A 166408-nucleotide genomic window follows, 5' to 3' on the forward strand; every position below is an offset into this window, starting at 1 on the left:
GGGAGTCCCAGACCTCCAGCTTGTACTCCAGGTTCAGCGGAACGTCACCGAAGGCGCGGCCCTCAAGGCGCACGTACGCCCACTTGCGGTCGTCCAGCCAGGCCACGTAGTCCGACGGGCCGATGTGGACGTTGTCCGCACCGAGCTCGCGGTCGCGGATCTGGGAGGTGACGGCCTGCGTCTTGGAGATCTTCTTCGACTCCAGGCGCTCACGCTCGAGCATGTTCTTGAAGTCCATGTTGCCGCCGACGTTCAGCTGCATCGTGCGGTCCAGGATGACGCCCCGGTCCTCGAACAGCTTCGCCATCACGCGGTGCGTGATGGTGGCGCCGACCTGCGACTTGATGTCGTCGCCGACGATCGGGACACCGGCCTCGGTGAACTTGTCCGCCCACTCCTTGGTACCGGCGATGAAGACCGGGAGAGCGTTGACGAACGCGACCTTGGCGTCGATGGCGCACTGGGCGTAGAACTTCGCGGCGACCTCGGACCCGACCGGCAGGTAGCAGACGAGAACGTCGACCTTGCGGTCCTTGAGGACCTGGACGACGTCGACCGGGGCCTCGGCCGACTCCTCGATGGTCTGGCGGTAGTACTTGCCCAGGCCGTCGTGGGTGTGGCCACGCTGGACGGTGACGCCGGCGTTCGGCACGTCGCAGAGCTTGATGGTGTTGTTCTCGCTGGCGCCGATGGCGTCCGCGAGGTCGAGTCCGACCTTCTTCGCGTCGACGTCGAAGGCGGCGACGAACTCGACGTCCCGCACGTGGTAGTCGCCGAACTGGACGTGCATCAGACCGGGCACCTTGCCGGCCGGATCGGCGTCCTTGTAGTACTCGACGCCCTGGACCAGCGAGGCGGCGCAGTTGCCCACGCCGACGATGGCTACGCGAACCGAACCCATTCCGGTTGCTCCCTGTGTGTAATGGATGTTCCCGATGAAGCCCCGCGGTTCTGCGGGGACCTCACTTTGAGGTGTCGTCGGACGGATCCGGCGGGGTGTCACCCCGGTGCCGGGGCAGGCCGTCCGTCTCTCCTGCTGTGTTCTGCTGAGCTTCGCTCCCGGGCGAGGATCGTCGCTGATCCCGTCCCGACCGCTCGCTCTCGATGAGCTCGTTCAGCCAGCGCACTTCGCGCTCCACGGATTCCATGCCGTGTCGCTGCAGCTCAAGCGTGTAGTCGTCGAGGCGCTCGCGTGTGCGGGCCAGAGAGGCGCGCATCTTCTCCAGGCGCTCCTCCAGGCGGCTGCGCCGGCCTTCCAGCACCCGCATCCGCACCTCGTGCTCCGTCTGACCGAAGAAGGCGAAACGAGCTGCGAAGTGCTCGTCCTCCCAGGAGTCGGGGCCGGTGTGCGAGAGCAGCTCCTCGAAGTGCTCCTTACCTTCTGCCGTCAGCCGGTAGACGATCTTGGCGCGGCGCCCGGCCAGTGAGGAGGCGGGGGCGACCGAGCGGCCGGCGGCGGGCGGAAGATCGGCCGGGGCGCTGCCCGGCTCCTCGATCAACCAGCCGTTGGCGACCAGCGTCTTGAGGCAGGGGTAGAGGGTGCCGTAACTGAAGGCGCGAAAGATCCCCAACGAAGTGTTGAGGCGTTTGCGCAGCTCGTACCCGTGCATCGGAGATTCGCGGAGCAGACCGAGAACGGCGAATTCGAGGATGCCTGAGCGTCTGCTCAAGTTCGCCTCCTCCTTCTCCGCGCTTCACCGAGTGCTCCTGCGGAGCCCTGTGCCGAGTCGATGTACCGAGCTGATGTATCGACTCGATACATCACGACGATAGATCGGTCGCCGCTCTGCGACAAGAGGGGTCATCGTGAACGGCGTCACATCGTGAATTCGTAGGCACCGACTTGCGCTGTTTGAGGTGAAGTTCGGCCCTAGGGGGGTTTTGGCCGTGCGTAGTCTGTCCGGCATGCAGAACACCGGGAACCGCGAGACGCGCATACGCGTCGGTTTTCGCGGACTGGCCGGATGCACTGCGGACGAGCCCGTCGCAGGGCTGGTCCGCAATTCGGGGGACCGGATCTCAACTGCCGCTTCCAGGCGCTCTCGCCTGCCCGAGGAGTAGTCGTTCCATGAGCGAGCACCGTCGCAAAACGCCGCAACCGCAAGGTGGGGGGCGTGCAGCGGCCAGACGAGCCGCCCAGCAGTCCTCAGGACGCCGCGCTCCGTCACGCGGAGTAACATCAGAATCACCTTCCGGTGCGGATGGCGGTGACAGTCCGTACGGCGGGCGCGCGGCGGCCAGACGGGCCGCCCAGCGCGGCGGCGGGAGCCGTGGCGGTGGCGGTGGTCGTCGTCGTGGTGGCGGCGACGGTGGACACGAGGGGCCGGGCAGGGGGCGTGGCCGCGGTGGCCAGGGTCCTGTCAAGAAGCGCTTCATCGACTACCCGCGCGCCGGGAAGTACGGCTTTCGGCGCTGGTTGCCGTCGTGGAAGCTCGCCTCCGGTCTCTGTGTCGGTTTCCTCGGCCTGCTCATGGGGTTCGCCGGTCTCGCCTACGCGATGGTCGGCATGCCCGACGTGAAGGCCACCGCGAAAGCGCAGAACAACGTCTACTTCTGGGACGACGGCACGCAGATGGTCGCCACCGGCGGTGAGGTCAACCGCCAGGAGATCGGCTACGAGCAGATCCCCGCAGCCATGCGGAACGCGGTCATCTCGGCCGAGAACAAGTCCTTCGACCATGACCACGGCATCGACCCCATGGGCATCGCCCGTGCCCTGTACAACATGGCCAGTGGCGGCCAGACCCAGGGTGGCTCCACGATCACCCAGCAGTACGTGAAGAACTCGCGTCTGTCCCAGGAGCAGACCCTGAGCCGGAAGTTCGAAGAACTCTTCATCACGCTCAAGGTCGCCAACGAGATGGACAAGAAGGACGTCATCAGGGACTACCTCAACATCTCGTACTACGGGCGAGGTGCGTGGGGGATCCAAGCGGCGGCCCGCACGTACTACGACAAGGACGCCAAGGACCTGAACCCGAGCGAGTGCGCCTTCCTGGCCACGCTGCTCAAAGGCGCGACCTACTTCGACCCGGCGGGTGTTCCCGAGATCGATGAAGTGCAGGCCACCAAGGCGAAGAACACCGTACGAGCCAAGAAGCGCTGGGAGTGGATCCTCGACGAAGAGGTGAAGGACAACCGCCTCTCGGCGACGGAGCGCGCCAAGTACACCAAGTTCCCGATGCCCAAGCCGCCGAGGAAGAACGCCCAGCTGGGCGGTCAGACCGGCTACCTGGTCGACCTCGCCAAGAAGTACTTCCTCAACAACAACGACCAGGGCGTCACAGCGGAAAAGCTCGCCCAGGGTGGCTACGAGATCCACACCACCTTCAACAAGAAGAAGGTCAAGGAGCTCGACGCCGCAGTCCAGAAGGTCTACGACAACAAGATCAATCCGAAGCAGCGCCCCGAAACGGACACCCATGTCCAGTTCGGTGGCGGGTCGGTGAACCCCAAGACCGGTGCCATCGTGGCGATCTACGGCGGTGAGGACGCGACCAAGCACTACACCAACAACGCCGATCCCACCGGTGCGCAGGTCGGCTCGACCTTCAAGCCGTTCGTGCTGGCGGCGGCGATGGAGTACGGCAGGCGCGATCCCTCGCTCCCTGCGGACCAGGCCGACGCGCAGCGTGAGAAGGTCTCGCCGCTGAGCATCTACAACGCCGACGACAAGCTGAAGATCAAGAAGTACAACGGCGAGATCTGGACGGACGAGAACGGCAAGGAGTGGCTGCAGGCCAACGACGGCCATGAGTCGAAGGGCAACATCACCCTTCGTGAGGCGATGCAGTGGTCCGCCAACTCCCCCTACGTACAGCTGGGTATGGACGTCGGCACCGACAAGGTGAAGGACGTCGCCATCGCCGCGGGGCTCAAGGACGACAACAACATGGCCAATTCGAATGTGCCGTCGTTCTCCATCGGTACGTCCTCGCCCAGTGCGATCCGTATGGCCGGCGCGTACGCGACCTTCGCCGACAGCGGAATGCAGCGCGAACCCTACTCGGTCAACGAGGTGAAGCACCGGGGCGAAGTCATCTACCGGCACAAGGACGCCAGCAAGCGCGCCTTCGAGGCGGCCATCGCCGACAACGTCACCGACGTCCTGAAGAACGTCGTCGAGAAGGGAACCGGTACCCCCGCACAGCTCCCAGGCCGCGACGTGGCGGGCAAGACGGGTACGACGGACGACAACAAGTCGGCCTGGTTCGTCGGCTACACCCCCCAGCTGTCGACGGCCATCAGCATGTACCGGCTGGACGACAACGAGAAGAACGCGAACCGCAAGTTCGAGAAGATGTACGGGACGGGCGGTGAGAAGACGATCCACGGTGCTTCGTTCCCGGCCCAGATCTGGCACGACTACATGGCGGGCGCGCTGCAGGGTCAGCCGGCCCTGACCTTCCCGGAGCCCACGCCGATCGGTGAGACGGTCTACGGTGGCGGCGCGCAGAGCCCCAAGCCGACGCCCACGATGGAGGTGTCACCGACGCCGACCATGGAGGCGTCCGAGTCGCCCTCGCCCCCCCCGTCCCCGCCCACGCCCGACCCCAGTGAGACCTGCAGCGCATGGGACCCGAACTGCCGGAACAGCAACGGCGGAACCAGTACTGGTGCTGCGAACGGCGGAGATGGCGGCGGCCCCGGTACCGACCCGTCGACATCCGCCTCGCCACCGGTCGGCGGCAACGGGAACGGTAATGGGAACGGCAACGGGAACGGGAATGGGAACGGGAACGGTGGAATCTTCGGAGGTCCGGCCGGTTAGCGGCTCCCCTGCCGGGTAGACAGACGATCCAGCCGGCTGGATTCCCGTCGAGGGCCGTCGCACCACATGGTGCGACGGCCCTCGACGTTTCCACAGCCCCGTACGGCAGGATGAGCGGCATGCCAAGCCGAGAAGACACGAGTGTGGACCAGACACGGCCTGTTGTGCGGCCCACGCACCAGGACGAGATCGCCGAGGCCGGCAGCGAGCTGATCGGCGGGCCGTCGGGGCGCTGGACACGGCTCGGCACCACGGCACTCACGCCCGTGGGCGTCATCGCGCTGGTGGCTGTCGGGATGTTCGCGCTCGGCATGGTGCAGAAGCTGCCTTGTTACAACTGGGCGTGGTTCAGAGGCGCCGGTTCGCAGTACACGCACGCCTGCTACTCGGACATTCCGCATCTCTATGTCGCACGTGGCTTCTCCGACGGCCTCGTCCCGTACTTCGACCGGCTGGCCGGCGACATGCAGTACCTGGAGTACCCCGTTCTGACGGGCGTGTTCATGCAGATCGCGTCCTGGCTGACACCGGGCGGAGACGTTCAGCACCGTGAGCAGATGTACTGGATGGTCAACGCCGGCATGCTGATGATCTGTGCCGTGATCATCGCCGTCTGTGTCGCCCGTACCCACCGGCGCCGCCCCTGGGACGGGCTGCTGGTGGCCCTCGCGCCCGCCTTCGCGCTCACCGCGACGATCAACTGGGACCTGCTGGCCGTCGCGCTGACGGCCGCGGCGATGCTCATGTGGTCCCGGAAGCGGGCGCTGGCGTTCGGCATCCTCATCGGGCTGGCCACGGCCGCGAAGCTGTATCCCGTGTTCCTGCTGGGGCCCCTCCTCGTCCTGTGCTGGCGGGCGGGCAAGTGGCGGGAGTTCGGCCTGGCGACGCTCGGGGCGGCAGGCTCCTGGCTGGTGGCGAACCTGCCGGTGATGATCTTCGCGCCCGAGGGTTGGAGCAAGTTCTACACGTTCAGCGAGGAACGGGGCATCGATTTCGGCTCCTTCTGGCTGATCATCACCCAGCGCACCGGCATGTCCATCGAGACGTCGACGGTCAATCACGTCTCCGAACTGCTGATGGTCCTGCTGTGCGCGGGCATCGCCGCACTGACGCTGACGGCTCCGCGCAGGCCGCGCTTCGCGCAGCTCGCCTTTCTCGTCGTCGCCGCGTTCATCCTCGTCAACAAGGTCTATTCACCGCAGTACGTGCTGTGGCTGATTCCCCTGGCCGTCCTGGCCAGGCCGCGGTGGCGCGACTTCCTCATCTGGCAGGCCTGCGAGGTCATGTACTTCCTGGGCATCTGGATGTACCTCGCGTACACGACGAGCGGGGACAAGCACCAGGGTCTGCCCACGGAGGGGTATCAGTTGGCGATCGCCCTGCATCTGCTGGGCACGCTGTACCTCTGCGCCGTGGTCGTGCGGGACATCCTGGTGCCGGAGCGGGACGTCGTACGGCGCGACGGGTCGGACGATCCGTCCGGCGGGGTGCTCGACGGCTCCCCGGACGTGTTCGTGCTGGGCCGGGCGGCGCATCCGCCGCGGTATGCCCAGTCCGCCGTCGAAGGGCCGCGGGTGGACTGGGGCGCGGCGCACGGCCCCGCCGCCGACTGATCCGGCTCTCTCCGGGGCCGGAGCCCACGGAGAGAGCCATCGGAACCTTCCTAGCGGTCGACGAGGCGGTCGAACTGGGTGGTCGTGTGCCGCAGATGGGCCACCAGCTCGTCACCGACCTTCGGCTCCTGCGCGTCCGAGGGAACGAACAGGATCGACACCTGCATGTGCGGCGGTTCGGCGAACCAGCGCTGCTTGCCCGCCCAGACGAACGGGGACAGGTTGCGGTTGACCGTGGCCAGACCCGCCCGTGCGACACCCTTGGCGCGCGGCATCACCCCGTGCAGGGCCTTCGGGGCCTCCAGCCCCACACCGTGCGACGTACCGCCCGCGACGACCACCAGCCAGCCGTCCGAGGCGGCCTTCTGCTGGCGGTAGCCGAAGCGGTCACCCTTGACGACAGGTGTGACGTCCAGAACGGCGCCCCGGTACTCCGTCGCCTCGTGGTCGCCGAGCCACAGACGGGTACCGATGCGGGCGCGGAAGCGGGTCTGCGGGAACTGCTGCTGCAGCCGGCCCAGCTCCTCGGCGCGCAGATGGCTGACGAACATGGTGTGCAGCGGCAGCCTGGCGGCGCGGAGCCGGTCCATCCAGGCGATCACTTCCTCGACCGCGTCCGAGCCGTCCGTGCGGTCCAGCGGCAGGTGCAGGGCGAAGCCTTCGAGGCGTACGTCCTCGATGGCGGCGTGCAGCAGCCCGAGCTCCTCCTCCTTGACACCGTGGCGCTTCATCGAGCTCATGCACTCGATGACGACCCGCGCGCCCACCAGGGCGTGCACTCCGTCCACGGAGGAGACGGACCGGATGACACGGTCGGGCAGCGGCACCGGCTCCTCGCCCCGGCGGAACGGGGTGAGGACCAGCAGATCGCCGCTGAACCAGTCCTTGATGCGGGCCGCCTCGTAGGTGGTGCCGACGGCGAGCGTGTCGGAGCCGAAGCGGATGGCCTCGTCGGCGAGCCGCTCGTGACCGAAACCGTATCCGTTGCCCTTGCAGACCGGGACGAGGCCGGGGAACTGGTCGAGGACGGATTTCTGGTGCGCCCGCCAGCGCGCGGTGTCGACGTAGAGGGAGAGCGCCATGGCCGGTCCGGAACCTTTCTGGTGGCTGCGGTGGATCAGAGGTGTGCGGGGCTTTGTGGGGTGCCTGTCGGGCCGAAGTCCCCATTGAAACGAATGAAGCCGGTTTCGTCAGCGGGACGACGCGTATCAGCGACGCGACATGTAGATGTCGAGCGCCTTGTGCAGCAGCTTGTTGAGCGGGAAGTCCCACTCGCCGAGGTACTCGGCAGCCTGCCCACCGGTGCCCACCTTGAACTGGATCAGACCGAAGAGGTGGTCGGTCTCGTCCAGCGAGTCGGAGATGCCGCGCAGGTCGTAGACGGTGGCCCCCATGGCGTACGCGTCGCGCAGCATCCGCCACTGCATCGCGTTCGAGGGGCGGACCTCGCGCTTGTGATTGGCGGACGCGCCGTACGAGTACCAGACGTGGCCGCCGACGATCAGCATGGTCGCGGCCGCGACGTTCTCGCCCTCGTGCCGGGCGAAGTACAGCCGCATCCGGTTGGGGTCCTCGTTGTTGAGGGCGGTCCACATGCGCTGGAAGTAGCCCAGGGGCCGCGGCCGGAAGTGGTCGCGCTCCGCCGTGATCTCGTACAGCCGCTGCCACTCGGCGAGCTCCGCGTAGCCACCCTGCACGACCTCGACGCCGGCCTTCTCGGCCTTCTTGATGTTGCGCCGCCACAGCTGGTTGAAGCCCTTGTGGACGTCTTCGAGCGACCGGTTCGCCAGCGGCACCTGGAAGACGTAGCGCGGCTGCACGTCACCGAATCCGGCGCCGCCGTCCTCGCCCTGCTGCCAGCCCATCTTCCTCAGCCGGTCCGCGACCTCGAAGGCACGCGGTTCGATGTGGGTGGCCTCGACATCGCGCAGCCGCTTCACGTCCGGGTCCTGGATCCCCGACTTGATGGCGGTCGCGTCCCAGCGGCGGATGATGACCGGCGGGCCCATCTTCACGGAGAAGGCGCCCTGCTGCTTGAGATGCGTCAGCATCGGCTGCAGCCAGTCGTCCAGGTTCGGGGCGTACCAGTTGATGACCGGGCCCTCGGGCAGATAGGCGAGATACCGCTTGATCTTGGGCAGCTGCCGGTAGAGCACCAGGCCGACGCCGACGAGCTGTTCGTTCTTGTCGAACCAGCCCAGGCTTTCCGAGCGCCACTCGGCTTTCACATCTGCCCATGCCGGGACCTGCATGTGACTCGCCGCGGGCAGATTCTGGATGTAAGCCAGATGCTGCTCTCGGCTGATGGTCCTCAGGGTCAGGCTCATGCGGGGCGCTCCTCGGCAGGTGTGTCCCCATCGGTCAGGGGCTCCGGCTCTCGCGCCGAAGCCTACTGCGACCGGGGAGCGCCCCGTCTGGCCCTGTGCCACCTTGCCGATTCGTCCCGCCGGGGCCCGGGCGGCCCGGCCCCTGCACGGGGAGCGGCGCCAGGTCCCTGCGAGGGCCCTCACGCCGACTCATCTGTCCGGATCTGTCTGGTTGTGTGTGGTTGTTTCTTTCTTGAATCAGCCCACTATGCCGCCGAAGAGGCCGCCGTGAGCCATGCCCAGGAAGAACCCGATGGCGGACGCGCCCATGCCGATGATCAGCGGGAACCTCTCGCGCGTGGTCGCCGACACGTACTGCCCGTACGCGGCGGTGAGGATTCCGATCAGCCCGGCCCACGAACTGATCAGGTGCAGGTTGTGGAACATCGCCGTCACGAAGGCGAGCGCACCGAGCACCAGGGTCACCGCGACCAGGGTCTCCTGGAGCGGATGCTTCTTGCCGTCCGTGGCGAGAAGCGAGACGCGGGGACGGGGTCGAACTGCCTGTGCCATGGAGTACCTCCTGGCCGAAAGGCGGCGCCTCGTGGCGCCGCTCACACCCGATGTGTCCAGATTGCGTCTCCCGAGCACCGGATTTCAACCGGAAGCGGGTGTGCGGGTAGTCTGTAACGTCTGCACCGGTGTCTGCCCAGGCCAACACTGCGGCTCCCTTCAGGAGGAGGGCGTTGTCAGTGGTGGCTGTTCTACTCGGAGACACTGTTGCTCACGCATCACGACCCTCCTGCCACGGAACGACCGTGGCCGCTGAGTCCAAAGGAGGTGGGTTCCACATGCGTCACTACGAGGTGATGGTCATCCTCGACCCCGATCTCGAGGAGCGCGCTGTCTCCCCGCTGATCGAGAACTTCCTCTCCGTCGTCCGTGAGGGCAACGGAAAGGTCGAGAAGGTCGACACCTGGGGCCGTCGTCGTCTCGCTTACGAGATCAAGAAGAAGCCCGAGGGCATCTACTCGGTCATCGACCTGCAGGCCGAGCCTGCGGTCGTCAAGGAGCTCGACCGCCAGATGAACCTGAACGAGTCGGTCCTCCGGACCAAGGTCCTCCGTCCCGAGATCCACTGAGCATCTAGCTCAGTGGTCATCGGGTTCGAGTAGCAGCAAGCAGCCAGAAGCAATCCCCGCCGAGAGGTTCACCCATGGCAGGCGAGACCGTCATCACGGTCGTCGGCAATCTCGTCGACGACCCCGAGCTGCGCTTCACCCCGTCCGGTGCGGCAGTCGCGAAGTTCCGTGTCGCGTCCACTCCCCGCATCTTCGACCGGCAGACCAACGAGTGGAAGGACGGCGAAGGCCTGTTCCTCACCTGCTCGGTCTGGCGGCAGGCGGCGGAGAACGTCGCCGAGTCGCTCCAGCGAGGCATGCGCGTTGTCGTGCAGGGCCGGCTGAAGCAGCGGTCGTACGAAGACCGCGAGGGCGTCAAGCGCACGGTCTATGAGCTGGACGTCGAGGAAGTCGGCCCCAGCCTCAAGAACGCCACGGCCAAGGTCACCAAGACCACCGGTCGCGGTGGTCAGGGCGGCCAGGGTGGATACGGCGGTGGCCAGCAGGGCGGAGGCGGTTGGGGCGGCGGTCCCAGCGGCGGTGGCCAGCAGGGTGGTGGCGGCGCTCCCGCCGACGACCCGTGGGCCACGAGCGCGCCGTCCGGCGGCCAGCAGGGCGGGGGCCAGCAAGGAGGCGGTTGGGGCGGAAGCTCCGGCGGTTCCGGCGGCGGCTACTCGGACGAGCCTCCCTTCTAGGGCAGCTCGTACCCCCACTTCTTGATCACACAGGAGAAACACCATGGCGAAGCCGCCTGTGCGCAAGCCTAAGAAGAAGGTCTGCGCGTTCTGCAAGGACAAGACCCAGTACGTGGACTACAAGGACACGAACATGCTGCGGAAGTTCATTTCCGACCGTGGCAAGATCCGTGCCCGCCGCGTGACCGGCAACTGCACGCAGCACCAGCGTGACGTCGCCACGGCAGTCAAGAACAGCCGTGAGATGGCGCTGCTGCCCTACACGTCCACCGCGCGATAAGGGAAGGGTGACCGAAACATGAAGATCATCCTCACCCACGAGGTCTCCGGCCTCGGCGCTGCGGGCGACGTCGTCGACGTCAAGGACGGGTACGCCCGTAACTACCTGGTTCCGCGTGGCTTTGCCATCCGCTGGACCAAGGGTGGCGAGAAGGACGTGGCGCAGATCCGCCGCGCCCGCAAGATCCACGAGATCGCCACGATCGAGCAGGCCAACGAGGTCAAGACGAAGCTTGAGGCCGTCAAGGTCCGCCTGGCCGTTCGCTCCGGCGAAGCCGGTCGCCTCTTCGGCTCCGTGACCCCGGCCGACATCGCCTCGGCGATCAAGGCTGCCGGTGGCCCGGACGTCGACAAGCGTCGCGTCGAGCTCGGCTCGCCGATCAAGACGCTCGGCGGACACCAGGTGTCCGTGCGTCTGCACCCCGAGGTCGCTGCAAACCTCGGTATCGAGGTTGTTGCTGCCTAAGGGCACAGCTCACCAGAGCAGGTGAAGGGCCGTACCCCGAGGGGTACGGCCCTTCACTGTTCGGCTTCGTTGATCCGCGTCTCCGTTTTTCCACGGTTCTGCAGTCCGGCGGTTCGGCGGTTTCACGTGAAACGGGGGTGCCGCTCGGTGGTGCTCAACGGGTGGCGCCGGTGACGATCCACTTGCCCGATCGAGTGCGCAGCCAGAGCGTCATCATGCGGACGGCCATCATCAGCGCCATCGCCCACCACAAGGCAGTCAGGCCGCCGAAGCTCGGCACCAGCAGGGCGACCGGGGCGAAGACGGCCAGGGTCACGAGCATGGCCCATGCCAGATACCGACCGTCTCCGGCGCCCATCAGCACCCCGTCCAGGACGAAGACCACGCCGGCGATCGGCTGAGACAGCGCCACCACCAGCAGCGCCGGAAGCAGGGTGCCCTGAACCGACTGGTCATCCGTGAACAGGGGCACGAACAGCGGTCGGGCAAGGACGATGAGCGCCCCGAACACCACTCCGGAGACGATGCCCCACTGCACCATGCGGTGGCATGCCTCTCGTGCGCCCCGGGCGTCGTCTGCTCCCAGATAGCGACCGATGATGGCTTGCCCTGCGATGGCGATGGCGTCGAGCGCGAAGGCCATCAGGCTCCAGAGCGAGAGAATGATCTGGTGCGCGGCGATCTCGGTGTCGCCGAGGCGGGCGGCCACTGTTGTGGCGATCATCAGGACGGCACGGAGCGACAGCGTGCGGACGAGCAGGGGAACGCCGGCCTGGGCGCTGGCCCTGATGCCGGCGGCATCGGGACGCAGCGACGCCCCATGTCGACGTGCCCCCCGGACCACCACGACCAGATAGGCGGCGGCCATGGAGATCTGGGCGATCACTGTTCCCCAGGCCGATCCCGCGATGCCGAGCCCGGCACCGTAGACGAGTCCCGCGTTGAGGGCCCCGTTGGCCGCGAAGCCCCCGATGGCGACATAGAGCGGGGTTCTGGTGTCCTGTAGGCCACGGAGTACACCGGTTGCGGCCATCACCACGAGCATGGCCGGGATACCGAGACTGGAGATCCTCAGATAGGTGATCGCGTAAGGGGCGGCAGTGTCGGACGCGCCGAAGACGTGCACGAGCCACGGGGCCGTGGGGAGCGCGACGGCGATGACACCTGTGCCGAGCAGAAGGGCCAGCCAGATTCCGTCCATGCCCTGTCGGATCGCGGAGGCCGGATCGCCCGCTCCGACCCGACGCGCCACTGCCGCGGTGGTGGCATACGCGAGAAAGACAAAGACGCTGACGGCGGTCGTCAGCAGCGCCGCGGCGACGGCCAGACCGGCCAGCTGCGGTGTGCCCAGATGACCGACGATGGCGCTGTCGACCATCACGAAGAGAGGCTCGGCGACGAGTGCACCGAAGGCAGGGACGGCGAGCGAGATGATCTCGCGGTCGTGCCGTCGACGACTGGGCGGCGAGGTTGCCGGGGCCTGGGTCATAGGGGCCAATCTAATCTTCCACAGGTAATAGATGCAATGCGCTAGCACTCCTTACATTTGCTGGCGGGCGGGGTTCTCCTGCGCGCTGTTTGTCGTGATCTTGAGCTGAGTTGAAAAGTTTTTCTCCCCCACAGCCCGTGGATGGAGAAAGTCCAGGTCAGGGGGATGGTGGGGAGGGTGCTATGAGTTTGTCCACAGTGCTGTCCCCCGCTCCGTGCACAGGTTCTGCGGAGTTCTCCACAGCATCTGGTCTGCCGTCCACATGCCCTGTGGATAACCAGATTGGCTGACGGTGCATGGCGGCCTACCGTGGTCCGGCGCCCGCAGCCCGTTCCGGCCCTGGAACCCCGTAGAACTCGATGCGCCGGAACCGGAGTCGGGCGTCTTGTTTGTCGGTGCTGTGCCGTAAGAAAGAGTGGCACGGCGAGGTCCGCGGAGCGGACGGGAGGAGGTGGCCCGGTGAGCATTCCCGAGCCTTTGGACGACCCCTGGGCCGACACCGGTCCCGGTGACCGTCTGCCCGTCACCCGCCAGCGCCGAGGTGAAGGCCGGGACCGCGGCGAGCAGCACGAACGCGGCAGGGAACGCGGCGGGTGGGAGGACGGTCCCCCCGGTTTTGAGCGGGTCCCGCCCCAGGACCTCGATGCCGAGCAGTCGGTCCTCGGCGGCATGCTCCTGTCCAAGGACGCCATCGCCGACGTCGTGGAGATCATCAAGGGGCACGACTTCTACCGTCCCGCGCACGAGACCGTCTACCAGGCGATCCTCGATCTCTATGCCAAGGGCGAGCCGGCCGACCCGATCACGGTGGCGGCCGAGCTGGTCAAGCGCGGTGAGATCACCAAGGTGGGCGGGGCCCCGTATCTGCACACCCTCGTCCAGTCGGTGCCGACCGCGGCCAACGCTTCGTACTACGCGGAGATCGTTCACGAACGGGCGGTCCTGAGGCGGCTCGTCGAGGCCGGGACGAAGATCACGCAGATGGGATACGCGGCCGACGGCGATGTCGACGACATCGTGAACTCCGCGCAGGCCGAGATCTACGCCGTCACCGAGCAGCGCACCAGCGAGGACTACCTGCCGCTCGGCGACATCATGGAAGGCGCTCTCGACGAGATCGAGGCGATCGGTTCGCGCAGCGGCGAGATGACCGGGGTTCCGACCGGCTTCACCGACCTCGATGCCCTGACGAACGGACTGCACCCGGGCCAGATGGTCGTCATCGCGGCTCGTCCGGCCATGGGTAAGTCCACGCTGGCGCTCGACTTCGCTCGGGCCTGTTCGATCAAGAGCAACCTGCCCAGCGTGATCTTCTCCCTTGAAATGGGGCGCAACGAGATCGCTATGCGACTGCTCTCGGCCGAGGCACGGGTGGCGCTCCACCACATGCGCTCCGGCACCATGACAGACGAGGACTGGACACGGCTGGCCCGCCGAATGCCGGACGTCTCGGCCGCTCCCCTGTACATCGACGACTCCCCGAACCTCTCCATGATGGAGATCCGGGCGAAGTGCCGTCGTCTCAAACAGCGCAACGACCTCAAGCTCGTGGTGATCGACTATCTCCAGCTGATGCAGTCCGGTGGGTCGAAGCGCGCCGAGAGCCGCCAGCAGGAGGTCTCGGACATGTCCCGAAACCTCAAGCTGCTCGCGAAGGAGCTGCAGCTCCCGGTGATCGCGCTCTCCCAGCTGAACCGTGGTCCCGAGCAGCGCACGGACAAGAAGCCCATGGTCTCCGACCTGCGTGAATCCGGATCCATCGAACAGGACGCCGACATGGTGATCCTGCTGCACCGAGAGGACGCATACGAGAAGGAGTCCCCCCGAGCCGGCGAGGCGGACCTGATCGTGGCCAAGCACCGTAACGGCCCGACGGCGACGATCACCGTGGCCTTCCAGGGCCACTACTCGCGCTTCGTGGACATGGCACAGACCTGAGCGGTCGTGTTGTGGGGTCTCAAATTTCGCGGCACAAACTCAGCCGCGATGGCACAACGATGGCACCCATGTCGTCGTTGTGAGACTCGTCTGCGGTGATTCTGGTCCGGCGCTTCGAGGGATGCAGCGCCGACACCTTGGCTGTACGGGTCGTGCCCGGATCACCGGCCCACCGCGGTTTCCCGGTCGATGCGTGACAGCTTCTCGGGGTTGCGGACGGCGTAGAGCCCGCTGATGAGGCCGCCTTCGAGGCGTACCGCCAGGACGGTGTCGATCTGGTCACCCGTGCGCAGGAGCAGGGCCGGCCGGCCGTTGACCTGTGCCGGCTGCAAGGTTGCGGACGTGGGCCTGCTGAGCACGTCGGCCACCGCTTCGGCGCCCACGACGGGCTCCAGTGCGGCCCGTACGACTCCGCCGCCGTCGGTCAGCAGCACGACGTCCGGGGCGATCATGTCGAGCAGGCGCTGCAAATCGCCTGTTTCGACGGCCTGTTGGAAGGCGGCGAGAGCGCTGCGTGTCTGGGCCGGGGATACGACCTCGCGTGGCCGGCGCGCCCGAGTTCCAGCACGATCGCGCCCCCGGTGCCGTAGCCGATACCGGCGATCCGGTCGGGGTGGGCGAGCAGGGGGGCAAGCGCGCCAACATCTCCTGTGGGTCGGTGAACCAGCGCCCGCCGTGGAGGTCGAAGGCCAGCGCCACGTAACCCAGTTCGGCGAGGGCGTCGGCCCGGCGGCGCTGGAAGTCGTTCAGCCCCGGCCCCTCGGGCCCGACCAGGACTGCGGGCCGACGGTCGAAACCGGCGGGCAGCGCCAGGTGCCCGATCATCGTCAGGCCGTCGGCCGGGTACTCGACCGTGCGCGTTGTGACCGTCGTCATGAGACCGGACTGTAGTGATCGTCGCGCCCGATCGGGCCGGTCTTCACCGTCGGCAGAACATCGCAGGTGTGGGCCCGTGGGCGGGCACTGTGAATGGCTCTGGTTCCGACAGAGCACATCGATACCGATGCGAACCAGGCCGTCGGCCATCGCCGCAGGTCACAGCGCCGCCACAAGACAGAGGACCTGAGAAACCATACGGGCTCGGCCGCTGCTGGGCCTTGTGTTCGCGTCCTGATCGCAGGCGCCGAGCGGCCCGGGGATGTGAAATGTGTTCGCCACGGCTCGGGCTCTCCGGGTAGTTGTTGAGGATGACCTCCCCATCTGAACAATTGCTCCCCGGTACGCGGCGCGCCCTTCTGCACCGCATTGCCACCGCACAGTCGGAAGGCCGGGCGCCTTCACTCGTCGCCGCGGTACAGAGGCAGGGGCAGACCGTCTGGAGCGGCTCCCGCAGCTGCGTGGACGGCCACACACCCGACGCCGACACGCAGTTCAGGATCGGCTCGATCACCAAGACGTTCACGGCAGTGCTGGTCCTGCGACTGCGGGACGAGGGGCTTCTGGACCTGGACGACCCGCTGGAGAAGCATCTGCCCGGTACGGGCGTCGGCGGAGTCACTGTCCACCAACTCCTCGGTCACAGCGCGGGACTGGCTGCCGAGTCACCTGCGCCCTGGTGGGAGAGGACTCCGGGCACCTTGCGGCCCGAGCTTGCCGACGTACTCGGTGAGCAGCCGAGGATGCACGTTCCGGGCCGCCTCCATCACTACTCGAACCCTGGCTACACACTGCTGGGCGCGCTGATCGAGAAGGTGCGCGGGGAGAGTTGGGCGGAGGTATTGCGGCGCGAGATCCTCGAACCGCTGGGCATGCACCGTACGAGCCCCCAGCCGCAAGCGCCGCACGCAGGCGGCTGGGCCGTGCACCCCTGGGCCGATGCCATGCTGCCCGAACCGGCCGAGGATCTCGGGCTGATGGCTCCGGCCGGCCAGCTCTGGTCCACCACGGGCGACCTCCTCCGCTTCGCGGCCTTTCTGGCGGAGGGGGATGACCGAGTGCTCTGCGAGGCCTCCGTGGAGCAGATGCGTGAACCGTCCGCGCCGACCGAGCCCGGTGCCTGGGATTCCGCGTACGGCCTAGGCCTGCAGTGTGCACGGAACGATGGCCGCAGCCTCTTCGGGCACACGGGTTCGCTGCCCGGCTTCCTGGCCGCCCTGTGGATCAGCGTCGAGGACGATGTGACGGCTGTTGTCCTCACCAACACCACGTCGGGGCTGATGATCGGTGACGTGGCCGCCGACCTCGTGAAGATCGTCGCCGAGGCCGAGCCCTGTATTCCGGAGCCCTGGCGACCGCTGCCCGAGGTGGACACCGAGCTGCTCGCGTTGACCGGTCCTTGGTACTGGGGCACGCGCGCAAGCATCCTGAGGCTGACTGCGGACGGCGGGCTGGAGCTTCAGCCCCTGCGGGGCAGTGGCCGCGGCGCCCGGTTCACGGCACAGCCCGACGGTACCTGGACCGGTCTCGATGGGTATTACGCGGGGGAGACATTGCGCATCGTCAGAAACGGCGACGGCAGCGTGAACCATCTCGATCTGGGTTCGTTCGTCTTCACGCGGGAGCCGTACGACCCGGCTGCGGCCGTTCCCGGTGGTGTGGACGAGGGCGGTTGGCGGGGCCTTCGGGCCTGAGCGCCGCGTTTCACGTGAAACGGCAGAGGGCGGCCCGGCTCAGGCCGTCAGCTCCCGTTCCAGTGGGGTGCGGAAGCGCGGGGTGATCCGCGCTCGACCCACCCACTGCGACAGCCGGGACGCTTCCGCCTCGATCGCGGTGGTGGCATCCCGGCCGACGTCGGACAGCAGCCGCCAGACCGGCTCGCCATCGGCGCGCTGTGCCCAGCCGCCCACGATCTCGCCGTTCCACCACACGGTCGGGCCGATATTGCCGGACCGGTCGAAAAGTGCTTTCCGGTGTTCGGCCGGGAGATGGAAGTCACGATCGGCCCAGCCCATCGCGCTGGGGTCCAGAGCCGGAAGCAGCGCGGCCCAGGGCTCAGGGGCCGGTTCAGGTTCCAGGTCCTCCGGCAGGACCCGTCCCACGGAACCGTTGTCGAGCCGGACCTCCTCTGCTTCGATGGCTGCCAGGGCCTTGCGGGCCGGGCCCAGCCCCCAGCCCATCCACCACTTGAGATCAGCCTCGGTCGCCGGCCCGTACGACCGGAGCCAGCGCCGGGCCAACTCGGTCTGCGCCTGTGCCGGGTCCTCGAAGCGCCAGGGCTCGGACGTGGTCCAGCGGAACTGGCTGGACGTCCAGGAACCGCGTGGCCGGTCCCGCCGGATGCGGCCCTCGGCTGCCAGGATCCGGAGGACACGGGAGGCGACGCCCTGTACCGTCTCCTGCTTCTTGCCCGGAAAGACCGTGATCTTGGTTTGCAGAGCGGCCACGGAGGCGGAGAGTTCGCTTCCGGTGGTGGGGCCGTTGGCCATCAGGGCGGTAAGCACCTTGAGTTCGGTGTCGGCGAGCCAGCGCTCGTCCAGTCCATTGCAGTCATCTGCCAGGTGCTTGAGAAAGGTACGGCGTTCCTTGGCGGCCACGGCCCGGGCGTTCGACGCGTCGACGCAGGGCGCGAGTCCCTGCGGTACGACGAAGAGGGTGTTGCGCATGGAGAGTTGCCGGACCAGGGAGACGTCCTCGTAGAGAGCCCGTTCGACCGAGGCGACGCTTGCCTCGGCCATCCGGGCACACGCGGAGAGGAAGACCGTGGCGGCATCCGTTGCGTGCAGAGCGACGATCGCGTCGGCCACGGACACCGGGGACACGGCCCGTACCGACGGGGCCAGGAGGTGTCGCCGCCCGAGCCTGATCCTGCGCTGTTCGTCACTGATGTGGTGCACAGACATCCTCTCCGGTTCCGGGCCTCGGTCAGAGCGCGAGCTTGAAGCCCACATGGCTGGCGGTGAACCCCAGCCGCTCGTAGAAACGATGGGCATCGACCCGGGTCGCATCGGACGTCAACTGGACCAACTGGCAGTCCTGGCGCCGGGATTCGTCCACGGCCCATTCGATCAGCAGGGTACCGAGCCCGCTGCCGCGCTCGTCGGCGTGGACGCGGACACCCTCGATGAGCGAGCGGGTCGCGCCGCGCCGCGAGAGCCCGGGAATCACTGTCAGCTGCAGGGTTCCGACGACGCGGCCCTCGCGTACGGCCACGACCAGGTGCTGGTTCGGGTCATCCGCCAGGCGCTGGAACGCGACGCGGTACGGGGTGAGGTCGTCCGGCGACTCACGCTGTGCACCCAGCGGATCGTCGGCGAGCATGGCCACGATCGCGACGATGTCGGTGAGTGTCGCAGGGCGTATTTCCAGATCGCTCATGATCGGCAGGCTACGCAGTTCATGACGGTGGCGCGGGAGATCGTCGAGACCGTGCGGTGACCGGTCGCGGCTGCGCGGCGATTCACGCGGCCTTGACAGGGGCTTTCAGCTCTTCGACCGCTCTGATGAGCGGGGCCAGTTCGGGGTTCTTGGCGGCTTCGTCGAGAGCGGCGCGCAGCGCTGTGTCGTTGGTCGGCCTGGCCTCGGAGAGCAGCGTGAGTCCGGCCTCGGTGACATCGGTGTAGATGCCGCGGCGATCGGTGTCACAGAGATACCGGGTCAGCAGTCCGCGGTCCTCGAGGCGGGTGACCAGGCGAGTGGTGGCGCTCTGGCTGAGCACGACGGCGTCCGCGACCTGCTTCATCTGGAGATGGCCACCCGGACCGCTGTGCTGCCTGCTGAGGACATCGAGCAGGGAGTACTCCCGCACGCTGAGTCCGTGCCCGCTCTGCAAGGCCCGCTCGATACGGGCCTCGATCTTCCCGTGGAGCAGGGAGAGGGCGCACCAGCCCTGGGAGAGGGCGGTCAGTGCGGGGTCCGTCGCTGTCATGGTCTCTCCTCCGTTGTGGAGCCGCTTGCGTCCAGGATAGGCGACTACCGCAATAGCCAGCGTATTTAATTAACCCGCGTATGCAATTACCATCCCGGCCGCGGCTTCGCGACGGCTGCCGTGAAGGCTCTCGACTGACGCCTTCACCGCCTGCGGGGCGAGGTTTGAGTGAGTCAGCCCGTCGCCACGGTCAGCGGAGCGTAGCGACGGGTCCAGTCGCCCGGCAGGTCCGGGGTTCCGTACGTCATCACCGTGGTTTCGGAACCGGTCCGTAGACCGCATCGCCGGAACCAATCGAGCAGCTGCGCATGGCGCGCGTCGATATCCGCGCGCAAGGGCAGATCGGTCGCTTCCGCGAGCGAGGTGATGAGTGCCTGAGCCGTGGCGGTGTCGGGAGCGATCAGCGGGCCGACCACATGCGTACGGTCGCTCGGCCAGGCCGCCGCGTAACCGGTGAGTCTTCCTTCGTCCTCCGCGACCCGGATGTGGTCGGCGTACGCGGGCAGCCGGGCAAGGACGTGTGTCCGGTCGGAGCCGAAGACGTCCGAGTCCAGCCGGACGATGGATCGCAGGTCCTCTGCCGCGGCCGGACGAACGGTCACGGCGGACGCTCTCTCACCGGTCGGCCGGAAGAACCCGGTGACCCGCTCGACGCGGCCCACGACCGCGAAACCGAGCTGCTCATAAAGTGGTCGTCCCGCGGAGGTCGCGTACAGACTGAGGGGCGTCCCGTCGGCCTCGGCCATGACATGACGCATCAGACGCCGGGCGACTCCCTGTCGCGCATGCCGTTCGGCGACGAGCAGCATGCCGATGGCAGCCAGGCGCGGACCGTAGGAGGTCACCACACAGGCCGCCATCAGACCCTTGCCTCCGGGGTCGTCCACGCCGTAGCCCGTTCCCGCGGCAAGGAGCAGCCCCCATCTGTGCTCATCGCGTGGCCAGCCGCGGTCCTCGCAGAGGTCGGCGCAGGAGACCAGGTCGCCCAGGGTGAGGCGCCGGACAGGCAGATCGTTGAGCGGACGGGGCAGTGGGGAGGACATGAGGGTCAGGCTGTCCGACGTGGCGATCGCTCGTCCACCCCTTTACCGACCGAGACCCGCAACCGTCGGCCGCGCCGGGTCGATCCCCAGGGCTTCAGTACCGATATCGCGGTGATGAACAGATACGTTGCCGTCGCCACCGACGGAGCGACCACCAAGTCGATGTCGAGGGAGCCGCGCAGCGCCGCCTCGTTGATGCCGGGGCGCAACGAGAAGATCGACAGCGCCGTGGTGATCAGGGTGAGCCAGAACTTCGTCCAGACCCACCGGTGTCTGGCCAGCCCCCAGGGCGTGCCGAGCGCCAGCACGAGTCCGCTGGACAGGGAGAGAAGGGCGACGGGTACGAGCAGCCAGTCTCCGAAAACCTTCATGGCGCGGGTGGTGGCCTGTGCGGTGGCGGGGTCGTCGGTGAGGAAGGCTGTGATTCCGAGCGCCAGCAGGCCGACGGTCAGTCCCAGCCAGCTCACGGATATCGAAACATGCGCGACGAGGAGGCCGCGGCGGGCGGAGCGGTTGAGTGGTTTCACGTGAAACACGGTGCCGGGAACGAGGAAGTCGAGCGTCTGACAGCGGGAGTAATCGCACGTACTAGCCTCGGCGTACGACGGCGCGCCCCAGCGGCTTTGTGGGCCGGACCCGTTGGGAAGCATCTCGCGGCGGCTTTTTCGGTGGCCGGCCGGTACGCGGTCCTGCGCGGACGCGGAAGGCGGACGACCGTCGTGGATTCACGGCTCGGCCATGGGGCAATGGAGCGTCATGGGAAAGCCGGTTCGGATGCTCGGGGTTCCCGCTGTCTGTCCGGCCTGCGTTCACAGCAGGGCATGCTGGGGCAGGGGACTGCGAGCGGGAACCGGCCGGCGACCGCAACCGGGCCCGACTGCGTCCGTGGGCGGGGGCCGCAGCCGTGCGGTGCACAAGGCGACCAGAAGACGTTCTGGGCGAGGCACAGTATGGATGCTCCGGCCAGCGGGTGGACCGAAGACGGAGCGGGAAGATTTCTGATCCACCGCACTCTGACCGAGATCTCGCCGGTCGCAGACCAAGCGACCTCGTACTTCTACGCCCTGCTCTTCATCAGTCACGCGTCCCGACCAGGTCTGCCCCTTCCGCGCAGGCCAGTACGCGGCGATGGAGACCCCGTGGTGGCCCCGGAACTGGCGCCACTACTCCTTCGCCTCGGCGCCCCGTCCGGACGGTCTGCTGTCTGGGCGGCGGCACGGGCATCGCGCCCATCAAGGCGCTCGTCGAGGACGTCGCCGAGCACGGCGACCGGCGTCCGGTGGAGGTCTTCTACGGTGCACGCAGCGGTCACGACCGGTACGACATCGACACGATGATGCGGCTCCATCGGACCTGTCCCTGGCTCGCGGTGCGGCCGGTGGTCTCCACCGGCCCGGGAGCGGAGGGCGGTCTGAAGGGACTGCTGCCCGAAGTTGTGCGCGAGTGCGGTCCGCGGCACGAATACGACGCCTGTCTCTCGGGCCCGCCCGGCATGATCCGCAGCGGCGTGGACGTACTCAGGGGCATCGGCATGCCCGCCGAGAACATCCGACACGATGCCGTCGAGGAACTGGCGGCCACCGGTCCCGCCTGATCGCGGGGGTGATGTCGGCAGGCCCTGCCTCGCAGGAGCGGCGACGGCTGAGCCCTGCCCCCGGAAGCGGCGGGGTCAGCCCAGGTCGGGTGCGTGCATCGCCCGTACGCCCTCGATGTTGCCGTCCAGGTAGTGCCGCAGCGACAGCGGTACGAGATGGACCGCAGCGATCCCCATCCGGCTGAACGGCACCCGAACGACGTCGTAGTCCCCACACGGGTCGTCGATCTCGGGCCCGTGGCGCCGGGACAGGTCCATCGACTCCAGCCGGCAGACGAAGAAGTGCTGGACTTTGACGCCTTTCACCCCGCCGCCCTCGATGTGCTCCACGGTGTCGACGAAGCAGGGGACCACATCGGTGATCTTGGCACCCAGCTCCTCGTCCAGCTCGCGGTGCAGGGCGTCGACGACGGTCGCGTCCTCGGGCTCGACCCCGCCGCCCGGTGTGAGCCAGTACGGATCCACTCCGGGCTTGGTGCGCTTGATGAGGACGAGGTCGTCGCCGTCGAGCAGGATGGCGCGTGCGGTGCGCTTGACCACAGGACGTTCGGTCATGGCAAGAGCGTGGCCCACCGAACCGGTTCTGAAACACCGGAGCGGTGCCGGGCCGTCCTGCGCTCACCAGTCGGCGGCGGCGCGCAGCAGCCACTCGTGCGCCCGCGCGATGTGCGGCAGCGCGAGGGTGCCGGTCCGTACGGCCAGGAAATAGGTGCGCAGGGGAGGTACGGGAGGGTCGAGAAGTGCTACCACCTCACCCCTTTCCAGTGCGGCCTCGCACAGATAGCGCGGCAGCACGGCGAGCCCGGCACCCGCCACCGCGCACTCCAGGACCGCCCGGAGATCCGGTGCGATGACCGTTCCCGCAACGGCGGGCCGGCGGTCGAAGACGGCGGCCCAGTAGCGCGAGACGAGTGGCAGGCTCTCGTGGACCTCCACGACCGGAAGTTCGTCCAGCACCACGGGCCCTTTGTGCCGCAAGGCCCCGGGTCCCAGGCGCCCGGCCCAGCGGGGCGCGGCGATCAGGACGTGCTCTTCGTCGCAGAGCGGGGTCGCGGTGAGCAGCCCGCCGCGCGGACGGGCCGTCGCAAGGGCCAGATCGTGATGTCCGGCGGCCAGCCCCTCCAGCGTCTTCTCGGCGCCTGCGAAGAACGAACTGCGCACAGCCAGGCCCTGGGCGACGAGAGGGGTGAGCGCGGGCAGGGCCCGCATCGACGTGAATTCAGGCGGCCCGGCCAGATGCAAGGTCCGGACGCCCGACTCCTCGTCGAGCTCGGTCTCGGCGATCTCGACCAGTGCGTCCAGATGGGGTGCCGCCCGGTGCGCGAGTTCGTCGCCGATGGTCGTCGGGGTCACACCACGGGCTCTGCGCAGGAAGAGCGGACGGCCCAGCTGCCGTTCCAGGGTGCGGATCTGCGAGGTCACCGCGGGCTGGGAGAGGCCGAGCAGGGCAGCAGCCCGGGTGAAGGAGCCGGCCCGGTGCACCGTGACGAATGTACGCAGCAGGGCCAGGTCCATGTCCTGCCGCCTCCCACGCTCGCGATGCTTCGACCCGTACAACTATAAATATGTCGATAGGTCGCTGTCGCTAGCGTGATTGGACTCTGACAGAGAGTCAATTAGCCTTGTTAGGACGGTTCTTCACACCCGGAACCGGGGCGGTCCGAGCCACGAGGGGGGAGGCTCGGACCGTCCGTACCGTTGGTCGGCTCAGCTCTTGCCCAGCGCGGCGTCCAGTGCCCGTTCGACGTCGGCCACCAGGTCGTCCGGGCTCTCGGCGCCGACCGAGAAACGGATGAAGCCCTCCGGTACGGCGTCACCGCCCCAGCGTGCCCGCCGCTCGGCGGTGGAGCGCACGCCGCCGAAGCTCGTCGCGTCGTCGACCAGCCGCAGCTCGGTGAGGAAGCGCTCGGCCCGCTCGCGGTCGGGCAGCACGAACGACACCACGGAGCCGAAGCGCCGCATCTGCCGTACGGCGTTCGGATACGAAGGATCGGTGGGCAGGCCGGGGTACCGAACCCCGGTCACCTCCTCGCGCCTGCCCAGCGCCTCGGCCAGGGTCAGGGCGGTGGCGCACTGCCGGTCGAGCCGCAGCTCCAGAGTGGCCAGCGAACGGTGTGCGAGCCAGGCCTCCATCGGCCCGGGAATCGCGCCGACGACCTTGCGCCAGCGCCGCACGCCCGCTGCCAGCTCGGGATCGCGGCAGGTCACATGGCCGAGCAGGATGTCGCCGTGTCCGGTCATGCCCTTCGTGTCACTGGCCACCGAGAAGTCGGCCCCCAGTTCCAGCGGGCGCTGGCCGAGAGGCGTGGCGAGAGTGTTGTCGACGGCCACCAGGGTGCCGGCCGCGTGAGCGGCCCCGACGAGCCGACGCACGTCGCAGACATCGAGCCCCGGGTTGGACGGGGTCTCGATCCACAGCAGCCTGGCACCCTCCAGGACCGCCAGCTGGGCATCGCCGCCGGTCGGCGCGGTCCGCACCTCGACGCCGTACGCCTCCAGCTGCTCACGCACCAGCGGCAGCGCCTGGTATCCGTCGTCGGGGAGCACGATCACATCGCCCGTGCGCGCCTGGGACAGCAGAACCGCCGAGATCGCCGCCATTCCGGAGGCGAAGACGGTGGTCTCGACCTGCTCCCCCGGCGCCTCCAGCTCGCCGACGGCGCGTTCCAGATGGGTCCAGGTCGGATTGGTGTCCCGACCGTAGGTGTACGGGCCGGCCGGTTCACCGGAGAGGTGGAAATGTGCGGCGAAGACCGGGCCGGGCAGGGTGGGCTCGAACTGCTCCGGCTCGGGCAGCCCGGCCCGTACCGCCCGGGTCCCGTCACCCATGGTGCTCATACCGCTCCTCGCTTCTCCCGGTGCGCCACCGGTCCGACCTGCACTTTCTCAGGAGGTGTCGGGTCAGTCCTCGTCGGGCAGGACCACGTTCAGCGCCCACGACACGATCGAGATGATCAGGCCGCCGAGCACGGCGGTCCAGAAGCCATGGACATGGAAGCTGAGATTGAACAGACCGGCCAGCCAGGAGGTCAGCAGCAGCATGAGCGCGTTGACCACCAGGGTGATCAGACCCAGCGTGAGGATGAAGAGCGGGAAGGTGAGCAGTTTCACTATCGGCTTGACCACGAAGTTCACCAGGCCGAAGAGCAGGGCGACCAGGATCAGTGTGAGCGCCTTGCGCCCGGTGCCGCCGCCGTTCAGCGTGATGTCCTGGAGCAACCAGATGGCCACGGCCAGCGCACCTGCGTTGGCGATCGTCTTGACTACGAAATTCTTCATGTGTCTGATCGTGGCAGACACGATCGGTGGCTGACACCGGCAGATCAGAGGCAAGGGGCGGACGGGCCATGAAGGCATTCAGACTGGACGAACTGGAAGCGGAGCGGGCCGCCAACAACGGCGCGTACCTGCAGTTCGTGAAGGAACGGAACATGTCCGTCGGCCTGTACGCGCTGGACGCCGGTGAACTGGACACGCAGCAGCCGCACAAGGAGGACGAGGTCTACTTCGTCGTCAGCGGCCGCGCCTCGATCACGGTCGGCATGGAAACCACGCAGGTGGGCAGAGGAAGCGTGGTGTACGTGCCCGCCGGTGTGGCCCACAAGTTCCACCACATCACCGAGGACCTGCGGGTCATGGTGGTCTTCTCCCCGCCGGAGAGCTGAGCCCGCTCCTACGGAGGGCCGGACTCCGGTCCCAGGGATCCCTAGGGGGTCGATCAGGGGACTTCAAGGGCTGCGGAACCCCCGCCGGCCCCCTCTGCGCCTCTAGCATCGAAAGCAGGAACTCACAGAGACGAGGTAAGGACGATGGCGGTGCGGGAGATATTCGCGGGGATGCCCTGGTGGGTGAAGTGGATCGCGGTGCCGGTCATCGCGATCGTCGTGTTCGGCGGTCTGATCGCCAGCGTGGTCGGGTTCGTGATCGGTCTGCTCTTCAAGGTTCTGGTCTTCGTGATCCTGGTCGGAGGACTCGTCTTCGTCGTACGCAAGTTCATGTCATCCTCCTCCTCGCGCAGCGACTGGTAGGAAGATCGGAAACGGGGCGGAGGATTAGCCCAGCTGAGCTAAGTACAAGACGAAACGACACTCCTGGCGGATACGGCCGATATGGTGGAAATCTGCTGCCGCCACCTGGGAATTGACTGTCTGTCACCACTCTGGCCAGTGGTTTGTACGGCGTTCGGACTCCGGAGCCCAGACATGCGGCGGTTCGTGGGGGCGGCCCCCACAGGCGGGCTGACTGCCCGTCACCATGCCTGGGGGTGACCGTTGACCACGGCATCGAGCACTGCTGTCCCGACGCTGATCGGTTCGGTACAGCGAGCGCTGAGGCTGCTGGAAGCTGTGGGCGCCCATCGAGACGGGGCGCCCGCGAAGCAGCTGGCCAGGGAGGCGGGTCTTCCCCTTCCCACCGCCTACCACCTGCTGCGCACTCTGACCCATGAGGGCTATCTGCGCCGGGAGAGCGGCGTCTTTCTCTTCGGCGCCGCCGCGGAGCGCCTGGTCGGCGGAGGAACGCTGCGGAATCGTCGCAGCCGGATGACGGAGTCGCTGAGCCGCTGGCGCGACACCATCGGCGCACCGGTGTACTGCGCCGTCTACCGCGAGGGCGAGATCGAACTCGTCGCGGTCGCCGACGACCCCGTCACACCCGCGGTGGACGAGTGGGCATCCTTCCGGGAGACCGGCCACGCCCATGCGATCGGCCAGTGTCTGCTGAGCCGGCTCGACGAGAGGGCCCGCGAGGATCATCTGGACCGGCACCCCGTACGTCCGCTGACCCGCTATTCGGTGCGGGACCGCGCGGCGCTTCTGGAGAGATTGCGGTCGTTGGAACGCATGGAACCTGTCATCGAACGACAGGAGTACGCCCTGGGGACGGTCTGTGCGGCCATCCCGATCGCCGCCGGTTTCACTGCTGCAGCGATGGCTATTTCCGTACCCCTGGAGCAGGAAGACCGATTGCTCCCCGCAGTCGAACAACTACGTTGCGAAGTGGCCAGCCTCTTGCGCTCGTTCGTGTTCTCTATCAGTATCTGAAAAATCACTCCTTGTGATCTGCTATCGCGTGCACCACGATGGCGTCAATAGGGCCACGGGGGATCATTCCTGGCCAGATTCATCTACTGCGGGGTTGAACGATGCGCGAGTCGGTTCAAGCTGAGGTCATGATGAGCTTCCTCGTTTCCGAGGAGCTCTCTTTTCGGATCCCGGTGGAGCTCCGATACGAAGTCTGCGATCCATATGCGATCCGGATGACCTTCCATCTGCCCGGCGACGCCCCCGTCACCTGGGCATTCGGCCGTGAGCTGCTGCTCGACGGCCTCAACAGCCCCAGTGGGGACGGCGATGTGCACATCGGGCCCACGGAGCCCGAGGGGTTGTCCGATGTACACATCCGTCTCCAGGTGGGCACGGATCGCGCCCTCTTCAGGGCCGGTACGGCACCGCTCGTGGCCTTTCTCGACCGCACCGACAAACTCGTGCCGCTCGGGCAGGAGTGCACGTTGGGTGACTTCGAGGGCAATCTGGAAGAGGCCCTGGGCCGGATCCTCACGGAGGAACAGAACGCCGGCTGACGAGCGCGGCGCCGCAGGTCGGCCCGCCGGTCGAACACGATATCCGCCGAATGGGTGAATCGCTCTCCGTGTGGAGGCGTTCAAGCCCTCGCCCTTCGACGGCGGCCCTTCCCGGTCCGTACGGGTGCTGGAGCTACGGCTTCCGCGCCGAGCCCCGTGCGGTCCGCGGAGACGACCAGCGCGGCGAGCACGGTCGTCACCGGTACCGAGGCGACCAGTCCGATCGAGCCGACCAGCGTTCGCACGATCTCCTCCGCCACCAGTTCGCTGTTGGCCACCGTCCCTACGCTGCTCCGGGCGATCGAGAACAGCAGCAGCAGCGGCAGCGCCGCGCCCGCGTAGGCCAGCACCAGCGTATTGACGACCGAGGCGATGTGATCGCGCCCGATCCTGATCCCTGCCCGGTAGAGACCCCGCGCACCCATCGTCGGGTTCGCCTGGTGCAGCTCCCAGACCGCAGATGTCTGGGTGACCGTCACATCGTCGAGCACCCCGAGCGAGCCGATGATCACACCGGCCAGCAGTAGACCGCTCATGTCGATGTGCGGGTACAGGCCGTGGATGAGGCCGGTGCTGTCATCGGTGTTGCCGGTCAGGCCGGCCCAGCCGATGAAGAGTGATCCGAGCAGCCCGATCAGCAGCAGGGAGATCAGGGTGCCGATGACGGCGACCGAGGTGCGGGCGGTCAGGCCGTGGCACATGTAGAGCGCGATCAGCATGATCGCACTGGCCCCGATCACTGCGACGAGCAGTGGATTCGAGCCCTGTAGGACGGCCGGGAGGATGAACAGCGTCAGCACGGCGAACGACACCGCGAGCGCGACCAGCGCCATCACGCCACGCATCCTGCCCACCGCGACCACCACCAGGGCGAAGACCCCGGCCAGCAGCGTCATCGGGAACTTCCGGTTCACATCCGTCACCGAGTACTGCAGATCATGGGGGGCGTCGGGGGCGTACGCCACGACCACGCCCTGTCCCTCGCGCAACTGACGTGGTGCGTCGGGCTGGACGATCTCGAGGAAGGTCCGGCCCTCGTCATGGCCGGTCGTCACTTCGACGGTGGCTTTCTCGCACAGCCCCGCCCCGTTCCCCAGCGGCGTCGTGGTGTCGCCACTGGTGGGCATCTGGGCAGCGTTCACTTCCTTGCAGTCCACCTTGTCGATCTTCACCACCTTGGCCTGCTGGGTCTGCTGGTCGAAACCGACACCGGTCCGCTCGTGCGGGGGCGCACCTCCCGGCCAGAGCGCCACCAAGCCGACGACGACCGCGGTGGCGAACGGGATCAGTACGGCGGCGATGACCTTGCGCAGATGCTTGGAGACGGGCGCTGCGGGGCCGTGGCCGTGTGAATGGCCATGCTGAGGGCCCTGCGGGTCGGGGTCGTTCTGGGGGGACGTCACCGGCCGATCATCGCAAGAAGAAAAGGGCCCTCTGTTCATTCCGCCGGACGGGGCGCTAGCGTGGGGGGACCTTTGCACACGCGGGAGCTCGGAGCACCGGGCTGAGAGGGCGCTGATATCCGTACATCTGTACGGGACAGGCTGCTGCGCCGACCGCCGAACCTGTTACCGGGTAATGCCGGCGTAGGGAGTAGGTCTCATGACCACATCGGACGCACGCACGCCTGCCTCGAACCAGAGCGACGAGGCCGGGAAGTCCATCGGCTGGCACAAGGGGTACGTCCAGGGCTCACGCCCGGACCTCCGGGTGCCGGTCCGTCAGGTGCACCTCACCAACGGCAAGGACGTGACGCTGTACGACACGTCGGGGCCGTACACCGATCCCACCACCGAGACCGATGTCCGTCGCGGTCTCGCACCGCTGCGGGAGAACTGGATCACCGCGCGCGGCGACACCGAGGAGTACCCGGGTCGCCCGGCCCGCCCCGAGGACGACGGGCTCAAGCACACCTCGCCGCGAATGGGGTCTCCCCTGCTCGAGCGAAGCCGAGAGCTCGGGGAAGGGCTGCGCAACCTCGACGCCGTCTTCCCCGGCCGCCCGCGGCTGCCCCGCCGCAGCCGGGACGGCCGGCCGGTCACCCAGCTCGCATACGCCCGCCGGGGCGAGATCACTCCGGAGATGGAGTACGTGGCGATCCGGGAGGACGTCGAACCCGAGGTGGTGCGCGAGGAGATCGCCGCGTGCCGGGCCGTGCTGCCGGCCAATGTCAACCATCCCGAGACCGAGCCGATGATCATCGGCAAGCGGTTCCTGGTGAAGGTCAATGCAAACATCGGCAACTCCGCGGTGACGTCCTCCATCGAGGAGGAGGTGGAGAAGATGACATGGGCGACGCGCTGGGGCGCCGACACGGTCATGGACCTTTCCACCGGACGCAACATTCACACCACCCGTGAGTGGGTTCTGCGCAACTCCCCTGTGCCGATCGGCACCGTTCCCCTCTACCAGGCCCTCGAAAAGGTCGACGGCAAGGCCGAGGAGCTGACCTGGGAGATCTACAAGGACACCGTCATCGAGCAGGCCGAGCAGGGCGTCGACTACATGACGGTTCACGCCGGCGTGCGCCTGCCGTACGTTCCGCTGACCGCCCGCCGCAAGACCGGCATCGTCTCCCGCGGCGGCTCGATCATGGCGGCGTGGTGCCTCGCGCACCACAAGGAGTCGTTCCTGTACGAGCACTTCGAGGAGCTCTGCGAGATTCTCGCCACGTACGACGTGACGTACTCGCTGGGCGACGGGCTGCGCCCCGGGTCGATCGCCGATGCGAACGACGAGGCCCAGTTCGCCGAACTGCGCACGCTCGGTGAACTGAACACGATCGCCAAGCGGTTCGGCGTGCAGACCATGATCGAGGGGCCGGGTCATGTCCCGATGCACAAGATCAAGGAGAACATCGACCTGCAGCAGGAGATCTGCGAGGAGGCGCCGTTCTACACGCTCGGCCCGCTGACCACCGATGTCGCTCCGGCGTACGACCACATCACCTCGGGCATCGGTGCGGCGATGATCGCCTGGTGGGGCACGGCGATGCTCTGTTATGTCACGCCCAAGGAGCACCTGGGCCTGCCCAATCGGGACGATGTGAAGACCGGCGTCATCACGTACAAGATCGCGGCTCATGCGGCGGACCTCGCCAAGGGGCACCCGGGGGCGCAAGACTGGGACGACGCGCTCTCCGACGCACGCTTCGAATTCCGCTGGGAGGACCAGTTCAACCTGGCTCTCGACCCGGTCACGGCAAGGGAGTTCCATGACGAGACGCTGCCGGCCGAGCCTGCGAAGACGGCGCACTTCTGCTCGATGTGCGGCCCGAAGTTCTGTTCGATGAAGATCTCCCAGGACATCCGTCGTCAACACGGCGGTGGTTCCCAGGCGGAGATCGACGAGGGTATGGCGGAGAAGTCCAGGGAATTCGCGGCGGCGGGCAACCGCGTCTATCTGCCGATCGCGGACTGAGCCCGTCGCACGGCGCCGGGGTGGCGAAGGTCTTCTCACGGACTTTCGCCACCCGTCCGCCGCTCTCCGGGTGCGCGGCGGGACCGGGGCGCGGTGGCGTCGGAGAGCCGGCGAACGAGGCGGCGCGGGAGCCGACTGATCATCAGGCTCGCGCTGTGGCAGGGGACGTACCAGCGTTCGTCGATACGACCGGACCCGGTCAGTCCGGTTCGTGCTCGGGCCCGCCGAAGTCGGGGCTGGTGAAGTCCGGGCTGGTGAACGTCGGGCGTGGGCCTGCCGCCGGGCCCTCGTCCGGGCTCGTGAAGTCCGGTCTGCTGTAGCCGATCTTCGGGATGCGGTTCGCCGAGCGATGCGGTGTGCGCGATGCCCGGCCGGCCTCGGGGTCGGCGAGCGCGTCCCTGAGGAACGGCAGGATGCCGCGTTCCAGCAGCGCGTGGCGCCATGCCTCCCGGGCGCGTGCCACATCCTCCGGCAGCTCGTCCTCGGCGTCCTCGGAGGGCTGCGACGTCGAGCCGTTGCGCAGCGCGGTGATGAGCAGTCCGACGGCGGCGGCGAGGATCGCGGCGGCCATCACCGCCGCGAAGAACCAGCCTGCGGTGACCATGGTGGAGGCGAAGGACGGCGGCGGGCTGAGCAGTTTCAGCAGATAGCCGGCCAGCAGGAATATGAATGCGGCGGTGCCGGCGAGCACGGGCGCCAGGACCGTTATGACAGCCCCTACGCCGGCGCCCGACCGGTTCTGACGGCCTGTGCCGGGACCGGCGCCCGAATCCTCGCCCGCTCCTTCGACCGGTCCACGCAGCTCCTGCCGGGCCTTCACATAGTGCTCGTACTCGGTGGCGGCCGTGGCGGTGATCAGCGCCGTGGCGTCCAGCGCCATGGTGCGCAACTGGACGGCATTGAGTCGCTCGCCGACCGCGGCCAGATCCGGTCGTTCGTGTGCGTGACGCAGTGCGTCGTCGAGGATCCGCTCGTACTCGGGGCGGTCCTCGGTCAGCAGGTGCGGAGCGCTTTTCATGTGCATCCCCCGATGCTCCGTTGGGCCTGAGTGCCCGCTCGGACCGGGCAGTTGGGCGGAAACGGAGGAGAGCCTGCTACTGATACGCCGATGGTAGAGCGCCCACGGCACGGGGTGACAGGGGGTTTCCGGAAATAGGCCCAGTGATCGGCGTGGTCAGGTCGTGGAAGCGTCTTCCCGGAAGAACGTCAGTCATGCAGGGGCAGTTGGACGACCAGTAGCTTTCCGGCCATGGTCACTCCGCCGTCCATGGCGATGGCGAGGCCGTCCGCGTAGACGTGCGGCCCTTCGACCACGGGGCCGGAACCGTCCTCCCCGTCCTCCGAGCCGACCTCGCCGAGAAGGTACGGAATGGGACTGTGACCATGGACGATGCGCTGTCCGCCATAGGCCGACATCAGCTCCCGGACGGCCTGCGGACCCGCCTCGTCGCGGAAGGCGAACCGCTTGGTGAGCTTCCGGAACAGGTCCCAGCACTCGTCGGCGTCGTTACGCGTGAGAATGGCGTGCACGGTGTCGTTGACGTCCTCGATGTTGGTGCCGTAGTCGAGGTACGCCGTCGTGTCGGAGTGCATCAGCAGATGCCCGTCCTCCTCGACGACCGCGTCGAGCCGGGACATCCACTGGAGGTGGACATCCTGAAGCCGCTCCATGTCGTTCTTCTGGCCGCCGTTGAGCAGCCAGGCGGCCTGGAAGGTGGCGGTGCCCGCACCGGAGTTCACCGGGGTGTCGCCGAACCGCTTGGCGCCGATGAGCAGCAGTTCGTGATTGCCCATCAGGGCCTTGCAGTAGCCGCCGGCGGCCGCTGCCTCGGCGGAGAGACGCATCACCAGGTCGATGACGCCGATGCCGTCGGGGCCGCGGTCGGTGAAGTCACCGAGGAACCAGAGCCGGGCATTGCCCGCGGACCAGTTGCCCTCTGTGTCGATGAGGCCCTGTTCGGCGAGGGCGGCGTGGAGCTCGTCCAGATAGCCGTGGACATCGCCGACGACGTACAGCGGTCCGAGCCCCGGCTCCGGGACGGGCCGGGGGTCGGGGACGGCCCGCACCTGGACGGTGTCACCGCGGTTGATCACGGGGAGATCGCGCTCGGTGGGGGTGTACCCCTCAGGCAGTTCGTCTTCCGGGACCGCGTGGCCCGGGTGCGGCGATGAAGGCGGCACCGGGGTCTGCGCATAGGGCGGTACGCGGAAGTCACGCAACGTCGCAGTCCGCACCACGGGTTCCTGACCGGCCCCCTGTGTCATCGACCCCTCCACCACCGTCGCGCCGCCGTACACCTGACGGGCCCTGCTGGTCGGGGTGGTCCGCGGTGTCGTGCGCCCATCATAGGAATGCGAATCGTGCTCTGTGACGCACCAGGGGTGGTGAATCCGGGCGCACGTCAGGTTCACCGGCCGATTGGTCCGAAATCGCCTGATCAGTCCCCCGCGGGGGAGCGGGGCGCGCTGACCGTGGTGCGGGGTGGACGGCGTTGCGAGGACGTCCGGACGATGAGCTCCGTCGGTATCACCTGCTCCACCGGTCCGTCGTGATCGACGCCTTCGATGGCGTCGATCAGGAGCTGGACGACCGCCGTGCCGATTCTGCGCGGCTTGAGCGACAGGGTGGTGATGGGGGGTTCGGTCGTCGCGTACACCGTGGACTCGCTGCAGCAGACCAGCAGGAGGTCCTCGGGGACGCGCAGGCCGTATCTGCGGGCGGCAGCCAGGAGATCGGTGCCGTTGGGGTCGAAAAGCCCGTATACGGCGTCGGGTCGGTCGGGGCGGGCCAGCAGCCGGTCGGCGGCGACCGCGCCCGCGCACGGGTCGTGGGCGGGATAGGACTCGTACACCGGATCCTGGCCCACGCGCTCGCACCAGTGGAGGTAGGCGGTGGTGGAGAGCCGGGTGTATGTGTCGGTGGTGGTGCCGGTGAGCAGGCCGATGCGGCGGGCCCCGGCGGCGGCGAGATGGTCGAGGAGGTCGAGCACGGCGGCCCGGTGGTCGTTGTCGACCCATGCGGTGACCGGGAGCGTTCCGGCCGGCCGGCCGTCCGAGACGACGGGCAGACCCTGGCGTACGAGCTCCGTGACGACCGGGTCCTGGTCGGAGGGGTCGATCACGACGGTGCCGTCGAGAGCGACGTTCGACCAGACGTCGTGGCGTGAGGTGGCGGGCAGGATGACGAGGGCGTAGCCGCGGGCGAGCGCGGCGGAGGTGGCCGCTCTGGCCATCTCGGCGAAGTAGGCGAACTCCGTGAAGGTGAAGGGTTCGTCCCCGTACGTCGTCACGGTCAGGCCGATGAGGCCGGACTTGCCGGTACGGAGGGTTCGGGCCGCGGCGGAAGGGCGGTAGCCCAGGCGCTCAGCGACCTCACGGACATGGCGGCGGGTGGCGTCCGGGAGCCTGCCCTTGCCGTTGAGCGCGTCGGAGACGGTCGTGATGGAGACGCCGGCGGCGGCGGCCACATCCCGGATTCCCGCTCGTCCCTGCCGGCCGCCGCGCCGGGGTGTCTCCGTCCGGCTCACCTGGTGCTTCCCTGCTGCTGTCATGGCGAGCCGATAGTAGGGCTCGGACAGGCGGTTGGCCCGGCTGCATATTCACTTACTGGCAGGCACGTTTTTGCATGATCATTAGACGTCAAACGCCTTGTAAAGCAAGAGTGTTGGCTGGATCCACCGTTATGTTTCATGCATCGAACCCGCTGGGCCTGCTAAACGGCCGATGTCTCGAAGAGGTCTCATCTCACCTCTTCGGGGGACGCGCGCCACGGCGTGAGCCACCGGCGCACGTCAAAGAGAGAAGCGCTCCCCCTCGATTCCCGGTCGCACCGGACGATTGGATGCTTCGACCATTCGCAGCAGCGCCCAATCCTCATAAGGTGAGCAGTATTGATGTGTACAGACGGTCGAGGAGGACCTGCGGTGAGCGAGACGAGCCCCAAGCTGCGCGCCGAGCTGGACGGCGTCCCCGCCTATGTGCCGGGCAAGCCGGCTGCTGCCGACGGACCGGTTGCGTTCAAGCTGTCCTCCAACGAGAACCCGTATCCGCCGCTGCCCGGTGTGATGGAGTCGGCCCTCGCCGCGGCTGCGAACTTCAACCGTTACCCGGACATGGCCTGCACCGGTCTGATGAACGAGCTGGCCGACCGTTTCGGTGTGCCCGTCTCCCATCTCGCCACCGGAACCGGCTCGGTCGGTGTGGCGCAGCAGCTGCTCCAGGCCACTTCGGGGCCGGGCGACGAGGTCATCTACGCCTGGCGCTCCTTCGAGGCGTACCCGATCATCACGCAGGTCAGCGGAGCGACCTCGGTGAAGGTTCCGCTGACCGACGGTGAGGTGCACGACCTCGACGCGATGGCGGACGCGATCACGGACCGCACCCGGATGATCTTCGTCTGCAATCCGAACAACCCGACCGGCACGGTGGTGCGCCGGGCCGAGCTGGAGCGGTTCCTGGACCGGGTGCCGAGCGATGTCCTGGTGGTGCTCGACGAGGCGTACAAGGAGTTCATCCGCGACGTCGAGGTGCCGGACGGCATCGAGATCTACCGGGACCGGCCCAATGTGGCGGTGCTGAGGACGTTCTCCAAGGCCTACGGCCTGGCGGGGCTGCGGGTCGGCTTCGCCGTGGCCCATGAGCCGGTGGCGGCGGCGCTGCGCAAGACGGCGGTGCCCTTCGGGGTCAGCCAGCTCGCGCAGGACGCGGCGGTGGCCTCGCTGCGTGCCGAGGACGAACTCCTGGGGCGGGTCGGCTCCCTGGTGTGTGAGCGCGACCGGGTGCAGCGGACGCTGGCGGAGCAGGGCTGGACGGTGCCGGAGTCCCAGGCGAACTTCGTCTGGCTGCGGCTCGGGGACCGTACCGCCGACTTCGCCGCGGTGTGCGAGCGGGCCGGTGTGGTGGTCAGGCCGTTCGCGGGCGAGGGCGTGCGGGTCTCGATCGGGGAGGACGAGGCGAACGATCTGTTCCTGAAGGTGACGGAGTCGTACCGCAAGGACCTGTAGAGCGGCGCGCGGCCACCTGCGCGCATCTGAGGCCCCGGGCCCCGTACCTCGTCGCCGAGGTACGGGGCCTTCGCGTTCCAGGCCGTGGGCGGAGTCCGGACCGCCGCGCTCCGGGGGTGTCTGCTTCGGGGGGATTGATCGGAACATCCCAAGAGGGGTACCCCGCCCGAACGTCCCGAAAGTCCGTGCGCCATAATTGCTTGTGAATGTGAACGCGTTCACAAGCCTGTCCTGTTTCATCCCGTGATTAGTCGGATTTAAAGGGCAAACTGCCGGTGCGACTACGGTGACGTAAGGAGAAGACGACGTGGAGCTAGCTCTGGCGCCGGAAACCCTGGCGCGATGGCAGTTCGGTATCACCACCGTCTACCACTTCCTGTTCGTCCCCCTGACGATCTCTCTCGCCGCGCTCACCGCCGGCCTGCAGACCGCCTGGGTGCGTACGAACAAGGAGAAGTACCTCAGAGCGACGAAGTTCTGGGGCAAGCTTTTCCTGATCAACATCGCCATGGGCGTCGTCACCGGCATCGTCCAGGAGTTCCAGTTCGGCATGAACTGGTCCGACTACTCGCGGTTCGTCGGTGACATCTTCGGTGCCCCGCTCGCGTTCGAGGCACTGATCGCCTTCTTCTTCGAGTCCACCTTCATCGGGCTGTGGATCTTCGGCTGGGACAAGCTCCCGAAGAAGATCCATCTCGCCTGCATCTGGATGGTCTCCATCGGGACCATCCTGTCCGCGTACTTCATCCTGGCGGCCAACTCCTGGATGCAGCACCCGGTGGGCTACCGGATCAACAAGGAACGCGGCCGGGCCGAGCTGACCGACTTCTGGCATGTGCTCACACAGAACACCGCGCTCGCCCAGTTCTTCCACACCATCACCGCCGCCTTCCTGGTCGGAGGCGCGTTCATGGTCGGTATCGCCGCCTTCCACCTGGCACGCAAGAAGCACATCCCGGTGATGCGGACCTCGCTGCGGCTCGGTCTGGTCACCGTGGTGATCGCCGGGCTCCTCACCGCCATCAGCGGTGACCAGCTGGGCAAGGTCATGTTCAAGCAGCAGCCGATGAAGATGGCCGCCGCCGAGGCGCTCTGGGAGGGTCAGGACGCGGCGCCCTTCTCGATCTTCGCGGTCGGCGACGTGGCCAAGGGCCACAACACCGTGGAGATCTCCATCCCGGGGATACTGTCCTTCCTGGCGGACGACAGCTTCACCTCGCACGTCCCCGGCATCAACGACATCAACAAGGCCGAGCAGGACAAGTTCGGTCCCGGCGACTACCGGCCCAACATCCCGGTCGCTTTCTGGAGCTTCCGCTGGATGATCGGCTTCGGGATGGCGTCCTTCGCCCTCGGCCTCCTCGGACTGTGGCTGACGCGGAAGAAGTTCATGCTGCCGCCGGGGATGCGGACCGGCGAGGACGAAGTGCCCCACCTGGTCCTCTTCAAGAACAAGGCCCTCAGCCCCAAGCTCGCCAAGTGCTACTGGATCGTCGCGCTCTGGACGCTGCTCTTCCCGCTGATCGCCAACTCCTGGGGCTGGATCTTCACCGAGATGGGCCGCCAGCCCTGGGTCGTCTACGGAGTGTTCCAGACCCGCGACGCGGTCTCCCCCGGTGTCTCGCAGGGCGAGGTGCTCACCTCGATGATCGGCTTCACCCTGCTCTACGCCGCGCTCGCGGTGATCGAGGTCAAGCTGCTCGTGAAGTACATCAAGGCCGGACCGCCGGAACTCACGGAGGCCGACCTCAACCCGCCCACCAAGATCGGCGGCGACGACCATGGCGACGCCGACCGGCCGATGGCCTTCTCCTACTGAGAGCAGAGGAGCTGAGAGATGGAACTCCACGACGTCTGGTTCGTACTCATCGCCGTCCTCTGGACCGGCTACTTCTTCCTGGAGGGATTCGACTTCGGAATCGGTGTCCTCACCAAGCTGCTGGCCCGCGACCGCAAGGAGCGGCGGGTTCTGATCAATACGATCGGCCCCGTCTGGGACGGCAATGAAGTGTGGCTGCTCAGTGCGGGCGGTGCGACCTTCGCCGCCTTCCCCGAGTGGTACGCCACCCTGTTCTCCGGCTTCTACCTGCCGCTGCTGATCATCCTGGTCTGTCTGATCGTGCGGGGCGTCGCCTTCGAGTACCGGGCGAAGCGGCCCGAGGACAAGTGGCAGACCAATTGGGAACACGCGATCTTCTGGACCTCGCTGATCCCGGCGCTCCTCTGGGGCGTGGCCTTCGGGAACATCGTGCGCGGCGTGAAGATCAACGCCGACATGGAGTACGTGGGCAACTTCTGGGACCTGCTCAACCCGTACGCCATCCTCGGCGGACTGGTCACGCTCACCCTCTTCACCTTCCACGGTGCCGTGTTCGCGGGACTCAAGACGGTCGGGGACATCCGGGAGCGGTCGCGCAAGCTGGCGCTGAAGCTGGGACCCGTCACCGCGGTGCTCGCCCTCGGCTTCATGATCTGGACCCAGCGCGACAACGGCGACGGCTGGAGCCTGCTGGCGATGGGCATCGCCGCGGTGGCACTGGTCGCCGCGATCGGTGCGATCGCTGCGGGACGCGAGGGCTGGGCGTTCGCGTTCTCCGGCGTGACCGTCGCTGCCGCGGTCGCCATGCTCTTCCTGACGCTCTTCCCGAACGTCATGCCGTCCTCGCTGAACGACGCCTGGAACCTCACGGTCACCAACGCCTCGTCCACCCCGTACACGCTGAAGATCATGACCTGGTGCGCGGGGATCGCCACCCCGGTCGTCCTGCTCTACCAGGGCTGGACGTACTGGGTGTTCCGCAAGCGCATCGGTACGCAGCACATCGCCGAAGCGCACTGAGCACACCTGGTCCGCCGACCGAGCCCACTGGGAGCTGTTTCACGTGAAACCGATCGACCCGCGCCTGCTCCGCCACGCCCGAGCGACCCGCCTCTTTCTGGCAGCCCTGGTGGCACTCGGAGTTGTCGGTGCGGCGCTGGTCATCGCCCAGGCCATGCTCGTCGCCGAAGTGGTGGTGGGCGGGTTCGAGGACGGACTGACCGTCGCGGGGCTACGGACGCCGTTGATTCTGCTCGCCGCGGTGGCACTCGGCCGGGGGCTGGTCTCGTGGCTGACCGAACTGGCCGCGTACCGGGCCGGCGCGGCGGTCAAGTCCGAACTCCGCGGCCGACTGCTGGAGCGGGCGGCCGCGCTCGGCCCGGGCTGGCTGAGCGGGCAGCGCACGGGCTCCCTGGTGGCGCTCGCCACCAAGGGGGTCGACGCGCTCGACGACTACTTCGCCCGCTATCTGCCCCAGCTCGGTCTCGCGGTGGTCGTGCCGGTGGCGGTCCTGGCCAGGATCGTCACCGAGGACTGGGTCTCGGCGGCGATCATCGTGGTCACGCTGCCACTCATCCCGCTCTTCATGATCCTGATCGGCTGGGCCACCCAGTCACGGATGGACCGCCAGTGGCGGCTGCTGTCCCGGCTCTCCGGACACTTCCTCGACGTGGTCGCAGGACTGCCGACGCTGAAGGTATTCGGCCGTGCCAAGGCGCAGGCCGAATCCATCCGCACCATCACCTCTCAGTACCGCCGGGCCACCCTGCGGACCCTGCGGATCGCGTTCCTGTCGTCCTTCGCCCTGGAGCTGTTGGCGACCCTGTCGGTGGCTCTCGTCGCCGTCACCATCGGCATGCGGCTCGTGCACGGTGAACTCGACCTCTACACCGGCTTGGTGGTGCTGATCCTGGCGCCCGAGGCCTATCTGCCGCTCCGACAGGTCGGAGCGCAGTACCACGCGGCCGCCGAGGGTCTCTCGGCCGCGGAGGAGATCTTCTCGGTCCTGGAGACCGAACCCCGGCCCGGCGGCACCGCGGGCATCCCGACGTCGCTGCGGCTCGAACTGGAGGGGGTGACCGTACGGCACGAGGGCCGTACCGACCCTTCTCTGGACGGGGCCTCATTGGTGGTGGACGAGGGGGAGACCGTCGCCCTGGTCGGCCCGAGCGGCGTCGGGAAGTCCACCCTGCTCGATGTCGTCCTGGGATTCACGGCGCCCGACGAGGGGCGGGTGCGGGTCGGTGGCATCGACCTGGCGACGCTGGCGCCCGAGCGCTGGCGGGAGCGGATCGCCTGGGTGCCGCAGCGTCCCTATCTCTTCGCGGGCACGATCGCGGAGAACGTACGGCTGGCGCGGCCGGACGCGGACGACGACGCGGTGACCGCGGCGCTGCGCGACGCGGGCGCGTACGACTTCGTCGCGGAACTGCCGGACGGTGCCCGGACACTCCTCGGTGAGGACGGTGCGGGTCTCTCCGCCGGTCAGCGTCAGCGGCTCGCGCTCGCGCGGGCCTTCCTCGCCGACCGGCCGCTGCTGCTGCTCGACGAGCCGACCGCGAGCCTGGACGGCGAGACGGAAGCGGGAATCGTCGAGGCGGTACGGAGACTGGCGGCGGGGCGGACCGTGCTGCTGGTCGTGCACCGCCCGGCGCTGCTCTCGGTGGCCGACCGGGTGGTGACGCTGGAACCGGGTGTGACCCTTCGCCCGGAGAAGTCCGAGCCATCCGCCGCGATGCCACGGCCCACGGGCGCAGCCACCGACGCAAGCGACGCGCCGTCGGACCGCGAGGTGCTGCGGGACACCGCAGCCCGCTCCGGGCAGGTCCTCGCCCGGGTCAGGGAGGCCGCCGGGGCTCAGCGCGGACGGCTGGCACTCGCGCTGCTGCTGGGAAGCCTCGCCCTGGGTTCGGCCGTCGGGCTCATGGCCGTCTCCGGCTGGCTGATCTCCCGCGCCTCCGAACAGCCCCCGGTGCTCTATCTGATGGTCGCCGTGACCGCGACCCGTGCCTTCGGCCTCGGACGGGCCGTCTTCCGCTACGCCGAGCGTCTGGTGTCGCACGACGCGGTGCTCACGATGCTCGCCGAGCTGCGCGTCGCGGTCTACCGGGGCCTGGAGCGCGTCGCCCCGGCCGGTCTGCGCCGGACCCGGCGCGGCGATCTGCTCTCCCGGCTCGTCGCCGATGTCGACGCCCTCCAGGACTACTGGTTGCGCTGGTTGCTGCCCGCCGGGACCGCCGTCGTGGTGGGAGCGGCGACCGCCGGATTCATCGGCTGGCTGCTGCCCGCGGCAGGCGTGGTGCTGGCCGCCGGACTGCTGCTGGCCGGAGTGGGAGTGCCGTTGGTCAGCGGGGCCTGCTCCCGCCGTGCTGAACGCCGGCTGGCCCCCGCACGCGCCGACCTGGCTGTCCGGATCACCGATCTGCTCGGCGGGACCGCCGAACTGACCGTGGCGGGGGCCCTGTCCGACCGCCGGGCGCGTGCCCGGGAGGCCGACGGAGTCCTGACCCGTATCGCCGCCCGCGCTGCGACCTCCACCGCGCTCGGTGGTGGTCTCATCGTTCTGATCGGCGGCCTCACCGTCGCCGTCACCGCACTCGTCGCCCTCCCGGCCGTGCACGACGGGCGGCTCGCCGGCGTGGAGCTCGCGGTGGTGGTGCTCACGCCGCTGGCCGCCTTCGAGGCCGTGACCGGTCTGCCCCTCGCCGTCCAGTACCGGCAGCGGGTCAAGCGCAGTGCGGAGCGGGTGTACGAGGTGCTGGACACCCCGCTGCCGGTGAGCGAACCAAACAGCCCGGCAGCGGCACCGGGATCGCCCTTCCCGCTGGAGGTGCGGGGGCTGTCGGCCCGGTACGCGGGCGCGGAGCGGGATGCCCTGGACTCCGTCGACCTGAGGCTGACCGCCGGCCGCCGGATCGCCGTCGTCGGCCCGTCCGGCTCCGGGAAGACGACCCTCGCGCAGGTCCTTCTCCGGTTCCTGGACGCGCGAGTGGGCACGTACCGGATCGGCGGGATCGAGGCCGCCTCGCTGGAGGGAGATACGGTCCGGCGGTTCGTCGGGCTGTGCGCCCAGGACGCCCACATCTTCGACAGTTCCATCCGGGAGAACCTGCGGCTGGCCCGTACCGATGCGACGGACGAGGAACTGCGGGCCGCTCTCGACCGGGCACGGCTGCTCGACTGGGCCGAGGCGCTGCCGGACGGGCTCGACACCCTCGTCGGTGAACACGGAGCACGCCTCTCCGGTGGCCAGCGACAGCGCCTCGCGCTGGCACGGGCGATCCTCGCCGACTTTCCCGTACTGGTTCTGGACGAGCCCGCGGAGCATCTCGACCTGGCGACGGCGGACGCCCTGACGGCGGACCTGCTGGCCGCCACCCAGGGACGTACGACGGTGCTGATCACTCACCGCCTGCAAGGGCTCGAAGCCGTCGACGAGGTGGTGGTGCTGGATGCCGGCCGGATCGTGCAGCGCGGTCCGTACGCCGATCTTGCCGCCGGGGAGGGCCCGTTGCGCCGGATGTTGGACCGTGAGCGGGAGACCGTACGGGGGGCCGGAACAGCTGTGGGCGTACCGGCGTGAGCCGGACGGCACAATAGTCAACTTTCCTCACCAATAGGGACTAACTAGTCTCGGGGTATGCCAGAGCAGGACCCGAAGGACTCACTCGAAGCCGCGACGCGGGCGACCCGCAGCCTGCAGGGCCTGTCGACCGAACTCACCGCTCGGGTGCCGCAGCTGCTGGAGGCCATGCGCTCCGTCGGTACGGGCCTCGAACTGCACTCCACCCTCGACCGGATCTGCGAGACCGCGGCCGAACTCGCCCATTGCCGCTATGCCGCCATCGGCGTCGTCGACGAGGAGGGTGAGGGGCTCTCCGATTTCGTCACGTACGGAGTGCCGGACGCAGTGGCGCGCGAGATCGGGCACCGCCCCGACGGACACCGGGGGCTGCTCGGAGCACTGATCCACGATCCGGGTCCGGTGAGGCTCGCCGATCTCACGGCCGATCCGAGGTTCGCCGGATTCCCGCCCGGCCACCCGCCGATGCGGACGTTCCTCGGCGTTCCGATCCGCGTACAGGGAGAGATCTTCGGAAATCTCTATCTGGCCGAGAAGGACGACGGAGGCGAGTTCAACGACTACGACCTGCACATGGTGCGGGTACTCGCCACGGAGGCCGGGATCGCCATCGGCAACGCCCGGCTGTACGAGGCAGCGCGTCAGCGCGAGCGCTGGATCGACGGTTCGGTGGCCGTGACCACCGCCCTGCTCTCCGGCGGTGACGCCGATGACGCGCTCTCCGTCGTCGCCGAACAGGCCCGTCATCTCGCCGCGTCCGCCGCCGGGATCGTGCTGCTGCCGGCGGAGGGAGGCGGTCTGGAGATCGTCGCGGTCTCCGCGGACGACAACGCATCCGCCCCGCTGGGGGTGATCATCGGGCCGGAGAGCCCGGTGGTGGCGAAGCTGCTGGGTGGCGAGGCGGTCTTCGTGGACGACTCGGCCACCGATTCCCGCATGGTCACCAAGCTGGCCCACCACTTCGGCCCCAGCATGCTGCTGCCGTTGCACAGCGGTGGACGGGTGCTGGGCGCGCTCGCCACCCCTCGCGCCCGGGGCGACAGGCCGTTCACCGAGACGGAACGGACCCTCGCCACCCAGTTCGCCTCGCAGGCCGCACTCGCGCTGATGATGGCCGAGGCCCAGCGGGACCGGGAACGGCTCGCCGTCTACGAGGACCGTGACCGGATCGCCCGCGATCTGCACGACCTGGTCATCCAGCGGCTGTTCGCCACCGGAATGATGCTGGAGAGCGCCCAGCGCAGGTCGGACGTGCCCGAGGTGCAGACCGGTGTCGGCCGGGCGGTCGACGAACTGGACGTGACCATCCAGGAGATCCGTACCGCGATCTTCGCGCTGCAGCAGGAGCCCGCGGAGGCACCGTCCGGGCTGCGCACCCGTGTCCTGCGCGAGATCAACATGGCGGCGGTCCCGCTGGGCTTCAAGCCCTCGCACCGCTTCCTCGGCCCGGTCGACTCGCTGGTGGGCGAACTGACCGGGAAGAACCTGATTGCCGCGCTGCGGGAGGCGCTGTCCAATGCCTTCCGGCATGCCGAGGCCTCGTCGATCGACGTGGTCGTCGACGCGAGCCTCGCGCTGCCCGACGGGAGGGACGCGGTGCGGCTGTCGGTCGCCGATGACGGGGTGGGCATCCCGGAGAGCGGCCGGCGCAGTGGGCTGCGGAACCTGGCACGGCGGGCGGAGTCGCTGGGAGGTGCGAGCTGGTTCGGGCCCGGCATCGGGGAGGACGGGGGCGGCACGACGGTGGTGTGGGAGGCGCCGATCTGAGTCGGTGGTGGGGTGCTCGGGGCCCGGCTTCGCGGGGCGCTGCCGCACGGCACCGTCCGGCCGAGCACGTTGTGCGGCGTGAAGGCGGTGGGCGGCGCCGGACGCGGACCCCGCCTGCCGCGTCGCGGGCAGGCGCAGGCCTCAGCTGCCGTGTCGGGCATCCGGTGTCGGGCGCAGGCCTTTCAGCCTGCCGTGTCGGGCATCCGGCGTTCGGCGAGGATCCGTTCGATGACGACCGCGACGCCGTCGTCGCCGTTGGTGGAAGTCCGGCCCGAGGCGGCGGCGAGTGCGGCCGGGTGGGCGTTGCCCATCGCGTACGAGGTGCCCGCCCAGCTGAGCATCTCCACGTCGTTGGGCATGTCACCGAAGGCGACGACCTCGGCGGGCGAGATGCCGCGCTCGGCGCAGCAGAGCGCCAGGGTGCTGGCCTTGGAGACTCCGGGGCCGCTGACTTCCAGCAGAGCGGTGGGACTGGACCGGGTGAAGGAGGCGCGGTCGCCGGCCGCTGCGCGGGCCAGGGAGAGGAAGTCGTCCGGGGACAGTTCGTCGTGGTGGGCGAGGAGCTTCAGCACGGGAGCGCCGCTGCCGGGCGTCTCCTCGCGAAGCAGTTTCTCGGCGACGGCGACGGTGGCGCCGGGATCCAGGTGGAAGGGCGGGTAGGCCGGTTCGTAGTGGATGCCCGTGGTCAGTTCGACAGCGAAGGAGGTACCGGGTGCGGCGGCGCGCAGGGTGTGCACGACGTCCAGGGCGATGTCGCGCAGCAGCGGTCGGACCTTGACCAGCTTGCCGTCCGCGTGCAGATCGGCGACCGCGGCGCCGTTCGCGCAGATCGCCAGGCCGTGGCCGTGGACGTGGTCGCTGACGACATCCATCCAGCGGGCCGGGCGTCCGGTGACGAAGAAGACCTCGATGCCGGCCTCCTCGGCGGCGGCGAGCGCGGCGATCGTACGGGCCGAGACGGTCTTGTCGTCACGCAGAAGGGTGCCGTCCAGGTCGGTGGCGATCAGCCGGGGAGCGGCAGGCGAAGGCGAGTCGGTAGCTGAGGTCACACGCTCATTCTCGCGTACGAAGCCGCACGGGCGTGCGGAGGGGCGCACATATGAGGATGTGCACCCCTGACCGGGGAACATGCCTTGTGTATATGCCACTGGTTTTGGATCCGTGGTGCCGAGCCGATCGGCTGTGACGGTGGGCCGATCGGCCGCGGCGACGGTCCGGTGGGCGGTTGTGCCGGTCCGCCAGGGGGAGATCCGGGCCGGACAGGTCGGCGGTCGCGTCGGGTCCGTCAGGGGGCGAGCTGGGCCAGGCCCTCGGTGGCGATGCGCTCGAAGATCTTCTCGTCCGCCGCGAAGTCGGAGTCCTGGATCGGCCAGTGGACGACGATCTCCGTGAAGCCGAGGGCGAAGTGGGTGCCCGCGAAATCCACGAAGGCGTCGACGGACTGCAGCGGTCGGTCCGGGGTGAAGCCGGTGAGCAGGATCTTGTCCATCCCGTCGACGTCCCGGCCGACGGACTCGCAGGCCGCGCCCAGCTTGGTGATCTGCCCCCGGATGGCCTCCACGGACTGTTCCGGGGTCCCCGTCTCGTACAGCTTGGGGTCCCCCGTGGTGACCCAGGCCTGGCCGTACCGCGCGGCCAGCTTCATCCCGCGCGGCCCGGTGGCGGCCACCGCGAACGGCAGCCGGGGACGCTGGACACAGCCGGGGATGTTCCGGGCCTCGTTCGCCGCGTAGAACCGGCCCTCGTACGTCACCGAGGGCTCGCGGAGCAGCTGGTCGAGCAGCGGCACGAACTCGTCGAAGTGGTCTGCCCGCTCGCGCGGCGTCCACGGCTCCTCGTCGCTCCGGCGCAGCGTCATGGCGTCGAAGCCGTTGCCGCCTGCGCCGATACCGAGGGTGACCCGTCCGTCGGAGACGTCGTCCAGCGTGATGAGGTCCTTGGCCAGCGTGACGGGGTGCCGGAAGTTGGGGGAGGTGACGAGGGTGCCCAGGCGCATCCGCTGAGTGACGGCGGCCGCGGCGGTGAGAGTCGGCACCGCGCCGAACCAGGGTCCGTCGCGGAACGTCCGCCAGGACAGGTGGTCGTAGGTGTAGGCGGCGTGGAACCCCATGTCCTCGGCGCGCTGCCAGAACTTCTGGCCCTCGTTCCAGCGGTGGATCGGAAGAATCACAGTGCTCAGACGCATGCCTCAGACGATACGCGGGGCTTTGTGCTGCCACGGATGTGCCGCCGGAGCCAGAACCCGGAGTCAGAACCAGGAAGCCGCGCCGGCGTCGCACTGGAGGCCGCTACCGTGGCTTCATGGGCATGCTGGGCGAAGCCGAACTCGAAGCCGTGATCGACGAAGCGAGGGGCTGGACATGGCTGACCTCGTAGAGGGCGCGAATCAGGGCGTCGGCGGACCGTCGTTGACGGATCTCATCGAGCGCAGTGCCACGTTGAAGGCGCGACTGGTCGACTTCGCGCAGAGCGCCCGCTTCGACCGCTGGTTGACGCCCCTCCTGCTGGAGGCCGCAGGGCCTGAACGGCAGTTGGACGAGGACGAGGCGATCCGGATCACCGACCACTTCATCCTGCGATACCGCCTGCCGGGCGGCTCGACAGTGGTGGACCGGTTCGTCGCCGCACGGAAGGACTTGACCACCTCCGACCGGGAGATGCTGCTCGGCTGGCGTGACCCGGTCGAGGGCGTCTTCGAGATCCGGCGCAGGGAAGGGGATGCCGTCGTCCTGCTCAACCTGGTCAACGACCTGGAGTTTCGCACGTACTCGAATGTCGGGCGGACCGCGTTCCGTGGAGTGTCCAAGGGCGGGTTCCTCCACACCTGCCTGGTACCCGTGCACTCGACAGGCGGGGCGTGGCTGGTGTCCGGGGCGATGTCGTACTACCCCAGGTCCAGTGCCGTCGAGATCGCCCAAGCCGCCCTCAGCCTTGCCACCAGCCGGCCCGAGCTGGTCTTCCGTAACCCCGCGAAGATCGAGCAGGGATGGCAGCGGATGCGGGAGGATCGAGCCGCATTCATCGAGTTCTGCGGCAGCGACGAACTGGTCCTTTTGCCTGCCGAAGCCGAGGAACGACTCAACGCCTACTACCGCCGGCGCCAGGAGGCAACTGTCGACGGTCAGTCCGGCCGTCCCCGGGGCAGGCGGCTCCCCGGACCCGGCCTGCCCTACTTCGAACTGCCGTCGGAACTCGCGGACTCGGACACCATCGGTGTCATCTACGATCACGTCGACGGGCTCAACTTCTACGCGGACTACGGGATGCTGCGGGACCTCTTCGAGAACCCCGCCCTCGCGGGACGCAGAGAGCACCAGGACCTGCTGCGCACGTACCTGCGGGAGGAGTCGATCGCGCCACTGCCGATCCGCCGACTGGCCACCGCCCACCCGGAGGCAGCCGACATGGTGTTTCGGAAGCTCCTGCGGAAACCCGGATTCACCTGGAGCGAGCACGGTGATGCGCTGCTGCGCCGGCGCAAGCCCTGGTACTACGAGAGCGAGCCGCGCCCCGGGGTGTCCGTCATCGGCGACCGCCTGAGTGAGCTGCTCGGTGCGGGACGGCGCTGAGCGCCTGTGCGGAGAAGCCAACCGCTGGTCAGGCTGCGATGGGAGAACGAGGCTCGACCGAGGTGACGAGAGTGCCCGGGCGCATCCGCTGGGTGGCGGCGCGGGGGCCTCGGCGGGACCGGCCGTGGGGTCAGCCGCGCAGACGCAGGAACGCGGGCGGCACGGCAGCGGTGAGCCAGACCCCGTTGGCGCTGACGTAGAAGGTGTGGCCCGCGTGGTGCATCGCGCTCGCGTCCACGGACAGGACGACGGGGCGGCCGCGCCGGGCACCGACCCTGGTCGCCGTCTCGCGGTCGGGCGAGAGATGGACATGCGTTCGGTTCATGGGACGCAGGCCCTCACTGCGGATCGCGTCCAGTGAGTGCCCCACCGTGCCGTGGTAGAGGTATGCGGGCGGCTCGGCCGGCGGGAGGGCGAGGTCCACCAGGACGGTGTGTCCCTGGCTGGCACGGATACGGCCGTTCTCGACGGCGAAACGCCGCTTGTCGTTGACGGCGACCACGTGGTCGAGCTCGGTCCGGCTGATGGGGAAGTTGTTGCGGGCCATGGCGCGCAGCAGTTCATCGATCGGCACCCAGCCGTTGGCGTCGAGAGTGATCCCGATTCGTTCCGGCTGGTGTCGCAGATGTTTCGAGAGGTACTTGGACACCTTGACGGTGCGTCTTTCGTCCATCCCGTCAGAGTGCCCGCAAGGGTCTTTCGTGCGCATCCGGATTTCACCTACCGATTCACTTTAGCAATTCTATTCGCTGAAGCAATTTTCGTCCATAGGTTTGATCCAGATTGATCCACAGCCAACTCGACTTATCCACAGGGTAATTGGCGATTCTGTGGACAAGTCGATTTGATATCAGTGAGTTTGACCAATATGCCTAGTTTCAGGAGTATATGAGGCGAGTGCGTCCAATGTCCGGGACTGCACCTCGCGTTCCGCGGCGGCGGTGACGAAGGCCAGCACGTTGTCCGGACCAACCAGCTCCTGCACGGCATGAATTGTCTGCGTCGGCAAAGCGATCTGTCGGGTCATCGGTGTTGCGGACCGGAAGGTGAACGGGGTGTCCGCGTCGAGGTGGTGTCGCAGATGGCGGGTGGCGAACATTCGCATGGCGCGGGCCAGTTCTGCGTCCACGGTCTGCTGGGCGAGCGGACGCAGTCTGCGCACCATGGCGGCCGCTTCCGCCGCGTTCGTGTCGGTGGGCGGGCGATGACCGAGATAACGCGCGAAAACATGCTCGGTGGTGAACTCCAGGAAACGCGAGGCGATCTGCTCGACCCGACCGCGAAGTTCCCTCAGATGCCCCGAGATTGCGCTGAGCGGTACCCCGGCCGCGTACAACTCGACCGCCACCGCCAGCTCTTGCGGGCTGGGAACCAGGAACTCGTCGTCCCTCCCCGGCACGGGTTCGAGTACGCCGAGGTCCACCGCCTCGGCGATCGCGTCGTCGTCGGGGCTTCCGCCGAACCTGGCGTTCAGCTCGGCCCGGGTGATCCGGTCGGCCTGCTCGTCCGTCCAGGGGCCGTGCACCTCCGCGACGAGCCCCAGCACGCCGCCCAGACCGCGGCCCGCGTCCCAGGCGTCCAGGAGCTCCTTGATGCTGGTCAGGGTGTAACCGCGGTCCAGCAGATCGGCGATCTGCCGGAGCCGGGCAAGGTGGGTGTCCCGGTACACATTGGCCCGGCCGCGCCGTTCCGGCGTCGGCAGCAGACCGCGGTCCTGGTAGGCGCGGATCGTACGGACCGTGGTGCCGCTCGCATGCGCCAGATCCTCGATCCGGTACTCGGCGGTGGCCCGGTGCTCCTCCGCCGACGACTGCCCGGGGCCGCTCACAGCGGCGGCTTCAGCCGGGCGATGGCGCGCAGTGCGCCGGGGCTGAACCGGGACAGGAACCGGGCCCCGCGGGCCTCCGGTGTCACCGGTACGACGGCCTGGTCGCGCACCACCGCCTTGAGGATCGCGTCGGCGACCTTCTCCGGCGGATAGTTGCGGAGCCCGTACAAGCGGCTGGTCCGCTTGCGCAGACGCTTCTCCTCCGCCGCGTCGGCACCGGCGAAGTGCGCCGTCGCGGTGATGTTCGTGTTGACGATGCCGGGACAGATGGCGCTGACCCCGATCGACCGGTCGGCGAGCTCGGCCCGCAGGCACTCGCTGAGCATCAGCACGGCCGCCTTGGATGTGCTGTACGCGGACAGCGCCCGGGACGGCTGGTAGGCGGCGGCGGAAGCCGTGTTGACGATGTGGCCGCCCTGGCCGCGTTCGGCCATCTGTCGGCCGAAGATCCGACAGCCGTGGATGACACCCCACAGATTGACGTCGAGGACGTTCCTCCAGTCCTCGCTGGTGGTCTCCAGGAAGGAGCCGGACAGCCCGATCCCGGCGTTGTTGACCAGGACGTCGACGATGCCGTACTCGGCGGCGACCTTCTCGGCGAGCTTCTCCATCGCCTGTTCGTCGCTGACGTCGACCGCTTCGCCCCAGGCGGCCGGGGAGCCGATGAGCCGGGCCATCTCCGCCGTCCTGGCCGCCCCCTCCGCGTCGCGGTCCACGGCCACCACCCGGGCACCCGCCTCGGCGAACGCGAAGGCCGTGGCCCGGCCGATGCCGCCGGCCGCGCCCGTCACCAGGACCAGCTGTCCGCCGAACCGGTCCGCGTACGCCCCCGACGGCGTGGTGTCCTGTACCGGCCGACCACCCGCCCGCGCCGCCTCGTTGGCGGCGACGAACTCACTGATCCAGGCAGCGAGCCGGTCCGGCCTGGTGCGGGGAACCCAGTGCTTGCCCGGCAGTGAGCGGCGTACCAACTGCGGAGTCCACAGCTCCAGTTGGTCGTACAGCTTCTTCGAAAGGAAGATGTCGCCGGTCGGTGTGATGAGCTGGACCGGAACATGCGCATAGGCATCGGTACGCGGCCGGCGCAGCCGGGCCCGGACATTGTCCCGGTAGAGCCAGGCGCCGTGTGCCGCGTCGCTGGGCAGCGAGGACGTCGGATAGTCGCCCGCGGGCACCTTCTCCATCCGTTCGAGAATCCGCGGCCACTGCCTGCCGAGCGGGCCGCGCCAGGCGAGCTCGGGCAGGACCGGCGTATGCAGCATGTAGACGTACCAGGACTTGGCACCCTGGCCGAGCAGCTGGCCGACCCGGCGCGGGGTGGGCCGGGTCATCCGCTGCTTGATCCAGTGCCCGAAGTGATCCAGGGAGGGCCCGGACATCGAGGTGAACGAGGCGATCCGGCCCTCGGTCCGCTTGACCGTCACGAACTCCCAGGACTGGACCGACCCCCAGTCGTGCCCGACCAGATGCACCGGACGGTCCGGGCTCACCGTGTCGGCGACGGCCAGGAAGTCATCGGTGAGCTTCTCCAGGGTGAAGCCGCCGCGCAGTGGTTTAGGAGCAGTGGACCGGCCGTGGCCGCGGACGTCGTAGAGCACGACGTGCCACTGGTCGGCGAGCTGCCTCGCCACGTCCGTCCAGACCTCCTTGCTGTCCGGGTAGCCGTGCACGAGAACGACCGTGGGCTGTGACACGTCACCCAACTCGACGACGCACAGCTCGATTCCGCCCGTACGCACCCGGCGCTCACGCGCCCCCGGCAGATTCTGCGGACTCATGCCGCCACCCTCTCCTCGGCCCAGCGCCGCACATGCGGCAGATCGTCGTCCAGCCAGAAGGCGCTCTGCTCGGGGTCCTTGGAGTCCGTGACCACCAGAATCTCCTCGAACTTGGCGCCGGTACCCCGGAATCCGAGGTGCGGTTCGACCGCCCACAGTCCGGGCTGCGGGGGATGGTCGGAGAAGCGGTACGGACTCCACAGCGGCGACCAGCCGTCCCGGTGCCCGTGCAGCGCGTCGCTCAGCAGCCCCTTGAGCGACTGGGTGCCGAAGCCGAACACATGCGGGGACCACCGACGCTCGGTGACACGGTCGATCTTGTGGGCGATCACCCCGAAGGGATAGGCGCGATGCCTGTTGGCGTACCCCTGCCTGATCATCAGGCGTTCGACGTCCTCGTAGATCTCGCGCAGCGAACGCCGCTCGCGCACCTCACGCAGAATGAGCTCGCGGTGGACCTCCAGGTCGGCCAGGAGCCTGTCGTGCAGGGGATTGAGCCCGAGACAGCCGGAGTAGCCGATGTCCGCCGTGAAGCCCTTGTACACAGGTGCCATGTCGAGGATGAACGGCATCCCCGGCTCCAGCTCGCGGTTGGTCGGGAAGAACTGCAGGGGCACCTTGAACCCGGCGAAGGCGGTGCGGTCACCGAACCACGCGAAGGGGAGGTGGAACCAGTCCCGCACGCCGCGCTCGCGCAGCCAGTCGCGCTGCATCCGGGCCGCCTCGCGCTCGGTCACCCCCGGAGCGAGCCGGCCGGCGACCGCCTGGGCACAGTCGTAGGCGAGACGCTGTACTTCCCTGAACCCCCGCAGTTCCGGGGCCCGTTCGTCCTTCACTGCCGAGGTCATGCCACCGTCCGTTCCCTGCCGTGTGCGGTACGTGCCCGTAACGTGACACTGATGAATGTGACAATGTCCGGCGGTCACGTCAAGAGCGGCGGGGAGACCTGTGGACAACTCGGGGGACGTCCTCCCCCGACGGGGAAGCTCCTCCCTTGTGGTGGTCCCCCTACGGGTCCGTACATCTGGAGTCTGATGCGTATCCAGCCGCCAGGGCTGACGTCCGCTGTGGCGCGCGCCACTATCTTCGAAGACGTGACTGTGATCGCGACCGAAAGCCTGAGCAAGCGGTTCCCCCGGGTGACCGCGCTTGACCGGCTCTCCTTGGACATCGGGCCCGGTGTGACCGGCCTGGTGGGTTCCAACGGAGCCGGCAAGTCCACCTTGATCAAGATCCTGCTGGGTCTGTCCCCCGCCACCGAAGGCCGGGCCGCGGTACTCGGGCTCGATGTCGCCACCGATGGCGCCGCCATCCGGGAGCGGGTCGGCTACATGCCCGAGCACGACTGTCTGCCGCCGGACGTCTCGGCCACCGAGTTCGTCGTCCACATGGCGCGGATGTCCGGACTCCCGCCGACGGCGGCGCGCGAGCGCACCGCCGACACGCTGCGCCACGTCGGTCTGTACGAGGAGCGCTACCGCCCCATCGGCGGCTACTCGACCGGCATGAAGCAGCGCGTGAAGCTCGCCCAGGCCCTGGTCCACGACCCGCAGCTGGTCCTGCTCGACGAGCCGACCAACGGGCTGGACCCGGTCGGCCGTGACGAGATGCTCGGGCTGATCCGCCGCGTATACACGGACTTCGGCATCTCGGTCCTGGTCACCTCGCATCTCCTGGGCGAGCTGGAACGCACCTGCGACCACGTCGTCATCATCGACGGCGGCACACTTCTGCGCTCCAGTTCCACCAGCGACTTCACCCAGACCACCACGACCCTGGCGGTCGAGGTCACCGACAGCGACGCCCATCCGGACGGCACCGACGCGCTGCGGCAGGTCCTCACCCGGGCCGGCGTCGGACTCGTGGGTCACGACGGTCTCGACGGGCAGGGGCTGCCCGGTGCGGGTCACATCCTGCTGGTCGAGGCGGCCGGTGAGGAGACGTACGACATCGTGCGCGACAGCGTCGCCGGACTCGGACTCGGTCTCGTACGGATGGAGCAGCGGCGCCACCACATCGCCGAGGTCTTCCGCACCGAGGGGGAACCGGAGGCCGCCGCCGCGCAGACCGTGCCCGCGGCCGTCGGGGCCGTAGAGCAAAAGGGCCTTGCAGCAGAAAGGGAGCGGTCGTGATGAGCACCGAGACCGTGAGCGGAAGCGACACCTCCCGGATCCACAACATCGGGTACCGCTCCTACGACGGCAAGCGGCTGGGCCGCGGGTACGCCCGGCGCTCGCTCTACTCGCAGTCGCTGCGGGGATCCTTCGGACTGGGGCGTTCCGCCAAGTCCAAGGTGCTGCCGATGCTGCTCTCCGGCGTGATGTGCATGATCTCGGCGATCATCGTCGCCGTCGCCATCGCCACCCCGGGGACCACGGCTCTCCTGATCAAGTACACGGCGTTCGCGATCTATATGCAGGCCCTCATCGGTCTCTTCCTCGCCTCGCAGGCACCGCAGTCGGTCTCCCGGGACCTGCGGTTCAAGAGTGTGCCGCTGTATTTCTCCCGGCCGATCGAACGGGTCGACTACGTCGTCGCGAAGCTGGCGGCCATGGCGTCCGCGCTCTTCATTCTCACCGGGGCGCCACTCGTCATCCTCTATGTGGGCGCGCTGCTCGGGAAGTTCGACTTCGTCGAGCAGACCAAGGGGTTCGGACAGGGACTGGTGTCGGTGGCGCTGCTTTCCGTGCTCTTCGCCGGACTGGGACTGGTGATGGCCGCACTGACACCGCGCCGCGGTTTCGGCGTGGCCGCGGTGATCGCCGTACTGACCATCTCCTACGGTGCGGTCTCCACGGTCCAGGCCATCGCCTGGCAGACGGGTTCCGAGGGGGCCGTCGAGTGGCTGGGGCTCTTCTCCCCCATCACGCTGATCGGCGGTGTGCAGACCGCGTTCCTCGGAGCCGACTCGGCCTTCCCCGGCGGGGAAGGCCCGGGGGCAGGGGCCGGTGTGGTCTATCTGATCGTTGTTCTCGCGCTCGTCGCCGGCTCGTACGCCGTACTGATGCGCCGCTACCGGAAGGTCGGGCTGTGACCACCATCGAGATCGATCACACCTCGCGCTGGTTCGGCAATGTGGTCGCTGTGAACGACGTGAGCATGACGGTGGGACCGGGCGTCACCGGGCTGCTCGGCCCCAACGGCGCGGGAAAGTCCACGCTGATCAACATGATGGCCGGGTTCCTGGCCCCGTCGACGGGCACCGTCACGCTCGACGGCCGGCCGATCTGGCGCAATGAAGCGGTGTACAAGGAGATCGGGATCGTGCCGGAGCGGGAAGCGATGTACGACTTCCTGACCGGCCGCGAATTCGTCGTCGCCAACGCGGAATTGCAGGGACTCGATGACGCGGCGGCGCGGAAGGCGCTGGCGACGGTCGAGATGGAGTACGCGCAGGACCGCAAGATCTCGACCTACAGCAAGGGCATGCGCCAGCGCGTGAAGATGGCGTCCGCGCTGGTCCACGAACCGTCCGTGCTGCTGCTCGACGAGCCGTTCAACGGAATGGACCCGCGCCAGCGGATGCAACTGATGGGACTGCTGCGACGGATGGGGGCGGAGGGCCGCACCGTGCTCTTCTCCTCCCACATCCTCGAAGAGGTTGAACAACTCGCCTCGCACATCGAGGTGATCGTGGCGGGACGGCACGCGGCGTCCGGTGACTTCCGGAAGATCCGCCGACTGATGACGGACCGCCCGCACCGCTATCTCGTGCGCTCCAGCGACGACCGCGCCCTGGCCGCCGCGCTCATCGCCGACCCGTCGACGGCCGGCATCGAAGTGGACCTGGGCGAACAGGCCCTGCGCATCCAGGCGGTCGACTTCGGACGCTTCACCGAACTGCTGCCGAAGGTCGCACGCGACCACGGAATTCGTCTTCTGACCGTTTCGCCGTCCGACGAGTCCCTCGAATCGGTCTTTTCCTATCTCGTAGCGGCCTGAGTAGTGGCCTGAAAGGAGCTGTGAAGCGTCATGTACGACCCCACAGTCGCCCGGCTCACCTACCGGGCCCTGCTCGGCCGACGCCGGGCCGCCATCCTCTTCGTCCTGCCGGCACTGCTGGTGGTCATCGCCGCGGCGGTACGGATGTTCGCCGGAGCCGATGACCAGGTCGCCTCGGACGTGCTGGGCGGCTTCGCCATCGCCACGATGGTGCCGCTGATCGGCGTGATCGCCGGAACCGGAGCCATCGGCCCCGAGATCGACGACGGTTCGATCGTCTATCTGCTGGCCAAGCCGGTGAAGCGGCCGACGATCATCTTCACCAAGCTGATCGTGGCCATCGCCGTCACGATGGTCTTCTCGGCGTTGCCCACACTGATCGCGGGGCTGATCCTCAACGGCAACGGCCAGCAGATCGCGGTGGCCTACACCGTCGCGGCACTGGTCGCGTCGATCGCGTACAGCTCGCTGTTCCTGCTGCTGGGCACCGTCAGCCGGCACGCGGTCGTCTTCGGACTCGTCTACGCGCTGGTGTGGGAGGCCCTGTTCGGCAGCCTGGTGCCGGGGGCGCGCACGCTCAGCGTTCAGCAGTGGTCCCTCGCGGTCGCCGAGAAGGTCGGCGGGTCCGGAGCGATCACCTCCGATGTCGGACTGCCGGTCGCGACGGTCCTTCTGGCGGCGGTCACGGTGGTGGCGACCTGGTACGCGGGGCAGAAGCTGCGCACGCTGAAGCTGGCCGGGGAGGAGTGACCGGGAGGTTTCCGCCGGACACCTCTTCCGCGCTTCGTCCCTGACCGCTCAGAACTGCCTCAACCCTCGTCCCGTGGACGGGGGTTGACGCATTTCGGACAGTAGTACACGTAACTGTACGGTTATCGGTTCGTTGGGCGGGGTGCGTGGAGGCAACTGGGATCTGTGGCGTCGTGGCTTTCGTGAAACAGGGATTGCCGATGCCGGCGAGGCAGTGCCCGCCGGGTCGGTCATTGAGTGAGTGGCAACCGTGAGCGTCCTCCGCCCCTCAAGCCCGGGACAGGGCTGTCCCACGTCGGTTTCACGATCGGAAGGCATGTTCATGCCCACGGAAGTCGCCCTGCTCGAATCGCGCGCGCTGCGCGTCGAGCAGATGAGGCGCGTCGATGCCCTCGACAAGGTCAAGAGACTTGTCATGCTCCCGGACGGAATTCACCTTCGCACAGAGGATGTGGCTCGGTACTTCGAAGTATCCACAGACGTCATCAAGAAGGTGACCCAGCGGCATCGAGCCGAGGTCACAGAGAACGGGCTCGTGCTTCTGCGTGGCTCTGAGCTGCGGGAGTTCCATAGGGACATGGTGTCCCTATGGGATGGTGAGGGAGTCGAAAGTTATCCACAGGCCGCCACTCAGCTCACCCTCTACACCCGCAGAACCGTCCTCAACGTCGCGATGCTTCTTCGCGACAGCGACATCGCGCGATGTGTCCGTACGTATCTGCTCGACGCCGAGCAGGACCTGCGTGCGGGCTACGCGTCGCTCGAACACCGTGTCACCCGGGTCGAGACCTGCCTCGCCGGAGTGGGCAGTGCCCTTCAGGAGCTCGGTCCCGTGCTCAACCGGATGTCGCACCGCCTCGACAGCCTCGACCGGAGGCTGGACGTCACACATCAGGTCGTCGGCGCCATGAGCGTGCGGCTGGGTCATCTGTCCGAGGACATCGTCCGAATCGACGGCAGGATGGATGATCTCGCCCGCCACCTCAAGGAGCTGAACCGTCGCAACAAGCAGCGCTGATCCAGGGCTGATCGCGGCCATTCGGTGCTGCCCGGAAAATGGGTGGCACCGAAAGGCCGTCCCGGGCACAGTGGTTGACGCAGTGCGCACCGACGACAACAACCGCAGGCCGCGAACCGGGAGAGGAGCGCGACGATGACCGAGAGTCCGAGTCCGTCGAGTTCCCAGCAGGGCGGGCCCGAGCCGGCACCGGAGTAGTCACCGACGACTCCGCCGTGCCGATCGGCGCAGGACGCCCGGGGCGGCTTTCTCGCGCATCGCGCGGCCGCCCTCCCGGAGAATTGGCCGAGTGGTAAGGCAGCGGCTTGCTAAGCCGTCGTCGGGGCCGTAGACCCCGCGCGCGTTCGATCCGCGCATCCTCCGCAGCGAAAGTGCCGGTACGAGTACCGGCCGGCCGCTCCTTCCGCAGCCGGCCCGTACTCGTAGCTGCACCGCAGCCGGCCCGTACTCGTACCCGCACGGATGTTCCGTGGAGACGCGCCTGCGAGGGCGCCCTGCAGAGACGTGTCCGTCAAGCCGCGGGGGTACGGCTGAGCAACCGCTCCAGCACCACAGCGATGCCGTCGTCCTCGTTGGACGCGGTGATCTCCTGGGCCACGGCCTTCAGATCCGCGTGCGCATTGTCCATCGCCACACCCCGCTGCGCCCAGGCGAACATCGGGATGTCGTTCGGCATGTCACCGAAGGCCAGCGTGTCCGCGGCCTTCACCCCCAGCCGGCGCGCGGCCAGCGAGAGTCCGGTCGCCTTGCTCAGCCCCAGCGGCAGGATCTCCACCACGCCGGGACCGGCCATGACCACGTCCACCAGATTGCCGACCGCCGCTCGCGCGGCCTTGGCCAGTGCGTCGTCGTCGAGATCGGGATGCTGGATGTAGACCTTGTTCAGGGGGGCGGACCACAATTCGGCCGAGTCCTCGACGAAGAGGGCTGGAAGCGGCCCTTCCTGCACGCGGTAGCCGGGGCCGACCAGCACTTCGCCGTCGAGCCCGTCGCGGCTCGCCGCCAGCGCCAGGGGACCGACCTCGGCTTCGATCTTGGACAGCGCGAGACCGGCGAGCTGCCTGTCCAGCGTCAGCGAGGTCAGCAGTTTGCGCTCGCCCGCGTGGTAGACCTGTGCGCCCTGACCGCAGACCGCGAGGCCCTCGTAGCCCAGGTCGTCCAGGATGTGCCGGGTCCACGGGACCGCACGGCCGGTGACGATGATGTGTGCGGCGCCGGCCTCGGTGACCGCGGCCAGCGCCGCACGGGTGCGCTCGGAGACCGTGTCGTCGTTACGCAGCAGCGTGCCGTCGAGATCGGTCGCGACGAGCTTGTACGGAAAGGTCACTTGGCGACCGGCTCCAGCACCTCGCGCCCGCCCAGGTACGGACGGAGCACCTCGGGCACTCGTACCGAACCGTCGGCCAGCTGGTGGTTCTCCAGGATCGCCACGATCGTGCGCGGTACGGCGCAGAGCGTGCCGTTCAGCGTGGCCAGCGGCTGGACCTTCTTACCGTCACGCATCCGGACGGACAGGCGGCGCGCCTGGAAGCCGTCGCAGTTCGACGCGGACGTCAGCTCGCGGTACTTGCCCTGAGTCGGGATCCACGCCTCGCAGTCGAACTTCCGGGAGGCCGAGGCACCCAGGTCACCGGTGGCGACATCGATCACCTGGAACGGCAGCTCAAGAGCGGTGAGCCACTGCTTCTCCCAGTCCAGCAGCCTGCGGTGCTCCGTCTCGGCGTCCGCCGGGTCGACGTACGAGAACATCTCGACCTTGTCGAACTGATGGACGCGGAAGATGCCCCGGGTGTCCTTGCCGTACGTACCGGCCTCGCGGCGGAAGCACGGCGAGAAGCCCGCGTACCGCAGCGGCAGCTTGTCGGCGTCGATGATCTCGTCCATGTGGTACGCGGCGAGCGGGACCTCGGAGGTGCCGACCAGGTAATAGTCGTCCTTATCCAGGTGGTACACGTTCTCCGCGGCCTGGCCGAGGAAGCCGGTGCCCTCCATGGCGCGCGGGCGGACCAGCGCCGGCGTCAGCATCGGGACGAAGCCCGCCTCGGTGGCCTGCGTGATCGCCGCGTTGACGAGGGCGAGCTCCAGCAGTGCGCCGACCCCCGTCAGGTAGTAGAAGCGCGAACCGGAAACCTTGGCGCCGCGCTCCATGTCGATGGCACCGAGCTTCTCGCCGAGCTCCAGGTGGTCCCTGGGCTCGAAGCCCTCCGCGCCGAAGTCACGGATCGTGCCGTGCGTCTCGAGGACGACGAAGTCCTCCTCGCCGCCGACCGGCACGTCCTCGTGGACGATGTTGCCGAGCTGGAGCATCAGCCTCTTGGCCTCGGCGTCGGCCTCGTCCTGCGCCGTGTCGGCAGCCTTGACGTCGGCCTTCAGCTGCTCTGCCTTCTTGAGGAGCTCGGCGCGCTCCTCGGGCGAAGCCTTGGGGATGAGCTTGCCGAGCGATTTCTGCTCGGAGCGGAGTTCGTCGAAGCGGACGCCGGACGTCCTGCGCCGCTCGTCGGCGGAGAGAAGGGCGTCGACGAGCGCGACGTCCTCTCCACGGGCGCGCTGGGAGGCGCGAACACGGTCGGGGTCCTCACGGAGCAGGCGAAGGTCAATCACCTCTCCAGGCTACCGGTGAGCGCTTCTCCAGCTCGAACCGATATCGCCAAGCGTGTCATTTTGCCCGAATTGCCTGAATTGATAATGCTGAAGAGCATTACGGGCCTGGGTCGATCTCGACCGTCAATAAAAAGAGTTTACTCCCCTAAATGGGGCAGAAGGTGTCGACTCTCTTGACGTATCAGCCTTGCCTGGAAGGGGAGTTGGTCGTCACTTGTCCACAGGTGTTGCTGCTTCGCAAAGTTATCCACAGGCTGTGAAGAAGATCTGTGGATGCCGGAAGTGATCATTCCGAAAAGCATGCGAGAGCTCCTGGATTCTCGTCTCAAACCCGCTTCAGACGCTCGTTCGGGTGGGAATTCGCCCTACTGAAGAGTTGATCAATGGAATTGAGGCGCCGCGCCGCGACTTGGGTGACCTGCCACCCTGTGGATGCATCTGGGATGCCTGGGGTGATATGTCGACGATGTCCCATCAGAGTGTCGACTTGTCCCCAGGTCGCGAACCGCGCCTGTGGATAACTCTGTGGATGACGAAAATCGGCCGATAGCAGCAGCGGTGCGGGCACGACGGGACCCTGCCGAGCGGCCCGGCCGCAAGCCGGGGAAACCCGGGGCCATCGGCTCCGTACCGCCGTCAGCCCCGGCCGTCCAGGTTGCGGGCCAGCCAGTCGGAGGCCTCCGTGAACTCCGCGTCGGACGTCCCCGCCCGCAGCGGCCGTACGTCCTGCGGTGCCACTCCGGCCCGCGGATACGAACCGAGGAAACGCACCTTCGGGCAGATCCGCTTCAGCCCCATCAACGCCTCGCCGACCCGGCGGTCCGAGATGTGCCCCTCGGCGTCCACCGCGAAGCAGTAGTTCCCGATGCCCGCCCCCGTCGGTCGCGACTGGATCAGCATCAGGTTCACTCCGCGGACCGCGAACTCCTGGAGCAGTTCGAGCAGCGCTCCGGGGTGGTCCTCGCCCAGCCAGATGACCACCGAGGTCTTGTCCGCACCCGTCGGCGCGGCCGGCCGGGCCGGGCGGCCGACCAGGACGAAGCGCGTCTGCGCGTTCACCGCGTCATGGATCTCGGTCACCAGCGGTTCGAGACCGTAGGTCGCCGCCGCGAACTCACCCGCGAAGGCGGCGTCGTACCGTCCCTCCTGCACCAGCCGGGCACCGTCGGCGTTGGAGGCCGCTGACTCCCATACGGCGTCCGGGAGGTGGGTGGCCATCCAGTTGCGCACCTGCGGCTGCGCGGCCGGATGCGCGGTGACCGACTTGATGTCGGACAGCTTGGTGCCCGGCCGCACCAGCAGCGCGAAGGTGATGGAGAGCAGCACCTCGCGATAGATCATCAGCGGTTCGCCGGCGGTCAGCTCGTCGAGCGTCGCGGTGATGCCGCCCTCGACGGAGTTCTCGATCGGTACGAGCGCCGCCGCGGCGCTCCCGTTGCGCACCGCGTCCAGAGCCACCGGTACGGAGACCATCGGCACGAGTTCGCGGGTGGCGGCTTCCGGGAGCGTACGGAGGGCGACCTCGGTGAAGGTGCCTTCAGGGCCGAGATATGCGTAGCGCGTGGCGGACATACCGTCACCCTAATCTGCCCCGGACGCTCAGGACTCCAATAGCCGCTGACCCACGTACTCGCCGTCCGCCGCACCGCCCGGCACCGCGAACAGGCCACTGGCCTCGTGCCGGATGAACGGGGACAGGGCATCTCCCCGGTCCAGTTTTCGCTGCACCGGTACGAATCCACGCAGTGGATCGGCCTGCCAGCAGATGAACAGCAGCCCGGCGTCCAAAGACCCGTCCGCCGCGATGCCGTCGTGGTACGAGAAGGGGCGCCGCAGCATGGCCGCACCGCTGTTCTTCTCCGGGGAGGAGATCCGGGCGTGGGCATTGTCCGGGATCAGGAGCTTGCCGTCGGGGCCCGCCCGGTCGAGGTCCATCGCGGTGGTCTCGGTCCCACCGCTCAGCGGAGCGCCGTCCTTCTTGTGGCGCCCTATGACCTGCTCCTGTCGCTGCACCGGGAGCTTCTCCCAGTCGTCGAGCAACATCCTGATCCGGCGGACGACCGCATACGAGCCGCCGGCCAGCCAGTCGTACTTCGTGTCCGTCCCGGCCGGGACGAAGACACGCCGGCCGAAGTCGCTGTCGGCGGGCTTCGGGTTGTTCGTGCCGTCCACCTGCCCCATCAGATTGCGAGCGGTCATCGGCTGCGCGGTGGCGCCGGGGGAGCGATTGAAGCCGTTCATCTGCCAGCGGACCCGGGCGGCCGGGGCCGCCTCCTTCTGTACGGCACGCAGTGCGTGAAAGGCGACGAGTGCGTCGTCGGCGCCGATCTGTACCCAGAGATCGCCGTTGGAGCGCTTGGCGTCGATGCGGTCGGCGGAGAATGGCGGCAGCGGGTCGAGCCCTGGTGGCCGGTGGTCGACCAGGCCGGTGCGTTCGAAGAAGGTGCTGCCGAAGCCGAAGGTGATGGTCAGCGAAGAAGGCCCGGCATCCAGCGAGATTCCGGTGTCATGGGCCGTGCCGTCCGGCGAACCGCTGTCGGCCGGTTCGCCGGCCATCAGGCGCCGGGCCACGTCCGACCACCGGCGCATCAGGGCGGCCACCTCCTTCCGTCCAGCGCCGGGCGCCAGGTCGAAGGCGACCAGGTGACCGCGTGCCTGAAGCGGAGTGGTGATCCCCGGTTGATGTTTCCCGTGAAACGTCACCTGGGTCGCGCCGACCGTGGTCAGAGCGGTGCGCTCATCGGGCCGGGTCGTGGCATAGCCGGTCGCACCGCCCGCCGCACCCAGCACGAGCCCGGTCGCACCGGCCGCGCCCGCGGTGCCGAGCAACCGCCGTCGGGAGATGGAACCGCTGCCGGGAGTCCCGTCGCCCTTGCTGGAGGCGTTGCCCTTGCTGCCACCGGCTCCGCCCTTGCTGTTCCCGTCTCCGACGGAGGTCCTGCCGTTCCCCGCAGTGGTCCTTTCACTGCGGGGGGAGCTCTTCTTGCTGCTGTTTCCGCTCACGATCCTGCTCAGCCGATCTTCACGTTCTTGTCGATGGTGGTCTGATCGATGTCCGACGTACGCACGGTCACGGCGACCTTCCATTGGCCCGCCATCGGGATCTGGACGCCGCTCGCGGTCCAGTGGCCCTCGGTGAGCCGGACGGGGAGTACGGGAAGCGGGCCGATGTCCTTGGACTCCAGGGTGAAGGCGAGCTTCAGCTCGGGGACGTCCATGGCCTTGCCGTCGGGGCTGTCGATCCAGATGTGGAGCTCGTTGGTGCCGGTACGGGCGGGGTCGATGTCCATCCGTACCGTTCCCTTGCCGTTCTGGCCGCCCGTGTCGAAGGGCAGCGTCAGATTGACCGGGCCTTCGGCCGCGGGAGCGGTGGCCGTCGTGGAGCCACGGGCCGCTTCTTCCTCGGTACGTCCCGGCTCGGTCGAGGTCAGCACGGTCGTCACGGCCAACAGCGCCACGGCGACCGTGACTTCCGCCAGCACCGAGCGGCGCAGCCCGGACCGCTCGGGGTCGGCATCGCGGATCCGCTTCTTCTCGGCGGTGGCCACGGCGGCCCGCTGCCGCGCGAGCTGCGCCGCGCGCTCGGGGTCCTCGGCCAGGGACGCCGGTGCGCCTTCGGCCTGGGGTTTTCCGGCCCCGGCCCCGTCTTCCGTCCCGGCCCCGGGCCTCTCGATCGCGGCTCCGGCCTCGACCTCGGTCCTGGCCGCATCGGTCTCCGCGCCGACCCCGGCCCCCTCCGCGCTCTTCTCCGCGGCGGCTCCGTTCGAGACCAGTCGTTCGGCTCTGTTCGAGACCAGTCGTTCGGCTCCGTTGGAGACCAGGCGTGCGGTCCAGCGGCGCGAGAACCAGGCGATCCCGACCAGGACGGCGACGAGTCCCACCTTCACGAGCAGGAGTCGCCCGTATCCGGTGCCGGTGAGCGCGGACCAGGTGCCGACCTGGCGCCAGGACTGATAGATCCCGGTGGCGGTGAGCACGAGCACGCTGCCGAACGCGATACGGGAGAAGCGCCGTACGGCCGTGGCTCCGATGTCCGGGGTCCGGTAGAGGGCGACCAGCAGGGCCGCCAGCCCGCCCAGCCAGGTCGCGACGGCCAGCAGGTGGAGTATGTCGACCGGCATGGCGATGCCCGGCTGGATCCCTGTCGAAGCGTGCTCGGCGAGTGCCCAGGTCCCGGCGATCCCGGCGGCGATCACCGTGCCGCCGGTGGCCAGTCCGAAGGTGAGGTCCTTCTTCTCGCGCTCGTCCTCACGCTTGGCGTACGCACCGAACAGCACGGCGATGAAGAGCGCGGAAGCGCCGAGCAGCAGCAGCCTGGATACGAGCGCCGCCCCGGGCTTGGTGTCGAGGACGGCCTTCAGGCCGTCGAGGTCGAAGGCGTCCGCGAGCTTCCCGGAGCCGGTGTACGGATTGCGCAGGAGCAGCATGGCCAGGGTGGCCGCGGTGAGGGTCATCCAGCCGCGTACGACCAGGCGTTGCAAGGGGCGTGCACCGGCCCCGCGCTGCCAGCAGGCCAGCACGAAGGCGGCGCCGCCTGCCAGCAGGATGAAACCCGCGTAGGCGGCATAGCGTGCGATGTCGTAGAGGGTCCCGACGAGGCCGCCTCCGGCCTGTTCCGCCGGAAGGGCGACCGTGGTCTTGGAGGGGGCTCCGACGGAGAAGGTGAAGGCGCCCGAGACGGGGTGGCTGTCCGCGGAGACGGCCTGCCAGGCGACGGTGTACGTACCGTCGGGCAGCCCGGAGTGCAGCGAGACGCCGTACTTCACGGTGGAGCCGCTGCTCAGATCACGCGGGGCGACGGCGGTGTCGGCGCGTTTGCCGCGGGGGTCGAGGACCCTGACGGAGTCGCTGCCCATGGCGACCTGTTCGGAGAAGGTGAGCGTGACCTCCTTGGGAGCGGTGTCGACCACCGCCCCGTCCTGCGGATCGCTCCCGGTGAGTGCGGCATGTGCCGACGCGGGGCCCGCGCCGCCCAGCAGCAGGCCGAGCACCATGCCGACCAGGGCGGCGAGGAGCGCGGCCGCGGCGAGCGGCCGTCGTGGCGCCGGAGTGTACGGGGACGGTCCGAAGTGCGGGGCGGTGGCTGTCATGGCGAGTCAGTCCCTCAGTGCTGCTTCGGGTTGTGGGTGGTCTCCTTCACGGGAAGGTCGACCTTTATCGGGTCGGCCTTCTCGAAGTGCAGTTCCACGGACACCTTCTCGCCCTGCTTGGGCTGCTGCTTGAGCTTCATGAACATGATGTGGTTCCCCCCGCGTTCCAGATCCAGTTCACCGCCCGCGGGCACCTCGAAGGACGACACCATGCGCATCGTCTGGTTCTTCGTCTCGTGGATCGTGACGTTGTCGGAGAGGGGGCTGGTGACCGAGGTGAGCCGGTCGGACGTGCCGCCGCTGTTCCGTACGACGAGGAAGCCGGCCGCCATGTCACTGACGGGCTGCGGCATGAACGCGCCGGTCACCTTCAGCACGGGCTCGCTGCCCGAGGAGGAGCACCCCGCCAGCGTCAGCCCGGCGGTCAGGGCGACCACGCCGGCGAGTGCGGTGCGGCGGCTCACGGAGTCTCCCCCTTGATGATTTTGGGGAGGTCCTTGGTGTAGTCGTCGGGCGAGGTGTCCTCGCTGTACACGAGGTATCCCTTGTCGGTCTTCGGGGAGAACGCGATGACCTGGGATCCGTGCATCGAGACGACCGTGCCGTCCTTCTCCTTCTTCGGCGCGTCGATGCCGATGCCGATCTGGCGCGCGCCCGCCTGGATGGTGGGGAAGTCGCCGGTGAGGCCGATGAAAGAGGGGTCCTGGGACTTGAGCCAGGCGCCCAGCGAGGACGGGGTGTCCCGCTCGGGATCGGTGGTCACGAAGACGACCTGGAGCTTGTCCTGGTCGGCCTTGGGGAGGGACTTCCTGGCAATGGCGATGTTGCTCATGATGAGCGGGCAGACATCGGGGCAGTTGGTGTAGCCGAAGTAGATCAGCGTCGGCTTGCCCTTGGTCTGCTCACGGAGGTCGTACTTCTTGCCGTGGGTGTCGGTCAGGACGAGATCGGGCTTGGTGAACGGCTGGTCGAGCACCGTCGCGGCCTTGGTCTTGGCCTCGACGGACACATCGGCGATCGGCTTCTTCGCACCGTCGTCGCTGCTGCCGCAGGCGGACAGCGAGAGCGCGGCCGCGGCGACGAGCGCCGCGGCCAGCACAGTCTTCTTACGCATGGAGCACTGATTCCTGGTGGGTCGGTGGGCGGGTGGGGCTGTGGTTCAGGCAGTGCGACGGCGGCCGGCGAGGATGCCGAAGGCCACTCCCGCGATGCCGACGACGATGCCGACGATGCCGAGAACCCGGGCCGTGGTGTCACTGTCGGACGTGTCCGAAGCGGCCGTCGTCTGCTTGTCCGCTGCCTGTGCCGTGGCGTCGGCACCGGCCTTGTCGGTGGTACCCGCTCCGTGCTCGTCGGCGGACGCCGCGGTCAGCTTGAGGACCGGTGCCGGGTTCTCGGGCTCGGCGGCGCCGTCCTTCGGCTCCTCGATCCAGCGGACGACCTCCTTGTTGTCGTACGTCTGGATGGCCTTGAACACCAGCTGATCGGCGTCCTCGGGGAGCTGGCCGACGGAGAGCGGGAACTGCTGGAAGTTGCCCGGACGGATACCGAGGTCGTTCTTGTCACCCTTGGCGGTCCAGGTGACCTTGGAGACCGCCTCCTTGATCTTCTCGCCATGCATTTCGAGCGGCTTGGCCAGCTTGCTCTTGGTGACCTCGACGTCCCAGCCGGGCACGGCCTGCGGCATGACGGATGCCAGCGGGTGGTCGGTCGGGAAGTTGACCTCGACCTTGGTCGTCGAGGCGTCGGCGCGCTCGTTGGGGACCTTGAAGTTGACGGTGGCGTAACCGCCCTTTGCGGCCTCGCCCTGGGGCTGGACGCTGACGTGCGCGGAGGCGGTACCGGCGACGATCAGCACGGTGGACGCGGCGATGCCGCCGGCGAGGGCGATGCGGGAAACGTTCATGACAGGGATCACTCCACGGAAACACGAAGGAAAGGTGGTCCGGCGCGCGGGTGCGCGGCGGCATCGCGACACCTCTGCCTCACATGTGGCGTGCGTACGCCGACTCGCAGGGCACCGGTCGGTTCCGGGCGTCGAGTCGGGCGTGCGTCGTGTGGTGGGTGTCGCGTCAGGCTGCGAGCGCGTACGCCGGGGGCGGCCCGCGCCTGATCACAATGTGCTGCAACGAGTCCCCGGTGGCGGGGGCCGGGGTGTCGGCCCCGGTACGCGGGACGCGCGGCCCGGTCGTCGGACCCCCGGGCAGGCCGGCGCGCAAGGCGTTCACCAGTGAGAGTGCGGCGCGCAGCGCGCGCAGCCGGGCTCCGGCCGCGAGCTGCTGGACGCCGTGCGCGGAGAGCCGGGCGAGCCGGAACAGCGCGATCTCGCCGCGCCGCAGCAGCCAGCCGGTGGCCACGGCGGCCAGCAGGTGGCCGAGCAGCATGGGCAGGCCGGGCAGCAGACCGGCGAGGCCGACGGGATCCGCGCCGGTCGCGGACGCCATGTGCTGATGGCCGGCGGCCGTCACCGACGCCGGGTCGATGCCCGCCGTGGTGACGATGCGGCGAGCTTCGGCGGCGTTCAACCGGGCGGGCCCCATGCCGCACACAAGGCTCGCCGCGAACCGGATCAGCGGGTCGTCGCCCGTCGCCGTTCCGGTCGGCGTGGCATGCGCACCCACGCCGAAGAGGGTGTGCAGGGCGATCTGTCCACCGGCCAGCGCGACTGCGATGGACGGCAGCGAGCGCTCGCGTCCGGCGAGCGGTGCCGCCACCGCGAAGACCCCCAGGAATCCGGCGAGCAGGGTCCACCAGGGGACGGCCGCGCAGGACGCCAGGGAGTGGCCTGCCGCGGACAGCGCGACACAGACCGCGGTGAACACCGCGGCCCTCAGGAGCCGCAGACCGGCTCCGGCGCGTGCGACAGGCATAGACATGGCGGGGCCATCATCGCACCGCACCCCCGGCTTGGGTACGGCAGGTCCGTAAGGTCGGCTTCCGTCCGATTGGACGCGGGCCGTCACCGGTGCGACCGGGGCCGGGGAACCGCGTGTGGAGAACCGGCGGGGAGATCACCGGGCCACGGGCGGATCCGTAGGCCCGGTCCGGCATACACGGCATGTACGGCGTGCGGGTATCCGCCGAATGAGCGGTCTCACATCCGGTCCGTGCTTACGACTGGTCCAGCGCGGCAATAGGTATCGGTATGTCGAGCCGCAGCCAGGAGGCTGGAGCATGAGCATGTGGTGGTCCCTCCATTTGCGGCGCGAGGCTGCGAGCGTTCCGCTCGCCCGGCGTTTCCTGCTGGGCGCCATGGAGACCGCGGGCGTGGACCCGGACATCTCCTTCGACCTGTCGGTCGCGCTCAGCGAGGCCTGCGCGAACGCCGTTGAACACGGCGGCGACCACAGGAGCCGGGACGAACAGAGCGTCGGCCGTGATCCGTGGGACGTATGGGAAGAGTCGCCCGGGACGGCCTCCGGGGAGTACCGGGTCACCGCCTATCTGGACGGCGAGAAGTGCCGTATCGAAGTCGCCGATTCGGGGCCCGGTTTCCCCGCCCGGCGCACGCTGCGCGCGTCGGCGCCCCAGCACGAGCCCCAGCAGTACCCGCCGCTCGGCGCGGAGGACGGCAGGGGGCTCTGCATCATCGAGCAGCTCGCCGATCACGTCCATTTCGGCAACCGTCCCGGCCGCGGCGCCGTGGTGAGCTTCGACAAGATCCTGAAATGGCGGAAGGGCGCCCTGCTCATGGCTTCCTGAGCGGGGCGCCCTCCGGCGTGCGGGAGGCCCGTCACCGGACCTTCCGGATCAGCCCTTGAGCCGAGCCATCCACGCCTCGACCTCGTCGGCCCGGCGCGGCAGCTTGTCGGAGAGGTTCCGGTTGCCGTCCTCGGTGACGAGGATGTCGTCCTCGATCCGGACGCCGATGCCCCGGTACTCCTCGGGGACGGTCAGGTCGTCGGTCTGGAAGTACAGACCCGGCTCGACCGTGAGGCAGACGCCGGGTTCCAGCGTCCCGTTGACGTACGTCTCGGTGCGCGCAGCGGCGCAGTCGTGGACGTCCATGCCGAGCATGTGGCCGGTGCCGTGCAGCGTCCAGCGGCGCTGGAGCCCCAACTCCAGGACCTTGTCCACGGACAGGTCGCCGAGCAGGCCCCACTCGACGAGCTTCTCGGCGAGCACGCGCTGCGCCGCGTCGTGGAAGTCGCGGTAGTCGGCGCCGGGCTTGACGGCCGCGATGCCCGCTTCCTGGGCCTCGTACACCGCGTCGTAGATCTTCCGCTGCAGCGGCGTGAACGTGCCGTTGATCGGAAGGGTGCGTGTCACGTCGGCGGTGTAGAGGTCATCGGTCTCCACACCGGCGTCGAGGAGCAGCAGCTCACCGGAGCGCACCGGCCCGTCGTTGCGCACCCAGTGCAGGGTGGTGGCGTGCGGACCGGCCGCGCAGATCGAGCCGTAGCCGATGTCGTTGCCCTCGATGCGGGCGCGGAGGAAGAAGGTGCCCTCGATGTAGCGCTCGCTGGTCGCCTCGGCCTTGTCGAGGACCTTCACGACGTCCTCGAAGCCGCGTGCGGTGGCATCGCAGGCCTTCTCCAGCTCGGCGATCTCGAAGGCGTCCTTGACCAGCCGGGCCTCGGAGAGGTGGACGCGCAGCTCCTCGTCGCGCTCCGCGGTGACCTTGTCGGTCAGTGCGGCCTCGATGCCCGCGTCGTGGCCGCGGACGTTGCGCACCGGGCCGGTGGCCTCGGCCAGCGCGGCCGGGAGCTCGCGCACGTCCTTCGCCGGGATGCCCAGCAACTGCTCGGCCTCGGCGAGGGAGTGGCGGCGGCCGACCCAGAGCTCGCCCTGGCCGTCGAGCCAGAACTCACCGTTCTCGCGGTTGGAGCGGGGCAGCAGATGGATGGTCGCCTCGTGCCCGTCCTGCGTCGGCTCCAGGACGAGGACGCCGTCCTGGGTCTGGTCGCCGGTGAGGTACGCGTACTCGGTGGAGGCGCGGAAGGCGTACTCGGTGTCATTGGAGCGGGTCTTCAGGTTGCCCGCGGGGATGACCAGGCGCTCACCGGGGAAGCGCGCGGAGAGCGCGGCGCGGCGGGCGGCGGTGTGTGCGGCCTGGGCGATCGGTGCGAGGCCCTGCAGCTCGGTATCGGCCCAACCGGACTTCATGTTCGCGGCGAGTTCATCGGAGACGCCCGGGTACAGGCCGTTCTTCCGCTGCTTGACCGTTTCTTCTGCTTCGGTCTCCGGGTTCTCCGGGGTGAGCTCCTCAGCCACGATTTGTCTCTCCTTGATACGACACTGGACCTCATCCATCGTACGGGCGTACGGAAGGGGGCACAGGGCCGGAAGACCTGTTACACGACCGGGCCGGGGTGACCTGTACGACCGGGCCGGGGCGGGCGGCGCGGCTCAGTCGAAGCGTGCGGCCAGGATGACGACGTCCTCCGTGTCGCCGCCCTGGTCGAGCCCGTCCGGCAGCACGGTCCGCAGTACGTGATCGGCGACGGCCCCGGCGTCGTCGCGCAGCGCCTTCGGTACGCACGCCGCCGCCGAGTGGAGCCGTGCGAACGCCCGGTCCGTCGAGTCGCCGGTGCGGCGCAGCAGGCCGTCGGTGTAGAGGAGCACGGTCTCGCCGGGCGCCGGGGAGATCTCCACGCTGGGCGCCTCCCAGCAGGCGAGCATGCCCAGCGGCGCGGAGACCGAGGTCTCGACGAACTGGGTGCGCCGGTCGCCGATCACGAGCGGCGGGGTGTGGCCGGCTCCGGCCAGCAGGATCTTGTGGCGGGCGGGTTCGCAGTAGGCAAAGAGGGCGGTCGCGGAACGGGCGGGTTCGGTCAGCCGCAGCAGCAGTTCCAGATCCGAGAGCACGGCGACCGGATCCTCGCCCTCCATCACCGCGTACGCCCGCAGACCGGCACGGAGCCGGCCCATGGCGGCCAGCGCGCTCGGTCCGGAGCCGTTCACCGAGCCCACGGCAAGACCGAGCGCGCCTTCCGGCAGGGCCAGCGCGTCGTACCAGTCGCCGCCGCCCTGGGGCGCCGTGCGGTGGCGTGCGGCCAACTGGACGCCGGCGATCCTGGGAAGCCGGCTGGGCAGCAGTTCCTCGGTGACCGTGGCGACATCCGCCCTGGCCCGCTCCAGTTCCAGCAGTCTGGCCAGGTGCTCGCCGGCGAATCCGGCGTAGAGGCCGACGAGATGGCGTCGGCGTTCCAGCGGTTCGGCGGGTTCGTCGTACAGCCAGACGGCGGCACCGAGCCTGCCGGTCGCCTCGGCGCTGATCGGCAGGGTGTAGCTGGCGGCGTATCCGAGCCGGGCGGCGACCTCGCGGCGGCGGGGGTCCAGAGTGGTGTCGCCGAGTAGATCGGGGGTGGTCTGCGCTCCTTCGGCGTCCGGGAGACCTTCCAGGATCCGGCCGTAGGAGGTGGCCCGGCGCGGAATCGTTTCGATGTGCCCGAGCTCGGCGTGGGCGAGTCCGAGGCCGATGGTGCTGACGGGGCCGCGGCGGTCCGACGGTTCGAAGACGACCAGACCGCGGCGGGCACCGACCAGAGCCGCTCCGGCGCTCAGCAGTTCGTGCAGCGCGTCGTCGAGCGCGCTGGTCCTGGCGAGCCGCTCGGTGAGTTCGTGCAGGGTGGTGAGGTCGGAGACCCAGCCGGCCAGCCGGTCCTGGATGAACGCTCCGGGCGCGGCCGGTACTTCGGACAGAGATCCGGCAGTGTGAGCTGAAACAGGAACCATGGGATCGATTCCGGCCACTTTCGGCAGGTGCGGGGCGCTCATGACAGTCGGCTTCCCCACCGGTGCGATTCGTCGAATAGCATCGCAAACCCCCATGTCATTCTGCGCCGCTATCAGTGCATCCACATGTACACGTAGCATCCACATGTACACGCACAAGTAAGGCGATGTCCAGCATTGTCCCTGCGGGAATTGTGGTGTCCAAGTAACTGCAAAGTTGGCTAAAAAATGCACCTGGCGGCGGTGATTTGCGGTCGACTGGGTGTGCTCGACAGGGGGTGTTCTCGGGGTGAAGTCCCAGAGGGAGCGTCATTTCGGGCATGCTGGGTACGTAATCCGATGATGACCAGGGGCAGTTCTGATCGCCCCGGAACCCGGCAGTGGGCCCAGGCGTCCTCTCATGTGACGGCTACGCCCCCACCCCCGAGTGGCGGGGCTTGCACCTTGAGACGGCCGGCGCGATACGTGCGCGGCTCCTCGCCCTGCTTGTGTCCGGACCCGCCTCGCCCTTGCTCGACCCGGCTCAGCTCATGCTCGGTACCGATGACCCACCCGTACCGCGACCCTGAAGAGCATGTACGCACAGTGAAGAGATATGCACGCGGTGTGACGTACGCGTGGTGTGATGTGGTCCCTCGGCGTTCAACGGAAAGGAACGAGCGCTCATGCGCGAGATCCTCGGAAGGCGACGCAGGCTCCGGCTCCGACGCAGGACAAGGCCCGTCCAGCTCGACGCGGTCCTGACCTGTGCCACCGCATGGCAGTGGCCCGTGCTCCCCGGAGTGGGACTGGAGGCGGCCGGTGGTCGCGGTGACCGTGGCCGTGGCTGTGCCTGCCCCGATCCCGAGTGCGTCGTTCCCGGCGCACACCCCTTCGATCCCGGTCTCCTCGCGGCGACCACCGACGAGCGCATGGTGCGCTGGTGGTGGACCAATCGGCCCACCGCGCCGATCGTGCTGGCCACGGGCGGGTGCGCCCCGTGTGCGCTGAGCCTGCCGGCCGTGGCGGGCGCCCGGGCGCTGGCCGAGCTGGACCGGATGGGAACGCGGCTCGGCCCCGTGGTGGCGACGCCGACCCGGTGGTCGCTGCTGGTGGCCCCGTACACCCTCGAACGGCTCGGTGAGCTGCTGCACGCCCAGGACCGGGTGCCCAGTTCGCTGCGGTTTCACGGCGAGGGCGGCTATCTCGTCCTTCCGCCGTCCGAGGTGGGGGCGGGGCAGGTGCGCTGGGAACGGGCTCCCGCACCGGTCCCCGGTCGGGGCTCGAACAGAGGAGGCCCCTTCCCCGGACCGGCTGCGCCGTGGCTGCCGGATGTGGGAGCGGTGCTCGACGCGCTGGTAGAGGCGAGCAACGGCGCGCCGGACGGCGGCAGTCGGCTGGCCTACTGACAGGTGGTCGGCTCACCCGTCCGGGCGTGAGCCGACCAGGGTTCCCGGAGCGGAGACGCGCGGCACCGGAGCGTTCGTATTCCATCGATATATCCGGCGGGGCATTCGGCGGAGCGTCAGGGATTCGGGCGAGGTCGTCAGGTTCCGAAGGTGCCGACGGATGTCGCCGCGCGATTCTTCGCGTGATCGGTGTCGCGGGCGTGCACGGCGTGACGGCGTGTCGGCGCGCACCGGCTCCGGTTTCCGTTCGCGTTCTTCTCCCGCCCGCTCTCGCGGTACCTCTTCCGGTCCCGGCTCCTGCCGGTCGATGCAAAGTCTGCCGCTGCAAAGTCCTTCCGTAAAGGTACTTCTGATGGGCCTTCCAAAGTCTCGCGAAGAGTTTTTCGAAGATTTATTCGAATGACTTCGCAGGGCAATATTCGTGCGGCAGTTCCGCCGGCCGGGGGCTGTCCGGGATCTGTCCGAGACGGGTCGTTCCCGCGGAGCCCGCGGAGCGTCGGGCGGAAGGGGCGTCGTCGCCGATGAGGGCACGTCGTCGATCCGGGCCCTGTCGTGCCGTGTTGGCAGTGGCGCGGAGGTTCTGAGGGGCCGGGGGCAGCCGGAGTGTGAGGGGACCGGCGGCGGGAAGTGTGTGCCGACGAGGGGTCCGTACGCCGGCTTGTGCGCCGCGTTGCGCGCTGTGCGCCACGCCCGGAAATGAGGATGCCCGATCGCTGGCGACGGGGGATGCACCAGCGACCGGGCTTCTAGAACGGTAACAAGAGATCTGCCGTTCGCAAATTCGATCTCGCGTATTCGGACAGCGATTTACCCGTTGGTACGGCGAGTTGTGACGCGAGTCACCAAATGGCCCCGGGGATCGTCACTGTCAGCTGAGCGTCACTTGGCGGTTGGTGAGCCCGCCGCGGGCCCGCCGCTCCTCCGCGGTGAGCGGCGCGTCCGAGGCGAGCGCCGCGGCCAGCCGCTCCGCGAGCTCGGCCGCGGGCTTCTCGCACTCCGCCGCCCCCATCGCCCTCGGCAGGTCCCAGACCGGGACCATGAGCCCGTGCGCCCGGAAGGAACCGACGAGCCGTGTTCCCTCGCCCAGCGAGGAGGTGCCGGCGGCGTGCAGCCGGGCGAGCGCGTCCAGGAGCTGCTCCTCGGGGTGCGGCATGACCCACCGCAGGTGGTTCTTCTCCGGGGTCTCGCACCAGTACGCGGCGTCCACACCGGAGAGCCGCGTCGTCGGGAGCGCCGCCTCGTTCGCGCGCTCCAGGGAGGCGGACACCTCGGGCGTGGCGTTCTCCGCGTCCGGGACCCAGAACTCGAACCCGGAGTGGACGACGGGCTCGAACGCGGCGTCGGGGTCGAGCACATCCTGCAGCCGCGGACCGTCGGCCGGTACGCGCCGGGCGGCCACGGGCGAGCCGGGCTCGGAGGCCAGCGCCCGCTGAAGGATGTCCGCGAGGTCACGGCTGAGGTCGCCGGACGAGGTGTCGTTCTGCAGGGCGAGCAGCACCGAGCCGTCGTCCCGGCGCAGAGCCGGCCAGGCCATCGGCAGGACGGTCGCGAGGGTCACGGAGGGGACGCCGTCGGGCAGCCCGCCCTTGAGCGTCAGCCCGACCGTGGCGGCGGGCACCAGTTCGCGCAGAGCGACCCAGTCGCACTCGCCGGCCAGTCCCTCGAAGGGGCGGTGGACGAGCTCGGTCACCGCCTGGGCGGCGGCGCGGCCGTGACACGCCTTGTAGCGGCGGCCCGAACCGCACGGGCAGGGCTCACGAGCCCCGACCACCGGGATCTCGCCATCCTTGAGCTGCTGCTTCCCTGCCTTGGTCTGAGGGCGCTTCTTGGCCATGGTGGGCTTTCTCCCGATTGCGACAGTGCGGTCTGGCCCGCGAGCCTAGCGGCCCCCGTCGCGCCCGGGACACACACGCCCGCGCGCCTGGCGGAACGGGGGTGCGGAACCCCGGTGCGTACGTCGCGCCCATGGCGCGTACGCCTCGACCACCGCCACAGGTGCATCCGTCCGGCGGCGCGCATCCGTGCGTCGGCATGTGTGCCGGTACGGGTGCCCGTGCCGCCCGGATCTCGTACCGCCCGGGTGCTCGTACCTGCCCGTGACGGCGGAGATCCGTTCCCGCGCGGGGGCGTCAGCCCACGTCGTCGAAGGCGTCCGCGAAACCCAGACCGTCGAGCCCCGGGCTGCTCGGCATGCCCGACGCGCTCGGCACGCCCGACACGCCCGGCCCACCTGGCGAGCCCGACATCTCGGAGGCCCGGCCGTGTCCCTCGTTGACGAGGACCCAGACGGTGACCTCGCCGGACGAACTGTCGCGCACGCCCCACTCCTCGGCGAGCGCGCTGATGATGTTGAGTCCGCGGCCGCCGCGTGCCGTCACCGAGGGTGTGGCCGGAATGGGGCGGGTCGGACCGCCACCGTCCGTCACTTCCACGGTCAGTCCGCCGGTTCTGTCCACGCGCCACGCGGCGCGGATGTCGCCGTCACCCACATTCGTGTGTCGTCCCAGCGGCCTGCCGTGCCGACAGGCGTTGCTGAGCAGTTCGGAAAGGATCAATACAGCATCGTCGACGACCGAATCCGGCACCCCGTAGCTGCGCAACTGCTCGCGCATCCGGTGCCGCGCCTGACCCACGCCCGCAGGGCCATGGGGTACGGCCATGCTCGACGACGTGGGCACTTCCTGTGCCACCACCAACGCCACCCCCGAGACCTCCTTTGCCCCACGCCACGGAGTGGATGCCCTCCCGGACTGGACCGGAAACCGGCCAATCGCCCGCCAGTGACGCACTCGTAACGATCGAATACGGTTCGAATGCGCCGGTGTACTCCGTGTCACTGATGTTAAGAGCGTCCCAGTTGTGACAGAACCTGCTTCGGGCGGTTCGTGATGATTGCCTCGACACCGAGGTCGATGCAGAGCGCGACGTCCTCCGGTTCGTCGACCGTCCAGACGTGCGCGCGGTGTCCCGCACGGTGCAGGCGCTCGATGTAGCCGGGATGGCTGCGTACGATCCGCATCCCCGGACCGGCGATGCGCGCCCCGGCCGGCAGCCGCCCGTCACGCAGGCGCGGCGAGACGAACTGCATCAGGTAGACGGTGGGCAGGGTGGGGGACGCGGCCTGGACACGGTGCAGGGAGCGCGCCGAGAAGCTCATGATCCGTACCGGTGAGGGGCCGTCGGCCGGCGGGGCGTCGAGCTCGAAACGTTTCAGCAGATGGAGCAGCCGTTCCTCGACCTGGCCCGCCCAGCGGGTGGGGTGCTTGGTCTCGATCGCCAACTGGAGCGGGCGCCCGGCGGCCCGCGTCTCGGTGACCAGTTCGAGCAGCCGTTCCAGGGTGAGTACGGAGGTGAGCTCCCCGGGCACCGGATCCCAGTCCGGGGACTCCGACTCCTCGCGGTCCTTCCAGGAGCCGAAGTCGAGGGCGGCGAGTTCGGAGAGCTCCAGCGCGGAGACGGCGCCCCGCCCGTTGGAGGTGCGATTCACCCGGCGGTCGTGCACGCAGACGAGGTGGCCGTCGGCGGTGAGCCGTACGTCGCACTCCAGGGCGTCGGCGCCGTCCTCGATCGCCTTCCGGTATGCGGCCAGGGTGTGCTCGGGGGCGTCGTCGGAGGCGCCTCGGTGGGCGACGACCTGGATGGGATGGTGCAGGGATTGCTGCCGTGCATGGGTCACTGCGTCATGGTGACACCGAGAGGCGACAGCCGCGTAGGGCTTGCGCCGCTGGGAACCGCGCCCTCGCTCCGTACAGTGCGCCGAGGCCGCGTGCACCCCGCACCACGGCTTGCGCGGCAGCTCGCACCACGGCTCGCACCACGGCGCGCGCCGCGCCTTGCGCCGGCGCTGTGTGCGCCTTGCGCAAGGCGACGGCGCCGGGAGACCGTTTTGCCGGATGTAAAGCTTGGCGTGCGGATGCACAGGTCCTGCTTACAGTGGCCTGACGTGTCTTGCGAAAAGCTGTCCCATGACACGTACACAGCGGATCTCTTGCCGAAGATGATGTGGAACCGAGGAGTAAAGAGCTGTGAGCACAGAGAACGAGGGCAACGAGGGCACTGCGGCCGAGGCCGTTCCGTCCGTTCCGTCCGCACCTCCAGTGCCGGCCGATGCTCCTCGGGGGCCATCTGGGAGCACACCCGCACCCCCGCCCTCCCCGGCGTACTCGCCGGGGCCGGACACGGATGCCGCACAGCCGTTCCCTCCGACGGGGGAACCGGCCCCCACCACTTCCATGCCTTCCGCTCCGGGCACACCTCCCCCCGGGGTCCGGTCCGCCGCCGAGGCCAACTGGCCCCCGCCTCCTCCCACCGTCCCCACGTACGCGCACCACGGCGCGGACGGCGGCGGCCCGGTCTGGGGCGCACCGGACCAGCTCCACTCCCCGGTGGGCCCGCGCAAGCGCGGCATGGGTCAACTGGTGGCCGCGGTGGCGGCGGCGGCGCTGATCGCGGGCGGTATCGGCGGTTCCCTCGGGTACTGGGCGGCCGACCGGAACGGCACCACCTCCGGCGGCTCGACCACGGTCGCGGCGTCGGCCAACCCGCATGACCTCAAGCGCGATCCCGGCACGGTCGCGGGCGTGGCTGCCAAGGCGCTGCCCAGCGTGGTCACCATCGACGCGCAGGCCGGTGACGGCGAGGGCGGTACGGGCACCGGCTTCGTGTACGACAAGGAAGGCCACATCCTCACCAACAACCACGTGGTGGCTTCCGCGGCGGACAACGGCCAGCTCACGGCGACGTTCTCCAACGGCAAGAAGTACGACGCCGAGGTGGTCGGCCGGGCGCAGGGCTATGACGTCGCCGTTCTGAAGCTGAAGAACCCGCCCCCGGGGCTCACCCCGCTGGCCCTCGGCAACTCGGAACAGGTCGCGGTCGGCGATTCGACCATCGCGATCGGTGCCCCGTTCGGTCTTTCCAACACGGTGACCACGGGCATCATCAGCGCCAAGAACCGACCGGTCGCCTCCGGCGACGGTTCCGGCGGCAGCAACTCGTACATGAGCGCCCTGCAGACCGACGCCTCGATCAACCCGGGCAACTCCGGTGGCCCGCTGCTCGATTCGCGCGGCGCGGTCATCGGGATCAACTCGGCCATCCAGTCGACCGGCAGCGGCGTCGGCCAGACCCAGGCGGGCTCCATCGGCCTCGGCTTCGCCATCCCGATCAACCAGGCGACGAACGTCGCCCAGCAGTTGATCAAGACCGGTCAGCCGGTCTATCCAGTGATCGGCGCGACGGTCACGATGGACGAGAAGACCGGCGGCGCGGTCATCTCCGACCAGGGCGCGGGCGGTGCGGCAGCCGTGGCGAAGGACGGCCCCGCGGCCAGGGCCGGCCTCCGGGCGGGCGACGTCATCACGAAGTTCAACGACACCGTGATCGACAGCGGTCCGACCCTGATCGGCGAGATCTGGACCCACCAGCCCGGTGATCAGGTGACGCTGACCTACAAGCGCAACGGCCGGACAGCGACCGCCGAAGTCACCCTGGGGGAGCGCAAGGGCGACAGCTGACCGGCTAGGCTGTCCTCTCGTCGACCTCGGTCCGTGGGCCGAGGGAGCGGGGTGGGTTGCCCGAGCGGCCTAAGGGAACGGTCTTGAAAACCGTCGTGGCAGCGATGTCACCGTGGGTTCAAATCCCACACCCACCGCAAGGTCGGAGAATGTGCTGATCACAAGGGGTGTCCCATAATGGGACACCCCTTCGTCATGCGGCCTGCCTCACCCTGAGCCGCCCATGTGCCGCCATGGATCACCGGGTGTGGACCAGGCGTGGGCCACGGTCCGTTAGCGCGGTCTCCTCCGAGCCGGAGTTTGCGTGCGTGCGTTCGGCTTCAGGGCGGCCCGCTGACGCGCGCCGCGGCCCGTGACCGCCGGGGCTCCGTGTCTCGGTCACGGCTCCGGCAGCCCGTCCACTCAGGCAGCCCGTCCACTCAGTACGCGGTCCCGTCGGCCGGTCGGCCGGTCGTGAGGCGGGCCGCCGAGGCGATGGTGGCCCGGGCTTCGTGTTCGGTGAGGCCGGTGCGGACGGCGGCGCGGGCGAGGGCGTCCGCACCGGCCTCACCGAAGCCGTGTTCGTAGGCGCGGCAGGCTGCCCAGAAGAGCCGCGTGTTGCGCTGGCCCTCGCGTGCCGCGAGGACGAACCGGACCAGCCCCCGGCCCCGGTCGGGGAGGGGCGTGGGGCGGTGAGGGCGTGCGGGGGGCCTGAGCAGGCGCAGGAGTGCGCGGGGGCAGGGGGCCGGCGGGAGGCCGGCGGTGCCCGGCGCGAGCCGGTAGGTGCCGCGGGCGGTGACCGAGCCGGGGCCCACCAGGTAGCCCCCGGCGCCGCGGACGTCGATGCCGGGGGCGAGACGGCTCGCGGAGTTCGGTACCGGGACGCCGGGCGGGCCGGTCAGCCAGATGTGGCGGCCGCCGCTGGGCGTGAGGACCGTGACGGTCGGCGGAATGGTGAACAGATGGTGCAGGGCTATCTGCCGGAGGGACGCGGCGGAGTCGTGGCGGCCGGTGGTGTCGATGTCCAGATCGATGCCGATGAGGTGGTGCGGGGGCCGGCCGCAGGCGATCCCGTAGCCGGTGGCCCACGGGGCGGCGGCGAAGAGGGCGCGTACGGCGGCAGGGTCGGTGGTGGCGTCGTGGACCCCGTGTCCGGGGCGGCCGCAGGTGCCCCGGCAGGCGACCGGCCCGTCCTCGTTCCGGTGCGGGGAGGGCAGGGCGGGGAGCTTGCCGGCGGTGAGCGGGATGACGGGGAGACCGCGCTCGGCGGCAAAGAGCGCGTGGGCGAGGGCCAGGGTGGCGGTCTGCCGGTCGGTGATGGCCATGAATTCATTTTCGTACGAACGTTCGAATATGGGAAGGGGGGCGGACAGGGGGCGGGTCAGGTGCCGGAGCGTTTCTCCTCCTGGGTGGTGCGGATCGGGCGGGCCGAAGGTCGTGCGGGTGGGGCCGGAGGGCGTGCGGGAGGGGCAGGAGGGGTGCGGGAGGGCGTTGAGCGGGACTTTGGGGGCGTGAGGGGGGTTTATCGGCCGTCCCTCATGCTTGCGGGGGAATCGGTTCGCCCGCGTGGTTCGCCGGGGATTCGGTGGGCAACTCTGGTGTCGCGACGTCGTGACCAACCGGGACGGTCGGCCAACTGGCCCGGAACAAGCCGTACTTTCGGTTCCTGGAGGAATTGACATGGCAAGCATCCGTACCGCTCGTGCCCTCGCCGCAGTTGCAGCCCTGCCGCTCGCCGCCGCGCTCTTCGGCGGCGTGGCCCAGGCCGACAACGGCTCGTTCGCGAACGACGGATCGAACGCGGCCGTCGCGACGGCCGCCGGCAGCGGCGTCGGTGGCAACAACTCCGGTATTTCGTCCACATCGCAGCAGCAGGCCGTCGGTTCCGGAGCGTCGAACAAGAGCATCTCCGCGCAGGTGAACGGATCGGCGTTCACCGCGATCGATCAGCACAGCGACAACGTCGTCGTGAACTTCACCAAGCTCTGGTGATCCGGGCCGGTCGTGGGTCGGTCGGGGGGCCGGGCCACGGCTGAGCAACAGCGGCCTGCGCGAGGGTGCTTCGGCGCCTTCACGCAGGCCGCTTCGCATGGCCCCGACAGTCGTGGTCTGGGCCTGGCGGTGGCCGCCCCGGAAATCGCGTCCTGGGTGTCGTCGACCTTGACAGCGCGCACGCATCTGACGGACAGTCAGAAATCCTGATCCGTACGCCCGTGTCCGGGAGGCAGCCGCCGTGCACCTCGCCCAGACGGAGCGTCAGCGACAGCTGCGCGCCGAACTCCGCACGTACTTCGGCAAGGTGATGCCCAGGAGGGACGCCGGGCCGGGGCCCGGATCCGAGGACCTGGCCGAGCAGCGCCGGCTTTTGCGCCGGATCGGCGCCGACGGGATGCTCGGACTCGGCTGGCCCGTCGAGTACGGCGGTCAGGGCCGCGGACCCGACGAACAGTTCGTCTTCTTCGACGAGGCATACCGGGCGGGGGCACCCGTCTCGATGGTCACCCTCAATACCGTCGGGCCGACTCTGATGAAGTACGGAACCGATGAGCAGAAGGCCTACTTCCTGCCCCGGATCCTCAGCGGCGACCTCGTCTTCGCCATCGGCTACAGCGAACCGGAGGCCGGCACCGACCTCGCGGCGCTGCGTACCCGGGCGGTGCGGGACGGCGACTCCTGGCTGATCGACGGACAGAAGATCTTCACCAGCAACGCGCAGAACGCGGACTGGATCTGGCTCGCCTGCCGTACGGACCCGGACGCACCGAAGCACCGGGGCATCTCGATCATTCTGGTCCCGACGGATGCCCCGGGTTTCGCCTGGACGCCGATCGAGACCGTGGGCGGGCTGACCACGACGTCCACCTACTACGACGGGATACGGGTGCCTCTCACCCATCTGGTCGGTGCGGAGAACGGCGGCTGGGGGCTGATCACCAACCAGCTGAACCATGAACGGGTGGCCCTCGCCGCGATCGGGATGCAGGCCGAGGACTTCTACGAGGCGGCACTCGACTTCGCCCGCACCCCCGACCCGGCGACGGGCCGGTGTCCCGCCGACGAGCCGTGGGTGCGGGCCCGGCTGGCCGAGGCGTACGCCCGGCTGGCGGCGACGCGCCTGCTCAACTGGCGCCTGGTGGGGGAGGTCGGCGCGGGTTCGCTGGCACCCGGCGAGGCGAGCGGAGTGAAGTTCGCGGGGACCGAGAGCGCCGTCGAGGTCTACCGGATCTGCCAGGAAGTCGTGGGGGAGGCCGGCACGGTCCGGGGCGGTTCGCCCGGTTGCTTCGGGGACGGGGAGCTGGAACGGATGAACAGGGCGGCGCAGATCAACACCTTTGGGGGCGGAGTGAGCGAGGTGCAGCGGGAGATCGTCGCGACGATGCGGCTCGGCATGAAGAGGGGCGCACGGTGACGGGCGTGCGGGACGGGCGGGAGGAACCGGGTCCACCGGGCGAGCCGGACCGGTTGTACGAGCGGCTCAAGGAGTTCGAGGGGCGGGCCGCCGCGACCGCCGGCGTCGGCAAGGACCCGGTCAACGAGCCGATGATCAGGCACTGGTGCGAGGCGATGGGGGACACCGACCCCGCCTACACAGGGCCGGAGGCGATCGCTCCGCCGACGATGCTGCAGGCGTGGACGATGGGCGGACTGTCGGGCCACACCGACCGCTCCCAGGCGTACGAGGAGCTGTTCGGCCTGCTCGACGGCGCCGGATACACCTCGGTGGTGGCGACCGACTGCGAGCAGGAGTACCTGCGGCCGTTGCGGCCCGGCGACCGGATCACGTTCGACGCGGTGATCGAGTCGGTCTCGCAGCGCAAGACGACCAAGCTGGGGACGGGCTACTTCGTGACGACGCGCATGGACGTCCGTGCGGCCGGGGCGCCCGCCGGGACGCACCGCTTCCGGATCCTCAAGTACGCCCCCGCCGGGGCGAAGCGCGCGGTGCCACGCGGCGGCCGGAGCCTGCGCCCGAGACCGGTGATCAACCGGGACAACGCCGGGTTCTGGCAGGGCGTCGCCGAGCACAGACTGCTGATCCAGCGGTGCGGCGCGTGCGCGACGCTGCGCTTTCCCTGGCTGCCCGGCTGCAACGCGTGCGGCTGCCAGGAATGGGACACGGTCGAGGCGAGCGGCGAGGGAACCGTCTTCAGCCATGTCGTGATGCATCACCCGTCCTTCCCCGCCTTCGGTGCCCATGAGGAGGGCGGGCCGTACGCGGTGGCGCTGATAGAGCTGGCCGAGGGCGTGCGGATGATCAGCAATGTGATCGGTGTGCCGTACGACAAGGTGCGGACGGGGATGCCGGTGCGGCTGGAATTCCTCCGCACGGACCCGGAGTTGGAACTTCCGGTCTTCCGGGGAGACGAGGGCTGACATGGACTTCGCACCCACCGAGGAGCAGACGGCGGCCCAGGGGCTGGCGGCACGGATCTTCGGGGATCTGTCGACGCACGAGCGCCTGGCCGGGGCAGGCACGGGGACGGACGCCGAGCTGTGGAAGGAGCTCTGCGCGGCCGGACTGACCGCCGCGGTCGAGGAGATCGGGCTCCTGGGCCTGGTACTCCTGCTGGAGGAACAGGGCCGGACGACGGCGCAGGTGCCGTTCGCGGCGAGCTGTGTCCATGGGCTGCTCGCCGTCGCCGGGCACGGCACGGACGAGCAGCGGGAGCGGCTGCTGCCTCCGCTGCGGGACGGCACGGCCGTCGCCACCGGGGCGTTCCCGGCGCGTGGCGGGCTCCGGACGGACGGCGAGGGGCGGCTGAGCGGCAGCGTGCCGTACGTGCCGTGGCTGCGGGACGCGGACCTCGTCCTCGTCGCGGACGCGGACCGGGCGCTGTGGATCGTACGGACCGACTCACGGGGGGTGGCGACCGAACCGGTGGAGACCACGGCTCCCTGGTCGGCGGCGCGGCTCGTGCTGGACCGGGCGTCCGGGGAGCGGCTCGGCGGCGCCGGGGCGTACGAGGCGGTGCTGGCGACGGGCCGGACCGCGTTCGCCGGGCTGCAGGCCGGGGTGTGCGCCGGATCGCTGGCCCGCGCCGTCGCCCACACGAACACCCGCGAGCAGTTCGGGCGCCCGCTCTCCACCAAGCAGGCGGTTCTGCTGCGCGCCGCCGACGCCCATATGGACACCGAGGCGATCCGGGTCACCGCGTACGAGGCCGCCTGGCGCCATGACGCGGGACTGCCGTACGGGCAGCAGGCGCTGACCGCGGCCTGGTGGGCGTCGGAGGCGGGGAAGCGGGTGGTGCACGCCGGACAGCATCTGCACGGCGGAACGGGCGCGGACCTCGACCACCCCGTGCACCGCCACTTCCTCTGGGGCCGTCAGCTCGACGCCCATCTGGGATGCGGCAGCGAAGTGCTTCAGGAACTCGGCCGGTCGCTGGTGAAGGAGGGATCGGAGTGAAGGTCGGTGAGGAGCTGGCGCCGCTGGAGATCGCGGTGACCCGCACCCTGATCGTGGCGGGCGCCATCGCCTCCCGCGACTACCAGGACGTGCACCATGACGCGGAGCTCGCCCGGGAGAAGGGGTCCCCGGACATCTTCATGAACATCCTGACGACCAACGGCCTGGTCGGCAGGTACGTGACCGACCGCCTCGGCCCGTCGGCCGTGCTCCGCAAGGTCGCCATCAGGCTGGGCGCGCCCAACCATCCCGGGGACACCATGGTCCTGAGCGGAACGGTCACCGCCCTCGGGGACGACGGGACGGCCGAGGTGAAGGTCGTCGGGACCAACGGTCTCGGCAGGCATGTCACCGGCACCGTGACCGTCGGCGTTCCTCAGGGGGCGGCATGAGCCTGCGCAGGGCCGACTCGCTCGGCGGCAGGGCGGCGGTCGTGGGGATCGGGGCGACCGAGTTCTCCAAGGACTCCGGGCGCAGTGAACTCGAACTGGCCGTCGAGGCGGTACGGGCCGCTCTGGACGACGCGGGGCTGACCCCGTCCGATGTCGACGGCCTGGTCACGTTCACCATGGACACCAGCCCCGAGATCACCGTCGCCCAGGCGGCCGGCATCGGCGAGCTGACGTTCTTCTCCCGCGTCCATTACGGAGGCGGCGCGGCCTGCGCCACCGTCCAGCAGGCGGCACTGGCCGTGGCGACCGGGGTGGCCGACGTCGTGGTCTGCTACCGGGCGTTCAACGAGCGCTCCGGGCGCAGGTTCGGCTCCGGGGTGCAGCGGCGGGAGCCCACGGCGGAGGGCGCGGCGCTCGGCTGGAACCTCCCCTTCGGGTTGCTCACGCCGGCCTCCTGGGTCGCCATGGCCGCCCAGCGCTATCTGCACACCCATGGGCTGACGCCGGACGCCTTCGGCCATGTCGCGGTCACCGGCCGCCGCCATGCCGCCCGTAACCCCGCGGCGTACTTCCACGGGAAGCCGATCACCCTGGCCGACCACGCCGCGTCGCGGTGGATCGTCGAACCCCTGCGGCTGCTCGACTGCTGTCAGGAGACCGATGGCGGGCAGGCGATCGTCGTCACCGGCGTGGAGAGGGCCCGGGATCTGCCGCAGCCGCCCGCCGTGATCGTGGCCGCCGCCCAGGGGGCCGGACGGGCGCAGGAGCAGATGACCAGCTTCTACCGGGACGATCTGACCGGCCTGCCGGAGATGGGGGTGGTCGCCCGGCAGCTCTGGCGGAACTCCGGCCTCTCCCCCGCCGACATCGATGTGGGCATCCTCTACGACCACTTCACGCCGTTCGTCCTGATGCAGCTGGAGGAGTTCGGCTTCTGCGCGCCGGGTGAGGCCGCCGACTTCGTGGCGTCCGGCGCGCTGCCGCTGAACACGCACGGCGGCCAGCTGGGGGAGGCGTATCTGCACGGGATGAACGGCATCGCGGAGGGGGTCCGGCAGATCCGGGGCACGTCGGTGAACCAGCTGTCCGGGGCGGCCAGAACGCTGGTCACGGCAGGCACCGGCGTACCCACCTCGGGTCTGATACTGGGCGTGGACGACTGAGCGCGGGCGGCCGGCTGCGCGTTCGCCGCCCGAGCGCGGGCGGCGACGCCGGCCCGACGCGGCATCGGGGGGCCGACCCTGAGCCCTGACGACGAGGACTCCACCTACAGGAGGTGGAGCAGGCCCCACCCCTACACCCTGAGGCGGACGCAGTTTCGGGACCTGGGGCCGATCCACGCGGCGGCGCCCGCTTCTAGCGTGGAAGCCATGACCACGCCAGTCTGCACGGGCACCTCCGGGGGAGCTGCCGCCATCGGACACGTCCAGCACGGCTCGTACGCCGCACACAGCCCGTACGCCTCGTTGGCTCAGCACGCCCGGTATCCGTCGTTCTCCTCGTACGTACGGGCCCGAGGGCCCGTACTGCTGCGTGCCGCCCGCTCGCTCACCGCGAACCCCAGCGATGCCGAGGACCTGCTGCAGACCGCGCTCACCAAGACGTACGTCGCCTGGGAACGGATCGAGGACCACCGCGCGCTCGACGGCTATGTCCGCCGGGCGCTGCTGAACACCCGGACCTCGCAGTGGCGCAAGCGCAAGGTCGACGAGTTCGCCTGCGACGAACTGCCCGAGCAGGAGGCCGCGCCGGCACCCGACCCGGCCGAGCACCAGACGCTGCACGACGCGATGTGGCGGGCCGTGCTGAAGCTCCCGGACCGGCAGCGGGCGATGGTGGTCCTGCGGTACTACGAGGACCTCAGCGAGGCCCAGACGGCCGAGGTGCTCGGGGTGTCGGTCGGCACCGTGAAGAGCGCGGTGTCGCGGGCGCTCGGCAAGCTGAGGGAGGATCCGGAGCTGGCTCCGGTGCGGTGATCCCGGACGGACGGCGGGGTGCCCGCGCGGGACCGGCCCCGGCGAACGACACCGATTCGTACCCCGAGACCTAGTGACGTACCACCTGGTATGTGCGCAGAATCAGCGGAACCCCTACTGCCGCGTAGCGCCCACCGGGAGGACGCCGTGCTGAGCACCATGCAGGACGTACCGCTGACTGTCACCCGCATCCTCGAACACGGGATGACCATCCACGGGAAGTCGCAGGTCACGACCTGGACAGGCGAGCCCGAGCCGCAGCGGCGCAGCTTCGCCGAGATCGGCCGTCGTGCCGCGCAGCTCGCGCACGCGCTGCGCGACGAACTCGGTGTCGACGGCGACCAGCGCATAAGCACCCTCATGTGGAACAACATCCCTAATGCACTCGGCGGGGCGAAGTAGGTAAACGCGCAGGTCAGGCGGTGGCAGCAGGTGCACGGCGGCCCCGGTCCCGCTTCAAGCGGGCCGGGGCCGTTCGGTTCGGGCCAAGGATCGGAACGGGCCTGCGGTATCGGCGGCGCCGGCCGATAGGCTCGAATACAAACGGGCCCCGGGGTCTACTCCACTCCGGGGCCCGTTCTCATGTCTGGGGGTCAGTACGGCCGGCGCGCTCTCGTCGTCCCCCACCGCACCATTCCGTCGCGCACGCACTCGTCGAGGTACGCGGCCATGTCCGCTTGCGTACGGCCCGCCGGCGCCGGCCTGAACGACAGCAGCAGCCGCACGTCGGCGCCCTCCGCGACGACCTGCTGCCACGCGCATGACACACCAGGGATGCGGTACACCCACCGGTCGTCGCCGTAGTCGAGAGACGCGACGCCCCGATGCAGGGACAACCGGGGTCCGATGAACCGCGGCTGCTCGTCGACCGGCCCCAGGTGCAGGCAGACGGCGAGGGCGCGCATACCGGCCTCGACCGTTTCGACGGTCTCGTGCGCCAACCGTGGCGGGGTGTGCGTGAGCAAGAGCTGCGCCACGGTGCCGGCCTCCGTGTGGTGTAACCCGCTCGACACCGTCACGTCGGAGATGAATCCGGGCCCCGGCGTGATGTCCACGCGAGGAACGGTCACGGCTTCACCTCCGCCCATACGAATTTCCCCAACGGGCGTTCACCGGTCCCCCATTCGGCGAGGGCCTCGACGATGAACAGGCCGCGCCCCCGTCCGCGTTCGTCGCTCTCGGGTTTCATCGCCGGTGTGCGCCTTCGGGTGTCGTGAACCTCGACGCGGGTACGGCGCTCGGTTGCGTCGAGGACCAGCAACAGGGAGTCGCCCGGTTCGGTGCCGTACCGAACCGCGTTGGTCACTAACTCGGAGACTACGAGGGCGACATCGTCCGTGTGGTCCGGGTCGGTGTCCGGCAGGTGGTACTCGACGAACTCACGTGCGTAGTCGCGGGCGGCCTTCGGCGACTCGTCCGCCTTGGCGAGCATGAGCTGCGGCGGGGGGCCCGCCGATGGTTGACAACAGGGCCGTTCGAACTGCTTCGGAAGCATGGTCACCATGCAGATCCCATCGAGACGGGGCCTGTCCGGCGCAGAGTTTCGTTACGCCGGGCGGGGCGAAATCGAGTTTCGTGCCCCTAGGTTGCTCCCCCAACTATCATCCACGCAAGCGAACTCAGACCTTCATGAGAATTTGCATATGCCGCAGCAAGGTAGTGCGATAAAGGGGGGATCCCAGGTGACAGGGCCCGAACCCGCACGGCAGACTGTCAAGCAAGGCACCGACCAGGGAGGGGAGACAGTGAGCGCGCCAACCGTCCGGCGGCGCCGACTCGGCGCAAAACTGCGCGGGTTGCGTGGCGAAATGAACCTCGAAGAGGTCGCGGAGCAGTCCGGCGGAGCCTTCACCCTGTCCAAGCTGAGCCGGCTGGAGACTGCCAAGAGCGCAGCCAAGCAAGCAGATGTCGGCGCGCTGCTGGAGCTGTACGTACAGCTCGGGCGCAAAGTTGACGACGAACTGCGCGCGGCTCTGCTGACCCTGACCAAAGAGGGTGCGCAACGGGGTTGGTGGCACTCGTACCGGGGCGTCCTCACCCCCGTGTATGAGGACCTGATCTCTCTTGAAGCGGAAGCGACCGGAGTATCTACGTGGCAACTCGGCGCGGTCCCGGGGCTGCTGCATACAGCGGAGTACGCCCGGGCGATCATCCGTGCGACGGCCATGTCGGACGCGGTCGAGGCCAAAGTCGACGCCCTGGTCGAGGTACGTCTCGCTCGGCAGGCCGTGCTCACCCGCGAGGAACCCCTGACGCTGTGGGCGATCATCGCCGAGGGCGCCCTGCGGACAAAGGGCGTCGGGGAAGCTGTGATGGATGAGCAGCTTGGACGGTTGTTGTCCATGGGGAAGCGACCGAACGTGAACATTCAAGTCCTGCGGTCGGATGCGCCGTTGCACGTCGGACAACTCGGGTCGTTCAACGTCCTGTCGTTCGGTGATCACCCAGACCTCGACGTCGTCCATACGGAGAACCTGACCTCGGCCGTGTACGTCGAGGAGCGCGACCAGGTGGCCATCTACCGGGATGCCGTCCAAAGACTCACCTCTGCCGCCGAGTCGGTCGAGGCGTCCGCACAACTGATCGCAGAGATAAGGAAATCCCTATGAACCACATTGACGACGCCTCCACCCTGGCCGTGTCCTGGTGGAAGTCGTCCCGCTCCGACACGGGGGCGCAGTGCGTCGAGTGCGGCATCGTCGACGCAGGCGAGCAGGTTGTCGCGGTGCGGGACAGCAAGGAACCGACGGGGCCGGCGCTGCTGTTCTCGTACGCCGCTCTCGACGGCCTGGTCGGCGCCCTGCGGCGCGGCGAGTTGCAGTGAGCCCCTGTCTCCGGACATGACGAAAGCGGCCCGCCCCCGGGATGTGGGGGCGGGCCGCTGTGCTGCTCGGGGTCGGTCAGTCGTCGAGGGTGCGCCGGGTACGTTCGTCGACGCGGTCGACGGCGTCGCGCAGGCTCCCCCCTGAGTTCGGGTGCAGTTCGTGCTCGACGCTGGCGAGCTGCTGCTCGATCGCCTCCAGTCGGGTCATGACACCCGCGCGCCCGGGGACGCCGGGGCGGGGCGGGGTGCCCTGCCAGTCGTCGGCGAGATCGCCGAGTCGGTCGGCGAGGCGCCGCGCGCCCCTGGTCGCCCGGTAGAGCAAGCCGAGGACGCCCCCGACGGCGGCGACGACGCCACACCAGACGACGGCGAGGTCGACGCCGGGAAATCCAGTGCTCACGTTCTCGGGGTCTCCTCGTCAACCAGGCCCAGGCCGACGCGGTCGAGCAGGGCCTCGACGCCGGGCAGGGCCATCACTCGGGCGAGGCCACCCGCGACGGCGAGGGCGCCGGCAACCCACGGGAGGGATGCCGGGACGCCGGACGCGTCGACGATGGCGGGCAGGACGACGGCGAGGCCGACGGCGCCCTGAATGACGGTGCGGATGGTCCGCTTAGCAGCAGGGGACACGGGTGGTTCTCCTTCGGTTGGGGGGATCACTTGGCGTGGGCGGTGCGGTGCAGGTACGCCCACCCCTTCGCACCGATGGCCGGGTCGTAGCTCTTTCCGGCGCTGCGGTAGGACGGGTGGGCGTCGTGGAAGCGGGCGACCGCGGCCTGCGTCTGCGGGCCGTAGTTGTCGGCTTCCTTGACGCTCTGCGGCATGAATCCGCAGGTCTTGAGCACGCGCTGCAACGGCTTCGCGGACGGCTTGGCCTTGCCCGGGGCGAGGCCGGCCGGGAACGCCGGCGGGGTGTACGGCTTCGGCGTCGACGGCTTGCTCGGCGTCGACGGCTTGCTCGGCGCCTTCTCGTCGAGCAGCTCGGCGACGCGGGCCCGGATGCGCGCCATGGTGAGGGCGGGCCCGCCCTTCTTGCCGATCGGGCCGCGGGGGTCAACCTTGCCCGGCTGCCACTCCGAGTGTCCGATGACGGACGCGGCGCCCCATCCGTGCGCGCGGCAGATACCGGCGGCGGTCCGGGCGATGGCCTCGACCTGCGCCTCGGGCCAGGGGTCGGAGTTGTCGCCCATGTTGATGCACTCGAACCCGTAAAACCTGCTGTTCCCGTCGGTGTTGGCCTCGTTGTCGGTCGGCAGGGCGCGCTCGGCGATGACGGCGGCGAGCACGTCACTGTCGCCCGATCCGGCGTGATTCGCGCGGCCGTACCCGACCAGGTGCACGCGGCCGGCCTTGTCGATCACGCCGTGACACAGAGGGCCCGGAAGGGTGCTGTACCCGTCGCGGCAGATGGCGACCGAGTGGTCGGTGCCCGACGTCACGGTGTGGTGAATCATGACGCCGTGAATGGGGCCCCATGCGCCGTGGCCGGCCCGGTTGTGGGTGCGCCACGATCCGACCTCGACGACGTCGACGCCCTCGCCGCGCAGGGCGGACAGGAACGCGGCGGCGGTGAGCGGTGTTGCCATGGTGGGTGTCTCCAGACATGAAAAAACGCCCTCGGCGGCGGCCGGGGCGTACGGGGGGAAGTTGGAAGGGTCAGACCATGGCGAGAGCCATGATGGCCGGGTCTAGGCCGACCTCGCCCACGGCCTGATTCACGGTCGCGGGCAGTGACGTTTGGCTGTTCAGGCACCATGCGCGCTGGAACGTCGTCCCCATGTAGAAGTTGGCGGGGGCGCTGGGGCTCTCGTTCTGTACGTGCATGTAGTAGAAATCCGTGGCGGCGCCGGCGGACATGAGGAACGCGGCCCAGTAGCGGCCCGGGGCGAGCGTCGCCGTGGCGGTCAACGCGATTGGGACGGCGCCGATGTGGTTGTTGAGGGCTCCCGGCGCGGTCCCGGTAAGCTGCCCGGCTTCCGGGACGCTCGACACCAGGCCGGACGTCGCAACGCGGGATCCCGCTTCGTTGTAGATCCCGACGTAGAACCGTGCGGCTGGGACGACGGTGGAGCCGGCCCACCCGCGGGCGAAGATCACGACGCGGTTTACCTGTGTGCTCTCCGTGATGTTGACGCCGGACATGTAGAGCCGCTGGATTACCGCGGCTTTCGCCCCGCCGGTCGGGTTCGAGACGTGCGCGGGGTCGACCGACCATGCGGCAAATCCGAGGGCCTGCGGGGTCCAGACGTTGCGCGGCGTGGTGGTCGGGAGCTGCGCGGCCGGGATCCGGGTGGACGCGTCCAGACTCGCAACGCCGTTCGCGGCGGCCTTGGCCGTGGTGGCGATGGCTCCCACCTGCGCGGCGGTGTGCGTGTGGGTCGAGGCCGCGGCGCCTACCTCGGCGGCGGTGTGGGTGTGCCCGGTCGCCGATGCCCCGACGTCTGCGGCGGCGAGGACCACGTCGCCCGTCTTCGTGTTGACGGACGTAACGGCGCCTCCGCCGGATGATGCTGGGAGCTGTGCGGCCGGGACCTTCCCGGTTCCGTCGAGCTGCGCGACGCCCCCGGCGGCCCCGGCGGCGGTCGTGGGGATGGCTCCGACGTCTGCGGCGGCGAGGACGACGGCGGCGACGCTCTGCCCGTTGACGGACTGCACGACGCCCGGGGCCCCGGGGGCGCCGGTCGCTCCCTGGTCGCCCTTGACGCCGGCCGGGCCCTGGTCGCCCTTGGCGCCGGCGATACCCTGGTCGCCCTTCGCGCCGGCCGGGCCCTGGTCGCCCTTGACGCCGGCGACGCCCTGGTCGCCCTTCGGGCCCTTGATGTTCCCGACGACGTTTCCCCATCCGGTCGCGCCTCGCTGCCAGATGTCGCCCGTGTCGGTGCGCAGCAGCAGGTCGCCCGGCTTGGTGCTCGACGACGGGGTGCTCGTCGTGTTCACGTACCAGGCTGCGCCCCGGACGTCTCCGCCGAACTGCGCCCACGCGCCGGCGGTCTTCTGCCACGTCGACACGGTCGTGCTCGTGACGCTGAGGAATACCGACGTCTCGTATCGCACGTACAGGTCTCCGTCGACGCCGAGGGCGGCGGCGGGGGCGTCGGCGCCGCTGTAAATCCGGCTGCCCGGGGCGCCGGTCGCTCCTGTGTCGCCCTTGGGGCCCTCGACGGGGATGTAATTGGGCTTGCTCGGGTCGGTCGGCGCGATGTCGGCGAGGTCGACGGTGGGGAACTCCGCCGGTAGCAGGATGTTGTACGACCGGTTCGAGGGGACGCCGGCGAGCTGCTCGGTAACCGTGTACGACCAGCCGGTCGGGTCCATGTCGGGGGCGTCGGTGGCGGGCAGGACGACGGGGCCCCCGTCGACTTCGAGCTGTCCGGATGCGTTGAGCGTGGCGACAACGGGGCCGCCGAGGATCACGTCGGAGTCGGGGAAGGTGAGGACGGCCGGGGCGCGGAACGTCACGCTTCCCGTGAGGGGTCGGCCGTTCGGCGCAAGGTATCGCCCGGTGACGGTGACGGTGGGGATGTTCTCGGGCAGCACGCGCGGGTCTCCTTACTCGTCGACGCGGCGCAGGCCGGGCTCGACGGGGCTTTCGGTGGTGGTGGCGAGGTCGTCCTCGAACGCGGCCGGTGCGGCGGCGACGGTGGCCTTACGGGTGGGCATGGTGGGGGCCTCGCCCGTCGTAAAGGTGTTGCGGGTGTACGCGTTGAACATGCGCGTCTCAATGGCGCCGGTAGATGCGCTGTTGCGGTGCTCGATCTGAAACAGGACGTGGTCGCCCCATTCGGCTCCGTGGAGCGGCTGCGTGAATGACTTGTTCACCCATGTGTTGGCGGGCAGGGTCCACGTTGCGAGGGTCTGCGCGGTGCCGCTGGGAGGGACATAGTTGATCCGCACCTGTCCGCCGGCGCTGGCGATGCTGGAGAAGTCGAGGACGGCGACGGCGTTCTGCGCGGGCATACGGCCGATCCATGCGAACTGCCATGACGTCGTCGACTGCATGGCGAAATTGGCGGTCGGGTACATGGGGAACGGGATCCACGGGCGGCCGAGGAAACGGTCGCTGTAGGAGTCATCCATCATCAGGATTCGGTCGGGCGCGTCGCGGTCGCGGGACCATACGCGGATCATCTGTATGTCTTCGTTGACGTCGTCACCCACGGTGAGGGCGGCCGTTCCGTCCTCGCGGCCGATGCCGACGCCCCAGTCGCCTTGCGGGGTCTGACCGACGACGAACGTGCGCGTTCCGCCGGGAGTTTGGGCGATGAGCTGCCCGCCCTCGCCGATGGTGATGTCTCCGTGCAGGATCTTGTCGAGGGCCGGCCGCATCTGCGAACGGCCGGTCAGTTCGCGCACCTGCCGTTCAAGGGAACGGATCCGGTCGAGGATGTCCTGCGGAACTGCTGCCACTTACGGGACCTCCAGGTACAGGCGGGCCGACTCGGGGCGGCCTCGCTCGGGCGGGGTGATGCCGAGTCCGACGACGCGGTACCGGGCGTCGAGGGTCTCGGGGTGCCATAGGTCCCGGATCCGCAGGCGCACGGTTGCGCCGAGCAGGGCGGGGGACACGGGTGCGCGGGACATGTCGAGGGTGACCTCGGGGACGACGGTCCCGGCGCGGGCGGCGGCGAGGTCGGCGGCGGCGTGTCCGTCGAGGGTCGCCTGCTCGATGACGGTGGTGTAATCGCTGCTTCCGTCGAGGCGCGGCCACCCGTCGGCGACGTCCTGGTCGGCGAGCTGCAACGCGGACGTACGGGGCACGCTGTCGGCGGCCTGGTTCTCGTTGTCGGTCGCGCCCCTTGACTGCCACGCGTTCGCGCGGTTGGTGGCGTCGACGGGCCATGTGTAGGCGGTGACCGGTCCGGGGTGGTCGAGCACGATGTCGGTGGAGCCGGTACGGATGGTCGGCGTACCGAGTTGCAGCCGCTTGACCCTGCGGCCGTCGGCGTCCCGGAACGATGCGATGCGCCATTCGAACCCGCCCTCGACGGCGCCGAGTTGGTCGAGCAGGTCGCGGACGACGGGCAGGTCGTACCGCGAGTACGTACGCTCGCGCAGGACTCCCGACACGTCGGTCGGGTACTCGATGCCGATGTCTCCGCCCGGGGTGTTCTGCACGTAGTCGAGCAGGCCGCGGACGATGTCGTACTGATCGGTCGGCGTCGTCGTTTGCAGGGTGTCGTACAGCATCCGGTGCGACAGGTAGGTGTCCCAGGTTCCGGCCTGTACCTGTACGCCGAGAAAGCCGCGGCTGTCCGACTGTACGGCGGCCGTCCAAAGGATTCCGCCCCACCAAATGTCGCGGCCCCGTTCGAGCCATACGGCGGTACGGCCCGGGACGATGGCGGCCCGGGCCCGCGCGGCTACGGCGGCGTTGGGTATCGGCACGGTGCCGGACATGGCGCCGGCCTTGCCTATGTAGTCGTCGAGGCTGAGCCCCTGTACCGGCAGGGCGTCGAGCACCTGGTCGGAGCGCAGGTCACACAGCAGCAGCCGGTACCCGGGGGAGATCACACGCACCCCCTCACAGGACGTAGCACGTACTGATACGGATGTTCCGGGTGCTCTGGATGGAGCCACCCGGTACCCACGTCCGCAGGATCACGGTTCCGTTCGTGTTGATGCGAACGCCCCCGTGGCCGTATCCGTCGGACGCTGCGCCCTCGACGTCGTATGCGGGGCGCCACCCGGTGGGGATGGTGGCGACGGTCGTGTCGGCGATGTTCCCGCCGGCCGGAGACGGGATTGCTGTACCGGTGCGGGTCACCTCGACCGTGAAGGAGCAGACACCCCCGACGCGGCGGGCGGCGAATGAGTTGAGGCCGAACCCGCTTGCCGCGGTTGCCCCGGTGCTGATCGTTTCGACGTCGCGCGGCGGCCGGTACGTCGACCAGGTCGCCGCCGTGGCGTTCCAGCGTTCGAGGACTCCGCCCACGTCGCGGAACTGCCCGTCATAGCTACCGACGAACGACGTTCCCCACCCGCGCGGGATGATCCCGCCGTAAGAGGCGGTGTACCGGCGCCGGTCGGCGAGGGCCGATGCCCAATTGATCCCGCCCGTTCCGGCGGACGCGCCGGCCGGGACGGTGATGGACCACAGCCGCAGGGACGACGGGGGCAGGCCCGGTTCGACGGGGGATGGCTGCGGCTCCCCGACGACCAGTTCGACGGCGACAGAGGTCTGCCCGGTCGCGTCGAACAGTCCGTCGCGCACTCGCAGTACCACGCTGTCGATACGGGGGTACTGCGCGTTCCCGTCGCCCACGGTGAGCGTCTCGGGGACGGTCACGGCGACGGGGTAGGCGCCCTGCGCGGTGGTGCCCTGCACCAGGGCGCGGCCGATGCCGACCTGTACCTGCATGGCGCCGGCGCCGGTCGCCAGTAGCGGGGCGCCGCCGGCTATCACTCCGTCGCGGGTGGTCAGTTCGCCCTCGGGCACGAACGTGCCGAGTGGGGCGAGGCGGGTGTCTGTCCTGGTCTGCCCGTCCGGGGGTCCGGCGAGCAGCCACGCGGCGCGCACGGTCATGCGGCGCCCTCCTTACCAGTGAGCCGAACGCCACCGGACGGCGACGGATGCGGCGGGGTCGGATGATTCGGGCGCGGCCCGGAAAGCAAGATCGGCGGTACCGGGCCAGAGTGCGAACGACTGCTCGGGGGCGCTCTGCGCGGTGGCCGTGTAAAGGCGGCTCGCGGTGCCGTTGAGCGTCACTGTGCCCTCGCCGGTGTCCACGACCAGTACGTCGCCGGCGGCGAGGTCGAGGTCGTATTCGAGGACGTCGCCCGTGGCGAGGTTCGTAAGGCTCGGCATGGACACGGGGCCCCGGAACTCGACGACGGGGTGTGCGGGGGCGTTCCCGTCGTTGCGGGCGGTGAGCGTGCCCGTGCTGCCCGGCGGGCCGAAGTCGTACGGGTCGCGCAGTCCCTCGGCGCCGAGTCCCGGAATGAGCAGCCGCGACGGGCCGACGGTGACCGTGGCGGGCGAGGGGACGGTCGCCCACTGCATGACGGGGCGTACCTGTATGGCGCCGGCCGGGGCGGTCCCGGTGACGCGCCCGTACGTGCCGGTCGTTGCGGCGAGGTACGCGCCTGCGGCGTCAAGCCAGTGAAGGAGCAGGACCGACCCGCGCGGCGGCGTGTCGGCAAGGAACGTCACGGACTGCGCCGGCTCGACGGGGAAACCGGAAAGTTCGCCCGGGCCGACGGTCCATGCGAGGCCGGCCTGCGCGGCGGTGATCGTGGCGGTAAGCGCGCCCCCGTTGCTCCCCAGCGTCATTCCGGACATGGCCCAGAACGAATCCGTGGCGGACGCGCGGCCGGCGGCCTGGTCGTCGGGGAACATCTGCTGCGAGGGGGCGGCGTTCCAGTCGAGGCCCGGCTCGTCCGTGGGCAGGCCGGCCCGCGCGGTGCGTTCGAGCAGCTCGTACCGGCGCGGGTCGTCCGCGGTGAGCTGCACGGCCGCGCCGTTGATACTGCCGAGGGTGTACCCGCGCTCGACGGGGACGGCCCGGGCGGTCACCCGGACCCATGCGAGCAGGGGGCCGCGCTCGTCGAGCTGCACGACGAACGGCTGCTCGTCCTCGGTGATGGTGGTTGCGGCGCCGAGCTGCTGCACGACGGCGCCGATTTCCCCCCGGCGGGCCCGTATCAGGATCCCGTCGAGAGTGACGACGCGAGGCTGTGCGAGCAGCCGGCCCAGGATCGCGCCGTGTGCGTCGGCCCGGTTGACGCTCCCGGAGTCGAGGGCGGGGAGGTCCTCCCACCCGGACAGGGAGCGCCACCGGTAGGGGGTGCCGCGTCCGAGCAGCAGCTCGCCGAGCTGCGCGTGCCCGGACGCGTTCACCTGGTCGCCAATGGCCACGACTCACCCCCTCGCCTTCATGCGCCACGCGAGGGCGTGCGCGTTCTCTTCGGGGGTCTGCTCGCCGCCGTGCCAATGCTCGATATGGACGGCCGCGCCGGCGTTACCGGCGAACGCGGTTCCGCCACCCATGCCCGGGCCTGCGCCTGCGAGGGCGGGCACGGGCGGCGGCGTAACCAGGCTCGACATGGTGCGGTCGAGCGCGCCCTGACCGGAGCGGATACCGGCGACGACGCCGGCGGGAATCCATCGGCCGATGTCCCGTGCCATCACCTTGGACGGTGAATGAATTCCGAGTGCCTTAGCGATCGCGCCCGGAATCATATTCTTGGCAAAGGAAATGAGCTGGCTTTTCAGCCAGGATCCCATGGACTTGATGCCATTCCATAGGCCGCGTACGACGTCAGTTCCCTTGTCGTACAGCAGGCGTCCGAGACTGCCAATACCCGATGCGATGCGGCCGGGCAGTCCCTTTACCCAGTTGACTAGCTCGGTGGCCTTGCGTATGGACCCGTCCTTGATGCTCTGCCAATGCTTGGTGATCAGGCCCGGAAGGGTCCAGTTCAAAAAGAAATTGATGAGCTTCTGCGGGAGTCCCTTGACCCAATCCACGATGCCGTTCCATACGCGCACCGTGCCGGACTTGATCGAATCCCAATGCTTGATGATGATTCCAACAAGCGTGAAATTCATGAACAGGTCGAGCAGGAATTGACCAACGGCCTTGATCTTGTTCCAAACCCATTCCCACGCGGTTTTCGTCGCGGAAACGATGGTGTCCCAGTTGGCCACAATGAGCGCGACCAGGGCGACAACGGCGGCGATGATGAGCCCAACGGGACCCATCGAGATAACCCACGCTGCGGCCATTCGCGCGGCCTGAATCATGGACTGTGCGCCCATGAGGACCCATGCCGCGACGACGCGCACCGCGGCGGCGGCGGCCCCGGCGCCCTGCGCGATCCAGCCGGCCAGAATGAGCGCGTTGGACGCGACGAACGACGCAACGGCGGTAACGGCCGCGGCTGCCTGCGTCGCCCACCCGGTCACGGTGGCCGTGGTGGTGAGTACGGCCTGCGTGGCGAGACGGATCAACGCCGGGAGCATAAGAGTCGTGATCAGGCCGGCCGCGACAGAGAACGCGGTCGAGTGCTGCGAGACGAAACCGGCCGCGGTGGCGAACGCTGCGCCGAGGGTGCCCAGCCAGTCAGCAGCCTTGGACAGGGCCGGAACCACGTACGTGCCGATCAGCTCGACAAGCCCCTGCATGGCGGCCCGCTTGAACTGCTCGATCTTCGTTGCGGCGTTATCCCGCATAGCGTCGCCGGCCTTATCGGTGGCGCCCTTGACGTCGCCGAGTGCCTTTACCGCCGTGCTCGGGTCGAGCTTGAAAAGTGCGCCCTGCAAATCTTCGGCCTTGGTGCCGAACAGGGCGACGGCCGTTGCGTTCCGCTTGGCCGGATCCTCAATGGCCTTGATACGGGTAAGAACGTCGCCGAGTGCCTTACTGGCTTCCGGTCCACCCTTCGTGAACGTCTTCGCCATGACGTCGGCGTTAAGGCCAATGTCCTTGAAAGCCTCAACGCTTCCCGTGGACATGTCCTTACTGCGGATCGCGAACTCTTTCAAAGCATCCGCGACCGTGTCGGCGTCCCTCGCACCCCCCTGCAACCCCTGTTGCATAAGGCCCATCGCGGTTTGCGCGTCGAGCCCCAAATCCCGGAATTGGGTGGGGTATTCGCTGAATGTGTCGAGCAGGTCCTCGGCTGAGTTAGCACCCTTTTGGGTGCCCCGTACGAGGACGTCCATAGCCTCATCGGCCGACTTTGCGACGCCCGATTTCAGCATGACGCCGACGGCCCGGGAGACCTTCCCGACGTCCTCACCCATGACGCTCGCCGTATCGGCGACGCGCTTGGACATCGTCTGTATCTGCGCGCTCGTCGCCTCGGGCGGGAGTAGGCCGTTTTGGGCAATGCCCTTGATGACCTCGGCCCCGTCCTCGACGGAATCGACGATCGCGCCGGCGTACAGGTCGCCGGCGACCTTGCCGTACTTCGCGGCGACGGGCCCGGTAGCACCGAGCTGCGCCTGCAACTTGCCTTGCACCTTGCCCTGTTCGAGGGCCTGACCAACGCCGGCCATCAGGACGGCGCCGATGCCGGCACCGACGGCGGCCCACCCGAACGCCTTCAACGCGCCGGCGCCGCTGCTCGCCGCGGCGTCGCTTCCGTCGGCCATGCCGTCGCCGAGGGCTGCCCCGGCCTGCTGTCCGGCCCGGTCGGCGTCGGCGACGATCGTGTCGCCGGTCGAGCGCATTCCGGCCTCGGCGCGGTTCATGCCGGCTTGTGCGGGGCCGTCGTCGACGGTGATGGTGGCGAGCAGCTCGCCCACGGTGAGCGCCACCGGATCACCTCCTATCGGGGGTCATCCGGCGCGGTCGCCGGGCGTGCGGTTCAGCCGGCGGGGATGCCGGTGATTGCTGCGATTTCCGCCGGGTCCGATACGGCCCGGGGGGTGCGCGACCATGCGCGGGCGAACTTGGACTCGCCCGGTAGGCCGGTCACCAGGACCAGGAATCGGCGAGTGGACATGCGGGCGAGGTCACGCGGGCCGGTGCCGTACTCGCGGGCGAGGTCGCCCTCGACGGCGGCCCAGTGCGTCAGGATCGCGCGCCAGAACGCCCCGGCTTCTTCTTCGTCTTCGCCCTGCGCGCCGCCCGGTTCACCGGCGCCGCGGCTTTTCCCGCGTCCTGCTCCGCGTACAGCTCGGCGGCGCGCTGCATGGTGATGCTGCCCGGCTTCCGGATGTTCGCGGCGGAGTACATGAGCACGACGCCGAGCTGTCGGTCGGTCATGCCGGCCTCGGCCCACGTGTCGAGGACGTCGCCCCCGTACAGGGTGGCCAGCATCCGGCGGACGTCGTCGGGGTCGCTGGAGTCCTGTACGCGCTCCATCTGGAGCGTGAAAAGCAGGGGGAGCGACTCGGGCAGGGTGTACGTGGTGCCGTAGAGGGTGAGCTGCTCGCGCGGCCGGGTGGCGGACTCCTCGGCGAAGAACGCGTCAAAGTCCGCCGGTCCGGCGGCCTGGTCGAGCTGCTCGTCGTCCTGGTCGACGACGTCGAGGTCGGCGTCGGTCACGGGGTCACGTCCTCGGTGCGGGCGGGGCCGCACTTGGTGACGGTGGCACTCCATGACGTCTTGTCGTTGGTGCCTCCGCCCTGCTCGCCCGGGGTCACGGTCGCGTCCCACACAACCCACTTGGTTTGGGTGTTGTGGCGCCACCGGACCGCGTTGCGGGAGTCGATGCCGAGACGCTCGGCCCACACGTTGTCGACGTATGCCTGCCCGGGATCCTGTGCCTTGGTGGTCTTGTCGATGCGGTACTGCCCCTCGATCTCCAGCGAGGCGCCGCGCTGCATCACGTCCTGTTCGTAATGCCCGTCGGAGTCAAAGGCCGTGGTGTCGGCCGTCTCCTCGTTTTCCCCAGGGTTGTGGGTAAAGGTCGTGATGCCGCTGATGGGCAACCATGCCTCGGTCTGTGTGTCGTCGTCCTGGACCTCGAAAATCCAGCCGCGCGCGTCAATCGGCCGTCCGGCCATGGGCGGGACCTCCTGTGTCTGTGGTGGGGCCGGCGACGTCGAGGTCGAGGTTTACGACGTGCTCGTGTCGGCCGTTGCTGTCGGTGCCCATGGGGGCAGGGGTGCCGCGTGCGGCGGCGAGGATGAGCCACGTACCGTCGGGCAACTCGACGCCCGTACGGCCGTGTAGGGCGCGGTACAGGGCCTCGGCCCGGGTGCGGGACACTCGGGGGTCGGCGGTGCCGCGCGTGCGTACCTGTAGGCGCCGTTGCTCGACGTCGTCCCGGGCGTCTGGGGCGGGCCCGTCGTACAGGGCGAGGGACACGGCGAGGTCGGGCGTCGGGGGCATGGCCTCGACGAACGTGTCGCCGCTCTTGCCGGTCGGGTCGTAGGTGAGCAGGCCGGCGGCGGCGAGGTAGCGGGCGATGCCGTCGAGCAGGTCAGCCACGGAGGGACCTCCGTACCTGCGCGGCGATGATGTCCGCGACGGTGCCGGCCTCCTCGGTCACGGGCCTTTCGAGGTACTTGGCGGTCCGGCCGGCGTCGTGCTGGTAGTTGAGTTCCTCGTGCTGCCGTACGGCGTACTTCGTGTCGTACGAAACGCCGGCGGTCAGGGCCCCCTCGTCGACCGACGCGACGCCGGACCGTTCGAGGGTGGCCTCTTCGATCGGGACACGGCGCCGGGAGCGTTCGAGGACGTGCTCGGCGGCGATGCGCAGGCCGCGGACGGCGCCGGCCCGGGTGCCGCGCAGGGCGGCGGCGCCGTTCCATGTGAGGCGGGCGCGTGCGGTCACTCCGTCATCACCTCCGTACAGGCCGGCACGGGCAGGCCCGGGGCGGTGTGGTTGGCGGTCGAAATCGCGGTCGTCACGCGGCCGTCGGGCAGGGTCACCCGGGATCCGGGCGGGCAGTCGAGGCCGGGCAGGGTGATTACCTGCGCCGTGCTGACGACTTCGCGGCCGTCGCTCGCGCGGCGGACCTGCTTGACGGTGTGCGCGACCAGGGCCCGCACGTCGACGACGGGCGGGTCGTAGATCGGGCCGTACGCCGAGTCGCCCCGGTACGGCTCGATGGTCACGCGGTGGCGCAGCAGGGATACGGGGACCTTCACCAGATCACCCCCGGGAGCAGGCCGGCGCCGCTTAGGGCTCGGTGTGCGCGGGGGGCGAGGTCGACGCCGGACGCGGCGGGCGGGCCCGCGGTGCGTCCGGACAGGGACACGGGGCCGATGCTCACGGAGTCCCACGCGCCGGCCGCGCCGGTGCCGTCGTCGCCCGTGGCGAGTTGGTACTCGACCTGTGCGCAGACGGCTGCGGCGAGGGCGGCGGCGACGGCCGGGTCGGTGGGGTCTCCGTCGTCGTCGACGGTGTAGACGGCGGTGAGCAGGGCGGCGTCGACGTCCTCGGACGCGCGGGCGAGCAGCCGCTCGGCGCCCTCGGGCGCCTGGTCGCCGGTGTAGATGGCGAGCTGCTCGGGGGTCGCGTAGACGCGGCCCATGGCTCACCCCCCGTCGGCCGTCTTGGTGGCCTTCTTCGAGGCAGCAGAACGCCCCGCCGGCTTGCTTGCCTGCGGGGCGCTCTCGGTCTGCTCGTCGACGGCCTGGTGTTCGACGGCCTGGTCGTCGTCGACGTCCGGGGGTCGGTGGTACCGGCGCAGGATCACGCGCCACCCCCGGCCGGTGCGGCGGCCCCCTTGGTCTTGAGCACGACGACGCCCTCGTCGTCGAGCCGGTGCGTGGCGTAGTGCACGTTCGTCGTGACGACCGTGGTGCGCGCGAGAATGTCGCGGTCCGTCTCGACGACGGGCCGGCGCTTGTAGAGCAGGCCCAGAGAGCCGCGCCGGATCATGAGCGCGTTGTACGTCTTGTCGACGCCGGTGCCGGCCGTGGTGAGGCGGTCGGAAACGTAGATGTTCACGCCTCCGGCCTGACCGATCACGCCGCGCGGGATGACTGCGCCGGCGCCGAGCTTGTCGGCGCTGATGAAGTTCGGGTCACGGAGCAGGGCGGCGCGCTGCACGGAGTGGATGACCATGCCGGCCATGTTCTCCGGATCCCACTCGTCCCCGAACTTCTCGATACCGCTCACCATGACGTCCCACGAAAGGGGCTCGGTCGAGGCGTCCACGGTGATCACGCCGGCGGCCTCGGCGGCGAGGCGCAGGTCGGTGTCGACCTTTCGGGCGATGAGTACGCCGAGCTGCCGCTGCGTCTCCGCGTACGGGTCGCCGAACGCGACAAGGCGGGCCTTGTCGGTGATCTCGACGGCCTTGCCGGCTTCCTTGATGGTCGCCGAGTTGCCCGGGTCGGTGCCGAGCTGCTCGGGCGTCATCGGCGTTCCCTCGGTGAGGTCTTCCGCCTCGCCCAGCGCGGTCCACTTCGGGAAGTTGACGGTGTCGCCGGGCTTGCCTTCGAGGGTGTTGTCGTCGGTGGCGAGGGTGCCAAGGATCATGGCGCCCTTGAACTTTGCCTGCACCATGTCGGCCCATACGTCGGGGACGATCATCTGTGCGACGGTGGTCTTTCCAGCGGGCATGTGGCGCCCTCCTTACTCGGATGCGGCAGAAAGCTGCCGGTACAGGTCGGGGTCGGACTGGTGCAGTGCGACGCGGTCGCCGTAGGACATGGCGGCGAACTGTGCGGCGGTCGGGGCCGTGGTCGTGCCGGGGGTGAAGTCGGCGCCACCCGCGGGCGGGCCGGCCGGGGTGCCTTCGGCGCGCAGGTGGGGGTTTGCCTCGACGGCGGCCGTGATGACGGTGGCGAGCTTCTCGCCGAACTTCGCGTCGGTCGGGTCGAGTTCGGCGAGCTGCTTCTCGACGGTGCGAGAGTCGAGCAGGCGGGCCGGATCGGCGCCGGCGCCGTGCGCGGCCTGGTGCGCGGCGAGTTCCACGCGCAGGGTGCGGGCCTCGGCGAGGGCGGCGTCGCGCTCGGTGGTCGCCTGCGCGGCGAGCTGCGCCGGGTCGGTCTCGGCGGCGGCGCCGCTCGGGTCGAGGACGCGGCGCAGGCCGGCGAGCAGCTCGTCGCGCTCGGTCTTGGCCTGCTCGGCGGCGGCCTCGGCGGCGGTCGCGCGCTGCTCGACGGCCGGGTCGGCGGCCGGCGCCGCGGGGGCCGCGGGGGTCACTGGTGCGGCCGGCGTCGCGGGCGGTGCCGCGGGGGTCGTCGGCGGGGTGGTCGGGGTCGCGGCCGGGTCGGTGGACGGTGCGGCCGGGGCGGCGGGAGTCTGGCTTTCGGGCATGGGTGATCGGCCCTCCGTGACCGTGTGGGGACATGCGAAAGGGCCCGCCGGTCGGCGGGCCCTTGGGAGTCGTGCGGGGTGTCTGTGTGGCTTACTCGGCGGGCGCGGTGGCCTGTCCGTATCCGCGTAGCCATGCGGTCCGTAGCAGCGTGCGCGGCGGGTGGGGGCAGGCGGTCATGGGCTGCTCGGCGCGGGCCGCGGTGCGGCCGGCGAGCAGTGCGCGAGTAAGGTCTGCGCGGCTTCCCATGACGCCCCCTCGATCATCCGTCGTGTCTGTTCCGAGCATCCCACAACGCTTGTTGAGCCGCTCGAACATCGCTCATGTTCTGGCCGGTGACCTCGGCGACGAACTGCTGCTGCGTCTTGCGCTCTTGCTTCCGCCAGAACGCTTTGAGTTCGTCGGACGCGTAGGCGTAGGCGATGCGGGCGGGCCCGGTGAACAGGCTTCCCGGGTCGACGCCCTGCTCGTGTCCGCGGCGGTTGAGTAGGTATCCGTTCGTCGCGTCCTCGGCGGCCTGGTACTGGATCATGGCCCATTCGAAGTACATCTCTCGGGCCTCGCGCCGGGTGACCTTGTGCACGGGCGCGTCGGCCGGGTGCTCGTCGGCGAGGTGCCGGGCCGCGGTGGGCAGGGCGTCGTCGGCGACGTCCGCGTACTGCTGCCACTCGGCCGGCGGCGCCCCCGGGGCGAGGGCGTCGTCGAGTGCGGCCGACGCGGCGAGGACGTCGTCGACGTCGTCCCCCATTGGCAGGGGGTACTCGGGGATCGGCCCCGGGTACCGGCGGTCGAGTTCGTCGGCGATGCGCAGCAGCTCGTCGTCGGTGGCGTGCTGCTGCGCCCATGCGAGGACCTCGTCGCCGGCGCCGGAGAGATCGGCGAGCAGGCGCCCCTCGGGGAACACTGCGGCGCGCAGGTCTGCGGCGTCGCGGCGGTCCGCCTCGGCCTCGATGCGGGCGAGGCTGCGCTCGTCGAGGACTCCGGGGCGGATGGCGCCGCCGAGCTGCTCGTCGCTCATCTCGCGCAGGGTGACGTCGTCGCCGGCGCGCACGCGGGCGGCCTGCATGACGTCGTCGGCCGGCCGGGTGTAGGTGGTGGGGAGGTTCGAGGCGCCGGGCTGCTCGCGGTGGCGCAGGCGGCGCAGGTCCGGGTGTGCGGCGAGGTGCGAACGCATGGCGCCTTGCCACTGCCGCACCTTGGCCTCGGCCGCGCGCTTGCCCTCGGGCGTGGTCGCGGCGGCGGCCCGGTTCTTGTGCTTCCGTATGTTCCGCTCGATGGCGCGCTGCCTCTGGCCTGCCTCGTATCCGGCGGGGTCCGATTCGGCGTCCTCGGTGCGGGTGATTCCGGGGGTGTAACTGCTCACGCTGTGCCGGCAATTCGGGTGTTGCAGCCCTGCGGCCCGGGCTTCGTCGAGAGAGCCGGCGACGTCCACGCGGATCATGCGGCCGTCCTCGATGGCGTGCTCGACGTCGACCGTACGGGCGCCGGACGGGCCCCCGATGGACAACACTTGTCGTTCCCATGGGCGACACAGCGGGCATTCGCGGGGGCTGCTGCTGACGACGACCAGGTCGACGCCGGCCGCGGCGAGCGTGGTCATGTGCGCCTCGGTCGCCGCACGGCCCACGGACGTCCGTACAGCCATTTCGGCGTACGACGTGAGGGCCCAGCGGCGGCCCGCGCGGTCGCGGAACGACGACACGCCCCGGTCGGCAAACCGGGTCATGGCCTGCTGTGTGGCCTGCCTGCGGGTGTCGGTGCCGAGCAGGGGCGCGGCGGTCACCTCGGCGACGACCTGCCGGTACCCGTCCTCGACGGCGCGCAGGATGCCCCGATGGGTGGCGGTGACGGTCTCGACGGTCTCGGCGGCGAGGCGGTCGACGGCCTGCGCCTGCGGGGTCCGCTCGGCAACGGTGCGCCGGTCGTCGTCGCCGAGTACGCCGAGTTCGGCGAGGGCGGAGTGCCGGCCGCTGTCGTACGCCTCGGCGACGACGTGCCGTACCTCCTCGTCGACGCCGCGGGCGAGGGTGTCGAGCAGGGTGTCGGCCGCGCGGCGCAGGGGAGCGACGGCGGCGAGCTTGGCGACGGCCCACCCGGGCGCTTCCTGCCCGATGGCGAGCTGACGCGCGCACAGTTCGAGCAGGCGCCGCTCGACGTCGGCGTACAGGTCGGCCGTCGTCGCGGCGAGGTACTCGACCTGATCGGGAGACACGGGCATCGTGCACCCCCGATCACGCGGCGAGCGGGAAACTCCCGACAGGGTCGGGGGCGGCCTGCCCGGTCTCCTCGTGGATTCGGGCGACTTCCTCGGCGACGGTCGTGTCGTCCCAATCCGGGTGCAGCGTGCGCACCTTCGTGTCGGTGCTGATCGCCTGCGCCTGCGCGAGCAGGGACAGGGTTTGCGCGGTGCTCCCGGGGTCCTCTGCGACCCCGTCGCCAATGTCGACCGTGGGGCGTTCGTCGGCGTTCTTCGCGCCGAACTGCGCCCGGTCGACGGCGAGCAGGACACGCAGAATCTCGGCAATCGCGCGTCGCCAATACCTCGCCTTTTTGCCCCGGGTCACCATCGACCGATGGTCACGGGCGGCGATCTCCGTTGCGGTGACGGCGGCCCCGTCTCCGTCGAGTCCGACGGACGTTGGGGAGTAGCCGGCCGCTGTCGTGGCTTGCCGCACAATCGACTCGGCGGTCGTGCGGTGCTCTTCGACACGGATTGCGAACTGACTCAACGTGATGCCGTTGCCCTGCTCGGTGGGCGGGATGGCGAGGGCCTGCCACACTTCCCGGTCATCATCGAACGATGCGCCCTTACCTGGTCCGTTGTTGCGCAGGTACCCGTCGGGAACGATCAACCTTGCTCGGGCGAGCCTGATGTCGCGTAGCCACGATGACCATGTTTCGTCGAGAGCGTCGAGCAGGTCGTGCACACCCTGCAAGTCACTGCGGCCCCACGGGGCGCCGCGGTGCTTCCGGTTCGGGCCGATGTTCGGCACGTATACGGCCGTGAGCATCGGCACGCCGGTCTCGATGGCGTCGCCCTCGGCGCCGAGGGACGCGGCGAGGCCGGCCGTTTCGGGGTGCTCGGTGAGCGGGACGCGCCGGCCGAGCTGGTCGTCGGTCCCCTCGTACAGGCCGTGCAGGATCTTGCCCCGCTCGTGCCGTTCAAGGTGGCGCCATACGGCCGACCCTGTCCCGGGCAGGGCCCGCCAGAAGGTGACGGCGGTCATGATCCCGAACGTCCACTCGGGTACGGCCTGGTCGGGGTGCACGACGGTGAGCAGGGGGCGGTCGGCGGCGGCGGCGCGGTCCCACGTCACGCGCAGGAACACGCCGGATAGGGCCGCGGCTGTCTCTGCTGCGGTCAGCAGCAGCTCGGACACGCCCCCGACGTCGAGCAGCTCGTCGAGGCGGTCCTGCGTCGCAGTGTCCGCCACGGTGACCACGGGGGTATCGGCGAAAAGCAGGTCGGCGGACGTCTGCGCTATCTCGCCGGCGAGCGGGATGTGCAGCCGTTCCTCGCGCCTGCCCGGTTGACGGTGGCGGCCCCACAACCGGCGGCGGCCGTCCTTCCGCTGCTGCGGCGCGTACCGGTAGACCTTGGCGAGGCGGTCGGCGTCGCCGGAGTACCACGCGTCGTCGACTCGGATGTCGGCATACAGGGGCGCGATACTCCGCGGCGGCCACATGGTGCCGTTGTCGGGCAGGCTCACGTCGGCGCCCCCTCTCCCGGGTCCTGGTCGAGGTGGCCGGCGGCGGCGCGCAGCAGCTCGGCGACGGCGGCGGGGAGTTCGGGCGGGGCGTCCACGGTGACGGTGCCGATTTCGGCGGCGGTGCTCCCGACGCGCAGGTGTACGGGCAGAGTGATCACGCGGCGGCCTCCTTCGCGGTGATGAGGTGGCGCCACTCGTGCGCGGTGCTGTGCAGCACGTAGCGCAGGGCGTCGACGGAGTGGTCGGCGGTCTTGATCGGCTTGTCTTCGCCCTTGGCGGTCGCGGCGGGATCCCAGGAGTAACCGGGGATCTCGTCGAGCAGGCCCGAACACGATTCGTGTACGCGCAGCAGGCCGGCGGCGAGGGCCGACGACACGCTGCGGATTCCGGGCTTCACCTCGTTGTTGGCCCCGGTGACGCCCGGGTGTCCGTCGGCCCATAGCTGCGTCTGGAACGACGCGGCCGACGGGTCAATGAACGTCCACTCGGGCTCGATGTTCTGCCGGTCGAGCCATGCCCGGACGGCCTCGCTGTACTGCGCGTCGGTCATCTGCCGGTGAGCGGTCTTGCTGTCGTGGCGCCACTCGCTCACGACGTACAGCCGGTCGTCGGCGCCGAGTCCCAACACCAGGGCGGCGAACGGGTTCGTGGTGCCGTAGTCGGCGGCGGCCCAGTACCGGAGCATCGGGGGCAGGGTGTCGACGACGTGCTGCTGCTCATCCCACATGTCATAGACGGCGCCCTCGGCAACGACCCATGCCCCGTCGATCATGCGGCGGCGCCACAGTCCGACGTATTCGGCGGTGAGGTCGGCGACGTACTGCCGGGTCAAGCTCGGGTTGTCGGCGAGCTTGAAATGCCAGTGGCGCAGGTTGAGTTCGTGGGCCCGGTCGAGGTACCCGACTTTCAACCAGTGGCGCGGGCTGTCCGGGTTGGTCGTGGCGAGCAGCCGCGCGCCCGGCGTCGAGAGTCGGGCGAGTAGCTGAGTCCAGAACGATTCGGGAACGAGGGTCGCCTCGTCGACATACGCGAGCTGCGCCGTGAGTCCTCGCAGGCGCCCCTCGGCGCGAACGTCGGATGCGCCGATTAGGTGCACGGTCCTGCCGAGGATGACGGCCGTTGTGGCGCCCCGGGTGTGGTGAATGTGCTTGGACAGGGGGCCGAACAGGGACGCGTCTTGCAGGGGCTCAAACACGTTCCGTTCGATGGTCTGCAAGCTGCGGCCACAAATCAGGATGAGTCCCGACGGTCCGGCGGCGGCAACTGCGATGACGAATGCGAGCAGTGACGCGACGGTCTTTCCAGACCTGACCGACCCGTGCCACAGATTGATACGGGCGCGGGCGCGGCCGATGCTGCGCAACTGCTTGCGTGACAGGGGCAGGTCGACGCCGGCGGGCAGGCGCACGGCTCACCCCCCGTCGTCGGCCCCCTCGTCGTCGGCGAACGCATCGGCGAGGACTTCGCCGAGGGTGCCCAGCATCGAACGGACGTCCTCGGCGCCCTGGCCTCCCTCGGCGGGGGCGAGTTTCAGGGACTTGTCGACGGCGATGGACACGCCGGCGAGGATCTGCCGTTGGTCGGCGAACTGCGGCCGGTCGAGGGCCTGCTCGCTCCAAAAGTTGTCTTTGCCTCCGAACGCCCCGACGGTGCAGGGCGCAAAGAGCTGCGCGTGCAGCCGCTCGGCGGATTCGTGCAGGGCTTCGGCGAACTGCTGCCGGCGCGCGGCGAGGTCGATACGGCGGGCGTCGGTCGCGGCGACCACTTCGGGGCCGCGCGCGAAACTCAGCGGGGGCTCGAACTCGGCGGCGATCTTGGACACGGTCGAGCCGCTGCGCCCGATGGTGCGGGCGATGGCGTTGCGGCTCTTGCCCTCGGCGTGCAGCCGGCGGACCTGGTCGCGGTCCTGGTCGGTGATCGGCTCTCGCACGGCTTTCGGCTCTCGCACGGCTTCACCTCCGGCGGACATGACGACGCCCCACTGCCGGGGGGGGGTGGCAGTGGGGCGTCGAGTAAGCGGGGTGTTTCCGGGCACGCCGGGGACGGCCCAAGTAGATCACAGATCGATAACGGCGTGCAATCGGCGCCGGGAGTGCGGGCCGTGTCGGACACGGCCCGCACACCGTGGCTACGCGGAAAAGCGCTGTCCGACAGGCGGGCGCGGCAGGCGTTGCGACACGGGCCGCGGTGCCGTGCGGCTGTCGGACACGGTGGCTTGTCCGCTGGTCAGGGCCGGTGTCGTTGTCGGACGCTGCTCTAGTTGGTAGGCGAGCAGGCGCGGCGCGGTCCCGGGCGGGCAGACACCATGGGCCCACCCGGTCCGGTACATGTCTGCCAGCATGGCGACGGCGGTACGGATGGCGTCCGACGCAGTACCGCCGGCGGACATGATCACTGCGAAGTCGTCGCACACTGCGGCGTCGGCGCGCACCGACGGCCGGGTGCCCGGCTTCGGGGGCGTGTGCCTCTTGGGGGTGTTCGGCTCGGTAGGGTTCGGCGTAGCCATGGCGGGGTTAGCTCCCGTGGTGGTCAGGGCCCGGTCGGTGATGTGCAGTCACCGGTCGGGCCTGCTGCGTTGGTGGGTTACTGGTCTTCGGGGTCGGGCCACAGGACCGTTCGCACGGCCTGCTCGTCGAGCTGCTCCTCGGCGGCGGCCGTCCAGATCAGCACGCGCAGGCGCGGCTCGTCCTGGTGGTCGGCGTGCTCCGGGTGCGCGGCGAGATACTCCTCGATGGCGCGGTGCGCGATCACCTGGGGCTCGTCGATTGGCGCGACGGCGTCGGCGGCCTCGAACGACCGCCACCCGGGCCCGGGCGCTCCGTCGCGGACGTCGAGCCGGTACTCGTACGCGGCGTTTGTGCGCAACACGCGGTAGACGTATCCCTCGGACACGCCGAACTCCTCGGCGATCCGCGGCACGGGGACGTCGGCGATGTGTCGCGCGTGGTAGATGATCTCCGCTTTCCACGGGCTGTAGTGGTCCTCCCACTCCCGGCGGGCGCGGCCGGCGGCGGTCAATCGGTCGCGGGCGACTTCCGCCTCGGAGCGGCGCACGGCGCTGCGCCTGCGGGGGCCTTGTTCGGCCCGCTCCTTCTGCCAGTCGTCGAGCAGGTCGAGCACTCCACGCAACACGTTCGCGGACAGGCCGGCGGGCAGGGTGTTGATGCGGTCGGCGAGGTCTGCGCGCAACTCGGCGACGGTCGGCTCGGTCGGTTCGGTGCTCATCTGCTGCTCTCTTTGGGACGGGCCCGCCCCCGCGGGGTGTGGGGGCGGGCGGAACGGTACCGGTCAGGCGAACAACGCGCCCTGTTCGACGTCGGCCGGGAGGTCGAGCAGCTCGGCGTCGGCCGGCGCCGCTGCGATCCACTCGCCCCGCCACGTTCCGTCGGCGCGTTCGGCCTGCTCAATCATGGCGAGGACGTCGTCGAGTTCGGCAATGTGCGCCGCGGTCTTGGCCTTGGCCTGCCGCTTGGCCTCGCGTGCGGCCTCGACCATGTCGGCCGTCGGCTCGAACTGGTGCCGGCGCTTCGGGTTCCCGTCGCAGGCGGTGCCGTGCAGGATGCACCGCGGCGTCTCCTCGACGACGGTCTGCTCGACGATGTCCGCGGCGGCCTGCTCGGCGGCCTCCTCGGCGTTGCACTCCTCGCACTCGTCGACCTGCTGCTCGTTGTCGCGGTGGTCGGGGCACAGCAGATCCCATGTGTACGTCGGGTCGCCGGCGGGGGCGTCTTCCTCGACGTTCAGCTCGGCGGCCCGGTTCGCGGCCTGCACGGCGCAGTCGTACGCCTCGACGCATCCCTCGTCGTTGAATACGCCGGCTTCCTGGTTGGACTGCTTGCGGGCGCACGCCGTGATCGGGTTGCCGGTCGCATCCGGGCGGACGGTGATCCGGTGCAGGCAGGCCGGAACGACGCTGCACTCGGAAGCGATCCACTCGGCGCCGCCGGCGACGACGACGCGGGCCGGCTCGTTCGTGCGGTGCGTCATGCCCTCGACGGTGCGCACCTGCCCGTCGCCGCACACGACGCGGTCGCCGGACAGGAACGGCGGCGCGGGCGCGGCCGGGGCCGGCTCGACCGCGGCGGCCGGCTTGACCGGAGCGGGCGCGGCGGCCTCGACGGGACGGTGCGCGAACACGCACTGCGAGGAACGGCGCAGCTTCTCGACGGCCCACCCGGCGCGCTCCATCGTCCATGCGAGGCAGTCGAGGCTCGCCCCGTACCCCTGCTCGTCGCGGCGGACGATGCGGCCCTCTTCGAGCCAGTAGAGGGCGACGCGGCCCTGCCCGCGGGGGTCGAGCAGGTACCCGCGCACGGTGCGCTCGTCCTCGGCCGGCTGGGTGACGTCGTGGTGCTCGGTCATGGTCGCCGCGGCGAGGCGGTCGAGGGCGGCGCGGGCGGCGGCGACGTCGGGGTGCGAGGCGTTGCTCGGGGTGCTGCCCTCGGCGACGCCGGCGTGCTCGACGACGACGCCCTCGACGACGTCCTGCGCGGTCACGGCATCGACATCGGCGCCGAACTGCGCAATTTCGGCGGCGAGCTGGTCGGCCTCGACGGCAATGTCGGCGATGTCGGCGAGCAGCGTGTCGGCCTCGACGTGCTGCTGCGCCACATTGGCGGCGAGGGCGTCGAGTCGCTCGTCGACGGTCGGCTCGACGGCGGCGCGGTCGGTAAAGAGGGCGCCCTGCTCGGTGTCGCGCTCGATGGGGAACAGGGCGGCGTCGTCGTCCTGCGCGCCGATCCATTCGCCGCGCCACGTTCCGTCGGTCGCGGCCTGCTCGGCGTCGGCGGCCTCGACGGTGTCGACCAGGGCGACGGCCGCGGCGGCGAGGGGGGATGCGTCGGCGAGGCGGGCGGCCTCGGCGCGCTTCTCGGCGGCGCGGTGGCAGGGGGCGCAAAGCTCGTATCCCTTGTCGAACAGGGCGACGGCTTCCTCGACGGACAGGTACGCGGTGATGCCGCGACCACACAGGCCGTCGTCGTTGCTCGGCGAGTAGTGAACGCGCTTGCCCTTACCGATTACGGCGTACCTGACGCCGGCCTGCTCGGTGAACGTCTGCTGCTCCATGGGGTTAGCTCCCGTGGTTGTGGTGGGTGCCGGTGTGCAGCCGGCGGGGTTACCGATACCGACTGTACTAGGTTCTGAACTAGGTTCACAAGGGGTTCGGGAAAAGGGCCCGGGATCAATTCCGGGCCCTGGTCCACACGTTGGGGGTCATGCGGCCCGGGGGGTGCCGGCGTCCGGGGCCCCGGGGGCGAGCAGCAGGGGGAGACAGGCCGGCCACTCCCATACGCGACGGCCGCGGCTGTCCCGGTCGGTGTCCGCTCCGCACGCTGCGCCGGTCCGGCACGTCACGGTCGGCGGCTCGGCCGGGGCGGCGCGCACGACCAGGGCGCCCCCGCACGACGGGCACGGGGTCGGCAGGGTCCGGCTGTCGGGTATCGCGTCCGCGGCGACAATGCGGGCGACGCGCTGCTCGCACGCCCGGGCCACCCGCGCGGCTTCGTTCAGTGCCCACTCGGGGAGCGGGGAGAACGGGGCGGCAACCAGGGCGTCGCCGAGCAGCTCGGGCTCGGTGTCCTCGTCGAGCACGCGCCCCTCGACGTACACAGCAGCCCAGTGCAGCCCATGCGCGCGGGATCCCATAGCGGTGCGCGCGTCCGGTGCGCCCGGGTCCGGGAACGTCCACCGTCGGACGTCGTCGACGGCCGCGTGCTGCACGGCGGCGGCGAGAGTGTCGGCGAGGTCGAATACCTGCTGCTCGACGAACAGGGCGACGTCGAGGGCGTCGAGGTTCGCGGGCGCGGGGTGCTGGCGCAGGGTGAGCGGCGCCCGGTCCTCGACCAGCAGGGCCCCGTCGTCGGCGGTCCCGGTGTTCAGGAATGCGCGGGTCTCGGCCGGCGGCCACGTCGAGGGGGCGGGCGGCGTCTCGACGGCGGCGAGCAGGGCGCCCCACTGCTCCCGGATGGTGCGCAGGCGCTCGGCGGTACGGATGGCGACGGGGTGCTGCACGGCTGGTGTCTCCTCGGTGATGCGGCCGGGCGCGGCCTGCTCGGTGCGCCCCGCGGTTCTCATTCGGCGGCGGGCGTCTGCTGGTGGATGCGGTGCGAGGCGACCAGGGAGCAGCGCCGGCAACGACGGTGCCGGCGGGTGGTCCATGACGGGACAACGTCGACGGGCTCGGCCGGGTGGGGCTGCTCCTGCTCGGCGTCGCATCCGGGGCATGAGTCCTGCATGAGCACGTACTCATGTGCGCAGAGCACGCGCCGGCGGGCGGTCACTGCTGCCTCTCGGCGAGGGCCTGCTCGGCGACGGCCGCGCGCTCCTCGGCTGCGGCGCGTGCCTGCTCGGCGTCGTTGCTGCACTGGTGGGCGGCGCGCAACAGGTCCTCGGCCTGGTCGGCGCGTTGCTGCTCTCGGCGTGCCGCGGCCTGCTGTCCGCCGGCCTCGCGTCGGTGGCGGTCGCCCTCGGCGAACTCCTCGTCGAGCAGGGCGCGCAGGCGCTCGGCCTCGGCCGGGGCGGTGCGGGCGTAGCGGGCGAGCAGGTTGTCGACCTGCGCGCGGCGGTCGAGGCGGGCCTGCTCCCGTACGGTGCGGCGGCTCATCGTGTCACCACTGCGGCGCGGGGGACGTCGTAGAACGCGAGCAGCTCGCCCTCGACGACGCGCAGCTCGGCGTCGTCGACGGGGCGGTCGGCCCGGGTGAGTTCGGCGCGCACGGTGTCGAGCAGGTCGACGACGTCGAGCAGGGACGCGGGGAGCGGCAGGGCGTGCTCGGTGCGGGTGATGTGGACGGTACGGCGGGATACGGCGGTCATGGTTGGACTCCTACGGGTCATCAGCCGGTTGTCGGTGGTGACCGTGACGCGGAAGTGCACGGCAACGAATGCGGTGTTCACGGTCTTGACGGTGAAGCACTGCACGATCGGTACGGCGGGCGCCGCCCCCTGCGCACGGGGGCGGCATCGACCGGTCGCGGGCGCGATCAGTACGGGGGCTCGTCGCGGTATCCGCCCTGGTACTGCTGCTGCTGGTACTGGGGCTGCTGCGGCTGCTGCGGCTGCTGGGGGCGCTGTGCGGGGCGCTGCTGCTGGCCGTTGGTGGCCCCGTTGCTGGTGGTCTTGGTGACGGTGGCGGTGGCGCGCAGCAGGGACGGGCCGACGTCCTCGACGTCAAGCTCGACGACGGTTCGTTTCACGCCTTCGCGGTCTTCGTAGCTGCGCTGCTTGAGTCGGCCCTGCACGACGACGCGCATTCCTCGGGCGAGGCTTCCGGCGACGTTCTCGCCGAGGGTGCGCCATGCCGAGCAGGTGAGGAACAGGCTTTCTCCGTCCTTCCATTCGTTGGCCTGCTTGTCGAATGTGCGCGGGGTGGATGCGACGCGGAACGTGGCGACGGGGGCGCCTGCGGCCGTGTACCGCAGCTCGGGGTCGTCGACCAGATTTCCAACAACGGTGATGACGGTCTCGCCGGACAACGGCTCTCCTCTTTCGAGCGTGAAACGAAAAGCGGTAAAACGAATCGTACGTGAAATCTATCGGGCATGGGTCGCCCTGTCCTCCCGGTTGGGAGGGGGGTCTATCGGATTCCGCGGCGGCCGACGACGTGCCGGCATGTGCGACGGCCGCGACTGTCTCGGCTGGTCGGGGCCTGCCTCATGAGCCGCTCGTACAGGTCGAGTTCGTCGTCGGCCTGGTCGTCCTCGACGGCCTGGTGCTCGATGTGCTCGGCCCGTTCGGGCGGCCCGTCCGGGCGGCTGCTGCTGCTCATGCGGCGGACTCCTGACGGTGCAGTGCGGCGGCGGCGAGGTCGAGGCGGGAGGGGTGCGGCTGTGCGCGGCGGGCGTTGCCCCGGGCGCCCCCGTCGAGGCCCATACGGCGGTTACGGCACGGCTCGCCGGCGGGGGCCTGGCACCACTCGCACCGAACGCTCAACGGGTCGGGGCGTCCCTCGACGGCCGCGGCTTCCCGTGCGGCCCGGGTCGGCCGGAAATGGGCGAGGTCGGCGCGCACGGTCGGGGGGATGCACGATCCGATCGCGCGCAGGCGGGCCTCGACTGCCGGGTCGACCGTGGCACCGCTCGTGATGGCGCGCTGCTCGTTTGCGGGACGCTGCCCCTGTAGGACGGCGTGTCGGGTGCCGAGCAGCTCGGCCCGCCATGACTCGACGTCGTCGGGGTCGGCGGCCGGCACGGGGTCGGTGTGCCGGGCGAGGCGGTCGGCGCTGTGCTTGGTCCACTGGCGGGCGACGTCCACGGGCAGGATCGGGTACGGCGAGGCGACGACGTGCGACCGGATCGCGGTCCGGGCGTCCCACCCGTATTCGGTGGCGAGGGGCACGTCGCCGAGCAGCTCCTGCCACTGGTCGACCTGGTCGCGCAGCTCGCCCGGGTCGGTGCGCATCGTGCGGGGGTCGAGGCGGCCCATGTAGGCGAGCAGGCCGGCTATTTCGCGGCGGTCCATGGGTGTTACTCCGTTCCGGTCGGGGCGTCGTCGAGCAGGGCGAGCAGGGCGGCGGTGTGCGCGTCGGCGCGGGTCATGCCGGGCGCAGGGGCGGGGGCGGCGGGGGATCCGCCGGGCAGGGCGTAGAGGTTCGGGCGGCCCGGGGCGGGGGTGCGCTCCCGGGTGATCCACGAACGCCAGTCAGCAGCCCACCCGGCGGCGGCGCGGGGCGCGGCCGTGGCCCGGTACGCGCGCCACTTCTCGTCGGCGGCGCGTAGTCCGTCCTCGCCGAGTCGGTCGAGGTGGCCCTGCTGCTGCGCCCATGCGAGGGCGTCGTCGTCGACCTGCCACTCGGCGGCGGGGGTGAGAGCAGCAGCTCTCTTACCGTTCACCTTCGGTTCTCTTCTGTTCTGGGGGTCGGATTCCGGCCCTGCGCCGGGTCGGATTCCGGTCCCCCCGGGGGTCGGATTCCGGTCCCCCGGGTCGGATTCCGGTCCCCCCTTGGACGGGTCGGCCGGGTCGGATTCCGGTCCCCCGGGGGTCGCATTCCGGTCCCCCTCGGCGAGCTGCTCGGCGAGGAATCGAGCGGCGGCCGGCAGGTGGTAGTACGTCTCTCCGCGCGGTCCCTTGCGGCCGGGGAGCAGCAGCAGCTCGTCGCCGGCGAGCAGCTTGTCGAGGGCGTCGCGTACGGCCGTCCTCGACGCGTTGGCGCGCTTCATGAGCGCGGGGACGGACGCGTACGCCATGCAACGCCGGTCGACGCACCGGTCGGCGATAAGGGCGAGAACCATGCGGGCGGTGCCCTTGCTGCTGCTGTGGTCCCACACCCATTCGCGGGCGTCGTAACTCATCGGGCGGTGTCTCCTAAGTCGAGGTCGAGGGCGAGCTGCTCGACCTTCGGGGGGCGGCAGTCGTACGGGGGGAGCGCGCCGGCGCGGTGCGGGTGGTGTCCGCGGGGCGGCCGGCGTTCGAGGGCGCACTCGACGACTTCGCGCGGCGTCATGCGGCGGCCGTTCGGCCGGGTGATGGCGAGGGGGTGCGGGGTCGGGTCGAGCAGGTCGCCCCCCGGCGTGCGGATCACGGGGACGCCGCACGCCGGGCAGGGGATCGTCGGGGGTGTCAGGGTGGGCCGTCCTCGCCAGCCGGCCGCGGCGCCGGCGTGCCGGGCTCGGGCTTCCCGGCGAGGGCCGCGGGCGTGTGCAGGGGGCACCGGTACCCGGGGAGGTACCGGCGGGCCCCGGGGATCCGGCAGTACCGGGAACGGGCGCCGATCCAGTGCGCGCACTTCATGCGGCGCTCACCTGCTCGACCAGGGCGAGGGCGTCGACCTGCCCGGGGCCGGCCGCGGCCTGCTCGGTCCTCGGGTTCCGCCGGCGACGCTTCCGCGGGACGGCCGGCACGGTTTCGGGGTACGGCCGGTCGTCGCCTCCGATACCGAGCTGCACGGCCGGGGGCGGGAGCAGCAGGGGCCACTCGACGCGGGCGAGGGCCTGCCGGTTCTTCGCCGGCACGGGGGCGAGGGGCTCGTCGAGCCAGTCGTGCCCCATGGCAAGCAGCGCGTACGCGTCGGCCTGGTTGTCGTCGCGCAGGGCGACCCCGTACCGCGGGCCGACGGCCTCGACAACGGCCTGTTTTCCGGCGCGGCCGTTACCGGTCGCGTACTTCGCCCGGGCGGTCGGGGTGACGACGGCGACGGGGATGTCGCGGGCGGCGAGGCGGTCGACGACCAGCCACCACAAGCCGGCCCGGTCCCACGTTCCCGCACCCTTCGAGCCGTAGCTCGGGCCCTCGACGACTGCAAGGTCGCACGGGCCGACGGTGTCGAGGATCCGGCCGGCGAGGCGGTCGAGCCGTGCGCGACGCATCGCGTACGTGTCGGTCCGGTTGCCCTTGCTGCCGAGGGTCTGCGCCCAACCGGCGCCCGCGATGCCGGCACCGGTCAGGGACAGGTCGAGTCCGCGAACAATGCGGCTCACGCTGCGGCCTCGCTCTCGTCGGCCGGCGCCGCGGCGGGCGGCGGGGCGAGGGCAGGCAGAACGATCGGGGCGAGGATGCCGGCCCGCCACGCTTCGGCGACCAGGTCGCGGCCGGCACGCTTCACCTTGCTTGCCCGGGTGAAGTTCACTGAGTGCGTGCGCGCACGGCTGGGCTTGATCTCGACGCCGGGCACGTCGAAAACTTCGCCGGTCCCCTCGTCGTGCACCTGCGCGATACCTGCGGCCGTCATCTGTTCGAGCAGCAGGGATACGAACCGCGGCTGCACGCCCTTGACCAGCCGCGCCGGCACGGGCCGAACCAACTTGGTTATGGCCTCGCTCGGGAACGTCTTGTGCGCCCACTCGACGAACGCCTGCTCGTCGGTGATCTTCGCCGCCGCTTCGCCCCCACTCAGCCGGACGTCGCCCACCTTGGTCCCATCCGGCAGGGACGCGTCGAACTTCGTTCCGCCGGTCGTGCGCTGCTGCTCGTCGAGCATGGCCTGCACGTCCGTACGGGCGTCCTTGTACGCCTTGTCGACCTGGTCGAGCAGGGCTTTTAGAACGGCCTCCCTGGTCGTGGCGGCCTTGATCTGCGCCGCGGTGTACTTCGGCGCCTCGACGGCCTGCTCGGCGCTCTCCTCGGCGCTCACGCGGCGGCCCCCTCGGCGGCGGCGCGCAGGTCGGCGGTAAGGCCGGCGAGCTGCGCGACCGTGCAGTCGGCGGCCTTGCAACCGGCCTCGGCCGTGGCGATGTCGTCGAGGTGCGACGGTTCGAGGGCGAGGGCCTTACCGGCGGCGAGCAGCTCGGCGAGGGCGACGGCGTGCTGCTGCCGTGCGGCGTCCGCTTCCGGGTCCGCGCCCGTCGGGACGGTCGTGGGGCGCGCCGGGGCGGCCTTCTTCGCGGCCGGCTTGCGCGGCGCCTTCTGCTGCGCCGGGGCCTGCTGCTGCGCGGCCTGCTCCTTCTGCTGCGCGACGGCGTCGAGCTTGGCGAGGTAGTCCTGCGGGGCGCCCTCGGCAACGGCCGCGGCGCGCACCTGGTCGAACCGCTCGCGCGACTCGGCGGCCTGCGCGTCGGCGAGGTAGTCGCGCGACGGCCCACCCTGCGCGGCCGGCTGCTGGTCCGGCACGGCCCGGGGCCGCTGCTGCTGCGGGGGCGCCTGCTGCTCCTGCGGCGGCGGGGTCTCCCACGGCCCGCCCTCGGCCCGCGTGCTGCGCTGCACCTGCTGCTCGACCGCGGCCTGCTGCTCGACGGCGGGCGCCGGCTCGGGCTTCACGGGGGCGTCGTCCGGGACGGCCGGGGCCTCGACGCTCTCGGCCGTCTTCGGCGCGGTGTGCGCGGCCGACCACAGACCGACGGCCGCGCGGGATCCGTCGTTGTAGAGCGACAGGCCGAACTGATCACCCAAGTTGACGGCGCAACGCTTCAACGCCTGCGACAGGGCCGTTTTCATGGCCTGGTCGTGCGCGTCACCGAGGGACTTCTGATTGATCCCGTCGCCCATGGCGGCGTCGTCCCACGTGCTGATCACGCGGCCGTCGAGGGTCTTCACGGCGAGGCGCACCTGCGCCCGGTAGACAACGGTCCACCGGCCGGGGTTGATCTCGACCTGTGACACGCAGGCGAGTTCGAGCGTCTCGTCGGACCACCCGCAGAAACCGAAAACGCGGTTGAGCCACCGGCGGACGTCCCACGCTTCGAGGTGCGACTGCCCGCGCAGGTTCTGCACGCGGCTCGGGTTGATCGGGGCAAGCAGGGTCTTGACCTGCTCGACGGCGAGGTCGGCAGGGCCGGCGAGGTCGGCCGGGGCGTTGCGGTGAAGGGGAATGACGGTCACGCGGGAACTCCGTTCGTGCTGGGCAGGTCGAGGGCGTCGAGCAGGTCCTCGCGGGCGCGGTCGAGGCCGGCGGCGGCCGACTCGCGCCCGTAGTCGGTGGCGGCGGGGTAGTGCCGCATGTGGTCGGCGTGCGCCCGGGCGGCTGCGAGGTCGAGCAGCAGGTGCTCGACCGTGGCCGGCTCGTCGGCGTACGCCTCGGCGAGGGCGTCGAGGACGGTCTCGGCGGTCACTCGGCGGCGCCCGGGGTGGTGAGGGACAGGCGGCCGGTCCGCACGTCGTAGCGGTACTCCTCGCTCTGCCACTGCGCGCGGGGGTAGGCGCGGCGCAGGACGTCGTACGCGGCGCGGTGCGTCTCGGCGTCGACGGCGAGCGGCAGGCGCAGGACGTCGGCGAGGTGGACGCGCACGGCGATGCGGGCGCCGCGCGGTCCGGCGTCGGTGTAGACCGGCGTGGTCTGCACGGTGTCGACGGCCCCGGCGACGGCGCGCAGGTTGCGGGCGACCATGACGGCGCGGACGGCCTCGGCGGCGGAGTAGCGGCGGGCGTTCATCGGGGTACCTCCGAGGGCGATTCGTGCGGCGGAGTCGGCGAGGGCGGACAGGCGGGCGGCGACGGGCAACGTCCGCAGGCGTGACCAGAGTTCGGACCAGTCGGCGGCGCGTGGGGCCTGCTGTCGGTAGGGGCGGGTACGGTTCATGACGGGACCTCTCGTGTTCGGTACGGGGGTCTCACTCGCCGCCCCGGTCGCACCCGGGGCGGTTTTTTCGTTGGTCAGGCGGCGCGGGCGGCCGGGGCCGGCGGCGTGGTGGCCTGCTCGGCGCGGGCCTGACGGTGCAGGCGGCGCAGGGTCAGTTCGATTTCGTCGGGCGTGCGGTCGCTGCCGATGGCGGCCCGCTCGGCGGCGGCCCGGATGGACAGGGCGTCGCGGCGCGCGCGGGCCTGGTCAAGGACTCGGCGAGCGTTGGCGAGGGCCTGCGGGCGCGGAGTGATCGTGTTCATGCGGCGGCGTCCTCTCGTATCAGGGCGGCGGTGGTGAGTCCGTACGTCCGCTCGATGGCAGCGAGGCCGGCCGGGCTCGGTGCGTTGCGGCCGGTCGCCCACCGGTAGACGGCGAGGTACGGCATGTCCATGCGCCTCGCCATGTCGGCGTACGAGTGGTCGCCCTTGGCCTGCGCGGCGGCGACCAGGGCGTCGGGGGCGTAAGGCATAGCTGATTCCTTTCACGAAACGACCGTGTTCGGTTCGTGTCGTGCAAGAAACATAGCACTTTCGTTTCACGCGTGAAATCGGTAGAGCGTGCAACCTTCCGGGTCGGACGTGAGTCGTCAAACCGGGTCATGTCCGCACCTACGTGGGGACTTGTGGTGTCACACCGTGCCGATACGGTTACGGACGTGACAGGGCGGGAAGGACCGCCCTATGCTCGGCTCGAAGGTTTGTTCGATGCCGAACGGGCTCGATGTGCTGCGCGCAGGTGCGAGGGGGAGGGGTGGACTATGCCAAAACCCGACACCTATCGTGCGGATCTTTCACGCGCGATATCTTTCATGCATGACACAAGACGCGCCGCAGCAGCACACGCCCGAAACATTCGCCGCATGGCTCCGCGAAACGATGCTCCGCCGGGGCTACCCGGAGCGAGGCGGACAGAAGAAGTTCGCCCAAGATGCGGGCATCAGTGCCCCGACGGTCTCGCGACTTCTGCGCGCTGATGGGCTCCCGGACACCCGGACCCTTGAACGGCTCGCCGAAGTGTTGCGGGTACCCCTTCCCGAAATCCTCGTACGCGCCGGCGTGGTCAAAGAGGACGACCTCGCCAAGCTTCGACCTATCAACCCGAACCCGATCTCGCCGAGACAGGCCGCGGCTGAACTCGGCATCACAAGTCCCGAAGGTATCGAGGCGTTCGAACGGATGGTGAGCGGTCTACGCGCCATTGAGACGAACGACCGCCGCGCAAGCGGATAAGCGCCACAAGAAAGGCACCGCGCTCAGATGATCACCCGTGAGCAGATCGCAGTCGCAGTCTCCACCGTCGCATTCCTCGGCGGCCTCGCCCTGGTCGTCACCGGCGCCGTGACGGGGGAGCATCCCCGACTCGCGGACATCGGTGCAGGGGTGACCCTCGGCAGCCTGCCCTTTGTGATCCTCGCCAGAGTGCGGAAGCAGCAGCACATCACCCGGGAAACGGCGGAGTCGCTTCGCCGGGAGGGGTACCGGCTTGGACTCGAACACGCGGGGCGCGGCCTGCTCAACCCCCCGCCGATCACTGACGACGGAGAGGGCGCCCCCACGGACCACGTCGCCACCGTTCACCACCTGTACGCCACGCGGTCGAACCTCGCCGCGACGGACGAAAGGCGGAAGCGGGCCCGCTGAGCGCCACCTGCGGGGGGTGGCGCAACCGGCACCCCGTAGCGAACAACCAAGGGAGGGAAGCACGTTGATGCGTGCACCAGTCCTCGAACGCGAGGACCAGGCCGACGCCGACCAGGACGGGAACGACCTGTCGCTGTGGCACGTCGACATTCCCGACGACCTGTCCGGCCTCGAACCGTACATCGGGTATATCCGGGTCTCGACCTGGAAAGAGGAGAAAATCTCTCCCCAGATCCAGAAGGCAGCCATCGAAGATTGGGCCCGCCGTACCCGGCGGCGCATCACTCGATGGGTCGTAGACCTCGACAAAACCGGGCGCAACTTCAAGCGCAAGGTTATGAAGGCCATTCAGGGCGTCGAGCAGCGCGAAGCCAACGGCATAGCCGTTTGGAAGTACAGCCGATTCGGACGCAACCGCGACGGAATTGCCGTCAATCTCAAGCGGGTTGAGACCGTCGGCGGACAGCTCGAATCCGCTACCGAGCAGATCGACGCGCGCACCGCACTGGGCAAGCTACAGCGCGGAATCCTGTTCGAGTTCGCGGCGTACGAGAGCGACCGGGCCGGCGAACAGTGGAAGGAGACACACCAACTACGGCGCGAGGCCAAGCTGCCCGCCACAGGCCGGGCACGCTTCGGGTACATCTGGCACCCGCGCCGGGTCCTGCTCCCCAATGGAAGCTGGACCACGCAAAAGGAGTGGTACGAGGTCGACCCCGAAGTCGGCCCCGTCGTCGCCGAGCTGTACCGCCGGTACGTCGCCGGCGACGGATTCCCCCAACTCTGTGCATGGTTGAGCGGGCAGGGTTACCGCACCACTCGCGGGACCGTATGGCGCACGGAGACACTCAGGCGGTACATGGACAGCGGCTTTGCTGCTGGCCTGCTCCGGTTCCATGACCCCAAATGCAACTGCAACGACCGACTGACGAACGGAGGCTGCAAAAACCACTATCTGACTGACGGGGCGCATGAGGAATGCATCAGCCTCGACCTGTGGCAGCAGTACCAGGACCGGCGCCAGCAGATCAAGGCAACCGCGATCAGGTCCCGACAGGCCACGTACACCCTCACCGGTACGACCCGCTGCGGTCTCTGCCGGGGTGGAACGTCAATCAACCCCCTGCACACCACCCGCAACGGCCAGCGTGTCAGCGTCAAGGGCCACTCTTACCGCTGCAACACGCGGACACAGTCAGGCGGTGTTCTGTGCTCAGGCATGTTCATTCAGCGGGCGAAGGTAGAGAAGGAGGTATTCAAGTTCATCGTTAAGCACTCCACCGACATCGACCGTGTGCCCCCGACCGAGCAGGAACAGCTCGACGTCGAGGCAGAGCGCGCTCGATGCGCCGCGCAGCGTGTGCGACTGGAAGCTGAACACACGCAGATCGAGGCGGGCCTGAAGCGGCTTGCCGTCGACAACGCGATGACGCCGGAAAAGTACCCCGAGGGCGTGTACGAAGCGGCCCGGGACGAGATGATCAAGAAGCGCGACAAGGTGACGGCGGCCCTGGCCAAGATCGCCCCCGTGGAGGACGCCGGCCCCACCGTCGAGGCGTTCCGGCCCGTCATGGTCGGACTGGTCGAGGAGTGGGACACGGTACTCACAGTCGAGCGCAACGCGATCATTCGCCAATTGGTCCGCCGCGTGGTGCTCACCAGCCACGGGGAGGGCGCCGACAACGTCACGGTAGAGATTCACCCCGTGTGGGAGCCCGACCCTTGGGCGCCCGAGGACGCAGGGGACGAAGACGACGACGACGTGTTCGGCACGCTGGACCGTGGTTCGCCGAAATTGGTCGACGTCAGGTAGTGACATACCGCCGGGTATGCAAGCAGAATCACCGGGAAATTACCCTCGCGTAACGGCGCGCTGAATGGGGGAGGCCCCCGGTGTACAGCACGATGCAAGACGTACCGCTGCTGATCTCACGGATTCTGACCCACGGGTCAACGATCCACGGGCGGTCTACCGTGACCACCTGGACCGGCGACGGCGAGCCACACCGCCGAACCTTCGCCGAGATAGGCGCCCGAGCTGCACAACTCGCTCACGCCCTGCGTGACCTCGGAGTACAAGAGGGACATGCAACAGGGACATTGATGTGGAACAACGCCGAGCACGTCGAGGCGTATCTCGCGATCCCCTCGATGGGCGCGGTGTTGCACACGCTCAACCTCAGGCTCCCCGCCGAGCAGCTGATCTGGATCGTCAAGCACGCCGACGACAAGGCCGTCATCGTCAACGGCTCCCTGCTGCCGCTCCTCGCGCCCGTCCTTCCCCATCTGACGTCGATCGAGCACGTGATCGTCACCGGGCCGGGCGACCGTTCGGTCCTGGACGGCGCGGCGGCGCGGGTGCACGAGTACGAGGAGCTGCTCGCCGGCCGCCCGACCGGTTACGACTGGCCCGAGCTGGACGAACGCCGGGCCGCCGCCATGTGCTACACCTCCGGCACCACCGGTGACCCCAAGGGCGTCGTCTACTCGCACCGTTCCGTCTACCTGCACTCCATGCAGGTCAACATGTCCGAGTCGATGGGTCTGACCGACAAGGACACCACGCTGGTGGTCGTCCCCCAGTTCCATGTGAACGCCTGGGGGCTGCCGCACGCGACGTTCATGTCCGGCGTCAACATGCTCATGCCCGACCGGTTCCTGCAGCCCTCCCCGCTCGCCGACATGATCGAGCGCGAGAGGCCGACCCACGCCGCCGCCGTCCCCACCATCTGGCAGGGGCTGCTCGCCGAGGTCACCGCCAACCCGCGCGACCTCACGTCCATGGCCCGCGTCACCATCGGCGGCGCCGCCTGTCCGCCCTCCCTCATGGAGGCGTACGACAAGCTCGGTGTCCGCCTCTGCCACGCCTGGGGCATGACGGAGACCTCTCCGCTCGGCACCATGGCCAACCCGCCCGCCGGGCTCACCGAGGAGCAGGAGTGGCCCTACCGCGTCACCCAGGGCCGCTTCCCGGCCGGTGTCGAGGCGCGTCTGGTCGGCCCCGGCGGCGAGCATCTGCCGTGGGACAACGAGTCGGCCGGTGAGCTGGAGGTACGCGGTCCCTGGATCGCCGGGGCCTACTACGGGGGAGCGGACGGCGAGGCGCTGCGCCCCGAGGACAAGTTCAGCGAGGACGGCTGGCTGAAGACCGGCGACGTGGGTGTGATCAGTGAGGACGGCTTCCTCACCCTCACCGACCGGGCCAAGGACGTGATCAAGTCCGGCGGCGAATGGATCTCCAGCGTCGAGCTGGAGAACGCCCTCATGGCGCACCCGGACGTGGCCGAGGCGGCGGTCGTCGCCGTCCCGGACGAGAAGTGGGGCGAGCGCCCGCTCGCCACCGTCGTGCTCAAGGACGGCACCGCCGCGGACTACGAGGCGCTGAAGGGCTTCCTCGCCGAGTCGGGCATCGCCAAGTGGCAGCTGCCGGAGCGCTGGACGATCATTCCGGCGGTGCCGAAGACGAGCGTCGGCAAGTTCGACAAGAAGGTCATCCGCAAGCAGTACGCGGAGGGCGAGCTGGACGTCACCCGGCTCTGACCCACCCCGGCCGGGACACGAAGAGGGCGGTACGGGACTTCCCCGTACCGCCCTCTTCGTACTCGCGGCCGTCCGCCGGTCAGTTCGTGCCGATCTTCGCGAGCAGATCGACGATGCGCGACTGCACCTCGTCGCTCGTGGAGCGCTCGGCCAGGAAGAGGACGGACTCGCCCGAGCTGAGCTTCGGCAGCTCCGACCCGGTCATGTCGGCGGCGGTGTAGACGACCAGCGGCGTCCGGTTCAACTGCCCGTTGGCGCGCAGCCAGTCGACGATCCCGGCCCGCCGGCGGCGCACCTGCATCAGGTCCATCACCACCAGATTGGGCCGCATCCGGGTGGCGAGCGTCACCGCCTCGTTGTCGGTGCCCGCCCTGGCCACCTGCATGCCGCGGCGTTCCAGAGTCTCCGTCAGCGCCAGCGCGATCTCCTCGTGTTCCTCGATCAACAGCACCCGGGGCGGATGCTGTTCGCTGTCGCGCGGGGCGAGCGCCTTGAGGAGCACGGCCGGGTCGGCACCGTACGCGGCCTCCCGCGACGCCTGCCCCAGACCGGCCGTCACCAGCACCGGGACCTCGGCCGCCACCGCCGCCTGACGCAGCGACTGCAGCGCCTTGCGGGTGATGGGACCGGTGAGCGGGTCGACGAAGAGCGCGGCGGGGAACGCCGCTATCTGGGCGTCGACCTCCTCGCGCGAGTGCACGATCACCGGCCGGTAGCCCCGGTCGCTCAGCGCCTGCTGGGTGGAGACGTCGGGGGCGGGCCAGACGAGCAGTCGCCGCGGATTGTCCAGCGGCTCCGGGGGCAGCTCGTCGTCGACCGGCTGCGGCGAGGGACGGTTGGCGACCTCGACCGCGCCACCCGGACCGTCCAGCGGCTCCGGCCCCTCGGCACCCTCGTCGGGTGCCCCTATGGCGTACGAGCGTCCTTCGGCCTCCGGAGCGGAGAGCAGCTGCCCCGGCCCCGGGGCGGAGCCGGCCGGTGCGCCCGGCGCGGGGCCCGGCGCGGGCGGGACGGGCTGGGACGGCGCGGGCTGCGGCAGTGCCGCCTGCGGGGCGCGCTCGCTCTCCGGCGGGGCGGCGAGCTTGCGGCGCCGCCCGGCGCCGTTGCCGAGCGTCTGGTTCTGCTGGTGGGCGATGTGCTGCGCGAACGGCACACCCTGCCCGAGCGTCCGGACGCTGAACGCGCGTCCCTGCGTCGAGTCCGACGAACCCCCGGGCAGCGGCGCCTCCGCGGGGAGCGGCTGCCTGCGCGCGTCAGGTCCGGGCTCGTCGTTCCGCGGGCGGCTCTCCGCCACGCCGGTGCCTCCGGCGGAGTCGGAGGTGCCCGTGACGGCGGTGCCGGTGGTGTGGGTGGTCCGGCCGGCCGCGGACCGGTCCGGACCGTCGCCGTCCCGGCCGCCGGGCAGATCGACGCCCTGCTCACCGGGGTGCCCGCCGGGCCGTTCGTCGGCCTGTCCGGGCTGCTGCGGCTGCTGTGCGCGCGGTGCGGCCTGCTGCTCCACGGGCTGCCCGACGGCCTGTCCGGGCTGCTGGGACCCGTCGGCATGACGCGCCCGGCGCCGCCCGGTCGGTACGGGGTGTGCCTGGGACGGTGTGTGGTCGTCGTCCGGCACGATGCCCACGGCGTCGTGGCGTCCGGGCAGCGAGGCGTCCGCGTCGGCGGCCGTGGACGGGGTCCGGTCGGCCTCCGCGGGCGGGAGGGCGAACGCGGTACGGGGCCCGGCCTGCTCGGCCTGAGCGGACCGCTCCTGCGCGGCCGCCAGCGCCCGCCGCGCCCGCCTTCCGCTCGGCTGCGGCACCGGAGCCGGGCCGTCACCGGCCGGCGAGAGGCCCTCGGGAGCGGGTGTCGCAGCGGACGGGGAAACGGGAGCGGGTGTCGCAGCGGACGGGGAAACGGGAGCGGTAGGGGAACCGGAAGTCGGCAGGGCCAGCTGGTTCTCGCCGCCCTGACGCGCCCGGTGCCCACCCGCCGGCACCGGCGACGGCGCCTCGGCCGACACGCCCTGGGGCGGCACGGCCTGCCCACGCTGCGGACGGCCACCACCTCCCTGCGCGCCCTCCGCCGCGGTCACCACCGCACCCTCGGACGGCACCGAGGCCGAAGGGAGCGCCAACGCCTGTCCCGGCCCCTGCTGCTCGACGGCGCCCTCCCCCGGCCGCTGCCCCTGTTCGGGCGACTGGGACAGCTGAGCCGGAAGGGCGTGCCGGTCACCGGTCTCGGCCGGGCTCGGCCGCCCCCGCCTGCGCCCCGACCCTTCGCTCTGCTGGGCGGGAACGATGTCGTTCGCGCTCTGCGTCCTGCGCGTCTCCTGCGAATCCTGCGCCGAGGGTTCACGACGCGCCCGTCGCCGCCCCGTCGGCTCGGCCGCCCCGGTGTCACCTTCCCCGGAGGCGCCGGCCGCTGCTCCGGAACCACCCACGGGGCTCTCCAGGAACGCGTCCGTGGACGCCCGCCGCGCGCGTCGCCGCCCCCCGCCGGGCGCGCCCTGACCGGCCATCGGTTCCGGCTCGGGTGCGGGCTCCGGCTCGGGCGCCGGTGGCATCACCGTGCCCGAACCCGCGCCCAACGGCACTTCGAGGACGTATGCGCTGCCGCTCATCCCCGGCACCTCGTGCGTCTGGAGCACACCGCCGTGCGCCCGGACGATCCCGCGCACGATCGGCTCGTGCACCGGGTCTCCCCCGGCGAACGGACCACGCACCTCGATCCGTACGACCTCACCGCGCTGCGCCGCCGCGACGACGACCGTCGAGTCGACGTAGCCACCGCCCGGCACCACGCGGGCCTTGCCGGTCGAGTCGACGCCGGCGACGTCCGCGACCAGATGGGCGAGCGCGGTCACCAGCCGGGGCGCGTCCACCTCCGCCTCGATCGGCGGCGCGTGCACCGCGAACTGGGCACGTCCGGGACCGATCAGCTCGACGGCCGCGTCGATTCCGGCCGTCACGACCGAGTCGAGCAGCACGTTCGTCTTGACCAGCTCCTCCGCACCGGCGTCCAGGCGCTGGTAGCCGAGCACATTGTCGACGAGCGTGGTCATCCGGGCGTAGCCCGCGGCCAGGTGGTGCAGGATCTGGTTGGCCTCCGGCCACAGCTGGCCGGCCGGGTCGGCGGCGAGCGTGGAGAGTTCGCCGCGCAGCTCCTCCAGCGGCCCGCGCAGTGACTCGCCGAGCACGGCGGTGAGCTGGGTGTGCCGGGCCGTCAGCGCCGCCAGCCGTTCGGCCTGCTCCTCCAGTTCGGCCGAGTACCGCTCGGCCCGGTCGGCCAGCTCCGTGCCGTGCCGTTCCGTCAGACTGGCGATCTCGTCGGCGTGGCTCGCGGTCAGCCCGGCGACCTCGGCCCCGTGCTGCTCGCGAAGCTCCTCGTAGGGCCTGCGGTCGGTGAACGTCATGACCGCGCCGACCAGCTGGTCCCCGTCCCGGACCGGCGCGGTGGTCAGGTCGACGGGCACCTGCGCACCGCTCTTGGACCACAGGACCTGACCGCGCACCCGGTGCTTGCGGCCGGACCGGAGGGTGTCGGCGAGCGGCGACTCCTCGTACGGGAACGGCTCGCCCTCCGCCCGCGAGTGCAGGATCAGCGGATGCAGCTCCTGGCCGCCCAGGTCGCTGGCGCGGAAGCCGAGGATCTGCGCGGCGGCGGGGTTGACCAGGACGACCCGGCCGTCCGTGTCCGTACCGACGACGCCCTCGGCCGCGGCCCGCAGGATCATCTCGGTCTGCCGCTGCGAACGGGCCAGTTCGGCCTCCGTGTCGACGGTGCCCGACAGGTCCCGCACGACGAGCATCAGCAGCTCGTCCCCCGTGTAACTGCCGCCGTAGCCGCTCTGGAAGTCGTTGTACGCGGCCTGACCGTCCTCCAGGCTGGCGCTGGTGACCTCGACCGGGTACTCGTTGCCGTCGGTCCGCCGTGCGGTCATCCGTGTCGGCTTCGTACGGCCGCGGTCGTCGGCGGAATCGGGCCTGCGCATCGACCCGGGGATCAGCTTGGAGTCGAACTCCGGGAGCAGGTCGAGGAGCCCGCGTCCGACGAGCGCCGTGCCTGGCGTCTCGAACATCTCCAGGGCGATGGTGTTGGCGTTGACGACCGTGCCGTTGCAGTTGACGAGCAGCAGCCCGTCGGGGAGTGCATCGAGTATGGCTGCGAGGCGAGCAGTGCCTCGGGATGGCCTGCTGCTCACGACGACGCTTCCTCCCTGGTTACCGCACCTTGCCGACAGCGGGCCCCATCTTGCCCCTCGGGCCGCAGGCTGTCACGGAAGGAGTCTAAAGGCAGGGAAGGGACGGGGGACGGCGGATGCGGGGGAGCTCTCACCAAGGTTCTGTGCATACGGTGTACGACTCCAGCCCGTCACGTGCCGTTCGGGATCACCGGGGAAGGGATGCGGCCCCCGCTCATCGGACGTTGGGGAGCACCGGCCGCAGACCGTTCCAGCGCCCGATCGCACAGCCGTTGGTCCGGTCGAAGACCGTGTCGATGTCCCTTCCCTGCCAGCTCCCGGTGATCCGGGCGGTCGCGGGCCCACCGGACTGCAGGGTGCACATCGCGTCCCCGGGGACCGGGGCGAACGGGTCCGCACCCTCGCCCGCCAGCTCGTCCAGCCGGTCGCAGGCCTGCCGCGCAGCCGGGTGACTGCCGCCCGCGGGCCCGCACTCCAGCTCGAAGACCCCCTCGGAAGCGCGGTCCCCCGTGTTCGAGACCGTCACCGTCAGCCGGGTGCGGCCGTCGTCCCCGTGCAGCAGCGGCACCGGCAGCGGCAGAGGAAGAGGGGTGGCGGACGCGGTCGCGGCCGGCGCGGCGGCGGACAGCGCGGCAAGGGAGACGACGGCGGTGAGGGCGAGGCGGCGCAGCATGCGGGCTCCTGTGCTCGTGCACTTCGACGGGAGGGACGGGACAGCCGGTGGAACGAAGGAATGGCGGAGGACGGCGCCTCCGTCATCACTAACGCTCCGAACGCCACGGCGTTGCGCAACCGCGGGTGCTTTGCCCTCGCGCCCGCCTGCCTAGTACCGTAGGTCGCGATTGGTGGCACGACACTCAACTGTGTCATCATCTGCACGCACCACTCGCGCTCGCGCGGGGTGTGCTGGAGGCGTCGCCTAGTCCGGTCTATGGCGCCGCACTGCTAATGCGGTTTGGGTCTTAAAGCCCATCGAGGGTTCAAATCCCTCCGCCTCCGCTTTCCCACCGAAGCCCCGTGCCACCGGCACGGGGCTTCGGCCGTATCCGGACCCGATCGGTCCGGATACGGCCCCGGGATGACGCGCGGCCCGTTCGGGCGCTCGGTCCGGCCCTCGCCCGCGATGGGTTCTGACACGTCGTTTTCGCAGGTCAGAGGTGGTGTGGCTAAAGGATTTCGCGCTACGGCGCAGGTCATGTAATGTTGTTCCCGCAACGCCGACCAGGCAGAAAAGCCCGGAACGCACAAGCACTCGTAGCTTAACGGATAGAGCATCTGACTACGGATCAGAAGGTTGCAGGTTCGAATCCTGCCGAGTGCACAGCAGCAAGAGGCCCCCGGAAGAATCCGGGGGCCTCTTGGCATTCCTCCGACCGAATCGGAATCCGGGAGTTCACACATGGGCTGGCAGTGCACCGGGCTTCGGTGGCCGGACGCGCGGGGGCTGCCCGTGCTCGGGTGGCGGCGGAGCGGGGCAGTACGGGTGAGCGCGCCGGCCTATGGGACGGAGCTCGGGTTCCGGGCCGTGGGGCGGCGGGGCTGTGTCGGGGCGCGGGGGAACGCGTGTCCGGTGGGGGCCGTGGTGCCGGGGCGGAGCACCGGGGCCCGGTGCCCGGAGTGTGCGCGGCTGGACCGGGCGCACTCGGTGGCCGCCGACACGATCGCGGACGACCCCCGGACGTACCGCGTGTATCTCGCCTGGTTCGGGCCGGGGATGGTGAAGGTCGGGATCACCGCGGAGGAGCGGGAGGCGGCGCGGCTGCGGGAGCAGGGGGCCGTGGTGTTCAGCTGGCTGGGGCGGGGGCCGTTGATGGCGGCGCGGCGGACCGAGGAGCTGCTGCGGTCGGCGCTCGGGGTGCCGGACCGGATTCCGTACGCCGGGAAGCGGGCCGTGCGCGCGGTGCTGCCGGGGGCGGCGGAGCGGCGTGCCGAGGTGGCGGAGCTCTACGGGCGGGCCGTGGCGTTGGAGGGAGCCGGGTGGCCGGAGTCGCTGGAGCGGTTGCCGTTCGAGGCGGTCGATCATGCCGGGGTCTTCGGGCTGGAGGGTGCGGTCGAGGTGGCGTGGGCGGTCACCGAGTTGGTGGACGGTGGTGTGGTCGGGGGACGGCTGGTGGCGGCGGCCGGGCCCGATCTGCATCTGGAGACGGTGACGCACGGGGCCGTGGTGCTGGACACCCGGCTGATGACCGGGTGGGAGCTGGCGGGCGCCGATGCGGGGGCCGGGGTGGATGTGCCGGTGGCCGACATCGGGGGCGGTGGAGTGCAGGGCGGGCTGTTCTGAGATCGTCGGGGGCGGACGGTGAAAGGGGTGCGGAGTGAGTGGTGACACCGACGACGTCGCGCGGTTCCGGGAACGGCTGGGGCTGCCCGGGATCATCGACGTCCATACGCACTTCATGCCGGAGAGGGTGCTGCGCAAGGTCTGGGCGTACTTCGACTCCGCCGGGCCGCTGACCGGGATGCAATGGCCGATCGAGTACCGGCACGACGAGGACGAACGCCTCGCGCTGCTGCGGTCGTTCGGCGTGCTCCGGTTCACCTCGATGCTCTACCCGCACAAGGCCGGGATGGCGGCCTGGCTGAACGGCTGGGCGGCCGACTTCGCACGCCGGGTGCCGGACTGTCTGCACACCGCGACCTTCTTCCCCGAGGACGGCGTGGAGCGGTATGTGCGCGAGGCCGTGGAGGCCGGGGCGCGGGTCTTCAAGTCGCACGTGCAGGTCGGCGCTTACGACCCCAACGACCCGCTGCTGGACCCGGTGTGGGGGCTGCTCGCGGAGGCCGGGATCCCGGTGGTGACGCACTGCGGCTCCGGGCCCGCGCCCGGCAAGCACACGGGGCCCGAACCCGTCGGCCGGCTGCTCGCGCGGCATCCGCGGCTGAGACTGGTCGTGGCGCACATGGGGATGCCGGAGTACGCGGAGTTCCTGGCGCTGGCGGAGACGTACCGGGAGGTGCGGCTCGACACGACGATGGCGTTCACGGACTTCACGGAGGACCACGCCCCGTTCCCCGTGGCCGAACGGGGACAACTTGCCGCGCTCGGGGACCGGATCCTGCTGGGGACGGACTTCCCGAACATCCCGTATCCGTACGCGCATCAACTGCACGCGCTGGAACGGCTGGAGCTGGGGGACGACTGGCTGCGCGCGGTCTGTCACGGGAACGCGAGCGCGTTGTTCGCCGTGGACTGACCGCTCGCGAAGGGCCGCTTGCGAAGGTGCTCGTGAAGGGGCTCGTGAAGGGGCACTTGTGAAGAGGCCGGTCCCGAAAGGGGCGCTCCTGACGGGCCGCCTTTTCTCAGGGAATTCACAGAATCGGGAAAGGGCCCTCTCAGAGGCGCCTCACAGGGTTGAGGCATGACGACGACCTCGCCCCTGGGGCGTACCGAACTGCTGAGGACGGACCGCAGTCCCGTCCGTGTGCTGGTGGTGGACGACGAGGCTCCGCTCGCCGAGCTGCTCTCCATGGCCCTGCGTTACGAGGGCTGGGAGGTGCGCAGCGCCGGGGACGGTGCCGGTGCCGTCCGGATGGCCCGGGACTTCCGGCCCGATGTGGTGATCCTCGACGTGATGCTGCCCGACACGGACGGGTTCGCCGTACTCGGCAGACTGCGGCGGGAGCTGTCCGAGGTCCCGGTGCTCTTCCTGACCGCGCGCGACGCGGTGGAGGACCGGATCGCCGGTCTCACCGCGGGCGGCGACGACTACGTCACCAAGCCGTTCAGCCTGGAGGAGGTCGTGGCGCGGCTGCGCGGTCTGATCCGGCGCTCCGGTACGGCGGCCCTGCGCAGCGAGTCGACGCTCGTCGTCGGCGATCTGGTCCTCGACGAGGACAGCCACGAGGTGAGCCGGGGCGGGACGTCCATCCACGTCACCGCGACCGAGTTCGAGCTGCTGCGCTTCCTGATGCGCAATCCGCGGCGGGTGCTGAGCAAGGCCCAGATCCTCGACCGGGTGTGGAACTACGACTTCGGCGGGCAGGCGAACGTCGTCGAGCTGTACATCTCGTACCTGCGCAAGAAGATCGACGCGGGACGGTCGCCGATGATCCACACCCGGCGCGGGGCGGGGTACCTCATCAAGCCCGGTGAGTAGCCCGGTGCACAGCCCCGTGCGCAGGCGCGTGGGGCGGCGGCGGGGGCCGTGGACGCTGCGGACCCGGCTCGTCGTCTCGGCGGTGACGCTGATCGCCGTGGTGGCCGCGGTCATCGGCTCGGTCACCACCGTCGCCTACCGCAGCTACGTGTACGGCAAGCTCGACGACCAGTTGAACGCCATCGCCATGCGGGCCGGGAAACCGCCCGGTGGCGGGGCGGGACTGATGCCGGGCGGTGCGCCCAAGAGCGACGACCCGCTGGCCCGGTCGGGGTGAGCCTTGTCGCGTCGCCGGCCGGGCCGACGGCGTACACCCTCTCCACGCTGAACACCGGGCATCAGGGATCGATCGTCACGGCCGGTCCGTCCGGAGCCAGTTCCATGGGCGGCCTCGGAGGCGGCGGCCGGGGCCGCCCCGGGGGCATGGGTGACAAAACGGCCGACGGAATGCGGCCTCCGGGCCAGGCCGGTCAGCAGGGCGGCCCACAGGGCGGCGGCATGGGTCGGCCCCCGGCGGGAGGCCAGGGCGGCAACCAGCAGAACGGCGGACAACCGGGAGCCATGCCCGGCACCGGCACCGCTCCCGGCGCCCCACCCGGTGGCATGGGTGAGGGCGGTGCCCCGGGAGGCGGCGGCATGGGCGGTCTGCTCAACGGCGCAGCAGCAGATCCGCGACGACCGGGCGGTGGTCCGAGGCGAGTGTCTCGGCCACCGCCGCGTCGCGCACCCGTACCGAATCCTTCGACACCGCCACGTAGTCGATCCGCTGCACCGGGTCCTTGGCCGGGTACGTCGGGCCGCCGGGCTCGATGTCGGTCAGTTCCTCCCACAGTGGGGCGAGTTCGGGTGCGGTCGGCGCCGCGTTGAAGTCACCGAGCAGGATCTGCCGCACCCGCTGCCGTCCGGGGGCCTTGTCCTCGGCCATGATCCGGCGGGTGTCGGCGACCTGTGCGGTCCGTACGGACGGGTCTCCGCGGTAGTCGAGGTGCGTCACATACACATGCACGGGCAGCCCCCGCACCCGCAGGACCACCTCGCCGAAGCCGGGCGCCGGGGTCGGTACGGGGTTCGGGTCCTGGGTGGAGAGCCGGGTGATCTCATGGTTCTCGGCGCTCACGATCCGGTACCTGGACAGCACCGCGACCCCGAACTCGCGCCGGGGCGCGCCGGGGGTCACCGGATCGAGGCTGTAGATCGGGGCGAACGAGACCCGCATGTGCAGCCGCTCGGCCAGCTCTCCCGCCAGATCGCGCCACTCGCTGCGGGTGCCCCAGTGGGCGTCGACCTCCTGCAGCCCGATCACATCGGCGTCCAGCGAACGCAGTTCGGCGGTCTGCCGGTCGAGGTCGAAGACATTGTCCATGCCGGCGCCCGCATGGATGTTGTACGTGGCCACCCGCAGCGGCACCGTGTGCTCCTGCCCGGCGGCCGACGCGGGAGGCGCGAGAGCGGTCCCCAACAGGCCCGCTGCGATGAGTACTTCCACCGTACGACGACGCAGTGACATACCACTCCAGTCCTTGTCGGATCAGCGGCGAGCACGGTACCGCGCGGAAATGAGCTGTACACCGTACAGGGCTAGCTATACGGTGTACGTCTCGTACTCGTACACCGTATAAGGCATCAGGAGTCCGCATGACGGCGACCGCCGCCGAGCAGAAGCACCTCTCGCCGCCGAGCCACCCGCAGCGCTGGCTGATCCTCGGAGTGATCTGCCTCGCCCAGCTCACCGTGCTGCTCGACAACACCGTGCTCAATGTCGCGATCCCCTCCCTCACCCGGGAGCTGGACGCCTCCACCGCCGATGTGCAGTGGATGATCAACGCCTATTCGCTGGTCCAGTCGGGTCTGCTTCTCACAGCAGGCAGTTCCGCCGACCGCTACGGCCGCAAGAAGATGCTCGTCGCGGGGCTCGCCCTGTTCGGTATCGGCTCGCTGGTGGCCGGACTGGCCCAGTCGTCCGCGCAGTTGATCGCCGCCCGTGCGGGCATGGGCATCGGCGGTGCGTTGCTGATGACGACGACCCTGGCCGTCGTCGTGCAGATCTTCGACGACACGGAGCGGGTCAAGGCGATCGGCATCTGGTCGACCGTCAGCTCGCTCGGCTTCGCCGTCGGACCGCTGATCGGCGGAGTGATGCTCGACCACTTCTGGTGGGGCGCGATCTTCCTGATCAACATTCCCGTCGCGGTCATCGGTCTGGCCGCCGTCGTCCGGCTCGTCCCGGAGTCCAGGAACCCCAGTGGCGACCGCCCCGACCTGTTCGGCGCGCTGCTCTCCACCATCGGCATGGCGTCCGTCGTGTACGCGATCATCTCCGGCCCGGAGCACGGCTGGACGTCGGGCCGGGTGCTGCTGACCGCCTTCACCGGGGTCGTCGTCCTCACCGGATTCGTGCTGTGGGAGCTGCACATCCCGTACCCGATGCTGGACATGCACTTCTTCCGGAACCAGAAGTTCATCGGGGCGGTCGCGGGCGCGATCCTGGTCGCCTTCGGGATGGGCGGCTCGCTGTTCCTGCTCACCCAGCAGCTCCAGTTCGTCCTCGGGTACGGACCGCTGGAGGCCGGCCTGCGGACGGCTCCGCTGGCGCTGAGCGTCGTCGCGCTCAATCTCACCGGACTGGGCGCCAGGCTGGTGCCCAAGCTGGGTACGCCGGTCACCATCGCGGCCGGGATGAGCCTGCTGGCCGCCGGACTCGCGGCGATCGCGCTGCTCGGCGGCAACGGCTACGGGGGCATGCTGCTCGGCCTGGTCGTGATGGGCGCGGGCATCGCACTCGCCATGCCCGCCATGGCCAACGCGATCATGAGCGCCATTCCGCCGGAGAAGGCGGGCGTGGGCGCCGGAGTCAACGGCACGCTCGCCGAATTCGGCAACGGGCTGGGGGTCGCCGTGCTCGGCGCGGTGCTCAACTCCCGCTTCGCGGCGCTCGTGCCGGCGGCCGTCGGGGCGGCCTCGCTGCCTGCCGCACTGGCCTCGGCCGGCGATGCCCGCGAGCGGGTACGGATCACGGACGCCTTCGCCTCGGGACTGGAGACCAGCCAGCTCGTCGGGGCGGTGGCGGTACTGGCCGGAGGCCTGCTGGCCGCGGCGCTTCTGCGCCGCGCCGAGCGGGCAGATTCCGCCCGGGCGGCCTCGGCCGGGGCCGAGGCAGCGGCATAGCATCGAGGGGGGTGTATCGGATCGTATGAATCCGCTTCATGCGCGCGCGTACGCGTCCGATCCGTCCCTCCGGCAAGACGAGGAGAGTGCCATGGTGTCCGCGGCCGATCGTGTGAAGAACCCTGCCAGGACCAGTGTGTGGCTGGATCAGCGGGCACCGTCGCGCGCCCGCAGATCGGACCAGCCGGCCGGTCTGGACCGGGAGAAGATCACCGCGGCGTCGGTCCGGCTGCTGGACGCCGAGGGCCTCGCCAAGTTCTCCATGCGCCGGCTCGCCGCCGAGCTGGACGTCACCGCGATGTCCCTCTACTGGTACGTGGACACCAAGGACGATCTGCTGGAACTGGCCCTCGACTCGGTCTACAGCGAGATCGCGCCCCCTCGGGAGGACGCGCACTGGCACGACCGACTGCGCGAACTGGCGACGGCCTACCGGCACCTGCTGATCCGGCACGTCTGGGTCTCGCCGCTCGCCGGGCACTTCCTCAACATGGGCCCGCACTCGATGCTGTTCTCGTACGCCATCCAGGACGTGATCCGGGCGACGGGCCTGCCGCTGCACCAGCAGACGGGGGCGCTCTCCGCGGTCTTCCAGTTCGTGTACGGATTCGGCACCATCGAGGGTCACTTCGTGCAGCGCAGTGTCGATTCGGGGATCAGCCAGGACGAGTTCTTCCGGCAGGCGCTGGGAGCCATCCGGAGCCAGCCGCAGCTCAGCCGGATCGTGGAGTCCTCGCAGGACCTGATGGACGCCCGCGGCGGCGACACGGTCGAGGAGATGCGCGAGCGGGACTTCACCTTCGCCCTGGACCTCTTGATCGCGGGCATCGAGGCGATGCGGGACCGCTGAGACCCCGCTCGCCCCTCAGTACCCGCGCCCCGCGGTGGCCGGGGCCCGCCCCTCCGCCACCGCGCCCCAGCACGCCGCGAAGTCCGTGACGATGTCCTCGTCCGCGGTGATGCCCGCGGAGTGGGAGGCGTCCACCGTCGGCCCGGCTGCCGGAACGTACATGCGTTCGGGAGGGCACAGCGGGAAGTCGTCGGGGAACAGCCGTCAGCTGCCGGACGCCAGGTGGGCGGGGAAGCCGCCGGTGGCGATCGGACCCCACCGCTCGGGAGTGATCCGGATGATCGACTTGCCCTGCTTCACCATCGCCGCCCGGTACTCGTCCCAGTCCGGGTGCTCCCCGGAGATGTTCCGGAAGTACTCGACGAGCGGCTCGACCGAATCCGGTGAGTCGATCACCTCGGCCGAGCCGTCGATCTGCACCCACGGTCCGTTCCACTCGTCCGACAGGACGATCACGCTGACCCGCTCGTCCCGTTTGGCGTTGCGGGTCTTGGCCCGTTCGGGGTAGGTCGAGACGACGATCCGGCCAAAGTCGTCGACACCACAGGTCAGCGGGGAGCCCTGGGGGCGGCCGTCGGACCGGGTGGTCAGCAGGATCGCCCGGTGCCTGGGCCGTACGAAGGCCAGCAACTCGTCGAGTTCCACAGCGGTGTTCGTCGCGATGTTCGGTGCCATGTTCGCAGACTACGACGGCAGGGACTCACCCTGCACGGCCTGGATGTCGAGCTCCACCCGAAGCGTCGTGCCGATCGCCGAGATGCCGGCCTGCACCACCTGGTTGTAGTTCATGGCGAAGTCCTCGCGGCGCAGCTCCGCCGTGGCGCTGAACGCCGCACGCACCCCGCCCCACGGGTCCGGGCCCGTCCCGAGGTAGCTCAGGTTCAGGTCGACCGGGCGCACGACACCGTGCATCGTCAGCTCGCCGTGGACCAGCCAGCGGTCCGGGCCCGCCGGGGTCAGTCCGTTCGAGCGGTACGTGATCTCCGGGAACCGGTCCGAGTCCAGGAAGTCCGGCGAGCGCAGGTGCTTGTCCCGCATGCCGTTGCCGGTGTCGATGCTGGCCGCGCCGATGACGGCGTCGACCCGGGAGCGGTGGACCTCCTCCGCGATCTCGATCCGGCCGCTGAACTCGGTGAACCGGCCGTGCACGCTGGAGATCCCCAGGTGCTGCGCGACCGCGGCCACCGAGGAGTGTGCCGGGTCCAGCGACCAGGCGCCCGGCGGCGGCAGCTCCACACCGCCCTGGCGGGCCAGCACCACCGTGCCGGCCTCGACCCGCCCGCTCGCCGTGACGAGGGCGGTGGAGGCGGCGGGGGCGTACCCGACCGCCGTGACGATCACCGTGTACGCGCCGGCCTGCAGGGGAGCGTCGGTCCGCACCGCCCCGTCCTCGTCGGCGGTGGCCCGCAGCACCTGCGTGCCGGTCATGTCGGTGACCGTCACGACCGCGTGCTGAACCGCCCAGCCGTCCCGCGTCCGTACCTGTGCGCGAAGTCCCATCCCGTTTTCTCTCCTTGCTCAATGACTCAATGAGTCGGGCCCCGGGGTGGGGACGGCAGGCCGTCCCCTGCCTGCCGTCCCCACCCCCGGGGCCCATTTCCACCGGCCGGTACAGCGTCTCCGCTCGGAACGCCGACCCGCCAGGGGTCTGTGATCACGACCTCGGCCGAGGTCGTTACTCGCCGGGGTGGGCGAGCTCGATGTCGTGGCCGTCGACCCCGCGACCGGCCACGGTCAGCGCGCCGGCCACCGGCGGGTAGCCGGTCGCGATGACCGAGTACTCGCCCGCGTCCAGGTCGGCGAAGGCGTACGCCCCGTCCTCCCCGGTCGTCGAGGTGGCGACCACGTTGCCCGCCGCGTCGACCAGCGTGACCCGGGCGTCCGGCAGCGGCCGACGGCCGGCTCCGGCCCGTACGACACCCTGGACCAGTGCACCGGACTGCAGCGCGGCCTCGATCCGGGTGACGCCCTGGCCGCCGATCTCCACCGGCAGCGCCAGCGGACGGTAGCCGGCGGCGTTCACCGCGACGGTCACCGAACCGGGGACCAGCTCACCGAAGGTGAACTCGCCCGCCTCACCGGACCTGCCGGTGGCCAGCACATCGCCGCGCACATCGGTCACGACGACCATGGCGCCCTCGACCGGGGCCGCGGTCTCGGCGGTCCGCACGGTCCCGGCCAGGCCGCTCGTACCGGAGAGCAGGATGTCGTACGCGAGCGGCTCGTCGCCGACGACCACCGTGGACGCCTGCGGCTGGAAGCCGTCGGCGGACGCGATCAGGACGTAGCTGCCGGAGCCCGGCGCGTCCAGGCCGTAGCCGCCGTCGGCCTGGGCGACGGAGCGCCCCAGCTGGCGGCCGGCCAGCGAGATCAGCGTGACGGCGGCGCGGGCGACGGGTGCGCCCTCGGCGCCCCGCACCACACCGTGCACGGCCGTGCCCTGCAGGGTGGCGACCGGGGCCTGAAGGGTGTCGACCGCGGTGCCCCCGGACGTCGCCTCGGCGACGTGCGCCACAGCGGCGGCCGGAGCCGCGACCGGCTCCTCGGCGGGGACCTCGGCGGGGACCTCGGCGGTGGCCGGGGCCTCGCTCACGGCGTTCGTCTTCAGCGCGACCTCCTTGATGAAGATCGTGACCAGGAAGGCGATCAGCGCGGCCGGGGCGGCGTACAGGAAGACATCGCCGACACCGTGCCCGTAGGCACTCTCCACGACCGTACGGAACGGTTCGGGCAGCGCGTGCACGTCGGGGATGCCCCCGCCGCCGGTGCCACCGTGGCCCATGGCCTCGCCCTTGGGGCCGAGCTCCGCGAGACCGTCCTTGACGTAGTGGGTGACGCGGTTCGCCATGACGGCGCCCAGCGCCGAGACGCCGATCGCACCACCGAGGGAACGGAAGAAGGTGACGACGGAGCTGGCCGAGCCGAGGTCGGCCGGAGCGACCTGGTTCTGCGTGGCGAGCACCAGGTTCTGCATCATCATGCCGATGCCGAGGCCCATGACGGCCATGAAGACCGCGATGTGCCAGTACTCCGTGTCGTACCGGATGGTGCCCAGCAGCCCGAGCCCGGCGGTGACCAGGAAGCCACCGGTGACCAGCCAGGCCTTCCAGCGGCCCGTCTTGGTGATGATCTGGCCGGAGACGGTCGAGGAGACGAACAGACCCGCGATCATGGGGATCGTCATGACACCGGACATCGTCGGCGACTTGCCGCGTGCCAGCTGGAAGTACTGGCTGAAGAAGACGGTGCCCGCGAACATCGCGATACCGACGAACAGCGAGGCCAGCGAGGCCAGCGTGATGGTGCGGTTGCGGAAGAGGCGCAGCGGGATGATCGGCTCGCTGGCCCGGGACTCGATGAAGACGAAGACCAGCGCGAGGATCAGGGAACCCGCGAGCATCACGCCGGTCTGCCAGGACAGCCAGTCGTACTTGTCGCCCGCGAAGGTCACCCAGAGGAGCAGCAGCGAGACGGCGGCGCTGATGAAGAACGCGCCGGCCCAGTCGACCTTGACCTCACGCTTGACGACCGGGAGCTTCAGGGTCTTCTGGAGCACGATCAGCGCGATGACCGCGAACGGCACACCGACGTAGAAGCACCAGCGCCAGCCCATCCAGCTGGTGTCCGTGATGACACCGCCGAGCAGCGGACCGCCGACGGTGGCGACGGCGAACACCGCGCCGAGGTAGCCGCTGTAGCGACCGCGCTCACGCGGGGCGATCATCGCCGCCATCACGATCTGCGCGAGGGCGGAGAGACCGCCGACACCGATGCCCTGGACGACACGGCAGGCGATCAGCATGCCGCTGCTGGTCGACATACCGGCGACGACCGAGCCCGCGACGTAGATGATGAGGGCTATCTGGACCAGCAGCTTCTTGCTGAACAGGTCGGAGAGCTTGCCCCACAGGGGGGTCGTCGCGGTCATCGCCAGCAGCGAGGCCGTGACGACCCAGGTGTAGGCGCTCTGGCCGCCGCCGAGGTCGGAGATGATCTCCGGCAGGGCGTTGGAGACGACCGTCGACGACAGGATCGCGACAAACATGCCGAGCAGCAGCCCGGTCAGTGCTTCCATGATCTGCCGGTGTGTCATCGGCGCGCCGGACGGGGAATCCGCTGATCCCCCGTGCTTGGCGTGGCCGCCCCGCACACCGGTCGGTGTGGTCGTAGCCATTGAGTTCCTTGTCTTTGCTTCTGTTACACAGGTGTACGGGTGTGCGAGTCGTTGTCGCTGTCGGCGTGCCGGGGGCGGCAGTCGCCGCTGTGCTTTCCGGGGGCACATCCTCCGGGGCCGCGACAGGCGAAGCTGTCGCGCAGCCGGGCCAACAGCGTGCTGAGCTGTCCGACCTCGTCGTCGGACCAGTGGGAGAGGTTGTGGGCGAACATTTCGGTGGTCCGACGGTTCAGATCACTGAGCACGTCGTCCCCGGCGGGGGTCAGCCGCAGGATGCGGGACCGCTTGTCGGCCGGGTCCGAGGACCGCTCGATCCAGCCGTGCTCCGCCACATGGGCCACATGACGGCTGGTCACCGACAGGTCGACGTCCAATAGTTCGGCCAGTCTGCTGATCCGCATCTCGCCGTGCTGATGGAGAAGAGCCAGCACGGCGGCGGAGCCGGCAGGACATTCGGCGGGCAGGATGCGGGCGAGACCTCGCTTGACGGCCCCGACGGCGCTGAGCTGCCGGGCCAGTTCTTCGTACTGACTCCGTGCGGCCACGGGACCCCCAGACATCTCACCGGTCATCTTGTTGCTTAGGGCAACCATAGATTTGTTGGTTGCTGCAGGCAAACGAAGAAGGCCTTGCATAAGTAAAGGAACGCAAAAGGCTGTGTAGGGCCCGAGTCAAAAGGCCCAGCGTGTGGGGCGCGCGGCGGGACAGGTGTGGTTCGCGCCACAGGCGGGGCGATCGGGTGTCCGATGTGGGCTGCGCGCCGGGTGGCCTGCCCGCCGCTTCCGGGCGCCCGCTCCCCGCGCCCGCTCCCCGCGGCCGCGGGCTGCCCGTTCCGTATATCCGGGTGCGGGGCTTCCGTGTGTACGGGTGCGGGGCAGCCACCCCTCCTTCGCCGACCGTGGGCTTCGGTCCGTACCCTTCAGTGACCCGGGGGTTGGGCCCCCACTCCGAGTTCGCTAGGGTCCTGGCCCATGGCACACAACCCCCATGCCCCGCAGGGCCCCGAGGGCAACCACGACCCGGCCGGCAGCACCCAGATGTTCCGCGCCTTCGTCGACGAGGGCGAGCCGCAGCGTCGGCAGCAGCCGGCCGCCTCGTCCGGACCGAAGACCGGGACGATCGTCACCGTCGTCGCGGTGATAGTCGTCCTCGCGGCGGTCGCCTGGCTCGCGCTCGGCTGACCCGGCGCACCGGCTTCTCCTCCACCTTCCGCTTCCACCCGTCACTTCAATACGGCGGTGACGTCCCTGGTCTCGACATGCATGCCCAGGGGCACCCGCCAGGCGTCCACGCAGACGGTGTACGTCTTCGTCCGTGCCGCCCCCGCGTCGATCGGCGCGGGCAGCGGCGCCGACGACTCGACGGTCGCCCAGTCGATTCCCAGCCCGCCGATGATGTGCGTGGCGAAGGTGACGGTCCCCGCGTCCGCCGATGATCCTCCGGTGTTGCGGAACGTGACGGTCACCTTCTCGCACCAGCGCTCGGACGCGGCCGCCCGCTCGGGGGCGCCCACCACCAGCACGGCAGGCCCCGCGGGTGCGGTGGGGCCGGGTGCCGACGGGGTCGCGGGGTCCGTGGGGCCACTGCCCGGCCCGCCCGATCCCGACGCACCGCCACTGCCGTCGCCGCTGCCCGTACCGCCTGTGCCGCCCGTGCCGGGAGTGCCGGACGGCCGGGCGGACCCGCCACCCGCGCCGCCGGCCCGTCCGGAGCCATTGCTCCCGGTCGTGCCCCCGGAGCCGTCGCTGCCGGGCGCACCGCTGGTGCCGTCACCGCCGGACGCACCGCTGGAGCCGTCACCGCCGGGCGCGGCACCCGGCGCAGGCCCACCGCCGGCCCGGCCTCCGGCGCCATCGCCGCCCCCGGTGCTTCGGCCGTCCCGGTCCAGCGGCACCAGGGATACCTTCCCCGACGGTGCCACCGCCCCCGTCGGAGCCTTCCGAGGGCCCGAGTCCGCCGCGCCGACCGCCGCATAGCCGCCGCCGTCGTCGGTCGTCCCGCCACAGGCGGCCAGCGCGCCGCCCAGGCACAGCACGGCCGCCGAGGCGGCGATCAGGATGCCCCGGCGGCCGGTCGAGTCGCGCATCTGACGTCGCATCGCGCCAGTGTGGCTGACGGTCCGTCAAATCGGAACCCATGTGCGTCGGCGTCGCGGTGCGGTGGTCCATGGCGGTCAGTCGGCGATGAGCCCCTCCCTGAGCTGGGCGAGCGTACGGGTCAGCAGGCGCGAGACGTGCATCTGCGAGATACCGACCTCCTCGCCGATCTGCGACTGGGTCATGTTGGCGAAGAACCGCAGCATGATGATCTGGCGCTCGCGCGGCGGAAGCTTGGCCAGCAGCGGCTTGAGCGACTCGCGGTACTCCACACCCTCCAGCGCCGAGTCCTCGTACCCCAGCCGGTCCGCGAGGGAGCCCTCGCCGCCGTCGTCCTCGGGCGAGGGGGAGTCCAGGGAGGAGGCGGTGTACGCATTGCCGACGGCAAGACCGTCGACCACGTCCTCCTCGGAGACGCCGAGTGCCTTGGCCAGCTCGGGCACGGTCGGCGAGCGGTCGAGCTTCTGGGCGAGCTCGTCGCTGGTCTTGGTCAGCGCGAGCCGCAGCTCCTGGAGGCGGCGCGGAACACGCACCGACCACGAGGTGTCGCGGAAGAAGCGCTTGATCTCCCCGACGACGGTCGGCATCGCGAACGTGGGGAACTCGACGCCCCGTTCGCAGTCGAACCGGTCGATCGCCTTGATCAGGCCGATCGTGCCGACCTGGACGATGTCCTCCATCGGCTCGTTGCGGCTGCGGAAGCGCGCCGCGGCGTACCGCACCAGCGGGAGGTTGAGCTCGATGAGTGTGTCCCGTACGTAGGCACGCTCCGGGCTGTCCGTTCCGTCGGGGCCCGGTGCGGGTCCCAGCGCGGCGAGCCGCAGGAACAGGGAGCGGGACAGAGTGCGGGTGTCGATGGCTTCCGGCGAGCTGGTGAGCGCAACGGGTGCGGGCGCGCTCTTCGTGAGCGTGAGCACCTTCGAGCTGCCCTGTTCTGCGGACATGCCACCCCCTTGAGGTCGCGGACGGTCGCGTTGAGCCGCGACCATCGGAGGAACGCAGCCTCCACCTGAATACCGGAGGCGAGGCCACGGCAAACGCGGTTCCCGCAGAATGTCACATGTCGGCAACACGCTGTAGTGACATGTCGACAAGTCTTGGTGGCGTCCGTGCAGTTAACGGGGGGTATGGGGCAATTCCGTTCGCCCGGAACGAACTTCAGGCGCTGCACTCGATCCGGTTAGGCCTCGATCCTGTTTGCGGATCGAAGTCGGGCGAAGCTACGGGCCAGCAGCCTTGACACATGCATCTGGGAGACGCCCAGTTCCGCACTGATCTGCGACTGCGTCAGGTTGCTGTAGTAGCGAAGCAGCAGGATGCGCTGCTCGCGCTCGGGCAGTTGTACGAGCAGATGCCGGACCAGATCGCGGTGCTCGACCCCGGCGAGGGCCGGGTCCTCGTAGCCGAGGCGGTCCAGCAGTCCGGGCAGCCCGTCGCCCTCCTGGGCGGCCTCCAGTGAGGTCGCGTGGTAGGAACGACCGGCCTCGATGCAGGCCAGTACCTCGTCCTCGGAGATCTTCAGCCGTTCGGCGATCTCCGCGGTGGTGGGCGAGCGGCCGTGAGCGGTCGTCAGGTCCTCGGTGGCGCCGGTGACCTGGACCCAGAGCTCGTGCAGCCGGCGCGGGACGTGGACGGTCCGTACGTTGTCCCGGAAGTACCGCTTGATCTCGCCGACGACGGTGGGCATCGCGAAGGTCGGGAACTGGACACCGCGTTCCGGGTCGAACCGGTCGATGGCGTTGATCAGACCGATCGTGCCGACCTGGACGACATCCTCCATCGGCTCGTTGCGGCTGCGGAAGCGCGCCGCGGCGTACCGCACCAGGGGGAGATTCGCCTCGATCAGCGCCGCCCGCACCCGGCCGTGCTCCGGGGTTCCCGGCTCCAGGTTCTTGAGCTGTCCGAACAGGACCTGGGTGAGCGCCCTGGTGTCCGCGCCCCTGGTCCTGGCGGGCGTCGTGGTGCCGTCGGGCGTCTCGGCCGGGACCGTCCCGATGTCTTCGGCGGCCGGGACGGCCGGGGCCGCCGGGACGGCCGGGGCCGCCGGGACGGTCTGGGGAGGCACTTGAGGCGCTGTACTGGCCGGCACGGTGACGCCACCCCTCTGCGGTCAACTTCGGTCAACTCATCCGTCAAAAGCGGTCATAGCATCACAAGACATGTCCACTGTGTGCAAGCACCGTATAGCGTCGTGTTGGGGTCAACTTGGTTTAAACACTAAAAAAAGCCCCTCACTGCAATGGTGAGGGGCTCGGGTGACCGGCCGGATCAGGCCGATCGGGCGGATCAGAACGGATAGTCGGCGATCACCCAGGTGGCGAACTCGCGCCACTGAGCTGCGGCGGCCTGATGGGCCGGATGCTCGATGTAGCGCTTCAGGGCGTCCTCGTCCAAGACCGCGGAGTTGATGGCGAAGTCGTACGCGATCGGCCGGTCGGTGATGTTCCAGGCGCACTCCCAGAACTCCAGCTCGGGGACCTGCCCCTCCAGTTCCTGGAAGGCCCTCGCCCCGGCGACGACCCGCGGGTCGTCCCGATCGACACCGTCGTTCAGCTTGAACAGGACCAGATGGCGGATCACGGGTTACTCCTACTTCACGAGCGCGGACATGAAGTCGCCGACGCTCTGTGCGGCACTCGAAACGCCCTCGAACCCTATCTGGACAAGATCTGCCGCCCGTTCCGGGGACGCGATGATCGTGTACAGCACGAAGACGACGACCACGTAGAGAGCTATCTTCTTCGCTTGCACCATCAGCCCCTGCCTCCCCTTGGATCCCCGTGCAGTCGGGCGATTCTATCCGCACGCATGGCCGTATCCCTTTGGTGTATCCGACCACTCACACCGCCTTTAAGGACCAACGACCTGTCGATCGGGGTCCTTCGCCCGCCCGCAGGGCTTCCGCGAGGCCGCAGGATGGGTGGCGAGCCCCGCGGACCAGGCAGGAACCGACGGGGCGAGGAACAGGACCTCACTGTGGGGTCCTCGCTGCGAGCTTCTTCCCCTGACCGCGGCGAGGGCTGGAGCGGCCTGTTCTCATCGGGGGAAGCGGCTTGTCCCCCCGATGCCGCTTTCCCCGACCAATGCTTCGGGCCGTGGCCCCGGGCACGACGGACGTCGACGCCCGGGGCCACAGCCACGTCCGCGGGAGCGCCGTCGGGTCCATGGGGCCCGCAGCCGCACCCGCGGAGCCCGCAGTTGGGCCCGGGGCTCGGCCGGCATCCGCGGACGCGGAAAACTCGAAGGGCCCGACGCGATGCGCCGGGCCCTTCACAAGAGCGGTAGCGGAGGGATTTGAACCCTCGGTGAGTTTCCCCACACTCGCTTTCGAGGCGAGCTCCTTCGGCCGCTCGGACACGCTACCGAGAGAGAGCTTAGACCATCCCGGGGCGCGGACAGAAATCCAATGTCAGAGCTCGCGGAAGAACGCCGTCAGCCGGGCGGCGCAGACGTCCTCCAGCACTCCGTGGATCACCTCGGGACGGTGGTTGAGCCGGCGGTCGCGTACGACGTCCCAGAGCGAGCCCGCCGCGCCCGCCTTCTCGTCGAGCGCCCCGTAGACCACCCGGTCCACGCGGGACTGCACCAGTGCGCCCGCGCACATCGTGCAGGGCTCCAGGGTGACCACCAGGGTGCAGCCGGACAGCCGCCATCGGCCGAGCGCCGCTGCGGCCCGGCGGAGGGCGAGGATCTCGGCGTGCGCGGTCGGGTCGCCGGTCGCCTCACGTTCGTTGTGGCCCGTGGCGAGCAGGGCGCCGTCCGGGCCGAGAACGACGGCGCCGACCGGCACATCGCCGGCCCGCGCCGCCACGTCGGCCTCGGCCAGGGCGCGGCGCATGTGCGCCCGCCAGGGGTCTCTTACAGGATCGTGCGGTTCCGGCGGTCCTTGCGGGTGCGGTGGTTCGCTCACCCGCGGACCTTAACGGACGGTCTCCAGGACCTCGGCCGCGCCCAGCGCGTCCGCGATCTCCACCAGCGCGTCCGTGCGCAGCATCAGCAGCTCGGCCTCGGGGAGCCCGAGGTCGGCCAGGATGCCGGTGTCACCGATCGGGCCCGCCGGCACGGCGTCGGCGTCGAGTTCGTCGTCATCGTCATCGTCGTTGTCGTTGTCGGGGGTGATGTCCGGCTCGCCGTCCTCCGTACCGTCGAGGCCGACGAGCTCTTCGAGGGCGGCAATGGTGTCGTCGGCCTCGGGTTCGCGGCCGAGCAGTTCGTCGGTGAGCAGGATCTCCCCGTACGAGGAGCGGGCGGCGGCGGTGGCGTCCGAGACGAAAATTCGGGGGTCCTCCTCACCGTCCACCCGGACGACGCCGAACCAGGCGTCCTCCTGCTCGATGAAGACGAGCACCGTGTCCTCGTCCACCGAGGCCTCGCGGGCCAGATCCGTCAGGTCGGACAGGGTCTCCACATCGTCGAGTTCCGTGTCGCTCGCTTCCCACCCGTCTTCGGTGCGCGCGAGCAGTGCGGCGAAGTACACCGTGACTCTCCCACTGGTCATAGGGGTGTCGGTCCGACGGGAGGGCAGTCGGTGGTCCGGCTGCCCTGCGTCCCGCCCATCGGAATCGTGGCAGAAACAAGGGCTTTGCGAGAGGAGTTCGGCCGTTGCGTCGGCCATCAGTTCTCCCGGACGCCGCCACCAGGGGGACACGGGACCGCCGTCCGACCTACCAGCGGAAGCTCCTCATCCGCATGGCCTGGCGCATCCGGGCCGCCCTGGCCCGGCGCGGCTGGACCCGGTCGCGGAGCGCCTTCGCCTCATGAAGCTCGCGCAGGAACTGGGCGCGCCGCCTGCGGCGCGCCGTTTCGGTCTCCTGCGGTTCCTGCGGGCCCCTCGCGTCCTGCGAGACCGGCGTGTCCGGCTGGTCCCGCTCGTGCTCTTCCCCGTCCGGCATCGGCTCATCACCCCAAGGCTGGGTCCGTATGCCACCACCTTCCCTTCGAACGTGCGGTTGATGCCAGCGCAGAGGTGCGAGCGGCCCGGTTACTGTTGAACCCATGCGGATCCACGTCGTCGACCACCCACTGGTCGCGCACAAACTCACCACCCTGCGCGACAGGCGCACCGACTCCCCTACCTTCCGGCGGCTCGCCGACGAGCTGGTCACCCTGCTCGCCTACGAGGCCACCCGGGATGTGCGCACCGAACAGGTCGACATCGAGACCCCGGTCACACCGACGACCGGGGTGAAGCTGTCGCACCCCCGGCCCCTGGTCGTGCCGATCCTCCGGGCCGGTCTCGGCATGCTCGACGGCATGGTGCGGCTGCTGCCGACCGCCGAGGTGGGCTTCCTGGGCATGATCCGCGACGAGGAGACGCTCCAGGCGTCCACGTACGCGACGCGGATGCCGGAGGACCTCTCGGGCCGCCAGGTGTACGTCCTGGACCCGATGCTGGCCACCGGCGGCACACTGGTGGCGGCCATTCAGGAACTGATCAAGCGCGGTGCGGACGACGTCACCGCGGTCGTGCTGCTCGCGGCACCCGAAGGCGTCGAGGTGATGGAGCGCGAGCTGGCGGGTACGCCGGTGACCGTCGTGACCGCCTCGGTCGACGAGCGGCTCAACGAGAACGGCTACATCGTCCCGGGCCTCGGTGACGCGGGCGACCGGATGTACGGCACCGTCGACTGAGGGCTGCCTCGTAATCCCGTGGTCCGAACGAAGGACCCCGGGTCCTGCCCGCCGCACAGGCTCCAGGGGCCGCGCGGGACGCGCTGACGGCCGCCGGGCGCGTTCCGGCGTCGTCAGCAGGACGGTGCGGGGGCAGGCTTCGCCAGGGCGGCGAGGGCCGCGGCGGCGGACTGCGGCGTGCTGAACGCCTTGAACTTCGTACCCAGAATCAGATCGACGTCCGCGGTCCTGCGGGCGTCGGTCTTCGAAATGGCCCCCTGCAGCTGCGTACCGAGGACCGGGAACGAGCCGTTCACGGCCGACGGAGCGCCCAGCAGCACCCCCGTACCGGCGACCTTCTTGTCGTACGCGGCCGGGGCGTTTCCCACCTCGCCGATGGTGAAGCCGCGCTTCTTGAGCTCGTCCGCGGCCTTCTTGGCGAGCCCGCTGCGCGGGGTCGCGTTGTAGACGTTGACGGTGATCTTCGCGGGCTTCGGCAGCGCCTTCGCCGGCGCCGACGGCTTGGCCGACGGGCAGTCCGTCTCGTGGTCGGCGGCGCTGGCCTGCCGGTCGCCGCCCGTGAAGACGTCGATGAGCTGCAGCGTGCCCCACCCGGCCAGCCCGAGGGCGACCACGGAAGCGATGGCAGCGAGGATCAGTTTGCCGCGACGCCGGGGGCGGCGCATGCGCGGGTACTTGTCGCCCGTGATGCGGTACTTTCCGCCCATGCCGGGGGGAGTGAGCATGCTCATGGGCGCAGCGTAGTGCGGCCCGGTGATGATGCCTACTAAATGATCAATGGATCGCACCCGTCCGAGTGGGAAAGCACCCGAACGAACCCGGAGAGGGCCCGCAGGGCTTGCCGTTCGTGCGACGAGCCTGCCACGGACGCCCCGTCAGCCGAGTTCGAGCACCCGGGCGTGCAGTACCTGGCGCTGCTGAAGCGCGGCGCGGACCGCGCGGTGCAGTCCGTCCTCCAGATAGAGGTCGCCCTGCCACTTCACGACGTGCGCGAACAGGTCCCCGTAGAACGTCGAATCCTCGGCGAGGAGGGTTTCGAGGTCCAGGTTGCCCTTGGTGGTCACCAGCTGATCGAGGCGGACCGGGCGCGGCGCGACATCCGCCCACTGCCGGGTGCTTTCCCGGCCGTGGTCGGGATAAGGCCGCCCATTTCCGATGCGCTTGAAGATCACACGGAAAGCCTACCGGGCAAGAGCCTCCGGGCGCAGCCATGGGGCGGGACTGCGATGCCGCAAGAACGCCATAAAAGTGAGTATTTCGGAACGGCGGCCTTGACGAGTGACAGCGACGGCACGAGCGGAGGCGCGCGTTCGGACACCAGCGACGGTGCGAGTACGGGTGAGGGCGTGGCGTCCCGTGGAGGTGTGGCGTCGGGCGCGGGTGTGGCCTCCGATGAAGGTGTGGTGTCGGATGCGGGTGTGGCGTCGGGTACCGGTGAGGCTTCCGGCGGCGGGGCCGGGCTCCTGCCACCGCAGGCCCGGGAGATCGCCGACGGGTACGCCGTCAGCCGCCCTCGATCCGGGCGCACTGCTCCGGGGCGGTGCGTGTCTGACGGATGCGCAGGTCCGGACCCCGCCGGGGATTGCTCAACCGGCGCGGACTCGTCGCGGGGCCACCGGTACCGGCAGCACCGGGACGCGCCGGCGCGTGACGGTACCCCTGCAGTGGATGCATTGGGGTGCGTCGGAGCGCGCGGGGCGTGCGGAGGGGCGCGTGAACGGCGCGCCGGAGGGGGGAAGTGGGGGGACAGGGGTGCTGCGGGCACGCGATGAGGGCGTGTGGTGCGGGCGCTGTCGCTACGTGTCTGCGCGTTTGGCCGCCCTGGCCGCCTGCTTGGCCTGCTGCTTGTACGCGCGGACCTCGGCGAGTGATTCCGGGCCGGTGATGTCGGCGACCGACCGGTGCGAGCCCGCCTCGCCGTACGGCCCGGCCGCCTCCCGCCAGCCTGTCGGCCGGACTCCGAACTGCTTGCCCAGCAGTGCCAGGAAGATCTGCGCCTTCTGCGTGCCGAACCCGGGCAGCGCGTTCAGCCGCTTGCGCAGCTCGGCCCCGGTGGAGACATCGCTCCACACCGCGCTCGCGTCGCCGTCGTACTCCGCCACCAGGTACTGGCACAGCTGCTGGACCCGCTTGGCCATGGAGCCCGGATAGCGGTGCAGCGCAGGTTTGGCGGTGAAGAGTTCGGTGAAGGCCTCCGGGGCGCAGGCCGCGATCTCATGGGCGTCCAGATCGTCTCCGCCCATTCGTACGGCCAGGGTGTACGGGCCGGAGAAGGCCCATTCCATCGGCACCTGCTGGTCCAGCAGCATGCCGACCAGAGCGGCGAGCGGGCTGCGTGCGAGGAGCTCGTCCGCCGCGGGGTCCTGGGCGATCCGCAGGGTGATGTCCTGGTCCTTGTTGCTCTTGGTCATGCCGTCGATCATCCCGACGGCGGCGGGGCCCGGCCACTCCACGGCCCGTCGATGCAGCCGTTCGCTGCTGATTTCGTTCGCGGAGGCGACGCGGGGGAGACGACGCGAGAGGCAGTGGCGCGAGGGTCGGCGGCTGCCGGGGGTGACTGTCAGTGGCGGCTGGCAGGCTGGAGGATATGGACATCGACAACTGGAAGTTACTTCTGGAGAGTTGGAGCAGGCACTGGTTCGCCGCCCGGGACCTGCTCGATCCCGGGGAGGCCGAGGAGGAGGCCGACGACGACGCGGTGGTCGCCGGATCGCTGGGGTTTCCGGCAGCGACCGAGGAGCAGACAGCCGCGCTGGAGGAGCGGCTGGGGCTCGTGCTGCCGCCCTCGTACCGGACGTTCCTTCAGGTCTCCAACGGGTGGCGTCACGCCGGTGGTTCGGTCTATCTGATGGGTGTCGCGGAGCGCGTCGCGGTGCATGGCGACCCGATGGACCTGCAGCGGCTGTACGAGGAGAACCTGGATGAGAACTCCGGGCAGGCCGAGCGGCTGATGGCCGGCATGTGGGCCAGGTCGTTGCAGCTGTCGCACGACTCGGACATGACCGATGTCCTGCTCGACCCCGGGGATGTGGGCGAGGACGGCGAATGGGCCGTGTACGTCTACCGCGGCTGGTCCGGTGACTTCCCGGACCGCTTCCCGTCGTTCGCGGAGTTCATGCGGGCCATGTACCGGGACTTCCACCGCCGGCACGGTGACGATCCCGGGTTCGAGAACGAGGTGACGCGCGAGCTCGACGCCTCGGTGGAGCGGGCCCGGCTGGCCTGTCTGGCCGGGGGCGACATCGACGAGCAGTTGGCGGTGCTGGACGAGGCCGAGGCGTACGGGAGGGGGCGGGCCCGGCGGCTGCGGGACCAGATCCACGCCATGTTCAGGCCGGTCGGCCATGTCGCGGCGGTCATGGACATGGACGACCCGCTGTACGTACGGGAGATCCTGCCGCTCGCCGCGCGGGAGCATCGCAGGATCGGCCGGGATGACGACTGGTTCCTCAGGCCGCATGGGGAGAAGGGCCGGGCCGGGGCGGAGGCCGCGCTGCGGGAGGCCGGCGAGCGGTCGTTTCGGTACGAGCCACCTGGCCCGTTCGGCCGTGCCGTCGCCGAGGCCCGCGAACTGGCGCGCTGGGGAGACACGGAGGGTGCCTGGCGGGTGCTGGCCGCCGCCGTGCCCGAGTGGGAGCCCTACGGCACCGAGCATGTCGCGCCGATCGGCCTGCTTGCCGATCCACTGCTGGGACCGGTCGTCACACCGGAGCGCGGGCGGCAGATCCTGACCACGCCGCGTGCGGGCCAGGGCTCGGCCCGGCGGCCGGCGGCCACCGGCAGCGGCACCGGTGCCGGTGCCGCTTCGGGCGTCCTGGACGCCGCCGGGCCGGACGGGCTGGGCTGGCTTGCCGGAACCGACTCCGGTACGCGACCGAACAGCTTCCGTTTCGTCCTCGTCCACGGCATGCCACCGCAGGAACTCGCGCGGCGGCTCGGCGAGGGGGTGCTGCTGGCCCCGAGCTCCGAGAGCGAGCTGGGGGCGTGGGGCCGATGGAAGATGCCGTCGAGGGACGGCCCGCACGCACGGATCGGCTCGTGCGGCGGAGGCTGGAGCTTCGCGTTCGAGACCGATCCCGAACCCTTCGTGGAGGACCGGCTGACCGGTCTGGATGCCCGCGCGTCGCTCGACACCAGGGCGATATCGGTCTGGTACCCGGGGGCCCGTGTCCCCGTCGGTCCCGGTACCGCCGCCCCCGCGCAGGCCTTCCGCTTCTCGTATGCCGAGGACGGTCAGGAGGTGTACGGATACACGATCGGTGGTGATGCGCGCGCGACGAGAGGAACGCTGCCCCCACCGCTCGGTGCGCTTCCGTTCGGTGAGCCCGCGCTCGACGCCATCGCTGCGGTGTATGGGGTCTCGCTTCCCCGGTTCGCCCTGCGGAGCGGTCGGTTGCACGCAGTGGCGGCGAAGTCGTGGATCGGGCCGCCGGAGGCGGGGGAGGGACACACCACCATCAAGGCCTTCGCGGTCCTGCGTACACGGGGCATTGATGCCTCTCGGGCGGAAGAGAGACGTCGTCGACTTCGCTGATCCCTGGATCTCCGTCGGATTCCCGCCGAACACGCTGCGAGGAAGCGTGCGTTGACGCGTTGACGAGGTCGGGGGCCGGGCGGCGGTCGGGGCGGCGGGCTTCGCGAGGGCGGGCGAAACGATGTGAATGCCCGAAGGGGCAGCGGCGGCTGCCCTTGGCCGGCGGGGTCCGGGCTGGACGAGGCAGGGAGACGTCGTGATGGTGGAGTGGTGGGGCCATCACGACGCGCCTTCGACCCGGGGCGCGGTCAGGGGAGATGACGATGCACGCACAGGAATGGGACCAGGAACACGACCACGAACGGGATCACGGGCACGGGCAGGAGCACGACGAAGCCGCGCCCGCGTCGAGGACGGCCGAGGCCCGGGAGGCCGCGGGCATCCCGCATCTCTACCGTGCGGCGGCGGCCGGACGGGCCGATGTGGTCGGCGCCGGCGGCATGAGCGCGCTCCAGAGGGCGGTCGGCAACAGCGCCGTGGGCTCGATGCTCCAGCGGCAGGATGAGGGAGAACGCTCCCCCGTGCACGATGTGGTCTCGTCCGGCGGTGGGCAGCCCCTGGACACCGAGACCCGCACCGATCTGGAGGGGCGGATGGGCGCGGACTTCTCCGACGTCCGCATCCACACCGGCTCCGCCGCCCACGAGTCGGCGAAGGGCGTGGGCGCCCATGCGTACACGGTCGGCAACAACGTCGTCTTCCAGCGGGACGCGTACGATCCGTCCACGCCGCAGGGACGCACCACGCTGGCCCATGAGCTCACCCATGTGATCCAGCAGCGCAACGGACCGGTGGAGGGTACGGAGGCGCCGGGCGGTATCAGGGTGAGCGATCCGTCCGACCGGTTCGAGCGGGAGGCCGTCGCGAACGCCGACCGGGTGCTGTCGAAACCGGCGCCCGCCCCGGTTTGGGACTCGGCTCCGGGGATCGGGACCGGGGCGGCCGGTCATGGCTCGGCCGCCGCCTCGGTGCCCGCTGTGCAAAGGGCGGCGACGGAGGACGAGGACGAGCAACCTGCCGATGTGCAGGGTTCCTTCGTGCAGCGGACGGAGGAAGGAGCCGAGGAGGAGGAAGAGGCTCCGCCCGCCTGAGCGTGGCGGGGTTCTTCGTCAGTCCGCGCCGTCAGTCCGCGCCGTCAGTCCGCGCCGTCAGTCCGCGGCGTCGGTGCGCGCCGTCAGTCCGCGGCGTCCGTCCGCATCGTGCCGCCCAGGAACAGCGACTCCGCACACCGGGAGGGCGTCGGCGCGTTCACCGGCTTGCCCACCTTCCGGCAGTCGACGGTCATCGTGACCTTGCCGCCCGCGGGCACCAGGATCGGTGTGACGAAGTGGTAGTCGGAGTCCCGGAAGTTCTCCAGCGCCAGCCGGAGCACCGGGGTGTCCCGGCCGGTGGAGACGAGGAGCGTTCCCGCGTCGCCCTGTGGGTTCTGGACCACGATGTCCGTCAGCTGGAAGGTGTGCCCGCGGGGTACCTGCAGGGCCGTCGAGGTATTCGACCCACCGCCCACCGAGTCCCTGACCTGCACCTGCGCACTGGTCGGAGCGGCCGCGGACGCACCGCCGGACCCGCTGCCGGTCCCGCCGTCGGACGTGCCGGAACTCGGTGAGGGACCGGGGCTCGGTGAACCGCCGTTCGCCCCGGAGGAGTCGCCCCCGCCCGATCCCGTGCCGGCTGTGGAACCCTGGTCCGGGGCCTTGCTCTTGTCCGCCGCGGCGGCCGACCGTACGGCGTCCGGTGTGATCGCCTCCCGTGCCGCCGACTTCACGGCCGGCCGCAGCAGCGCGTACCAGAGCCCGACCAGCGCGACCAGCAGCACGGCCGCGGTGATGAGCGCCCGCGGAAGCCAGCGCGGCAGGATCGGCTCCTGCTGGTACGAGCCGTCCAGGGTCACCGGTGCGGCCGGTTCGGCCGGTGCCTGCCCCTCCACCACATCCGTTGTGACGACGACCTGGAAGGTGTGCGTGACCGGCGTTCCGCGCCACACGCGCTTCGCCGGCCGGATCCTCAGCTTCCCGAACTCCGCCCGCCCGGGAGCGATCTCCAGCGCATCCGCGGCGAACGCGACCCGGGCCCGCTCCGTACCGGACCGGGCGCCCAGCCGTACGGTGGACGGAGTGTTCCCCCGGTTGTCCACGGCGAGCTGATGCCTCCCGCGCCAGGCGCCGTGCGAACTGCGCGGCACCAGCTCGGCGGTCGTCTCGGTGAAGGGAAGTACGGTCACCCGTCCTTCGGGCACCACCGTGTCGTCCTGCTCGCTGGTGGGCACCACCCGTATCCCGAAGGGTGTCTCCCCCGCGAGAACGGTCGAGTCGCGGGGCGGACGCAGCACGAGGGAGACCGTCCGGGAGTCACCCGGGTACAGGGACAGCGTCGCCGGTTCCACCGTCGACCAGGCGGCACACGCGCCGATCACCTCGAACCGGTATTCCTCGACCGTGCTGCCGGAGTTGAGGATCCGCAGAGGGAGGGCCGTCTCCTCGCCCGGTGCGGCAGTGACGGACGAATCGTCGAGGCTTGCCGTGAGACTCATAGGGCGCACCGTAGGGTCGGCGTCCTGTGCCGACATGGGCCGTGAAGGAACACTTCCGGGCAGAATCCGTGCCCGGATCGGCTTTTCTGTTTCCCTGTAGGTAAACGAGGGAATCTTTTGACCGCCTCAGGCGAATGAGGCATACGAAACAGCCGTGATGGTTGTGTTCGCTGCGAGGCCATCGGCTGTTGCTCAGGGGGAGCATTGCCATGGAGCGCACGACTGTCGCATTACGGGCCCAGGATCCGATCTCTCAAGCGGGTGTGGCCAGTCAGTTACGGGCCCGGCCCGAGGTCAGCGTCACGGAGTGGGTGGAAGGCGACGCCTCACCCCAGATCGTGGTCGTCGTCGTGGACACGGTCGACGAGGAGGTACTGACGATGCTGCGCCACATTCAGCGCACCAGCACCTCGCGCGCCGTTCTCGTCACCACGGACATCGACGAGCAGAAGCTGGTGAGCGCGGCGGAGTGCGGTGTCGCCGGCGTGGTCAGGCGCTCCGAGTCGACGCCGGAACATCTGGTGCAGGTCATCAGGACGGTCGCGCGGGGGGAAGGCCATCTGCCCTCCGACCTGTTGGGCAGGCTGCTGGAAGAGGTGGGCCGCCTCCAGGGACAGGTACTCGGCCCGCGCGGGCTGCACTTCACCGGTCTCGCGGCGCGCGAAGTGGATGTGCTGCGCCTGGTCGCCGAGGGGTACGACACCGCGGACATCGCGACGAAGCTGGCCTATTCCGAGCGCACGATCAAGAACGTGCTGCACTCGGTGATGACTCGGCTGCAGCTGCGGAACCGGTCGCACGCGGTGGCGTACGCGATGCGGCAAGGGCTGATCTGAGTCTCCCGGTGTGCGCGTCGGTGGTGGAGCCGATGGACGCGACGGATGCCCGAAAGGGCAGTGCAGGCTTCCCGGGGGTGTGACTTCCGCACCGCTGCGGGCCGGCCGTGTGTACGGGACCGTGTGGTCCGGCATGCCGACGGGCCGAGGGTGGGGAGGGCTTCCGTGCGCTGGTTCCAGCCGCTTCGGCGGGCGTCGCGGTCGCGTGCGGACCTGTCGTGGGCGGATCGGGGACCCCTGGGGGCCCGGCCATGGCCTTCCGCTTCGCGCCGGACCCTCGTCGCGTTCCGTCTCCCGGCGCTGGCCCTTCTCCTCGTGGTCACCGGCATCGCCCCCGGTTCGGCCGTCACTGCCGAGACGCCGGCGGTGGCCGTACCCGAGCCCTGGGTCACCCCCGCCGAGTTCACCGACGCGGTCGATCCCGGCGGCTCCACGGGCGTGGCCAAGCAGGTGCGTACGCCTGCGATTCCGCCGAAGCCGGATGTGGTGCTGCTGGTGGACGGCACGGGAAGCATGGGCAAACCGGTGGACGACGTGAAGTCGGGGTTGCGCTCCATCACCGACAAGATCGTCGAGCAGCAGCCCGACTCGCGCTTCGCTGTGGCCACGTACGGGGACGAGAAGGATGACCCGACAGCGGAGTTCGAGGTCCTCCAGGGACTGACCACCGACCTCGATGCGGTGCAGCACAACGGTGTCGACAGACTGGGCACCTCCCGTGGCTACAAGAGCAAGGGCCCCTCCGAGGACTGGATCTACGCGCTGTGGAAGGTGGCCAACGGCGCGGACGGCGGGACGGTCTTCCGTGAGGGGGCCAGCCCGGTCGTGGTCCTGGTGGGCGATGCGTCGAGCCACAATCCCAGTAACAAGATCTACTTCGAAGAAGCCGTCTACGCGCTCCAGGACAAGGGCGTACGCGTCATCGCCGTCGATGTGGAGACCGAGGACGGCGACGGTCTCAACGGCGACGGATACAGCAGTCCCACCTATCAGGACCCGTACCACGACCCCGACCAGGCCAAGCGGATCGTCGAGGCCACCAACGGCCGCATGCTGAACGGAATTCCCGGCGACGGTGTCACCGAAGCCATCATCGAGGGCTTCAACAACCTTCCCACCAACGTGAGCTACCGCCTGGACAGCTGCGATCCGCATCTGTCCGTCAGCCTCGACCCGCCCACCCAGCGGGTCACCAGCGGGGACACCGCGCACTTCGCGGAGAACATCGATGTTTCCGCGGATGCCCCCCAGGGCACCCGGCTGAGCTGCACCGTCCAGTTCCTGATGGGCACCCAGGTCCCCGGTGCGGAGACGATCGGGCCGGCAGCGGCGGCCGACCCGGACTTCCAGGAGCAGATCAACATCGATGTGAACGACATCGATGCGCCCGTCGTCACGGTGGACGATCTGACCGTCCGGGCCAAGGACAAGAACGGCGCGCGCGTGACGTACACCGCCACCGCCCAGGACACCACCGACGGCACGCTTCCGGTGACCTGTACGCCCGCCTCCGGGTCGCTCTTCCCGGTCGGCCGCACCACGGTGACCTGCTCGGCGACCGACTCGGCGGGCAATACGGGGACGGACTCGGCGGAGATCGAGGTCCTGGAGGCCCCCGTGCCGCCCTCGGCGGATGTGGCGATGAAGGTCGATGTCAGCCCCGACCGTACGTACACCGGCCGCCCGGCCCGTGCCCGCTTCATCGTCACCAACGCGGGCCCGGACGCTGCGACGGGCGTGGTCATCGGCTCGGCCTGGCCGAAACCGCCCAGAGCGAAGGACCGCAGCCTGCCCGCGCTCACCCGCTGCACGGCGGCCAAGCCGTGCACCGTCCCGGCCGGTGGCCGCATCGAGGTGGCCCAGACGGCGACGTACCGCGCGGCGGTCACCGGAGATGTACGAGCCACCGTGCGCGGCACGCTGCCGGACCGGCGGACGGCCAACAACGAGGACACCGACCGGCTGCGCGTCCTGAAGCCCTCGCTGACCGTCACACCGCAGGTCGCCAAGCCGGGGCAGCCGGTACTGGCCCGGGGCAAGGACTACCCGCCGGGCGCGACCGTACGTTTCACGTGGAACATCGGCATCACCCCCGAGGGGGCCGCGGCCACGGTGGGCCGTGACGGCACCTTCGAGGTGCAGGTCCTGGTCCTGCGCAAGGACAAGCTCGGCCCGCGCAAGCTGCGGGCGGACTCGCGGGACCTCGACCGACTGCAGAAACCGGTCCTGGTGGTCCAGCGAAATCTCCAGCCACCGGACTTCGCAGGCCGCGCATGAGCGCCGACGACCGTACGGGAGTGATCGGGTGATCCACGAGGTCGACGATGTACTCCGTGGGCTGATCAGGGCGGAGGCGCTCGAAGGCGGCCAGATCGCGGTGGTCTTCGACGCTCCGACCCGGGAGTGGGCGGCGAAGGTCAACGCACCCATGGTCAACCTCTACCTCTACGACATCCGCGAGGACATGCGCAGGCGCGAGCGCGGTCTGCACAACGAGTACGACGAACGCGGCACGATCGTCGCGCGCCGCCGTCCGCCCCGTTTCTTCAAGCTGTCGTACCTGATCACGGCATGGACGAAGCGCCCGGAGGACGAGCACCGGTTGCTCTCGTCGCTGCTCGGCTGCCTGCTGCGGTACGAGGCGCTGCCTCCGGAGCGGCTCACCGGCACATTGGCCGAGACAGGGGCGTCCGTACCCATGTCGATCGCGCTTCCGCCGCCCGAGGACCGCTCGTTCGCCGATGTGTGGAGTGCGCTGGGCGGTGAGTTGAAGCCCTCGCTGGACCTGGTGATCAGCGTGCCGGTGACGGCGTCGCCGAGCTATGTGGTCGGCCCACCGGTAGGGGACGAGGGGCTGCAGACTCGTTTCGGGGACGTACCGGAGAGGGCCGAGCCGTTGTCGGAACCGATGCCGGGGCGCGGAGGACTACCGGTGTACGGAGATCGTCCGGGCCGGCCCGGCGGTGGCGCCGCCTCACGCAGCCCCGATGCGGAACGGCGGCCCGGTCTGTCCCTCCGGATCACGGAGACCCGGAAGGCCCGCACGGAGACCCGGAAGGCCCGCACGGAGGCGGGGAAGGCCCGCGCGGAGGACAGTGCCGAATGACCACCGCGGGTGATCCGAACCTGCGCCATCTCCTCGCCCGAGCGGTGGTGGTGGAGCAGCGCATCCGGCGGGCGGTCGAGGCCCGGCAGCTCACCGATCCGGACCCGGACGACGCCTTCCGCGGCCTCTACCTCACGGACGAGAACATCGCCCGCCTGCTGAACGAGAACGAGGCCCGCGCCTTCCCGTACCCCGTGCCCCCTTCCGCTCCGGACTCCGGTGAGGTGCCGGCGGAGCAGTCCGGACTGACGTCCCTGACGGCCGAGTTCGGGCTCACCGACCTCGACGTCGAGATCCTCCTCATCACGCTCGTACCGGATCTCGACGACCGCTTCGAGGCGTTCTACGGCTACCTGAACGACGATGTCACCCGCCGCCGCCCGTCCATCGGTCTGGCCCTGGGTCTCTGCGGCCTGTCCCCCGCCGACCAGGTGGCGCGCGGCCGGCTGTCGGCCCTTGCCCCACTGCGTGAGGGCCGCCTCCTCCTGGTCGAGGACCTGGACCGCCCGTTCCTGAGCCGTGCGCTCCGTGTCCCCGACCGGGTCACCGCCCACCTTCTGGGCGACGACACTCCCGACCCGCGTCTGGCCGATCTCCTCGCCCCCTGGCACGCCGTACCGGGCGTCGGTGACCCGGCCCCGCTGGCTGCGGCCCTTGCCCGAGGCGTCTCGCTCGCCTACCTCCGCGAGGACCAGGGCGGCGCGGGCACGGCCCTCGCGGCCTCCGCGCTGACGCTCGCGGGCCACCGGGTCCTGGGCCTGGACCTGGCGCGACTGGCCGAGGACCCGGCCCCCGCCGAGGCCGTCCGTTCTCTGGTCCGCGAGGCCCGGCTGACCTGCGCCGGCCTGGTCTGCGCACCGCTCGACGCGGTCTGCCGCGAACACCCGGAGCTCCTCCGGCTCCTCACCGGCACTCCGGTCCCCACGATCCTGGTGGGCCGGGCCCCCTGGGATGCGGCCTGGTCCGCCGCCCCGCCCCTGCTCCTGCACGCCCCGCGCGTGGAACCCTCGACCCGGGCCGCACTCTGGACCGACGCGTACGACGCGCCCGTCCCCGAAACCCTCGACGTGGACCACCTGCTCTCGCCGTTCCTTCTCACTCCGGAACAGATCACCCGCGCCGCCCGGGGCGCTGCCCAGACCACCTACCTGGACGGCGGCGCCCTCACCCCCGACCACGTCCGCCAGGGCGCCCGCGCCCAGAACGCGGCAGGACTGGACCGCCTGGCCCGCCGCATCGAACCCACTGTCACCTGGAACGACCTGGTTCTCCCGCCGGACACCCACGCCCAGCTCCGCGAACTCACGGCCCGCGCGAGGCATCGCGACCGGGTCCTCGGGGAGTGGGGCATGCGCCCCGGCGGCGGCAGGGGCCGAGGCGTATCGGCCCTCTTCGCGGGCGACTCCGGCACCGGAAAGACGATGTCCGCCGAGGTCATAGCCGCAGACTTGGGCCTGGACCTCTACACCGTCGACCTGGCGACCGTGATCGACAAATACGTGGGCGAGACGGAGAAGAACCTGGAGCGGATCTTCTCCGAAGCGGCAGGCGTGAACGGAGTCCTCCTCTTCGACGAGGCGGACGCGATCTTCGGCAAACGCTCGGACGTGAAGGACGCCCACGACCGCTACGCGAACGTCGAGAGCGCGTATCTGCTCCAGCGCATGGAGTCCTTCGACGGCCTGGCCATCCTCGCCACGAACCTCCGGGCCAACCTGGACGACGCCTTCACCCGCCGCCTGGACCTGGTCATCGACTTTCCGGTCCCCGACCCCGAACAGCGCCTCCTGTTGTGGGAACGCTGCCTGGGCTCCGCACTTCCCCGGGGCAAGGACCTCGACCTCGCCTTCTGCGCGGAGAACTTCGAGCTGGCGGGCGGCAACATCCGCTCGATCGCGGTGACGGCCGCGTACCTGGCGGCGGACACGGGCGAACCGGTCACGATGCCGACACTGATCCACGCGATCCAGCGCGAGTACCAGAAACTGGGCCGCCTGACACTGGCCTCGGAGTTCGGCCCGTATCTGGGACTGCTGGCGTGATGCCGCCGGCCTGATACCGGGCGGCCGTGTGTGGGCCCTTGCGCGTGCCGGTGGTTGCCGCCACCGTGGTCGGGGTCGGGCCGGTGACCGACCGGGCCGCTCCGTACGGTGACGGGAGTCAGCGTGACCGCATTGCCTGTTCTGCCCCACAGACTGCACGGCGACGGCCCGCACAAGGTGATCGCGGTGCACGGCTGGCTGGCCGACCGGACCGCGTACGACCCGGTGCTGCCGGATCTCGACCTCGGTTCGTTCCAGTACGCCGTGGTGGATCTACGGGGATACGGCGAGGCCAGGGACGCGGACGGCACGTACACCACGGCCGAGGGCGCCGCGGACGTGCTCGCGCTGGCCGACCGGCTCGGCTGGGAGCGGTTCTCGCTGATCGGCCACTCGATGGGCGGCTCCGTCGCTCAGCGGACACTGGCCGTCGCACCGCAGCGGGTGCGCAGAATCGTCGGGGTCTCGCCCGTCCCCGCGTCCGGCCTGCCGCTCCCGCCCGAGCAGTGGGAACTCTTCTCCGAGGCGGCGCACACCCCGCAGAACCGCCGGATCATCCTCGACATCACCACCGGAGGCCGACGCCCGGCCGCCTGGCTGGACCGCATGGTGCGCCGCTCGCTCGAACGCAGCGACGCGAAGGCGTTCCGTGCCTGGCTGGACTCCTGGGCGGGCGAGGACTTCCACGACCGGATCGACGGTTCACCCGTGCCGGCCCTGACCGTGGTGGGCGCGCTGGATCCGGCGTTGTCGGCCGAGGTACAGCGCGCGACGTGGATGCGGTGGTTCCCGCGGGCCGAACTGGTGGAGCTGCCCTCGTGCGGCCACTACGCGATGGACGAGGCCCCGCTCGATTTGATCCGCGTGATGGAGGACTTCCTGCGGGCGGACGCGGAGGACGGCGAGGGCGCGGAGGCATGAGCGCGCCCGTACCGGATGTGTTCGACCCCAGGCAGTACGCGCAGGGCATCCCCCACGACCGCTACCGCCACCTGCGCGACCACCACCCCGTGGCGTGGCAGGAGGAGCCGGAGGTGCTCGGCTGGCCGACGGGCCCCGGCTTCTGGGCGGTCACCCGGCATCAGGACGCCGTCAGCGTACTCAAGGACTCCTCGACGTACTCCTCGTACCTGGGCGCCACCCAGATCCGCGACCCGGACCCGACCGACCTGCCGTTCATCCGCCGCATGATGCTCAATCAGGATCCGCCGCACCACCGGCGACTGCGCACCCTCGTCAGCCGCGCCTTCACCCCGAAGCGCGTCGACCGTTTCGAGACGGTCGTGCGTGAACGCGCCCGTTCCTTGTTCACCCGGGCGGTGGCCGAGGCACGGGCCGGCGACGGCACCTGCGACCTCGTCGCCCAGGTCACCGACGACTACGCCCTGCTCAACCTCACCGATCTGCTGGGTGTACCGGACACAGACCGTGCGCTTCTTCTCCACTGGACGCAACGCGTCATCGGCTACCAGGACCCGGACGAGGCCGGAACACCGACACTGGGCCCGGACGGGCGACCGCTCAACCCCCGCTCCCCTTCCGCCCTGCGCGACATGTTCGACCACGCGCACGCGCTGGCCGCCCACAAGCGCCGCCACCCCGCCGACGACGTCATGACGTCCCTGGCCACGGACCCCGAACTGACCGCGCCGGAACTGGAGATGTTCTTCTTCCTGCTGGTGGTGGCCGGCAACGACACGGTACGCAGCGCGGCCCCCGGCGGCCTGCACCTCCTGGCCGAACACCCCGACGCGTACCGCCGCCTGCGCGACGGCGAGGTGGAATTGACCACCGCCGTCGACGAACTGCTCCGTCGTCACCCCCCGGTCCTGACGTTCCGGCGCACAGCCACCCAGGACACGGAACTGGCGGGCACCCGCATCCGCACCGGCGACAAGGTGGTCGTCTTCCACGCCTCCGCCAACCACGACGAACGCGTCTTCCCCGACCCGTTCACCCTGGACCTCGCCCGAACCCCCAACCCCCACATCTCCTTCGGCGACGGCCCGCATGTCTGCCTGGGAGCGCACTTCGCGCGCTTGCAGTTGCGCGCTCTGTACGAGGAGGCGTGCCGATCCCTGCCATTCGGCCCACTCCAACTCGCGGCCCCGCCGCGCCGCCTGGTGTCGAACTTCATCAATGGGGTGAAGTCGCTGCCTGTGCGGGTGGCCGACTCCTGACAGTCGGCCATCGCCCCGGGACGGCGAAGAACGGAACACTGCTCGTGGGTGCCTTCGGGGACCACAAGGCGATCGGGATGAGACCGTGCGGCCGACGCCGCGACAGGCCGCCGTTGCGCGAGCATCGTCAGTGGTGTCACTCCTCATGGCATCACCATGTAACGGGGACTACGAGATGACCGGAGCCCAGACGACCCTGGGTACGCATGCGGCTGTGCTTCTGAAGTACCGGAGCGCGCTCTCCGGCGACCGGACGCTCATGCGCGCACCGCAGTCGACACGGATGACCTCTGCTCGATCCTCGAAGGCCAGCCCCCAGGCCGCTACCCAGCCGTCCTCGTGATCGCCGTATTCCTGAACAACCGCGAACACCCGAGGGGCCGTCTCTGCTACCAGGCCATTCACCAGCAGCCAGAACTCCTCCTCTCCAAGGAGCGGTTGACCTGATACGTGCTCCAGTGCTTCGTCTTGAGGACGCGAAGTTCCGTCCACGGAGTGTCTCCCTTGCTGACTGAGTGTGTTGTAGATTCTAAATTTGAATTCAACACTCGCCTAGTAGCTCGATCAGGTGATGCTTGCCGCGGCTCTTGCGGACCGGCTCGCGTGTACGGCAAGCAGGTACTTCAGCGGGCACGCATCCCTTCAGCCCGCGTCAGGCGTAGGCAAGGAGAACGCAGATGACCGAGACATCCAGCCCCACAGTGTGGCGACGCTGGCTCGCCTTCGAACTGGTCCGCTTGCGCAAGGAAGCCGGCCTGGACCAGAGGGATGTGGCGAAGGCCCTGCGCTGCACCGTCGGGAAGGTCTCCTACTACGAGACGGCCGAGCGGCCGGTCGTCCTGCGTGACCTGGACGAAGTACTGCTCCCTCTCTACGACGTCCCGGCCGACCGCTGGGAGGACTACCTACGCGCAGCCAAGAACGCGCGCCAGAAGGGCTGGTGGGAGAAGCTCGACGGCGGGTCGATGCCCAGCTGGTTCTCGCTGTTCGTGGGCCTGGAACAGGGTGCTTCACAGGTCCGCGCGTACGAGAGCGAGGCCGTGCCGGGTCTTCTCCAGACGCGGGCCTACGCAGATGCCATTACGCGGCGAGGAACCGCCGAACGCGCCGAGGAGGAGGTAGCGCGACGCATCGACCTCCGCATGACGCGGCAGTCCGTGCTCAGGCGGGCCGCCGATCCGCTGCGGTTGTGGGTCGTACTCAGTGAAGCTGTCCTGCGTCGAGTCGTAGGCGGTCCGGCAACCATGAAGGAACAGCTTCTTTACCTGACTGAGAAGGCCGATCATCCCAAGATCACGATGCAAGTGATCCCTTACCCTCAATCCGCCGAGGTGGTTCGAGAGTGATCTCCTGATCGATTTCTGCGTCCGCTTTGGGCTGGTGGCTGGGTGTGGGCAGGTGGTATCTGCTG

161 protein-coding genes, 5 tRNA genes, 5 pseudogenes and 1 riboswitch (1 of these 172 cut by a window edge) are annotated in these 166408 nt (G+C 69.8%); of the genes and pseudogenes, 63 read left to right on the forward strand and 108 right to left on the reverse strand.

Features of this window, described 5'->3' with window-relative positions; genetic code table 11:
• The 3 genes from ACF1B9_RS09410 to ACF1B9_RS09420 all read right to left on the reverse strand — a co-directional run.
• Nucleotides 1–901: the 5' portion of an inositol-3-phosphate synthase gene (locus tag ACF1B9_RS09410; RefSeq protein WP_351072308.1), read on the reverse strand. The gene continues 182 nt to the left of window position 1, outside the view; 901 of the gene's 1083 nt are visible here — the first part of the coding sequence; it begins with the start codon at nucleotides 899–901; its stop codon lies beyond the left edge, outside the window.
• A 61-nt stretch (nucleotides 902–962) separates the two neighbouring features.
• Nucleotides 963–1670 carry a helix-turn-helix transcriptional regulator gene (locus ACF1B9_RS09415; protein ID WP_376286810.1) on the reverse strand — a complete coding sequence of 236 codons (708 nt, stop codon included), beginning with the start codon at nucleotides 1668–1670 and terminating at the stop codon, nucleotides 963–965.
• Between the two features lie 515 nt (nucleotides 1671–2185).
• Nucleotides 2186–2317: a hypothetical protein gene (locus tag ACF1B9_RS09420; RefSeq protein WP_391741280.1), complete on the reverse strand. Its 132-nt coding sequence runs from the start codon at nucleotides 2315–2317 to the stop codon at nucleotides 2186–2188.
• 153 nt (nucleotides 2318–2470) lie between these two features.
• Between ACF1B9_RS09420 and ACF1B9_RS09425 the strand changes: the two genes are divergently transcribed.
• The gene (locus ACF1B9_RS09425) at nucleotides 2471–4771 is read left to right on the forward strand and encodes a transglycosylase domain-containing protein (protein ID WP_391741518.1); all 2301 of its coding nucleotides are present in this window, start codon (nucleotides 2471–2473) and stop codon (nucleotides 4769–4771) included.
• A 119-nt stretch (nucleotides 4772–4890) separates the two neighbouring features.
• The gene (locus ACF1B9_RS09430) at nucleotides 4891–6384 is read left to right on the forward strand and encodes a glycosyltransferase family 87 protein (RefSeq protein ID WP_391741279.1); all 1494 of its coding nucleotides are present in this window, start codon (nucleotides 4891–4893) and stop codon (nucleotides 6382–6384) included.
• Between the two features lie 50 nt (nucleotides 6385–6434).
• Here the strand turns inward: ACF1B9_RS09430 and ACF1B9_RS09435 are convergent, their stop codons facing one another.
• The 3 genes from ACF1B9_RS09435 to ACF1B9_RS09445 all read right to left on the reverse strand — a co-directional run bounded on the left by ACF1B9_RS09435 (nucleotide 6435) and on the right by ACF1B9_RS09445 (nucleotide 9263).
• The gene (locus ACF1B9_RS09435) at nucleotides 6435–7466 is read right to left on the reverse strand and encodes an alanine racemase (RefSeq protein ID WP_351076358.1); all 1032 of its coding nucleotides are present in this window, start codon (nucleotides 7464–7466) and stop codon (nucleotides 6435–6437) included.
• Nucleotides 7467–7592: 126 nt separating this feature from the next.
• Nucleotides 7593–8711 carry a lipid II:glycine glycyltransferase FemX gene (locus ACF1B9_RS09440; RefSeq protein WP_391741278.1) on the reverse strand — a complete coding sequence of 373 codons (1119 nt, stop codon included), beginning with the start codon at nucleotides 8709–8711 and terminating at the stop codon, nucleotides 7593–7595.
• 237 nt (nucleotides 8712–8948) lie between these two features.
• Nucleotides 8949–9263: a hypothetical protein gene (locus tag ACF1B9_RS09445; RefSeq protein WP_376275213.1), complete on the reverse strand. Its 315-nt coding sequence runs from the start codon at nucleotides 9261–9263 to the stop codon at nucleotides 8949–8951.
• A 278-nt stretch (nucleotides 9264–9541) separates the two neighbouring features.
• On the opposite strand from ACF1B9_RS09445, the gene rpsF reads away from it, so the two are divergent.
• From rpsF to rplI, 4 genes are all read left to right on the forward strand, one after another.
• Nucleotides 9542–9832: a 30S ribosomal protein S6 gene (gene rpsF / locus ACF1B9_RS09450; protein WP_015609864.1), complete on the forward strand. Its 291-nt coding sequence runs from the start codon at nucleotides 9542–9544 to the stop codon at nucleotides 9830–9832.
• A 74-nt stretch (nucleotides 9833–9906) separates the two neighbouring features.
• The gene (locus ACF1B9_RS09455; protein WP_351076348.1) at nucleotides 9907–10506 is read left to right on the forward strand and encodes a single-stranded DNA-binding protein; all 600 of its coding nucleotides are present in this window, start codon (nucleotides 9907–9909) and stop codon (nucleotides 10504–10506) included.
• A gap of 43 nt (nucleotides 10507–10549) precedes the next feature.
• Nucleotides 10550–10786: a 30S ribosomal protein S18 gene (gene rpsR, locus ACF1B9_RS09460; protein WP_003967857.1), complete on the forward strand. Its 237-nt coding sequence runs from the start codon at nucleotides 10550–10552 to the stop codon at nucleotides 10784–10786.
• A gap of 18 nt (nucleotides 10787–10804) precedes the next feature.
• Entirely contained in the window at nucleotides 10805–11251 is a 447-nt protein-coding gene (gene rplI / locus ACF1B9_RS09465; RefSeq protein ID WP_351076346.1) for a 50S ribosomal protein L9, read from the forward strand.
• A 154-nt stretch (nucleotides 11252–11405) separates the two neighbouring features.
• On the opposite strand, the gene ACF1B9_RS09470 is transcribed toward rplI, so the two are convergent.
• Nucleotides 11406–12740: an MATE family efflux transporter gene (locus ACF1B9_RS09470; protein WP_391741277.1), complete on the reverse strand. Its 1335-nt coding sequence runs from the start codon at nucleotides 12738–12740 to the stop codon at nucleotides 11406–11408.
• A gap of 477 nt (nucleotides 12741–13217) precedes the next feature.
• Here ACF1B9_RS09470 and dnaB point away from each other — a divergent pair, with 477 nt between their 5' ends.
• Nucleotides 13218–14678 carry a replicative DNA helicase gene (gene dnaB / locus ACF1B9_RS09475; RefSeq protein WP_391741516.1) on the forward strand — a complete coding sequence of 487 codons (1461 nt, stop codon included), beginning with the start codon at nucleotides 13218–13220 and terminating at the stop codon, nucleotides 14676–14678.
• A gap of 161 nt (nucleotides 14679–14839) precedes the next feature.
• Here dnaB and ACF1B9_RS09480 read toward each other — a convergent pair.
• Nucleotides 14840–15253: pseudogene (locus ACF1B9_RS09480) on the reverse strand (RNA polymerase subunit sigma-24); the annotation flags it as partial.
• Nucleotides 15223–15554, reverse strand: a pseudogene (locus ACF1B9_RS09485) (dienelactone hydrolase family protein); the annotation flags it as partial. The pseudogenes ACF1B9_RS09485 and ACF1B9_RS09480, both read right to left, overlap by 31 nt.
• Nucleotides 15555–15865: 311 nt before the next feature.
• Between ACF1B9_RS09485 and ACF1B9_RS09490 the strand changes: the two are divergent.
• Entirely contained in the window at nucleotides 15866–17248 is a 1383-nt protein-coding gene (locus ACF1B9_RS09490; protein WP_391741276.1) for a serine hydrolase domain-containing protein, read from the forward strand.
• Nucleotides 17249–17287: 39 nt separating this feature from the next.
• Here the strand turns inward: ACF1B9_RS09490 and ACF1B9_RS09495 are convergent, their stop codons facing one another.
• The 5 genes from ACF1B9_RS09495 to ACF1B9_RS09515 form a co-directional block, all read right to left on the reverse strand.
• Nucleotides 17288–18451, reverse strand: a complete 1164-nt coding sequence (locus tag ACF1B9_RS09495) for a winged helix DNA-binding domain-containing protein (RefSeq protein ID WP_391741274.1) — start codon at nucleotides 18449–18451, stop codon at nucleotides 17288–17290.
• A gap of 28 nt (nucleotides 18452–18479) precedes the next feature.
• Nucleotides 18480–18932 (reverse strand): GNAT family N-acetyltransferase, encoded by a 453-nt coding sequence (locus tag ACF1B9_RS09500; RefSeq protein WP_391741273.1) that lies wholly within the window; start codon nucleotides 18930–18932, stop codon nucleotides 18480–18482.
• Between the two features lie 82 nt (nucleotides 18933–19014).
• On the reverse strand, nucleotides 19015–19482 hold the full coding sequence (locus ACF1B9_RS09505; RefSeq protein ID WP_391741271.1) for a MarR family winged helix-turn-helix transcriptional regulator: 468 nt from the start codon (nucleotides 19480–19482) through the stop codon (nucleotides 19015–19017).
• A gap of 173 nt (nucleotides 19483–19655) precedes the next feature.
• Nucleotides 19656–20525: a GNAT family N-acetyltransferase gene (locus ACF1B9_RS09510; RefSeq protein WP_391741270.1), complete on the reverse strand. Its 870-nt coding sequence runs from the start codon at nucleotides 20523–20525 to the stop codon at nucleotides 19656–19658.
• A gap of 5 nt (nucleotides 20526–20530) precedes the next feature.
• Nucleotides 20531–21052, reverse strand: coding sequence for a DUF2269 domain-containing protein (locus ACF1B9_RS09515; RefSeq protein WP_391741268.1), 522 nt, complete (start codon nucleotides 21050–21052; stop codon nucleotides 20531–20533).
• A gap of 532 nt (nucleotides 21053–21584) precedes the next feature.
• Here ACF1B9_RS09515 and ACF1B9_RS09520 point away from each other — a divergent pair.
• A pseudogene (locus ACF1B9_RS09520) lies at nucleotides 21585–22119 on the forward strand (flavohemoprotein); the annotation flags it as partial.
• 75 nt (nucleotides 22120–22194) lie between these two features.
• Here the strand turns inward: ACF1B9_RS09520 and ACF1B9_RS09525 are convergent.
• The 4 genes from ACF1B9_RS09525 to ACF1B9_RS09540 form a co-directional block, all read right to left on the reverse strand.
• Nucleotides 22195–22674, reverse strand: a complete 480-nt coding sequence (locus ACF1B9_RS09525) for an NUDIX domain-containing protein (RefSeq protein WP_391741267.1) — start codon at nucleotides 22672–22674, stop codon at nucleotides 22195–22197.
• A 63-nt stretch (nucleotides 22675–22737) separates the two neighbouring features.
• A complete protein-coding gene (locus tag ACF1B9_RS09530) occupies nucleotides 22738–23634 on the reverse strand; it encodes a LysR family transcriptional regulator (protein ID WP_391741265.1) in 897 nt (298 codons plus the stop codon).
• Nucleotides 23635–23826: 192 nt separating this feature from the next.
• Nucleotides 23827–24957, reverse strand: coding sequence for a cystathionine gamma-lyase (locus tag ACF1B9_RS09535; protein WP_391741263.1), 1131 nt, complete (start codon nucleotides 24955–24957; stop codon nucleotides 23827–23829).
• Between the two features lie 63 nt (nucleotides 24958–25020).
• A complete protein-coding gene (locus ACF1B9_RS09540) occupies nucleotides 25021–25398 on the reverse strand; it encodes a phage holin family protein (protein WP_391741261.1) in 378 nt (125 codons plus the stop codon).
• A gap of 68 nt (nucleotides 25399–25466) precedes the next feature.
• Here ACF1B9_RS09540 and ACF1B9_RS09545 point away from each other — a divergent pair, with 68 nt between their 5' ends.
• From ACF1B9_RS09545 to ACF1B9_RS09560, 4 genes are all read left to right on the forward strand, one after another.
• Nucleotides 25467–25784 carry a cupin domain-containing protein gene (locus ACF1B9_RS09545; RefSeq protein WP_351076305.1) on the forward strand — a complete coding sequence of 106 codons (318 nt, stop codon included), beginning with the start codon at nucleotides 25467–25469 and terminating at the stop codon, nucleotides 25782–25784.
• A 150-nt stretch (nucleotides 25785–25934) separates the two neighbouring features.
• Nucleotides 25935–26147, forward strand: coding sequence for a DUF5326 family protein (locus tag ACF1B9_RS09550; protein ID WP_093895169.1), 213 nt, complete (start codon nucleotides 25935–25937; stop codon nucleotides 26145–26147).
• Between the two features lie 243 nt (nucleotides 26148–26390).
• Nucleotides 26391–27161 carry an IclR family transcriptional regulator gene (locus ACF1B9_RS09555; protein ID WP_391741258.1) on the forward strand — a complete coding sequence of 257 codons (771 nt, stop codon included), beginning with the start codon at nucleotides 26391–26393 and terminating at the stop codon, nucleotides 27159–27161.
• 101 nt (nucleotides 27162–27262) lie between these two features.
• On the forward strand, nucleotides 27263–27700 hold the full coding sequence (locus ACF1B9_RS09560) for an SsgA family sporulation/cell division regulator (RefSeq protein ID WP_351076299.1): 438 nt from the start codon (nucleotides 27263–27265) through the stop codon (nucleotides 27698–27700).
• An 80-nt stretch (nucleotides 27701–27780) separates the two neighbouring features.
• Here the strand turns inward: ACF1B9_RS09560 and ACF1B9_RS09565 are convergent, their stop codons facing one another.
• Nucleotides 27781–29103, reverse strand: a complete 1323-nt coding sequence (locus ACF1B9_RS09565) for a YibE/F family protein (protein WP_391741257.1) — start codon at nucleotides 29101–29103, stop codon at nucleotides 27781–27783.
• Between the two features lie 70 nt (nucleotides 29104–29173).
• Nucleotides 29174–29310: riboswitch (TPP riboswitch) on the forward strand.
• On the opposite strand from ACF1B9_RS09565, the gene thiC reads away from it, so the two are divergent.
• The gene (gene thiC, locus ACF1B9_RS09570) at nucleotides 29303–31120 is read left to right on the forward strand and encodes a phosphomethylpyrimidine synthase ThiC (protein WP_391741255.1); all 1818 of its coding nucleotides are present in this window, start codon (nucleotides 29303–29305) and stop codon (nucleotides 31118–31120) included. (Overlaps the previous riboswitch by 8 nt.)
• A 199-nt stretch (nucleotides 31121–31319) precedes the next feature.
• Here thiC and ACF1B9_RS09575 read toward each other — a convergent pair whose 3' ends face one another.
• The 3 genes from ACF1B9_RS09575 to ACF1B9_RS09585 all read right to left on the reverse strand — a co-directional run bounded on the left by ACF1B9_RS09575 (nucleotide 31320) and on the right by ACF1B9_RS09585 (nucleotide 34671).
• A complete protein-coding gene (locus tag ACF1B9_RS09575; RefSeq protein WP_391741254.1) occupies nucleotides 31320–32144 on the reverse strand; it encodes a hypothetical protein in 825 nt (274 codons plus the stop codon).
• A gap of 182 nt (nucleotides 32145–32326) precedes the next feature.
• Entirely contained in the window at nucleotides 32327–33385 is a 1059-nt protein-coding gene (locus ACF1B9_RS09580) for a metallophosphoesterase (RefSeq protein WP_391741252.1), read from the reverse strand.
• Nucleotides 33386–33558: 173 nt separating this feature from the next.
• Entirely contained in the window at nucleotides 33559–34671 is a 1113-nt protein-coding gene (locus ACF1B9_RS09585; protein WP_351076280.1) for a LacI family DNA-binding transcriptional regulator, read from the reverse strand.
• A gap of 372 nt (nucleotides 34672–35043) precedes the next feature.
• Here ACF1B9_RS09585 and hisC point away from each other — a divergent pair, with 372 nt between their 5' ends.
• From hisC to ACF1B9_RS09610, 5 genes are all read left to right on the forward strand, one after another.
• Nucleotides 35044–36123, forward strand: a complete 1080-nt coding sequence (hisC, locus tag ACF1B9_RS09590) for a histidinol-phosphate transaminase (RefSeq protein WP_376274506.1) — start codon at nucleotides 35044–35046, stop codon at nucleotides 36121–36123.
• A gap of 307 nt (nucleotides 36124–36430) precedes the next feature.
• Nucleotides 36431–37942, forward strand: coding sequence for a cytochrome ubiquinol oxidase subunit I (locus tag ACF1B9_RS09595; protein WP_391741250.1), 1512 nt, complete (start codon nucleotides 36431–36433; stop codon nucleotides 37940–37942).
• A gap of 18 nt (nucleotides 37943–37960) precedes the next feature.
• Entirely contained in the window at nucleotides 37961–38962 is a 1002-nt protein-coding gene (gene cydB / locus ACF1B9_RS09600; RefSeq protein ID WP_351076273.1) for a cytochrome d ubiquinol oxidase subunit II, read from the forward strand.
• A gap of 43 nt (nucleotides 38963–39005) precedes the next feature.
• Nucleotides 39006–42524, forward strand: coding sequence for a thiol reductant ABC exporter subunit CydD (gene cydD / locus ACF1B9_RS09605; protein ID WP_391741248.1), 3519 nt, complete (start codon nucleotides 39006–39008; stop codon nucleotides 42522–42524).
• 57 nt (nucleotides 42525–42581) lie between these two features.
• Nucleotides 42582–44291 (forward strand): GAF domain-containing sensor histidine kinase, encoded by a 1710-nt coding sequence (locus ACF1B9_RS09610; protein WP_391741247.1) that lies wholly within the window; start codon nucleotides 42582–42584, stop codon nucleotides 44289–44291.
• A gap of 182 nt (nucleotides 44292–44473) precedes the next feature.
• Here ACF1B9_RS09610 and ACF1B9_RS09615 read toward each other — a convergent pair whose 3' ends face one another.
• On the reverse strand, nucleotides 44474–45340 hold the full coding sequence (locus ACF1B9_RS09615) for a Cof-type HAD-IIB family hydrolase (protein ID WP_391741245.1): 867 nt from the start codon (nucleotides 45338–45340) through the stop codon (nucleotides 44474–44476).
• Between the two features lie 236 nt (nucleotides 45341–45576).
• On the reverse strand, nucleotides 45577–46476 hold the full coding sequence (locus tag ACF1B9_RS09620) for an LLM class flavin-dependent oxidoreductase (RefSeq protein WP_391741243.1): 900 nt from the start codon (nucleotides 46474–46476) through the stop codon (nucleotides 45577–45579).
• A gap of 175 nt (nucleotides 46477–46651) precedes the next feature.
• Between ACF1B9_RS09620 and ACF1B9_RS09625 the strand changes: the two genes are divergently transcribed.
• Entirely contained in the window at nucleotides 46652–47860 is a 1209-nt protein-coding gene (locus ACF1B9_RS09625) for a hypothetical protein (protein ID WP_391741241.1), read from the forward strand.
• 130 nt (nucleotides 47861–47990) lie between these two features.
• Here the strand turns inward: ACF1B9_RS09625 and ACF1B9_RS09630 are convergent, their stop codons facing one another.
• The 4 genes from ACF1B9_RS09630 to ACF1B9_RS09645 all read right to left on the reverse strand — a co-directional run bounded on the left by ACF1B9_RS09630 (nucleotide 47991) and on the right by ACF1B9_RS09645 (nucleotide 52314).
• On the reverse strand, nucleotides 47991–48533 hold the full coding sequence (locus ACF1B9_RS09630; protein ID WP_391741239.1) for an RNA 2'-phosphotransferase: 543 nt from the start codon (nucleotides 48531–48533) through the stop codon (nucleotides 47991–47993).
• A 177-nt stretch (nucleotides 48534–48710) separates the two neighbouring features.
• Nucleotides 48711–49688, reverse strand: a complete 978-nt coding sequence (locus ACF1B9_RS09635) for a MerR family transcriptional regulator (protein ID WP_391741237.1) — start codon at nucleotides 49686–49688, stop codon at nucleotides 48711–48713.
• Entirely contained in the window at nucleotides 49685–51466 is a 1782-nt protein-coding gene (locus ACF1B9_RS09640; protein ID WP_391741236.1) for an SDR family oxidoreductase, read from the reverse strand. The genes ACF1B9_RS09635 and ACF1B9_RS09640 overlap by 4 nt, the downstream gene beginning before the upstream one ends.
• Entirely contained in the window at nucleotides 51463–52314 is an 852-nt protein-coding gene (locus ACF1B9_RS09645; protein WP_391741234.1) for a M24 family metallopeptidase, read from the reverse strand. Before ACF1B9_RS09645 ends, ACF1B9_RS09640 begins: the two co-directional genes overlap by 4 nt.
• Nucleotides 52315–52566: 252 nt before the next feature.
• On the opposite strand from ACF1B9_RS09645, the gene ACF1B9_RS09650 reads away from it, so the two are divergent.
• The 6 genes from ACF1B9_RS09650 (at nucleotide 52567) to ACF1B9_RS09675 (ending at nucleotide 57539) form a co-directional block, all read left to right on the forward strand.
• Nucleotides 52567–53598 carry an ABC transporter ATP-binding protein gene (locus ACF1B9_RS09650; protein WP_391741514.1) on the forward strand — a complete coding sequence of 344 codons (1032 nt, stop codon included), beginning with the start codon at nucleotides 52567–52569 and terminating at the stop codon, nucleotides 53596–53598.
• Nucleotides 53598–54500: an ABC transporter permease gene (locus ACF1B9_RS09655; RefSeq protein ID WP_391741232.1), complete on the forward strand. Its 903-nt coding sequence runs from the start codon at nucleotides 53598–53600 to the stop codon at nucleotides 54498–54500. The genes ACF1B9_RS09650 and ACF1B9_RS09655 overlap by 1 nt, the downstream gene beginning before the upstream one ends.
• A complete protein-coding gene (locus tag ACF1B9_RS09660) occupies nucleotides 54497–55408 on the forward strand; it encodes an ABC transporter ATP-binding protein (RefSeq protein ID WP_351076242.1) in 912 nt (303 codons plus the stop codon). Before ACF1B9_RS09655 ends, ACF1B9_RS09660 begins: the two co-directional genes overlap by 4 nt.
• Nucleotides 55409–55438: 30 nt before the next feature.
• On the forward strand, nucleotides 55439–56158 hold the full coding sequence (locus tag ACF1B9_RS09665) for an ABC transporter permease (protein WP_391741231.1): 720 nt from the start codon (nucleotides 55439–55441) through the stop codon (nucleotides 56156–56158).
• 322 nt (nucleotides 56159–56480) lie between these two features.
• Nucleotides 56481–57176, forward strand: a complete 696-nt coding sequence (locus ACF1B9_RS09670; RefSeq protein WP_391741512.1) for a hypothetical protein — start codon at nucleotides 56481–56483, stop codon at nucleotides 57174–57176.
• Nucleotides 57177–57451: 275 nt separating this feature from the next.
• A tRNA-Ser gene (locus ACF1B9_RS09675) sits at nucleotides 57452–57539 on the forward strand.
• 148 nt (nucleotides 57540–57687) lie between these two features.
• On the opposite strand, the gene ACF1B9_RS09680 is transcribed toward ACF1B9_RS09675, so the two are convergent.
• From ACF1B9_RS09680 to ACF1B9_RS09720, 9 genes are all read right to left on the reverse strand, one after another.
• Complete coding sequence (locus tag ACF1B9_RS09680; RefSeq protein ID WP_391741229.1) at nucleotides 57688–58503, reverse strand: HAD family hydrolase; 816 nt, start codon at nucleotides 58501–58503, stop codon at nucleotides 57688–57690.
• A complete protein-coding gene (serS, locus tag ACF1B9_RS09685) occupies nucleotides 58500–59777 on the reverse strand; it encodes a serine--tRNA ligase (RefSeq protein WP_391741228.1) in 1278 nt (425 codons plus the stop codon). The genes ACF1B9_RS09680 and serS overlap by 4 nt, the downstream gene beginning before the upstream one ends.
• A gap of 636 nt (nucleotides 59778–60413) precedes the next feature.
• On the reverse strand, nucleotides 60414–61349 hold the full coding sequence (pheA, locus tag ACF1B9_RS09690; RefSeq protein ID WP_391741226.1) for a prephenate dehydratase: 936 nt from the start codon (nucleotides 61347–61349) through the stop codon (nucleotides 60414–60416).
• 27 nt (nucleotides 61350–61376) lie between these two features.
• Nucleotides 61377–62621, reverse strand: coding sequence for an iron uptake transporter deferrochelatase/peroxidase subunit (efeB, locus tag ACF1B9_RS09695; protein ID WP_391741510.1), 1245 nt, complete (start codon nucleotides 62619–62621; stop codon nucleotides 61377–61379).
• A gap of 167 nt (nucleotides 62622–62788) precedes the next feature.
• A complete protein-coding gene (locus ACF1B9_RS09700) occupies nucleotides 62789–64867 on the reverse strand; it encodes a copper resistance CopC/CopD family protein (RefSeq protein WP_391741225.1) in 2079 nt (692 codons plus the stop codon).
• A 14-nt stretch (nucleotides 64868–64881) separates the two neighbouring features.
• Complete coding sequence (locus ACF1B9_RS09705; RefSeq protein WP_391741224.1) at nucleotides 64882–65331, reverse strand: copper chaperone PCu(A)C; 450 nt, start codon at nucleotides 65329–65331, stop codon at nucleotides 64882–64884.
• The gene (locus tag ACF1B9_RS09710; protein ID WP_391741223.1) at nucleotides 65328–65981 is read right to left on the reverse strand and encodes an SCO family protein; all 654 of its coding nucleotides are present in this window, start codon (nucleotides 65979–65981) and stop codon (nucleotides 65328–65330) included. Before ACF1B9_RS09710 ends, ACF1B9_RS09705 begins: the two co-directional genes overlap by 4 nt.
• A gap of 45 nt (nucleotides 65982–66026) precedes the next feature.
• A complete protein-coding gene (locus ACF1B9_RS09715) occupies nucleotides 66027–66773 on the reverse strand; it encodes a YcnI family protein (RefSeq protein ID WP_391741222.1) in 747 nt (248 codons plus the stop codon).
• 166 nt (nucleotides 66774–66939) lie between these two features.
• Entirely contained in the window at nucleotides 66940–67743 is an 804-nt protein-coding gene (locus tag ACF1B9_RS09720) for a hypothetical protein (protein WP_391741221.1), read from the reverse strand.
• A gap of 298 nt (nucleotides 67744–68041) precedes the next feature.
• On the opposite strand from ACF1B9_RS09720, the gene ACF1B9_RS09725 reads away from it, so the two are divergent.
• Nucleotides 68042–68569 carry an ATP-binding protein gene (locus tag ACF1B9_RS09725; protein ID WP_391741219.1) on the forward strand — a complete coding sequence of 176 codons (528 nt, stop codon included), beginning with the start codon at nucleotides 68042–68044 and terminating at the stop codon, nucleotides 68567–68569.
• A 48-nt stretch (nucleotides 68570–68617) separates the two neighbouring features.
• Here ACF1B9_RS09725 and ACF1B9_RS09730 read toward each other — a convergent pair whose 3' ends face one another.
• Nucleotides 68618–70081, reverse strand: coding sequence for an aminopeptidase P family protein (locus ACF1B9_RS09730; protein WP_391741218.1), 1464 nt, complete (start codon nucleotides 70079–70081; stop codon nucleotides 68618–68620).
• A 135-nt stretch (nucleotides 70082–70216) separates the two neighbouring features.
• Nucleotides 70217–71587 carry a PP2C family protein-serine/threonine phosphatase gene (locus ACF1B9_RS09735; RefSeq protein ID WP_391741216.1) on the reverse strand — a complete coding sequence of 457 codons (1371 nt, stop codon included), beginning with the start codon at nucleotides 71585–71587 and terminating at the stop codon, nucleotides 70217–70219.
• Between the two features lie 623 nt (nucleotides 71588–72210).
• Between ACF1B9_RS09735 and ACF1B9_RS09740 the strand changes: the two genes are divergently transcribed.
• The gene (locus tag ACF1B9_RS09740; RefSeq protein ID WP_391741214.1) at nucleotides 72211–72933 is read left to right on the forward strand and encodes a bifunctional DNA primase/polymerase; all 723 of its coding nucleotides are present in this window, start codon (nucleotides 72211–72213) and stop codon (nucleotides 72931–72933) included.
• Between the two features lie 868 nt (nucleotides 72934–73801).
• On the opposite strand, the gene ACF1B9_RS09745 is transcribed toward ACF1B9_RS09740, so the two are convergent.
• The 3 genes from ACF1B9_RS09745 to ACF1B9_RS09755 all read right to left on the reverse strand — a co-directional run bounded on the left by ACF1B9_RS09745 (nucleotide 73802) and on the right by ACF1B9_RS09755 (nucleotide 76609).
• Nucleotides 73802–74767, reverse strand: a complete 966-nt coding sequence (locus tag ACF1B9_RS09745; protein ID WP_391741213.1) for a DUF5926 family protein — start codon at nucleotides 74765–74767, stop codon at nucleotides 73802–73804.
• Nucleotides 74768–75062: 295 nt separating this feature from the next.
• A complete protein-coding gene (locus ACF1B9_RS09750) occupies nucleotides 75063–75722 on the reverse strand; it encodes an ATP-binding protein (protein WP_391741212.1) in 660 nt (219 codons plus the stop codon).
• Between the two features lie 53 nt (nucleotides 75723–75775).
• Nucleotides 75776–76609 (reverse strand): glycerophosphodiester phosphodiesterase, encoded by an 834-nt coding sequence (locus ACF1B9_RS09755; RefSeq protein WP_391741211.1) that lies wholly within the window; start codon nucleotides 76607–76609, stop codon nucleotides 75776–75778.
• 349 nt (nucleotides 76610–76958) lie between these two features.
• Between ACF1B9_RS09755 and ACF1B9_RS09760 the strand changes: the two genes are divergently transcribed.
• Both ACF1B9_RS09760 and ACF1B9_RS09765 read left to right on the forward strand, forming a co-directional pair.
• Nucleotides 76959–78449: a S1C family serine protease gene (locus ACF1B9_RS09760; protein ID WP_391741210.1), complete on the forward strand. Its 1491-nt coding sequence runs from the start codon at nucleotides 76959–76961 to the stop codon at nucleotides 78447–78449.
• 50 nt (nucleotides 78450–78499) lie between these two features.
• A tRNA-Ser gene (locus tag ACF1B9_RS09765) sits at nucleotides 78500–78586 on the forward strand.
• A gap of 282 nt (nucleotides 78587–78868) precedes the next feature.
• Here ACF1B9_RS09765 and ACF1B9_RS09770 read toward each other — a convergent pair.
• Nucleotides 78869–79753 (reverse strand): bifunctional DNA primase/polymerase, encoded by an 885-nt coding sequence (locus ACF1B9_RS09770; RefSeq protein ID WP_391741209.1) that lies wholly within the window; start codon nucleotides 79751–79753, stop codon nucleotides 78869–78871.
• 355 nt (nucleotides 79754–80108) lie between these two features.
• Between ACF1B9_RS09770 and ACF1B9_RS09775 the strand changes: the two genes are divergently transcribed.
• From ACF1B9_RS09775 to ACF1B9_RS09810, 8 genes and pseudogenes are all read left to right on the forward strand, one after another.
• Nucleotides 80109–80420, forward strand: a complete 312-nt coding sequence (locus ACF1B9_RS09775; RefSeq protein ID WP_391741208.1) for a hypothetical protein — start codon at nucleotides 80109–80111, stop codon at nucleotides 80418–80420.
• Nucleotides 80421–80661: 241 nt separating this feature from the next.
• Nucleotides 80662–81837 (forward strand): acyl-CoA dehydrogenase family protein, encoded by a 1176-nt coding sequence (locus ACF1B9_RS09780; RefSeq protein ID WP_391741206.1) that lies wholly within the window; start codon nucleotides 80662–80664, stop codon nucleotides 81835–81837.
• The gene (locus tag ACF1B9_RS09785; protein ID WP_391741204.1) at nucleotides 81834–82802 is read left to right on the forward strand and encodes a bifunctional MaoC family dehydratase N-terminal/OB-fold nucleic acid binding domain-containing protein; all 969 of its coding nucleotides are present in this window, start codon (nucleotides 81834–81836) and stop codon (nucleotides 82800–82802) included. Before ACF1B9_RS09780 ends, ACF1B9_RS09785 begins: the two co-directional genes overlap by 4 nt.
• Before the next feature lies 1 nt (nucleotide 82803).
• The gene (locus ACF1B9_RS09790) at nucleotides 82804–83838 is read left to right on the forward strand and encodes an acyl-CoA dehydrogenase family protein (protein ID WP_391741203.1); all 1035 of its coding nucleotides are present in this window, start codon (nucleotides 82804–82806) and stop codon (nucleotides 83836–83838) included.
• Complete coding sequence (locus ACF1B9_RS09795; protein WP_391741201.1) at nucleotides 83835–84230, forward strand: MaoC family dehydratase; 396 nt, start codon at nucleotides 83835–83837, stop codon at nucleotides 84228–84230. Before ACF1B9_RS09790 ends, ACF1B9_RS09795 begins: the two co-directional genes overlap by 4 nt.
• Complete coding sequence (locus ACF1B9_RS09800) at nucleotides 84227–85393, forward strand: lipid-transfer protein (RefSeq protein ID WP_391741200.1); 1167 nt, start codon at nucleotides 84227–84229, stop codon at nucleotides 85391–85393. Before ACF1B9_RS09795 ends, ACF1B9_RS09800 begins: the two co-directional genes overlap by 4 nt.
• 207 nt (nucleotides 85394–85600) lie before the next feature.
• Nucleotides 85601–86206 carry a SigE family RNA polymerase sigma factor gene (locus ACF1B9_RS09805; RefSeq protein ID WP_351076182.1) on the forward strand — a complete coding sequence of 202 codons (606 nt, stop codon included), beginning with the start codon at nucleotides 85601–85603 and terminating at the stop codon, nucleotides 86204–86206.
• Nucleotides 86207–86353: 147 nt separating this feature from the next.
• A pseudogene (locus tag ACF1B9_RS09810) lies at nucleotides 86354–86578 on the forward strand (fatty acid--CoA ligase); the annotation flags it as partial.
• Nucleotides 86579–86799: 221 nt separating this feature from the next.
• On the opposite strand, the gene ACF1B9_RS09815 reads toward ACF1B9_RS09810, so the two are convergent.
• Nucleotides 86800–87276 (reverse strand): hypothetical protein, encoded by a 477-nt coding sequence (locus ACF1B9_RS09815; protein ID WP_391741198.1) that lies wholly within the window; start codon nucleotides 87274–87276, stop codon nucleotides 86800–86802.
• Nucleotides 87273–87710 carry an ATP-binding protein gene (locus tag ACF1B9_RS09820; RefSeq protein WP_391741197.1) on the reverse strand — a complete coding sequence of 146 codons (438 nt, stop codon included), beginning with the start codon at nucleotides 87708–87710 and terminating at the stop codon, nucleotides 87273–87275. Before ACF1B9_RS09820 ends, ACF1B9_RS09815 begins: the two co-directional genes overlap by 4 nt.
• Nucleotides 87711–87951: 241 nt before the next feature.
• Here ACF1B9_RS09820 and ACF1B9_RS09825 point away from each other — a divergent pair, with 241 nt between their 5' ends.
• Both ACF1B9_RS09825 and ACF1B9_RS09830 read left to right on the forward strand, forming a co-directional pair.
• Nucleotides 87952–88815 carry a DUF5753 domain-containing protein gene (locus tag ACF1B9_RS09825; RefSeq protein ID WP_391741195.1) on the forward strand — a complete coding sequence of 288 codons (864 nt, stop codon included), beginning with the start codon at nucleotides 87952–87954 and terminating at the stop codon, nucleotides 88813–88815.
• Nucleotides 88812–89030 (forward strand): DUF397 domain-containing protein, encoded by a 219-nt coding sequence (locus ACF1B9_RS09830; protein WP_391741194.1) that lies wholly within the window; start codon nucleotides 88812–88814, stop codon nucleotides 89028–89030. Before ACF1B9_RS09825 ends, ACF1B9_RS09830 begins: the two co-directional genes overlap by 4 nt.
• Before the next feature lie 76 nt (nucleotides 89031–89106).
• On the opposite strand, the gene ACF1B9_RS09835 is transcribed toward ACF1B9_RS09830, so the two are convergent.
• The 41 genes from ACF1B9_RS09835 to ACF1B9_RS10035 form a co-directional block, all read right to left on the reverse strand.
• Nucleotides 89107–89430: a hypothetical protein gene (locus ACF1B9_RS09835; protein WP_391741193.1), complete on the reverse strand. Its 324-nt coding sequence runs from the start codon at nucleotides 89428–89430 to the stop codon at nucleotides 89107–89109.
• Nucleotides 89427–89660, reverse strand: a complete 234-nt coding sequence (locus ACF1B9_RS09840; RefSeq protein WP_391741192.1) for a hypothetical protein — start codon at nucleotides 89658–89660, stop codon at nucleotides 89427–89429. The genes ACF1B9_RS09835 and ACF1B9_RS09840 overlap by 4 nt, the downstream gene beginning before the upstream one ends.
• Before the next feature lie 26 nt (nucleotides 89661–89686).
• On the reverse strand, nucleotides 89687–90616 hold the full coding sequence (locus ACF1B9_RS09845) for an N-acetylmuramoyl-L-alanine amidase (RefSeq protein WP_391741191.1): 930 nt from the start codon (nucleotides 90614–90616) through the stop codon (nucleotides 89687–89689).
• A 70-nt stretch (nucleotides 90617–90686) separates the two neighbouring features.
• Nucleotides 90687–92567, reverse strand: coding sequence for a collagen-like protein (locus ACF1B9_RS09850; protein WP_391741190.1), 1881 nt, complete (start codon nucleotides 92565–92567; stop codon nucleotides 90687–90689).
• Between the two features lie 12 nt (nucleotides 92568–92579).
• A complete protein-coding gene (locus ACF1B9_RS09855) occupies nucleotides 92580–93383 on the reverse strand; it encodes a hypothetical protein (RefSeq protein WP_391741189.1) in 804 nt (267 codons plus the stop codon).
• A 54-nt stretch (nucleotides 93384–93437) separates the two neighbouring features.
• On the reverse strand, nucleotides 93438–94538 hold the full coding sequence (locus tag ACF1B9_RS09860) for a hypothetical protein (protein ID WP_391741508.1): 1101 nt from the start codon (nucleotides 94536–94538) through the stop codon (nucleotides 93438–93440).
• A 13-nt stretch (nucleotides 94539–94551) separates the two neighbouring features.
• Nucleotides 94552–95553, reverse strand: coding sequence for a hypothetical protein (locus ACF1B9_RS09865; protein WP_391741188.1), 1002 nt, complete (start codon nucleotides 95551–95553; stop codon nucleotides 94552–94554).
• A 12-nt stretch (nucleotides 95554–95565) separates the two neighbouring features.
• Nucleotides 95566–96885, reverse strand: a complete 1320-nt coding sequence (locus tag ACF1B9_RS09870; protein ID WP_391741186.1) for a phage distal tail protein — start codon at nucleotides 96883–96885, stop codon at nucleotides 95566–95568.
• 3 nt (nucleotides 96886–96888) lie between these two features.
• A complete protein-coding gene (locus tag ACF1B9_RS09875; RefSeq protein ID WP_391741185.1) occupies nucleotides 96889–99291 on the reverse strand; it encodes a phage tail tape measure protein in 2403 nt (800 codons plus the stop codon).
• A gap of 50 nt (nucleotides 99292–99341) precedes the next feature.
• Nucleotides 99342–99479: a hypothetical protein gene (locus ACF1B9_RS09880; protein ID WP_351196550.1), complete on the reverse strand. Its 138-nt coding sequence runs from the start codon at nucleotides 99477–99479 to the stop codon at nucleotides 99342–99344.
• Nucleotides 99480–99547: 68 nt separating this feature from the next.
• Nucleotides 99548–100024: a hypothetical protein gene (locus tag ACF1B9_RS09885; protein ID WP_391741184.1), complete on the reverse strand. Its 477-nt coding sequence runs from the start codon at nucleotides 100022–100024 to the stop codon at nucleotides 99548–99550.
• On the reverse strand, nucleotides 100021–100485 hold the full coding sequence (locus tag ACF1B9_RS09890; RefSeq protein WP_391741183.1) for a phage tail tube protein: 465 nt from the start codon (nucleotides 100483–100485) through the stop codon (nucleotides 100021–100023). Before ACF1B9_RS09890 ends, ACF1B9_RS09885 begins: the two co-directional genes overlap by 4 nt.
• Nucleotides 100466–100912, reverse strand: a complete 447-nt coding sequence (locus tag ACF1B9_RS09895; protein ID WP_391741182.1) for a minor capsid protein — start codon at nucleotides 100910–100912, stop codon at nucleotides 100466–100468. Before ACF1B9_RS09895 ends, ACF1B9_RS09890 begins: the two co-directional genes overlap by 20 nt.
• A complete protein-coding gene (locus ACF1B9_RS09900) occupies nucleotides 100905–101258 on the reverse strand; it encodes a hypothetical protein (protein WP_391741181.1) in 354 nt (117 codons plus the stop codon). The genes ACF1B9_RS09895 and ACF1B9_RS09900 overlap by 8 nt, the downstream gene beginning before the upstream one ends.
• The gene (locus ACF1B9_RS09905; RefSeq protein ID WP_391741179.1) at nucleotides 101255–101575 is read right to left on the reverse strand and encodes a hypothetical protein; all 321 of its coding nucleotides are present in this window, start codon (nucleotides 101573–101575) and stop codon (nucleotides 101255–101257) included. The genes ACF1B9_RS09900 and ACF1B9_RS09905 overlap by 4 nt, the downstream gene beginning before the upstream one ends.
• Nucleotides 101572–101961 (reverse strand): hypothetical protein, encoded by a 390-nt coding sequence (locus tag ACF1B9_RS09910; protein ID WP_391741177.1) that lies wholly within the window; start codon nucleotides 101959–101961, stop codon nucleotides 101572–101574. Before ACF1B9_RS09910 ends, ACF1B9_RS09905 begins: the two co-directional genes overlap by 4 nt.
• 3 nt (nucleotides 101962–101964) lie before the next feature.
• The gene (locus ACF1B9_RS09915; protein WP_391741176.1) at nucleotides 101965–102126 is read right to left on the reverse strand and encodes a hypothetical protein; all 162 of its coding nucleotides are present in this window, start codon (nucleotides 102124–102126) and stop codon (nucleotides 101965–101967) included.
• On the reverse strand, nucleotides 102123–102998 hold the full coding sequence (locus ACF1B9_RS09920) for a N4-gp56 family major capsid protein (protein WP_391741175.1): 876 nt from the start codon (nucleotides 102996–102998) through the stop codon (nucleotides 102123–102125). Before ACF1B9_RS09920 ends, ACF1B9_RS09915 begins: the two co-directional genes overlap by 4 nt.
• Nucleotides 102999–103010: 12 nt before the next feature.
• Entirely contained in the window at nucleotides 103011–103697 is a 687-nt protein-coding gene (locus ACF1B9_RS09925; RefSeq protein ID WP_391741174.1) for a hypothetical protein, read from the reverse strand.
• A 91-nt stretch (nucleotides 103698–103788) separates the two neighbouring features.
• Nucleotides 103789–103944, reverse strand: coding sequence for an Rmf/CrpP fold protein (locus tag ACF1B9_RS09930; RefSeq protein WP_391741173.1), 156 nt, complete (start codon nucleotides 103942–103944; stop codon nucleotides 103789–103791).
• Nucleotides 103945–103957: 13 nt separating this feature from the next.
• Nucleotides 103958–105913, reverse strand: coding sequence for a phage minor capsid protein (locus ACF1B9_RS09935; protein ID WP_391741172.1), 1956 nt, complete (start codon nucleotides 105911–105913; stop codon nucleotides 103958–103960).
• A 13-nt stretch (nucleotides 105914–105926) separates the two neighbouring features.
• Nucleotides 105927–107405 (reverse strand): phage portal protein, encoded by a 1479-nt coding sequence (locus ACF1B9_RS09940; protein WP_391741170.1) that lies wholly within the window; start codon nucleotides 107403–107405, stop codon nucleotides 105927–105929.
• Entirely contained in the window at nucleotides 107402–107563 is a 162-nt protein-coding gene (locus ACF1B9_RS09945) for a hypothetical protein (RefSeq protein ID WP_391741169.1), read from the reverse strand. Before ACF1B9_RS09945 ends, ACF1B9_RS09940 begins: the two co-directional genes overlap by 4 nt.
• Nucleotides 107560–108813, reverse strand: coding sequence for a PBSX family phage terminase large subunit (locus ACF1B9_RS09950; RefSeq protein WP_391741167.1), 1254 nt, complete (start codon nucleotides 108811–108813; stop codon nucleotides 107560–107562). Before ACF1B9_RS09950 ends, ACF1B9_RS09945 begins: the two co-directional genes overlap by 4 nt.
• A 3-nt stretch (nucleotides 108814–108816) precedes the next feature.
• Complete coding sequence (locus ACF1B9_RS09955) at nucleotides 108817–109353, reverse strand: helix-turn-helix domain-containing protein (protein WP_391741165.1); 537 nt, start codon at nucleotides 109351–109353, stop codon at nucleotides 108817–108819.
• Between the two features lie 635 nt (nucleotides 109354–109988).
• The gene (locus ACF1B9_RS09960) at nucleotides 109989–110630 is read right to left on the reverse strand and encodes a hypothetical protein (protein ID WP_391741164.1); all 642 of its coding nucleotides are present in this window, start codon (nucleotides 110628–110630) and stop codon (nucleotides 109989–109991) included.
• A 63-nt stretch (nucleotides 110631–110693) separates the two neighbouring features.
• A complete protein-coding gene (locus tag ACF1B9_RS09965) occupies nucleotides 110694–112472 on the reverse strand; it encodes a hypothetical protein (protein WP_391741163.1) in 1779 nt (592 codons plus the stop codon).
• A 147-nt stretch (nucleotides 112473–112619) separates the two neighbouring features.
• Complete coding sequence (locus ACF1B9_RS09970; RefSeq protein WP_391741162.1) at nucleotides 112620–113480, reverse strand: hypothetical protein; 861 nt, start codon at nucleotides 113478–113480, stop codon at nucleotides 112620–112622.
• A 202-nt stretch (nucleotides 113481–113682) separates the two neighbouring features.
• Nucleotides 113683–114009 carry a hypothetical protein gene (locus tag ACF1B9_RS09975; protein ID WP_391741161.1) on the reverse strand — a complete coding sequence of 109 codons (327 nt, stop codon included), beginning with the start codon at nucleotides 114007–114009 and terminating at the stop codon, nucleotides 113683–113685.
• Nucleotides 114006–114302 carry a hypothetical protein gene (locus ACF1B9_RS09980; protein WP_391741160.1) on the reverse strand — a complete coding sequence of 99 codons (297 nt, stop codon included), beginning with the start codon at nucleotides 114300–114302 and terminating at the stop codon, nucleotides 114006–114008. Before ACF1B9_RS09980 ends, ACF1B9_RS09975 begins: the two co-directional genes overlap by 4 nt.
• Before the next feature lie 86 nt (nucleotides 114303–114388).
• Entirely contained in the window at nucleotides 114389–114880 is a 492-nt protein-coding gene (locus tag ACF1B9_RS09985; protein ID WP_391741159.1) for a single-stranded DNA-binding protein, read from the reverse strand.
• Nucleotides 114881–114981: 101 nt separating this feature from the next.
• Nucleotides 114982–115173: a hypothetical protein gene (locus ACF1B9_RS09990; protein ID WP_391741158.1), complete on the reverse strand. Its 192-nt coding sequence runs from the start codon at nucleotides 115171–115173 to the stop codon at nucleotides 114982–114984.
• Nucleotides 115170–115865 (reverse strand): hypothetical protein, encoded by a 696-nt coding sequence (locus tag ACF1B9_RS09995; RefSeq protein ID WP_391741157.1) that lies wholly within the window; start codon nucleotides 115863–115865, stop codon nucleotides 115170–115172. The genes ACF1B9_RS09990 and ACF1B9_RS09995 overlap by 4 nt, the downstream gene beginning before the upstream one ends.
• 5 nt (nucleotides 115866–115870) lie before the next feature.
• The gene (locus ACF1B9_RS10000; RefSeq protein WP_391741156.1) at nucleotides 115871–116695 is read right to left on the reverse strand and encodes a helix-turn-helix domain-containing protein; all 825 of its coding nucleotides are present in this window, start codon (nucleotides 116693–116695) and stop codon (nucleotides 115871–115873) included.
• A 435-nt stretch (nucleotides 116696–117130) separates the two neighbouring features.
• Nucleotides 117131–117820, reverse strand: coding sequence for a hypothetical protein (locus ACF1B9_RS10005; RefSeq protein ID WP_391741155.1), 690 nt, complete (start codon nucleotides 117818–117820; stop codon nucleotides 117131–117133).
• A complete protein-coding gene (locus ACF1B9_RS10010; protein ID WP_391741154.1) occupies nucleotides 117817–118473 on the reverse strand; it encodes a hypothetical protein in 657 nt (218 codons plus the stop codon). The genes ACF1B9_RS10005 and ACF1B9_RS10010 overlap by 4 nt, the downstream gene beginning before the upstream one ends.
• A complete protein-coding gene (locus ACF1B9_RS10015) occupies nucleotides 118470–119657 on the reverse strand; it encodes a Rad52/Rad22 family DNA repair protein (RefSeq protein WP_391741153.1) in 1188 nt (395 codons plus the stop codon). The genes ACF1B9_RS10010 and ACF1B9_RS10015 overlap by 4 nt, the downstream gene beginning before the upstream one ends.
• Nucleotides 119654–119887: a hypothetical protein gene (locus ACF1B9_RS10020; RefSeq protein WP_391741152.1), complete on the reverse strand. Its 234-nt coding sequence runs from the start codon at nucleotides 119885–119887 to the stop codon at nucleotides 119654–119656. The genes ACF1B9_RS10015 and ACF1B9_RS10020 overlap by 4 nt, the downstream gene beginning before the upstream one ends.
• Nucleotides 119884–120354: a hypothetical protein gene (locus ACF1B9_RS10025; RefSeq protein ID WP_391741151.1), complete on the reverse strand. Its 471-nt coding sequence runs from the start codon at nucleotides 120352–120354 to the stop codon at nucleotides 119884–119886. Before ACF1B9_RS10025 ends, ACF1B9_RS10020 begins: the two co-directional genes overlap by 4 nt.
• Nucleotides 120355–120428: 74 nt before the next feature.
• Nucleotides 120429–120656: a hypothetical protein gene (locus ACF1B9_RS10030; protein WP_391741149.1), complete on the reverse strand. Its 228-nt coding sequence runs from the start codon at nucleotides 120654–120656 to the stop codon at nucleotides 120429–120431.
• On the reverse strand, nucleotides 120653–120865 hold the full coding sequence (locus ACF1B9_RS10035; protein ID WP_391741148.1) for a helix-turn-helix domain-containing protein: 213 nt from the start codon (nucleotides 120863–120865) through the stop codon (nucleotides 120653–120655). The genes ACF1B9_RS10030 and ACF1B9_RS10035 overlap by 4 nt, the downstream gene beginning before the upstream one ends.
• 343 nt (nucleotides 120866–121208) lie before the next feature.
• Here ACF1B9_RS10035 and ACF1B9_RS10040 point away from each other — a divergent pair, with 343 nt between their 5' ends.
• From ACF1B9_RS10040 to ACF1B9_RS10055, 4 genes are all read left to right on the forward strand, one after another.
• On the forward strand, nucleotides 121209–121625 hold the full coding sequence (locus ACF1B9_RS10040; protein ID WP_391741147.1) for a helix-turn-helix domain-containing protein: 417 nt from the start codon (nucleotides 121209–121211) through the stop codon (nucleotides 121623–121625).
• A 27-nt stretch (nucleotides 121626–121652) separates the two neighbouring features.
• Nucleotides 121653–122036 (forward strand): hypothetical protein, encoded by a 384-nt coding sequence (locus ACF1B9_RS10045; RefSeq protein ID WP_391741146.1) that lies wholly within the window; start codon nucleotides 121653–121655, stop codon nucleotides 122034–122036.
• 67 nt (nucleotides 122037–122103) lie between these two features.
• Nucleotides 122104–123849: a recombinase family protein gene (locus ACF1B9_RS10050; protein WP_391741145.1), complete on the forward strand. Its 1746-nt coding sequence runs from the start codon at nucleotides 122104–122106 to the stop codon at nucleotides 123847–123849.
• An 80-nt stretch (nucleotides 123850–123929) separates the two neighbouring features.
• Nucleotides 123930–125576 carry a long-chain fatty acid--CoA ligase gene (locus ACF1B9_RS10055; protein WP_391741144.1) on the forward strand — a complete coding sequence of 549 codons (1647 nt, stop codon included), beginning with the start codon at nucleotides 123930–123932 and terminating at the stop codon, nucleotides 125574–125576.
• A gap of 79 nt (nucleotides 125577–125655) precedes the next feature.
• Here ACF1B9_RS10055 and ACF1B9_RS10060 read toward each other — a convergent pair whose 3' ends face one another.
• Entirely contained in the window at nucleotides 125656–129756 is a 4101-nt protein-coding gene (locus ACF1B9_RS10060; RefSeq protein WP_391741143.1) for a PAS domain-containing protein, read from the reverse strand.
• A 214-nt stretch (nucleotides 129757–129970) separates the two neighbouring features.
• Nucleotides 129971–130429 (reverse strand): SSI family serine proteinase inhibitor, encoded by a 459-nt coding sequence (locus tag ACF1B9_RS10065; RefSeq protein WP_391741142.1) that lies wholly within the window; start codon nucleotides 130427–130429, stop codon nucleotides 129971–129973.
• Nucleotides 130430–130664: 235 nt separating this feature from the next.
• Between ACF1B9_RS10065 and ACF1B9_RS10070 the strand changes: the two genes are divergently transcribed.
• The 6 genes and pseudogenes from ACF1B9_RS10070 to ACF1B9_RS10095 form a co-directional block, all read left to right on the forward strand.
• Nucleotides 130665–130755: transfer RNA gene (locus ACF1B9_RS10070), tRNA-Ser, on the forward strand.
• 249 nt (nucleotides 130756–131004) lie between these two features.
• Nucleotides 131005–131077 (forward strand) — tRNA-Arg (locus ACF1B9_RS10075).
• Nucleotides 131078–131155: 78 nt separating this feature from the next.
• On the forward strand, nucleotides 131156–132037 hold the full coding sequence (locus tag ACF1B9_RS10080) for a DUF2797 domain-containing protein (protein WP_391741140.1): 882 nt from the start codon (nucleotides 131156–131158) through the stop codon (nucleotides 132035–132037).
• Between the two features lie 34 nt (nucleotides 132038–132071).
• Complete coding sequence (locus ACF1B9_RS10085; RefSeq protein ID WP_391741139.1) at nucleotides 132072–132950, forward strand: amidohydrolase family protein; 879 nt, start codon at nucleotides 132072–132074, stop codon at nucleotides 132948–132950.
• Between the two features lie 165 nt (nucleotides 132951–133115).
• Nucleotides 133116–133853 (forward strand): response regulator transcription factor, encoded by a 738-nt coding sequence (locus ACF1B9_RS10090; protein ID WP_391741137.1) that lies wholly within the window; start codon nucleotides 133116–133118, stop codon nucleotides 133851–133853.
• A 28-nt stretch (nucleotides 133854–133881) separates the two neighbouring features.
• Nucleotides 133882–134064 (forward strand): annotated as a pseudogene (locus ACF1B9_RS10095) (two-component sensor histidine kinase); the annotation flags it as partial.
• 438 nt (nucleotides 134065–134502) lie between these two features.
• On the opposite strand, the gene ACF1B9_RS10100 reads toward ACF1B9_RS10095, so the two are convergent.
• Nucleotides 134503–135360, reverse strand: a complete 858-nt coding sequence (locus ACF1B9_RS10100; protein WP_391741136.1) for an endonuclease/exonuclease/phosphatase family protein — start codon at nucleotides 135358–135360, stop codon at nucleotides 134503–134505.
• A 128-nt stretch (nucleotides 135361–135488) separates the two neighbouring features.
• Here ACF1B9_RS10100 and ACF1B9_RS10105 point away from each other — a divergent pair, with 128 nt between their 5' ends.
• Complete coding sequence (locus tag ACF1B9_RS10105) at nucleotides 135489–137018, forward strand: MFS transporter (RefSeq protein WP_391741134.1); 1530 nt, start codon at nucleotides 135489–135491, stop codon at nucleotides 137016–137018.
• A 91-nt stretch (nucleotides 137019–137109) separates the two neighbouring features.
• Nucleotides 137110–137868 (forward strand): TetR/AcrR family transcriptional regulator, encoded by a 759-nt coding sequence (locus ACF1B9_RS10110; protein WP_391741133.1) that lies wholly within the window; start codon nucleotides 137110–137112, stop codon nucleotides 137866–137868.
• Between the two features lie 15 nt (nucleotides 137869–137883).
• On the opposite strand, the gene ACF1B9_RS10115 is transcribed toward ACF1B9_RS10110, so the two are convergent.
• The 5 genes from ACF1B9_RS10115 to ACF1B9_RS10135 form a co-directional block, all read right to left on the reverse strand.
• Nucleotides 137884–138030, reverse strand: a complete 147-nt coding sequence (locus ACF1B9_RS10115; protein WP_391741131.1) for a hypothetical protein — start codon at nucleotides 138028–138030, stop codon at nucleotides 137884–137886.
• A gap of 42 nt (nucleotides 138031–138072) precedes the next feature.
• A complete protein-coding gene (locus tag ACF1B9_RS10120) occupies nucleotides 138073–138543 on the reverse strand; it encodes a PPOX class F420-dependent oxidoreductase (RefSeq protein ID WP_391741129.1) in 471 nt (156 codons plus the stop codon).
• Nucleotides 138544–138552: 9 nt separating this feature from the next.
• Nucleotides 138553–139368 (reverse strand): YceI family protein, encoded by an 816-nt coding sequence (locus ACF1B9_RS10125; protein WP_391741128.1) that lies wholly within the window; start codon nucleotides 139366–139368, stop codon nucleotides 138553–138555.
• Nucleotides 139369–139543: 175 nt separating this feature from the next.
• Nucleotides 139544–142042: an MFS transporter gene (locus tag ACF1B9_RS10130; protein ID WP_391741127.1), complete on the reverse strand. Its 2499-nt coding sequence runs from the start codon at nucleotides 142040–142042 to the stop codon at nucleotides 139544–139546.
• 23 nt (nucleotides 142043–142065) lie between these two features.
• Nucleotides 142066–142587: a MarR family winged helix-turn-helix transcriptional regulator gene (locus ACF1B9_RS10135; RefSeq protein WP_391741126.1), complete on the reverse strand. Its 522-nt coding sequence runs from the start codon at nucleotides 142585–142587 to the stop codon at nucleotides 142066–142068.
• A gap of 426 nt (nucleotides 142588–143013) precedes the next feature.
• On the opposite strand from ACF1B9_RS10135, the gene ACF1B9_RS10140 reads away from it, so the two are divergent.
• A complete protein-coding gene (locus tag ACF1B9_RS10140; RefSeq protein WP_391741125.1) occupies nucleotides 143014–143223 on the forward strand; it encodes a hypothetical protein in 210 nt (69 codons plus the stop codon).
• A gap of 41 nt (nucleotides 143224–143264) precedes the next feature.
• On the opposite strand, the gene ACF1B9_RS10145 is transcribed toward ACF1B9_RS10140, so the two are convergent.
• From ACF1B9_RS10145 to ACF1B9_RS10185, 9 genes are all read right to left on the reverse strand, one after another.
• Nucleotides 143265–144140: a hypothetical protein gene (locus ACF1B9_RS10145; protein ID WP_391741124.1), complete on the reverse strand. Its 876-nt coding sequence runs from the start codon at nucleotides 144138–144140 to the stop codon at nucleotides 143265–143267.
• Between the two features lie 75 nt (nucleotides 144141–144215).
• Entirely contained in the window at nucleotides 144216–145082 is an 867-nt protein-coding gene (locus ACF1B9_RS10150; protein WP_351081700.1) for an RNA polymerase sigma factor SigF, read from the reverse strand.
• Nucleotides 145083–145318: 236 nt separating this feature from the next.
• Nucleotides 145319–146203: an RNA polymerase sigma factor SigF gene (locus ACF1B9_RS10155; RefSeq protein ID WP_391741122.1), complete on the reverse strand. Its 885-nt coding sequence runs from the start codon at nucleotides 146201–146203 to the stop codon at nucleotides 145319–145321.
• Nucleotides 146204–146424: 221 nt separating this feature from the next.
• A complete protein-coding gene (locus ACF1B9_RS10160) occupies nucleotides 146425–146718 on the reverse strand; it encodes a Dabb family protein (RefSeq protein WP_391741121.1) in 294 nt (97 codons plus the stop codon).
• 9 nt (nucleotides 146719–146727) lie between these two features.
• Entirely contained in the window at nucleotides 146728–146892 is a 165-nt protein-coding gene (locus ACF1B9_RS10165) for a hypothetical protein (protein WP_391741120.1), read from the reverse strand.
• Nucleotides 146893–147417: 525 nt separating this feature from the next.
• Nucleotides 147418–147502: transfer RNA gene (locus ACF1B9_RS10170), tRNA-Ser, on the reverse strand.
• Nucleotides 147503–147547: 45 nt separating this feature from the next.
• Nucleotides 147548–147976, reverse strand: a complete 429-nt coding sequence (gene tadA / locus ACF1B9_RS10175; protein WP_361455427.1) for a tRNA adenosine(34) deaminase TadA — start codon at nucleotides 147974–147976, stop codon at nucleotides 147548–147550.
• 81 nt (nucleotides 147977–148057) lie between these two features.
• A complete protein-coding gene (locus ACF1B9_RS10180) occupies nucleotides 148058–148615 on the reverse strand; it encodes a hypothetical protein (RefSeq protein WP_391741506.1) in 558 nt (185 codons plus the stop codon).
• Nucleotides 148616–148802: 187 nt separating this feature from the next.
• Entirely contained in the window at nucleotides 148803–149030 is a 228-nt protein-coding gene (locus ACF1B9_RS10185) for a hypothetical protein (RefSeq protein ID WP_391741119.1), read from the reverse strand.
• Nucleotides 149031–149133: 103 nt separating this feature from the next.
• On the opposite strand from ACF1B9_RS10185, the gene upp reads away from it, so the two are divergent.
• On the forward strand, nucleotides 149134–149769 hold the full coding sequence (gene upp / locus ACF1B9_RS10190) for a uracil phosphoribosyltransferase (protein ID WP_093900065.1): 636 nt from the start codon (nucleotides 149134–149136) through the stop codon (nucleotides 149767–149769).
• A 113-nt stretch (nucleotides 149770–149882) separates the two neighbouring features.
• On the opposite strand, the gene ACF1B9_RS10195 is transcribed toward upp, so the two are convergent.
• The 3 genes from ACF1B9_RS10195 to ACF1B9_RS10205 all read right to left on the reverse strand — a co-directional run bounded on the left by ACF1B9_RS10195 (nucleotide 149883) and on the right by ACF1B9_RS10205 (nucleotide 152180).
• A complete protein-coding gene (locus ACF1B9_RS10195; RefSeq protein WP_391741505.1) occupies nucleotides 149883–150476 on the reverse strand; it encodes a LytR C-terminal domain-containing protein in 594 nt (197 codons plus the stop codon).
• Nucleotides 150477–150644: 168 nt separating this feature from the next.
• The gene (locus tag ACF1B9_RS10200; RefSeq protein ID WP_072488263.1) at nucleotides 150645–150941 is read right to left on the reverse strand and encodes a type II toxin-antitoxin system VapB family antitoxin; all 297 of its coding nucleotides are present in this window, start codon (nucleotides 150939–150941) and stop codon (nucleotides 150645–150647) included.
• 624 nt (nucleotides 150942–151565) lie between these two features.
• Entirely contained in the window at nucleotides 151566–152180 is a 615-nt protein-coding gene (locus ACF1B9_RS10205; protein WP_391741118.1) for an HhH-GPD-type base excision DNA repair protein, read from the reverse strand.
• A 176-nt stretch (nucleotides 152181–152356) separates the two neighbouring features.
• Between ACF1B9_RS10205 and ACF1B9_RS10210 the strand changes: the two genes are divergently transcribed.
• Nucleotides 152357–154303 (forward strand): SMI1/KNR4 family protein, encoded by a 1947-nt coding sequence (locus tag ACF1B9_RS10210; RefSeq protein ID WP_391741117.1) that lies wholly within the window; start codon nucleotides 152357–152359, stop codon nucleotides 154301–154303.
• Between the two features lie 257 nt (nucleotides 154304–154560).
• Nucleotides 154561–155394, forward strand: coding sequence for a DUF4157 domain-containing protein (locus ACF1B9_RS10215; RefSeq protein WP_391741115.1), 834 nt, complete (start codon nucleotides 154561–154563; stop codon nucleotides 155392–155394).
• 83 nt (nucleotides 155395–155477) lie between these two features.
• Here ACF1B9_RS10215 and ACF1B9_RS10220 read toward each other — a convergent pair whose 3' ends face one another.
• Nucleotides 155478–156833, reverse strand: a complete 1356-nt coding sequence (locus tag ACF1B9_RS10220) for a hypothetical protein (RefSeq protein WP_391741114.1) — start codon at nucleotides 156831–156833, stop codon at nucleotides 155478–155480.
• A gap of 209 nt (nucleotides 156834–157042) precedes the next feature.
• Between ACF1B9_RS10220 and ACF1B9_RS10225 the strand changes: the two genes are divergently transcribed.
• The 6 genes from ACF1B9_RS10225 (at nucleotide 157043) to ACF1B9_RS10250 (ending at nucleotide 164997) form a co-directional block, all read left to right on the forward strand.
• Nucleotides 157043–157669 carry a response regulator transcription factor gene (locus ACF1B9_RS10225; protein ID WP_351081680.1) on the forward strand — a complete coding sequence of 209 codons (627 nt, stop codon included), beginning with the start codon at nucleotides 157043–157045 and terminating at the stop codon, nucleotides 157667–157669.
• Between the two features lie 315 nt (nucleotides 157670–157984).
• Nucleotides 157985–159946, forward strand: coding sequence for a VWA domain-containing protein (locus ACF1B9_RS10230; RefSeq protein WP_391741112.1), 1962 nt, complete (start codon nucleotides 157985–157987; stop codon nucleotides 159944–159946).
• A gap of 28 nt (nucleotides 159947–159974) precedes the next feature.
• Nucleotides 159975–160775 carry a DUF4255 domain-containing protein gene (locus ACF1B9_RS10235; RefSeq protein ID WP_391741111.1) on the forward strand — a complete coding sequence of 267 codons (801 nt, stop codon included), beginning with the start codon at nucleotides 159975–159977 and terminating at the stop codon, nucleotides 160773–160775.
• Nucleotides 160772–162817: an AAA family ATPase gene (locus ACF1B9_RS10240; protein ID WP_391741108.1), complete on the forward strand. Its 2046-nt coding sequence runs from the start codon at nucleotides 160772–160774 to the stop codon at nucleotides 162815–162817. Before ACF1B9_RS10235 ends, ACF1B9_RS10240 begins: the two co-directional genes overlap by 4 nt.
• Before the next feature lie 123 nt (nucleotides 162818–162940).
• Nucleotides 162941–163738: an alpha/beta fold hydrolase gene (locus ACF1B9_RS10245; protein ID WP_391741107.1), complete on the forward strand. Its 798-nt coding sequence runs from the start codon at nucleotides 162941–162943 to the stop codon at nucleotides 163736–163738.
• Complete coding sequence (locus tag ACF1B9_RS10250; protein ID WP_391741106.1) at nucleotides 163735–164997, forward strand: cytochrome P450; 1263 nt, start codon at nucleotides 163735–163737, stop codon at nucleotides 164995–164997. Before ACF1B9_RS10245 ends, ACF1B9_RS10250 begins: the two co-directional genes overlap by 4 nt.
• A gap of 168 nt (nucleotides 164998–165165) precedes the next feature.
• Here the strand turns inward: ACF1B9_RS10250 and ACF1B9_RS10255 are convergent, their stop codons facing one another.
• Entirely contained in the window at nucleotides 165166–165489 is a 324-nt protein-coding gene (locus tag ACF1B9_RS10255; protein WP_391741104.1) for a hypothetical protein, read from the reverse strand.
• A 185-nt stretch (nucleotides 165490–165674) separates the two neighbouring features.
• On the opposite strand from ACF1B9_RS10255, the gene ACF1B9_RS10260 reads away from it, so the two are divergent.
• Nucleotides 165675–166343, forward strand: a complete 669-nt coding sequence (locus ACF1B9_RS10260; protein ID WP_391741102.1) for a helix-turn-helix domain-containing protein — start codon at nucleotides 165675–165677, stop codon at nucleotides 166341–166343.
• Nucleotides 166344–166408 lie beyond the last annotated feature (65 nt).

This window comes from Streptomyces sp. NPDC014727 (genome assembly GCF_043083485.1).
Lineage (GTDB): Bacteria > Actinomycetota > Actinomycetes > Streptomycetales > Streptomycetaceae > Streptomyces.

Bases quoted from the DNA above. Each gene is read 5' to 3' on its own strand.
- ACF1B9_RS09425 (WP_391741518.1), top strand. From the start codon at position 2,471: ATGGGGTTCGCCGGTCTCGCCTACGCGATGGTCGGCATGCCCGACGTG.
- ACF1B9_RS09430 (WP_391741279.1), top strand. From the start codon at position 4,891: ATGCCAAGCCGAGAAGACACGAGTGTGGACCAGACACGGCCTGTTGTG.
- ACF1B9_RS09435 (WP_351076358.1), bottom strand. From the start codon at position 7,466: ATGGCGCTCTCCCTCTACGTCGACACCGCGCGCTGGCGGGCGCACCAG.
- ACF1B9_RS09440 (WP_391741278.1), bottom strand. From the start codon at position 8,711: ATGAGCCTGACCCTGAGGACCATCAGCCGAGAGCAGCATCTGGCTTAC.
- ACF1B9_RS09445 (WP_376275213.1), bottom strand. From the start codon at position 9,263: ATGGCACAGGCAGTTCGACCCCGTCCCCGCGTCTCGCTTCTCGCCACG.
- rpsF (WP_015609864.1), top strand. From the start codon at position 9,542: ATGCGTCACTACGAGGTGATGGTCATCCTCGACCCCGATCTCGAGGAG.
- ACF1B9_RS09455 (WP_351076348.1), top strand. From the start codon at position 9,907: ATGGCAGGCGAGACCGTCATCACGGTCGTCGGCAATCTCGTCGACGAC.
- rpsR (WP_003967857.1), top strand. From the start codon at position 10,550: ATGGCGAAGCCGCCTGTGCGCAAGCCTAAGAAGAAGGTCTGCGCGTTC.
- rplI (WP_351076346.1), top strand. From the start codon at position 10,805: ATGAAGATCATCCTCACCCACGAGGTCTCCGGCCTCGGCGCTGCGGGC.
- ACF1B9_RS09470 (WP_391741277.1), bottom strand. From the start codon at position 12,740: ATGACCCAGGCCCCGGCAACCTCGCCGCCCAGTCGTCGACGGCACGAC.
- ACF1B9_RS09490 (WP_391741276.1), top strand. From the start codon at position 15,866: ATGACCTCCCCATCTGAACAATTGCTCCCCGGTACGCGGCGCGCCCTT.
- ACF1B9_RS09500 (WP_391741273.1), bottom strand. From the start codon at position 18,932: ATGAGCGATCTGGAAATACGCCCTGCGACACTCACCGACATCGTCGCG.
- ACF1B9_RS09505 (WP_391741271.1), bottom strand. From the start codon at position 19,482: ATGACAGCGACGGACCCCGCACTGACCGCCCTCTCCCAGGGCTGGTGC.
- ACF1B9_RS09510 (WP_391741270.1), bottom strand. From the start codon at position 20,525: ATGTCCTCCCCACTGCCCCGTCCGCTCAACGATCTGCCTGTCCGGCGC.
- ACF1B9_RS09525 (WP_391741267.1), bottom strand. From the start codon at position 22,674: ATGACCGAACGTCCTGTGGTCAAGCGCACCGCACGCGCCATCCTGCTC.
- ACF1B9_RS09530 (WP_391741265.1), bottom strand. From the start codon at position 23,634: ATGGACCTGGCCCTGCTGCGTACATTCGTCACGGTGCACCGGGCCGGC.
- ACF1B9_RS09535 (WP_391741263.1), bottom strand. From the start codon at position 24,957: ATGAGCACCATGGGTGACGGGACCCGGGCGGTACGGGCCGGGCTGCCC.
- ACF1B9_RS09540 (WP_391741261.1), bottom strand. From the start codon at position 25,398: ATGAAGAATTTCGTAGTCAAGACGATCGCCAACGCAGGTGCGCTGGCC.
- ACF1B9_RS09545 (WP_351076305.1), top strand. From the start codon at position 25,467: ATGAAGGCATTCAGACTGGACGAACTGGAAGCGGAGCGGGCCGCCAAC.
- ACF1B9_RS09560 (WP_351076299.1), top strand. From the start codon at position 27,263: ATGCGCGAGTCGGTTCAAGCTGAGGTCATGATGAGCTTCCTCGTTTCC.
- thiC (WP_391741255.1), top strand. From the start codon at position 29,303: ATGACCACATCGGACGCACGCACGCCTGCCTCGAACCAGAGCGACGAG.
- ACF1B9_RS09575 (WP_391741254.1), bottom strand. From the start codon at position 32,144: ATGCACATGAAAAGCGCTCCGCACCTGCTGACCGAGGACCGCCCCGAG.
- ACF1B9_RS09580 (WP_391741252.1), bottom strand. From the start codon at position 33,385: ATGACACAGGGGGCCGGTCAGGAACCCGTGGTGCGGACTGCGACGTTG.
- ACF1B9_RS09585 (WP_351076280.1), bottom strand. From the start codon at position 34,671: ATGACAGCAGCAGGGAAGCACCAGGTGAGCCGGACGGAGACACCCCGG.
- cydB (WP_351076273.1), top strand. From the start codon at position 37,961: ATGGAACTCCACGACGTCTGGTTCGTACTCATCGCCGTCCTCTGGACC.
- ACF1B9_RS09610 (WP_391741247.1), top strand. From the start codon at position 42,582: ATGCCAGAGCAGGACCCGAAGGACTCACTCGAAGCCGCGACGCGGGCG.
- ACF1B9_RS09620 (WP_391741243.1), bottom strand. From the start codon at position 46,476: ATGCGTCTGAGCACTGTGATTCTTCCGATCCACCGCTGGAACGAGGGC.
- ACF1B9_RS09625 (WP_391741241.1), top strand. From the start codon at position 46,652: ATGGCTGACCTCGTAGAGGGCGCGAATCAGGGCGTCGGCGGACCGTCG.
- ACF1B9_RS09630 (WP_391741239.1), bottom strand. From the start codon at position 48,533: ATGGACGAAAGACGCACCGTCAAGGTGTCCAAGTACCTCTCGAAACAT.
- ACF1B9_RS09640 (WP_391741236.1), bottom strand. From the start codon at position 51,466: ATGAGTCCGCAGAATCTGCCGGGGGCGCGTGAGCGCCGGGTGCGTACG.
- ACF1B9_RS09645 (WP_391741234.1), bottom strand. From the start codon at position 52,314: ATGACCTCGGCAGTGAAGGACGAACGGGCCCCGGAACTGCGGGGGTTC.
- ACF1B9_RS09655 (WP_391741232.1), top strand. From the start codon at position 53,598: ATGAGCACCGAGACCGTGAGCGGAAGCGACACCTCCCGGATCCACAAC.
- ACF1B9_RS09665 (WP_391741231.1), top strand. From the start codon at position 55,439: ATGTACGACCCCACAGTCGCCCGGCTCACCTACCGGGCCCTGCTCGGC.
- ACF1B9_RS09670 (WP_391741512.1), top strand. From the start codon at position 56,481: ATGCCCACGGAAGTCGCCCTGCTCGAATCGCGCGCGCTGCGCGTCGAG.
- pheA (WP_391741226.1), bottom strand. From the start codon at position 61,349: ATGTCCGCCACGCGCTACGCATATCTCGGCCCTGAAGGCACCTTCACC.
- ACF1B9_RS09700 (WP_391741225.1), bottom strand. From the start codon at position 64,867: ATGACAGCCACCGCCCCGCACTTCGGACCGTCCCCGTACACTCCGGCG.
- ACF1B9_RS09710 (WP_391741223.1), bottom strand. From the start codon at position 65,981: ATGCGTAAGAAGACTGTGCTGGCCGCGGCGCTCGTCGCCGCGGCCGCG.
- ACF1B9_RS09715 (WP_391741222.1), bottom strand. From the start codon at position 66,773: ATGAACGTTTCCCGCATCGCCCTCGCCGGCGGCATCGCCGCGTCCACC.
- ACF1B9_RS09720 (WP_391741221.1), bottom strand. From the start codon at position 67,743: ATGTCTATGCCTGTCGCACGCGCCGGAGCCGGTCTGCGGCTCCTGAGG.
- ACF1B9_RS09725 (WP_391741219.1), top strand. From the start codon at position 68,042: ATGAGCATGTGGTGGTCCCTCCATTTGCGGCGCGAGGCTGCGAGCGTT.
- ACF1B9_RS09735 (WP_391741216.1), bottom strand. From the start codon at position 71,587: ATGAGCGCCCCGCACCTGCCGAAAGTGGCCGGAATCGATCCCATGGTT.
- ACF1B9_RS09740 (WP_391741214.1), top strand. From the start codon at position 72,211: ATGCGCGAGATCCTCGGAAGGCGACGCAGGCTCCGGCTCCGACGCAGG.
- ACF1B9_RS09745 (WP_391741213.1), bottom strand. From the start codon at position 74,767: ATGGCCAAGAAGCGCCCTCAGACCAAGGCAGGGAAGCAGCAGCTCAAG.
- ACF1B9_RS09770 (WP_391741209.1), bottom strand. From the start codon at position 79,753: ATGGCCATCACCGACCGGCAGACCGCCACCCTGGCCCTCGCCCACGCG.
- ACF1B9_RS09775 (WP_391741208.1), top strand. From the start codon at position 80,109: ATGGCAAGCATCCGTACCGCTCGTGCCCTCGCCGCAGTTGCAGCCCTG.
- ACF1B9_RS09790 (WP_391741203.1), top strand. From the start codon at position 82,804: ATGGACTTCGCACCCACCGAGGAGCAGACGGCGGCCCAGGGGCTGGCG.
- ACF1B9_RS09800 (WP_391741200.1), top strand. From the start codon at position 84,227: ATGAGCCTGCGCAGGGCCGACTCGCTCGGCGGCAGGGCGGCGGTCGTG.
- ACF1B9_RS09805 (WP_351076182.1), top strand. From the start codon at position 85,601: ATGACCACGCCAGTCTGCACGGGCACCTCCGGGGGAGCTGCCGCCATC.
- ACF1B9_RS09820 (WP_391741197.1), bottom strand. From the start codon at position 87,710: ATGGTGACCATGCTTCCGAAGCAGTTCGAACGGCCCTGTTGTCAACCA.
- ACF1B9_RS09830 (WP_391741194.1), top strand. From the start codon at position 88,812: ATGAACCACATTGACGACGCCTCCACCCTGGCCGTGTCCTGGTGGAAG.
- ACF1B9_RS09845 (WP_391741191.1), bottom strand. From the start codon at position 90,616: ATGGCAACACCGCTCACCGCCGCCGCGTTCCTGTCCGCCCTGCGCGGC.
- ACF1B9_RS09865 (WP_391741188.1), bottom strand. From the start codon at position 95,553: ATGACCGTGCGCGCCGCGTGGCTGCTCGCCGGACCCCCGGACGGGCAG.
- ACF1B9_RS09880 (WP_351196550.1), bottom strand. From the start codon at position 99,479: ATGTCCACTCGCCGATTCCTGGTCCTGGTGACCGGCCTACCGGGCGAG.
- ACF1B9_RS09890 (WP_391741183.1), bottom strand. From the start codon at position 100,485: ATGGCCGGACGGCCGATTGACGCGCGCGGCTGGATTTTCGAGGTCCAG.
- ACF1B9_RS09910 (WP_391741177.1), bottom strand. From the start codon at position 101,961: ATGGGCCGCGTCTACGCGACCCCCGAGCAGCTCGCCATCTACACCGGC.
- ACF1B9_RS09920 (WP_391741175.1), bottom strand. From the start codon at position 102,998: ATGCCCGCTGGAAAGACCACCGTCGCACAGATGATCGTCCCCGACGTA.
- ACF1B9_RS09925 (WP_391741174.1), bottom strand. From the start codon at position 103,697: ATGCCCGAAAGCCAGACTCCCGCCGCCCCGGCCGCACCGTCCACCGAC.
- ACF1B9_RS09930 (WP_391741173.1), bottom strand. From the start codon at position 103,944: ATGGGAAGCCGCGCAGACCTTACTCGCGCACTGCTCGCCGGCCGCACC.
- ACF1B9_RS09935 (WP_391741172.1), bottom strand. From the start codon at position 105,913: ATGCCCGTGTCTCCCGATCAGGTCGAGTACCTCGCCGCGACGACGGCC.
- ACF1B9_RS09960 (WP_391741164.1), bottom strand. From the start codon at position 110,630: ATGAGCACCGAACCGACCGAGCCGACCGTCGCCGAGTTGCGCGCAGAC.
- ACF1B9_RS09965 (WP_391741163.1), bottom strand. From the start codon at position 112,472: ATGGAGCAGCAGACGTTCACCGAGCAGGCCGGCGTCAGGTACGCCGTA.
- ACF1B9_RS09970 (WP_391741162.1), bottom strand. From the start codon at position 113,480: ATGAGAACCGCGGGGCGCACCGAGCAGGCCGCGCCCGGCCGCATCACC.
- ACF1B9_RS09975 (WP_391741161.1), bottom strand. From the start codon at position 114,009: ATGAGCCGCCGCACCGTACGGGAGCAGGCCCGCCTCGACCGCCGCGCG.
- ACF1B9_RS09990 (WP_391741158.1), bottom strand. From the start codon at position 115,173: ATGAGCAGCAGCAGCCGCCCGGACGGGCCGCCCGAACGGGCCGAGCAC.
- ACF1B9_RS09995 (WP_391741157.1), bottom strand. From the start codon at position 115,865: ATGGACCGCCGCGAAATAGCCGGCCTGCTCGCCTACATGGGCCGCCTC.
- ACF1B9_RS10000 (WP_391741156.1), bottom strand. From the start codon at position 116,695: ATGAGTTACGACGCCCGCGAATGGGTGTGGGACCACAGCAGCAGCAAG.
- ACF1B9_RS10025 (WP_391741151.1), bottom strand. From the start codon at position 120,354: ATGAACCGTACCCGCCCCTACCGACAGCAGGCCCCACGCGCCGCCGAC.
- ACF1B9_RS10030 (WP_391741149.1), bottom strand. From the start codon at position 120,656: ATGAACACGATCACTCCGCGCCCGCAGGCCCTCGCCAACGCTCGCCGA.
- ACF1B9_RS10035 (WP_391741148.1), bottom strand. From the start codon at position 120,865: ATGCCTTACGCCCCCGACGCCCTGGTCGCCGCCGCGCAGGCCAAGGGC.
- ACF1B9_RS10040 (WP_391741147.1), top strand. From the start codon at position 121,209: ATGACACAAGACGCGCCGCAGCAGCACACGCCCGAAACATTCGCCGCA.
- ACF1B9_RS10045 (WP_391741146.1), top strand. From the start codon at position 121,653: ATGATCACCCGTGAGCAGATCGCAGTCGCAGTCTCCACCGTCGCATTC.
- ACF1B9_RS10050 (WP_391741145.1), top strand. From the start codon at position 122,104: ATGCGTGCACCAGTCCTCGAACGCGAGGACCAGGCCGACGCCGACCAG.
- ACF1B9_RS10065 (WP_391741142.1), bottom strand. From the start codon at position 130,429: ATGCTGCGCCGCCTCGCCCTCACCGCCGTCGTCTCCCTTGCCGCGCTG.
- ACF1B9_RS10080 (WP_391741140.1), top strand. From the start codon at position 131,156: ATGGGCTGGCAGTGCACCGGGCTTCGGTGGCCGGACGCGCGGGGGCTG.
- ACF1B9_RS10090 (WP_391741137.1), top strand. From the start codon at position 133,116: ATGACGACGACCTCGCCCCTGGGGCGTACCGAACTGCTGAGGACGGAC.
- ACF1B9_RS10100 (WP_391741136.1), bottom strand. From the start codon at position 135,360: ATGTCACTGCGTCGTCGTACGGTGGAAGTACTCATCGCAGCGGGCCTG.
- ACF1B9_RS10105 (WP_391741134.1), top strand. From the start codon at position 135,489: ATGACGGCGACCGCCGCCGAGCAGAAGCACCTCTCGCCGCCGAGCCAC.
- ACF1B9_RS10110 (WP_391741133.1), top strand. From the start codon at position 137,110: ATGGTGTCCGCGGCCGATCGTGTGAAGAACCCTGCCAGGACCAGTGTG.
- ACF1B9_RS10115 (WP_391741131.1), bottom strand. From the start codon at position 138,030: ATGTACGTTCCGGCAGCCGGGCCGACGGTGGACGCCTCCCACTCCGCG.
- ACF1B9_RS10120 (WP_391741129.1), bottom strand. From the start codon at position 138,543: ATGGCACCGAACATCGCGACGAACACCGCTGTGGAACTCGACGAGTTG.
- ACF1B9_RS10125 (WP_391741128.1), bottom strand. From the start codon at position 139,368: ATGGGACTTCGCGCACAGGTACGGACGCGGGACGGCTGGGCGGTTCAG.
- ACF1B9_RS10130 (WP_391741127.1), bottom strand. From the start codon at position 142,042: ATGGCTACGACCACACCGACCGGTGTGCGGGGCGGCCACGCCAAGCAC.
- ACF1B9_RS10140 (WP_391741125.1), top strand. From the start codon at position 143,014: ATGGCACACAACCCCCATGCCCCGCAGGGCCCCGAGGGCAACCACGAC.
- ACF1B9_RS10145 (WP_391741124.1), bottom strand. From the start codon at position 144,140: ATGCGACGTCAGATGCGCGACTCGACCGGCCGCCGGGGCATCCTGATC.
- ACF1B9_RS10150 (WP_351081700.1), bottom strand. From the start codon at position 145,082: ATGTCCGCAGAACAGGGCAGCTCGAAGGTGCTCACGCTCACGAAGAGC.
- ACF1B9_RS10165 (WP_391741120.1), bottom strand. From the start codon at position 146,892: ATGGTGCAAGCGAAGAAGATAGCTCTCTACGTGGTCGTCGTCTTCGTG.
- tadA (WP_361455427.1), bottom strand. From the start codon at position 147,976: ATGCGCCGCGCCCTGGCCGAGGCCGACGTGGCGGCGCGGGCCGGCGAT.
- ACF1B9_RS10185 (WP_391741119.1), bottom strand. From the start codon at position 149,030: ATGCCGGACGGGGAAGAGCACGAGCGGGACCAGCCGGACACGCCGGTC.
- upp (WP_093900065.1), top strand. From the start codon at position 149,134: ATGCGGATCCACGTCGTCGACCACCCACTGGTCGCGCACAAACTCACC.
- ACF1B9_RS10195 (WP_391741505.1), bottom strand. From the start codon at position 150,476: ATGGGCGGAAAGTACCGCATCACGGGCGACAAGTACCCGCGCATGCGC.
- ACF1B9_RS10205 (WP_391741118.1), bottom strand. From the start codon at position 152,180: ATGACCAAGAGCAACAAGGACCAGGACATCACCCTGCGGATCGCCCAG.
- ACF1B9_RS10210 (WP_391741117.1), top strand. From the start codon at position 152,357: ATGGACATCGACAACTGGAAGTTACTTCTGGAGAGTTGGAGCAGGCAC.
- ACF1B9_RS10215 (WP_391741115.1), top strand. From the start codon at position 154,561: ATGACGATGCACGCACAGGAATGGGACCAGGAACACGACCACGAACGG.
- ACF1B9_RS10220 (WP_391741114.1), bottom strand. From the start codon at position 156,833: ATGAGTCTCACGGCAAGCCTCGACGATTCGTCCGTCACTGCCGCACCG.
- ACF1B9_RS10225 (WP_351081680.1), top strand. From the start codon at position 157,043: ATGGAGCGCACGACTGTCGCATTACGGGCCCAGGATCCGATCTCTCAA.
- ACF1B9_RS10240 (WP_391741108.1), top strand. From the start codon at position 160,772: ATGACCACCGCGGGTGATCCGAACCTGCGCCATCTCCTCGCCCGAGCG.
- ACF1B9_RS10250 (WP_391741106.1), top strand. From the start codon at position 163,735: ATGAGCGCGCCCGTACCGGATGTGTTCGACCCCAGGCAGTACGCGCAG.
- ACF1B9_RS10260 (WP_391741102.1), top strand. From the start codon at position 165,675: ATGACCGAGACATCCAGCCCCACAGTGTGGCGACGCTGGCTCGCCTTC.